Origin of the sequence: Vibrio navarrensis (genome assembly GCF_000764325.1) — a bacterium.
In the GTDB taxonomy this organism is placed as follows: Bacteria; Pseudomonadota; Gammaproteobacteria; order Enterobacterales; family Vibrionaceae; genus Vibrio; species Vibrio navarrensis.
The window spans coordinates 1,211,098-1,441,783 of record NZ_JMCG01000001.1 but is presented as its reverse complement, the minus strand read 5'-3'; the positions used below and the strand labels follow the sequence as shown (position 1 = coordinate 1,441,783).

Here is a 230,686-nt window from a genome sequence, read left to right as displayed (position 1 = left end):
ACTTACAAGACTGTGTTTTGGTGAATCGCATTTTTGCCCATACTCACTTGCTTGAGTTTGCCATCGAACGCTCCCGTCTTACTGGCGTAGAGCTGGATCGAGTCGGCGGCTCGGTGGCCGCCTTTACTAATTTGTATTTGCCACGATTGCATCGCGCTGGTTATGTTGCGCCGAATCTTCAACCAGAGAATTGGGTAGCCAGCCCTGGCGGGTATGTGATGGATTCACTTCCCGGATTGTATGATTCGGTGCTAGTGCTCGATTTTAAAAGCCTATACCCATCCATTATTCGCTCCTTCTTGATTGATCCTCTTGGCCTTATCGAAGGTTTACGACTTGAGATCGGTAAAGAGGCACATCAAGCCGTACCCGGTTTTCGCGGAGGGCAGTTTCATCGCAGCCAACATTTTCTGCCTGACATGATCGAACAACTTTGGGCCGCTCGCGATGTGGCGAAAAAGAACAATGAGAAGGCGTTCTCCCAAGCGATTAAAATCATCATGAACTCCTTTTATGGTGTGCTCGGCTCCTCGGGTTGCCGCTTCTTTGATACGCGGCTGGCATCTAGCATTACCATGCGCGGTCACGAGATCATGAAACAGACCAGCAAGTTGATTGAGGCAAAAGGTTATCAGGTGATTTACGGCGATACCGATTCTACTTTTGTTTCGCTCAATGGCGCTTATAGCCAACAAGAAGCGGATGCAATTGGCCAGTCACTGGTGCGCGACATCAATCAGTGGTGGAAACGACATCTGCAACAAGAATTCAACCTCACTTCGATTTTGGAGTTGGAATATGAAACCCATTATCGCAAGTTTCTCATGCCAACCATTCGCGGCGCGGAAACGGGCTCGAAAAAGCGCTACGCAGGGCTGATCGGTGAAGGAAAAAACGAACGCATTGTATTCAAAGGGCTAGAGAGTGCACGTACAGATTGGACGCCACTGGCACAAAAGTTCCAGCAGCAGCTCTACATGATGATATTTCATGGCGAAGACCCGACGGACTACGTTCGCCACACCGTGGAACAAACACAAAATGGCGATTTTGACCACGATTTGGTCTATCAAAAACGCTTAAGACGTAAATTACATGAATATCAGAAGAATGTGCCACCGCAAGTTCGGGCTGCACGTCTTGCCGATGAGATGAACGCCCGCCTTGGCCGCCCTTTGCAGTACCAGAACAAGGGGTTGATTGAGTATCTGATCACGGTCAACGGCCCAGAGCCAAGAGATTATCGCTCGAGTGCCATTGATTATCAGCACTATATCGACAAACAGTTGAAACCAGTGGCAAATGCGATTCTGCCGTTTATCGACATGGATTTCGACCAACTCGCCGCGCCGCAACTAGGGTTGTTCTAGTCAGAGAAGCCTACAGACTTTTGATATTATTTGCTTTTTTACAGTAGTGAATAAAGTCAGCGTACTGTAGAGAGCGGCTATAGTACCATCCTTGCACCGAAATATGATCGCGAATAGGAATGTGACTTAGCTGCTGTTTCGATTCAACCCCTTCCACCACGACTTTCAATTTGAGCTGCTCGGCAACAGACAATAAGCTCATAAACACTTTCTTCCCTTTGTCATTATCTAACGCCAAAACAAACGATCGGTCGATTTTGATAGCGTCAACGTCAAAGCGATTGAGATAAGAGAGGGATGAAAATCCGGTACCAAAGTCGTCTATCGATATCTCCACGCCTAACTGATGCAAACGGTTGAACGAGATCGCCAACATTTGCTCGTCAACCAACAATGTTTCTTCGGTGATCTCGATATGGACCTGCGACGCCACAGGCGCAATGATGTACTCCAACTTTTCCATATACTCTTGGTCAACCAAAAATTCGGGGGTGATATTAATACTCACTGGGATATAAATTTCATTGCGATTCCATTGCTGGATGTCAGAAACCACTTTTTTCAGCACCCATAGATCCACCTCTTTCATTAACCCCGCCACCTCGAGCCAAGGAAGAAAAGCGCCAGGATAAATCAATGTACCATCGGGCTCTGTTGCGCGAATTAAGGCTTCACAACCGACCACACGACCATTTTCCGCCGACACTTGCGGTTGGTACTCTACGCAAAATTCTTTACTGCCAATGTGTTCCAGTTTTTTCTCGATTTCTCGGGCACGACGCGCTCTGTCATTGGCGGTAGCAATCGGATCCTCTTTAAGCGTTTCCGCTTCTTCTTGGCGGCGTACATACACCGTATCGAGAAAATAAATTTTGATCGCCTGATTGCTATACAAGCGATTCAGGCTTCGCACCGCGGGGTAGTAAATCGCGACACCTATCAAAATATTCAGCAGTTGCAGTAAAATCCCATTGAAATCTCCCGATGTGGCTAACCACGCATTAACCAGAATAGGGGCATTGAAAGGGACACTAGCACTCGGCACGCCAATAAAACCGCTTTCCACCGCAAGCAGACTCACAACCACATTCACCACCGGCGTGACCAAAAAAGGCAGAAACAGTCTAGGGTTCAAGATAATTGGCAGACCAAAGAGCAAGATCTCATTGACATTAATCAGCCCTATCGGGATCGACGCCAAGGCGATCAATCGGTGGCTTTTTTGCTTCGAAAACAGCAATAGCGCCACCACCAGCGAGAGTGTCGCGCCACTGCCACCAATAAAAACGAACGTTCCCATCAGAGAGAGGTTCATCATGTACTGGCCTTCCCCACCAGCCACAAAAGTGGAATAGTTGAGTTGGCTGGCTTGCTGAAGCAGGTCCACCATCGGCAGCAAAGAGTAATAGCCATGGATACCAAAAAACCACAGCCCTGAGTTGAGCGCGCTGAACAACATACCAAATTGGTACGGTTCATTGGCGTAATCTAGGCCAATCTGCTGAAAAGTGACAGTCTGGCTCAGCAAGCTAAAGAGCAGGTAGTTGATTGTGAGCACAATTGCGGCCGTGAGTAAGGCTGGAAACACCAAATTCAATGACTCTTTGACCAACTTGCCGCCACTTTCAGACGATGTAATGCGCAACTGTGGCACATGTTGCAAACGGGCTAAGATCGGCACGGCATAAAGCGGCGTAATGATGGCGATGACGATATGAAACATCTGCATTGTGCGTTCTTCGGGCACAATCTGGCTAACAATCAGTAGAAAGAGCATAGAGAGCAGCGCCATCGGTGGGCGAGCAAGTTTCCACTGCATCGCCAACACGTAAGAAATCGTCGCCGCCATCAGATAGGGAAAGAAGGTTGCGATGGCATTATGAATGTCATAGAGCGCCGCTATCCACCAGCTTCTTCCACCACTCAAAAACTCGCCGACACTCGCAAAAAAGAGAGCAAAAGCTGAAAGCATCAAGCAGGGGATGAGCCAAATCATCCCTTCTCGGACCGCCAGTAAGGATAACGAGAGCGACTTAAACAGTTTTTTCAAACCAACTCCGAGCCAATACAATGGCACAGCCGCTTGCTTATGCATATGCTCACCTGAAAATTGCCTTTTACCATTTAAAGTTAGCACAAGCTGGATGAGTCGATGTCGCCTCTAGTGACAATGCGATCAATTAGCCGATTTTAAATTCGGTTTTCTGATATTGCTTCACAAGCCAGTCACCAAAACTGTCCAACAAACCGATCACCGAACGCTTTTCTATCAGTTTGCCAGACAGCAAAATCGTCAGTCGACGGATCTCAACCGATTTTTCCGGATGATATTTCACAAAATGTCTTCCACACTCGATAGGATCATCGAACCATTGTTGGTCTTTGTGCATGATCAGCGAATAGCTGGCTCGCAACAGCTTCTTAGCGATGATTTTCTGATTTGTCACCAACAATTCAGGCGTGCTAGCTCGAGCAATTTTATTGCGATAGACCGCCAGCCAATCTTCCACATCCATGTTCCAGTGCTTAGCAATTTCCCAACTCGGAACGTACTCGCCAAAACACTCCGCTAAATCATTGCCATAAATGCAGACACAGCAATGTTTAAGCATAAACCCCCAAGTGAACAGGCTATCAAGTGACGCGATCTCTTTCACCTCGGCAGTTTTTACCGCCACGCCGCTCACTTGAGGAAAGCCCTTTTGCACACGCCATTTCAAGGTATTGAGAACCGTTGCACGGTTTTCTGTAAATGGGCGGTGAGTCACTACCACCAGATCCAAGTTAGACAAACCTGCGATGGCCGTTTTGCGCGCTACACTACCGTAAACATAAACGCTGTGCAGATTTTGCCCGAGCCCACCTTTGAGACACATCAATACGTCATTGATAACTGGTTGAAATTCAGATTGAAAAGGTGTTTTGGGATCGATTACGGGTAAGGTCATAACCAGTTTAGATTCTTGATAATTATGATGTTTAGGCAATCTTCGCCCAGTTAGCCCACGGAATCAAGCGCAATACGACGTCGCCAAAGCCAAGCGCGATTAAGCGCAAAAACCGCGTGCAGAAGTAATTTTTCTTGGTACTCGCAAGTTAGCGGGAGTTGAGTATATAATTCAGCGATTTTGAGTAACTCTTAAAAAACGCAATAGGAACAGATATGCCAAAGGCAAGTGAAATTAAGAAAGGTTTTGCAATCGAATCTAACGGCAAGACTCTTCTAGTTAAAGATATTGAAGTGACAACCCCTGGTGGCCGTGGCGGTTCAAAAATCTATAAAATGCGTTGTACAGATCTAACGACTGGTGCTCGCGTAGAAGAGCGTTACAAGTCAGACGACGTGCTAGAAACCGTAGAAATGAACAAGCACGCAGTTTCTTTCTCTTACATCGATGGCGATGACTACATCTTCATGGACAACGTCGACTACTCTCAGTATGTGTTCAAACACGCTGACATTGAAGACGATCTGCTGTTCATCAACGAAGAAACTCAAGGCATCCACGTGATCCTCGTCAACGGCGACGCGGTAGGCCTAGAGCTGCCTTCTTCTGTTGAGTTGGTTATTGAAGAGACGGACCCATCGATCAAGGGCGCTTCTGCCTCTGCTCGTACCAAACCTGCTCGTCTTAGCACTGGCCTTGTGGTACAGGTGCCAGAGTACATTGCGACCGGTGATCGTGTGATCATCAACACCGCAGAACGCAAATACATGAGCCGAGCGTAAGCATGACGGATCTGATCTCTTACGACGATGCGATTGATGCCGCGTACGATATCTTTCTAGAGATGGCTCCAGATAACTTGGAGCCTGCTGACGTGATCCTGTTCACCGCACAGTTCGATGATCGTGGTGCGGCGGAGCTGGTTGATGTCGCGAGCGATTGGCCTTCCCACGTTGGCTTTGATGTCGATGACGAAGTCTACGCCGAAGTGCTGATCGGTTTAGTCAACGAAGAGAACGATGTCTTAGACGATGTGTTCGCCAGAATGCTGATTAGCCGAGATCCCGATCAGAAATTCTGCCACATTCTGTGGAAACGCGATTAACTGCGACAAAAAAGGCTTGCCACTGGCAAGCCTTTTTTACTGTTTCTTTTTGCGGTCGCTTTTAAGCACTTAGCGCTGAGTATTATTGCGAGATGGACGCGCGTTTGGCGTATTTGCACTACCCGCTTTGTTGGTCGCGGGTTTGCGACGTGACGGATTATTGCTGCGACCTTTTGGCGTACTCACTCGCTCTTCATGACGCTTCACCGCACGACGGATTTTTTGGCTGCGGGCACGGTCACGTTTACGCGATGAGCTGTTGAGTTCAATCATCGTCTCTTTTTCTGGGCGCAATTCAACCAGTTCGCGCAGGTAGTTAACGTCTTTCAGTTCCAGCTCCATCCAACCACCGCGAGGCAGTTTCTTATCCAGATAGATGTCACCGTAGCGCACACGTTTCAGACGACTTACCGTACAATCTTGTGATTCCCACAGACGACGAACTTCACGATTACGACCTTCGTTGATCACCACATAGAAGGTATGGTTCATCCCCTCACCGCCGGTGTAGACAACGTCTTCAAAGCGAGCGAGGCCATCTTCCAGTTGTACACCATTGACCAAGTTGCGAACTTTATGCTCGTTCACTTCACCAAACACTCGAACTAGGTATTCACGCTCAACTTGGCGGCTTGGGTGCATCAAACGATTGGCCAATTCACCGTCGGTCGTGAATAGCAGCAGACCAGATGTGTTCGCGTCCAATCGGCCGACAGAAATCCAACGCGAACCGCGGATCTTAGGTAGACGGTCAAATACAGTACGACGACCTTCTGGGTCATGGCGGGTACAGAGTTCTCCTTCCGGCTTGTAATACGCCAGCACTCGACAGATCACTTCCTCTTGTGCCTTAACTGACACAACGTGACCATCGATGCGCACCACCGCATTTTCGTCTTCCAGTCGCTCACCCAGTTTCGCCACTACACCGTTTACACTTACACGTCCTGATTTGATTAATGCTTCCAATTCGCGACGTGAACCGTGACCGGCTCGCGCTAAAACTTTCTGTAATTTTTCGTTCATTTATCTACCTATGTGTCGTCTTCTCAGACGTCGTAGTCTTACCAAGCATAGACCAGACTTAGTTATCTACCCGAAGCTCGGAATCGGGGGCGCAATTATACGGGAAATAAATCCGCAATGTAAGATCTCAGCACTTCGCCATTGGGCGAATCATGGAAAAATTCTCGCTGAAAATAATCCCGTCCCACCGCCGATGACGACACTTTTAATAACAAATTGATGAATTACTGATAAAACAAAGGAGCACTTGGCTCCTTTGATACATCAAGCATGTCTAACAGAAGGCTTATTGAAAGGGGGTTGGATCGCCCGCGCCAAGACGAGCAATAACCGCCTCACCTTCACTAAAATCAATCACCGTGGTTGGTTGCTCACCGAGATAACCGCCGTTGAGAATCACATCTACGGCATGCTCGAGTTTGTCACGGATCTCATCGGGGTCCGACTCGGTGTAATTGTTTCCCGGCAGAATCAGGGAAGTTGACATCAAAGGCTCCCCAAGCGCTTCTAGCAGATCGAGTGCAATACGGTTATCTGGCACACGAATACCAATCGTTTTGCGTTTGGCATTCATCAAGCGACGAGGCACTTCTTTTGTTCCTTTGAAGATAAAAGTGTACGCGCCCGGCGTGTTGTTCTTTAGCAAACGAAATGCGGTGTTGTCGACGCGTGCGTATAGCGACAACTCCGACAAATCGCGGCACAACAGGGTGAAATTATGTTTTTCATCCAGTCGGCGGATCTGACAAATTCGCTCCAGCGCTTGTTTGTTTTCCAACTGACAACCGAGTGCATAACCGGAATCGGTCGGATAAACCACCACACCGCCATTACGAATGATTGCTACGGCTTGATTGATCAAGCGAGCCTGGGGGTTTTCAGGATGAACGTAAAAAAACTGGCTCATTGTAATTCCTCATTATCGAGCCTCTCGGCTCTATAGGACTGGAGTGTGGATGCTTGTGCTAGCTCCAAAGGAGCGGACTCTAAACCCCAATCTTTCCAAACTGGTTCTACGCCGGAGGGCAACCAGAGGTTCCTTCCCAACTCCATCCACGGGGATGGATAGTGAAAATCGCTGCCTTGGGAAGCTAATAGTTTGTATTGTATAGCATAATCAGCCAACGTGCGTCTTTCTTGTTGCGATTGTTGTGGTTGGGCCACCTCCATAGCATCGCCACCCGCATCGACAAACGCTTGCAGCAACCGTTTTAGCCACTTGGCCGTGAGATCATAACGCCCCGGGTGAGCCAACACTGCCAGGCCCCCCGCAGCATGGATCGCGCCGATGGCATCAGCCATTGAACACCAATTCGGCGGCACGTAACCGGGATTGTTGCGCGTCAGGTATTTTTTAAATACCTGCTGCATATTCTTTGCAAAACCGTTATCCACCAGCCATTTGGCAAAATGGGCGCGAGTCACTGGCGCACCATCGGCAATGGCTCTGACCTCTTCAAGTACTCCTTCTCGCGTTGCTTTGCCAAGGCGCTGCGCGATCATTTCCGAGCGAGCGACTCGATGCGCCTGTTGCTGAGCGATGAGTTGGCTTAATTGAGCATTGTGTGGATCGATATTCAAACCAACAATATGGATATCTTTGTTTTGCCACACGGTCGAAATTTCAATGCCGTTAATGATAGTGAGCGGCAATTGATTCTGCGCTACATAACGGTGAATCTCCTCCAGCGCTTGCACAGTATCATGATCGGTGACCGCTAAAACATCCAGCTCAAAGCTGATTGCGCGGTCAACCAACTGCGCTGGCGTGAGCCGACCATCAGAGGCAGTGGTATGGCTGTGTAGATCTATTCTCATATATTTGCTTCTTGGGGGTTGACTTTTTACCCTTGCACTAGTTAACTAGTACACAAATACAAAGTACCTGACTGTAAGGCCGACTATGTTACAAGAACTTAACCAAAAGCAAAAAGCGAAACTTGCTCTGCATGACGAGAAATCGAATGCAGCGGAGTTGGCTTGGTGGCGCATCTGGACAAGTTCTTGGTGGGCAAACGTGTACTTTTAATTCAGGACACTCATGATACGAAGCCCGCCTAAACAGCGGGCTTTTTGTTTTGTTGTATAACTCACGTTCAACCGATTAAATATTCACCAGATTGACTAAATTGTACGTTGGGCGAACGTTTGCTTTGTGCGAGTATGTACAACAGGAAGCTAGAACAGATTTGAAATAATAAGGAGGTCTTGTGAACAAGGCCATTAAGATCAAAACCTTGGGCAAGTTAGATGTGATTACGGCATCGGTCCCATACACACAAGACCCGACTCGTCTGTTCCATACCTTATGCGAAAGCAAGACGGACAGCTTGTTGCTCGAATCTGCCGAGATTGATTCGAAGCAGGATCTCAAGAGTCTGCTAATTGTCGATTCCGCCGTGCGTATTGTCTGCTACGGGCAAACGGTAACCTGCAATGCCCTCACGGATAACGGTCGTCATCTGCTGGCGCATTTACTGGGGAATATTCAACCTGAGATTAAGCATCAGTTCGACGGACAAACACTGACGTTAACCTTCAGCGAATCCGACGGCACCTTAGACGAAGATTCGCGTCTGCGCGAAGCGTCTAGCTTTGATGCGCTACGTTTAATTCAGCACAGCTTTGATTTACGTGGTCATGACAAGCATGCGCTGTTTATGGGCGGTCTGTTTGCTTACGATCTGGTGGCTAACTTTGAACCTTTGGGCCCCGCCAGCGCCACGAACCGATGTCCAGACTACGTATTTTATGTCGCAGAGACACTGCTGGTGGTCGATCACCAAACGGAAAGTTGTCACCTGCAAGCAACGCTATTTGCCAACAGTGAGCAGAAATCCGTACTTGAGACACGCATTGAGCAAATCAGTACACTCTGCGCCGCACCAAAAACTCTGCCTCAAGCGGTGAAACTTGCGCAAGTTGACGCCACTCCGAGTGTCAGCGACGAGGCTTTTTGCCAAATCGTCCGCGATCTCAAACAGTACGTGGTCAAAGGGGACATCTTCCAAGTGGTGCCATCACGCCGCTTTACGCTCCCCTGCCCTTCGCCGCTGGCAGCGTATAAAGAGTTGAAGCTGAGTAACCCAAGCCCTTACATGTTCTACATGCAAGATGAGCTGTTTACCTTGTTTGGCGCGTCACCAGAAAGCGCGCTGAAATACGAAACCGACACCAACCAAGTGGAAATCTATCCGATTGCGGGGACCCGCCGTCGCGGCAAACGAGCTAATGGTGAGATTGATTTTGATCTCGACAGTCGTATCGAGCTGGAATTACGCTCCGATAAAAAAGAGAACGCTGAGCATATGATGCTGGTGGATCTTGCGCGCAACGACGTCGCACGAATCTCGCAAGCGGGCACTCGCCATGTTGCCGATTTGCTCAAAGTCGACCGCTACAGCCATGTGATGCATTTGGTCTCACGTGTGGTAGGACAACTTCGTGCTGATCTGGATGCGCTACACGCCTACCAAGCTTGCATGAACATGGGTACCCTGACTGGCGCGCCAAAAATCCGCGCAATGCAGCTTATCCGCGATGTTGAAGGCGCTCGTCGTGGCAGTTACGGCGGTGCGGTCGGTTATCTAACGGGTGAAGGCACCTTGGACACCTGCATCGTGATCCGCTCAGCTTACGTCGAAAACGGCATCGCTCAAGTGCAAGCGGGCGCGGGGGTGGTGTTTGACTCCGACCCACAAGCCGAAGCCGATGAGACGCGCGGCAAGGCGCAGGCCGTTATTTCTGCCATCCAGAAAGCACATAAGGAGTAACGGACATGGCTGACATCGTATTTATCGACAACTTCGATTCGTTCACCTACAACCTAGTGGATCAGTTCCGTTCACTTGGTCATAAGGTAACCATTTACCGTAACAACATTGCTGCGAAGGTGATTGAGCAAGCCATTGCCAAGCTCGAACAACCTGTGGTGCTTCTCTCACCGGGTCCGGGTGCTCCGTCAGAAGCGGGCTCGATGCCGGAGCTGATTCAACGCGTGAAAGGCAAAGTGCCAGTCATTGGCATCTGCCTTGGTCATCAGGCCATCGTCGAGGCGTATGGTGGTACCGTTGCTGGTGCGGGCGAGATCATTCACGGCAAAGTGTCGATGATGGCGCACCAAGGTCACGCGATTTATTCTACTTTGCCTTCGCCTCTCGCGATTGCTCGCTACCACTCTTTAGTCGCGACAAAAGTGCCCGAGAGCTTGACCGTCACCGCGGAAGTGGACGGCTTGGTCATGTCGGTAGTGAATGAGCAAGACAAGGTGTGCGGCTTTCAATTTCACCCAGAATCGATCATGACCACGTACGGCGCGACACTGCTCGCCAATGCTATTGACTGGGCGCTAGCGTAAGGACAGGGAGAGACCATTATGCAAACTATCATCAACAAACTTTATGAGCAGCAGTCGCTGAGTGAGCAAGAGAGCCAGCAGCTGTTTGACACTATTATTCGCGGTGAGTTGGACCCGATTTTGATGGCATCAGCGCTCACCGCATTGAAAATCAAAGGCGAAACGCCAGATGAGATCGCAGGTGCGGCCAAAGCCTTATTGGCCAACGCTAACCCTTTCCCTCGTCCAGATTACGACTTTGCTGATATCGTCGGCACTGGTGGCGATGGGCACAACACCATCAACATCTCCACCACAGCGGCGTTTGTCGCCGCGGCGTGCGGGCTGAAAATTGCCAAACACGGCAACCGCAGTGTGTCGAGCAAATCGGGATCTTCCGATCTGCTCGACTCGTTTGGCATCAATTTGGCGATGAGCGCCGAAGATACCCGCCGAGCGATGGATGAGATTGGCGTCGCCTTCTTGTTCGCGCCGCAGTATCACAGCGGTGTCCGCCATGCGATGCCTGTACGCCAAACCATGAAAACCCGGACGATTTTCAATATCCTCGGCCCACTGATTAATCCGGCGCGGCCCAATATCGAACTGATGGGCGTCTACAGCCAAGAACTGGTCAAGCCGATTGCACAAACCATGTTGAAAATGGGCATGAAGCGCGCGGCGGTGGTACATGGTAGCGGGTTAGATGAAGTGGCGATCCACGGCGAAACCACGGTTGCGGAAATCAAAGATGGCAAAATCCATGAATACACCCTCACGCCCGCCGATTTTGGCCTGCAAACGCACCCGCTTGAAGCGATTAAGGGCGGCGATCCGCAAGAAAACCGCGCCATCATCACGCACCTCTTGACAGGCAAAGGGAGCGAAGCGCAACTTGGTGCCGTAGCGGTTAACGTCGCACTGCTGATGCGCCTGTTTGGTCATGAAGATCTCAAAGCTAACACTCAGCAAGCGATTGAAGTGATGAACTCAGGTAAAGTCTACCAACTGGTTGAACAACTCGCGGCACACGCCTGAAAGGAAAAAGAGATGAGCGAAAAACTGTCCGAGCACGTATCGGTGCAAGAAGCGCAAATGGCCGAAGTGCTGGCAAAGATTGTACGCGATAAATATCAATGGGTTGCTTTACGTAAACAGCAGCAACCTTTAAATACCTTCGAAGCGGATCTCATTCCTTCCGATCGCAGCTTTTATCAAGCACTGTCCACCGGCAAAACGGTGTTCATCACTGAGTGTAAAAAAGCATCTCCATCGAAAGGGCTTATTCGTCAAGAGTTTGATTTAGATTACATCGCCTCGGTGTATAACCGACATGCAGACGCCATTTCCGTCCTGACCGATGAGAAATATTTCCAAGGGAGTTTTGACTTCCTGCCGCAAGTACGCAAGCAAGTGAAACAGCCCGTACTGTGTAAAGATTTTATGGTCGATCCGTATCAGGTCATGCTGGCACGACACTACCAAGCGGATGCCATTTTGCTGATGTTATCCGTTTTGGACGATGAGCAGTACCAAACGCTGGCAAACGTTGCCCACCAGCTCAATATGGGCGTGCTGACCGAAATCAGCAATGAGGAAGAGTTAGCCCGCGCGGTCAACTTAGGGGCAAGAGTCATTGGCATCAACAACCGTAACCTGCGTGATTTGACCACTGATCTGAATCGCACCAAATTACTCGCACCTACTCTGCGCAAACTGGCGCCCAATGCGGTTGTCATTTCTGAATCGGGGATCTACACCCACCAGCAAGTGCGTGACCTAGCTCAGTTTGCCGATGGTTTCTTAATTGGCAGTTCGCTAATGGCCGAGGAAAATCTTGAACTGGCGGTGCGCAAAGTAACGCTAGGTGAGAATAAAGTGTGTGGCCTGACTCAACCCGACGACGCAGCCAAAGCGTACCATGCGGGGGCCGTGTTTGGCGGGCTGATTTTCGCTGAGCAGTCAAAACGCGTGGTGGATACCGACAGCGCACGCTTGGTTATGAGTGGCGCACCACTGCGTTACGTCGGCGTTTTTCAAAATCAATCGCTTGAATTTGTGGCGCAAACCGCCAATTCACTCGGCCTTGCCGCAGTGCAGCTGCATGGCGAAGAAGATCAACACTATGTGACGCAGTTGCGTAGCCTACTCGCCGAGCATATCGCAATTTGGAAAGCCTACGGCGTGACCGATCACGCTCCGCAGCGCCTCACCCAACATGTCGACAGACATCTTCTCGATGCCCAAGTCGGCAACCAAAGCGGTGGCACAGGCAAAGCCTTCGACTGGAGCTTAATCGGCGACCCGAGCAAGGTGATGCTCGCGGGTGGCTTGAACGCAGATAATGCAAAGCAAGCGGCTTCACTCGGCTGTCTAGGATTGGATTTCAACTCCGGGGTCGAAAGCGCACCGGGTAAAAAAGATACACAGAAGTTGCAACAAGCGTTTGCTGCGATCCGCAACTACTAAAAATTGACGAGAAGGATGAACACCATGGCAAAACTGAATGCCTACTTTGGCGAATACGGCGGTCAGTACGTTCCGCAAATTCTGGTCCCAGCTTTGGAGCAGCTTGAACAGGCTTTCATTGATGCGCAAGAAGATGACGCGTTTCGCAGTGAATTTATGGGCTTGCTGCAAGAGTATGCGGGCCGCCCGACCGCGCTTACCTTAACGCGTAACCTTACCAAAGGCACCAAGACCAAACTCTATCTGAAACGCGAAGATCTGCTGCATGGCGGCGCGCACAAAACCAATCAAGTGCTCGGCCAAGCGCTGCTTGCCAAACGCATGGGCAAAAACGAAATCATCGCAGAAACTGGTGCAGGCCAACACGGTGTGGCAACGGCCTTAGCCTGCGCACTGCTCGGCCTAAAATGCCGCGTTTACATGGGTGCAAAAGATGTTGAGCGCCAAAGCCCGAACGTGTTTCGAATGAAATTGATGGGCGCCGAAGTGATTCCGGTGCACTCTGGCTCCGCCACGTTAAAAGACGCCTGCAACGAAGCGCTACGCGACTGGTCCGGCAGTTATGAAACCGCGCATTACCTTCTCGGCACAGCGGCGGGGCCCCATCCATTTCCAACCATAGTGCGTGAGTTTCAGCGTATGATTGGCGAAGAGACCAAAAACCAGATCCTCGCGCGCGAAGGTCGCCTGCCTGACGCGGTGATTGCCTGTGTGGGCGGCGGCTCCAACGCCATCGGTATGTTTGCTGATTTTATCGAAGAAGAGTCCGTTCGCTTGATTGGTGTTGAGCCGGCGGGCAAAGGCATCGATACCGACCAACACGGCGCGCCGCTTAAACACGGCAAAACCGGGATCTTCTTTGGCATGAAAGCACCACTCATGCAAGACGAAAACGGCCAAGTGGAGGAGTCTTACTCTGTTTCTGCTGGCCTCGATTTCCCGTCGGTTGGCCCTCAGCATGCGCATCTCAACGCCATTGGCCGCGCAGAGTACGACAGCATTACCGACGATGAAGCACTCGATGCGTTCCAAGAGCTGGCTCGCAGCGAAGGGATCATTCCCGCCCTTGAGTCTTCTCACGCACTCGCTCATGCCCTGAAAATGGCGCGCAACAATCCTGACAAAGAGCAACTACTGGTAGTGAACCTGTCGGGTCGCGGCGATAAAGACATCTTTACTGTACACGCAATTTTAGAAGAAAAAGGAGCGATCTGATGGACCGTTATCAAGCCATGTTCGAGCGTCTGGCAGAGAAACAACAAGGCGCATTTGTTCCGTTCGTAACGGTTTGCGATCCCAATCCTGAGCAGTCACTGCGCATCATGCAAACCTTAGTCGAAGCAGGCGCAGATGCTTTAGAGCTGGGCATTCCCTTCTCCGATCCATTGGCCGACGGCCCAACTATCCAAGGGGCGAATATCCGTGCATTGGACTCAGGCGCGACACCGGACATCTGCTTCGAACAGATTGCCCAAATCCGCGCCCAGTATCCACAGTTGCCGATTGGCCTGCTGATGTACGCCAATCTGGTGTACTCGCGAGGGATTGAAGATTTCTATCAACGCTGCGCTAAGGCAGGCATTGATTCTGTATTAATTGCCGATGTGCCCACCAACGAAAGCGCCGAGTTCGTTGCCGCTGCAAAAAAATTTGGCGTGCATCCGATTTTCATCGCACCGCCCACGGCCAGTGATGAAACGCTCCAAGAGGTGGCAAAATTGGGCGGCGGCTATACCTACTTGCTCTCACGTGCAGGTGTTACCGGGGCAGAAACTAAAGCAAATATGCCTGTCGGTGACATGCTGGCGAAACTGACCCAGTTCGACGCGCCGCCAGCCCTACTCGGATTCGGCATCTCTGAGCCCGCGCAAGTCAAACAAGCGATTGATGCTGGCGCCGCGGGGGCAATTTCCGGCTCTGCTGTGGTCAAAATCATTGAAGCTAACGTATCAACCCCCGACAAGATGTTAAATAAACTCAGCGATTTTGTTTCAACAATGAAATCTGCAACACAAAAGTGACGTGTCAGACACGTCAAGTTCTATGGGATCGATTTCTTATTTTCAGTAAGAAATCGATCTTTCTCTTAACATTTCCCACCGCCACTCCCACTCAGCAATAAATAGTAAATCCTCAATAAAAGCCCGCCATTTTATAGAAATGCTCAATAGCAAACGTTTGCTATTGGTCAAAAAGTTGTCACCAATCAATAAAGTTGTCGGTAAACGCAACATTTAAAAATGACTCATCTTGATAAATGTGAAATTAACGTGTAAAAAGCTTCTCGAAATATTTATCCAAAGAACACTTTTTGTTCAGAGGGTAACACTGGAATTTTAAATTTTATTAGCACAGAGGTTATGGAAGTGTTAAAAGAAAAGAGTTTGCTAAACAGCATTGGCGTACAAGTTGTCATCGCCATGATTGCAGGTACTGCCGTTGGTGCCTTCATGGGTGACAGCGCGTCAGCTTTTGCTCCATTGGGTGCTATTTTCATCAACTTGATCAAGATGCTGGTTATCCCTCTGGTGGCGGTTGCTCTGATTTCTGGCGCGGCTGGTCTTGGGAACAGCCAATCAGCAGGAAAAGTGGGCTTGGTGACCTTAAGCTACTTTGGTATCACCTCTGCACTTGCCGTTGCGCTGGCGTTAGTGATGGGCGAAGTTTTCCAACCGGGCACGGGTATCGACGTTTCAGGCATCGAGAGCATGTTCTCAGCCGAATACGCTTCTAAAGGTGAACTCCCTACTTTCTGGGCAACCGTTACTGGTATGATCCCAACCAACGTTTTCCAATCACTGAACGAAGCTAACATTCTACAGATCCTTGTCTTTTGCATGTTCTTTGGCATTGCAATCGCTAAGCAGCCTCAAGCAAAACGTGAGCCTATCATCAACGGCGTAAACTGCATCGTTGACGCTATGGTGTGGATGATCAACAAAGTGATGATCATTGCTCCTATCGGCGTGTTTGGCCTGATGGCCGAAGCGGTCGGCACATTCGGCTTTGGCGCACTTATGGTGGTGTTCAAACTGTTCGTGGTGTACGTTGCTGCTATCCTGATCTTCGGCTTCGTTGCTTACCCGTTGATGATCCAACTGTTTACTAAAACCTCGGCGAAGAAGTTCATTCTAGCGATGAAAAAGCCGCAAGCCGTGGCACTGTCTACCGCGTCCTCAATGGCAACACTGCCTGTCACCATGGACACAGTAGAAAAAGAACTTGGCGTGCGTAACTCAACCGCCTCATTTGTTTTGCCGCTGGGTGCAACCATCAACATGTCTGGTAATGCGATTTACTACGGTTTGGTCGCTATCTTCTTTGCACAGCTGTTTAACATCGACCTTGGCATGGGCGCCTACATTGCGATCATCATTACTGCAACACTAGGCGCAGTTGGTCAAGCGGGCGTACCTGGGCCATCTTTCCTTGTTGTGGCGGTTTTGCTGGCAGCTGGCATTCCAATCGAAGGCCTGCCACTTTTGTTCGCTCTCGACCGTATCTTCGATATGATCCGCACCGCACTGAACATCACTGGCGATGCCGCTTGTGCCGTTATCGTTGATGCGCTGATCGAAGAAGAAGCCAGCGAAGCGGAAATGCAGAAGCAAGAAGCGTAATTCGCGCACTGCAAAACGATCTCAAATTGCAAATATGCAGCGAAAAGGAGTGATATTTTTGTCACTCCTTTTTATTTTTCTCCTGCGTTACCTTATGGATCAGTGTGTTTCATTTATGGCACTGCTATTGCAAGAAATTTCTCACACAGAGAGGTGTCAATGGTTTTACACTTTGACCTCTTCAAGCGAACATGAGGGTTTTTGTCATGAGCTTACACAGACGCACTTACTACGGTTTGATTCATCATGGTTATAAAGCACTGCTTTTAGACCGCTTCGGCCACTTCAGCGAAGATGAATACCACCACTACCTCAACCTCACTACGGGCAAATCCACCTGTTTTGCCATGACGGATGAAGAGCTGCGCGACACCGTCGATAACTTGCGTAGTGAAGGCTATTTAGCCGATATGAAACAAGTCATCAGCGAATATCAATCGGGGGCTTACTACAACTAAGTAACCACGGCGCCTTCCCTTTCATACTCGCAAGCCGCCGATACGCGGTTTGCGTAACCAATTTTGTATCCATTTGTCTCGACCCCTTCACATTGGGTCAGTTTTAGATAGACTGTGGACAATTCAATAAATAGGAAATTCTTTGCCTCATGAAGCAACTTCTTGATTTTATTCCACTGATTATCTTTTTTGCCCTTTATAAGATGTACGACATCTATACCGCAACTGGTGCTCTGATTGCCGCAACCGCGGTGCAAGTGGTTGTTACTTACGTGCTATACAAGAAAGTCGAAAAGATGCAGTTGATCACTTTTCTTATGGTGGCCGTTTTTGGCGGCATGACCATCTTCTTGCACGACGACAACTTCATAAAATGGAAAGTGACGATTGTTTACGTTGTGTTTGCCATCGGCTTAGCGGTTAGCCACGCTATGGGTAAATCGGCGATTAAAGGCATGCTCGGCAAGGAACTCACGCTACCGGATCGTGTGTGGAGCAACATTAACTGGGCATGGGTTGCCTTCTTCTCCTTCTGTGCTGGCCTCAACGTTTACGTTGCTTACGAGCTACCACTGGATGTTTGGGTGAATTTTAAAGTGTTTGGTCTGCTGGCCGCCACACTGGGTTTCACGGTTCTAACTGGTGTTTACATCTACAAGCAGATGCCAAAAGAGGATAAAAGCCAGTCATCGGATGTCACAAGCGATGAATAATCCAGATTATTTGCTATAATCGCCACTTATTCTTACAGCGACCCATTTGGTCGCTGTTTTGTTTGTTGCGGATGTCAAAATGAGTCAGGAATACAACTCTCCAAAGGGTCAACTACTGCTAAGAACCCTTGCAATGCCAGCAGATACCAACGCCAACGGCGATATTTTCGGTGGCTGGATCATGTCACAGCTCGATCTTGCGGGCGGCATTCTCGCCAAAGAGATCTCTTCGGGGCGAATCGTTACTGTATCGGTCTCCGATATCATCTTCAAAAAGCCAGTCAAAGTAGGAGACGTGGTGTGCTGCTATGGCGAGTGCACCAAAATTGGTCGCACTTCAATGTCGATTAATCTCGAATTGTGGGTCAAACCAATCCGAGACCATGGCGTGGAAGAGCGTTTCATGGTGTGCAACGCCACCTTCAACTACGTAGCGATTGACAGCGAAGGCAAACCGCGCCCGGTGCGCGAATCATAAGAATTGTCGCATCGTTTCACAAAACGCCGAATTTCTTTGTCTGCAACGAGAAAACTGCGGTAGATTAAGCGCAAATTCACCTTGAAATACGGAAGGAATCAACCATGTGGTACGTTATTTTTTCTCAGGATGTCGAGAATTCATTGGAAAAGCGCTTGAGCGTTCGCCCGCAACATCTTGCTCGTTTACAACAGCTTCAAGATGAAGGACGCTTACTTACCGCAGGCCCAATGCCAGCCATTGACTCTGAGAATCCAGGTGAAGCAGGATTTACTGGCTCGACCGTCATCGCTGAGTTTGCTTCACTGCAAGAAGCACAATCTTGGGCCGATGCTGATCCGTACATCGAAGCTGGCGTTTATGCTCATGTGACTGTTAAACCATTCAAAAAAGTCTTCTAAATGTTTAAGAAAATTATCTGCGCTGCTCTCGTTTTCTCTGCGTTAGCAGGCTGCTCTTCAAATGATGACAGAGAGCGCCAATTGGAACTGATGGCTTCAAACCGTGCTGGTATGCTGTCGGCGGGTCTACCGCTCGAATACGGACCTTTGAAAGTGATGCGCATCTCCGCAAATAAAAGCGTGATTGAGATGATGATGATTTACAACAGCGATGCGCAAGGCGCCAAACCAACCGAGCAGGTACTGGCGAATAGCATCAATAGCTACTGTAGTAACGACGAAATTCGCAACCAACTGGACATGGGACTTTCGTATCGTATCAAGATCCGCAACTCTCGGGGTCAATTGGTTGCCGACCAGTTAGTCAATGCGCAAACCTGCGCGGCAAAATAAGCTTTACACCAACGGAAACGGACAGGGGTTGACTAAGTCAACCCCTGTTCTTTTTAGCTCTATACTTCTGTCAGCGACTTGCGCAATGTTTTTGCTGCCGCAACGAGGTTTGCTAGTGCCGCTTCGGTTTCAGGCCAGCTGCGCGTTTTCAAACCGCAATCTGGGTTCACCCACAAACGCTCGAGCGGAATTTTCTGCGCGGCTTTTTGGATTAAATCCACAATCCACTCCTCTGTCGGAATGTTCGGTGAGTGAATGTCATACACACCCGGACCAATTTCATTGGGATAGTTGAACTCTTCAAACGCTTTAAGCAGCTCCATATTTGAACGCGAGGTTTCAATGGTGATGACATCGGCATCCAGTGCTGCGACCGATTCAATGATTTCGTTGAACTCGCTGTAGCACATGTGGGTATGGATCTGCGTTTCTGGCTTGGCACTGCCCGCCGCAATGCGAAATGACTCGACTGCCCAATCTAGATAGGCTTGATGATCGCGCTTCTTCAATGGCAGTCCTTCGCGAATCGCTGGCTCATCAATCTGAATGATGTTGATCCCGGCTTGCTGCAGGTCTGTGACCTCGTCACGCAGTGCCAATGCGAGTTGTTGGGCGATCGCTTTACGTGAGATGTCCTCACGGGGGAAAGTCCAACACAAAATCGTCACCGGACCGGTGAGCATGCCTTTCATCTGTTTTGAAGTCAGCGATTGCGCGTACTTGGACCACTCAACCGTAATGGGTTGCTCACGCTCAATGTCCGCGACCACGATGGCCGGTTTCACGCAGCGCGAACCGTAGCTTTGTACCCAGCCAAACTGAGTGGTTTGAAAGCCTGCCAAGTTTTCAGCAAAGTATTCCACCATGTCGTTGCGTTCTGCTTCGCCATGCACCAACACGTCCAGATCCAACGCTTCCTGTCGTTTCACGGCGTCGGCAATGTGCTCTTTCAGCGCTTGGGTGTACTCGGCCTGCGACAATTGACCAGCTCGGTAGGCACTGCGCTGAACCCGGATCTCGGCCGTTTGCGGAAAAGATCCTATTGTGGTGGTTGGCAACAGCGGCAGTTTTAGTACTTCGGCCTGATGTGCGGCTCGCTGCGCATAAGGGGCACTGCGCTTGGCAAACGCGGGCGAAATCGCATTCACACGGGCTTGTACCTGCGGCTTATGAACATGACTCGCTGACTTTCGCGCTTGGATCGGCTGGCTATACACCGCACATTGCGCAATCGCGTCCTCGTTTCCATCTAAGGCGCGGCCAAGCAGTACCACTTCCGACACTTTCTGCTTGGCAAACGCCAACCAACTGCGTACTTCTTCATTTAGAGCTGGCTCAAGATCTAAATCCACCGGACTGTGCAGCAGTGAGCAGGAACTCGCGACCCACAAACGTTCACCAAGCTGCGCTTTCACAGGCAGCAAGCGTTGGTATTGCGCCGCGAGATCAGAGCGCCACACGTTGCGACCATTGACCACACCGACCGACAGCACCCAATGCGCTGGCAATAGCGCAAGCACCTCATCCAGTTGTTCAGGAGCTGCGGCAAGGTCGATATGTAAACCGTCCACGTCAAGTGCCACCACTCGCTCTAAACAATCGGTCACAGCATCGAAGTAGGTCGTCAGCAGCACTTTGACCTCGCTACGGATCACTTGATAGGCCAACTTGAATGCATCCAACCACGGCTTTTCCAGCTCAAGTGCCAGAATCGGCTCGTCAATTTGTACCCATGTTACTCCTTGTTTTGCCAGCTTGGCTAAAATCGCCTGATAAGCGCTAAGCAGACGGGGAAGCAGCGTCAGACGCTCAAAACCTTCTTCCACCTCTTTACCCAAATAGAGGTAGCTTAGCGGGCCAAGCAGCACAGGTTTAACGTTATGCCCGGCTTGAATCGCTTCATTGACCTCTTCAAACAGCTGTGGCCAGCTCACCTCAAAAGTATCATCGCGGCTAAATTCCGGAACGATATAGTGATAGTTAGTATTAAACCATTTGGTCATGTCCGATGCTGCTGCGCCATGACAGCCACAAGCGGACTGCGATTGACCGCGGCCAACACGAAACAAGGTATCGAGATCAGGAAAGCCATGACGATGACGTTTCGGCACATGACCAAGAAGCAGTGTTGTGGTCAGCACATGGTCATACCAAGCAAAATCACCAGCGGTGGCGTAGCTCAGCCCAGCCTCTTTTTGCACTTGCCAGTTCTGCTGACGCAAATGTGCGCCGACTTTCTTCAGCTCGGTTTGGTCAATCTCTCCGCGCCAGTACTTTTCTTGCGCAAACTTGAGTTCTCGTTTTTCACCAATACGCGGGTAGCCGAGGATGTGCGTTGTGGTCGTCATGGTCTTATTCCTTTTCTATGCTTGGTCTATTCGTTGTTCGATAATTTGCTTTGCATCCCATCAGGATGTCCAGATGGCTAAACTATCTCGCCAATCTCACCATGGAACAAGCGCCAAATATTCAACTTGTTTATTAAAAAAATTCATGATGCACTCAAACCTCAGCACAAAACAAATAGACGTCTAGATGTTTACAGCTCCCAAAAATCCAGGTAAGTTACAAAGACTCATGCACACAGCAAGGAAGATGAGAGGGATTCATGATCGAGTTGAAACACTTAAAAACCCTGACGTCACTGCGCGATACAGGTTCACTCACCGCAACGGCAACGGCGCTGCACCTCACTCAATCCGCCCTCTCCCATCAGATCAAAGATCTTGAGGCAAGGATCGGTGGACAGTTATTTTTGCGTAAAACACGTCCGGTGAAATTCACTTCCGAAGGGGAGATTTTGCTGCGCGTCGCCGATGAGGTTTTGCCCAAACTTGCCCGAGCGGAAAACGAGCTTGCCAGCTTAAAAGAGGATGTGAATGGCCGTTTACATATGGCGATCGAGTGCCACTCCTGTTTTCAATGGCTGATGCCCGCTCTGAAAGAGTATCAACTGACTTGGCCGAGCGTAACTCTCGATTTCTCATCGGGTTTTGGTTTTGAACCTTTACCTGCGCTGATGGCGGGCGAATTGGATTTGGTGATCACTTCAGATATTCAACCGCGCAGTGAAGTCCACTATGAGCCTCTGTTTGATTTTGAGATGCGACTTATCACCGCCACCAATCACCCATTGGCAAATAAAACACGCTTAGAACCAAGCGATCTGGCTGATCAAACCATGCTGACCTACCCAGTACAAAAGCAGCGCTTAGACGTGGTCAAACACTTTCTGGCTCCCGCAGGAGTAGAGCCGGCGAAATGGAAGCAAGCAGATAACACATTGATGTTGGTGCAGATGGTGTCGGCGGGTCTGGGCGTAGCTGCACTGCCAAACTGGGCGATTAGCGAATTTTCCCGACAAGGGCTCATTACCAGCATCCCGCTGGGCAAGGGTTTGTGGCGCCGCCTGTTTGCCGCAACGCGCAATAGCGACAAAGAGAAGCGCTATCTACAAGCTTTCTTTGCCACCGCACGCCAGCAATGCAAAAGCCACCTTGATGGTATCAAGATGGCTTAAAAAATCGCTCAGCGTGAGTATGATTTAAACTGATTGGTCAGTGGATCGTATTGATAACCAAGCATATCTAACTTGCCGATCACCTGTTCAACGTCCATTTCATACGTGCTCACCAGATCGTCAAAACTGTCACATTCTAGGCGCAACTTTTCATTGACGATCCCCAGCAGAATAATACTGTCTAAGCGCTCTACATTGCTCAGATCCATGGCGACGCTCCTTTTTGAGTACCTCAAGTAGTAAGCGTAGCCACAAATCCGTAGATAAAAAGTGAAGAAGATCTAAATGTTGTCGCGCTATCAGGCTGGGAGACTAAACAGCATGTGCATGGAACTTGCCGATGCCAACAGCATCAACCACGCAATGGCTAATTGAATCTTGTGCGCGGCTTTGCCAGAGAAAATATGCCAACACCACATGACCACCCCCACGATCATCAGTACGAGGCTGGCCAGCATTAATGGAGTGACTTGCTCCAGTTGCTCAGCACCAAACCCTGATGCCACGCCCAGCAGCGCCAGCGCCGTCAACATCGCCGCGATAATGCCACTAAAGGGCAAAATGCGATGAAAAGCCTGCAAACGTGAGCGAGCAATCACCAACAGCAGATGAGTAAAAATCGCGCCCAGTAACACCGTTAGCAAAACTGTGACTAACGCAGCACCCCAATGAGGCTGTTTTACCGCTTGCAAGGCAACAAAACAAAGGGCTAAACCGTCTGCCAGATACAGTACCCAAAGCGGCCCTTCTTGACGCGTTTTGCCTGTCTGCACTTTGGAATAAAAGTAGAAAATAGCAAATACCACTAAAAACGCCGCGATTTCCAGCGAGGAAACCGCCATCCACATCAGCCCCAGAGCGGGCAACACTTTGTGAATGCGACCACGCTGCCCCGGGCAAATGTCGCCTTTCACCAGCACGAGAGTGAGAACCAACTGTGCACCAAGCAACATGGGTGCAAATGAAGAGAGAAGAAACTGGACCATGAGCGTTAAACTTGACTGTAAACCGAGCCCGGATGATACCGAAAGCGCTGAATAACGGCAATCGATAGCTCAGACGCGATGAAACAAACTATTGATACACGTCTTGCTGGGTCAAATACTTGAGTATCGTATGCATTTCCACCAAGCCTTTGTAGTGTCCTTGGTCATCGACCAAAATCCAGGGAAACGCTTCAGTCTGGTTAATCACACTCGGTAAAGCGCTGAGCTGCGTTTGCCAATGCACCTCTTCAAACGCGGTTACCATCACTTGATTTACGCGTTTGTTCCACAACGAGGCCTCTTTCATGCTTTCGGTATCCGTTCCCATGTGTGGGGTTAGATGAAGGTTCATCGCTTCACGATCCACAAAACCAACGCACTCTTTCTCATCAACTACCGGCAAGATATTGAGCTCCTCCTTAGCAAGGTACTCATACGCCAAGGAAATAGGCTCTCCGGGATCAAGATGTGGTGTTGCCGGTGTGGCTAGTTCAGCAATCACCCCTTTCGCACCAAACTTATTGCGGTAGTGATGCAAAAGTTGTAGGTCGAACGCCCCATCTTGCAGGCTTTGTAACGAACAAGGTTTGGAAAACAAGAATCCCTGCACACTATCGACACCAATACTGCTGATAATTTCCAGTTCTTCTTCAGTTTCTACGCCTTCAGCAATCACCTTAAGGCCGAGCTGATGTGATAGCTCCGTCAATGAACGCACAATGCGGTATTGATTCGAGCAACACTTAATGTCGCTGACAAATATGCGGTCAATTTTCAAAATATCAAAATGGCACGCTTTGAGATAACTGAGCGAGGAGTAACCCGTACCAAAATCGTCAACGGCTAACGTCACTCCAGCATCACGCAATATGTTCAGCGCATGATGGTGACGCTCTTCACTTTCAAAATAGGCACTTTCAGTAATTTCTAACGTAACGCTATGCGGCGCAACGCCACTTTCATCAATCAGCAAAGCGCTTTGATCAAGAATGGCATCCACGCTCACTGAAGAGTGAACTGAACGATTGAACGAAATACCCACCTGTTCGCCAAACAGTGCTTGCAGTTTCGGTAGATCGTGCAACGCTTTTCTCGCCACTTGTTGGTCCAAGGTTTCAATCATTTCCAAATCTTCAGCAATAGTAATGAGTTCTTGCACCGACGCTTCTGCACTGAGTGATGGCGGAAAACGGCACAGCGCTTCGAACTTTTCGACTCGCCATTGGTGAATGTTGACAATCGGCTGGTAGTGTACTTCAAGCTTTCCGTTTTTTACGCAGCGAATCAGCAGTTCTTCCAGACGCTTTTTCTTATCGATCTGTACATGCATCTGATGGTTATAAAAGCTAATGTGATTCTGCTGCCCGGAATGCATTTCGAGTAGCGCTTGATTGGCATGCGAGAACAAGTTGCGCGAGGTTTTTGCGTCCAGCCCGAGCACGGAGACCCCTGTTCGTCCTGAAGTCAGCGCTTGTGCCAACGGTAAATCGGCCGCTTTGAACGCGTGGAAAAACAGTTTGATCGCCCGGCGGATAGCGCGGATCTTTTGCATCTGCTGCGAATGATGAAACTCAATGCACACAGCAAACTTATTGTGCCCAATGTAGCCACTTAGCACTGCGTTAGTATGTTGCTGTAAATAGTTGGCAAACGCTCTTTTGATATCTGGCAGATCTTGCTCGGCAAAATTGGGCTGAATGGCCAACAAAATACACTCTGTGTCTGGATCCTCACTACGCTTTCGACATAATCCATCCAATAAAGAGAGAAAACGATCTTTGGCTGGCAGTTGAGTGAGCAAATCCACCCCGCCATGCTCGTTATCATTGATGCGCTCGAAATGGGCCGACAGATCGGTGCTAAGGCCAAGATAGAATTTGCGTCCGTTACCGACGCTGACGCGCTGAATAGTTAACTCTTGCGGCAAGTTTTCACCAGAGGCGGTACGTGTCAGTATTGTTCCGGTCCAATAACCATGCTCTGCCAAATTTTGCCATAGCGCCTGATAGTAGCTGTCCGGATGCTTATCGGTGTTAAAAATGTTGGTTTTTAAGCCAGCAAGCTCACTGCGCAGATAACCCGTGACGCGCTCAAAATAGCGATTGCAGGCAATAATGCGCGTCTCTTCATCGGTCACCACAATGCCGTGATGTGCGTTTTCAAACACCGAGTAGAGCACCTGCGCCACCTCTTCCTGACTGGTGACGGTAAACAGCGGTGTCAGCGTGCCTTGCAGTTCATGGGCAGAGATTTTTTCCACAAACAGCTCAACCAAACTAAAAGCGTGATTGGGTAGCAAAATCGGGCAGCGTAAAAACAGTTCCTTGCCCGAGGTAAGGACTTGCTTGAAGGTCTCAATCACCTGCTTTTTCTGTTCTGCAGCAACAGACTGAATCAATCGGCTCAGAGGTACTGGGCTTGAGTCAAAGCCAAACCAAACACAACATTCGGCCTCACAATGAAAGGTTTGTTCTGAGGTGTCGATCCGCCAGTCAATGATGTGATTCCACGGCTTGAGCGGTTGGGACATCGGCGCAATTGCCGGTGATTTTTGCGTGCGGTCATCCATACAGCAAGTTTCATCCTCAATATAATTATTATTTCATAAGTATATTCTAACCACGCTGACACAACCTAGACTCGGCTTGCAAATTCTCGTCAGTGACGGTAAACACACGTGAAATCTGGGGTCATGTTGAGGTGGATACTGATCACACGAGCCGCTATAATTCGCGCTCGCGAAATCTGAGGTTATTTTATGTACAGCGATATCACACCAATTCATCAATATAAAAAATACTGGGCGGAGTGCTTCGGTACCGCTCCATTTTTACCCACCAGTAAAAAGGAGATGGACGCTCTGGGTTGGGATAGCTGTGACATCATCATCGTCACGGGTGATGCGTATGTCGACCATCCAAGCTTTGGCATGGCGATCATCGGCCGTTTGCTGGAAGCGCAAGGATTTCGCGTAGGCATCATTGCCCAGCCGCAATGGCAAGATAAAACCGACTTCATGGCGCTTGGTAAACCGAACCTGTTTTTTGGCGTGACCGCGGGCAACATGGATTCGATGATCAACCGCTACACCGCGGACAAAAAACTGCGCCACGATGATGCCTATACGCCAAACAACGAAGGCGGAAAGCGCCCAGATCGCGCGACCTTAGTTTACTCGCAGCGCTGTCGTGAAGCTTACAAAGATGTACCGATTGTACTCGGCGGGATTGAAGCCAGCCTGCGCCGCGTCGCACACTATGATTATTGGTCTGACAAAGTTCGCCGCTCAGTGCTGCTCGACGCCAAAGCCGATATTTTGCTATTTGGTAACGCCGAGCGAGCTCTGGTGGAAGTAGCACATCGTCTGGCAAACGGTGAATCCATTGCCCAGATGACCAACATTCGCGGCACCGCAGTCAACCTCGCTGCGGAGCCGGAAGGCTACACTATTATTGACTCTTCTCGAATTGAAAAACCGCGTAAGGAGGCGTTTATTCCGCCAAACCCTTACGAGGTCGAAACGCAGTGCGAAAGCAAAAAAGACGAAGAACCCAAAGCGCAGCCGATAACGATTCGTCCTTCGCGTCATGACGCCGCCACCACTGCGGTGCGTCTGCCTAACTACGAAAAACTGCAAAATGATCGCATCTTATACGCGCACGCTAGCCGTATTTTGCACTTAGAAACCAACCCTTATTCTGGCCGTGCGCTTATCCAGCGCCATGGCGATCGTGAGCTGTGGGTCAACCAAGCGCCGATCCCACTCTCAACCGAAGAGATGGACTACGTATTTGGTCTGTCGTATGCCCGTGTGCCGCATCCGAAATATGGCAACGCAAAAATCCCTGCGTATGACATGATCAAAACTTCAGTCAACATCATGCGCGGCTGTTTTGGCGGCTGTTCTTTCTGCTCAATCACCGAGCACGAAGGACGCATTATCCAAAACCGCTCGCAAGAGTCGATTTTGAACGAACTGGAAGAGATCCGTGATAAAGTTCCGGGCTTTACTGGCACGATTTCTGACCTTGGTGGCCCAACGGCTAACATGTACCGCTTGGGTTGTAGCGATCCGAAAGCGGAGATCAACTGTCGCCGTCCGTCGTGCGTCTTCCCGGGTATTTGTCACAAGCTCAATACCGATCACAAACACACCATCGATCTCTACCGCGCCGCTCGCCAAGTGGACGGGATCAAGAAGGTGATGATCGCCTCGGGTGTGCGTTACGATTTGGCGATTGAGTCGCCTGAGTACGTCAAAGAGCTAGTAACGCACCACGTCGGTGGCTACCTGAAGATTGCGCCTGAGCACACCGAAAAAGGCCCACTGAACCTGATGATGAAACCGGGAATGGGCACCTACGATCGCTTCAAAGAGATGTTTGAGAAGTACAGTAAAGAAGCTGGGAAAAAGCAGTATCTGATCCCGTACTTTATTTCCGCGCACCCCGGCACCACTGATGAAGACATGCTGAACTTGGCGCTGTGGCTGAAAAAGCACGACTACGAGTGTGACCAAGTGCAGAACTTCTACCCATCGCCGATGTGTAACGCCACGTCGATGTACTACTCCGAAACCAACCCGCTTAAGCGCGTTAAGTACAAACAGCGTGAAGAAGTGACTGTGGCAAAAGGGGAACGTCAGCGCCGCTTGCACAAAGCGCTGCTGCGCTATCATGATCCGGCGAACTGGCCAATGATCCGCGAAACCTTGATCAATATGGGTAAAAAATATTTGATTGGCGACAAGCCGGGATGCCTGGTACCAGCGGAAGATATGGATTCCAGAACGCCAGCGCAGCGCCGTAAGTCGGGCCGCCACGGTTCACACCGCTTTGCCACTAAGCACACTAGCACGCAACCGGGATTCCCGGGAGACAAAGCCGCGCGTGGCAACAAACCGCGCCCAGCGTCGAACACTACCAGTGGTAACGCGCGCAGCGAAGGTGGGCAGAAAAAGCATGGCGCTCAGAAACCCGCTGGCGGACAAAACCGAGGCCGCTCTGCTGGTAATGGGCCGAACAGACAGCGCGCAGCGCAGCGCTAATCGACCTACATGCTCAATCGCCATCCTACTCGGATGGCGATTTTGTTCCTCAAGCCAACAACTTAACCCTTGCTCACCGCTATGAAACTCAACAATAGCCCCATCACGCAACATCGCTTCGCAGATCGCACCTTTTTCCTTAAACGAGACGACCTGCTGCATTCTCACTTTTCCGGCAACAAAGCGCGCAAGTTCAGCGCCCTACTCACCCAAGAGCTGCCACAAGTGCGCACGCTAATTGGTTACGGATCCGCCCAAGCGAATTCACTCTACTCTTTGGCGGCGCTGGCACGCATCAAAGGTTGGCAACTGGAGTTTTATGTCGACCATCTGCCCAACTGGCTCAAACAGCGGCCGATGGGGAATTATCGCGGTGCGCTGGAGCTGGGCGCGGACATCATTGAAGTGGGCACACTCGCTGCGGGCATGCATCCGAGTGAGTACATAGAAAAAGTACGCCAGCCAAACGAAACGTGCTTTCTGGTCCCCGAAGGCGGGCGTTTTACCCTGGCCGAACAAGGCATTAAAGAGCTGGCCCGCGAAATCCTCGACTGGACACGTTTTGCCAGCCAGCAGTCGTTCGTCGTGGCACTTCCCTCTGGCACTGGCACCACCGCCCTCTATCTGCACAAACACCTCAAGCCACATGGCATCGAAGTGCTGACTTGTGCTTGCGTTGGCGGAGAGCGCTACCTGATTGAGCAGTTTGCTCAGCTTGGAGAGCAAGACTATCCGACCATTCTGACTGCGCCGCGTAAACACCACTTCGGCAAGCTGTATCATGAGGACTACCGAACTTGGCAAGCGCTTTTAGACGAAACCGACATCGAGTTCGATCTGCTTTACGATCCGCTCATGTGGCAATGTTTAAGCCCTTGGCTAGCCAATCATAGAGGCAAAACACTCATTTACCTGCATCAAGGCGGGTTACTTGGGAACGAAACTATGCTGCCCCGCTATCAACGCAAATGGGGCGATAAATAAATTTCACTGCGTTTGGAAAATGACACGAATGTTACAGTCAATTGATGTATGCTTTACAGTAACTTAACGATTGATTGGGAGGCAGCGTTCGTTGAAAGCGAGAATATTACAGCAGTGGTTCCCGGGGGTACTTCAGCTTAAACAGTATCAGCGCGATTGGTTCACCGCCGATCTGCGCGCGGCACTTTCTGTCGTCGCGGTCGCACTGCCAGTTGCCATCGCCTATGCGCAGTTGACTGGCGTCTCCGCCATTGTTGGCCTCTATTCATGCGTGTTACCCATGCTGGTTTATGCCTTGATGGGCACCTCGAGACAGTTGATTGTCGGCCCAGATGCCGCCACCTGCGCCGTGATTGCCGCGGTCGTCACCCCACTGGCCGCAGGCGATTCCACCAAACACTGGCAATTGGTAATGACCATGACCGCGATGACGGGCATCTGGTGCGTTTTGGCTAGCCGCCTTAAACTCGGCATTCTCGCGGATTTTCTCTCTCGGCCGATATTGCTTGGCCTGCTTAACGGTGTCGCGCTGACCATTATCGTTGGTCAATTTGCCAAAGTTCTCGGCCTCAAGTTTGAGCAGCGCTACCTTTTGGAACGGCTATGGGAAGCGCCACAATTGCTCACTGAGCTGCACTGGCCAACGCTGGCAATGAGTGCAACTACCCTCTTTTTGTACCTGCTGACCAAACGTTTTCGCCCGGGTTGGCCTGCGGCGATGTTGGCAATTGTCGTCACGACCGCAGCGGTGTGGTTTCTCCATCTGGAAAGCATGGGGGTGAGCGTGGTTGGCGTAACGCAAGGTGGTTTCCCTGATTTTCAAACTCCGCAATTTGATATTGGCGTGAGCCGCGAACTGGTGGTGCCAGCGCTGAACTTAGCCATGGTCAGCTTTGTCAGCATGATGCTCACCGCGCGCAGCTTTGCCGCCAAAAATGGCTACGACATTGATGCGGATAAAGAGTTTCGTGCCTTGGGTTTTGCCAATATTGCTTCGGCATTCTCACAAGGTTTTGCCATCAGCGGCGCGGACTCACGCACCGCCGTTAACGATGCCAACGGCGGCAAATCGCAACTGGTGTCGATCATCGCCGCCACCGTCATTGCCATCATCGCCGTGTTTGCCTACCAGCCACTGCAATATATTCCAATTGCTGCTTTAGGTGTCGTGTTAGTGATCGCTTCGCTGTCGCTGCTCGATCTCAAAGGTATTTGGACATTGAGAAAGCGTGACAAAGACGCGTTTTATCTCGCCAGCGTCACTTTTATTGCGGTGTTAATAGTCGGTGTGATCCCCGGTATCACCTTGGCGGTGTTACTCGGCTTATTCCAGTTTTTGCGCATTGTGATGCGCCCAAGCGACCAAGAACTCGGCCTAGACGAAGAAGGTACCATCCGCACCATCGACAGCACGGGCAAAGCCAACCCAATTCCCGGCATGGTGATCTACCGTTTCAACTCGCCACTGACCTACTTCAACGCACCCTACTTTAAACGTCGGCTGCTGGAGTGTACGGAGAAAAGCACTGGCGATGTGGGCTGTGTGGTGGTGGACGCCGTTTCCTGTTTTACCCACCTCGATTTGAGTGTGATGGCGATGCTCTCGGATGTGCATGCCATATTGAAGCAGCGAGGCATCCGTTTAGTGCTCGCCGGGCGCAAGCGCAGCATGCGCCACTGGTGTGAACTCACGGGCATCAGCACCAGTGAAGGCGGAATCCTGCTGCGTGCCGACCTCTATTTGGCGGTCAAACTGAGCGGCTGTTACCTCAGTGCAGTGGGCGATGGTCAAGTGCCTGCAATCCAAAAAGAACCCGACCCCGAAGCGCCCGCCAAGCCAATTCCCGAAGTGGCTTAAACGGCTACCACTAAGCAGTTTGCTGTTTTGACGGCCTGATGAGCGCAAAACAGCAAACTGGGACACTTATTCTTCACCCACTTCATCAATACTGATTCCACTTCAATTTGTGGGATCAACCATGTTATTTCGTTACCCCATCACACTGCGCTTGGTGATCAAACTCAGTCTCAAACGAGTGGCCCTAACTTGGCTCATCGTCTTGGCAGAGAATGTCTTGATGATGTTGCTGCCACTTTTTATCGGTTTTGCCATTGATGGTCTGCTTGAACAAAACTTGCGCCCGCTGCTGACTCTCGGATTTATCCTCTTTGCGCTGGTGGTGATCAGCGTGGCGCGGCGTGTCTACGACACCAGAGTATACGGAGCGATCAGAGTCAAATTGGCCACGTTGGTCGCGCGCAATTTGCGCGCCGTGCCCGTTTCCGTGAAAGATGCTCGCCTGACCATGTCTCGCGAACTGGTGGACTTTCTTGAGCAACATCTGCCCGCCGTTATTACCGCGCTGGTGCAGTTGCTCGCAACTTTAGTCATTCTCGCCAGCTTTCACTTCACTCTCGCCCTGTGCGTGCTGGCCGCGGGGCTAACCATGCTACTGCTTTATACTTTGTTTCATCGCACCTTTACTCATCTCAACGCCACACTCAATGATCAACTTGAGCAGCAAGTCGGCGTGCTGGGTGGCCGTTCGTTCGCCGCTATCCGAGCGCACTTTGAGCGACTAAAACAGTGCGAAATTAAACTCTCTGATACTGAAGCGCTGGTGTATGGGCTGATTTTTACCGCGCTCTTTAGCTCGGTGGTCACTAACTTGTGGCTGGTAAGTCACCTTCCCGCGCCCACCGCGGGCCAAGTATTTGCTGTCATCACCTACTCACTGGAATTTGTCGAAACCGCAGTCATGCTGCCAATCACGCTGCAAACCCTCTCGCGATTAGAAGAGATCAGTCAGCGGCTCAATCAACCAGCGAGCAACTTAGCCGCACCGGAGCATGCCAAATGAAAAAAGTTCTTGTTCTGCTGGCTGGTGCGAGCAGCATTATCGCTGCGCTGCTAGCGCTAGAGGCACTTGAGCCGCAACCTGTCGCATTTAAAGAAAAAGCGCAGCCGCTGCCAACCACCACAGTAATGGAAGTGGTACCAACTGATTACGCCCCTCGGCTTATATTGCTTGCCACCACCACGGCTCGCTGGCCAATTGAACTTAAAGCCACCAGCAGCGCGCAACTGACCTGGTTGCATCCAAAGGCAGAGCCCGGAATGCGGGTTGAAAAAGGCACAGAACTGGCAAAACTCGACACTCACGCGCTAGCCGCCGATTTAGCCGAGGCGAATAGCCAGTTCAAACAAGCGCAGCTCAACTTACAACAGGTTGAACACGAACAAACCGTGGCACTAAAAATGTTATCTGCCGCGCCAAGTTCCGCATTTGCCCGTCGCGAGCCTCAAGTCGCCGCGGCGAAAGCTTTGCTTGCTCAGACAAAACAAAGAGTGACCAGTGCAATGGAGCGACTGAGCCAAGCCAGCATGGTCGCCCCCTTTGACGCAGTGATCCTCAAGCGCTTTGTGAGCCCAAACCAGTGGCTGGATGTAGGCCAAACTGCGTTTACCTTAGCGGCCAGTGATTCGCTCGACGCCACCGCCCTAGTCTCTGAGCGTCATTGGCAGCAACTGCAAGCCGAATTATCCAGCGCCCACGTTAAGGTGCAAGATCGCGCCGGACAAACGTGGCCCGCTCATCTGCGTTATGTATTGCCAGAGGTTGATGCCCTCACTCGCCAAAGGCAAGTGGTGTTTGCTGTTGCTGAGCCTTATCAAAGTCGCTCGCTCTTACGCCCAAACCAGCAAGTCAATGTCATAGTCCAGCTCGATAAACAGGCCAATATTTCCGCTCTACCGCTTAGTTCCATCACTCGAGATGGTGATGTCTGGACGCTAGACGAGCAGCAGCGCTTACAAAAAGAGGCGGTCATTTTTATCGCTCAAACACCAGACCATGCGTATGTGCGCTTTGTTGAGGACAGTGACAAAACCCGCCGCGTCGTGCTTTATCCGCTGCTTACTATGCTCGAAGGCCAACAAGTTTCACCACAATCACGGACTGCCTTTGTCTTGCATGAGGAGGCTATGCGATGAACTGGCTAACAAAGTGGTTTATTCACCAACCGGTAGGGGCGAACTTGCTGATGTTCGCCATTCTAGTCAGTGGCTTGCTGGCTTATGGTCAGTTGCGTGTCGAGTCTTTCCCACAGATCGCGCCATCTTCAATCGCCATTTCGGTGAGCTACCCCGGCGGCAGTGCGCAGCAGATTGACGACAGTGTCACGCAGCGCTGTTTTTCCCGATATTCCTGGCCGATACATCACCGCCAAGGTGGTGTTGCAACAAGGCGCGCCCTTGCCACTTCAAAAGCAGGCGCTGATACAACTCGAACAAGCCATAACTCAGGTTGAAGAGCACCTGTTAGCAAAAGGAAGCTTAACCACGCGGCCAGTCGTCAATTTACTGGCTTGGTCGGACGGCCATGGCGAGATAGAAGTCACGGCGCAACTGAGCAGTGAGGCGCTTGGCACCTTACCCGCCTCATCGCTGACCGAGCTTTGGCGCCAAGCCACCGGCTCCATTGAAGGTGCTTATTCTCAGCAATTCAGCAGCGCAGAAACGCCCGCTGGGGAGATTTTTCTCTCCATCTCTGCCACTGAGCGAGAGCTCGCCAAGCAGGTCGCGCGCCAGTTGGCGCAAACGCTGCGAAGTTTACCCGGCGTCAATGACGTGTATGACGACGGACAAGACGGGCAACCGCAAGTGCGTTTGCTGCTTAACGCATATGGCCAACAGTTAGGTGTAACGCAGGAACAGCTGGCGCGCCTAGCGGGAGACGCGTTTGGCGAGCGAGAAATCCACCGTTTGCTGGAACAAGGCCAAGAAACGCAAGTGCTGCTGCGCTATCCATCCGACGAGCGCAAAACCATAGCGCAGCTTGAGCAAACTCGCTTGCCGCTCGCTCAAGGTCAAAGTGTTTTGCTCACTGATATTGCCGATTTTCATTACCAACAGCCGCCGCAAATCCTCTATCGACGCGATCGCGACCCTGTGGTCAATCTGTTTTGGCAGCAAAACCGAGCCATTCAAGCTCCCGAACAAACGCTGATGCAACTGCAAGATTCGATTGCTGCGCTCAATCAGCAGTATCCGCAAGTCACGATCCGCGCAGGCGGTGAGCTTGAAGAGATAGGCGAAGTTTCTGACGGATTCCGCTCGGCAATGCTGCTGACGTTACTGTTGATCTATGTTCTATTGGCGCTACCGCTGCAATCATACTGGCAACCGCTATTAATTATGGCGGTGATCCCATTTGGCTTTGCTGGTGCTATCTTTGGACATTATTTGCTGGACTTGCCAATCAGCCTGCTTTCTCTGTTCGGTATGATGGCAATGAGCGGCATTGTCATCAACGACTCGTTGGTTTTGATCACCTATTTCAACCGCGAGTATCGAGCGGGCGCCACGCTGACACAGGCGTTAATCAATGCAGGAGCTCATCGGTTTCGGGCGATTTTTCTCACCACCTTAACCACGGTATGCGGCTTATTGCCACTGTTAAGCGAAAGTGCCGAACAAGCGCAATATCTCAAACCTGCTGCCGTGTCGTTGGTCTTTGGTGAACTGTTTGCCACCGCAGTCACCCTATTGTTAGTCCCACTTTTACTCGCGTTAACTCACTCTAAGCCGAAAGAAACGACGCTTGAGACTACGCGTGTAGAATCAAACTTAAACTCAGGTGAAAGCGCAAACAATGACGCTATTTAAGTGATATGGAGAATTGACCATGAAAGTCCTGACCAAAATTCTGCTTAGTACCTTACTGCTCTGTTTGAGCGTGAGTTTTCCTTTACACGCCAAAGAGCAGAGAGTTCGCTTTCAAAGTGGCGGCAATATTCTCGCTGGCTACTATTTATCGACCGAAAAGACAACCGACAACAAAGGGGTGATTCTTTTTGTGCATGGTGACGGAGCACTCAGCTATGACGCCTACGGCTATTATGAGCCAATTTGGCAGCGGCTGATTGACAACGGCTATGCGGTTTTCAGCTGGGACAAACCGGGCGTCGGCGACTCGACGGGCAATTGGCTTAACCAATCCATGCAGGATCGCCAGCAAGAGGTTCACGACGCCATCGCGTTTGTCAAAAACCATTTCCGTCACCAAGCCAAAAGCGTTGGCTTAATGGGCTTTAGCCAAGCAGGATGGGTGGTACCGGCCGTCGCCAAAAACAATGATGAGGTAGATTTTTTCATCGGCGTCGGCTTTGCCATCAATTGGATGCAGCAAAGCTGGTACTTGACGAAAACACGCCTAGAAGCAAACGGGGCCAACGAAAACGACATCGCCAAGGCCTATCAGCACCATTTGCAAGAGATTGCTTTTTGGCAAGCCAATCCCACCTACGCCGATTACCAAACGCAGTACGCCAACCAGCCGGACTTGATGAGCGAAGAGTGCTTTCACTTTGCCAAACTGAACGCCTTTGCGGATGCGAGCCATGATTACCAAAACCTGACCAAACCCGGGCTCATCTTGCTGGGAGAGCAGGACCTCAACGTGGATATCAACCACACCCATCGGCGACTAAGCAAACTATTTGAAGGGAAAAACAGCCTGACCATCAAGCGAATTGCCAACGCCACACACAGTTTACTCAAGCATCCCACATTCAATACCCAAACGCCGGGGACTTGGTTTCTCATCAAACTCTATTGGTATGGCGACGACGCGTATGCCCGCGAGTTTTTCGACACGCTCGACACTTGGCTTAGCCAGGTTACTCAAGCTCAATAACCCAGACGCGTGAATAGCGAGCCGCAGCAAGGAGGCTACTTTTGTATTGTGTTGACCTTAGCCAGTTAACGGACGATAGTAAAACGGTTGCCAAATTGGAGCCCCTGTCGATGTCTGCATCACGCCAATCGCCGTTCAACCTTGTGCCAGAAATTGCCCTACTCCAGCCATTACCAGAACACTGGCAGAAACGCTTTGCCGATGCTCTAACGCTGATGCATCAGGATTGGCAGCAACCCCGCTCTTGGCAAGAAATAGCCAACGCCAGCGCGATTTCCCCGTCGCATTTTCATCGCCAATTTACCGAGCTTTTTCACGAGACTCCGGGCCAATATCTTGTGCGGCTGCGGCTGCAACATGCCGTGAACCTGCTGCTGAGCCAAGAGCAGCACAGTGTGACCGACGTCGCCCATGCGTGTGGTTTTTCCTCTTCGCAAGCGCTGGCCAAAGCCTTAAAAAGAGAGCTCGGCATCAGCGCCAAAACCATCCGCCAAATGGCAGAGCACGCCACTCCGCATGAGACAACAGAGCTCATCGCCAAACTCGCCCACCCTAGCCCGCAACATTCCCTCGAAACAGAGCTGGTACAAGCGATGCCAACCGAATTGGTCTGGTATCCTGCGCGCGGGATGAAAAAACTCACACTGGCTAACCCTGACTGGGATAACGTAATAGCTATCTACGGAGAGAAATCGCGACGCTTGCTCAGCGCGACACCCATCGCGCAGTTAGACAACCCTTGGCAGCAGATTGAAACCTTTATTGGCGATGGGCAAGCCCAGCAGAACCAGCACGACTTCACCTTGCCTGAAGGATACTACCTTTGCGCTGAGGTTTATCTTGCTTCTGATGTCGCCTATAGCGCTGCCCTGGATGCCCTTTTTGCGATCGCAGCGCGCAAACAGCTGGAGATCGATCAGAATGCGTTTTTACTGGAATTCGTACGCGATGTCGAACTGACACCCACGGGCGGTGCGACCTTCTCATTTCAGCTGCCAGTGTTACCGGAAACGCTCACTTAATCTAAAATGGAGAGCGGTGGTGCAAAGAGCTGATTATCAGCCTTCACTCGACTGGCGTCAGTCGCCTTTTAGAGACGGTTTTCCCACCTTCGCTTTCACGCGACAGACGATGAATTAACGCTTCGCGGCGCAGATCCAGAATTTCATCGATGAGTTTTTCCTTTGCATGGATGCCAAAATGCTCGGCATAATTCTTCACTTTCGTCACCTCTTCGGGATGCAAGCGATAGACATCCTGCTTGAGCCTTGCAACGGCTTCGCTTTTTATCAAACCTCGCTGTTGTAAGAGCTTGATAATGGTCGAATCGGAAGAATGAATTTTTTTACTCATAACAGATCACACTTACTCTTTTGCTGCAAAGCAGCCTGACTAAACTCGCCGCACAACTTAACGGCTTAATATGACAGTAGAATTTCACACCAAAAAGTAAGCACAACTCTCATTTTAAATAGCGCATCCCGCCAAAGCCCATGACATTCTGCTACATCTATTGCTCAGCCAAGCGCATACAACCTTATCGATTGGTGCTGGCGCGTCAAGCTGGGCAACTTTTGCAAAAACAACACAAAGGACATAACAACACTATGTGCACACGCATTCTCAACAATATGGATAACAAACAGGTCGCCGTTGCTCGCAACATGGATTGGGAGTTTCACCTTGATGCCACACTGCTTCTGACCCCAAGTGGCGGCAACGCAGTCGGCATGAGCAAGGCCGAACGCAAAAAAGAAGGGCTGATGAAAAAATGGCAGGCAAAATATGCGAGCATAGCCACCTTACTAGGCGATGACGAAGATGGCTTTGGATTTTGTGATGGTATGAATGAAAAAGGCTTTGTCGCCAACGTGTTATACGACACCAACTGCAGCTTTTATCAAGGACAGCTCAGTGATGAGCAAAAAGGGCTGAGCGTGCTACGCTGGGGGCAATTTATGCTCTATCGCTTCGCGACAGTGCGAGAGGCGGTGAGCTATTTCTCTTTCCCTGAACCGGGTATGGAGATCTGCTTTTTCGGCGGCAGCGTTCCCGGTGATCCCAACGCACCTGCGCAAGTTCATGCAGCAATTTCTGACCAACATGGGGATTCAGCCATTTTGGAAATTCATGACGGCAAACTGACCATTTATCACCACCGTGACTTTACCGTGATGACCAACGAGCCCGATTATCAGACCCAGCTCAACCTTGATACATATTGGCGCTATCAGTGGAACAAAACGGAGACCAACAACCCGACCCCTGTATTTACCGCGCCGGGTGGGCATACGTCAGTACAAAGATTTGAACGCGCTAGCTATTATCGGTTGCTGCAAAACCAAAGTTTGAGCCATGTTGATCGCGTGGCTCAGGTCGCGGCGATGATATCACCGTGTAAAATTCCACAAGGGTTTGAAGCACTGCATCCGAACAACCTTGAAGAGCAAATTGAGAAGAAGATAGGGGTAACCTTCAACTCATTCACTCTGTGGACCAACATCAGCGATTGCCGCAAGAAGCGCTACTACTTACAAAGCAACGACAATATTCAAACTGTCTGGGTTGAGTTTCCTAAATCGTTTGAACAAGCACAATCGCTCTGTTTGGACGCCGCCTTTAGAGCGGCACAAGTGATGGGTGATGTCACTAAGAAGATGACTCCTGTGGAGAACAATCCCCTTCATACCGCGTAGTCAAATTTCTCAGTCGCAAGGCAATACTGATTTTTGCCTGAGGCTTTGGCACGATAGAGCGCTTCATCGGCATGAAGCAGAGCACTACGATGGTACTCTGGCTGATGAAGTGCCAAACCGATACTGACCGTCACAGGTTGTCCAATCGCAAAATCATATTGGGCAATACTATCTAGCAATCTCTGCACCTTCTCTTTGGCAATTTGCTCATGGCCTGCATCGATGGACACCAGAAACTCCTCACCACCCCAACGGCCGACCGAATCGCCCGGCTCCACCACTTTTTCTAGGCAGCGAGCAAGATTGGACAACACCGAGTCTCCGACATCATGCCCCAATCGGTCATTAATCTTTTTAAAGTCATCCACATCAATCATCGCAATCCAACGAGTCTGCTGTACGTTGTGCAAAAAATCATCCAAGCATCGGCGGTTTGCCAGCCCAGTCAGAGGGTCTTTAGTGGCTAACTCGTGCAATTTTTGGTTTGATTTGCGCAAGGACTCCAATAACTGACGACGACTATGATCGTAAAAAAAGCCGACAAAAAACAAAAAGGCAAATACTGTAGTGAAATGAATAAAACTGATGGTGTCAAAATAGGCCGGCTGCCAAGAGTCCATCGTCGTTAATATATAGGATGCAGTGATAAGGTAAGTTATGCTGCTAAACCAAGCGCCCAACTTGTAGCCCAGAATCAGCATAGACACCATTGGGGTGATAAAAATGAATGCAAGTGAAAATTCGTGGTGCCCTACCTGAACAATGATAGACATGCTCGAAAGGGTCATGTTTAACTGCATGATAAACGCCGCAATTTTTGGCGCTCGACACTCTTTCATCAGCAGCAAACTGATCACACACGAGACCATACCAATCGCCAAGGTGTTACGCATTAGCGTGTCCGGAATAACAAAAATATTGTAGTAGAGAAAGAATAGATTGGTGAAACCAAGAATCATCAAGGCAATCACCAAAAAAGAGTAATCCTTGTAGCGCTCGTCATCGACACGCAGCTCTAACCATTTTGCGATCCACGCACTCAACATGTATCTTCCTTAATTTGAGCCAACTTAGAAAATTACCAGATACGTTAGCATTGTATATTGACAAACATAATAACGAATTATAGTGAATGATACCGAGTATGCAATTGGCATCGTTCAATGTGTTAAATACCGCTAATTTTCTAAATTATCATGGCAAATTGTCACTTTTTTAACTTTTCCGACATTTTCTAACAACGCAGCTTGTGATCGTCAATCCACTCGACGCGTATAACATCTCACCGACCAATGTATCTGCGATTGAGAGTGGAACGTGAGTAAAAAAATTGGCCTGTACTGGTTTACCAACGATTTACGAGTGAACGATAACCCGCTACTTGAGCAAGCCTCGCAGCAAGTGGATCGCTTGATCTGTTTGTACTGTTATCCCTCGATTACGCCGTTTTTGGCGCGCTACGCCCAGCAAACCCAATGGGGCGAAGCCAAAAAAAGGTTTCTCAAGCAAACCTTGGCTGACTTAGATCATTCGCTCAGTACGCTAGGCCAAAAGCTTTGGGTGACGCCACTTTTGCCCTATCAAGCGCTGCGCCATCTACTGACTCAAGTCGAGATTACGGATATTTATGTGGATGCCGTGGCGGGATCAGATGAGCGCCAAGCTATCGCGCGCATTCATCAGGACTTTTCTTCTGTGCACATCCATCAGCAAACTCTGCACAGCTTATTGAGTGAGCCGCAGTTGCCGTTTGCACTTGAGGCGCTACCGAGCACCTTTACCCAATTTCGTAAGCAAGTAGAAACGCTCTCCCTCTCTGCGCCGATGGGTTATCCGCGTGTTTTGCCACCCATTGAGCAAGGCTGGCAGTTGCCTTTGCTGGACACTGTTACCGAGCCGAATCACAGCGCCTTTGTCGGTGGTGAGCAAGCAGGGCTGACGCATTGCCAAAACTATTTCTCCTCCATGCTCCCCAGTCGCTATAAAGAGACGCGCAATGGGTTAGACGACATGGATTATTCCACTAAGTTTTCGCCTTGGCTCGCGCTCGGCGCGGTTTCGCCAAAAACCATTTATGCCATGTTGCAGCGTTATGAAGCTGTACATGGCGCGAACGATTCCACCTACTGGATTTTCTTTGAGTTACTGTGGCGTGAATATTTTTACTGGTACGCGCGGCGCTACGGCGCAAAACTGTTTCGCTTCTCTGGGATTGGCGAGAAAAAACCGCTCACCAGTTTCTATGCGCAGCGCTTTTTACAATGGAAACACGGAGAAACACCTTTCCCCATTGTCAATGCCTGTATGCGGCAACTGAATCAAACGGGTTACATGTCCAACCGTGGTCGACAGTTAGTCGCCAGCTGTCTAGTCCACGAACTAGGCTTAGATTGGCGCTATGGCGCCGCTTATTTTGAAACTCAGTTGATGGATTACGATGTCGGATCCAACTGGGGCAACTGGCAGTATTTGGCGGGAGTCGGAGCCGACCCACGCGGCTCGCGGCAATTCAACCTCGAAAAACAGGCGCACACTTACGATCCAAAGGGCGAGTTCGTTGCCAAATGGTGCGAAACGGCTTGTGACAAGCTAAATGCTCTCGAAAATTTGGCGATCGACAGTGTCGATATGGTTGACTGGCCAATCGCCGCCAGCGCGTCTCATCTTATCCATCATCCTCATAATAAGGAAAGCTCATCATGAATATCGTGATCATCGGTGGCAGCGGCGGTATTGGTTTGGCGATGGTGCAAGAAGCGCTGAACCGTTTTAGTGAGGCCAACGTGCATGCGACTTACCATAGTACTACGCCGACGTGGCAGCACCCGAGGCTGACTTGGCATGCACTCGATGCCACCCAAGAAGCGCAGGTACAAGCCCTGAGTGAGCAATTTAGCCGAGTCGATTGGCTTATCAACTGTGTCGGCGTGCTGCATACGGCAAGTAAAGGGCCAGAAAAGAACCTCAGTGCCTTAGATGCGGATTTTTTCCTCTACAACCTGACCCACAATGCCTTGCCTAGCCTACTGCTTGCCAAGCATTTCACTGCCAAACTGAAGCAGAGTGAGGCGGGCAAGTTTGCCACACTTTCCGCCAAGGTCGGCAGTATCAGTGATAACCGACTCGGCGGTTGGTACAGCTATCGCGCATCGAAAGCGGCGCTCAATATGCTGCTGAAAACGTTAGCGATTGAATGGCAACGCTCACTGAAAAAAGGCGTGGTGTTGGCACTGCATCCAGGCACGACCGACACCAAACTCTCTGCGCCGTTTCACAGCAATGTCGCCCCAGAGAAACTGTTCAGCCCCGCCCGTGTTGCGCACGATTTGATTGGTTTGATTGCAGCGGCAACGCCTGAACAAAGCGGCGGATTTTATGCCTACGATGGTCAGGCGCTGCCTTGGTAACTTGGTAGCAAGCGATACAAAAGAAATATAAATGATTAACAAGCCAATGGATTTCAAAGCCTGATGCTGGCTTTAAGCGGTATCGCGGTCGTGATCTCCGCAGTGGTGGCCTTTATGATCGAACGCAGTTTTCGTCTTTCCTTGGGCAGCGAACCGTATGTGGCGCAAAATGCGATTCAGTTAATGGCCAGCGGTGAACTCACTCAGCACTATGAACCCAGTGAACGCGGTAGCATTCTCCATTCTCTGTCACTGATGTCCGACAAACTGAGCTCGATTGTGCTCAATATCCGCCGCGCATCAGAGCAGTTGGCAACCCAAGTAGAAGCCGTTTCTAGCGGCTCTAGCTCGGTGTTTGATTCAGCGCAGCAGCAGGCTATTCTGACTCAGAATATGGCAACTCAGTTAGAAACCATGCACGCCAGTATTGATGACATCGCCAAAGCGGTCAGCCTTACAGAGCAAAACTCGGTCAACACATCGGACAATGCGCGCGATGGTCGCGTTCGCATAGCGGCGGTTGCAGAACAAATGCTCTCTGTCACCACAGCGGTCAATGACACCGTGGCTCAGGTCAAACAGCTTGAGGCAAAAACGCGCGATATCGGTGGAATCGTCAATATGATCAGCAGTATTTCAGAACAAACCAACTTGCTTGCGCTGAACGCGGCGATCGAAGCGGCACGTGCAGGCGAATCCGGACGAGGTTTTGCCGTGGTAGCCGATGAGGTGCGAAGCCTAGCCAAACGTACTGGCGAAGCGACGACACAAATTGAATCAATGCTCAAAGAAGTACAGGCGCAGACTGTAGCAAGCGTGACCGCCATGGAGAACACCCAGCCTAAAGTCGAGAGTTGCCAGAAAAATACCGCGGAAGCAAGCCAACTGCTGGTGAGCATTGAGCAGCAGTCTCAGGACTCACTCAATCGAGTGCGTGACGTTGTCATTGCCACCGATGAGCAAGTGGAAGTGGTTCGCGAGTTAGTCGTCGCCATGCAACAAATCTCCAGTATGTCGAACGAATCCATTCGCTTAATGGAGAACAACCAAGTCGCCAGCCAGAACTTGAATGCACTTTCCAACCATCTCAAACAGGAAGTGGCCTTCTTCAAAGTGTAACGAGAGCAGCTTGACCTATAAAAACCAGTATGTTGTCATGCTGAGCTTTTTTAAGCGCCTTACGCTGCCAGCATTTCCTCAAAACTGTCGATGCAAGCAAGCGCTCCGCTCAAATCATTTTTGCCGTTGAATGCATGCCTGACGGCGACCACATCACAACCACTCGCTTGGCCTGCCAAGACGCCGGCATTGGAATCTTCAAATATTAAAGCCTGCTCGGGTGTCACTCCCAGTTTTGATAAGGCTAAATGGAAGGCTTCTGGATCAGGCTTATGTTTCGTCACATGTTCTTGAGTAATCACAACCTGAAATGCATCCCTTAGTTCGAGGGCGCTTAAGATATTACGCCTTAGAGCTCCAACTAGACACAGGCTATTCTGGTACTATTTTTACCCATTGTGCCCGCCACTCTGGGGCTGGCATGGGCTCGGGCCAAAACTCTTTTTGTTTGCAGATGAGCCCATTTTCAACAATATGAAAAGTAATGGCGCGCGCCTTTTGTACGCCGTCGGTGATCGAGACGTCCGTAACCACCGTGGCACCGTTGCCAACCACAGAATGGATCTCGAACCGCCAGACGCCATTGGCAGGATAATAGGAATTGATGGCGGTAAAATTCTCTCTGCCAACAATCAGCTCACGCGACTGAGGCCAAAAGCCCTCAAAATCCACACTTAGCCATTCACTGGCTTTGGCAAAATCGTTACTTTTCATCGCTTGCCAGAAGGCTAAAACGACCTGTTTTGCTTCCATTACTCTCTCCCTGTCCATGATTCTGTGTTTAGAAACCAGTAATGCGTAGTCCGCCTTACACGGAGCGTACATCCGCTTTTGGTAGTACCAGCTTAAGCTTCAACATGCCAAGCGTTGCGATTCCGCCTTCACTGTTTGAAGGCTGGATGCTACCCCACTCACATGCCGGAGAGCAATAACCAATTCACTCTTATCCACTCCAAACATAAGAGACTGATTCAAATATAAAAACTTCGCAAGTGAACCGCTATCGTTCATTGTCATCATTTCCGCATACACAGGTTTACTCTAGTATTTGTTGTTAGCACGCTTGAGGTATAATCTTCACCACTTATGACAGCCCAAATGCTTGGGCATTCTTACCACGGAGGTTATTTTGTCCAAACCCACAGCGTTATGGCTAGGTCTTGTTACGTTACTTCATGCTTACCCTATTGCAGCGAGCGATGGGTCAACCATGACCAAGGAGCAACTCGGGCAGATGTTGTTTTTTGATGTCAATCTCTCGCAAAATCGAACGCAATCTTGCGCCACTTGCCACAATCCGAACCATGCTTTTATTGACAACAGAGAGTCAGAGCTGGAGGGAATGGTCTCAAAAGGTGACGATGGGGTGTCGTTTGGTGACCGCAATACACCAACTGCCTCTTACGCCAACAAAATCCCTCGCATAACCCGTAATGACGCGGGCGAATTTAAAGGCGGGCTCTTCCTTGATGGCAGAGAGCGCGATTTGGCTGGTCAAGCCGGTGGCCCTCCTTTAAATCCACTTGAAATGGGCATGCCCAACAAACAAGCCGTAGTCGATCGGTTAAAGGAAAACCGTGTCTACGTGCAAGGGTTCACTGCTTTATTTGGTGACGCGATATGGTCAGACACCGACGCCGCCTACCTTGCCATGACAGAAAGTATTGCCGCGTTTGAAAAAACGGACTTTTTTTCGCCCTTTGATTCCAAATACGACCGCTATCTGCGCAATGAAGTCGAACTGACTCAGCAAGAGTCGTTGGGTGAGGCGCTGTTCTTTTCTCAGCAGTTTACCAATTGCAACGCATGCCACCAGCTAAAAGCTTTTCCAAACAGCCAAGGGGAGACATTTAGCAACTATGAGTACCATAACTTAGGGGTTCCGGTGAATACGGTGGTGCGTAAGGTCAACGGCCTAGGCGCGGAGCACATTGACAAAGGGCTGCTTGAGCACCCGCGTATCGACGATGAAGCGCAAGCTGGTAAGTTTAAAGTGCCGACACTGCGCAACGTCGCCGTGACTGGCCCTTATATGCACAACGGCGTGTTTAAAGACTTGCGTACTGTGGTGCTGTTTTACGACAAATATAATAACTCAACCCGCACGATTAACCCGGAAACAGGCCAGCCTTGGCGAGCGCCTGAGGTTGATAAAAACTTAGCGCTGACCGAAGCAAAATTTCAATCGCGCGCTTTGACCGATAAGCAAGTAGACGCGTTAGTCGCCTTTATGAAGACACTCACCGACCAACGCTACGAACACCTGCTCGAAGAAAAATAAACAGCGGCTCACATCCATCAGGCGATGGATGTGAGCCTACGTTATATGCTTCACAAAGCGCGAGCGGTTGAAGCCTTACATTGTGCGTATTAACACTATGCCACACAGAATGTGATGATTTTCACGCTTTAGCGCTCACTCACTCTTTTCTAGGAATTTTTCTTAGCCGATCTAAGCCCTCCTCTCATGTGATTCAAAAGTGGACTCTCTACAATCGCCAGCAGTTAAAAGAAAGCGAGCACGCAAGTGCATCACCCTAATCCAAGAGAGTTCACGATGTTAAAATTCCTTGAACAAGTCCGGAAGCCTACCCTCGATCTTCCTGTCGAAGTACGTAGAAAAATGTGGTTCAAGCCATTTATCCAATCTTACCTAGTGGTATTTATTGGTTACTTGACCATGTACCTGATCCGTAAAAACTTCAACGTCGCGCAAAACGACATGATCTCCACTTACGGTTTAAGCATGACCGATCTCGGTTTAATTGGTCTGGGTTTTTCGATTACTTACGGCATCGGTAAAACCGTCGTCTCTTACTACGCTGATGGTAAGAACACCAAGCAGTTTCTCCCTTTCATGCTGCTCCTCTCTGGTCTTGCCATGCTTGGATTCAGCTTCAGTATGGGCGGCGGCAGCGCGAGCTTGTTCTTGATGGTGGCGTTTTACGCACTCAGTGGTTTCTTCCAAAGTACGGGGGGTCCTTCTAGTTACTCGACCATCACCAAGTGGACCCCACGTAACAAGCGTGGCTCTTACTTAGGCCTTTGGAACATGTCGCACAACGTGGGTGGCGCTGGTGCTGCGGGTGTCGCTCTGTTTGGTGCTAACTACCTCTTCGACGGTCACGTAATCGGTATGTTTGTCTTCCCTTCTGTCATTGCGATCATCGTTGGTTTCATCGGTATGCGCTTTGGTAGCGACTCTCCAGAAGCTTACGGTCTGGGTAAAGTAGAAGAACTTTTCGATGAAGCAGTGAGTGAAGAAGACACCGCCGCTGAAGAAAACCAGATGACCAAAAAAGAGATCTTTGTTGAATACGTTCTTAAAAACAAAGTGATCTGGCTACTTTGCTTTGCCAACATCTTCCTTTACATCGTGCGTATCGGTATCGACCAATGGTCAACGGTATACGCGTACCAAGAGCTTGGTCTATCAAAAGAAGCCGCAATCTCTGGTTTTACCCTATTCGAAGTGGGTGCGCTTGTGGGTACTTTGATGTGGGGTTACCTATCTGACCTTGCGAACGGTCGCCGTGCTTTAGTGGCTTGTGTCTCTCTTGCATTGATCATTGTATCCCTTGAGTTCTACCAACATGCAACCAGCGAGTTCATGTACCTAGCGTCGCTGTTTGTACTGGGTTTCCTCGTGTTTGGTCCTCAACTGCTTATCGGTGTTGCGGCAGTTGGCTTTGTTCCTAAGAAAGCAATCAGTGTGGCCGATGGCGTAAAAGGCACTTTCGCTTACCTAATTGGTGACAGCTTCGCGAAACTGGGGCTGGGTATGATTGCAGACGGTACGCCAATCTTTGGCCTAACCGGTTGGAAAGGCACCTTCGCAGCCCTAGATACCTCTGCAATGATTTGTATTGTTTTGCTTGCTTTCGTTGCTATCGCGGAAGAGAAAAAGATCCGACATAACAAGAAGAAGCTTGAACTCGCAGAAAACCAAGCTTAATCAACCAGTGCGCTTTGCCAGTCAAAGCGCACTAGATCATTAAATAAACTTGGTCAATTTAGTATCATCGTAGGATTTTATTGAGTTCTTTAAGAACTCATTTTCGTTTGTTTATTGCTGAAGTTTGGTATTTAAGATGATTAACGTAGCGCTTGTGGATGACCATGTCATTGTTCGTTCTGGATTTGCTCAGCTGTTGAGCCTAGAAGCAGACATGAATGTTGTCGGTGAATTTAGCTCGGTAGCCGAAGCCCGAGTGGGATTACCTGCATGCAAGCCAGATGTGGTTATCCTAGATATTTCGATGGCAGACGAAAGTGGGCTTACCCTACTCTCCGAAATCCCTTCTGGCATTGCGTGTGTCATGCTAAGTGTTCACGATTCTCCCGCGATGGTTGAGAAATCACTGAAACTGGGCGCGAAAGGCTACCTAAGTAAACGTTGTAGTCCTGATGAGTTAATCCAAGCCGTAAGAACCAGTGCTTCCGGCGGTTGTTACCTAACGCCCGATATTGCGTTAAAGCTGGCGACACCAAGTGACAAAACCGCGACGCAGACTCAACTGACTCGCCGTGAAAACGAAGTGTGCCAGTTACTGGCTCGCGGTTTAGATGTGAAGTCCATCGCCACTGAGCTTGGCTTAAGCCATAAGACGGTTCACGTTCACCGTGCAAACGCGATGGATAAGCTCGGCGTGAAGAACAACGTTGAACTCGCCAAACTGTTCTCGCAAGAGTCGTTTTAATGCGTAGCTACATCATCACCTCCATTTGTGGTTTATTCATGGCAGGATGTTCGTGGTTCTGTCTGTGGGTGATTGCGTATTACTTTGTCAACGATGCTGAGCTTGCGATCTTGCTGTTCCCCTTCGCGTTGCGTCTGGGCTTAACACTGCATACGCGTAAAAAATACTGGGCCACGATTTATCTTGCCGAATGGGGATTGACCGTCGCACTCGCTCTACTTCTTGAACAACCTCAATGGTTGATGGTGTTGGTTGCTAGCGTATTAAGTATTCCAGTGGTTTACCTTGCTAAGCGCTATTACAAAGGCGATCAGAATCAGCACTTAGCGGTTATGGCTGTCGTGTTGCTCGTAACGTCTTGCATTAATGTGCTCGCGGTTGGCTACCATGTTCAATCTGTCTATATGGCGTGGTTGGCAAGTATCGCCGGCGGTTTGTTGGTTCTGCCAATGTGTTACCTACTTTGGAACTATCTCTTCCAAAGCCCTTGGTCGCCATTGACCTCAAATTTGTTAGCTAACGACATTCAATTCAAAGTTCGTCATATCTTGCTTTATAGCGTGTTATTGATCGCCAGCATTTTGATTCAAACCAGCTTGCCGGATGAGCTAAAACGCTTCGCCCCTTTTTGTATGGCCATCCCAATCATTGTGCTTGCGCTGCGCTATGGCTGGCAGGGTGCGCTGCTTGCGACCATGTTAAACAGTATTGCCTTGATTGCTGCGCGAAGTGGGGTGTCGAACTTAGAAATCACTGACCTGCTGCTCTCTCTTTCTGCACAAACCTTAACCGGCATCATGCTCGGTTTAGCGGTGCAAAAACAGAAAGATCTTAATCAAAAGCTTCGGGGTGAATTGTCAAGAAACCAAACCTTGTCTCGCCAACTTATTCAAGCGGAAGAGTCGGTACGTCGCGACGTAGCAAGAGAGCTGCACGATGAGATTGGACAGAACATCACGGCAATTCGTACCCAAGCAAGCATCATTAAGCGAGTTGATAACGCAGAAATGAACACACGCTGTGCCGAGATGATCGAGAATTTGTCGCTCAATGTTTATGACACGACCAAGCACCTGCTGAGCAAATTGCGCCCGAAAATGCTCGACGATCTGGATTTGAAAGATTCCGTTTACCAGTTAACCCGTGAAATGGAGTTCGACAATCATGGCACACGCGTTGTGCTTGATTGGCAAGGCGACTACGAGTCTCTGGGCGACACATTAAAAGTCACCCTATTCCGTTTGTGCCAAGAAGCGTTAAACAACGCAGCGAAATACGCGAATGCGACGTCTATCGTTATCGAGCTCTCTATAGACGAGAACATTTCGTTGCATATCGCTGACAACGGCATTGGGTTTAAAACCGAAGAGTGCATGAAAGGGATGGGCGTTCGCGGCATGCAAGAACGCGTGCAAGCGCTTGGCGGGAAAATGTATATCTACTCTTTGAACGATCACGTAGATGGCACACAGATCGCCATCACATTACCTAAGGTGTAACGAGCATGTTTGGATTATTTCAGTCTCCGAGCTACAACCAAGCTCCCCTTAGCAAAGACCAAGTGGATGAACGCTACCGTTATTGGCGTCTGCATATCATGCTGGGGATGTATCTTGGTTACGCGGGCTTTTACTTCACGCGAAAAACGTTCAACTATGCCGCGCCCGCGATGATTGCTGATCTGGGGTTAGACAAGGCCGATATCGGTATGATTGGAACGCTTTTCTACATCACCTACGGTTTATCCAAGTTCATTTCCGGCACCATTTCTGACCGTTCTAACCCTCGCTTTTTCATGGGTGTCGGTTTGATCGCGACGGGCTTAATCAATATCGCGTTTGGCTTCTCCAGCTCTTTGGTTGCACTCGCTGTACTGTGGGTCATGAACGCTTGGTTCCAAGGTTGGGGCTGGCCTTCATGTTCTAAGCTACTTACCACTTGGTATTCGCGCTCAGAGCGTGGCTTCTTGTGGGCAATTTGGAACACAGCTCATAACGTAGGTGGCGCTTTGATTCCCGTACTCGTTGGATTTCTCACATTCCATTACAGCTGGCGGGAAGGCTTTATCGTACCGGGAGTCATTGGCGTCATTCTTGGTGTGATTGTGTGTTGGCGCTTGCGCGATAAACCGACGACTCAAGGTCTACCAACCGTTGGGCAGTGGCGCAATGATGCATTAGAACTTGCCCAAGAGAACCACGGACAAGGGCTGAGTTATAAAGAGATCCTCAGGCAATACGTGTTCAACAACAAGTACATTTGGTTGCTCGCATTTAGCTATGTTCTGGTTTACATCGTGCGTACCGCAATTAATGACTGGGGTAACGTCTACCTGACAGAACAACACCACTACAGCCTAATTAATGCCAACGCCGCAGTATCGATGTTTGAAATCGGTGGTTTTGTCGGTTCTCTGGTGGCGGGTTGGGGCTCGGATAAATTGTTCGGCGGTAACCGCGGTCCGATGAACCTGTTATTTGCCGCAGGTATTTTCCTCTCTGTCGCAGCGCTGTGGTTGATGCCGTTAACCAACTTTGCGTTCCAAGCGGCAGGGTTGTTCTCGATTGGCTTTTTCGTCTTTGGCCCACAATTGTTGATCGGTATGGCTGCAGCGGAATGCTCGCATAAAGATTCCGCTGGCGCTGCCACTGGCTTTGTCGGTTTGTTTGCTTACATGGGCGCTGCGCTTTCTGGCTACCCGCTCGCATTGATTCTTAAAGAGTACGGCTGGACTGGATTCTTCATCACCATCTCGGTATGCGCAGCCGTGATTGGCTTGCTGTTATTGCCGTTCTTGCAGGCTCAACCTTCGAGAAAGCCGTTCGCTCCCAAGCTTAGGTTGTAGGCATCTCATTGTAGAAGCGACTTCTACATCTCTTAGGGTGAGTTAACCGCTCACCCATCCAATCTCCACTATTTTTTGCTTCCGATTCAGTTCGGAGGGTTTTCTACGGGTAAAATTCATGAATTCGAATACTATTTCATCAAAATGCTTCTTCAAAATGGACAATAAGATCCAAAACTACGACTGGGGAAGCCGCACCGCTATCCACGATTTGTTTGACTTTGCCAACCAAGCGCAGCAACCTCAAGCCGAAGTGTGGATGGGCACGCATCCCAATGGTTGTTCTATGGTAAAGCAAGGAAGTACCCATGTTTCGCTGTCGGAACTGATCAAACAAGATCCGTCAGCGTTTTTATCGCAAAACACCGCAAAAGCTTTTGGTGACCTACCTTTCCTTTTCAAGATCCTTGCGGCGGATAAAGCCTTGTCTATCCAAGTGCACCCCAACAAACAAGATGCTGAGCTCGGTTACGCCAAAGAACAAGAGCTGGGTTTACCACTGAGTGCATTCAATCGTAATTACAAAGATGCCAACCACAAGCCTGAGCTGGTTTACGCACTAACGGAATACCAAGCAATGAACGGCTTTCGTCCGTTTGATGAGATCATCGCTGAGTTTCGCCTGTGTGACATTCCAGAGATCAACGGCTACCTAGAGCAATTTGAACGTAATCGTAACCAAGACGGCTTGTGCCACTTCTTCGTGGAGATTCTTTCTATGGAGGAAGCACGCAAGGTCAATGCAGTCGATCACTTATTGAGTTACGCCGCAATGAACCAAGCACGCCCAGTATACGCACTGATTTTAGACCTTGCTGAGCAGTACCCAAATGATGTGGGTTTGTTTGCCCCGTTATTGCTGAATGTTATTACGCTTAAACCGGGTGAAGCCATGTTCCTATGTGCAAGAACGCCTCACGCCTACATCAAAGGCACGGGGCTGGAAATTATGGCGAATTCAGATAACGTACTTCGCGCCGGTTTAACACCAAAACACATGGATGTGGAAGAACTGGTTAAGTGTACCGACTTCGTTCCAAAGCCAATCAACACCCTATTAACCCAAGCAGAAATCAACGGCTGTGAACATCACTTCCCTGTTCCTGTGCAAGATTTTCAGTTCTCCGTCTTCCAAGCGCCAAAAGAACAACGAGTCGAGATGAGCAGTGCGGAAATCTTAATGCCCATCGATGCGGACGTTGCACTTCTCGCACAAAGCGGTGAAACATTGGTGCTTGGTAAAGGGCAATCGGCTTTCATTCCTGCTTATGTAGGGAACTACACGATCAGTTGTAAAGGTCGTGTCGCTCGTACATTTAATGGCTAAGTCGATTTCCAATTAAAATAAACAGCGGCTGGCATTCATTGGGTGATGGATGCCAGCCTACTTTGCGCGTCATTCTCTTAAACAGAATCAATAGCTTAATCTCACGCAAACGGCAGTAGTACCTAGAAGAAGCCTAGCAGATAGTGCAAAATAGCCACTTTCATTGCGATGGCAGTCCGCTCATGTACGCAACGGACGTTTTTTACCGATATGGATGAAAACAAGCTACAAGCGGCACTGACTACATCAACTTTAATGATCAAGCAAATTTGGGTAACTTCAGACGTAAGACCGGGGCGAGAATCAGTATCTGCTGCGTGTCGTGCAGAAAGATGCACAAGGCCGCTACTGGCTAAAAGCCAATAACCCAGATTACGAGTTAATGCCCGCTAACGATTCGATGAAGACATTTGCGAGGCTGAAAAAGGTTATTACTGAGTAACCAAAGCGTGTTCCGTTGTTTATTATCATATGCATTGGAAAAACAGCTTTTGCATTAGTTGAAGCAACGGATTTGGTTGGATAAATTTGTTGTTACGACATCACCACTAATTTAGGCCAATTCGCCAACCATCCTTTTGAAGTGACGCGGTGTTCAAACGTTGCCAAACAACGCTTCGGATTGTGCGTGATATACCCACGAAATAGAGATTCAAGCCCAAAAGCCGAAACACATTCATAGTGATTAGGCGCCACTTGCCGAACGGCCACCGCCGTTTCTTTCTCTGGCCAATAACGCATGGCATCTATAGCGCTTTGATACGGCTCATCACCGTTACGAAGATGCATTTTTGCTTGATTGCGAACCTGCCAATTTAACTGCGGCATACGCGCCTTTAAATGCGCTTCATATTGCAGATAAGCATCGGGGTTTGACTCTGTGGGATCAAAGTAGATCACATCAACATCATTCAAGGGAGTGGCTAAACCGTGTAATGAATCCCACACCAAATTTCGCACAAAGCCTGCGGCAATATAGCACTGAGGCAATGACAACTCGGACACATGGCCTAACGCCTCTGTTCTCATTCGGTCTTCTTTGATGAGGGCGATGAGCTTATCCATCTTCTCCCAAAGGCATAACGCCATCCTAAAGACTAAGGTTGTTTAATATAAATTCCGCTCGCTCTCGAACGGAGACCATCGGCACTTCAAGCAAATCGTAACCAAACTGCGTGTAGGCACTCACCATCTCGCGATACGTAGCAACGGCTTCTTTAAAATCTTGCTTTCGCTCTCGATCATTTTTATAGATCAATTCCCACGGCGGGAAAATAAACACCTTACGGTCATAACTCAACTCACAACATTTCGTGGATAAAAGCGTCGAAATGGGTAAGTTTTCAAGCTTACTGTAGCCATAGCAGTCAATAATGCTTCTATCATAAAAAGTGGTTACCGCATGCCCAAAGTCGTCATAGTTTTTGATTTCTTCAGCCACCATTTGGTCGCGAAAGGCCAATTTGTCCAACCAAGGTAACGCGCTACCTTGAGCTTGCACTTGTGCTTGGATGACTTTTCGCCCCACTTCGGGGGCACTTGGGTAACCTAAGTTATTGAGATATTCGATAACGGAGGTTTTGCCCGCCCCCGGCCCACCGGTAAACACAACACGATGATTCAAATGAACCTCCTAGGTGGCCATCTCTTTGTTGGAATGCAAGTGCGCGATTTAAAGCCTTACATTATCAACAGGTTATAAATGGGAGGCGTAGTGTTGTTTTAACAACGTCAACATATTGCGCTTGCGTTTATAGCTTTGTGCCAATGAGGCTATTTCAACATAGAACTGCGCCAACTCCGTAGGGTGTGATTTAAGCAACCCTTCGATTTTTCGTAAAAGCGTTAACGCTGTGGCATAGGCTTCATTGCTCGTCTGCTCAATCTGCACCGTGACAACGCGAAGGTAGTAGCTGAGTGCATGGTTTGGCTTATCATCCACCACAAGATCAGCCAACGTTAGCAACGCATTGGTGGACACTCTATTGCTTGCCACCCATTCACACGCTTGGTCAAATTGCTGATTGTCGATATAAAAAAGCACCAAGGCATCGGTTTGTTCAGACACACGGTTAAATTGGTCTGGCAGCCGATAGGAATTCTTAAACAACTGCTCAACACGGGAAAGAAACTCAGCGTCATCCACTGAGTAATTCGCTTTAAATTGAACCATATCTTTATAGCGCTGAAAACTGGGTGATCGTTCTAACAGGCGATTGGCCAGCGACCAAGCGGATTTAATTTCACCAAGCTCAACATAAAGGCGGAACTGCGCCTGATCACACGCTTGCCGTTCATACTCGCTCGCAATTTTGCGCGCTTTCGCCAACCAAAACTCGGCTTCTAATGGCGCTTGGTTGTCGATATACATCTCAACAATTTCTAAGAAGTCTCGGCACGTTCGCGCTATTTTTTGCTTAATGGCCACCACATCACGCCAATTTGGGCTTTGTTTAATGAGTGGATTGGCCCATGATCTTAAATTCCAACCACGCTCGTCTGGTGAAGCTTGTTCAATCGCTTGTCGACATAAATCAAGGAAGGACGTGTTGTTTTGCCACACCACGGCAAAATCCTCTTCGATCGACGGGAACACATCGAACTCATGGTGGGTTAAACGCTCAAACATCCAATGCGCTTTTTCTTGTTCACTCCAATTAAGTTTTGCCAGTATGTTAGGCATATGCTCATTAATTAGGCTTTCAATGCCAAAACGAGCGCCACTTGAATCATCGATCTGTTCGAGTACCTTATTCAGCCTTTCCACAAGGTAGTTGATAAGCTTCCACTGCTGCTCTGTGTCAAGGCTTTGCATCGACTCAATGATCATGCTCAACTGGTTTTCTGCCGAATGAAAATAGGCATGGCTCTCTCGCCAATCCCACAGCTGTTCCCGTGGTAAGGCTTGGGTAACTAACTTTTTCAACTCGCCGTACACCGCTGGCTTTTCACGTATTTCGATTTTCGTGAGTAGCGCATTCCACGCGTATTCGTCTTCTTCCAGGTAATCAAGCAGCATCTCTAACCTAGCCTCTTCACCGAGGCTTTGCAGGTGTTTTTTGATTGTCTCGCGCTCACTCTCTTGATTGAGCTGTGGCTGTTCGATAAGAGACATCGCCACTGCCACACCGTGCTTGCACAAGCGTTGATATTGCGCAGCTGGGCACGTGCACTCAGCGACCAAATCACCCGTGAAATCGAGATTCACTTGATAGACGTTGCTGCCTTTCACCTGTGCGGTAGCGGTATTTCCCACCATGGTAAGTTTGCGCACCGCACCACTGCGCGAAAGCTGGATACCTTTTTGCAATGTACTGGTTTCGCACAGCGCCATCAGCTCAACAATATCGATGTCACGAGTTGTGTTAGCGTTCATTGTGTTTGCTCCATCCGTGCTTTGGTTTGTTCTAGTTCAGGTTAATTAAGACGTAGCTCGCGTGAGCGCAATGTTTCACACCAAGCTCTCAATTCTTCGCACCATCTGCTCTCGCTCATTTATCTAATGCGTTGACCGGAAAATCTGCTACTTTTATCCACTGAGTATATTTACGTTCTTTGTCATACCCTCTACCCAACGAGCTAGGTTTTGATTCTAACTCGGTAGAAAGACCCTAGCTCACGTCGATGATAAACCAAGTTCTCAGTACTTATAACCGCACGGATTAGAAAGCCAATGATGTGCTGGTGGAGCGGGCATATAGAAGAGGCCGCCAAAGGCTGCCTCTATGTGATTAGAGCTATGCTTAGCACCTGAAAGTAATATAAACCTATTACATATTACTTCGCCGCTCAAACACAGCGGCAATAACAGCTTCTGGAGCTTGCTTGCGAATGCAAGCTTCTGCAACTGAAGAAAACTCAGCATCGTACTTTATTCTCTCTTTCAAACGGGCAATTGCTGTTTCTTTCACAAGCCAAACTAGAGCGTGTGCACCATGTGCTCTTGCTCCTCGGTAGTCTTGTATGTCCTTTAAACAATCATCCCATTTTTTGCCGCGTTTTTGGTTTAAGCGGTCAATGCGGTTTAATCCCAAGATTTCAATAGTTTTCTCTGCTTTGAATTTCTCTAGGTCATCAATATCCCCAGCAAGTACGGCAATACAACCATCATCATCACGTTCGTAAGAAATCAAACGCGTCTGATCTGTCAACGGGTCGATCAACACTGCCCCTTCGAGTTTTAATTGAACTTCCGAGCTGTTGACTGCGGCACGGCGCTCTCCCTCCATTAAAGGGAAAAAGTCGCTCTTTTTCGTATTTATTAAGTGGCCAGCTATGACGTAGTTCTTCCAATTGAAAGTCAGCCACCAATAACCCTCTTCGTAGCTGCCATCAAGATTTTTTACCCGGCCTTTTGGACGAAAATGATCTACGTGAATCGGTGAGACAGATTCTTCCGCTTCTGTATACCAGCACTTATTGGCGAACTGACTCATTAGCCAACCGCGAATCCTTTGATCACGCCAGTGTTTTTCGTTCTCATCTACGATTGCTTGACGAGCGATATCATCCGCAGCGGCAAGCAGCTGCGCGGTAATGGCATCAGCCTCAGCAACCCAGTCCGCTGGTGGTGTGCCTGTAATGATGACTTTGCGCATGCTTACTCCTTTAACTTCTCGGCCAGCTCTTGCGCAAGCGATGACAAATCCTCTTTACGCTGCGCTTTTACCAATTGTTCCATTATTTTTTCAGCCAAGGCATTTTGCTCTTGGAGTTCTTGCTCGCTGAGTAATTCATCAAGCGGTTTGCTGCGCACTTTGTACATCTGTTCGATAAAGAGTTGATACATTGGGTCTCGGTACTCACGAGAAAAACCCAAGTCGTCGAGGCGAACCACCAAGCAATCCAATTCTTGCTGCTCATCGTGGCTTAACCCCTCATACTTGCGTTTGGCGAGCAAGTCATTGCGTCGTTGCAGTGTGTTTAAGGTGTGGCGGTCGAGCGTGGATGGTAATCCAAACATTTCACTTTTCAGCAAGCCAGATACACCCATGCCTTGCGGGTGCTCGTCTGGCTGTTCAACTAGAGTGTTACCTTCGCTTTTACGAATAATGTGGACTTGCTCTTTTCTGAGCGAGCCCACCATCATCGGGTCATGGGTGGTAATCAGAATTTGCGATTCGCCTTGTGCCAGTGAATCTTTTTCGGAACTCAACACGCCTTCAATATCGTCGAAATAGCGCAGTTTCCAGATGGGGTTTAAATGCGTATCGGGCTCATCTAACAAAAACAAACAATGATCTTCGCGGGTGATGCGCATTAAGCCCAATACAGTGAGCATTTGCAGCTCGCCTTCGGAAAGCTGGGTAAAACTCACTTTACCGCCATACTCATCGCGTTTTTTTACCCTGATGCGCACTTCGTCAATCAAATCACCAATGTAAGCACCTTCGGCATAGCGGAAGAAGCTGTCGGGGCCGCCGACCAGTTCGCCTAACTCTTTCAGCTTTTCTTTGTTGGGTACATACAAATACAGCTGCTTTTGTTTTTCTGTGCGGCCACGAAAGTCAATTTGCTTGCTGGCTTCCTGTTCGATAGGCGCCCAGGCGACTTGCCAGAGTTTGTCGAGAAACTCGCTCACTACGTTGCCACGTGCATACCAAAAGCGCGGGTCGCCTTCGTTGATTTCTATTTCATCGAACTTGCCGCCCCGGCGTTTTTCTCGCAGGCGATGAGGTTCTTTGAGCACAAATAGCGCTGATTCCAACGATTCGATATGAAGATTATTCAGTACCTTTTTGAACACAGGGTCATCAGACAATAAACAGGCGAGTAACACCAACTGGCTATGGCCGCCCCGGCAATAAAACAGGCGGCGCAGACGATCGTCGCCTGCTTGCTTTAATTTGGCCTCGCGGCGGCGTTTGGCCTCTTTTATCGCCCGAATATCAGCATCGGAGGCGGCGAAGTTTTCCAGCAGGTCTTCAGATAAAACTTCGTCGGTGGTGATTTCCTGACGTTTATTAAATCGGCGTTGGTGTTCCTGAAATAACTGTTCGATGCGCTCATTGCGGCCTGAGTAATAGGCAAATATGTGTGTTGGTAATAACCGTGGGCCGCGACGCTCATCTTGCGGGACTTTGTCCGCTGGGTCATTTTTAATCAGATACTCTTGACTTACACGGTCACCGTCTACCCAAACGTAAGGGCGTTTTTGTTTGGCAGTATCGGCCTGAATACGCACGATGTGGCCGCGAATTTCGTATTCCAATGTGTAGTCAAATGCCGCTTCGCGGTCGAGATCGACATCGCGAAATAGGGTAATCAGCGCTTCAATTAAATTGGATTTTCCGGTGCCATTCTGGCCAATCAGCGCATGGCTGCGAATCCGTTTTGCCGGCGTATTCCCTAGTGTGCCAGAAACGGGCTCAAGCTCGCTGGCAAAGCTCACTTCTAGATTGCGCAAGTTACGAAACTGCGGAATGGCTAAATATCGAAGTTGCATACAATTCCCATAAAATTAGAGTCCTTTTAATTCCTGTCTTTTTTAGCTCTCGGCCTTCTCTCGCATTTCCGCAGGCGCAGGTTCCAGCAGCCAACCATGAGCGACTTCGGCTTTTAACTGGGCATAAAAGGCATCGATTTCACCGCCGAAACGCTGCCATAAATCTTTGGCGCTCATCTCGCCGTTATGGCGGGCGAGAATGGTAGCTAGCGGGGCCTGGGCTTTTACATCAGGCGGTGTGCCTAAACGCACCGGTGCCACCAGTTCAGTTTGTGGGGCTTTCATAGGTTCCTCTTCTTGTTCGATGGCGATGCCGGTGAGAGCGGAGACGGATGCAGTTGCTAGTGCTGTTGCAATCTTGCCTGCACTGCGCAATGAACCTTCCAATTCATCACAAACACTCAACAACTGTTCAATGCGACTGACGATTCTTTGCTGCTCTTGAATCGGTGGAATTGGCAGCTCAAGCTGTTTTAGTTTTGCAGCTTTGATTCCTTTTGCGGTCATCCCCGTAGAATTTATATCAAGTAAGCTTTGATAAATTGGAGACATCATAAAGTACATCACGCATTTCGTATTTAAATTAGAAAATGGTTGAAAGTTGATCACGCGCTGAGCCAAAGCGAAGGTCGGTTCTTCTTCAATACGCGCTACATTCCCCAGTGGGGCTTCAGTAGTGAATAGTAAATCCCCAAGTTTTGGAAAGCCGCGAGTCATCCATTCTTGGTAGGATTTTTCGGATATATATTCGATCGGCTCTTTATTTAATCGCCTTGGTCGAACATTTTTGGCCGTAACTAGAACTACCCCGCTTTCTGTTTTAGGCGGTGTTTTTCCTCTGTAGTCGATGAATTGAAATAGATCTTCAAGCGCAGCCTTTGCCCAATGATCTGGCACCTCTAGTTCCAGTTGGTATACATCAGTGGCGGAAGCTTTTTTTCGCTTCATTTCACCTGAGTTCAGTCGAGCTTGCTTGCTGCTTTCATTGCGCTTTATAAAATCGACAACTTTTTCATCTTTTATTGACGCTTCGCTAAGGTAACCAGCGATGGCAAGGCCAAGGACCGCTTCTCTTAGAGCATCAACATCTTCTGGCAAGGAAAACAGTTGATCGAAGTTAGCTTGCAGACGTTGCTAGGTTTCTTGCAGTTCGTTAGGGCTTTGACTGGCGGCGACGGCTTGCAGTGTGGCTTGGCGCAGGTGGTTTTGCAGGGTGCGGCGTTTTTGTTGCTGCGTTTCCAACTGATCACATAAGGCCATCAGCTCATCGACTTTGGCGACAATACGGGATTGTTCTTCGGTTGGCGGCAATGGCATTGCACACAATGCGAAATAATCCGTCGGCAAACGTTTTTGCCCGGCGGTGCCGGTCATACTGGCTTCACCTTTTGCACGAAATAATGGCGAACGAACGAAAAGGTAAACGTAAGCTGGGTTAACGTCTTCGCTTATGGGGCGGAAAACATGAAATTCTGTCGAGCCTGAACCAATGTTGTATTCGAGCCCTTGGACTACTGCTGACTTTCCGTTTTCAAAACATGGGGTAATCTTAGCCAGTAGCACATCGCCATTTGCGAAATGTGTGTAACCTTTTTTGATTTCTGACCACGGCCTAACTTCACCAGTAATAGGGATTGAGTGCAATTCAGAAACGGCAGCCATAGGCAAAAAAGTAGCCATCACTACCGTTTCGGTACCTTCATCGACTTGGTTTCGCGGGTTTATTTCACCTAAATCCAATAAGCGGCTCCAGCGCCAGCTGGGTGGAATGCTGATCGCGGGCGGTGTTAATGGTGCTGACTCTAACTTTAGTGAGCGCTTAAACTTTTTCTCGTTTATCAAGTGCTGCCGAGTTCGAGCAACGTTGTTCAGAACAACATCCGCATTACCATCTTCATCTCGTTGCGCTGTTAGCCTACCGGTCACTGCGAACTGATAAACCAACTCCCGCAACCGAGCAATACCCCCGGGTGCATTGGTAATATGGCCAAACTCGGTCAAAAACTGTTGTGCGTCCATCAGGCTTCCTCGTCACTGAAGTGATGAGACAGCGCCGCGGCCAATTCGCTTTTTAGCTGATTTTCGGTTTCTTCAATTTCACCTAACAGCTTTTTGTATTTGATCAGCAGCTCGTCCGGGTCATGGCTTTCTTCTTGGGCTGCTCGGGGATTTTTTTCATCAAGATTGAATATAGGCCAATAGAGGCGATCACCAGCGGCTTGGGCATCGCGGGCTTTTAACTCTAGAGAATCAGCCTTATTTTTAAGGGTCTCGATAGCATTGTTTAGATTGGCAATAACCCCTTCAGGCGTCACTTCTTGGATAGCCGTTTGTAAAGCGCTGATGAGAGTTGCTGTGTAGACGCGCTGGCTATCACTTGCTCCGGTTAAATCTGCATGTAAATCAACCAACTGATCATGAAGCAAATCTGAAATGCCATTATCTTGTCTGCGACCAGTTAAGGAGTCACTAAGATACCTAGCTTGCCTGCGAGCATCTGATGCTTGACTACGTAAACTTTCGGCATTTTTCCAATGTGGCTGAGCAGCCGCTTCGGCCTGTTCGCGTTTAGCTTTGAAGTCTACCTTCCATGCGAATTCGTTTTCTTCGCGACTGGCAAAGTCGTCACTTTCATCGCCCCACCAATCTTGCTCTGGTTTGAATTCTTCCAGACGAATGGGTTTGGTTTTGCTGTAGCTTTTGTAACCCGCTGGGTAGGGGTGCTCGTAAAACCAAATAGTGTCGGTGTGAAAGTGTTCGCTGCCATCGTCTACCCGTGCGCCTTTGGTAAAAAACAGCAGGTTGGTTTTGATAGTGGTGTAAGGGGCAAATACACCTTTGGGCAGACGGATGATAGTGTGCAGTTTGCACTCTTGCAGCAGCAGTTTTTTAAGCGTGCCTTTTATACCATCGCCAAATAAAAAGCCATCGGGCAGTACTACAGCGGCACGGCCGTTTTCTTTTAACAGCTTTTTGATGATCAGCGCCATAAACATATCGGCGGTTTCGCGGGTTCTTAAGTCAGCTGGGTAGTCTCCACCCACCGTATTATCTTCGTAGCCACCAAATGGCGGATTGGTGATAATGCAGTCTACCTTGTCGTTATTACTCCACTCATTCCACCCCTTGCCTAAAGTGTTTTTATGTTCGATCTGGCTGGGTACATCAATACCGTGTAACAGCATGTTGGTGGTACACAACAAATGTGGTAACTGCTTTTTCTCAATACCAAGAATGAGATCTTCGATGGCGCGTTTATCTTCGGCACTGGATTTATCTGTGAGCTGGTTGCGTAAGTGATCAATGGCAGCGGTTAAGAAGCCACCAGTTCCGCAAGCTGGGTCCATAACGGTTTCGCGTTTGTCCAAACGTGGATTAACGCGATCAGCCATGAAGGCAGTGATAGCGCGCGGGGTATAAAACTCACCAGCGTTACCAGCACCACGTAGATCGTTCAGTAGTTGCTCGTACACATCGCCGATATTGGCGCGTGTTTTAAAGTCGTGAAAGTTAATCGCCTCCTCGAGCTTTTCGATCACAGCAAGGAACTGGGTGCCTGATTTCATGTAGTTGTTGGCGTCCTCGAAGACGCTGCGGATGACTTTATGGATCGGGCTAGCATTTGGATCTATCTGTTTTAGTTCCGGAAATAGCTCATTATTGACAAAACCGATAATTTCACTAGGTGCAATTTGCGGTGCTTTTCTGCCATCAGAATCAGAAATGTAAGCTGCCCAATCGCGCCAACGTAACCCTTTAGGTAAAGGCGATTCGTAGTTGCGGTTATCATCTTCCCATTCCTCTTCGCGCTGATCGAAGACTTTTAAAAATAGCATCCATGTTAGCTGCCCAAGCCGCTGGGCATCACCATCAACACCATCATCTTTACGCATGATGTCTTGTATGCTTTTGATTGTACTACTTAAATTCATTACTCATTTACTCATGCTGTTCGTGATAATTATGCAACTTCATCATCACGATAAAGCTCTATTTCTAGCTCTTTGAGCGCTTTCTGATATTGCTCCAAATCGCCAAAAATACCACGCCTTATTTGTGTTTTTGTACCAAACTTTGTAAACGGCGGCATCTCTAAAATGCTTGAATTTTCAATATCTTGAACACCATTCTCAGCAAACTTTTCCAGCAATGCTTCTAATACCGCTTTTGCTTGTTCACCATATTTACCGAACACATCTCGCTTTTTCACATTATTGGCACGTTCTTGCCGTGTTAATGGCTTCTGGTCAAAGACGAGATACGCAATCAAGTCAAAAGTATCTAGCTCTTCGCCATTCGGGATCGCCTGTTGCAAAACTTGATAAGACAGCCCCAGTTCGTTCATTTCGTCGATAATGGCTTGCTTACGGTCGCTCTCGTGCCAACGTTTCAAAAAGTCGCTGAGAGTAGCATATTTTTGTTTTACTGACTCTTCAATTTGCGCCTTGACCAAGACACGATAGTCCTCCGTTATCAATTTGCCGTCTTCACCAAGGTACTGCTCTCGTTGAGCAGCTAAATCAACGTCGACGTCATCAAGAACAATTTTCGATCTCTTCTGTTTAGGCTTGCTGGACTCATCCTCGTTATCCTCGTCTTCAGGCTCATTTGCTGGGGGCACGACCGAGTCACCTTCATCAGGCTCGTAAATTACAACAGGCTCACCATCAAACTCTGGGTCAGCAAATAGCCTCGTTGCTCCTTTAAAGTCCATGATCGTGAAAAACAACTTGTTGCAATCTTCACGAAGTCTTGAGCCTCTACCAATGATCTGTTTGAACTCTGTCATCGAGTTGATGTTTTGATCAAGGGCAATCAGCTTACATGTTTTAGCATCTACACCTGTCGTGAGCAGTTTAGATGTCGTCGCGATGACTGGATAAGGCTCATCATTATCGATGAAATAAGATAACTGCTTCTTTCCTTCTGTGTCATCACCAGTTATCCGCATGACATAACGTCGATTTGCTGCTGCGGTAGGAATCAGCTTAACCAGCTCTTGACGCATTCTCTCTGTGTGATCTTGGTCTTCACAGAACACAATAGTTTTTGACATAGGATCGGTTTTTTCTAGATACTCCCATATCTTGCGAGCCACAAACTGTGTCCGCTTTGTAAGTATCATACTTCTATCAAAATCCTTGGTATTGTAATGTCGCTGTTCAACTTTGAAGCCGTGCTTGTCGGTTTTCCCTTCTTCCGGTGTATAGCCTAGGGCATCAACATTTGACGCTATTCGGATCACTTTGTAGGGGGCAAGAAAACCATCTTCAATGCCTTGTTTTAAGGTATATGTATAGAGTGGCTCGCCGAAATACTTAAAGTTGTATTCAGGGTTAGTAATAACACCTTCGACAGGTTTTACTTCTTTAGGTGTTGCCGTTAGTCCGATGTGAGTTGCGCTCTCAAAATATTTCAACACTTCACGCCAAGCAGAGTCTTCCTTTGCACTTCCTCTATGGCATTCATCGACAACCACTAAATCGAAAAAATCTGATGGGAACTGTCGATATATCTGTTTCCATTCATCTTTTCCTGTGACTGCTTGATATAACGCGAGGTAAACCTCGTAGTTTTTATTCGCAGTACGATTGGTTACCTTGTGCATTACCTCACCAAAAGGAGCGAAATCCTGCTGCATAGTTTGATCGACGAGTATGTTGCGGTCAGCTAAAAAGAGGATTCTTTTTTTTGCTTTGGCTTGTCGTAGACGCCAAATTATCTGAAATGCGGTGTAGGTTTTTCCTGTCCCCGTAGCCATCACCAATAAAATTCGGTCTTGGCCTCTAGCAATCGCCTCCACCGTGCGGTTGATGGCAGTTCTTTGGTAGTAGCGGGGCTCTTTACCTGAGAGACCAACATGATAAGGCTGTTCAGCGATAGTACGAGTGATATCGTCATCAAGCCCTTTCCATTTAAGATAAATAGGCAGGAGCTCTTCTAACTTAGGAAACTCGGATAGTTCCAACTCCCTCTCTGTCGGAGAGGTTAGCCCAGTTCTATCATGCAATAAAAAACCATCTCCATTACTGGAAATAGCAAATGGCGCATCAAGCATCTCCGCATACGCTAGTGCTTGTTGCATACCATGCCCTATGGGATATTTGTTTTTTTTAGCTTCGACAACAACAATTGGCAGATTGGGTTTGGCGTACAAGACATAATCCGCAAACTTGGGGCCGCCTTTTTTATCGCGATCCGTAATGCGGTGAACCAAAGGGCCTCGAGCCTCAATTCGGCCATCTGTGAGTTTTACTTCCTCTCTAAATTGATGATGCTTCCAGCCTACACCTACAATTGCGGGAGTGATGAACTTCGTACATATATCTCTTTCGGAAAGTTCTTTTTTGTTTATTGTCATGGCTTGTTTCCTAAGATTTAAAGCTCAAAAAACTCTTCATCGATACGTTTGAGGTAAATCACCTGCTCATCACGGCTACCGATGTTGTAGCGGAGCATCAATTTGGCTAACTCTTTGCCATTAATCAGTACGATGCGCATGCCTAAATCTTTTGCGGTTTGAACAGAGGAAGGCGTGAAATCAGAGGTAGTGATAAAGATGCCTTTCTGCGCCTTCTTTAGGTTAAGCGCACCAAAGAAGTCTCGGATATCACTGGCGCTAATATTGTTGCCGTCCGCATAACGTTTGGCTTGAATGTATACCTGGTCGACACCCAATGGATCTTGATTTATAACGCCATCAACACCGTTGTCACCACTTTTACCCAAGGTGTGAGCCATACCCTCTCCACTGCCGCCATACCCCATGGCAAGAAGCAGATCTATCAGTAGCTGTTCGAAAAATGCAGGGCTGACTTTACGTGTACGGGCGAGAATTTCCGAGGCTAGCGCATCATTGATTTGTTTGTAAGCCGCGCGCAGAACTTCGTCTGGCGTTGTTTCTTCTGCAACACTTTGGCTAGACTCACCCACTTCAGGCTGCTCATTTTTTTGGTCTTTAAACGCGATAAACTCATCAAACTGTTTTAGGTATTGGTTATCTATCACTGTATTTGGATTACTAATCGCGTTTAGTCCACGTTCAGTGATGACGAAATGAGCACGACGTGTAACTTCAAGCATGCCAGCCTTGGTCAAATATGTCCTAGCCCAACCAATACGGTTATCCAAAACCGTTTGCTTTCCACTTGGCAAGCGCTCTTCACGCTCAGCTTCAGAAAGTTCAAACTTATCCGCTAACTGGTTGATAACGTCACGCAGCTTAACTTCCTCTCCACCAGCCGCGTTTACGACGTCCAAAAATGGACGCATAAACACTTGGTAATTCGGTATCATGCTTTCACCTTCTAGCCGTTTAATCCATAAATCAAAAGCATAACGCTTAAAGCCCCAAGAACCACCAACGTTAAAGCCAGGTAACTTGCCTTTCACTGGTAAACCGATAGGCCGTTTTTTCAGCCAGCATCCGATACGCAGCTAACGCTTTTCGATTAAAGTTTAGCCATTTATTTCAGCGTGTTAGCTCTAACCGATTACGTTGACAATTTTGATAGTGAGAGAATATGAAAAAACAGATCCGTGGGCAATGTTCTAGATAGAGTTATGAGATTATGCGCTTAATCTAAGGTCAAAAACGCTGAACTTGTCGGTATTATTCAGTTAAAGCGCACTATTTAGCCAAACCACTTCTTGTTCTAAGGCCAACCCCTGACTCTTCATTGCTTGTATAAGTGCTTTTAACTCATTTTCCTGTTCGAGCCATTGGCCAGCATTACGCTCAAAGGACTCAAACTCTCGTGCAGTGTCAATCCAGAGTTTATTTTGTCCGTAGCGAGTTAATAAGGTACGCCAATTCGGCATCAGCCAAAAAGTGGCTCTTTCTCCGAGCCGCTCTTTTAAGCGGCGGTAATTGTTCAGCCCCACTCCATCATAATCAGCAAATAAATAGATTAATGGCGACCGCTGCGGAGCTGCCAGCCAATCGATCAACTTATTATGCAGCTGGCCGCGATACCAAATCACGCTGGTGGGCTCCGAAGTGGGCAGCCAATCAAGCCTATCAAACAGCTCTTGGTTCTCCACGAGCCAGATAGGATGTTTGCTGTACAGTGTATGATTTTTATCGCCGCCGATTTCTAGCGCGGCAACGCCAAATTCTTCGCTCGCCCGTTGTAACTGTTCTGTTGGCCTATCTCTGTCATACCAATTCGGCTGAGCTTGGGTCTTAATAAATACATGAGTGGCATCGTGGGTGATTCTTCCCTGTTTACTACTTCGAGTGCTGGCGATATTCGCGGCTCTTGGCGGAATCGATAATGGTAAGTCTTGATTTGGTGACAATTGCTGTAGAGTCACGGTCACGACGGCTAAGTCTTCAATGCGGTAGGCAACGCCTCTGCCGCTAGGCGTCATTCGCACGCTGTGAGTCTTTCGGCAAAATTCGTCGAGTTGCCTTTTCTGCGCTGTCGTCATTGTGCTCGCTGCAATCGCCTCTGGATGTGCATTCATGAGCCGTTTTAAGGCGGCAATCAATGGCTGGCTCATTGTGATGTCTCCGCTATTGGCTGAGTCACAATACGACTTTCGATGGGCGACAATAACTGCCAGCTATGACGGCTTATGACGTTTTTACCATTCACTTGGTGAATTGGCACACAATACCGAGCGGTGGTTAACGGTGCTGGCGAGGCAAAAATTAACGCGAAGCCAAATTGCTCGGCTATCTCAATTAAGTTGGCTTGGTTCTTGGTATCCAATGCTAACGCCTCGTCCAAATAACAGACCGCTTTCATTTGGTGGCGTTTGTCTTGCATTAGGTGCAGCATGGCAAGGCCGGTGACTAATTTCGCCATCAATACCGTGCCGTTAGACGCTGCGCTATCAATATCTTCAAAAGACTCTTGCTGCTGCCCCTGCTTTGCCACGACAAACTCAAGCCTGAATAAGTCTGCGACTCTTAATCCTTGGCGAGCATTGCCCTCTTCAATTAACGTATTTTTCGCCCGATCTAGATCTGCATCATCCAAAATGCTCGCTTGATCGAACAAATCGAAACTTTGCCCCGAATCTGTCTGCTCTGCTTGCTGTATCAACACATTCATCGCATTCACAAGCAAGCTTTCCTCGACAGGTTCGATTTTGAAGGTTTTCAAATCAGAAAGCTGTCTGTGACTGATTAACCGATTGAACTCTTTCATTTTACTTTGCAAAGCAAGCAGACCACTGCGTAACTCCCTTAAGCTCGCTGTCACATTAACCACCGCAGAACGTGCTTTTCTCTCTAAGGCTTGCTTTTCGTCATCTAAACAATGGCTAAACTGAATGATGCTTTTTAGCTCATCGTCTTGAGTGGGTGCCATTTGAAACTTTGTGAGCCCTTTCTGAGCTAACTCATTTTTCATTTGGCGTAGCTCTTTAGAAAGGTTATCCAGTTCCCGGCAATCGTTGATGAATTGTTCAAGACGAATGGGGAGAAACTCCAAGCTCCACTCTTCGGTCGCTATCCATGGGGTATGAGGCTGTTCCGACAACGCCGTAAACAAGGATTGATCATCCAATCTTTGCTCTTTGAGCGCCTCAACACGGTTATTATCTGAAGTTAACTTACTGAGCTTTTCCGAAGTCTTGTTGATTTGTTCTGTCAGCGCTTGATAGCGTTCCTTAGCACTTGCTAAAGCATTATTAATCGCTGTGATCTCTTGCTCGATTTTGGCTTTTTCTTCTCTACGTTGAGACTGATTCGCGGTGAGTTGCTCAAGTTGCTGATAATCAATGAGCGCCTTTTCACACTCTTTCACAGCGCGGTGCAATTCGTTCTTTTTCTTTTCCGCCAAATCCCTTTGCTGACTGACCTCTAGCAGTTCTGTGAGGCTATTTATCTGCTGATTGACACTATCTAGCTCTTCCACCAGCTCTTGTTCGGTCTTTTGAACATGTTGAGGAATGAGCTCATCAAGGGATAAGGTTAAACCAGAAAGAGTGAGCGACGGCGCAGCTTCACCACTCAGCACGTCTCGAAGCTGATTGATATCGAGTGAATAGTGCGAGGGTGAACGCTGCATCACTTGCTGACTCAGTACTTTGTTCAGTTTTTCTAACTCATGCGCTTTGAGCAATTTGGAGAGATGAAGGTACAAATTATCGTCTAGGGTTTGCCGCTGCGTTTCCAACCTTTGGCGCTTTTCTGCCCGTTCTTTTAACTGTCTGGCTAAATCTGATGAAGAAGAGCGTTGCGATTGAACACATAGCGCGGCCTGTTCTTCATAACTTTGTTTTGCTAGTTCGAGCTGGCTCTCTAAATAGGCGTGATTCGGAATCAACGCAAAACGAGCTTGAAGCTCTTGGTGCTGCTCTTCGGTACGTTTTAGATCAATGAGCTTGTTGTTTAACCCACTGCGTGCTTCAACGCGAGCAATATCTTGGTGATGTAACTGATTTTGTTCTTCTTCAAGCTGATGCTTTTGTGCTGATAATTTTTCTCTCGTTGTTTGAACGTGCCCGTGCCAATCTTGCAATAATTGGTTCACTTTGGGTTGTGCCGCTGCAATTTTGCCTCTTAGGGACAATGTACGTTGAAACTTATGCTCCAGCTCTTTGATGGTCGCAAGATTATTCACAGCAGCTAGATACTGCTCCCGCTCTAAGTTGATATCTTGAAATGCCTTTTCCCATTCTTGCTTAAAGTCGATACTCGCATTGGGCAGCTCACGGCTAAATATCTTGAGCAAGTACTCTTTTACATCACTGGAATTGAGCTTATCCAATCTGAGCGTTTTTGTAAGCACTTGCTGGAAAGAACGTGCATCACTTACGTGTTCAAGTTTGAATACCGTAAAGTCGAGATCATTGGTCTTCTTACTCTTTGCACCACCGTAAATCAAATGACGAAAATCTCTTTCATTGTATTGATAGACCCTGTGCTGGTGGCTAGCTAGATGGTTAACCAGTTTGGGTTGGGTAACAATATGGCCATCCGCCAAACGGTAATCATCCAGGTTTAATTCGCCTTTGTAGGCAAAGTATTCATAATCGTGGCCTACGCCTTTACCAACGCAACCGAAAACAACCGTTCCGGTTTGAGGAAGTATGACTTCAAGCAGGATGTATGCACTGTTGTTTGGGAAATAGAAACGACGTGCTTTTTCGACGCTATGAGAGCCAAAGTCCATTCTTCTTTGGTCAATGATCAGTAGAAACTGGAGGGCGTTGATTAAACTGGTTTTACCGTGATTATTTGGTGCGATTAACGACACAGAATCATCCAGTGGCAGTTCTGCTCGCTGATATCCAGCACTGCCAATTAATGCGAGACGTTGAAAGCCGTAATTTAGCATGATTCACCCTCCTCATCAGTGATTACATCGCTGACAGAGGCTTGATCGGTAATCGCCTCAAAGTGGTCTAAGTAACGATATACCGAAGGCAATAAGCGCCAGTGGTTGTTTTCTTGAATCGCAAAGCCTTTTCGCACCGCATTTTCGAGGATTTTTACCAATGCACCTTGATCTAACTCTTCTGCATCCAACAATCCTTGATGCTTTTCATAGACCTCATTTAGCACTTTATTGTCAATGGTCCACTGATAAAACTGACTCAAAGAGCGACCATTGTCCGCTTGGTAGTCAAAAATCACCATCAGCAAAAGCGTCAACTGTCGCGATTGCTTGTTGATATTTTGATTCCCTTCATCGTCATGAAACCAAGCAAAACCACGGCCATCGATACGTAGCTCAAACCCTAGGTTAGAAAATAGATGTCGATACTGTTCCGATTGCTGTTCGAGCTCATACCAAAGGGCTGCATCTGTCGAACGGTTCAAGTGTCGACCTGAATTGAATAAGCCGAACAGTTCTGTGAGATGTGTCAGCACGGTTAAATCGAGTTTGCTATTTTGCATTATCCATATCCTTTGCACTTGTTGAGCGAGTCAAGGTCGTTAGTTGATGAGGATGATAAGTGACAGAGACGGTACTGAGCGTTGTGGTACAAGGATTTGTGCCCAACAGGCTTTGCCATTGTGGTTCTCGCACCAGTTCATGATAGAGACGGAGTAATTCCGTATCAGGTAAATAGCGACAGTGTGTCGTTAACCAAGTCATGAGATTCTCAACCGGCAATGCTGCTGCAAGTTGTTCACGCAATCGCTGTTCATCGATCCAATTCACTAAGAGGCTATCAGAGAGCGCTTCTTCATCCGGAAAAGGAATTGAATTAGGTTCAAAACTCAAAAATTCAGCCATCAGTTCACGCACTTCGTTCCCAATCTGAATTTTACTGGTACGACTGGTTTTCCATAATGGTAGGCCGACTGCATTTAACCCTCGAACTAGCCCCTTCTTACGAACTTGGCTTATTTGCTTGCTAATCACAGCAGAAAGCTGGTTATGTAGCCTCGCTTCCTCTCTCAGCGGTAACAAGGTATCTGCACATTGCTGAGCGATGACCCGCCCTTGGTATCGAAGATCTTTGACTTGATAGGCAATCTGACGCATTGCTAACCTTTGTTGATACAAAGAGCCGCGAATAGCCAGCGTATCAACGGCTTTGTCTAGTGCTTCTTCTGCTTTTTCCAACAATGGGTAGAAGCTTCCTCCAAGACCGCTATCCATCATTTCATTCATGGGTTCAACGTATTGGTCGTACACTTCTAGCACTTCACGATAGCGGCGTTCAATTGGCACACTGGTGTCTGCTGATTTAGCCGCTTCAGCAATGTCAAAAATGGCTTGCTTGTCTTGTGTTAATTGTTGGGCAATCTTTCTCGTCAGCTCTGACAATTGGTTAGCGCCTGCGCGCAGTAAATCATTGTCGGTGTCTTCAAGTCCCTTTAGTACTTGGCTGGTGGCGTTTTTGATGGCCTCAACGCGAGCTTTAAGTACCGCGGACAAACCAAGCTCATGCTCCTGAGTCAATCCACGTACAAAATCCACCACCAACGTGTTGATCTGATAATCACTACTTCGGCTAATAGGCTGCAAGATGTCCGCGTTGATAAGACTCGCTAGCACGCTGTTAGTATCCGCATCTTTGTTTTTGTACTGGTTTATCACTTGTTCGAGGATACGGAGCTCAAATGCAGGGAACTCTCGTGAAAGCCGGGTTAACTGCTCAACCACTTCCCAGTGACGGTGTAATTGAAAAACAAGACTTTTAGGGGCAACCATTTCACTACCTTACTCGCTGACGTATAGACTATTAATCAACCTAGCTCATGCACAAATTGAAACTAGGCGCATAGTGCCTCCTTAATGACGGTAGGTAAATACTGCGTATATAAACATGTAAAATAGCTTGACATCCGTCTTAGAATGACAGGATTGTCGGTACTGCTACTAAAACGAGGCTCCCATCACTCCCCCCTCTAGAAGGGATTTTCTACAAATTCCACAAAGTCCCAAAATGGTTACTTTAATCAACTTAAAACCACCTAATGTAACCAGAATGGCACACTAAAATCACCTCTTGACAAGGTCAACATAAAGTCCAAAATTAAGGACATTACACAAACCAAACACCAACAATGAAACCAAAATAGGACTTTAGAGTGAAACATGTAACAGCCGCAGCATTAGCAGAAGAAATCGGCGATAGGTTGAAGCAAGCTCGACTAAATCGAGACCTAACACAATCTGAAGTTGCAGAAATTGCTGGCATTGCCCGCAAAACGGTTTTGAATGCAGAAAAAGGAAAAGTGCAGCTCGATATCATGATTGCGATATTAATGGCATTAGACCTTACAGAACAAATTGATCTCTTTATCCCTAAACAAGAAATTTCTCCCTTACAGCTGGCCAAACTGCAAGGAAAGAAAAGGCAGAGGGCCTCTGGCCAGCGCAGTAATAAAGATGAGGAAACACCAGAATGGTAATGGAAGTCATTACAATAACTTACCAAGGCGATCTCGTTGGCGCAGTGAGTTTTGACACTGAAAAGGGACTTGGATCATTTGAATATGATCCCAGCTTTGTAAAAAAGGGAGTCGAGCTTTCCCCAATCAAAATGCCATTATCGAATCGTATCTATCGCTTTCCCGAACTGGATTTCAATACCTTTAAAGGCCTACCCGGTTTAATTGCGGACTCCTTACCTGATGATTTTGGTAACGCGGTTCTCAACGCATGGGTTGCAAGCCAGGGCCGTTCACCGAGTGACATTACACCACTGCAACGCCTCCAATATACGGGAAAGCGAGGCATGGGAGCTCTTGAGTATGCGCCAGCGACAAAGTTACAAAGTTTAAATGCTTCACAACAGGTAGAAATCCAATCGCTCGTTTCAATTGCACAAGAAATCTTAGATTCACGAGGTAATTTTGAAGTAGAGCTCAAACAAAATGGCCAAGACGATAGAGAAGCAATGATGTCTTTATTATCTGTTGGTATGAGTGCGGGAGGCGCAAGACCGAAAGCCGTATTAGCATTTAATGAAGATTTTACTCAAGTCCGCTCCGGCCAAACCAAAGTGCCAAGTGGGTTTACCCATTATTTGATGAAGTTTGATGGTGTGAGTGAGCATAACAAAAATCAAGAAACCTTCGGTGACCCATTAGGTTATGGAGCAATGGAGTTTGTTTATCATTTAATGGCTAACAAATGCGGTGTCGATATGATGCCATGCCGCTTACTCCATGAAGGCAATCGACGACACTTTATTACACAGCGGTTTGATCGAATTAAAAATAGCAAGGTACACGTACAAACGCTAAACGGTCTTGCCCACATTGATTATAAAAAGCCGGGGGCATTCTCTTACGCAGAGTTATTTGGCATTGCCAGACAGTTGAAGCTTTCCGCTGTTGAAGCTGAGCAGCTATTCAAGCGCATGACGTTCAATATCATTGCTCGAAATCATGACGACCACTCAAAGAACTTTGCCTTTATGTTGAAACAAGACAGGCTGAAAAAAGACAAATGGTCTCTCGCACCAGCTTATGATTTAGCCTATAGCTATAAACCAGGCAGTAAATGGGTGAACAGCCATTGGATGAGCTTGAATGGTAAAAGAGATAACTTTACACGAAGTGATTTCTATAGCTTAGAGAAACTAAGCCCTATTTTTAACAAGCGAAAAATCGACGATATTATCGATTCAACGCTTGAGCACGTATCAACTTGGCGTCAGCTTGCTGAGGAATGGGATGTACCAAAAACACTGATAGATGAAATACAAGAAAACTTGCGGCTCGATATTTAGTGAAGTGGCTGTATGCAAAAAGGATGGTCTCTTATTTAAGGCCATCCCGAACCAAATCCAGAAATGCATTGCTTTGGTACAGATATGAAAAAAGGCCTGACAAATCAGACCTTTAAGAATGTGGCGGTGAGTGAGAGATTCGAACTCTCGATACGTTGCCGTATACACACTTTCCAGGCGTGCTCCTTCAGCCACTCGGACAACTCACCGAATTGTTGTTGGGTTTCCCCTCTCAACGAGGCGCTAATTTAATGATTATCTTGGGATTGGTCAAGCCCAGTTTTTAAAAAAAGCGCCCCATGCGGTTCAGTTGGTCAGTTATTGACTAAATCGCGCACTCTACCAGCAACTAAGCTTGTTGATAGTACCCCGGAACCTTGAACCAGCGGCGACACATATCTAGGAAGTAGCCATACAGAACGCCCATACCGCAAGAGATAATCGCATTGCTGGTCACGGCTGTAATGATCTGCTCTGTTGATGCGCCCACGGCAAGCAGAATGCCTGCGTAAACTGGGGATTGGAACAGCACATACGCCACCAAATCGGAGACGTTTTTCATCAGTCCGCTGGTCGACACTTTCGCGCCTTGACGTAATACCCAATCACGAAACACACCGTAAGGCCAAGCAATGGCGATGTTGACTGGAATCGACAACGTTCGTGATGCCAATGATTGCTGGAAGGTCATTCCAGAAATCAGAATCTCGATAATCATCCCTGAGATAAAGCAAAAAACCACCATAGCAAAAGTATCTGCTGCTGCATGACGGATACAAAATGGCGCACGAGATTTCATTTACGTCCTCTAAAATATATAACTATAAAAATGGTAATTTAACGACATCATGAACTGGATATAAAAACTAGAGCAGTTCATGGCGCTATTAGAGCAAATAATTTGCAGTTTTAGATACCGTATTTGAAATTGAGTTGTAAATTTATGACCAAAAAACGCACCAAATGTAGATAAAGTCACCAAAAATGGATAAAACCTCATTTCAATGATCTATGAGATGTAACTTAACTACATATAATGTCTTTACAACGAGAAGAGAGAGGAGACCTTTTATGCCTCACGGCGGTATTGGTAGAGCAAGTCTGCGTACCGGAACAAGGCATCATCGAGCTCTTTCTCTACAACCGGTTTGGCGATGATGTGATTGGCACCGGCCTCGCACATGCAGGCACGTGTTTCTTTGAATACATCGGCCGTGCAACCGAAGATCAAGACTTGGTTAATCGTGTTTGGCATGGCACGAATGGCACGAATGGCTTCAATACCATCCAGTACGGGCATGTGATTGTCCATTAAGATCAAGTCGAATGATTGATGCGGTAAAAGATCCAGCGCTTCTTGGCCGTTTTCGACGCAAGTGGGAACAAAGCCTTTGTTGCGCATAAACGTTTCAAGAATGATGGCGTTGGTACGGTTGTCTTCAACAATCAGCACGGTCAACCCTTGATAGTCGAGATGATAATTTGGCTCTTGCTCCACACTCCCCGCTTCACACACTTGCAGTGGTAACTCGACGTTAAAGCAACTGCCAAGCCCTTCTTGACTGGAAACGCTAATTTTACCACCTAACTTTTCAACGATTTTTTTAACGATTGCCAGACCAAGGCCAGTACCGCCGTAGCGTCGGGTGGTCGAGGATTCTGCTTGTTCAAACGGGCGGAAAATACGTTTTTGTGCTGCAATAGGAATGCCGATTCCTGTGTCTTTAACTTTAATCACAAGGTAGTTCTGCCCTCCTTTGAACACTTCTTCCAAGTAGACTTCAACCACGCCATGGGACGTAAACTTCACCGCATTATTGAGTAAGTTGAATAGTATTTGCCGCAGGCGTGCACGGTCTGCATGGTACCAACGATCTCTGGCAACCTGTGAATAGACGCGAAATTGCAGTCCTTTTTCTGCACACAAGGTGTAGTAGATGCTGTTTACGCTGCCAATGATCGAGTCAAACGGGAATGGGGCGAGATCAAATTCCATGTGTCCTTGCTCGATTTTGGAGTAATCCAAGATCTCATTGAGCAAAGTCATCATATGATCACCGGAATCGTATAGCGTTTTTAGGTGCTTTTTCTGTTCGTCGGTTAATGGCGTTTTCAGCAACAACTGCGCCGTGCCCAATACACCATTCATGGGTGTACGAATTTCGTGCGACAAAGTGGCTAAAAAGGCAGTTTTGGCATTGGTTGACGCTTGTGCTTTAACTTTTTCTGCCTCTAGATAGACGGTTTTCTCGTTAAACGCATCAATCAGATGTTTGATCTCGTCATCGCTTTGATAATCGATATCAACGATCCCGCCGGTTTTTGAGTTGTCCACGCTTTGCGCAATCGTGATGATTGGTGCAATCAAATAGCGATTAAGTAAGTAGTACCCAGCTAAAACACAGATGAGTAAGAAAGGCAAAATGCCCCATTCCACCCGTAGCACTTTGTCGAAGACTTCGTCAGCGATCAATTGTCGCGCACTCACCACTTTCATATTCCAGTGAAAATCGCTGAGTTCAATCTGGCTAACGTAACGGCCTCGAACAAGACTATAGTTGTACTCGGTGATCAAACTGCCATTTAATGCGCTGATGGTGACCCCAAGTTGGTAAATCTCGGTATGTTTGCGGATAAAATCAAATAGCGCTTGCAAGGAGAGATCAACCGTTGCCACCCCGACAAACTGCCCGTTAATGTAATAGGGTTTGGATGCGGTGATCATCTGCACTTGTGTATAAGGGTCGATATACACCTGCGACCAACTTAACTGACCTGAAGGTTGATTTGCAACGGACTGATACCAAGGCTGAAGATGGTATCCATTGGATTCCGGGTTGTTATACAGATGCACCTGAGCGACACCACCTTGCTTGGTTTTATTAAAAAACAAGCTTCGATAGACAGGTTTCGCTTGGTTGAGTTCCGGCTCCGGCCAGAGCCCACCACTGGAGACAATATTGCCGCTGGCAGCGATGATATTGGCTATACCACGGGAAAGTTGCGATGGCGGTGGATTACCTTGAGCGAAACCAACGAGGCTGTCGAGCAGCCCGAGCGAGCTATTGAGCGGCCCTTCTATTTGCGCGGCAAGCAGATCGGTTCTTAAATCCAGATTCTGCTCGATTTTGCTGCGCACTAAAGGCTCAACCACAAAATAGGTGACGCTGCCGATGATGGCGAGGAAAAAACAGAGGTACAAACTCAAGGCGAGAATGCTTTTGTTGCGAAGTGATGAGCGAATTTCCATACGATGGCAGCGTTCCCTGTTAGCTCACTTTAGTGTATTACCATACCCAGTACCTCTCAAGGTACGAGGATCAATGACTTACTTTTCTTTCCTACGACGAAACTGCGGAAAAGACCGACAATCGCTGAAACTGGCGTTCTGCCCTTTTTAATGGCGGCCGAGATTGGTAAGATCCGCCCATTCACTCGCCCTTAACATCCAAGGTATTCTATTTTGACGTTATTTGACATTCTTTCCCTTGAGGAATTAGACGGTAAGCTGCTCAATCTTGCTAAAACGCAGGGCTTTGTCACTTCAATGGCGGCGGCGCCCAACATCCTCGACCCACATGAATGGCTGCCTTTCTTATGGGGAGGTGAAGAAACCGCACCTTTTTCTGACGGTGAACAACTTGAAGCATACATTGATGCGGTAGTGCAACTGTGGAATCAGGCTCGCCCAGCGCTGCTGGATGGCTCTTGGCAGTGGCCAGAAACCTGCAAGTTGGATGAAGCGGAAATCGTTAACCAAGCCACTCGCGACTTTTGTGAAGGTGTCCTGCAAGGGTGGCAACTGGCGCGCGATGATTGGGAAACCTTGATGCCAGAAGAGAGTGAGGAAAATGCCCTACTCGGCGGTGTGTTGCTCTCTTTAACGATGCTTTACGACCCAGAAACTACCATCGCGACATTGAGCGAACAGGGCTTTGAAGGGCTTGAGCAGTTTGCGGAGATCTTTAACGCCATGCCAGTGATGCTTTGCGGCCTAACTCAGCGTGGTGTGATGCTCGCTGAGCAGCAATAAATCCTCTTTCTCGCGGCGAGTGGCATATCACTCGCCGTGCATGCCTGTTTGTTTTACCCATTCTTGTTGATCGGCTTTAGCTAACACCTTACACATATCTAGCTCACCTTTCATAATCAAACGCAATAACAATCACATAAATTCTACCAACTGGTAAAAATAGCATTACATCTCTAACGGTTATTTGTTAGTATCCGCGCCAATTTCGGTTAACCCAATGTTGCAATGAACCTACGCATAAATCCGCAAACCAAACAAAAAGTAGTGGCGTTTTACGTCATTATTGCTTTGTTGTTTCAGATTTATCTGTTGGCGACCATGGCGCTCAACCCTTCCCAAGTTAATCAACAAAACTGGCTATCAGACAGCCAAGGCGGCAAAGTGCTGCTATGTACCGCACAAGGCTTTAAGTGGGTGGATATCAGTGAACTGATTGAAGCCAATAACCTTGAAAATTCGGATGCGGACAGCGGCCATGAGAATCTGAAGTTTCACTGCCCACTGCTCAAAGCATGCCAGTTTTCTTTAAGCCTGGCCGTTCTCTGCTTAGCCGTCATCTTGGCGTGGCTGTCTCGCCCCGCTCCAGCACGTATCTTCTATCAACACCTTCTTTGTTTACAAAAGGTGTATCTCTCCATCGCCCCGAAGCAATCTCCACCGCACTCTTTCTTCACCTGATCTCTGAGCCATCGGCTCAGCTGAGTCATTCACGCTCAACATTAAAAAAACGCCACCCTTAACGGGATGGTGCGCGCGTGCTGTTTACTATCCGTTAATGCTATCTGTGAAACGGCGCGCGCTGACTAAAATTCAGAAGGAAGAATCATGTTTAACCCATCATTCAGCGCTAAAACACTTGTCTCTATCACTCTTTGTAGCTTATTGGCCGCATGTGGCGGCAGTGACAACAGCAGTTCGGGGGCAAGTACCACCGATAGCAAAACCAGCCAAGAGGTAGCAATTCAGTTTGCGGCACGAGTCGGCAACGAAGAGATTCGCTGCGAAGCGATGAATAACAGCGTGGTAGGCACAGCCAACAGCCAACCCACTTTTAGCGATGTGCGTATGTATATCTCTGAAGTTGTGCTGATCAACGAACAAGGTGAAGCGGTATCCGTCGAACTTACCCAAGACGGCAAATGGCAGTATCAAAATGTCGCTCTGCTGGATTTTGAAACGGGCTCGGACAGCTGTGCTAACGGCAATCCAGACACCAACCACACGATTCGCGGCAAAGTTCCACAAGGCAAATACACAAGCCTTCGTTTTACCCTCGGCGTGCCAGCAGAGCTCAACCACTACGGCATTGACGGTGATGATGCTATCTCTCCTCTTGATGTCATGGGGATGAACTGGAGCTGGCAAAAAGGGCACAAACATTTACGCATGGATGTGGCGGGTTGGAACATCCACCTTGGCACCACAGGCTGTGAAGTGACCGATGCCAACGCAGAAGTCGTCGACTGCGCTGGCTCTCGCCCGAACCGCCCACAATATCAGTTGGATAACTTCAACCTAGCCACCAACAAGGTGGTGTTCGATTATCAAAAACTGGTCGCCAACAACGACATTTCTAAAAATACGGTCGCAACGCCATTGGGCTGTATGTCGGCGAGCAGCGACCCTGATTGCCAAGGCGTGTTTGATAACTTAGGGTTGGATCTCATCACAGGTCAGTGCATTGCAGGCAACTGCTCGACTTCACAATCTTGGGTGAGTGTGGAGTAATACCGATGTCAGCAAACCTCAAGAGTGGTTTGCTGACACTGCTCGTGCTGGCATCAGTAACGGGCTGTGACGGCGAATCAAGCTACGACGTCACTGCGGCGGGTTCAACCAACCTCAGTGGATTTGATTTTCAAACGGGCTCTCTTCCCATACCGAGAGAGCCAAACGATAACCCGGCCAGCGAAGAAAAATTCCAGTTGGGACGACACCTTTTCTACGACAAGCGTTTATCGGGCAATCAGACCTTTGCGTGTGAATCTTGTCATCAGCAGGCGCTCGCGTTTACCGATGGGCTGGCGGTTCCGACCGGTTCGACTGGCGAAGTGCTACACCGCAATTCGCAAACGCTAACCAATGTGGCTTACAACGCCTCCTACACTTGGGCCAATCCGGTGTTGCACACCATAGAGCAACAACTGGTGATCCCGCTGTTTGGCGAGTTTCCGGTTGAGATGGGGATTAACGATGCGAACCGTGACGAGATTTTGCAACGCTTTGAGCAAGATCCCCGATATCAGACGCTGTTTAACCAAGCGTTTCCGAACGAGCAGCAACCCGTGACTTTGCCCAACATCATCAAAGCGCTGGCGGTGTTCAACCGCGCCTTGATCTCTAAAGAGAGCGATTTTGATCAAGGGACGATGAGCAGTGCGGCGCTACGCGGTCAAGCACTGTTCAACAGCGAAAAGATGGAGTGCTTTCATTGTCACAGCGGCTTTAATTTCAGCGATTCGACCTTGCACGCCGATACGGTATTTGTCAGCCGTCCATTTTTTAACACTGGCCTGTACAACTTAGATGAGCAAGGCAGCTACCCAGCGCAAAACAATGGCTTGTATACGGTGACACAAAACGCGACGGACAAAGGCAAATTTCGCCCGCCCACGCTACGCAACCTTGCTTATACCGCGCCATACATGCACGACGGCAGCATCGCCACGCTCTCTGAAGTGCTGGATTTTTACGCCGCAGGCGGCCGTCATATCGAAAGCGGTTTCTACCAAGGTGATGGGCGACTTAACCCCAACAAAAGTGAGTTTGTCAACGGTTTTACTCTGAGCCCGCAAGAGAAGCAGGACGTACTGGCCTTTTTGGGGGCGCTCAACGATGAAGCCTTTGTTCGCAACCCGCGCTATGCCAACCCATTTTTGCCGGAGGATAACCAATGAAACACGCTTTCACACTCACGGCAGTTAGTTTGCTCTCTAGCCATATTGCCTATGCCAACCCGAGCCATGAGGCAAACATTGAAGTAAAAAGCAACTTATTCGCCCAACTCGGCTACTACCACCAAAGTCGCGATCAGCAATTTGCTATCCCGGGTATTTTGACCAGCGCAGATGCGGCGCACCAAGAGCAAGGCGTGCAGTTGATGCACGGTGAGCTAGGGCTACTAGCTATTTGGCCGCAAGTTTTAGCCGGGAAAATCATCCTCGGTAGCCACCACGGAGAGAATGTCGAAGTCGAAGAGCTCTGGCTGCAGCCCCACATCGGACAAAACTGGACCTTACGTTTAGGCCGTCAACTGTCGCCCATTGGTTTGTACAATGACGTGCATGAGCACGAGTGGCGATTTGTCGATGCATCGTTGTCACAGCAAGCATTTCTCGCCAACCAGTATCAAGACGACAGCATCAAGCTCACCTACGCCAATGGTATGCATGATCTTACCGCTTGGGTTGGGCGCGGCAATGGCTACCCCGCCCAAGCGGATACAAACAGCAGTACACCCGCCGCGCTTGGCTTGAGCTATCAGTGGCAAGGTTTTAAACAAGCGCATTCGTGGCGAGTTGTCGGCTCTCTGGCCCATTTCGATGCAACCCAACGTGGCGCACAAACCAACCAAGGTCATAACCATACCACCACGAGCAGCGCGATTGTCTTTGATGGCACCACCACCTTGGTTGCTCTCGGCGCTCAATGGCAGTGGCAACAATTTGGCATTGAAGCGCAATGGATGGGGCAACAAATCGATGCCCGTCTTAGCGACTCTCAGCAGATGCAAACCGACCTCGATGCCTTTCAGTATGGGGTGAGCTCGCAGATAGTTTGGCAAAGAGAGGCGCTTGAACTAGCGCTGCGTTACGACGCGCTCATCAGCGACAACCAAGTCAGCAGAGAGAGCAGTGAATTTAGTCAAGCGCTCAATGCCGAAGGTTTGCGTCCTCAACGCATTAGCGCGGTGCTCAACTGGCATTTCGCGCCAGCGCAAACGCTGCGCTTACAAGGTAATTACGAAGAAATCACTCACCTTAGCCAAAACGCATTTTGGCTGGTGTATCAGGGCAACCTGAACTGGTAAACCAAGAAAAACCACAAGGTAAATTAAAATGAAAAAAACCATCCACACATTGCTCATCACACTGCTGTCCTTTACCGCAGGCAGCGTTTTCGCCCATGACTACCATCAAGGCAGCATACAAATCGATCACCCTTGGAGCCGTGAAGCGCCACCGACGGCGACGGTGATTGCTGGCTTTTTCCAATTGAAGAACACCGCAAGCAGCGACGACTTTTTGCTCAGCGCATCAACTCCAATCGCTGAGCGAGTAGAAATTCATACTCATGAGATGGCTGACGGCATGATGCAGATGAAGAAAATTGACGCGGTTCGCGTCGGTAGCATGCAAAGCGTGATGTTCGAGCCCGGCAGCTATCACCTGATGATCTTCAACCCAAATAAGAGCTATAAGAAAGGCGAACGCTTCCCGATGACACTGACATTTGAAAAAGCGGGCAGTATCGAAGTCGAGATGGCGATTGAAGAAGCGGGCCATGTGCATACTCACACTCACTAATACCGCCTGCCATGATGCAGATGTAATAGCGAGATAACTCGCGAAAAGAAAAGGCACTGAGGAAAAACCCACAAGGGCGGCCTCAGTGCCTTTTGCTGATAGGACGTTACACGATCACGTGCGGCAGGTAGCGAGCCAAGTCTTGAGTGATCAAACTTGAATCTTCACGAATCGAAATACCCGCCGCTTTGTCGTTGACTAACAAGCACATCATCTTTGAAATAGGCCACAAAATGGAAACTCTTTTTGAAAAAGCGCAAGTGAATCAGGAGAAGCGAAGTCGTAGACATCAATAAGCCAGTAAGCAAACATAAAAAATACCCTCAAACGTAAGGGCTTGAGGGTATTTTTGACCAACCACAGGATCGTTTAACTGATCATTTGCTCAACTGATCGGAGTTAGCTGGTTAGGCTGGCTTCCATTTTGTGATCTTGTGCGCAGTATTAGGCGTTTCCTTTTACCTGCATGTTCAATCTTTCAGCAAAGTCCAACATACGGTTTAATGGAATCAAAGACTTAACACGCAATTCTTCATCTACAAAAATCTCATGTCGTTCGCCACCATCACGCAAAGCGGTCTCAATGGCTTGCAGGCCATTCATCGCCATCCAAGGGCAATGGGCACAACTGCGACATGTCGCGCCGGCACCGGCTGTCGGCGCTTCAATCAGTTCCTTCTCGGGCACGAGCTGTTGCATTTTAAAGAAAATGCCTTTGTCGGTCGCGACGATCATCTTCTGCTGAGGTAATGCTTTAGCCGCTTTGATCAGTTGGCTAGTTGAACCCACGGCATCGGCCAGTTCAACCACACTGGCTGGCGATTCTGGATGCACCAAAATGGCGGCATCGGGATAAACGGCTTTCATTTTGCGTAGCGCATCGGCAGAAAATTCATCATGCACGACACATTCGCCTTGCCAAAGTAGCATATCAGCACCGGTTTTCTTCGCGATGTAAGAGCCCAAGTGGCGATCTGGTCCCCAAATGATCGGCTTGTCTTCGGCGTCCAAATGCTCAACAATTTCAAGTGCAATACTGGAAGTTACCACCCAGTCAGCTCGTGCTTTCACCGCAGCAGACGTGTTGGCATACACCACCACTGTATGGTCTGGATGCGCGTCACAAAACTCCGTGAACTTGTCGGCAGGGCAGCCCAAATCCAAAGAGCATTCGGCTTCCAATGTCGGCATCAAAATGCGTTTCTCAGGGGTGAGGATTTTTGCCGATTCACCCATAAAGCGCACACCAGCAATAATCAAGGTGCTCGCAGGGTGGCGGTTACCAAACTTGGCCATCTCCAGAGAGTCACCGACAAAGCCACCCGTTTCTTCAGCGAGGGCTTGAATTTCAGGATCGGTGTAATAATGGGCAATCAGGACGGTATCTTTCTCTTTCAACAATGCCTTGATGTTGGAAAGATGTTGCTCTTTTTGTTCCTGCGTCAAAGGGATAGGCTTTGGAGGGAAAGGATAAACCGTGTCAATCTTGTCTAAAATGTGGCTCATTGCTCGTGCTCTACGCAACTTCCTATAGTTCGCGTATTGTAACCTCAAGCGAATAGAAGATGCAAAAGCCATAGCATGCAGAAAACTGGCAAAAAAATAAGGAGCCTGAGCTCCTTATTCTTGCAATTTTGATTTAGCGACCTTGGCCGAAGCACTGCCGGGGTGTTCGTCAATTGCCTGCTGATAAAACTTCTTCGCTTCCGCTTGATAGTTGTTGCGAGCCGCAATGTCACCCAGCTTGACCAAAGCGTCAGCACGCTTGTTGGAATCACGGTAGGTAACAACCGCAGCAAAACTCTTCGCTGCCTCTTTATCCTGCTTTTGCGCAAAATAAAGCTGACCTAGCCAATAGCTGGCATTCGCAGCATAACTCGAATCTGGGAAATCTTTTTGAAACTGAATAAACGCGGCAATCGCACCAGCGTAATCGCGCTTTTTCAAAATCATGTCGACTGCATTTTGATACGCGGTCTGTTCATCCACGTTGGTACTGTACACACCTTTATCTGCATCCGAATCCACATCGGCTGCTGGTGCACTCGTATTCCCAACAGACTTAATTTCGCCCCGCACGCGATCCAGCTCGATGAACAGTTCACGCTGTCTTTCCAGCATTTGCTGCATGTCGTAGCTATTGCGCTCAAGTTTGCCACGCAACTCCGCGATTTCTAACGACATTTGATCGATTTGTTGCTGCATCTGCAATTGAACTCGATTTCGATTTTGCAGAAGACGCTCGAGACGCTGAACATCTGTTTCAGGCGCAGCGTTAACGACAGATTGGCTAGCATTGACAACAGACGCTGTTACGGGCTCGCTATTGAGATCAGATACTGGGGCTGGTGCAGCGAATGCAATATTCGCTGCACTTGCCAGTAACGTAAGCGTAACCGCTCGCTTAGTGTTACTGAACATGAGGCATATCCTCAATTAGTAAACCAATACTGCGCGACGGTTTTTCGCGTAGATTTCTTCGGTTTGACCAAGAAGAAGAGGTTTCTCTTCACCGTAGCTCACGATAGAGATTTGATCCGCTTGAACGCCCATCGCTTGCAGATATTTCGCAACTGCTTGTGCACGACGCTCACCCAGCGCGATGTTGTACTCAGGTGTACCACGCTCGTCGGCATGACCTTCGATAGTCACTTTCAGAGACGGGTTTTTGCTTAGGTACGCTGCGTGCGCCGCTAGCATCTCTTCGTAGTCACTTGAGATAGTTGCGTTATCAAACGCGAAGTAAACGGTTTGAGTTTCACGCAGAGCTTGTTCTTTAAGCTCTTGCTCAGATAGCTGACCGTTTTGGTTGATCGGCGTGATCACTGTGGTATCAGTACCACCAGTCGTCGCTGAACCGCCCGATGTTGTTTGGTTAGTTTCAGTGCTGGTGCCAGCGTTAGACGCTGCGTCATCACTTGAGCTACACGCTGTAACAGCCATTACTGGGAGTGCGATTAGAAGCCCTTTAAGAACCTTGTTAAGTTGCATCTTATTTTCCTTTATTAATCAAACTTAGTTGCTACAAAAACGGAGACCATGCGGGAGCTCTGACACGCCCATTCGTTGCCGGTAATCTAGCTTTAAAGCGACCATCGATAGACACCATCGACAGTACATTTTTCTTATCGTAAATGGAGCTATAAATAACCATACCTCCATTTGGCGCAATACTTGGTGACTCGTCAAGTAAGGTTTTTGTCAATACTTGAACCGCACCCGTCTCCAAATCCTGTTTGGCCAGATTAAAGCCGGATTCACTACGATTAACCATGATCAGGAATCTTCCGTCCGGAGTAATCTGCCCACCCAAGTTCTGGCTACCTTGCCAAGTAAGACGGCTAGTCGACCCGTCGCTCAAATTTACTCTATATATCTGTGGTTTACCACCCAGATCGGAAGTAAAGATGAGCGATTTGCCATCAGGATGCCAGAATGGCTCCGTATTATTTGATCTATCCCGCGTTATTTGGGTTAACTGGCGAGTTTTTAAGTCCAGCGTATAGAGCTGTAAAGAGCCCGTTTTGGACAAAACAAGCGCCAATTGACTCCCATCTGGAGAGAAGCGTGGCGCACCATTATGACGTGGGTATGATGTTAGTTTCTCATGCTCACCAGTATAAATATTCAGTATGAAGATTTCCGCCTGACCATTTTGAAAACTTACATAAGCCAGTTGTCGACCATCAGGAGACCAAGCTGGTGACATCAGAGGTTGCTTTGAGCGCAATACTAAACGCTCATTAAAACCATCGTAATCTGAGATTCTCAGTTGATAGGGGAATTTGTCGTTATCGTTGACCACCACATACGCTATACGAGTCAAAAATGCACCGCGCTCTCCGGTTAAACGCTCATAGACTAGGTCGGAGATGCGATGGGCGTATTCGCGCAGACGCTCGCCTTCAACGGTTGCGACTTTGGTAAACAGCACATGGTCTTTTGATAGCACGAGTTGGCCGTCTTCCAATGCCCGGCTTTGGCCTTTGGTGAGCATACCACGCACGACATCGATCAATTGATAGCGGACGACATACTCACCTTTCTCATTTTGACTGATGCTGCCAGTTACTAGCGTATCAACGCCTAAAGCTGTCCACGCGTCAAAGTTAACCTCAGATTCGTTGTATGGAGTCTGGGGCATTTTATTGGTTGCGATTGGGCTAAACTTACCACTACGTTGCAGATCTGACGCAATCACCGCGGAGACATCGGCTGGAAGTGCTGCTTTTCCTTGCCATTTAAACGGAACAATAGCGATAGGTCTGGCCGAATCGATACCATCCGTAATGATCAGCTCCAAGGCTGCATGAGCTATATTTGTGGCACTACTGACCAGCAGTACTAAACCCAGTAAAAGGCGTTTCATCACATCTTAGTCCTTTTATTCGAAATCAACGGTTAAATTGATATTCTTAAGTTCTTGATTTACAGCATCATCTCGATGTTTAGGAAATTCACCGACTTGCGCGATAGCACTCTTAGCTGCATTACAAACCATTGCGTCACCAGAAATCACTGCGACATTGCTAACCAATAAGCCTGTGCTTGTCGGTATCAACCTGATATTGACTCGGCAAGACTTTCCCAACAAGTATCGATCCTTAAGCAATTTATTCTCAATAAGTTGCTTATAAATAGCACCTTGTGAGGCAATTTCATTACTCACATAACGAGAGCGCGCCTGTTGATTTTCCGCTGTTTCGTCTTGCAAACCAGAGAAAATATCATTGAGCGCTGCTTCTTTCTCTTTGCGTTCTTTTTCCAGTTGCTGCAAACGTGCTTTCTCTTTGCGCGCCTTTTCCGCAGCCTCGGCAGCGGCTTTCTGTTTAGCAATCCGCTCTTGCTCTGCTTTTTGTGCAGCTTCGCGCTCACGGCGAGCCTTTTCTTCGGCTTCTCTCGCCGCTTTTTCGTTTGCTAGACGCTCTTGTTCCGCTTTAGCGGCAGCCGCTTCTTTCGCAACGCGCTCTTGTTCGGCTTTTTTAATCGCTTCTTCTTTCACTTTCCGCTCAGCTTCTAGCTTAGCGGCACGATCTCTTTCCTGTCGCACCTTCTCTTCTGCGACTTTTTGCTCTTGCTCTCTCTTTTTACGCACCTCTTCAGCTTCACGTGCTGCTTTCGCATCACGAACTTGCTGCTCTTTTAACTTACGCAATTGCTCTTCTTCTGCTTTGCGGTTCTTTTCCAACTGTTCAGCTTCACGACGCAACTTGTCCAGCCGCTCCTGCTCTTTCTTCGCAGCTTTTTCTCTCTGCTGACGGATTTCATTCGCTTGCTGCTGTACCAACTTAGGGTCAATCACCACAGCCTGTACCATTTGCCCAGAAGCTTGCGGTTTAGGCATATTAAAATCGGTGCTCCAAAGCAAAGCGACGACTAAAACGACATGCAGGAGTAGTGAGACCACAATAGGGACTACGAAATCATTCTTTTTATTTTTCTTTTCTCTCATGATCGCGTCTGACTTATTCTATGTCGGTTAGCAGGCCAACTTTTGGGATGCCAGCTTTACTAAGTTCATCGAGCAATAACACAATTTCTGCGTACGGTGTTGCGGCATCACCACCAACAGCAACAGGCGAATTAGGTTTAAGAGAAAGCTCTGCTTTAACTCGCAAAATAACGTCGGCCAACGATAGACCACGTTGCACTTCTTCGTTATTAACGCTTAACCCGAGCTGCCCATTCTTATCGATTTCAATGACAATGTAAGAAAGGCTGTTCTCAGAAGCCTCACCAGTACTTGCCTTCGGTAGTTCCACATCCACCCCTTGAGTCACAAAAGGGGCTGTTGCCATAAAGATGATCAGCAAAACCAACATAACGTCGATATACGGCACCACGTTGATCTCCGCTGTCATCTTGCGCTTTTTCGGTTGATAACCCGCCATCAGTGGCTACCTGCCATGGCTTGACGGTGCAAAATACTGTGGAACTCTTCTGAGAAGGTGGCGTAGTTGTGTTCCAGCTTCGTCACTTTATTACTCAAACGGTTATAGGCCATAACAGCAGGGATAGCGGCAAACAAGCCCATAGCTGTGGCAATCAAAGCCTCGGCGATACCGGGGGCGACCATAGAAAGGGTGGCTTGTTTCACTTCACCTAAAGCAATAAAAGCGTGCATGATGCCCCAAACGGTACCAAATAGCCCAATATAAGGGCTGATTGAGCCAACCGTTGCCAAAAATGGCAGACTGTTTTCTAAATCATCCACTTCACGGGAAACGGCAACACGCATTGCTCTGCCCGTCCCTTCCATAACATAAGCCGGTGAGTTGGCATTGGTTTTACGTAATCGAGCAAACTCAGTAAAACCAGCATAAAAAATCTCTTCTGCGCCAGAGAGGTTCTCTTTTCTGGCCTTCACTTGCTGATATAGCTGAGAAAGGTCGATACCAGACCAAAATTTGTCTTCAAACTCTTCAGCGTCTTTGCTCGCCTTCGACAACACCTTGCTGCGCTTGATGATCATGGCCCAAGAGACGACTGACATACCAAGCAAAGTTAACATGACCAACTTAACCAACAGGCTCGCTTGTAGAAAAAGATCTAAGATAGAAATATCAGCAGTCACTATTTGTTAACTCCGAAATAATAGATGTGGGAATGGCAAAAGGTTTCATTTTCAAATTATCGATACATGCTACCTTAACTGTTGCTTTACACAACAACCGCCCTTCTTCATTGACCAACTCTTGACAAAAGGTCAGAGAAACGCGCTTAAATTCGCCAATTCTGCTTCGTACGGTCAACTTTTCATCGAGTCTTGCTGCATGTATAAAATCGATATCCATATGTCGGACCACAAAACCGATATTTTGTTTCAGTAGCGCATCTTGTGAAATCCCAGCCGAGCGCAGTAGCTCTGTTCGAGCACGTTCGAAAAACTTGAGGTAGTTGGCGTGATAAACCACCCCTCCGGCGTCCGTATCTTCATAATAAACCGTCACTGGCCAAGTAAAAGCTTGGTTATTGCTGTTCAATTTCGTACCGATTCAGTGCATGGATTAAAGCGATTACTATAACTTAAGTCACATAAATTGGTACCACACGCCTGCCTTTTTTTGAATTGTGTGGAGAAAATAAAAAGCCAGGCACTTGGCCTGGCTCAATTATTAACCATCTCGGTTACAAAATGTGTAAAGCGGTTAAAAACAGCAGAATTGGGATTGAAAAATAGGGGCTAAACAAGAGCTGCCAATACCAATTTTTCGGCGTAAACCCAACACCATACACCATGCTCGAACACACCGCCCAAATGAGCGCTGGGCCAATCAGCACATTAAAACCGCCGATTGCAGTTGCGTAGGCGTGAGGCTCCCACATCACTAAACCAACATGAACAAAACCAAGCACTAGCGTGAATGCTTTCAGCCACGTTCTGTCGAACGGTTCATGCAGTGTCGCGATCTGTTCTGCTAGTTTATTCACTGTCTTTGTCCATCATTTCTGAATGCTCTAGCCAAAGAGCGTTGATGATGCCAAATGCACAAGCAAGCAGTACACCGAGAATCCATGCGAAATACCACATAGTCTTTGCTCCTTAGTAAAGTGAGTTTTTGTTGTCTTCAATGAATTTGCTGTCTAAGCGGCCAAACATTTTGTAGTACGACCACGCAGTGTAGGCCAAAATGATCGGCACCATCACAAAGGCAACGCCCGTCATCAAATTCAGTGTCAACTCAGATGAAGTCGCATCCCACATCGTTAAGCTGTGACTTGGCATCAGATCCGATGGCATGATGAATGGGAACATGGCAAATCCAGCCGTAAAGATCACACCCGCATTCCCTAGGCTTGAAGCTAAGAACGCCAAGGCCCCTTTTTCAAGACGAGAAGCAACCACCGCCAGTAAAGGCATCAGTACACCCAGCGCTGGTGCAGCCCATAGCAGTGGATAAGCTTCAAAATTGTTCATCCAAGCACCCGCTTGACGAACCACTTCTTTATTCAGTGGGTTTGAAGCGGCCATGGTATCGATGCTGCCAACGATGACGTAACCGTCAATGCTCTGGATCCAAAAGCCTGCTGCCACGAAAGCAAGCGCTGTCAGCACACCAGTCAGTTGTGCAACATTGCGCGCACGAACGTGAACCGCATCTGTGGTTTTCATTTGCAGCCAAGTCGCACCTTGCATCAGGATCATAAACAAGCTCACCAAGCCACAAAGCAATGCAAACGGATTCAGCAGACCAAAGAATGAACCATGATAGGTTGGCATCAAGAATTCACTCAGTTGGAATGGTACGCCTTGCAGTAAGTTACCAAACGCAACACCAAAAATGACAGGCGGCACAAAACCACTGATCGAGATACAGATATCCCAAGTGTTGCGCCATTTGGCATCTTCAATTTTTGAGCGGTAATCCAGACCAATCGGACGAAGCCATAGCGCGGCCAACGTCACGATCATCGCTAAGTAGAAACCAGAGAACGAGGTCGCGTAAACCAGTGGCCAAGCGGCAAACAGGGCACCACCAGCGGTGATAAGCCAAACTTGGTTACCATCCCAGTGTGGCGCGATCGAGTTGATCATCACGCGGCGTTCATTGTCATTTTTGCCAATCACAGGGACGAGCGCACCCACCCCCATATCGAATCCATCGGTAATTGCGAAACCAACGAGTAGTACACCAATCAGTACCCACCAGATTAATCGCAAGATTTCGTAATCAAACATCTTGTATCTCCTTGACCTTACGCTTCGACCTGACGACTGACTTTGTCTACAACAGAGTCTGCATTTTGTTCGAAGTGATAACGACCTGTTTTCAGGCTGCTTGGGCCTTTACGGGCGAACTTCACCATGAGGTAAACTTCTGCGATTAAGAACACGGTATAGAGCGCCAAAATAGCGAACAACGATGTCCAGATTTCGCCAGCGCTCAGCGCAGAGGCCGCCACATTGACAGGTAAGATTTCGCCGACGGCCCAAGGCTGGCGACCAAATTCAGCCACGAACCAGCCCGCTTCGACTGCAATCCAAGGAAGCGGAATACTGAACAGCGCCGCTTTGAGTATCCATTTCTTCTGCTCGATCTTTTGACGACAGGTTTGTACAAACGCGGCACCAAACACGAACAACATAATGAAACCACAAGCAACCATGATGCGGAATGACCAGAACAGTGGCCAAACCGTTGGGATAGAATCATCTGCAGCCGCTTGGATCTGCTCTTCTGTCGCGTCGGTCACTTTGTCTGTGTAGCGTTTCAGCAACAAGCCATAGCCTAAGTCACCTTTGACCTCATCAAAAGCCGCCATATTGGCAGATGATTTATCGCCAGCGCGCAGTTTTTCCAACAATTCATAGGCGTACATGCCGTTACGAATACGGTCAACGTGCTGATCACGCAAGTCACGCAAGCCCGTCACTTGTTCATCAAATGAACGCGTGGCAATAATACCCATCACATAAGGGATCTTGATGGCGTAATCGGTATGCATCGCATCCTGATTCGGCAGACCAAACAGCGTGAAAGCGGCAGGCGCTGGCTCTGTGTGCCACTCTGCTTCAACAGCGGCTAGTTTCACTTTCTGCACTTCACCAAGCTCATAGCCTGATTCATCGCCAAGCACGATAACAGAGAGGATAGCGGCCATACCAAACGAAGCGGCAATAGCAAAAGAGCGGCGAGCAAAAGCGATATCTCGGCCCTTAAGCAAGTAGTAAGCACTGATGCCTAAGATGAACATTGCGCCAGTGGTGTAACCAGAAGCCACGGTATGGACGAATTTCACTTGAGCCACCGGGTTAAGCACTACTTCAGCAAAGCTCACCATCTCCATACGCATGGTTTCGAAGTTGAACTCTGCGCCCACTGGGTTTTGCATCCAACCATTCGCCACGAGAATCCACAATGCAGAGAAGTTAGAACCTAAGGCCACCAACCAGGTCACCGCTAGGTGTTGACGTTTAGATAGACGATCCCAACCGAAGAAGAAAAGACCAACAAAAGTGGATTCTAAGAAGAAGGCAATCAGGGCTTCTATCGCGAGAGGTGCACCAAAAATGTCACCTACGTAGTGCGAATAGTAAGACCAGTTGGTACCGAACTGGAACTCCATGGTTAGGCCAGTAGCCACACCTAGAGCAAAGTTAATCCCGAACAGCTTACCCCAGAACTTTGTCATGTCCTTATAGATCTGCTTATCGGTCATTACGTACAGTGATTCCATGATGGCTAACAGAAAAGCCATGCCCAGAGTCAGAGGTACGAACAGGAAGTGATACATCGCTGTCAGCGCAAACTGCAACCGCGATAGATCAACTACGTCAATCATAGTAACTCCTATGTGTCGGCTGAATGACACTCTCTACATTTTACAACTCACCAGTGTTGAGAAAGCTTCGTACTTGTTTAAATAAAACAAGTGTTTGTTGCAAAAATGTACCGTATTGGTTAGTTAATTGTTAAGCGTCAGCTAATATAGCTAGAGCTAATACTACTGCTAAACCTATCTTGTTTCAAAAAATTTATAGGGAGATTCTGCGTTGATCCAAATCAATATAATCTGTTCATTCCTGAACAAAAAAGCATCAAATTGATCTAAATCAACTCGCAGAGAGGGGAGTTGTTAAATGAAGGTAACCACAGAGAATCAAAGGGAAAATAAGTAACACCAAGGATTAACATTTGACCACTTTTTCTTACCTACAAAGGGGTAGTGAGATTTTAAATAACGTGAAACAAATCACATTAAGCACAGAGCCAGATCTGACGTTCTGGCTCTGCAAACTTATTTTTCTATTCCGAAATGGAGATAAGCCCTATCTGTTGCGATCCGGCCTCTGGGTGTTCTTTGTAAATAACCTTGTTGAATGAGATACGGCTCAAGTACATCTTCAATCGTATCCTTTTCTTCACCGATCGCAGCAGCCATGTTGTCTAACCCGACAGGGCCACCAGAGAATTTCTCCATGATAGCGAGCAGCAGCTTTCTATCCATATAGTCGAAGCCCTGCGAATCGACATCCAGCATATTCAACGCAAGATCCGCAACCTCAGCCGAAATGTGCCCATCACCTTTCACTTCGGCGTAATCTCGTACACGTCTTAACAAACGGTTGGCAATACGCGGAGTACCACGTGCGCGTCGCGCCACTTCCAGCGCACCTTCTGCATCCATTGAGAGATTCAAACAACTGGCACTGCGCTGCACGATATTTTGCAAGTCAGGAATTTTGTAGTACTCAAGGCGCTGAGTGATACCGAAGCGATCGCGTAGCGGTGAGGTAAGGGAGCCCGCTCGCGTGGTCGCGCCAATCAGAGTAAAAGGCGGCAAATCGATTTTGATCGAACGCGCCGCTGGGCCTTCACCAATCATGATGTCAAGTTGATAATCTTCCATCGCCGGGTAGAGTACCTCTTCAACCATTGGGCTAAGACGATGAATTTCATCAATAAATAGCACATCATTCTCTTCGAGATTGGTCAGCAGCGCGGCCAAGTCTCCCGCTTTTTCTAACACAGGCCCAGAAGTAGTACGAATATTCACGCCCATTTCGTTGGCGACGATGTTAGCCAGGGTGGTTTTCCCCAAGCCCGGAGGACCAAAAATCAACAAGTGATCCAACGCTTCACTGCGCAACTGGGCCGCTTTGATAAAGATTTCCATCTGGTCACGCACATGATCTTGGCCTTGGTAATCTGCCAGTTTCTTGGGACGAATGGCGCGATCAATCACATCTTCGTCACGAAATGTAGGGTTCTCCGGTGCAATTAAACGATCTGCTTCAATCATATCAATACCTTTATTGCACCCTTAGATCATGGATTTCAGCGCTTCGCGGATCACCTGCTCGCTGGTCATGTCCGGTTTAGCCACTTGTGCGACAACTTTCGACGCTTGAACAGGTTTGTAGCCCAGCGCTAACAACGCGCTTACCGCTTCGTCTTCAGCGTTACTGCTTGCTGCCGCGCCGATATCTGCTGGTGCGGCATCGGTGAATGGGGTAAAGAGATCGCCAGCACCCCACCCTTTGAGGCGATCTTTCATCTCAACCACCAACCGCTCTGCGGTTTTCTTGCCAACACCCGGCAGCTTCACAAGGGTCGAGATATCTTCGCGCTCAACCGACGCGACAAATTGGCTGGCCGTCATGCCGGACAAAATGGCCAGACCCAGTTTTGGCCCTACACCATTGGCTTTAATTACTTCACGGAACAAAGCACGCTCTTTGACCGTGTTAAAACCGTACAGCAGTTGCGCGTCTTCTCTCACCACAAAATGAGTATAAATCACGGCTTCTTCACCCACATGAGGCAACTCGTAGAAACAGCTCATCGGCATCTGCACTTCATAGCCGATACCGTTAACTTCTATCAAAACTTCAGGGGGTTGTTTTTCCAGCAAAATGCCGCGAAGACGTCCGATCACGTTAAATACTCTTTGGAAATGAATTTGCGACAGAATAATAAAGAACTGGATAGACATCCAGTTCTTTATTGGCGAGCGTTCAGATTTTTGAGACGACTTGTTCTAACTGGGACGTTAACTGACGAACCGTGTCAACTTGCTGCCTTAGTTGCGTGCCATTCGCCGCGACAATTTCAGAAATACTTTTCGTGTTCACTACGCCTGACGCTACTTCGCTACTGGCTTGATCCAACTCGTTAAGCGCCGTCATTTGCTGACTCATGATATCGGCCAAGCTGTTCACGTCAGAGGAAATCGTTGTCACTTGGTCGATGATCTCAGCCATTCGCTCGGCACTGGAGTGAATCACATGCTGGCCATGCTTCACTTCCTGCTCACTGCGATCAAGCAAATTTCGGATCTCAACAGCCGAGTGGCTGCTTTGCGAAGAGAGTTCACGTACCTGATCGGCAACCACAGCGAACCCGCGGCCTTGTTCACCCGCTCTCGCCGCCTCAATCGCCGCATTCAACGCCAATAGATTGGTTTGCTCCGCAACTGAGGTGATCAAATCCGCCACTTTCATGATCTGTTCGTGGCTTTCTAAGATCTGGCTAATGGCCTCTGTCGAGGCATTAAGCAGCTCTGAGCTTTTTTCAGCTTGATGATGTACCAGCTCACTCTTTTGCCGCAGCTCTTGCACAAAACGGCCCGATTCCTCAACCCCCTGCGCCATTTGGTGTACTTGCTGGCTCATTTGCTCTGCGGCACTGGCTTGCGACTCACAGTTGAGATTCAGTTGAGTGACTTGACTATCAAGCGTTGTCGATTGGCTTTCCAGCGCTTGAGAAACGATGTTCAACTGGTTGGTATTGGTAGTGGCATGCGCCAGCACAGTCGACAGGTTTTTCTCACCCTCCTTCGCTTGCAAAGCCACCGCTTCACTTTGCGCTTTCGCCCGTTCAGCCCCTTCAATCGCATTGTCACGCTGTCGGGCAGTAAACGCCTGAGCAATACAAATCACCACCAGCGGCAAAATGGTTCCCGACCAAATCTCTACACGTGTTTCTCCAGCGGATAAAGTTAAATGGGGAAAGGGAGTTCCTGCAATATGTTGATAAGTCATGATGGCGGAAATCGCGATGACAATGCCACTCCAAGTGAGCGCCATAGCGCGTGTCGCTGAGAGGAAAAAAGCCACCACCAACAGCGGGACCCAATAGGTCTGGGTCGAATCCACCACGCCACCACTTTGATAGATGATGTTGAGCGCATGCAGCGTCATACCGACAAATCCCAAGTTGAGGGCTAAGGTCGGATTTTTAAACCACTTGAGACAAAATGCAGCCAGCAACTCGAGTGCGATTAACGCGATTGACGTGATGACCAGGCTTTCGCTGCCGTGCTTACTCCACTTGATTAAACTGTAAACGCCAACGAGAAACGCGATGAACGTAAAGAGAGATAAGATGTCAGCTTGCCGCTGCTGAGCGCTTGTCCACTCGCTTTGCGAGGGAACAAAAAACTGACGCCATAAGGTGGCTGGATTCATGCTCAATCTTCCTGATCGAAACTGTTATGACCTCCGACCACTATATCTACGTAACATTTGGATAACAAATCTCATTTTTGATTCTGTTTCGGCTGTCTCATTTTTCTGCATCGCTTGGCTATCAGCGATAACGACCTTTTTTGGCACTGGTTGCTTGGCCTGCTAATGCAATCAATGTCTTATTAGTATTGGCGTGACAAATCGCCACCCCCAACGCATCTGCCGCATCCGCCTGCGGCTTAGCAGGTAACTTGAGCATATGCTGCACCATGTGCTGAACTTGCACCTTGTCTGCGCCACCATTGCCCACCACGGCCTGTTTAATTAGACGCGCCGCATACTCATACACTGGCAGCTCTGCATTCACCGCGGCCACGATCGCACTCCCCCGGGCTTGACCCAGTTTCAGCGCGGAGTCGGCGTTTTTTGCCATAAAGACTTGTTCAATGGCAAACGCATCCGGTTGGAACTGAGTGATGATTTCGCTTACCCCAGCGTAAATCTGTTTCAGCCGACCGGGCAGGTCTTTTTCCGAAGTGCGAATACAACCGCTGCCAAGGTAGTAAAGATGGCGGCCATTCTGACGAATCACACCGTATCCCGTGACACGCGAACCCGGATCAATCCCAAGAATAATAGACATGACTTTCCCACTTTATTTTTGTCATGTGGATAACTGGCTTCATCTTAGAAAAGATGACTCCTGTGTGAAAACAAAAACTCCCGCAAAGGCGGGAGTTTTTTCACAAACTTAACGCTTACTCAGCGCTTTTCTCTTTTGCTAGCGTGACCGAAATCGCCAGCTCTTCCAACGCCGCCGCATTAGCAAGACTTGGCGCATCGGTCATCAGACACGCTGCCGCAGTGGTTTTCGGGAAGGCAATCACGTCACGGATGTTTTCCGTACCACACAGCAACATCACCAGACGATCCAGACCAAACGCCAAACCTGCGTGAGGCGGTGTACCAAATTTCAACGCATCTAGAAGGAAGCCAAATTTGATTTTCTGCTCTTCGGCTTCAATGCCCAGTAGATCAAACACGGCAGCTTGCATTTTCGCGTCATGAATACGCACTGAACCGCCACCCACTTCGTAGCCGTTTAGAACCATGTCGTATGCGTTAGATAACGCACCTTCTGGGTTGGCTTTCAGCTCTTCTGGCGTCATGTTAAGCGGTGAGGTAAATGGGTGGTGCATTGCTGCAACATTGCCTTCACCATCACTCTCAAACATTGGGAAATCCACCACCCACAACGGCGCCCAAGCGGACTCGTTAGTGATAGCAAGATCTTTACCCACTTTCAGACGCAACGCGCCCATCGCTTCGGCAACCACGTTGGCTTTATCGGCGCCAAATAGGATGATATCGCCAGATTGCGCGCCCGAGCGCTCAATGATCTCAGCGACGATGTCATCAGAAAGGAATTTGGCCACTGGAGATTGAATACCTTCCATGCCAGCGGCAAGATCATTGACTTTCAGCCATGCCAAGCCTTTCGCACCGTAGATAGACACAAATGATGTGTATTCATCGATTTGTTTACGCGTCAAAGCCGCACCGCCAGGAACGCGCAGAACTGCAACACGACCTTTTTCATCGTTCGCCGGGCCAGAGAAGACTTTGAAATCTACTTCTTTGAGCAGATCAGCGACGTCAACCAATTCCATCGGGTTACGTAGGTCTGGCTTATCACTACCAAAACGGCGCATCGCTTCGCTGTAAGGCATCACTGGGAACTCGCCCAAATCAACGTTCAGCAACTCCAGCCACATTTCACGGATCATTTTCTCCGTCATGGCACGCACTTCATCTGACGTCATGAATGACGTTTCAATATCGATCTGAGTAAATTCAGGCTGGCGGTCTGCACGCAAATCTTCGTCACGGAAACATTTGACGATTTGGTAGTAGCGGTCAAACCCAGACATCATCAGCAGCTGTTTAAACAACTGTGGTGATTGAGGCAGCGCATAGAAGTTACCTTTGTGCACTCGGCTTGGCACCAAGTAGTCTCGCGCACCTTCCGGCGTCGCTTTGGTCAGCACTGGCGTTTCGATGTCAAGGAAACCATTGGTATCGAGGAAACGGCGAACAAAGCTCGACGCTTTGGCACGCAGTTTAATGCGATCACTCATTTCTGGACGACGCAGGTCCAAATAGCGATATTTCAGACGTTGCTCTTCTGAGTTTTTCTGGTTGAAGTCCAATGGCAGCACGTCAGAGCGGTTAATGATCTCAAGGCCTTTGGCCAAGATTTCCACTTCACCCGTTGCCATCTCCGCATTGATTTGGCTCTCTGGGCGCGCACGAACTTCACCCGTGAGTTTGATACAGAATTCATTACGCAGTTGGCTTGCGATCTCGTACGCGTCCGCCATATCCGGATCGACGACTACCTGAACGACACCTTCGCGATCTCGCATATCGATAAAAATCAGACCGCCTAAATCACGACGGCGGTTAACCCAGCCGCATAGCTCTACAGTTTGTCCTGCAAGGGACTTGTTCAGGTGACCACAGTAATGGGTACGCATAATGAAATTCCCAATCTCTCTTCAATTGATAACGACTCCGCCGGTGAATTTCTCCGCAGAGCAAAGGTCCATTTATACGCTGAAAGTCTAAGAAAATCGACTAGTCAGAATACAATTTATTGCGTTTTATCATGCATTGGTGCTTTTTAATACAACAACTGTTCAAAAGCACAGCAAAGCATAAAAATGGGTCGCGATTATAGCGTGAAAGTACCTATTGGGGCAAAACTGCCGTAAAGTAATCAGGTGGAATGAGAGCAAGGTAAATGATGAATAAACTCCCTATTCGACTCGGCTTAACGATGTGGTCGCACAACCAGTGGCAACAGAGCTTTTATGGATCCGGCACTAAGCCTGCGCAGCGATTGGAAAAGTATGCGCAAGTCTTTCACACCGTGGAGGGCAACACCACCTTTTATGCCACACCTAACGCATCTACAGTGAGCAATTGGTCTGCGGCCACACACGATGAGTTTCGCTTTACCTTCAAATTGCCCAAAGCAATTACCCATCAACAAATGCTGCAAGGCTGCCAAGCAATGCTGGCGGATTTTCTGCACATTATGGCCCCTTTGCATGCACGCATCGGCCAATGGACGATTCAATTGCCTGCCGCCTTTGCTCCCGAATATTTGCCAAGGCTACAACGCTTTTGTCAGCTTTTTCCGCGCGATTTTCCGCTTGGCGTGGAAGTTCGCCATCCGGCCTTTTTTGCCAAAGGCGACGATGAAAAACGCCTTAACCACTGGTTAATGGAGGCAGGTATAGATCGCATTATTATGGATAGCCGTCCGGTTTTTGCCGCTGCTCCCACCAGCGATGCCGTCATTGATGCCCAGCAGAAAAAACCGCGCGTGCCTGTGCACGCGATTGCTACCGCCCATCATCCGATGATCCGTTTCATTGGTCATCCGGATCTTGAGGCAAATCTGCCCTTTTTCCAGCCTTGGCTGACAAAGCTGCCACAGTGGATAAGTGAAGAAAAACAGCCCTATGTGATGATCCATACGCCCGATAACATCTTAGCGCCCGAACTCGCGCTCAAACTCTACCAACAGTTGCAGCAAATGGTGCAATTACCTGATTTGGCAAATTTTCCAGCAAACGACAACCAACCGCAAATATCGATGTTCTAAACAGAGCACGGCAAAACATGACACACGCGTCAATTTCCCCTAAAATACGCGCCTTTTTAGTGCCTGCGTCGTTGTAGGCCAGTTGCATGCAGAGAATGGTTATGAACCCCAAAAGCAATCCAGATACTATTTTTTCGGCTCCAATCGATAAAATTGGGGATTTCACCTTTGATGAGCGTGTTGCCGAAGTCTTTCCGGACATGATCCAGCGTTCGGTGCCGGGTTACAGCAACATCATCTCTGCCATCGGCATGCTGGCTGAGCGCTTCGTCAAACCGCACAGCAAGGTGTACGATCTGGGCTGCTCACTAGGGGCCGCGACCTTATCAATGCGCCGCCACATCAAACAAGAAGGGTGTCAAATCATCGCGGTCGATAACTCACCTGCGATGGTCGAGCGTTGCAAACTGCATATCAACGCTTATCGCAGTGATACGCCTGTTGAAGTCATTGAAGCGGACATTCGCGACATTGATATCGAAAACGCCTCTGTGGTGGTACTCAACTTCACTTTACAATTTTTAGTGCCCGCCGACAGAAGAGCGCTACTGGAAAAAATCTATCAGGGGCTACGCCCAGGCGGCATTTTGATCTTGTCGGAAAAATACGTGTTTGAAGACAAAGTCTCGAACGAACTGCTGATCGACTTACACCATGACTTCAAACGCGCCAACGGTTACAGCGAACTGGAAATCAGCCAAAAACGCAGTGCCATTGAAAACGTGATGCGCCCAGATTCTATCGCAGTGCACAAAGCACGTTTCGCTGAAATTGGCTTCTCCAGTTTCGAAGTGTGGTTTCAATGCTTTAACTTTGGCTCAATGTTTGCCATCAAATAGTCACCACGTGCTATACATAACGGCCGACTCTGCCGTGCAAACTAATACATAAAAAATGACTTAACCAACAGTGATCAACTAACCATGTTTAACTTTGCAAATTTTTATCAACTTATTGCTCAAGACACTCGTCTGCAACCTTGGCTCAATGTACTGCCACAGCAACTGACAGATTGGCAAAATGCGGAGCACGGTGATTTTGATCGCTGGTTACGTGCACTCAACAAAATCTCTGCCGATGCGCCAGACAACATCGAGCTCAAGCAGTCGGTGACCATTTCAAATCACCAACCTATGCCCATCGGTGAGCTGAAAAAACTCGAAAGCTTACTGCGCACTTTCCACCCTTGGCGCAAAGGGCCATACCATGTGCACGGCATTCATATTGATACCGAGTGGCGCAGTGATTGGAAATGGGATCGTGTTCTCCCGCATATTTCGCCACTGAAAAACCGCAGCGTGCTGGATGTCGGTTGCGGTAACGGTTATCACATGTGGCGCATGCTTGGTGAAGGGGCACGTCTGTGCGTGGGGATTGATCCTTCCCATCTGTTTTTGATTCAGTTTGAAGCGATTCGCAAGTTGATGGGGGGAGATCAACGCGCTCACCTTTTGCCTTTGGGTATCGAGCAACTGCCAAAGTTGCAAGCGTTTGATACCGTATTCAGTATGGGTGTACTCTACCATCGCCGTTCACCGCTCGATCATCTGATCCAACTGAAAGATCAGCTCGTTTCCGGTGGTGAGTTGATTTTGGAAACGCTGGTCATCGAGGGCGATGAAAACGCCGTCTTGGTACCGAAAGAGCGCTACGCGCAAATGCGCAATGTCTACTTTTTCCCTTCTGCGCGCGCATTGAAAGTATGGTTGGAATTGGTCGGCTTTGAACAAGTGCGCATTGTGGATGAAAATGTCACCTCGATTGGAGAGCAACGTAGCACCGATTGGATGACTCACAATTCACTGCCAGATTATCTTGATCCGAGCGATGCGAGCAAAACCGTTGAAGGCTATCCAGCGCCTCGCCGCGCCGTGTTAGTTGCGAAAAAACCATAATTGACACTCTCTTGACTCAGAAATTTGAGTATCACCATACCCTTACATGAGGATGCTTCACGCATCCTTTTTATTAAGCTAAACTCCCAAATACAAATACTTAATCCTCATAACCATAAGGCATTCAATGTTACTACGATTGACGCCAGCACTCGCTTTTGTTCTGTTATCTGGCTGCACATTAACCAACAGCGAGCAACATCAACAACAAATGCTCTCCGCCCTGCACGATTCTGAAGCGCGTATTACCAACAGAATCGAAAACCTGACTCTTCAATCCTCCAATCAGGTCGATTACATTGAAAGCTTAGAAAATCAGATCCTCGAACTACAAAAAAAAATCGCCGAGATGCCCCAACCTCAAGCTCCAGTAGCCGTTGCCGTTCCTAAGGCGGCCCAACCCGAAGTCGTCGCAGTCAAACATGCTCCAGCCAAAACAGACATTGTTCTCGGCGCTATTGAGAAAGTGACGATTGATTCGATTAAACAGTCTTTTGATGCGCGTGTTGATACAGGTGCGGCAACCTCTTCACTCAATGCGGTTGATATAGAAATCTTCGAGCGCAATAGCAAACAGTGGGTGCGTTTTCATCTCGCCGACAGCACCCAACCTGCAACCGAGGAAAATTGGATTGAAGCGCCGATTATTCGCTTCGTCAAAATCCGCCAGTCTACTAATGATGAAACCGAACGCCGCGCAGTCGTTGAGCTGTGGGTGAAGGTGGGGGCGATTCATGAAAAAGCACAATTTACATTGGCAGACCGCTCACAGATGAGCCATCCAGTTCTGCTTGGCCGCGAGTTTATTCGTGATATCGCTCTGGTGGACGTCAGTCGTACGTACATTCAGAGCGAAGCAAAGAAAAAATAAGGTAGATCATGACTTCCCGAATTCCTTTTTACCTATCCATCGTCTTGCTTATTGTCGCCGGGGTGACTTTAAGCGTTTTTAGACACCAGACTTATGGTGTTCCTTGGGCTCCTGGCGAAAGCCGACAAATTTGGGATATTGAGGCGCGAATTGAGTTTAACGCGCAAGGTCAGGAGGTAAAAGCCTCCCTTGCCGCCCCAAATACGCAAACCGGTTTTACCTTGATTAGTGAAACGGCCTCTTCGCCGGGTTACGGTGTTTCCTACGTCAATACGGATGCAGGCCGCCGCGCAGAGTGGTCGATTCGCAAAGCTTCTGGCGCACAGACAATTTATTACAAAACCCAGTTTTTGGTTGACCCGCACGCCAAAGCCACGCCTATTCCTCCGGCAGAGACCATCGAAAAACCGACCTTTACCGGCCCGGAGCAAACCGCGGCCGATGCATTGATCAATCAAGCAATGAGCCGTTCTTCAGACAACGTGACGTTTACACGTGAACTGATCAAAACGCTCAATGATCCCGATAGCCAAAGTGCGGCGCTGCTGCTCAACAACCAAGACAAAACCACGACGCTCTATAAGCTGCTTTCGAGTGCCGAAGTACAGAGCAAAATTGTCGGAGTCATCGAGCTCGAAGATGGACGTCGCCGCCAAACTATTCAACCTATGGTCCAGGTATGGAATGGTCAAGAGTGGCTGCTGTTTTCACCGAGCTCAGAGCAACACGCAACATCGGCCAACCTACTGGTATGGGATGAGTCCAACATCTCTTTGTTAGATTTGATGGGCGGTCAGAACAGCCAAGTGCACTTTTCGATGATTGCTCAGGACATCTCTCCGCAGCAAGCGACCAACAACAAGGTTGAAGCCGATGGGTTGCTAAACCTTTCCATTCACAGCTTGCCGCTGGAAGAACAAGCGATGTTTAAGACCATCATGTTGATCCCGATTGGCGCGCTGATTGTGGTTTTCCTCAGGGTGATCATCGGCCTGAAAACCTCAGGGACCTTTATGCCGGTACTGATCGCAGTGGCGTTCGTACAAACGCAGTTGGTCACCGGCATTGTCGGCTTTTTGCTGATTGTCGGCACCGGTTTAATCATCCGCAGCTATCTGTCTAAACTCAACCTGCTGTTGGTTGCACGAATATCGGCGGTGATCATTACGGTGATCTTAATCATCTCCATATTTACCGTGGTGGCGTTTAAGATCGGTTTGACCGAAGGGCTTTCAATCACCTTCTTCCCGATGATTATCTTGTCTTGGACCATCGAACGTATGTCCATTTTGTGGGAAGAGGAAGGCGCCAAAGAGGTTATCTTGCAAGGTGGTGGCTCGCTCTTTACCGCCGTGTTGGTCTACCTTGGTATGACCAACAGCTATGTGCAGCATCTGACCTTTAATTTTATCGGCCTGCAGTTGATCGTTCTTGCCGCTATTTTGCTGCTGGGTACTTACACAGGTTACCGTATCACCGAGTTGCGCCGCTTCAAGCCTCTGGTGGAGGACTAATTGATGCTATCGATTTTGCCTAACTACACCTCGCCGTTTAAGCTGCGCCGCAAAGGGATTATGGGCATGAACAAGCGCAACCATAGCTACATTGGGCGCTATAACGACCGCTCTAAATACCCTTTGGTGGATGACAAGCTGCAAACCAAAATCATCGCCCAGCGCGCTGGGTGTACGGTACCGCAATTGATTGGTGTGATCAGCAATCAGGTTGAAGTTAAAACCATTCATGAGATGGTCAAAAGCTGGCCCGGCTTTGTTATCAAACCGGCGCGTGGCAGCGGGGGTAAAGGCATTTTGGTGGTCACTTCACATAAAGATGGCGTCTATACCAAACCCTCTGGGGCGACCATCAATAAAGAGGAAGTCGAGCGCCATTTAAGCAATACACTGGCCGGACTCTTTTCTCTGGGCGGAAAAAACGACGTTGCGGTGGTGGAAAACCTTATCAAATTTGATGACTGTTTTGACGGTTTCAGTTTTGAAGGGGTACCGGATGTGCGCATTATTGTCTTCAAAGGCTATCCAATCATGGCGATGATGCGCTGCTCGACGGCCGCATCCGATGGCAAAGCCAACTTACACCAAGGCGCCGTCGGAGTGGGCATTGACATCGCGACAGGTAAAGCGGTGCGCGCGGTGCAATTTAACCAGCCAGTCACCCATCATCCAGATACCGGAAAAGAGCTGGCAACACTGCAGGTTCCCCATTGGGAGCGCTTACTTACATTGGCCGCCAGCGCATGGGAAATGACCGGGCTTGGCTATATTGGCACCGACATGGTGTTGGATAAAGAAGAAGGGCCAATGGTGCTTGAGCTCAACGCTCGCCCGGGTTTAGCGATTCAGATAGCCAATGGCTGTGGCTTGCTACCAAGGTTGCACCATATTGAAAATTTAGGTACTCAGCTCACGTATCCAACACCGGCAGAGCGCGTCGCATATTCAGCCAAACAATTTGGCGTGATTACATCACGCGATTAATCGCCACAACGGCCCACAACCAATGTGGGCCTTTTTCTGCCTAGCCCACTTGTTGTTTTCCACTGGCGGTTATCGACTGTCTTAGATGCAAACGGGCAAATCACATCAGCCGTCAGCCATCGGCTTTATAGATTTCTGTCGGCCTTGCCGACAAACAGCCGCAAAACCAGCTTTTGAATCAAACGGCCATAAGGCGGAGAAAACAGACTGATCGGGAACCAATCTCGCATCAGCAAAACGCTGCGCGCATGGCTTAGCTCACGAAACCCTTCTTCACCGTGATAGTTACCGATACCGGAATTGCCAATTCCGCCGAATGGCACCGAATGATTCATCACATGCCAGCCCCAATCGTTGATGGTGACGCCGCCGCTATGGGTCTGCGCTAGGATTTGCTCACGCTGAGCCTCATCGTGACTAAAGAGGTAACAAGCCAGCGGCCGTGGACGTTGATTGATGTAATCGACCACCTCTTGCACGTCTTGATAACCGTGCACGGGAAGCAGTGGGCCAAAAATCTCTTCCTGACAGATGCGCATCTGTGGCGTTAGTTGCGTCACTACATAAAGCGGCGTTTGTCTGCCATCGCCATACTCAAGACATTGTGTTATCTCTGCGCCTTTTTCGCGGGCATCCTCCAGAAGCTGATGAAAACGTTGATATTGCGCCTCATCCACCAGCGAGGTGTAATCCTGATTACCAGAAAGCTGGCGATACACTTTACTGTGCGCTTGTTTCATCGCCGCCACAAATTCGGCCATTTTCGCTTGCGGTACAAAGGCATAGTCAGGTGCGATGCAAATCTGCCCTGCATTAAACCCTTTACCATGGGCGATACGCTGCGCCGCCTGAGTGATATCAAAGTCATCCAGCACAATGGCTGGCGATTTACCACCGAGCTCCAAAGTCACTGGGGTGAGATTGGCAGCCGCATTCGCCATGATAACCCGTCCGCTGGCTGGCGATCCGGTAAACACCAAGTGGTTAAACGGCAAATGGGAGATCTGCATCGCTTGAGGGTGAGTGCCATCCACCACACAAACCAAGTCCTGCGGGAAAATCTCACTCAACATCTGCCTCAAGATTTGGCTGGTTTTCGGGCAGTTTGGCGGCATTTTTATCATGCAGCGATTGCCTGCCGCCAAGGCGGTGATAAGTGGCCCAACAGAAAGATAAATCGGAAAATTCCACGGACAAATGATCCCCACCACCCCTTTGGGCTGATAACGCAGCTCCAGTTTATTGCCCTTAAACATCAGCTCTGTGGCGCGGCGGCGCGGTTTCATCCAACCTTTTAAATGACGCACGACGTGGTTGATGTCTAAAATCGGCGCGAGTACGTCAGCCATTTTCGACTCAGTTACGCTGCGGCCAGAAAAATCGTCACTCATCGCCTGCGCAAGCACATCTTGATAGCGACTTAACTGTTTTTTCAGCGCCAGCAACCGCTGCTTCCTTTGGCTAAAACTTGGCATTGGATCTTGCTGATAAGCGCGCTTGAGCGCATCAAACCAAGACTCAAGCTCATTGGCTGCCTGAGCGGGTGTTGCTTCAAAATGGATATCCGTTTCGGGTTTCACCAGTGCATTCATTGCATCTTCCTCTGTCATCGCTGGCGTATATTAACATCCCGTTTACATAACAAACAGTTGCAATTGGCAGCGAACATGCAGTGATGATCGGCATTGTTTGCTTTTAGTTGCCGCCAAGATCAAAAACACCCGCCATATCGGGCGGGTGTTTAACTTACATTGCAAAGATTAGAAGGCTTCCAACAGCTCCTGAGCCTCGCTCTTTGGCTTTCTCTCTTGACCAAATCCGCGCAGCCCAACCACATGCACGTGTTCATGATCTTTAAACACTTTGCGCACCAGTTTATAGGTTGTGCCCTTCTCTGGGCTGATGTTCTCAGGCGCGGCGATCAAAAGTTGCATGTCGAGACGATCACACAGCTCGAACAGCGTCGAGATCGATTTCGCATCAAGACGCGCAGCTTCATCCAAGAACAGCAAGCGACAAGGGACAATATCTTTGCTGCGCAGACGACGCGACTCCTCTTCCCAGCTTTGCACCACCATCAGCAAAATCGACTGACCAGTACCGATCGCTTCACCGGTCGATAGCGCGCCCGATTCGGCTTGTAACCAACCGTCTGAACCACGGTTGACCTCAATGCTCAACTCAAGGTAATTGCGGTAATCAAGCAGCTCTTCACCAAGTACTTGTGGCGAACGTTGGCCCATATCAATGTGTGGATTGACGCGTTGGAACAGTTTCGCCATCGCTTCCGAGAAGGTATAACGCGGCGATTCAAACAGATCTTTGTGCTGTTCTTGCTGCGCTGCTAAACCGTTCAGCAACACTTCATGGCTTTCCCGCACTTTGACATTCAGTCGCACCCCTTTCACCTGACCAAAGGCGATGTTGGACAAGCCTTGGTTCAGCATGCGGATACGGTTTTGCTCACGTTGAATGGTTTTCTGGATAATACTCGCCACCGATTCAGAACTGATCGCTAGGCGGTTTTCACGCAGCGTCAATTCTTCAGTCAAACGAGCCAGTTCCACTTCCATCTCTTCAATCGCTTCTACCGGATCATCGGTACGAATGATGTCTTGGCGGATGCGCTCACGCAGATGCTGATAGACCGCAATGTAGAACAGGACTTTGCGCTCTGGCCGCGAGTTGTCTTCCGACAAGCGCAGCGCGTCACGCAGATCGTCGTTATTCGCCACCGCTAAACGCAATGCGCCAAGCGATTTATCCGACATTGAGCGCAGCTCATCGGCGGAAAGGTAAGCGAGCTCACGTTTGTGCAGGCGACGTTCAACGTCATTTTCACGAGCTAAACGCAATACCGAGCACCAACCTGCTTTGGCGGCCACAACAAAGGTACGCAGATCACTGTAATCTTTCTGCACTTTTTTCAGACGCTTGGCGAGGCCTTTCATTTCAAGCTCGGTCGAGGTGATGGTGCGCTCGTATTCACTCTTGCGACTGCGCGAAGTGTGTAGGCGCTCATGCAGTTCATCACGACGACGAATGGCTCGCTCTTGCGCGCCTTCATCAGCGTGCACACCAAACTCTGCCAACTCTTGCTTAAACTCTTGCACCGTTTCCAGTTTGGCTTGATACGAGCTCTTCAGTGAAGCAAGCACCTGATTGTACTGATTCATTTGCCCTTGGGCTTGTTTCAACTCTTCGCGATAACGTGTACGGCTGCGCTCCGCTGCCACCAATTTGCCGCGAAGCTGCTCACTGAGCTCGCTGCCTTGGTTAAGCAGATCAACCGAATCGGAATAAGCAAAGTAGTGGCGACGTTCCACCAGATCCGACAGCGCAAAAATCTGCTTTTTCAGTTCTTGCAGAGCGAGGTCGGCGCTTGCAAACTGGGCCTCAAGCGCGTCAAACTGCTCTGGGTCAGCCTCCAGCACCGAAGCCATTTTTTCCAGTTCCACGACCGCTTTTCCATGCTCGCTAATAAAGGCTTTCGCTTGAGTAAGTTGGCTGATTTGTGCTTCAACTTCGGCAAAACGCGCTTCGATCGTCTCGTCTTCAACCAATCGCATGTTCGGCGCAAGTTTATCTAGTAGCACCAAGGCTTGCTTACTGCTACTGATCTGCGTGCGGTATTGTTGCTCTTTGCCTTCCAGCTCACTCAAGGTGCGAGTCAACTGGTTGTACGTATCACGCGCTTTACTTAGCGCCAGCTCTGGGTCAGCAGCAAACGCCACTTGGATGTGTTCAGCAACAAACTGGTTGAAGGCTTGGAACAGACGCTGCATTTTCTGCGCATCAAACGCCGCTTTGGCATGCTGCTCAACCACCTCTTCACGCTCGCTTCGCAGCAATTCTAAACGCTGCTCACGCGCTGCGCGGCCAAAAAGAGGAATTTCCGGCAAGCGCGAGTAACGCATTTGACGCTCATTCAGGCGCACGCATACCGCACCATGCAGCTCTTCGGCGTTGAAGGAGCTGTCATCAAAGGCGTCGATATCCCCTTCGATGATGTAAAGGTCTTCGGGACAGTCGTCCAACTCAACCAATTTATCTTCGATGCCGGACAGATCAGAGACTACGATGGCGTGGCGCGCTGGGCCGTACATGGCACTAAAGTACGGCGCATCATCAATGGTGATGTCATCGTAAATCTCCGCTAGCAGCACACCACCGAGTGTATCCGCCAAACCTTTCAGGCGCGGATCGTTCGAGCCGCCTGGCGATGCCAAACGCTCAATCTCGCTTTCGAGCTTGGCGCGACGCTCTGCCAATTTGTCTTTGCTCAGCGACAGCGTTTTTTCGCGCTCGAGCACCATCTGCATCTGTGACATCACCGATTGGCTGTCGGCAAGCTCGGCACCACTTTGCTCTCGGAGTTTCTCCAGCGCATCATTGGCCGCAATCCAACTCGGCGCGAGCGCTTGCAAATGTGCGATCTCAGCGCGGGTGTCTTGTTCTAGACGGCGCTGCTCACTGCGCTGTTCACGAGCTTCTTCTAAGCTCATCTCCAGAGAATCAATCAGCTCGTGGTGACGCTCACGCTCTTGCTCGAACACCAGCTCATCGCTTAGCGAAACATTGTGTTGCTTGCGGTATTCATCCGCCATTTCTTGGGCTTGACGCTGTGCGTTCAGGCTACGTTCCAAATCACGATACTGTGCACGCCACTGAGATTCATTGCTCAGCAACTGCTGCGCCGCACGCGCTTGTTGCATGACGCTGCGAGCCTTCTCTGCCGCTGACGCACGCTCAACGGGACCAGTGATACTTTGTAACCACTTGAGCGCTGTTTCAAACTGCTGCGCAGCGGCCGAAGACATATCCAGCTTGTGTTTAAGTGCTAATAGGGCTTGGGTTTGTTGCGCTTCGCTCTCTTTGAGCTGAGCAACCATTGACTGCGCACTTTCCGCGCTCAGTTCATCGTTACCAAGCAGCAGTTTGGCTTTTTCCAGCGCTTGCACCGCTTGCTGATATTGAAGAGCACGCGTTTGTTGCACATCCAGCGCCTGCTGATAGTCAGCGAGCTGAGTCTTGAGGCTATCCACCTCTTCTTCGGCAACTGTTGCCTGCTCTTCGGCCATCAATACGCGCTCTTGCGCCTCCTCAACGACCATACTCTGCTCTTCGAGACGCTCGTTCAGTTCTTCAAGATCTTCTTGATAACGCTCGATCTTCTCTTGCTGACGCAAGGCGTTTTGCACCAACTGCAAGTGATCCGACGCCGCTTGATAATCTTGCTCTAATGCCGATTCCGACTCGATCAACAGCGCCAGCTCTTCCTGAACGCGAGTCAGTAAGCTATTTTGCTCAATCAGCATTTCGCGTGAGCCAAACAGCTCAGAGCGCAGAGAAAGGGTTTGTTCTAACTTGTTGCGGCGATCGTTGGCGTGGCGCATGTAGTCGGCGGCCACGTAGTTGGTTGATTCGGTGATCAGGTGTTTGAACAGATCACGATCCGCCTGCGTGGTTTTGATCGCTTCCAGCGTCATGCGGTTTTCGCGCAGAGCCGATTCCATGTCTTGGAAGGCTTTTTTCACCCCACCGTTTTGCGGTAAGAGATAATCGCGCAAAGAGCGGGTGATTGCGCTTGAGATACCCCCATAAAGCGAGGCTTCAATCAGGCGGTAGAACTTAGAGCGGTCACTTGAGTTACGCAGCTTTTTCGGGATCACGCCAAACTCAAACATTTGCGAGTGGTAATCGACAATCGATGGGAACGATTTAAAATGCGCGCCTTCAAACTGGCCAACACACTCTTTCACATCATTCAATTGGCGCACGCGAGCCTGAGTTGACGAAACGGTTTCAATCAGCACATCGGTCGGCTTCACATGGCTCGGCAAGCCTTGAATCACAAACGGTTTGATGTCGACTTTTTTATCGCGCCCTGCCACTTGCTGCAGTTTCACTGCAAACAGCAAACGTTGGTTGCGCGAGTTCACCACATCCAGCGCCGCATAGCACGCACCTGGCTGCAATTTACCGTAGAGGCCTTTATCGCGTGAGGCTTGGCTACTCCCCGCCTCAGTGGTATTGCGAAAATGCAGCAAGCTTTGATCAGGGATCAAAGCGGTGATAAATGCCGCCATGGTGGTCGATTTACCCGCGCCGTTGCCGCCCGAGAGAGTCGTCACCAGACCATCGATATCAAAAGTACGAGCAAAGAAGCCGTTCCAGTTGACCATGGTCAGCGATTGATACTTACCTCTTTCAATCATGCTTCACCCTCTAATTCTGCTTGCTCGTTAAATTCACTATCGTCTTCATCACCCAATAGGCTGCCTTGTGTTGGCTCTTTGGTATGCACCACCGCTTCACCGTCGCGGATGAGGCGAAGCTGCGCTTCACGCATGTCATCGCCAACGCGAACGTCAGCGCCAAAGCGGAATACCGCTTCACTGATGCTGAACTTACCGGTATCGCCGATATGGATGATCATGCCAAGACGGCGCAGACGACGAAGAGAGGTGCGCACTTTCTCAAACAGCTTTTCGCGGTCAAGATCCGAGCCAGAAGCGCGATTAGTGACCAGCTTCATCAGCTTCTTCTCATCCGCCAGCGCCAGCAACTCTTCGTACAGTTCTTGATTGGTGAAGATGCCTTCGTGCGCCAAACGTTCTGGGCTGAGATAAAGAAAACAGAGCACTTTACCCACCAGCATGTCCAGTTCAGACAAAACGCTGCGGCCAATCAGCGAGGTTGAACGCGGGCGCAGATAGAAAAAGCCTTCGGGCGCTTTCACCAGCTCGGTGTTGTAGCGCTGATAAAAAGACGATAGCTCGACTTCAAAGTCGCAAAGTAGCGCGTGGTTATCCAGATCTTCGCTGGAGATGTGACGGCCTGCACGCAGCATGCTATCTAAAGCGGGAAAAAGCGGGTTACAAATCGCTTTGGCCAGATTCTCTGGCATGTATTCATTAATATCGGTCGATGACATTTGCTTGTACCTTTGCACCAAAATCGTTGATCGCCTGCCAATCGGGCTGAATCGCCTGATAATCCGACTCGGAATAGCCAAGACGGACCGCTTGGTCGATAACCATTCGTGCTAAATCAAAATGATGAGTCTGAGGGTGTTGCGCGAGGTAATCGCGCAGTACTGTGCCGAGATCAATCGGTCTGCCCTGCTCTTTATGCGCTTTAAGCATGCCGCCAATGCGCTCAGCAAGCTCATCATTGACTTGTTGAAACTCTTCATATTCCACTTCTGCGGGGACTTGTCCGGTGACTTCTTCATCACGCAGCATCAGCGCTTCGTCGCGAAGATCGCTCAGGCGCTCTGCATCGGCATAGGTGAGATACCAAGGCAGATCAAAGTAGTCCTTCACCGATTGGCGTAGGCGCGAGCTAAAGGCGCGGTTCTTATCCATATCGATGGCCGTACGGATGAACTTGTGCACGTGGCGGTCATAACCGATCCACAAATCAATCGCCTGCTGTCCCCAACTGACGATGCGATCAAGTTTCATCTGCAAACCAAACAGCGTCTCCTCGATAAACTCCAGTTCAGGATCGCCATAAACCAGCTCTTGGATATCCAAAATCTGCGTTTGTAGCTCGTCGCCTGCCGCTTGTAGCGTATCTTGTAACTCTTTGAGTGTATTGGAGGTTTCAGAAAGCAGAGACTCACAGTTGTTGATAGCATCACGCCAGTCTTTGTTGAGCAAATCAGCAATCTGCTGTTTAACCGATTGCTGCTGTTCATCCATCACACGCTGGTTGAGATCGATCTGATCAAAAATCTCACCGACCGAGTACTTGAGCACCCCGTAGACATTTTTCTTCCAATGCTCTGCGGTTCCCCCTTTTTGAGCGGCATCAATGGCTCTGGCCATTTCACCAGCCACCATAGAGAGCTGAATCGAGAGGCGGAGTTTGGAAAATTCTCGGTGACGGACGTAATAGTCGGTGATACCAATCGCCAGTGGTGACAAACGATAGATACTGGCTCCATCGGTCACTTCACTGGTAAAACGGCTGATAAGGCGCTGTTTAACCAGTTCGTTAATTGCATTGTTGGCTCGAAACGCCGACGCCTCGCCTGTTTCTTCAAATAATCGAGTGACGATAGTAAATGCATCATGCAATTCACCTTCACCCAACTCTTCATCGAACCTTTCGTTACTTAACACCGCGATGGCTATCAAAAATGCCAGACGTTCTGTGGTCAGGTTCAATGAGAAATCGTGCTGCTTAACCCAGCTAACCAATTCATCGATTGGTTGCTCTGCAGCATTGAGAGTTGTCTCACTCATTGTTATTCCTGCTTTTCTTTCTTTTTCGCCCATACATGGATGTATCGGCCTAGCGAGAGGTATGGTTCTTGTCGGCACAATTGCCTTTCCAGTGCCAACACGTCTTCATACTGGTAGTCACCCATATTCTGCCGGTTACCTATGTAGTCGCTAAAACAGCGAATACCGGATTTTCCACCAATCTCAAATCCTGCGTCTTCAATCCACTGATAAACCTGTTGTGGATCCAGACCTTGCTGCGGTTGCAGTTTAAAGCGTTTTCGATGTGGCATGCCTTGTAAAACATGCGGAATATTGCCGCACACCACATTTTTATAAACCAAGCCATGATGGTTATAGAACATGATGGATGCCGCCCCGCCCGGTTTCACTTGCGCAAGCAGTGTCTCTAACGCGCTTTTCGGATCGGCCAACCACTCCATCACCGCGTGAAACAGCAATAAATCCACTGGTTGATCCAGATGTTCAGCAATGGACTGCACCGGAGCATGGATCAGCCGATACTGCGCAAGCAAACCGTTTTTTGCAATATCCTGTTCAGCCAATTGCAGCATTTCAGAAGATAGATCACATAACGCGACCTGATGTCCGAGCCTAGCAAGCTTTTGCGACATTTGCGCTAAGCCACCACCCGCATCAAGAATAGTCAGCGCCTTTTTATCACCATCAATTGCGGTTAAAACCTGTTCAAGGTCTTCCCAAACAATCACTTGGCGGATCTCTCCTTTATCTGATCCGTAAATATTTTTTGCAAATTTGTGGGCAATATCGTCGAAATTACGGTCTTGGTTCACTGTGGCTTGGGTTATCATATCGAATCGTGCTGCTATTCTGTCATAAGGAAAGCAGGAATAAAGAGGGATTCTCTCTTTTTTACTGTCAAGTGATGTTTTTTCGGACTATTTCTGTATGTTTGAGCTGAAAAAAGCGGTATCGGCGCTTCTCATGCCTTTGCCTGCGCTACTCATCATCGGCCTGCTCGGCCTGATGTTGATTATGTTTACCACCAGGCAAAAAACAGGTTGTTTTGTCATTTTGTTCTCTTTTATCGGTATTTTTCTGGTTTCATTCCAACCCGTTGCCAGCAAACTTTTAATGCCTCTAGAGCGCCAGTACTCGGTCTTTTTACCTGAAGTGCAAAGTGTCGATTACGTGATGGTATTGGGTAATGGCCATGTAGTGGACGACCAAATTCCCCCGACCTCTGAACTCAGTCGCACCGCCTTGATGCGCCTTGCTGAAGGGATTCGCATTTTGCGTATGTACCCGGGAGCAAAAATGATTTTATCTGGTTACGCTGGCGGCTCTGAAATCAGTCATGCGCGGATGATGGCAAATGTGGCTTTAGCGCTTGGGGTAGCGAAATCCGACATTATCTTGTTGGAAGATGCCAAAGATACTTGGGAAGAAGCACGACAGGCCGCCGCTTTTGTTCGGCAGAAGCAGTTGGTGCTGGTTACCTCGGCCAGTCACATGACCCGAGCTTTGAAAGAGTTTAACGATGCAGGCTTAACCCCTTTGCCAGCACCTACCAACTATTTGGCGCAAAAAGAGATCACCCAAGCTTGGGACAAATACGCGCCGAAAGCGCTCTATTTAGAGCAGACCGAACGTTATTGGTATGAAACCTTGGGTCTCATTTGGCAATCTTTGCGCGATTTACTGACCACCGCGCCTAACAACGAAAAAGTCGCCGCGAAAAATCCTGCTTAAAAAAAGAAGCCATCCATTAAAAAACGAGCTGACTATGTAGCTCGTTTTTTATTGTTCGGCATTGAGATCAAGCGGCCTGCTTTAGCCCATTTCTGGCTTTTAATCCCCCGCGAACATATAGCCTTCGCCGTGAACCGTGACAAAAATTTGCGGATTCTTGGGGTCAAACTCCATCTTGGCACGCATGCGGCGAATCAGCACGTCGATGGTGCGATCGTTCGGCGCATCAACACGATGGCTAATCATGTTTAAAATGCGCTCACGGCTCAACACCTGGTTGGGATATGACGAAAGTGCCACCAGCAACTCATATTCCGCCTTGGTTAATTTTACCGGTTCACCATTGCGGCTCAATGCCCGGCGATGAATGTCAAACGTCCAATCAGCAAAGCGCACAATGTGCTGCTGCTGATCGTCAGTACGCCCTTTTTGCTTCGCCGTATCGGTTAACGACATCCGCCACAAGAGGTTCTTCACCCGAACTAACAGCTCTCTTAACTCAAACGGTTTGGTCACGTAATCATCCGCCCCCATCTCCAAACCGACAATTTTGTCTATGCTATCCGTGCGACCTGTCACTAATATGATGCCGATATCCGATTGGCCACGCAGTTCCCGCGTCAAAAGCAAGCCATCCTCTCCAGTGAGATTAATGTCCAGCATCACCAAATCGATGGCTTGGCTGTTCAACACCTCACGCATTTCTGTGCCGCTTTCTGCTTCACTGACGGTATATCCTTCATTTTGGAAGTAACCCACCAATTTAGCGCGTGTCACTGCATCATCTTCTACGACTAATACGTGATAGCTCATTTACACCACTTTCTGTCATTATTCTCTACGCCGATTCATTCTATTCATAAATAGTCACATTTCTAGCGTCAGAGCAAAGTTAGCACAATAATCTCGGCTTTTATTGATTCAAGACAAGCTTATTTTTCGCCCATTTACAAGGTGACATATAATTAAATAGCCCATTAATAATTAGGCCGACCGCTGTTCATTTTTATTGGTTAGACTAATCAGAGAAACCTTGAGGAGCATAAAGAAAATGCAAGAGATCAAAGCCTTCAACGAAAAGCGCGCCGAAATTTACTGGTGGTTTTCAAGCCTTTTTGCCAGAGAGTTGAGCCAAGTGGAACTGGACAAATATCACAGCGCAGAGATTCGTTCATTTCTTTCTGGTTTAGCAGAGAATGACCGTTTGCGTGTCGAAGTGCAGCAACTGGTGCAAACGCTGAACAAACTGCTCGACCGTCAAGATGCTCAGCTTGAACTGGCCGCAGACTTTTGCGACCTGTTTCTGAAAAGCGCAAAACATGGCGCTTTGCCTTACGCTTCTATCTATCTCGACCAATCTGGGTTACTCAACGCCGAACCAGCCAGAATGATGGAAAAGCTGATGACAGAGCACGGCGTGAGAGTGAGCGACACTCTCAATGAACCTGCGGATCATCTCGCTATTCAACTGGATTTTTTAGGCCATCTGATTATTCGTTCGAATGAGCTGGAGCAAGAACGTCATATGGAAAGCGCCTTTGCCGAGCAACAGCAATTTATTGAAAGCATGCTACTTTCTTGGCTGCCGCGATTTCACCAGCAGTGCCTTCAACATGACCAATTTGGCTTCTACGCCAGCGTTGCAAAACTATTAATTGCATTTTGTAAACTGGACAGTGACTATTTACTTGGATAATAATTACAGGCTTATCAATAGAGCAATCACTCGACTGAAGATTAACCAATAAAGTGTGAACACGGATACAATATTCGCGTGCTGAGCTGGTTGCCTGCTGACGTATCTCGATATAAAATTGAGACCGCAAACGATAAAATATGAATTTAATGCAAACCGCTGAAAAACAGCGGTTTTTGTGTTTTTTTAGCTAAGCTGCTGCTTTTCTAGGGTCTCTCCATGTTCAAGACCGATTCGAAGAAAGGTAGCAAGAGCGTTACCCGGCTCAATGTTCTCCGCGGTAACCTTGGACAGGACAAAATTATGGCCACAATTAAAGATGTCGCACGTTTAGCCGGCGTATCAACCACGACAGTTTCACACGTGATCAATAAAACCCGCTTTGTTGCAGAAGCAACGCAAGAAAAAGTGATGAAAGCGGTGGATGAACTCAATTACGCGCCTAGCGCCGTCGCACGTAGCTTGAAATGCAATACGACTCGTACCATCGGCATGCTGGTTACTCAGTCAACCAATCTCTTTTTCTCTGAAGTGATTGATGGTGTAGAAAGCTACTGCTACCGCCAAGGTTATACCTTGATTCTATGTAACACTGGTGGCATCTATGAAAAGCAGCGCGATTATATCCGCATGCTGGCTGAAAAACGCGTCGACGGTATCTTGGTGATGTGTTCAGATCTGACTGAAGAACTGCGTGAAATGCTCGATAGACACGCAGACATTCCAAAAGTAATCATGGACTGGGGCCCAATTAGCTCACAAGCGGACAAGATCATCGATAACTCGGAAGAAGGCGGTTATCTCGCAACCAAGTACCTGATTGATAACGGTCACAGCAAAATTGCCTGCCTGAGTGGTCATTTCGAAAAAGCCGCCTGTCAGGAGCGTATTCTTGGTTTTAAACGCGCGATGGCGGAAGCAAACCTAGCGGTCAACGAAGATTGGATCTTAGAAGGTAATTTTGAATGTGACACAGCGGTACTGGCTGCCGATAAAATTGCCTCTTGGGACGATCGTCCAACCGCGATTTTCTGCTTTAACGACACCATGGCACTTGGCCTAATGAGCCGTTTACAACAACTCGGCATTCGTATTCCTGAAGACATGTCGGTGATCGGTTACGACAACATTGAACTGGCCGAGTACTTCTCTCCGCCGCTGACCACTATTCACCAACCAAAACGTCGTGTGGGTAAAAATGCATTTGAAATTCTACTAGAACGCATTAAGGACAAAGAGCACGAAAAACGCATTTTTGAGATGCATCCTGAAATCGTTATCCGTGATACGGTTAAGAAATTGAACTGATAATGTTAAAAAATAGACGCTATTTAGGCGTCTATTTTTTTGTGTCAAAACAAAATCATTATTGTGACAAATAACCAAATATTCTCGTGTACGAGTTTTGGCTCATTTTCCGCAAACTATTACCTGAACCAAGATCACACTTTTAATTCTAAAATGTGATGTTAGTCCAATAGAAATCGTATCCTTTAGCTGTCACGCACAGGGCAAACCATCTGAAAGGGTGGGACGCAAAGCCTCCGGCCTAAACCAAATGTTGTTTTGGTAGGTAGCGGGGTTCCCGATGGCAAAAATGCATTACATTGAGTTGACTCTCTAATGACATCTTGTATGCATTGGTTTGCTAGTCTCTCGGACCTGATTTATGGGTGGCGTAATTGTAATTACACCGAGATAACACATCATGGATAAACCGATACTCAAAGATTCGATGAAGCTTTTTGAGCAACTTGGTGCGATAAAATCTCGCTCTATGTTTGGCGGATTCGGCCTTTTTGCAGATGAGACCATGTTTGCATTGGTCGTCAAAGATCAGCTTCATATTCGCGCGGATCAAAACACAACCTCATTGTTCGAAAAACAGGGCCTTAAGCCTTATGTTTACAAAAAACGTGGCTTCCCTGTTGTTACCAAATACTACGCGGTAACCGATTCCCTTTGGGATAACAAGACTGCACTGATGAGCGTCGCAAGACAAGCTTTGGACAGCGCCCGAAAAGAGAAAGAGCTTCAAGCCGTTGCCAAACCCGATCGTCTGAAAGATTTGCCAAATCTAAGGCTGGCGACTGAGCGTATGCTGAAAAAAGCAGGTATTGAAACGGTTGAGCAGTTGGAAATGCACGGCTCTGTTGGGGCTTATGAAGCGATAAAAAACACGCACAGTGGAAGTGTTAGCCTTGAACTGTTGTGGGCGTTAGAAGGCGCTATCAATGGAACTCACTGGAGCGTCATTCCTCAAAAACGCCGAGATGAGTTAGTCAATAAGCTTTCCTCTTAAGCTTGAGTAAGTTTCTGAAAGCCACATCCGCAACGAAGTGGCTTTTTCTTTGCTCCGCTTTTTCTTTACTCTGCTTATTCTTTACTCTGCTTAGTTTTTTTCGCCTTGCCCGAAATTTTTTTGTGTTTTTCCCTGTCTTAGATTAGAGAATTAAACTTGGAAAAACGCGATGAATAGAAAAATGCTTTTTGGCCTTATTTTAATCAGTGTGATGGCTATTTTGGTCTATCATTTTGCTCCCTACCTCACTTTAGAAAATGCCAAAGCTCAACAGCAACTCCTTAGCGACTATATCAGCCAACACTGGCTAACGGCCGCAATCAGTTACTTTGTCCTATACGTCGCTCTGACTGCTTTCTCCATCCCCGGCGCCACTGTCGTTACCTTACTCGGTGCTGCCTTGTTCGGGTTTTGGTTTAGTTTACTGCTCGTCTCTTTCGCGAGCACGGTAGGCGCTACATTAGCTTTTTTAAGCAGTCGATATTTGCTCAGAGAGTGGGTGCAAAAGAAATTTGCTGACAAGTTACAAGCCATTAATCAAGGTGTTGAGCGAGATGGATCTTTCTATCTTCTATCACTTCGACTTATCCCAGTGTTTCCTTTTTTTCTGATTAACCTTCTGATGGGGTTAAGTAAAATGACAGCCAGTCGCTTTTACTTAACCAGTCAAGTTGGCATGCTACCCGGCACCGTTGTCTATCTAAACGCGGGAACACAAATCGCCGAGATCGATTCACTCTCTGGGATTGTTTCGCCCGCCGTTTTGCTGTCGTTTCTATTACTCGGGCTTTTTCCTATCGTGGTGAAATGGTTGATGAACAAATATCGCCCTCAGTCTGCTGTACAGCGTGAACGGTAAGTCATGCGTGTGTTTACTGCTAATTCCCCTGTCGAGGCGCATATCGTCTGTCAACTGTTGCGAAATGAGAATATCAGGTGTGATGTACACGGAGAGGGGCTGTTTGGCTTGAAAGGCGAACTACCCGCGACCAGTGAAAGTGACCCCTATATTTGGCTACATGAGCCTCAGCAATACCAGGCAGCACTGAAAATCGTTAGTGAGTACTTGCAAAAGCCCTGCGTTGCTACTCATTGGTACTGTTCAAACTGCGGTGAGGAAAATGAGGGCCAATTCGCTCTCTGTTGGTGTTGTGGCGAACCTGACAGTACCCGTTAACCACACATCAGATCTTAATTTGTCTGCGAATAAAATTGATTGAATAGCGATTAAACTCTTCAGGGCGTTCGACGTTGCAAACATGCCCACAATCGCGGATCTCCAACAGTTCGCTCTGTTTATGAACTGCAACCATCTCTTTTACTGGTTTGATAAACATGTAATCTTTATCACCCATCAAATAGAGCGTTGGAATTGGCAACTCTCTTTCTTTGAAGTAGCGCATCAGAGGGTTAACTTCCGCCGCCAGAATAAACCAACGCTTGAACTCCTTTTGACACAATTTCTTTGCTTCACGGATAAACAGGTGTCGGGATTCTTGCTGGTTCTTTTGCGGCATGACGATATAGGCGAACAGTTTATATAGCCACATGTAAGGGAGAATGTGCTTACCCACATTGCCAAGAGACACCAAAAACTGCGAGCGGGCATCTAAGCGAGTAATAGCGCCACCAAGTACCATCGACTTCACGCGTTCACTTGCCATCTCCGCAAGATTTCTAACAATAATGGTGCCAAGAGACATACCGACAAAATGGGCTGAGTGGATTTTAAGATGATCAAGCACCTGAAGAATATCGTGCGTCACCGCTTTAAACGTGTAGCGGCTACTCATCAGATCTTTAAACAACTGATTCGATTTTCCGTGTCCTCTTAAATCCACCAATAGCAGATTGAAGTGTTGCTTATATGCTTTGATCTGTTTAAACCATATTGAGGAGCTGCCTCCAGCACCATGGACAAAAACCACCCACTCCTGACTGGTTGGATGTAAATAGGTTTTATGAAACAGTAACGTTTGAGGCATGGATTATACCGCTCATTCACTCTTAGCTAAATATAGGGCGGAAATCCTACCATAGAAAGACTCAATAGCGATTTGCGTTGGAATAAAAAAAGCAAAAAGGCACGTAAAAGCGTGCCTTTGACTCAATTTTTTGCTTCGTTAACCAATCCTGAGCGCCGCTTTGTACAGATTTAAATATTGCTGAGCGGCTTTGCTCCAGCAAAAGTCTTGCTGCATCGCTTGCAGTTGTACTCGGCGGACTTCCGCTAGATTTTGCGCATAGAGAAGCAACGCGCGCTGCATACTGATCAACAGAGCTTGAGGGGTTGGATCTTGGAAAACAATTCCGGTTGCATCAGCAGGATTTGCGTCGTAATCATTCACACTGTCTTTCAAACCACCCACACCACGAACGATTGGCAAGGTGCCATACGCCATGCTGTAGATCTGATTCAAACCACATGGTTCAAACTCAGAAGGCATCAGAAAGAAATCCGCAGCCGCTTCGACTAAGTGCGCAAGTTGATTATCGTATGCTTCGACAAAGACAAGCTTATCAGCAAAACGCGCGGCAATATCTCTGAGTTCCATCGCGAGGAGCGGATCTCCTGTCCCAACAATCACTAATTGAGCTTCATGCTTTAAAAACTCGCTCAGGATCGGCAGCAGATAGTGTACCCCTTTTTGATGGGTCAGCCGGCACACCATACCAAACATCGCCACGTCTTTGACGGGAAGCCCAACTTGTTGTTGCAGTGCCGCTTTACAGTCGCGTTTGCCTTGTTCCATGCTGTGCAAGGTCGCTTCATAGCGCGTCGGCAGAAAGGCATCTGTCTGAGGATTCCAAGCCGAATAGTCACAGCCATTGAGGATACCCACCAAATCTGCTGCGCGATATTGAAACTCCCAAGCCATGCCATGGCTACCCAGTTCGGTTTTAAGCTCTTCTGCATAGGTAGGGCTGACCGCGTTGATCTTATCTGCGGTCATCACTCCCGCTTTGAGCATAGTGATGTGAGTTGCACTCACCGCCACTTCAGGGACATATCGGCTATGGAACTCAGGTAGGCATTGAAGTTCTTGGTAACTGAAAACACCTTTGAACACGGCATTATGGATAGACAGGACGCTGCGTGTTTCGGCAAAAAACTCGTTGTTGGCGTAACGATATTTGAGCAGAAACGGGACTAAGCCAGTATGCCAGTCATTGGCATGCACTATGTGTGGACGAAAACCGATCTTAGGCAACATATCCAAACAAGCTGCACTGAAAAAGGCAAAACGCTCGCCATTATCGGCATAAGATTGATTGTTTTCCGCATACATGGCTGGTCGATCAAAATAGGCAGCACACGCAATCAGATAGACGGGGAGATCACCTAACATCCGCTTCTTAACTTGATAAGAGGTATGCGGCCAGAAATCCAACTGACTCTCCAACACGACTTCATCGTCAGAAAGACCATCTATCGCTGAATAGGCCGGAATAACCAGCCTCGCGTCTTGCTCAAGTTCAACCAAGGTTTCTGGCAGTGCCTTGGCGACATCCGCCAAGCCACCGCTCTTGATCAACCCTTCGGCCTCGGAAGCAACAAACAAAACAGACAAGTTGCTAGTAGCCAACACGAGCTCCTTTTGGAATCACCACAATACCCTCTTCCGATACGTGGAAGTGTTTCTTATCTTCTTGCAAGTTCACCCCAATCTGCGTGCCAGGTGCCACGTCAACCTCTTTATCCATGATAACGCGGCGCAGTACGCAACCTTCGCCGATTTTCACATCACCTAACAGGATGCATTCACTGATGTCACAAGCTGAAGCGATGTTGCTGCGAAAACCTAAGACAGATTTTTCAATTCTTGAACCGCGCACATAGCTACCATTGCTGACTAGGCTATCAATGATCTGAACACGGCCATTAGCAGAGTCGGTAAACGTCGCTGGTGGTAGTGGTGGATGATAGGTATGCAATGGCCACTTACGGTTGTATAACGAGAACGGCGCATCGTGTTTCAACAGGTCCATATGCGCTTGCCAGTAAGAGTCAATCGTGCCTACATCACGCCAGTACACTTGTTCTTTCTCACCAGGAATACGGTTTAAGCTAAAGTCATAGACGAATACATCACCACGTGGGAACATTTTCGGAATAATGTCTTTACCAAAATCGTGCGATGACTCTTCATCATCGGCATCTTCAATCAGTTCAGAGAACAGTACTTTTGCTTCAAACACATAGTTCCCCATTGAAACCAATGCATGCTCAGGATCACCAGGGATAGACTTCGGATTCTGTGGCTTTTCTTGAAAGCCAACCATGCGACCATCAGCATCCACTTCGATGACACCGAACTGTGACGCTTCAGAAAGAGGCATGCGCAATGCCGAAACCGTTAACGAGGCTTTTTTCTCTTTGTGGTAATCAAGCATCTGCTTGATATCCATTTTGTAGATGTGGTCTGAACCAAAGATACACACTTGATCAGGCTCAGAAAGCTCCATGAAACGCAAGTTTTGGTAAATCGCGTCTGCAGTTCCTTCGTACCAACGCTTCCCTGTTCGCATTTGTGCTGGGATCGGGTCGATAAAACGGTCAGTAATACCGTTGATGTTCCACCCTTTCTTCAAATGGTGGAACAGAGATTGTGATTTAAATTGAGTCAGTACGTAGATACGCATCAGATCGGCGTTAACAAAATTGTTTAACGCAAAATCGATAAGACGATAGCTACCGCCAAAAGGGACGGAAGGCTTACTTCTCGATTCCGTCAACGGACGTAATCTTGAGCCTTCACCGCCAGCAAGAATCATTCCCAAAACACCAGCCATTCGTTGTTCTCCATTTCGTTATAGTCTGGAAAGATTGCCCAGTTACTTAAATAGCCTATGGGGGGGAGTAACTGAGCGTAATTATTTGTTTTAAATTTATTTTTCCTGAGCTTTATCAGTCATTTTTATCAATAAGCTCAAGGGTTACATGCCAATTTCATGCTTTTGTATAAGGTATCTCATTGCCAATAAAATACAATTTCAAAAGCGGCATTGTGTGTACAGTACAACCGTTTCGTTGGGAAGACGTTAGCCAAGTCACACTCAAACGAGTGTTTAGTTACACAAATGGAACAATTGACTTACAGATTGCCGACACCCATCTGTTTACTCGATGATGAACAAGATAAGAAATCGGTATTAAAAAGAAATGACAGCGAGCAAGCAGAGAATGGCTAGCACAACAAGACACAGATGTTGTGCACGTTGTGAGCAGGAAACAGAGTTGAAACGAAAAAGAGCAGCGATGCTGCTCTTTGATTTTCTCATTACAATTAAACCGACGGTCGGCTTATTTAGTTTTCTTACGCTTATCGGAAACAACCCATTTCCCGTTTTCGTAGAGCGCAGTCCATCCTGTCGGTTTACCGTCTACTTCCGTTCGAACGTAGTTTTCCTTGCTCTTACGGCTAAAACGTACTACCGCTTCTAAACCATCGGGGTCGTGCGTCGGTGCCGTAGCCAAGTATTGATATTTCTCAGGTAAGCGCTCAACAAAACGCGCTAACTCAGAAACCAATGGAGCTCTCGTCTCTCGAGATTTAGGGAAATTGCTCGCCGCCATAAACAGACCCGACGCACCATCACGTAGCACAAAGTAAGCATCTGAAGTACTACAAGGTAACTCAGGGAAATGTACTGGCTCTTCTTTCGGTGGCGCGACTTCACCATTTTTCAAGATCTTACGCGTATTTTTGCAACTTTCACTGGTGCAATCCATGTATTTCCCGAAACGGCCATTTTTCAGCACCATATCAGACCCACATTTATCGCACTCAACCACTGGGCCATCATACCCTTTCACTTTGAACTCACCGTATTCAACAAGGTAGCCTTCGCAGTTAGGGTTGTTACCACATACGTGCATTTTACGCTTATCATCAATTAGGTAGGCGTCCATTGCCGTCTCACAGATCGGGCAACGTTTCTTCGCGCGCAGGGCAGCAGTTTCCACATCCTCTTCAAGAACGTTGATAATGCCGTCTTCATCACCAAGGTTAATCGTCGTTTTACAACGCTCTTTTGGCGGAAGTGCATAGCCTGAGCAGCCTAAAAAGACACCAGTTGAAGCGGTACGTATCCCCATGGGGCGCGAACAAGTCGGGCACTGAATATCGGTCATGACGATATGGTTCAGCTTCATCCCACCTTCATCTTCTTCTTGCTCTGCTTTCTCAAGATCTTGAGTAAAATCAGAGAAGAAGTGATCGAGTACCGCCTTCCACTGCACATCACCTTCGGCAATTTGGTCAAGCTTTTCTTCCATCCGAGCGGTGAAATCATAGTTCATCAAATCATTGAAACTTTCATCCAAGCGATCAGTGACAATTTCACCCATTTTCTCTGCATAGAAACGACGTTGATCCACTTTGACATAGCCGCGATCTTGAATCGTTGAAATGATCGATGCATACGTTGATGGACGACCAATGCCTCTCTTCTCAAGTTCCTTCACTAGCGCCGCTTCGGTAAATCGCGCTGGTGGCTTAGTGAAGTGCTGTTCCGGCTCAAGTGATTCGAGTGTCAGTTTTTCACCTACTTGAACAGCAGGTAAAATCGTGTCTTCATTCTTACCCAACGGTCTTTGTACGCGTGTCCAACCATCAAACTTTAGAATGCGCCCTTTGGCTTTCAACGTGTATTCAGCCGCTTTGACACTCACGGTCGTCGAATCGTACTCCGCTTCTGTCATTTGGCAGGCGACAAATTGGTTCCAGATCAACGAATAGAGTTTATGAGCGTCGTTATCAACCCCTTCTAAATCATCAGATTTAATTTGGACATCGGATGGACGTATCGCTTCGTGCGCCTCTTGAGCCCCTTGCTTGCTACCGTAAACCAGCGGATTGGCTGGTAAATAACGCTCACCAAACTGAGAAGAGATATAACCGCGTACAGCCTCTACAGCTTCACTACTTAGGTTGGTCGAGTCGGTACGCATGTAAGTAATATAGCCTGCTTCGTACAAACGCTGCGCGAGCATCATGGTTTTCTTCACCCCGTAACCTAAGCGTGTGCTCGCGGCTTGCTGCAAGGTGGAGGTGATGAAAGGTGCTGATGGCTTGCTCTTCGTTGGACGATCTTCTCGTTTGCAAACTTCAAATTGAGCTTTTTGCAAAACGGCCATCGCCGCTTGTGTTTCCGCTTCGTTCACAGGACGGAAAGTATCGCCAGATTTTTGCGCCACCAACAGTTTGAACGCGGTCGAATCTGCGGTCATGGTATTCGCGTGCAGATCCCAGAACTCTTCGGGGACGAACGCTTTGATTTCGCGTTCACGCTCCACCAGCAACTTCACCGCAACCGATTGAACTCGCCCGGCAGATAAGCCTCGAGCGACTTTTTTCCACAGTAATGGCGAAACCATAAAGCCCACCACTCGGTCCATAAAACGTCGAGCTTGCTGGGCATTTACACCATCCATGTTCAACTCACCAGGGCGCTGAAACGCCTGCTGAATCGCATTCTTAGTAATCTCGTTAAACACCACTCGTTTATAACGCGCTTCATCACCACCGATGATCTCACGAAGATGCCACGCAATAGCTTCCCCTTCGCGGTCCAAATCGGTTGCGAGATAGACAAAGTCAGCGTCTTTCGCGAGCTTTTGGAGCTCACTCACCACTTTTTCTTTGCCCGGAAGGATCTGATAGTTCGCTTCCCAACCGTGATATGGGTCTATCCCCATCTTTTTGATCAACGATTTACGATCTTTCTCTTGCTTAATACGAGCTTTCTCTTCTGCGCTCATGCCTTTAGTTGAAATGGCAGCCGCTTTCTCACCCGTACTTTGCCCAGCCGTTGGTAGATCACGCACGTGACCGACACTGGACTTCACGACAAAGTCTTTCCCAAGATACTTATTGATCGTTTTAGCCTTGGCTGGCGACTCCACTATAACGAGAGATTTACCCATATTGACTCTAACGCCCTTAAAATGATGTCATTATTGTCAGCGATAGCTAACAATAATCGGTACGCTGTACCATTATGAAACTTCTTTTTTTACTATTGTGCGATATCAAAAGAAGATCAACTGCTTTTTTACATTTCAGATCCGATTGGTCGACAATTGGTCGCCATCGCTCTGGGCACGACAGAATCGACAAGTGCCTAAATTTAGGTCGGTATACTAAGCAGTTGATAAATAGCTATGCGAATATAAAAGTGATTTTTATGTTGCACATCACAAAACCTTGCTTGTAAGAGCCATGTTCTTTACCACTATTGCCCATCTTCGTTCGGAATAAACGTTGAAATCGTTTCAGCACACTCTAGACTATTCACATTGCTGTTTCCCCAAGAGATAAAACTAAATGACCGAGAAGAAACCCATTTCAGAATTCGAGCTGCTACTCATCGCCAATCACTTAATTCAGGAACATGAAGACTATTTTGCAGGCATGCGCGCAACAAGTGTGGAAGAAAAAGAAGAAGTTTTGATCTTCAAAGGAGAGTATTTTTTAGACTCAGATGGTCTACCAACACCACAAACGACTGCTGTATTTAATATGTTCAAATACCTAGCGCACGAGTTGTCAAAAAAATTCACCCTCAAATAAATAACAATGAGCCTTGGCGTTTAAACCAAGGCTCTGTTTTAGAAATGGCAAAACCTCTTCCCGACGGCTTTATGCCAATTCGCTTAATTGCGCCAACTTATCGAAGTAATCTGGGAACGTTTTCGAGGTACATTTAGGATCATTGATCGTCACAGGCGTGTCGCTGAGAGCCACAAGAGAAAAACACATCGCCATTCGATGGTCATCATAAGTATCAATCGCCGCATGCTTGAGTTGCTTGGTTGGTTTAACGATCAGGTAGTCTTCGCCCTCTTCGACTTCCGCCCCCACTTTACGCAGTTCTGTTGCCATGGCGGCAAGACGATCCGTTTCCTTTACTCGCCAATTGTAAACGTTACGAATCGCCGTCGTCCCTTGAGCAAACAGCGCAGTGGTGGCGATGGTCATGGCTGCATCGGGGATATGGTTGTAATCCATATCAATGCCTTTCAATTGACCCACGCGTGAAATCACATAGTCGTCGCCCCACTCAATTTCCGCGCCCATTTTTTCCAATGCGTGCGCAAACTGAATGTCACCTTGAATACTATTCTTACCGATCCCGGTGACTTTAATCTCTCCACCTTTTATCGCGGCGGCGGCCAAAAAGTACGAAGCAGAAGAAGCATCACCCTCCACCAAGAAATCCCCCGGCGCAAGGTATTGTTGCCCTGCTAGAATAACAAACTCTTGGTACTCCTTGTTGATCACCTGCACACCAAATTGTTGCATGATGTGCAAAGTGATGTCGATGTACGGCTTCGAAACCAGCTCACCTACAATCTTGATGGTCACTTCACCGTCAGCTAACGGCGCTGACATTAAAAAAGCCGTCAAAAACTGGCTGGAAATAGAGCCATCAATGCTGACCATCCCTGCTTTCAATCCAGTCGCCTTAATTTTAAGCGGTGGAAAGTGTTCATTCTCCAGATACTGAATATCTGCTCCCGCCGCTCGAAGCGCGTCCACTAGATGACCAATGGGACGCTCTTTCATACGGGGTTCACCAGTAAGTACATACTCACCTTGACCTAGACACAAAGCGGCGGCAAGTGGACGCATCGCCGTGCCAGCATTACCCAAAAACAACTCTGTTGCCTCTGTCACCGTAAATGGGCGCCCCAATCCATTCACAGTACAAACGGTTTTGTCGTCGGAGAGTTGGTAATCGACGCCAAGCTTGCTCAACGCATTGAGCATATGACGAATATCATCACTATCAAGCAGGTTGGTTAGTCTTGTTGTCCCCTGCGCGAGTGCGGCGAGCAGGAGCGCGCGGTTTGAAACACTTTTAGAACCCGGCAGGTTCACTTCACCATTAACTTTCTTAATTGGTTGTAACGTAAGGCTTTCCATTAATTGAGACGATCCTTGAGCTTCAGTTGCCTTCAACTGAGAGCATCACTTTATTCTTCGTGGATTCAGACTAACCAAAAAGCCCGCATAAAACCAGTGCTAAGCCGTGAATAAATACTCATTCTTACATCGCCAGATCTACCCGCACACCTTGGTCAAAATAGAGAATTCTCACCTTCGCTCCCGGATTGAAAAGCATGTTTTTATCAACATCCTGAATAACATTGATCAAAACACCTTGCTCACTTTGAATCAGCAGTTCAACCAACTGGTAGTCCACTTGGTATTCACTACGACTCTGATTATGTGCAATTGCCGCGCCCGCCAGCGCTCCAACCGCAGTCGCCACCTCCTTGCCACTGCCGCCGCCAAACTGATTGCCCACTAACCCGCCGATGGTTGCTCCTAGCAGCGTCTTCCAGCCATTGCCTTGTGAACGTTGTACCTCCTGATGCGTGATGTAGCGAACGGATTGCACCTCGCCATATATGACTTTGTTCACGGGCTTTGCTACATTCCTCTCATAGGACGCATAAACCAAAAAAGAAAGAAGAATAGACACCATAACCATTTTTTCATAACTTACCCCCAACTCCTGATGACACACCGTTTATGGCTATTTATCTGACCGAACTCGATAGAAAAAGTTTAGACTTTCCACCAGCACAAAGTGCACTTGCTGACCCAAATGGGTTGTTGGCATTTGGTGGCGACCTACAACCACAACGACTCCTTAATGCGTATCAGCAAGGTATTTTTCCTTGGTATGGGCCAGGTGAACCTATTCTGTGGTGGAGTCCTTCACCGCGGGCAGTGTTTGACCCTAATACCTTTTCTCCAGCCAAAAGCCTGAGAAAATTCCAAAGGAAAGCGGCTTACCAAGTCAGTATTAATCAGGCGACAGAGCAAGTTATCTACATGTGCGGCACCACTCGCGCTGCTGATGAAACTTGGCTTAATGAAGAGATGCGCGAGGCCTATACGCTACTTAGTCGACAAGGTGCTTGTCACTCGGTAGAAGTTTGGGCAGATGGCCAGTTGATCGGTGGTTTTTATGGTATTTCAGTTGGACAGCTTTTTTGTGGTGAATCCATGTTTAGCACTCGCAGCAACGCCTCCAAAATTGCCCTGTGGTATTTTTGTCACCATTTCGCCCGTCATCACGGCAAGTTGATTGACTGCCAGGTAATGAATCCTCACCTTCGCTCACTCGGCGCTTTTACTATTCCGCGCGAGGAATTTCTAAAACGCCTGCTATGCTTAAAGAAACAGTCGCTTGCAGCGAATTGTTTTTTGCCACAATGGTTGGAGGAACCCGATAAATGAGTTCAGATATTCACCAGATAAAAATAGGGCTCACAGACAACCATCCCTGCAGTTATCTGCCAGAGCGTCAAGAACGTGTCGCTGTCGCCTTAGAGCCAGAAATGCACTCCGCAGAAAGCTATGAAGTGTTGCTCGCAAACGGATTTCGCCGCAGTGGTGACACGATTTACAAGCCACACTGCGATCTTTGCCAAGCGTGCAAACCTATCCGTGTTGCCGTCCCCGATTTCGTGCTGTCGAAAAGCCAGAAGCGCTTGAGAAAAAAGTCCAGAAAGCTGAGCTGGTGCCTCAAAAAATCCATGGATAGCAACTGGTTTAGTTTGTACAGTCGTTATATTACCGCTCGTCACAAACACGGCACTATGTATCCACCACAGAAAAAGGATTTCGCCCACTTCTCGCGCAGTCAATGGGTAACTACCCAGTATCTTCATATCTATGAAGGAGAGCGGCTTTTAGCCATTGCAGTGACTGACATCATGGAGCAGTGCGCGAGTGCCTTTTACACCTTCTTTGATCCCGATTATCCGCTTTCTCTTGGCACCCTTGCGGTCTTGTTCCAACTTGAGCACTGTCAGCAAGAACATAAGCAGTGGCTCTACCTTGGTTATCAGATTGATGAATGTGAAGCGATGAACTATAAAGTTCGTTTTGAGCGTCACCAAAAACTAGTAAATCAGCGTTGGCAAGGGTAGAATACGCCCCAACTTTACATATTTGCTTTTTGACGGCAGAATTAGCCCGTTAAAAAATCGCCAAGTTTCTAAGAGGATTAAATGGCTAAAGAAGACGTAATTGAGATGCAGGGTACCGTCCTTGATACTCTACCTAACACTATGTTTCGTGTTGAGCTAGAAAACGGCCACGTTGTTACTGCGCACATTTCCGGCAAGATGCGTAAGAACTACATCCGTATCCTTACGGGTGACAAAGTAACTGTAGAGATGACTCCATACGACCTATCCAAAGGCCGCATCGTCTTCCGTGCCCGTTAATCACGATTATCGGATGCAAACAAAAAGCGGAGCTTCTGGCTCCGCTTTTTGTTTGTCTAAGGTACAATAGGGAACGCTTCTTCGACGTTCAATAACAAAGAAAAAGCAGGCCGGAGCCTGCTTCGTTACCTTACTCTTTCGCTTAATGAACCGCTTCTTCTCGTGTGGTTAAGTACTCGAATTGAAGTTCATCTGACTCAAGCGTCACTTTCACTGTACCGCCATCGATCAGCGAGCCAAACAGCAGCTCGTTTGCCAGCGGCTTTTTCAGCTTGTCTTGAATCACGCGGCCCATCGGGCGAGCCCCCATCGCTTTGTCATAGCCTTTTTTGGCCAACCAGTGACGAGCATCCTCAGAGACTTCCAAAGAGACACCGCGTGCATCAAGTTGTACCTGCAGCTCAACGATGAACTTGTCGACCACCTGATGAATAATCGCTTCATCCAAGCTATTGAACCAGATGATATTATCGAGACGGTTACGAAACTCTGGTGTAAAGACTTTCTTGATCTCCGACATCGCATCTGGGCTGTGATCCTGTTGAATAAGACCAATGGATTTCTTCTCTGTCTCAGCCACACCTGCGTTGGTTGTCATAACCAAGATGACATTACGAAAATCGGCTTTACGGCCATTGTTGTCCGTCAGCGTGCCGTTATCCATCACTTGCAGCAGCAAGTTAAAGATATCTGGATGCGCTTTTTCAATTTCATCCAACAATACCACTGAGTGAGGGTGTTTCAATACCGCATCGGTTAACAAACCGCCCTGATCGTAGCCTACATAACCCGGAGGCGCGCCGATTAGGCGACTGACTGAGTGGCGTTCACCATACTCCGACATATCAAAGCGCAGCAGCTCGATCCCTAACAGTTTCGACAGCTGTACGGTCACTTCGGTTTTACCGACACCAGTGGGGCCAGCAAACAAGAAAGAACCGACGGGTTTGTGATCGGCACCGAGACCGGCACGACTCAGTTTGATCGCTTCACACAGCACGTCAATGGCAGCATCTTGACCAAACACCAGCATCTTCATCTTATCATCCAGATTTTTCAGGATGTCTTTATCCGATGAGGAGACCGACTTCTCAGGGATGCGAGCCATTTTTGCCACCATAGCTTCGATGTCTGCCACACCAACTGTCTTTCTACGGCGACTGGCTGGTGTTAAACGACTTCTCGCGCCAGCTTCGTCAATAACGTCAATTGCTTTATCTGGCAAATGGCGTTCGTTGATATATTTGGCAGACAACTCTACCGCAGCTCGTAGTGCTTTGTTGGTATAACGAACGTCGTGATGCGCTTCGTATTTCGCTTTCAAGCCCATCAAAATCTTCGTCGTGTCATCCAGCGATGGCTCAACAATATCAATCTTCTGAAAACGACGCGAAAGCGCTCGCTCTTTCTCAAAAATATTGTTGTATTCTTGGTAAGTCGTCGAACCGATACAACGTAGTTTTCCACTACTTAGCAAAGGCTTAATCAAGTTTGCCGCATCGACTTGACCACCAGAAGCGGCACCCGCACCAATAATAGTATGTATTTCATCAATAAACAGAATCGCGTCTTTCTCACGCTCAAGCTGTTTTAAAATAGTTTTAAAGCGTTTTTCAAAATCACCACGATATTTGGTACCCGCTAGCAAGGAGCCGATATCCAACGAATAGATCACACTGTTTTGAATCACTTCTGGCACCGTGCCTTCAACAATTCGCCAAGCTAACCCTTCCGCAATGGCCGTTTTACCAACCCCGGCTTCACCAACCAACAAAGGATTATTCTTACGACGGCGGCACAACACCTGGATTGTCCGCTCCAACTCTTTGTCTCGGCCAATCAGTGGATCAATATTCCCTTCTTTCGCCACTTGATTCAGATTGGTCGCAAAACTTTCCAGACGTTCATCAGAACCAGTTTCTTCTGTGCTATCTGAGTGAAAGGAATCCGAAGATGAATCATCACTGGCCCCAGTCGCTTTCGTAATGCCGTGGGATATAAAGTTAACAATATCCAGACGAGAAATGTCATTTTTCTTCAGCAAGTAAGCGGCATGAGACTCCTGCTCACTAAAAATGGCGACAAGCACATTCGCACCAGTGACTTCGCTTTTTCCTGATGATTGCACATGGAAGACAGCACGTTGCAAAACCCGTTGAAAACTGAGAGTAGGTTGAGTTTCGCGGGTTTCATCACTCTCTGGGATAAGGGGCGTAGTTTGGTCGATAAATATATCGAGTTCGTGGCGTAAAGCGTCTAGATCCGCTTTACAAGCAATAAGGGCTTCCTTAGCAGCATCGTTCTCTAGCAATGCCAGCAGGAGGTGTTCAACAGTCATGAACTCATGTCGTTTGTTACGAGCACGAGCAAAAGCGCCATTTAGGCTCGACTCCAGTTCTTTATTCAGCATAAGTACCTCCCGTAAGAACAACTTGGTTGCTCGAGCAAGTCTTATTGTTATGCTTGCTCCATGGTGCACAGAAGCGGATGCTCATTTTCCCTTGAGTACATCGTAACCTGCGCGACTTTCGTCTCAGCAATCTCTGCACTATACGTGCCACAAATTGCTTTTCCCTCATAATGGACCTTGAGCATGATTTGCGTCGCTTTATCCAGATCATGCGAAAAGAATCGCTCAAGTACCTCAATAACAAAATCCATCGGCGTGTAATCATCGTTATTTAACACCACGTTATACATTTTTGGTGGTTGGATTTTGGTTTTTTCTAGCTCCAGAAGATCTGAGTCTGGAGTTACCCATTCAAAATTTTTACTCATGGCCTAAACACAACGTTGGGAACTTTTATAAGAAATCAGACACCTGAAACACTTTATCATAAGCTGCCAGTAGGTTGTAGCAAGTCAGGATGTGCGAATTCGTATTCCTTATTTAGAGACTAATGCACCTCTGGAACCGCTGCAAATAAAAAGAAGAAGAGAGGCATGATAGCTCAAGCCGTTTGATGATAAAAAAGCAACCGTCAACACAAAATACGGTTTTTGCTCAGTTTTTGAACGCGAGACATTTGCAAAAATGTTAACCATAAAGGTGACCTGTTTGCAATTCTGTTGTTATTTATACGTTTTTACTATTGACTAGAGCCAATCATTGACTACATTGTCGAGTGGTGGTGATTTTTTCTTCACTTTGTGTTTGGTTTCGCAAAACGCAAATCCTGCAACATCAGTTTGAAAAAATTCACCATTATTTTTTACATTTAGCGTGAACGCTAAATAAGCCATCTGTCTTTAGTGGGCTTAGATTGGTTTAACAACATCAGTTACAAAAATGCATGAGGGATGTATAGCATGGCTACAGGTACAGTAAAGTGGTTCAATAACGCCAAAGGATTTGGGTTTATTTGTTCAGATGAAGAGGATGGTGATATTTTTGCCCATTACTCCACTATTCAGATGGACGGTTATCGTACTCTGAAAGCAGGCCAACAAGTCGCATATGAGGTAGAAAAAGGCCCTAAAGGATGCCACGCAAGCAGCGTCGTACCTTTGGAGGCACAAGCTAGCAAGTAATCACTTGCTCTGTCAGCATCATTTATTGTCCGTGCTGAACCGAGATTAAAAAAACCCGCTCATGCATTTGAGCGGGTTTTTAGTTTATTGATTACAGGTTATGTTTCAACGGCCAATCACGCTATTGAACGTTTGGCTAGGACGCATTAAAGCAGACGTTTTACTATCATCAAACAGATAGTAGCCACCTAAATCCCCCGGAACACCTTGAGCGCCGTTTAGCTCAGAAACGATGAGCTCTTCTTTCTCAGCTAACTCCTTGGCAATAGGAGCAAACTCAGCCGCTAATTCGGCATCTGCAGTTTGCTGAGCAAGTGCTTTCGCCCAATAAGCGGCAAGATAATAGTGACTACCACGGTTATCGAGTTCACCCACTTTGCGTGATGGTGACTTGTTGGTATCAAGAAACTCTCCCGTCGCTTTGTCCAACGCATCGGCGAGAACTTGTGCTTTTTTGTTGCCAGTGACCACACTCAAATGCTCAAGCGAAGCTGCCAGCGCTAGAAACTCACCCAAGGAATCCCAGCGTAAGTGGTTCTCTTTTTGCACTTGCTGTACGTGTTTTGGTGCAGAGCCGCCAGCGCCCGTCTCAAACAAACCACCGCCGTTCATCAACGGGACGATTGAGAGCATTTTCGCCGACGTACCGAGTTCTAGAATTGGGAACAAGTCCGTTAGATAGTCACGTAGCACATTCCCCGTGACTGAAATAGTATCTTGACCCGCTTTCATTCTTTGTAACGAATACTGACAAGCTTCTACTGGCGACAAGATCTTAATTTCCAAACCTTGAGTATCATGATTTGCCAAGTAAGTAGTGACTTTCTTAATAAGTTCTGCATCGTGAGCACGCTCTTGATCAAGCCAAAATACCGCTGGAACGCCTGTCGCGCGAGCACGTGTCACAGCCAACTTCACCCAATCTTGGATAGGTGCGTCTTTAACTTGGCACATACGGTAGATATCGCCTTCCTCAACCACTTGTTCAAGAAGCACAACACCTTGTTCGTTAACAACACGTACTACGCCTGCTGCATCGAGAATGAAGGTCTTGTCGTGAGAGCCGTATTCTTCCGCTTTCTGCGCCATCAATCCGACGTTAGGTACACTGCCCATTGTCGTAGGATCAAACGCGCCATTCTGCTTACAGAAATCAATGACTGCTTGGTATACGCCAGCGTAACAACGATCTGGGATCATCGCCTTGGTATCTTTTTGTTTGCCGTCAGGTCCCCACATTTGCCCCGAAGCACGCAACATCGCTGGCATTGAAGCGTCGACAATAACGTCGCTTGGTACATGGAGGTTGGTAATACCACGATCTGAATCAACCATAGCCAGTGCAGGTTGTTTCTCGTAAACGGCCGCGATAGTAGCTTCAATCTCTTCTTTCTGCGCATTCGGTAAAGAGGCAATCTTAGCGTAAACATCGCCTAAACCGTTATTCACATCCACACCGAGCTTAGCAAACAGTTCTCCGTACTTATCAAACACCTCTTTGTAGTACACCTTCACTGCATGGCCAAAAATAACCGGGTCGGAGACCTTCATCATGGTGGCTTTCATGTGCAGAGACAGGAGCACATCTTGAGCTTTTGCATCAGCGATCTCTTTCTCAAAAAAAGTCACTAGCGCATTTTTACTCAGCACCGCACTATCGATGATCTCTTGATCTTGCAGTGCGAACTCTTTTTTCAACACTTTGCTGCTGCCATCTTGGCCAACAAACTCAATCTTTACTTTAGTTGCACCATTCACCGTGACCGACTTTTCAGTACCGAAGAAATCTTTCTCGTCCATGCTGGAAACGTGCGACTTTGAGTCAGATGACCATGCGCCCATTGAATGGGGATTCTTCTTCGCGTAGTTCTTCACCGAAAGTGGTGCACGGCGATCGGAGTTCCCTTCACGAAGCACTGGGTTTACAGCACTCCCTTTGATTTTATCGTAGGTTGCTTTAATCGCTTCTTCTTCGTAGGTGCTTGGCTCTTCAGGGTAATTCGGCAGATCATACCCCTTATCCTGCAACTCTTTAATCGCGGCTTTCAGTTGAGGAATTGAGGCAGAAATATTGGGCAGCTTAATGATGTTAGCTTCTGGTGTTTGTGCCAGTTCGCCCAGCTCTGTCAGTGCATCGCCGATTTGCTGATCAGCTTTTAAATGCTCAGGGAAGTTTGCAATAATGCGTCCAGCCAAAGAGATGTCGCGGGTTTCAACATTAATACCCGACGATGCGGTAAACGACTGGATGATAGGCAACAGAGAATAGGTCGCTAGTGCTGGTGCTTCATCGGTGATGGTATAGACGATTGTAGGTTTTTCTGTAGGCATGAAATTTCCCTATATTTCGGTACGCCACAGTGACCCATGGCGTGTGGAATTGACGCGCTTTGCACTAAACTGAGTATCAGTATCTCCCCAAGTACAAATCGCCGTTTGGCACTCTATTGTTCTTTTCGAAAATGCGCATTTGAGTTTGTCGCTCTAAATCCATGAGTGCACGTTTATAATTAAACAAATCGCGCGAATTAGTCTATCATTCTGACGCTTTTGCTAGTCTAAGGCGCGCAAATCATAGCTGATTTCAGGATAAGTTGGAACTTATACACACAGTTCATTTACATTTTTGCAAGGTGGTTAACATGTCATTCCGTTCAAGTCGTCATTCATCTCGCTCTAAGAGCGAACAGGCAGAATCGCGATTTAAACACTCCAAGAAAGGAATGGCAGTTGATTCATTGAAACAGCGTCGGGCGAATAAAAAACCCAAAGCCGCACTAAAAACGGCCGAACGCAAAGTGATTTTGTTTAACAAGCCTTTTGACACTCTGAGTCAATTTACCGACGGAGACGGAAGAAAAACGCTCGCTGACTACATCCCGATTAAAGAGGTGTACGCCTCGGGTCGACTTGACAGGGACAGTGAAGGGCTGATGGTTCTCACTAACGACGGGATCTTACAAGCCAAGTTAACTCAACCGCAATCGAAATCACCGAAAACCTATTGGGTTCAAGTGGAAGGCGCTCCGACAGAGGAACAACTCGAACCTCTTCGCCAAGGCGTTGAACTTAAAGATGGGATGACCTTACCAGCCAAAGTAGAGATTATTGCCCCCCCAGTGCTTTGGGAAAGAAATCCCCCTGTGCGCTTTCGAGCCTCGATTCCTACCACTTGGCTGGCGATTACCATCATCGAAGGACGCAACCGACAAGTCAGACGCATGACGGCCCATATTGGCTTTCCGACACTGCGTCTAATTCGTTACTCAATCGGTGAAATGACACTGGGTGAATTACAGCCTGGAGAGTGGAAGGAAGTAGCTTCAAAAGGCTAAGTGCATTGCAACAACTACCAAAGAGGCGTTCTAGGTATTTCCTATCAGTAGTTATAACAGAATCACTACTGATCGTTTAACCAAGCTTTAAAACTTTGACGCTCGGATTCTGAGAGGTATAAATATGCTTCCTGCGCTCTTAGAAGCTTTGGCTGTAAGGAAACATCCTCTTCAGAGCTTGAAACCATTGGGTAATCCTCATCTTTCATTGTAATTCTTTGACCGTCAACGAATCTTATACCCTGTGTAGCATTATACTTTTCAACCTGTTGTAGTAAATTTGAATAAGGAAACATCCCCTTCTTACCTGGCAACTTGTATTGATTATATTTAATGCGTTCACCATTGAAAGTGACTATCCAATCAATCGACGCTTGAGAGAACAGTTGCTCTGCAACATCCAATGTATCAGCTCTGGGAATATCGACTACCAACTCCCCTGTGCCATCTATTTCAAAGTCGATTATATAAGGTGCAGAAGTGAAATGACTTCTGTTGTCCCCTCGACCAACAGTCTGATCAACTCTGACCACTAATTGGTTGATCTCATTAAAAAGTATCAAAGGCTGATTCAGTTCGTCACTGTTTCTGCCATTGAGCACCTGTAAATCAACGCCCTGCCTAGTGACAACTTCGACAAAAGTACTATTCATTTTAGTGTCTTTTGCAAGAGCGATGTTGCTTGTCATCACAGCAAAAACAGTCAAAAACAAGGGAGTTTTCGTCATACAATCCTCCTCAGAGATTGAAATCGACCCATTTCACCAGCGTATCCTGAAATCATGAAAAAGTTCTCTCGTAATACAAGGTATCTAAGATTTATGTGATAAAAAAGGCCGCTCAATGCGGCCTTTTCTAAACTAATCAAAGCAACTATTAGAATGTGAAATAAACACCAGCTACAACTAGAGTATCTTCAATTTGTGTGCCTTTAGTAGTTTCATCATCATTAAATGAGTACTCTACGAATGTAAGCAGGTTGCTGCTTAGCTTGTAATCAGCACCAAGCGTGTAGAACGAATGCTCTGCATCTCCATCTCCATCGCCAAAACCGAATGAAGTGTATAGGCGAGCACTGTCAATCTGATAAGAGAGAGCAGCAGAAACTGCATCAAAGTCTGCTTTATTCTTCTCTTCAGCTACATAGTTAGCAGCAACGGCGAAGTCACCTAGCGTTAGGTAAGCAGCTACACCCATTACATTGTATTCTGTACCATTACGCTTACCTTGGTCTTGGTAAGATGCACCTAGGGTCAGCATATCGTTTACAGTGTACTTAGCCGATAAACCGTAAGCTACGTCATTGCTTTCTTTCTGATCTAGGTACGCATCTGCGATAACAGTTAGAGCATCAAACTTACCTTTCACAGATACTGCATGTCCAGCGCTCTCGACAGAGTTAACAAAATCGTCGACATAGCCGTAACCTTCATTGGTATTATCAATAGTGATTGCATCTAGAGAATCGCCAAAGTCACCAACTTCACCTACAGCAACACCCCAGTTTTTGCCTAAGTAAGCACCAACGTACAGGTCGTCAGTTTTCACTCCATTGCTATCTGCGCCGTAACCAAAACCGTTACCATTTTCCAGTTCGAAAGAGCCGAATACAGTTACGTCGTCGTTTAGTTTGTGTTTCGCATCAAACTGAACTTTAGCCCAAAGATCGATGTCTGCTTCGGCTTTTTGGGATTTAACGTCGTTAGTTTTTTCGTTTCTAGTGCTTAGATAAGTGTCGATTTCACCCTTAACATTTAGCGAAGTTTGATCGTTCTCGTAAATGTTACCTGCCGCTAGAGCAGAAGTAGAGATAGAAGCTACTACTAGAGCTAATAGAGTCTTTTTCATAATTAATCCACTGCCTTTTCTTAGTTTGGGATATCCTTGCCCGATTCCCTTTTGTAATTGATGCCGACCTAAGCAAGCCCGTGGTCGGCATCTGTAAATTTCATAAGCTAGATTGCAAAAGATTATTCTGCCTGTCAAATCCACTACCAAAAATCATAAACAAAAATAAATAACAATAAAAATCAATGTTTTACATATTTTTGTAATTGTTTTTCGAGGCAGTTCCAAGCCTTGAGCCCATATCATCAACATTTAAAATGCCCCACCAAATCAGAATAAAACACCAAATTTTAACAAATTATAACACAACTTTAGATTTTCATTCGACATACACACCAAGCATGGAGATTTATATTTTTTGTTAGACAAATTAATTATAAGTTTATGAAGGTTCAGTTTTTTTTGTGAAGAAGATCGACATTTTCTCCAAAAGCAGCGAATTTCGTGAAGTACGACTCTGTTAGCGATGTGTGCTACTATCCGTTGGTCTGAACACAGGTCACAGTATGCTAACCAGTAAAATCCAACAATCCATACGCGCTAGTTATCAAAACCTGCAATTTCAACTGGAAAACTTCATCCCTCGACGAGCACAAAACTATCTCGTTGCAGAAATTGCAAAAACACTTTGTGGAAACTATCACAAGTCTAATCGTATCATCGTGGCGGAAGCCGGAACGGGAATTGGTAAATCATTATCGTATTTAATGGCCACGATTCCTGTTGCGGTATTGAATAACCGTAAAGTGGTTATTTCGACCGCCACCGTTGCTTTGCAAGAGCAACTGATCAATAAAGACCTACCACTTTTTAGGCGGATTTCGGACCAGAATTTTTCCTTCATATTAGCGAAGGGCCGCCAACGCTACTGCTGCGCAGAGAAACTTGCAGCAGCCAGTGGAGCGGACGGAAGCCAGTTGGCGATGTTTGAAAGTAAGCCAAAGAAAAAGGACATTGAACTTCTTGAGACCATGTTCCGCTGCTTGGCTGAGGGGAAATGGGACGGCGACAGAGACAGTTGGCCCAAACCAATAGACGATTCGCTCTGGCAAAGTATCGTTAGCGATAAGCACAGCTGTAACAACAGTTTATCAGCCCATCGCCAATGCCCGTTTCAAAAAGCCCGTTCTGAGCTGGATAAAAACGACGTCATTATTGCTAACCATAGCCTTGTGATGGCCGATGCCGATCTCGGTGGCGGTGTGATTTTACCTGAACCAGAAAACACCATTTATGTGTTCGACGAAGCCCACCATTTACCCCATGTTGCGCGAGACCATGCCTCTGCCGCCGCAAGCCTAAAAGGTGCTGCAACATGGTTAGAGCGCATTAACCAGTCGGTGACAAAACTGACCTCTTTGGCGGATGAAAAGAGAGTCGGTCGATTTCATAATGAGCTTCAGCAAGCGATACAGATCCTGATTCCGTGTTTAAGCCAACTGGTCAAACAGTTTGATGCGAGCCATTTTATTGATGGCATTTATCGTTTTGAACACGGCATCTTACCCACTTGGTTGGAAGAGCAGTCGAAAGAACTCAAAACCTTTAGTCACAAAGCCAATCAATCGCTTGCCAAAATCGCCGATCTTATCGCGGAACGAGTTAAAGATGGCGAACTTTCAGCCAAACTGGCCGAACCTGCCTTGGCAGAACTCGGCTTTTATATTCAACGGGCAGAGAATCTCGCCCAAGTTTGGAAACTCATGGCCGAGCCAACACGTGAGAAAGGCGCACCTTTGGCACGATGGCTGGAAGTTCATCCTGATCGTGAAGGGGATTTCATTGTCAGTGTTTCCCCATTGGAAGTGGGCTGGCAGCTTGATAAGCAGCTTTGGAGTCGCTGCGTCGGTGCGGTGTTGGTTTCTGCTACTATGCGAGCGTTGAATTCATTCCAATACTTCTGTTTTCAAGCAGGTATCGATCAAAGCCCAGACTCTGGCACCCAATTTCTGGCGCTGGCTTCTCCATTTGATTACCAAAACCAAGCTGAACTGATTGTTCCCGCGACTCGCTATGAACCACAAGCTCCGCAGTTTACGGAATATCTTAGCGAAATTTTGCCTAAGTATTTAAAAGACAAACAGGCGAATCTGGTTTTATTCTCTTCTTATAAGCAGATGAATCAAGTGGCTGAAAATCTTGAATCTTTATTTGTAAAACAGGGTTGGGCATTACAAGTGCAAGGTTCAAGCTCGCGCAGCGAGATTCTAAAAAAACATAAAAAGCTGGTTGAGTCAGGTAAAACCAGCATCCTTTTTGGTACGGGCAGCTTCTCGGAAGGGCTTGATCTGCCGGGAGAGCTGCTCTCGAATCTAATCATTACCAAGATACCGTTTGCTGTGCCGACTTCACCCGTTGAACAAGCACACTCAGAGTACATAGAATCTCGTGGCGGCAACCCATTTATGCAGATTACGGTTCCAGAGGCGAGTAAGAAGTTGATTCAATCGGTTGGCCGATTGCTGCGCAAAGAGCGCGATTCTGGTACAGTCACCATCCTTGATAGACGGATCGTCTCTAAGCGTTATGGCAAAGCGTTGCTTGATTCTCTACCACCTTTTAAACGCGTTATTGAATAAAGATCAGTAACCACACTTGCTGCATGACAAACAAAATAAGAAAGATGAGTAAAAGACCCTATGGAATTTTTGGATCCCACCGTGCTTGCGGTGCTGGCCTTAGTGGCCTTTGTCGCAGGATTTATTGACGCGGTGGCTGGCGGGGGCGGCATGCTTACTGTCCCTGCGCTGCTTTCTCTTGGACTCCCGCCGCACATAGCGCTGGGCACCAATAAGCTGGCGGCGACATTCGCCTCTTCAACGGCCGCTTTTACTTATTATCGAAAACGTCTCTTTAAGCCACAATGTTGGCTAAGAGCATTTATCGCCACATTGGTGGGCGCCACTGTCGGCACCATAGCGGTCGATGCTGTCAGCACGGATTGGCTGGAAAAAATTCTACCGCTGATCATTCTTGCTGCCGCCTTGTATACTATTTGGCATAAAACGCCCGATGCCAACCGCAACAGCGCAACCCCCGCCCCCTGCCCTATGCTCAATAAAAAGCAATATGGGCAAGGGTTCGTGCTTGGCTTTTATGATGGCGTGGCAGGCCCGGGAACAGGCGCGTTTTGGACAGTCAGCTCCATGGCGCTTTACAGGCTCAATATTCTGTTGGCCTCTGGGCTTGCCAAAGCAATGAACTTCACCAGCAATTTGACCTCTTTGGTGACTTTCGCCATGCTGGGTCATATTAATTGGGGGTTGGGCCTGATTATGGGCGTTTGTCTCATGGCTGGAGCATTTGTTGGTGCTCACTCTGCTATTCACTTTGGCGCAAAATTTATTCGCCCGGTTTTTGTCACTGTGGTCAGTATTTTGGCAATTAAACTCGCCTATAACGCGTGGTTTGTTAGCTTATGAAGTTAAAGGAAGTGGCAGAAAAACTTGAACAGATGGCCGTGCAGGCCACCCAGATGGATAGTCTGCGTGGTGAACATCACGCCCCACTGTTTGATGAACGACTGTTTAGCTGCCGTGCACACTTGCTCACACCTTGTGTCGAAGAAGCCAAAGCGACGCTAGAGACCCTAACCCGCGAGCAAAGTGAACAGATACTAACCTCCCAGCGGGCACAGTTTCTCTCAGAACGACTACTGACCCAACTTGCCGCGATATCACGTGAGCTTCTTGCTGATAGTGTGACTCGCAAAGATGAAATGGTAGCGATGAGCTATTCTCGCAAGCCCATCAACCTCCTTTATCAAGAGTTAGCTCAGCATCAAGAATGGAGACGGAGATTGAGAGAGTTAGTATCGGAAAAGCAGCGCGCGCTGGCTATGGCATCAGCTCCAGACAGAGCACAAGCGCAGCAAGCGTTATTGGTGGCGGAGCAGCGTTTATCACGCTGCCAAGCCGCAATATTGAAGATTGAAAACCAGATAACTGACCAAGAGAAAGACAACCAATGAGCAATACTCATCCTCCCCTTGAACAGGCTCCTGAAGAGATCAAACTGGCGGTTGACCTGATCTACCTATTAGAAAGTAACGATATTGCCCCAGAAATCGCCCTAGCGGCACTGAAAATCGTTCAACAAGATATCGAGCATAGGCTGCAAACCCAGAAAGCTTAACAGCGATAAACGCGAGGAAGGGCAAGCACTTCCTCGCTTGATTGTTAAACTTTAAACTGCGACATCAATTTTTGCTGCTGATGGGAAAGATCTTCCATTCGTGCCCCAGCGGCCTCAGATTCCCCCGCCTGAGATAAGATCTGTCCGCTGAGATCGCGGATATTGGCCACGTTTTGATTCACTTCTGCCGAGACTTGTTGCTGCTCTTCAGCCGCTTTAACGATTTGGCTATTCATATCGTTGATAGCGGCAATCGACTCAAACACGCTTTGCAGCTCAACCACGGCATTTTTCACCTGCACTGAGGTTTCACGCGCTAGCTCGTTCGCTTGGGTAATGGTCGTAACAACTGCCGTCGTGCCCGTTTGTACTTGCTCAATCACTTGGCGGATCTCGCCCACCGAGTCGTGAGTTCGGCTGGCTAAATTGCGCACCTCATCGGCAACAACCGCAAAACCACGACCTTGGTCTCCGGCTCTTGCCGCTTCAATCGCCGCATTCAAAGCCAGTAAGTTTGTTTGCTCTGAAATACCCTCAATCACGGTCAAAATTTCGGTGATATTGCCATTGTTGCGAGCCAGTTCCTCAACAACCGGTACAGCCTGCATCATCCGCTCTACCAGTTTACCCATCTCCTGCTCCGAGCGTTCGATCACCTGCTGACCATTACTGGTTGATTCACTGGCCCGATTGGCCGCGTCCACGGCAATTTCGGCATTGTGTACCACCAAGCCTGCGGTTTGCGTCATTTGCTCTGCGGCTGTCGCCACTAAATCGACTTCGCGAAATTGCGACTCGCTGCTTGAACGAGTTTCAACCGCCGCCCGTTTTGCCCCCTGCGTCTGCTCTGCAAGTTGCTCAGAGGTTTGCACTACATGACGAATCGTCCGCTGTAGCTTTTCTAAAAAGGCATTAAAACTGCCGGCCAGTTGGCCTATCTCATCGCCGCTTTTCACTTCGAGACGCTGAGTTAGATCCCCCTCGCCCAAGGCGATATCTTGCAATCTCATCGCCACTGATCTTATCGGTTGCACGAGACGTGAAGCGGCAAACGCAACCGTCAATAAACCTAAGATGACCAGCGATAAACCCATCAGCAGTTCAAACTTGATGCCTTCGAACACTTTCTGGCTGATCATCTCATCCAAGGTTACGGCATCTGCCAATACCGCCGCTCGTGGCATCTCGAAAATCACGCCCCACGTTTGGTTTGCAATCGTCAGCGGCGCAAACACAATCAGCCACTGGCCGTCTTCGCTCCAGTTTGCCTGTGCCTCGCCGCCATAAAGCAGATCGGTCAGCAAATTGGCTGAAACGTATTGACTGGAAAATGGCTGTCCGACTGGCTTGTCGGCATCATCACTGGCGAGCAACGTGCCATCCAAGCTCACCATGCTCACGCGCCCTGCCCCACCAAATAGGCTGGCGTCAGAGTCATTGGCGATTTGTTGCAGAGGATCTAAACGAACATCAATGCCCATAAAACCAATCGATGTTCCGTCCAGAAGAATCGGCACCGAAATGGAAGTGGTAAGGAAATTCCCCTCTTGTGAACTTTCCATTCTTGGTGAGGTAATGCATGGGGCATCAGAATTGAGTGGACACAAAAAGCGCTCAATATTTTCATCGGCGCTGAGCACCTTCTCTGACAGAACATTGGCCAACACATTCTCACCATTCGCGGCAAGCTTCCAATAAGGAGCAAACTGCCCTTTTTCATTGGAACCAACGTACTCAGCATTAACGTAGTTCGCATCTTCACCATCGAGCATGTTGGGTTTGAAAACCAAATAGGCGCCTTGCATGGTTTTAAAATTGATGACCGACTTACGCACCATTTCATCTAACGCAGTACGCAGCGCTTCACTTTCTCCAAAGTTCTCTTCGGTGTTGGTCTTATAAAAGAGGGCGTTCGCCGCCAGCATCTCAGCGCGGTATAAAGATTCCGTAAGATATTCCGACACCTCGGTGGCATTAAGCAGTGCACGGGTCTGAACCAATTGCTCCGACTTTTCACTCACCGATAAGCTGCTTTGCTCTTTAAGCACTTGTTGGTTGGCAATCGCGTTGTAGACCGAAAAACCGATCAAAGAGAGGGAGGTCAGCAACAAGCAGACACCGGACAGCAGGGTAATTTTCCACTGCACAGAAAGAGTTCGCATACTACATCCTTATTCGCAAACAATGGAGGGAAGGAAATGGTTTATTTCGATTTCATTAAAGCATAACCGACCTCAATATCAATTACATTTGTTACACAGTTGTGTCCCGTAAAAGAACGGCAGAGAAAAATGGCGCTCAAACCGACACATGACTTGATGTCGAAAGTATCAGTGGTAACATCAGATAAAACAAGCGAATTAGGAACAACAATGAAAGTAGTCAGCTTTAATATCAATGGCTTGCGTGCCCGTCTCCATCAACTGCAAGCCCTAATCGATAAACACCAGCCCGATGTCATTGGTCTGCAAGAGATTAAGGTACACGATGAAGCCTTTCCGGTCGCTGATATTGAGGCCATGGGATACAAAGTCTATTTTCATGGACAGAAAGCGCACTACGGTGTCGCTCTGCTGTGTAAACAAGAACCGCTGTCGCTGCAGAAAGGCTTTCCAACGGACAACGATGATCACCAAAAGCGTATGATTATCGGCACTTTTTTGCATGAAAATGGCGAAAAAGTGACGATTTTAAACGGTTACTTTCCGCAAGGGGACAACGTTGAACATGAGACTAAATTTCCTTACAAACGCCAGTTTTATCAAGACCTAATGGGCTACTTAAATACCCACCACAGTAGCGACGAAAAATTGATCGTTATGGGGGATATCAATATCAGCCCAATTGACGCTGACATCGGCATCGGTGAAGTCAACCGCAAACGCTGGCTCAAAACAGGCAAGTGCTCTTTCCAACCGGAAGAACGTCAATGGCTAAAAACATTGCTCGATTGGGGGTTGGAAGACACGTTCCGTCGACTTCATCCGACGGTCGACGACAAGTTCTCTTGGTTCGACTATCGCTCACGTGGATTTGATGATAATCGTGGTCTGCGTATCGACGTGATCTTAGCAACCCCGTCTCTCGCCAGCAGTTGTGTGGAGTCGGATGTCGACTATGAACTGCGCGGCATCGACAAGCCCTCAGATCATGCGCCAATTTGGGCGGTTTTTAATTAGTCCCAATTGATGAGTATACAAAGAGGGAGCCCAACGGCGCCCTCTTGCTTTCCTCTCTATTAAGCACTAGCGTGGCCAAGCTGTCGTGCCATCAACGTTGAGTATCGGTTGGTAAACTCGTTGCTGCCATATGCCATACTTGAGATAACAAAATAGTCTCTGACCGAAGCCCGATATTTAGGGCAGTGTCACCAGAATAAAAAATGATATTCACAAGTGCCGTTTTCAAACTATCAACTATCAACTCAATGGCCGTAAATAGGCCAAAAAACGTTTTTCGGCATTTTTAAAACACCACAAAATACAAAACGTCAGCATCATGTAGAAAAAGCCTGCGGTCAAAAACGACTCAAACGGTGCGTAATAGCGGGAGTTGACCAGACGCGCTGCGCCTGTCAAATCCATGATGGTGACAATCCCCGCCACGGCACTGCCATGCAGCATGAAAATCACTTCGTTGCTGTAAGCTGGAAGTGCTCGGCGCAAAGCACTTGGCAAAATCACTCGACGATAGGTTTTCCATGTGCTCATGCCATAGGCTTTCGCCGCTTCGACTTCACCTTTCGGCAAACCGTTGATCGCACCGCGAATGATCTCGGCGGTATAAGCTGATGTGTTGAGCACAAAGGCGACCAGCGCACAGAACCAAGCGTGCTCCCACAACGTCCCTTTGACTGGGAAAAACTGATCCATGCCGTAGTAGATCAAGTAAAGCTGCACCAACAGCGGCGTACCGCGGAAAAAGTAGATATAGCCCCAAGTTGGCAAGCGCCACAACGGGTTATGGCTGTTTCTCGCCACCGCGAGCGGGATCGCTAAGCTCAAGCCAATCACCAGAGAGAGAGAAACCAGCCACACTGTGGTCCATAGCCCCTCAAGATAAACGGGAAAACTGTCTACGATTAAAGAGAAATCCATATTCTACCTCGCATAAATGCTGAATTTACGTTCGACAATTTTCAACAACCCGGTTGAAACACTGGTAAAGAACAAGAAAATAATCGCAACCGCCATGTAAAAAGTGAACGGCATCTTTGTTGATCCCGCGGCGAGAGAGCTCATGCGCACCATGTCTTCCAAACCGATAATCGACACCAGAGCGGTGGTTTTTAGCAGCACCAGCCAGTTATTGCCAAAACCGGGCAGTGCGTGACGGATCATTTGTGGCAACAGGATACGACGAAACGCCAAGGTTGCACTCATGCCGTAGGCTTTGGCGGCTTCGAGCTCACCTTTATCCACCGCCATGATGGCACCGCGAAATGTCTCTGCCATGTAAGCGCCAAAAATAAATCCAATGGTTAGAACACCCGCAATAAACGGGCTGACATCTAAGTAATCTGGGACGTAGGAGACCCATTCGTGATTCGGATCGCTGGATGCAAACCAGCCATTGAGCCATTCGTTGATGGCGTAAAGGGAATTATTGAGAAAGATCTGTCCGCCGAAGAAGATCAACATCATCAGAACCAGATCAGGAATACCGCGAATGATGGTGGTGTAGAGTGTCGCGATTGCTCTTGCCCAGCGATACGGGGCCATTTTCGCCAAGGCACCTAGCATGCCAAGCAGCATCGCTAAGAGCACGGAGAGTAGTGCTACTTCAATAGTGAGCAGCGCCCCTTTTAGAATTGAGGCTTCATATCCTTGTAAATCCAGCATAGGTGAGTTCCTAATCCCTAGAATCCAGAGTCCTGATTGCCGGGTACATCCAGGAACGAACCGGCAATCAGGGAGCAGTGTTATCGGCTGGTATTAGTTACCATAAACATCGTACTTAAAGTACTTCGCTTCGATTTGCTGATAAACACCTTTCTCACGCAGAGAGATGATAGCGGCGTCTAGTTTCTTAGTGAGATCTTTGTCTTGCTTACGTACTGCGATACCGAAACCTTCACCGAACCACTTCTCATCAGTCAGTGATGGGCCAACAAATTCGTATGCGTCACCGCCCGCTTTGTTGAGCACACCTTCTTCGAGTGCCGACGCATCCCCGAGTACCGCCGCTACACGGCCATTGGCAAGGTCTAAGTACGCTTCGTCAAAAGACCCATAACGTACAATTTCAACTTTGCCACCATAGTTATCAGTTAGGTATTTGTCGTGAGTGGTCGCACGTTGAACTGCGATTTTTTGACCATCTAGATTAGCAAAGTCTAGGTTTGCACCTTTTTTAGCAATAAACTTATTTGGTATTAGTGCATATTTTCCAGTGAAATCGACTTTCTTTTTGCGCTCTTCGGTAATCGACATCGCAGCGATAATCGCGTCATATTTACGAGCAAGCAGAGAAGGAATAATTCCATCCCAATCTTGAGGTACTATCTTGCACTCCACCTGCATCTCTTTACACAGCGCATTTGCCATATCTACGTCAAAACCCTTCAGAGAGCCATCGGCTTCTGTCCAGCTAAACGGAGGATAAGCCCCTTCAATACCGAAACGCACGGTTTTCCAATCCTTCGCTTGTGCGATACCCGATACCGCTGTGGCGGCCAAAGTTGCTGCGAGTAACCACTTCTTCATATCCATACTCCTGTGATTGTTTTCTTTATATTGCGATGTTGTGTCTAGGTTCTAGGTTCTAGGTTCTAGGTTCTAGGTTCTAGGTTCTAGGTTCTAGCAATTACTATCTTTCTTGCTTCAGTCAGCAAGCAAAACCTTAATAAATAGACGAGATAAACTGTTTTAACCGTTCTGAATCTGGCTTTGTAAACAGTTTAGCTGGGTTCCCCTGTTCTTCCACCAGCCCTTGATGAAGGAACATCACGTGGTTTGACACATCACGAGCAAACGCCATCTCGTGCGTCACGACGAGCATGGTTCGCCCTTCCGCGGCCAAATCTCGCATTACCCCTAATACTTCACCGACCAATTCTGGGTCGAGCGCGGAAGTCGGTTCGTCAAACAGCATCACTTCCGGTTCCACTGCTAGAGCGCGAGCAATCGCGGCACGCTGCTGTTGACCGCCAGACAAATGCCCTGGGTAGTAATCTTTGCGTTCATACAGACCGACTTTCTTCAGCAGTATCTCTGCATTTTCTATCGCCTGCGCTTTGGGCACCCCAAGCACATGCACAGGCGCTTCAATCACATTTTCCAGCACTGTCATGTGTGACCATAAATTGAACCCTTGAAAAACCATGGCTAAACGTGAACGGATACGTTGCACTTGTTTCTCATTGGCTGGGACAGATTCGCCTGCACGGTTGTTTTTCATCTGGATCAATTCGCCGTTAACCCAAATTTCCCCTGCGGTTGGCGTTTCAAGTAAATTAATGCATCTTAGAAAGGTACTCTTACCGGAACCGGAAGAGCCGATGATAGAAATGACATCCCCTTTATGCGCAGAAAGTGAAATACCCTTAAGCACTTCGTTCTGACCAAAAGTTTTGTGCAGTTGTTTAATGTCCAGCGCTGGTACATCTTGCATGCGCTTCTACTCCCTGTATTTTTTGTCACTGCCGGGGCACTCCGCCCTCTTATTGGGTTACAAGCTAGCATTCTATCAATTTGCCTGCAACAATTTATTAACCTGAAAAAATCGAATAACTAGAAATGAATAATGTATTTTTATTCACCATTTAGCAAATTATTCTTTTTAACCTGCATAGAGAGTAAAAAAAGCCTCCGAGATGGAGGCTTTACGTAAATCACAATTTAACAAAATAAAAATACTACTGATTGCGCTGCAATGTAATGTAATTAACTGTTTTGCTCTGAGCCTGTAGCCTAGTACGCTCAGCCTCATCAATCATCAGTCCATGTGAATCAATTGATTCGCTAGTGGCAGTTGTATCCTTAAACTGATCCATAACGTATCTAGCACTTAGATCGCTTTTCTCTGTGCTAAACCAATAATTTTGTTGTAAAGAGAATGAATTAAGATCACTAGCATTCATCTTTGAGATATTCGGAAGAATTACAGTGTCGTTAACAAACGAGTAAAGCACATGCAGCTTAATGGCCGTCTGATCCGAGTTTGGTCTAATGCTAATACGCTGTACGCCATTTTCACTTTCTTGAATAGCAATATTATCGGCTAAGTCAACTTGTAGTGCACCGCTAGTATTGTTTGACAGTGTAACAGGATTTGAAGATAACGAAGCTGTGTTAAATAACGTTGATTCATCAAGTGACAACGCCCAAGTATCATCAATTGGCAAATTTAATGTTGCCGTCCAGTTAGTTTGGGGAACCACAGAGCTCTGAGCAAACCACTGCTCTCCAACACGCAAAGTCGAAGGGTGAAAATACTTCGACTCTGTTTTGGGTATTGAGGAAAGCATTTTACTGGTGTTTTTGTACACAATACCTATGTCGGTGTCTCCATAATCGACACTAGAGGGGCGGGAGATAGGTTGTTCCTCGCCCGTATAACTCATTTCAATCTTCCCATTACTAGTACTCCAATCGTCAAAGCCATATTGGAACAAAGATGAAGTGCTATTTGCTTGACGATATTGAGTAACCAAAGTTATGTCGTTAGACAAAGCTTGAAATCCAGTATCAGCCGTAATCTCAGAATTAGAGGACGCTACCTGCTCTAGCTCCGATTTAAAATGGAACATAAGCACTGCGGAATCTCCCTGGGTATCACCATTTTTATAACTGATCCCTGTTTTCGTTACTTGAGTTAAGTTTGCCGAACTAATGCAACTTGAAACTGAGGATGGAATCGCTGTGACAGCTGTTAAGGTCAGGTTATTTAATTCATTTTTATAGCTTTCAAGAAATTCTTTGGTAAAGGATGTTACGTAAATACCCCCCAGAGCAAAGCTTTCTTTGATACTAACAAAACCCCCAGCAGGAATATTTTCCAAAACAATCTTAGCCTTCCCACTATCTACAAAAACTTCTTCTCCCTGAGCCACACCATTATTGTCTGAATAGACAACTGAGAGAGAATCGTCAATAGCGTCAGTCACTGGTCTAGCAATCAAAATTTTGGTGTTAGGCGTATTTGCAACTTCGGTACGCTCTCTTTGATAAATTTTGCAAGAGCTATTTGTTGCTGTACCTATGTCTTGCCACTCAGCCTTCACAAAGCTCACATTAAGAACTGTTTGAACTGGGCCACCGCCACCACCGCCACCGCCACCGCCTCCACCGCCGCAGCCAACCAATACGCCAGAAATCATCGCTACAAGCGGCAATAGTTTTAAATTCTTCATATTCTCTTCCTGATACGGCAAAGTTTCGCCAATTAAACGTCACTCAACGGACAATAGCAAAATTAGCGCCAACTTCTTGCACTTCAATGTCCAATTTGTGAACAAACAAGCTCATCTTGATGCATAACTGTTTCAAATTTTCTAAAAAAAGTTACTTATGAAAGCGAATTACATATAAAAAGCATGGTTTTTTCGCAACTGAGATACTTTCCGTAGTTTTCTTTCACATCAATTCTTTCAGTGATCTAAATCAATCATCCTAAAGGGTTAACTTGTTAGACTCGCGGCAAAGATGAGGCTGCTTTCAAGCCATCATTAATTAAAAAACTTAGCTATGCTTAGGCACGTCGTACTCGTGCAACAATTAAGTGAATAATAGCGAGCATAAACGGCCTGTAAAAAGCCGGCGTGTGGAATTGAGAAAGAATTACTAACTTTTTAAATATATGAGGAATCTATGTCAGACGCAGTGAATAAAGTGCACTCTGATTCAGATATCGAGACAAAGAGCTATCAAGAGCTTCATCGTCCCGCTTCTGAATTTGCCAGCCGCTCAGACTACTTAGACCACGAACTGCAGATCATGAAGCCACGTCGCTTCGGTCTTAACCTTCCTGGCCGTGACTTCCGTTTTGAACTTGAAGACCTTGTTCCAGCACTCGCAGGCACTATCGGCATCATCGCGATGTACTCAGCAGTGATGATGTCTTGGGCTGATGGCCTCACTCAAGCTTGGGATCACGTCAACTTAGGTAAAGAATTCGCTATCGAAGTTGCTCGTGTGGAAATGTTGTTCCCAGCTCTGTTCTTCTGTGTTATCGCTTCTGGCTTTGTCAATCCACGAGCCAACCTAGCGGGTAACCACGGCCCAATGATCCCTCTTATCGGCGCGATCGCTCTTGCCGGTGCACACCCTCTTGCATTGGCACTGTTACTCGGCGTTTTTGGTCTGCTTCTGAGCTACTTCAAAGGCGGTTCTAAGCTGGTGAACCTCACCTCCGAAGGTACCGCAGGCGGCTTGTTGATTTTCCTCGGTTTTACAGGGACGATGAGCCAAATCACGTCAATCCAAGAATGGGCCGTCGGTTTACAATCTGCAGACATTGCTGCGGGTAGCCTAGGTTACATTGGCTTGGTGGTACTTGGCATTAACATCGTTATTTATGCGCTTCTTGCCAAGATCAACCTACGCTGGTTGGCCATTCCTGTCTGTGCGTTTACGGGTTTGGTCATCGCCCTACTGCTTGGCGCGGGCTTCGACTTAAAATTCGAAACTCAAACTGGTCTGCCAAATCTAAACCCTGTTTACTGGTGGGGCAGCACTGAGACCGGCTGGCAACTCGGCTTGCCAAATCTGCAGCACTTTATTGCTTCTCTGCCATTTGCGATTCTAGCGGTAGCGATGTGGTCTCCAGATTTCCTTGGCCACCGTATTTTCCAAGAATTGAACTATCCTAAGAAGACAGAAAAAGTACTGATGGATGTGGACGACACCATGACCATGTGTTCTATCCGCCAGATGGTTGGTACCGCACTGGGCGGCGGCAACATCACTTCGTCTTGGGGGACGTACATGATTCCAGCAGCGATTGCAAAACGTCCAATCCCTGCAGGCGCGATCATTCTAGGTACTCTGGTTATGACCATCGCCGTTCTTGGTTTCCCAATGGACGTTGCGGTATGGCCACCCGTAATGCGCTGTGCGCTTCTCGTTGGTGTGTTCCTGCCGCTGCTTGAAGCAGGTATGCAGATGGTGAAAGACACCAAAGATTCACAAGCTGCGGGCATCTGTATCTTTGGTTCTGCGGTGGTTAACCCTGTGCTGGCTTGGGCATTGACCATGCTTCTGGACAACAATGGCCTGATTGGTGACAAAGAGCGTGCATCTAAACTCTCTTTTGTTGACAAAGTCGTTATCCCTGGCGGCGTGCTGATTATCTGTCTGGTTGCTATGCTCGCAGTGGGTATGCTAGAAAGCCAATATGGCATTAAAGCCTGGCTGTAAGATTAAAAAAAAGTGTGGGTGGTGCTGGTCACCACCCAAATTTTATTGAGTTTTTTGAGGATTTATTGATTTAGTTTAAGGTTTGCAAATTTTTTTTAGCTTAACCTAACGTCAAGTCATCAAGATACCCAACAAAAACAGTGACAATATCTATCGCTTTCTGGCGAGCTCAAAAACCGATAGATATTGTTATTCATAAGAGTGTACTGGGCCTCTTCTATAAGAGGATGGCTGGCTCAACAGTCACAGCAGTACGTGTTTTTTCTACTAAAAAGGTAGGTATGTCATGGCAGAGCAATTTGCTAAAGCTTGGGAAGGTTTTGCGGCAGGTGAGTGGCAAAACGAAGTAAACGTTCGTGATTTCATTCAGAAGAACTACACTCCGTACGAAGGCGACGAATCTTTCCTAGTTTCTGAAGGTACTGAAGCAACCAACAAGCTTTGGGCTAAAGTAATGGAAGGTATCAAAATCGAGAACTCGACTCACGCTCCAGTTGATTTCGATACTGACCTGATCTCTACCATCACTGCTCACGATGCAGGCTATATCAACAAAGATCTTGAAAAGATCGTTGGTCTACAAACTGACGCCCCTCTTAAGCGCGCTATCATCCCTAACGGTGGTATCCGCATGGTAGAAGGTTCTTGTAAAGTTTACGGCCGTGAACTCGATCCTCAAATTTCTAAAATCTACACAGAATACCGCAAAACGCACAACGCTGGCGTATTCGATATCTACACTCCAGATATCCTAGCTTGTCGTAAGTCTGGTGTTCTGACTGGTCTTCCAGATGCTTACGGCCGTGGTCGTATCATCGGTGACTACCGTCGTGTTGCGCTATACGGTATCGACTTCCTAATGAAGGACAAACTGGCTCAGTTCAAGTCTCTACAGGAAAAATTTGAAAACGGCGAAGATCTGCAAATGACCATGCAACTTCGTGAGGAGATTGCAGAGCAACACCGTGCATTAGGCCAGATGAAAGAAATGGCTGCGAAATACGGTTACGATATTTCTCGTCCTGCTGAAACTGCACAAGAAGCTATCCAGTGGACTTACTTCGGCTACCTAGCGGCTGTTAAGTCTCAAAACGGCGCGGCTATGTCTCTAGGTCGTACTTCTACCTTCCTAGACGTGTACATCGAGCGTGATATCGCTGCTGGTAAGATCACTGAAGTTGAAGCACAGGAAATGATCGACCACTTCGTAATGAAGCTACGTATGGTTCGTTTCCTACGTACTCCTGAGTACGATGATCTATTCTCTGGTGACCCAATTTGGGCAACAGAATCTATGGGTGGTATGGGTCTTGACGGTCGTACGCTAGTAACGCGTTCAAACTTCCGTTTCCTAAACTCTCTATACACTATGGGCCCTTCTCCAGAGCCAAACATCACGGTTCTTTGGTCTGAACAGCTACCTGAAGGCTTCAAGAAGTTCTGTGCGAAGGTATCTATCGATACGTCTTCTATCCAGTACGAAAACGACGACCTAATGCGTCCAGACATGAACTCTGACGACTACGCAATCGCATGTTGTGTATCTCCAATGGTTGTTGGTAAACAAATGCAGTTCTTTGGTGCTCGTGCAAACCTTGCAAAAACTATGCTTTACGCAATCAACGGCGGTGTTGATGAGAAGCTGAAAATGCAAGTTGGCCCAGTAATGCCTAAGATCACTTCAGAAGTACTAGACTTCAACGAAGTGTGGAGCAACCTAGACCACTTCATGGATTGGCTAGCTAAGCAGTACGTTGCTGCACTAAACGCCATCCACTTCATGCACGACAAGTACAGCTACGAAGCGGCTCTAATGGCACTACACGACCGTGACGTATACCGTACAATGGCATGTGGTATCGCAGGTCTCTCTATCGCAGCTGACTCACTTTCTGCAATCAAGTACGCGAAAGTGAAACCAATCCGTGACGAAGATGGCGTAGCAATCGACTTCGAAATCGAAGGCGACTACCCTAAATTCGGTAACAACGATGCTCGCGTTGATGATATCGCTTGTGAACTTGTTGAAGTGTTCATGAACAAGATCCGTAAGCTTAAGACTTACCGTAATGCTGTTCCTACTCAGTCTATCCTTACTATCACATCTAACGTGGTATACGGTAAGAAGACAGGTAACACGCCAGACGGTCGTCGCGCAGGTGCGCCATTTGCGCCAGGTGCTAACCCAATGCACGGTCGTGATGAGAAAGGTGCAGTAGCGTCTCTGACTTCAGTAGGTAAACTGCCATTTGCTCACGCGAAAGACGGTATCTCTTATACCTTCTCTATCGTGCCAAATGCACTGGGTAAAGATGAGAACGCTCAACGAGCTAACCTTGCTGGCCTAATGGATGGTTACTTCCACCACGAAGCAGGCATCGAGGGTGGTCAACACCTGAACGTTAACGTTCTAAACCGTGACACTCTGCTTGATGCAGTTAAGCACCCTGAGAAATACCCTCAGCTAACAATCCGCGTTTCTGGTTACGCTGTACGCTTCAACTCGCTAACTGCAGAGCAGCAAGCTGACGTAATCGCACGTACGTTTACTGAATCTCTATAAGATTTCAATGTGATATCCAAGCCGGCGCTCTATGCGCCGGCTTTTTGTTTTTTGGTTACTAATTCTATCAACAAGCCAAGCTAACTCTGGGAGATAGCAGGATATTGCAGTATGATGAGGCGAAAAACTGTTGTGACATTATGAGATTACTTACTTACCTTGCGCTTGGACTGCTCTCCCCAACGACTCTCGCTTCCGAGGGCGCCACTTTCACGTTTAGTCTCGACAACGACGGCATTTTTGGCGTCGATCAGGACTATACCAATGGCATCTTTCTCTCCTATACCACACCAGCGTTAAGCCGCGAGGGTCAGTATGCTTGGATGAGTCTATCGGAGAAGTATGCTAGCTCAATTGATAAATTCGAATGGTTAATCGGCCACAAAATGTGGACGCCATCAGACATTGGTGCCACAGAGCCGATCGCCAATGATCGCCCGTACGCTGGTTTTTTTCATACCGAAATCAATTACCTCAGCCTGAATCCGCAGCAATCTGTGCGCTATAACCTAACACTTGGGACTACAGGCGAGCACGCTTTATCGGAAAAGGCGCAGCGCTTAGTGCATAGCATTACCGGCTCGACTGAACCCAAAGGGTGGGAGTATCAAGTCGATAATCAGTTTACTGTCGGGGTTGGTTACAAGCGTTTCGATAACTTGCACCGTGAAGTACATCGAGACAGCAAAGAGTGGGAAATCTCTAACCTAGTCGAGGTGAACGCCAGCACTTTTCGCAGTGATGTCTCTGCGGGGATAATGTTCCGTTATGGCTCGGAGCTCAGCCAGTCGATGGGAGCAGCCGACATCAGCGTGGAGCGGCCGTTTAACGCCAGCATGATGGGCAACACTTCGTCCGGCTGGTTTCTCTTCTCTGGTATTACTGGTCGATACCGTTTCAATGATCTGAGTATTGAAGGTGAGCGCTCAGGCATTCCGGAGCCAAGTGAAGCGTACGATGTCACTCTACAACACTGGCAAAGCACTGCGGTTGCGGGGATCGCCATGTACAATAGCACTTTGGGTTTTAGCTTCACATTGGCAGTGAAAACACCAGACTACATTGAGTCGCCTCACACCATCTATGGAAATGGCGCACTTTCTATGTACGCCTTTTTCTAAGCTCAAATTTTAAAATTCTGGCATTCGTTACTGAGAGTGCGGGAATGGCTGTCAACCAGTTTACTCACTTCCCGCAACTCTTGGTTATTGGTCTCCAGCTCTCGCATCGCATGGGAAATTTGGGTCATGCTATCGGCCATGGATTGACTGGTCGTCGCCAGCTCTTTCATCGAACTAAAGATCACTTCGGTTTGCTGGCTGGCCTCATCGGCTTTGTCGGTGATGTGTTTGAGCGCATTGATCGCTTCGTGTCCTTTCTGCTGCCCTTTCTCGATGGTTTTGCCTGAGTTGCTGATGTACTGAATAACCTCGGCACTTTCGTTTTTCATCGTCTCAATCGTGCCCGAAATTTCACTGACGGCATCTACGGTCCTTACCGCAAGGCTTCGTACTTCATCAGCCACCACCGCAAAACCTCTCCCTTGCTCACCAGCGCGAGCGGCTTCAATCGCAGCATTGAGCGCCAACAGATTCGTCTGTTCTGCAATGCCATTGATGATATCCATCACCGAATCTATTTTCGCTGAAGCTTCTTCAAGCTGGCTAATGTGTCCAGAGGCAGAATGCAAAATGTCTGCTACCTGTTCAAGAGAACCGATCGCTTCTGCAATCACTTTTCCGCCTTCTTCCGCCGCTTGGTTTGAAGCTTTACTGATCTCAGAAACAAATTCGAGCGAGCTGGAAACCTCACTGGTCGTAACGCTAACCTCTTCGGTAGCAGAGGCGATCAACTGCGTTTGTCCCATGATGTCCGCTTGATGACGGGCGAGATTGTCTAGCCCCGTTCTCAGTTCGCCCGCATAATTGGCAAGAGATAGACTGCTCTGCTGTACGCCAGAAACCAGTTCACCTAAGTTTTCACAACTTTTATTTACTGCCTGAGACAAGAGGTTAAATTCATCTTGGCTGTTTTGGTTAGTTTCAAGACGTCGAGACAAATCCCCCTGCGCAATGGCTTGGATCATCTGACTAATTCTATCGAGTGCTTTTGTCAAAGATGCACTTAAGTTAACAAAAATAAGGATGGTCAACAGAGCCAATGCGCCAGAAGCAATCAACACCGACCATTTGGTGCTGTCGGAATAATTAGCGGCTCTCTTTTGGTAATCGGAAGCCATGCCACTTAACATTTCAGACGCTTGTTGGATCTGCTGTAAAGAAGCCTGCTGAGTGGAGGCGAGTTGCTGTTCAATTGAGCTCAGTTGCTGTAACAGTTCACTGACTCTTGTAAAAGTGGTTTTGAACTCGTTTATCTCTTGCTCGTACAAGTCCAGCATGCCGTAGCTATTAGACACATTGACAAACATAGCCATTGAGCGGTTAAACAGCTTTAAGTTTTGCTCGTTGGCTTGCAACAAATAATTTTGCTGAGTCTTAATCATCTCTTGGAAATCCGAGTTGATGGTCACCATCCCCGTTTCCGCGATTTTTGCTTCAATGATTTTGGCTAACTCTTTCATTCGTCCAAGTTTACCTTCATCGACGGAAAAGCCGACTTCAGAGCGCAGCTCCAACCAAGGGACAAGCGATTGATCAAACTCTTGAATCGCCTTTTTCATCGAACTGGCTTGCGAATTTAAGGCAAATTGGCTCAGCGTATCGCTCGCATCTTGAACATTGTTATTCAGCGCCTGTACATCCCCCCGGATTTCAGCCACCTGGCTTAAGCTCATTTGACGCAGTTTCCCCGACAATAAAAGCAGTTCAACCTGAGTTTTCGCGATTTGTCTGGCCCCCTCTGAAACTAGACTGCTCTTCACATACTGTTCCGTCATCGAGCCAAGTTGTTTGGACGTGTAAAAAGCAAGAGCAACAAATCCCAAAACAAGTACACTCAAAAACAACAAGATCTTGTGTTTTTGAGAAAGCGCAAGCGTATTCATGGTTTACATCCCTACAACATAGTTATTTATTTTTACACCCAAAAGTGGTTACTTTTATAACATAATAACAATTCTGCAAACTGTCATCTTCATGACGCAAATTTGCTGCCATGCGCACCTACCAGACTAAGACTGTTTTAACCCTAGTTTTTGTAATAAAATGACAATCAAAATTTGGTAAGAATTGAGAGCAACTCATGTCAACAACTGGTCGTATTCACTCCTTTGAATCCTGCGGTACCGTCGATGGCCCTGGTATTCGCTTTATTGTCTTTATGCAAGGTTGTTTAATGCGCTGTAAGTATTGCCACAACCGAGATACATGGGACACTCACATTGGTAAAGAAGTCTCTGTGGAAGAGATCATCCGCGAGGCAAAATCCTACCGACATTTTATGAACGCCTCTGGCGGTGGCATAACTTGTTCAGGTGGCGAAGCCATGTTACAACCTGAATTTGTGCGCGACTTTTTCCGAGCGGCTAAAGCGGAAGGTATTCACACTTGCTTAGATACCAACGGTTATGTGCGCAAACATACGGAAGTTATTGATGAGGTGCTGGATGCCACCGATTTGGTGATGCTCGACATTAAACACATGAAAGATGAAATCCACCACGATTTCATCGGTGTATCAAACAAACGTACGCTGGATTTCGCCCGTTACCTGCACAAAATCGGCCAAAAGACTTGGATCCGTTACGTTATCGTACCCGGTTATACCGATGATCCTGAGGCGGCGCACATGCTTGGGGACTTTATCAAAGACATGGACAATATTGAGAAAGTAGAGCTACTGCCCTACCACAAACTCGGCGCGCACAAATGGGAAGCGATGGGACAAGATTATCCTCTGGAGGGAGTCAACCCACCGCCGAAAGAGACGATGGATGCGATGGTGGCCATTTTGTCCCAATACCACAGCAACGTTAAATACTAACGCCGCACAGACATTCCTCTCTCACGGATTTTAGTACATGGATGTATTTACTCTTTTCTGCTCAGGCCTAACGATTTTGATTGGCTGGCGTTTCTGCTGGGCAGATTTCAAGCGCGTTGTTTTGCCTAAGCTGCTCAATGAAAAGAGTTTTCAACATCTCACTTTTGCCGTTATTTTTATCCTGTTTTTGCTCTGGCGCACACAAGCTGGGATCAAAGATGGGCTGCAGGTTCATTTTCTTGCTCTCACCACTCTGACCATGATGTTTGGTTGGCGAATGGCTTTTCTGATTTGTCTACCTGTCACCTTCGGGCTAGCCTTAACCAGTGACATGCCTATCTCAGCCATTCCAGAGTACCTAACGCTGTCGGTGCTGTTCCCCATCGCCATTTCTTATCTGATTTTTTGCCTAAGTTACCACTACCTGCCACGTAATATCTTTGTCTTTATTTTTATCGCCGGTTTTCTCAATGCGGCTATCACTGGCAGCTTGCATTTGATGGTTAACGCGCTCTATCACCTTTGGTCTGGTCATTATGATTGGCAAACCATTTGGGACAATTATTTCATTTTGGTCCCTCTGCTCGCCTTTCCAGAAGCCTTGCTAAATGGCATGTCACTTGCCGTGCTTTGCGTGTTCAAACCTGAGTGGTTAAGGGTCTTCTCCGACCATGATTACATTTTCAACCATTACCACAAACACTGAACAAATCGACAAACATAATTTGTACTTTTCGAATTAAATCTGTGTTGAGATCATGTTTCATCGTGTGATGTTCCGCTAACCTAACTTCAACAACACAATAAAATTATCTTCAGTGAGGTCACCATGGAAATGTCAAACACACAGCGTTTGATCCTATCAAATCAGTACAAACTCATGTCACAGCTCGACCCAAGCAATGCGGCCAAATACCAACGTTTAAAAACCATTATTGAGCGCGGTTATGAGCTACAGATGCGTGAGTTAAACAAAGATTTTGGCTGTATTTCGGAAGCACACTGCAAAGAAGTGATCGACATTATGGAGATGTATCACGCTATGCAGGAATCAAACAAAATGCTCTCTGATAGCGAGCGGTCAGAGGTGGATCAGCGTCGGCTACAGTTCCTAGGTTTCGACATCGCATCAGAAGCTCAATTGGTCCACTACGTGCGTTTCTTAGTCGACTCCGAAGGCTTGTATCCTCAATTTGATAAAGCAGACCACCATTTCAACAGTCAAATGCCGATGTTAGAAAAATACCGCCGCATGCTGGCGAGCTGGAAAAAGTGTCCTCGCCAGTACCATCTGTCTGCCACGGAGTTGCGCCAAATCTTCAGTGCATAAGCGAACTCAAACCGTTTTCTCCAAGGCTGGCAAATGGGCCAGCCTTGTTTTTTTAGCCATTGTTCTTTTGCCACATCAAACCACATCTTTTTGCGCCCTTAAACGTCACTCTTCGCTCCTTGCATCAGGCAAATTGACACCAAAAATATCGCCATAAGAACCCATATTCTTCCTGAATTCAATCTGTTTGAGCACCATGGAAAGAGGCGATCGACACCACATCTCAACAAGTATTTTTTTAAATAAACACATAATTGTTAAGCAAAATTGCAAATCGCGGTCTAGGCTTATCCTTGAGAAGGGACGATATTTGCCAACGTTCGTCAGCAGACTGAATAAGAAGGGGAATGTGACATGAGTATTTTTGACCACTATCAAGCTCGCTATGAAGCAGCAAAAGACGAAGAGATGTCGATACAAGACTTCCTTGCGCTGTGCAAAGATGACAAAAGTGCCTATGCAAATGCAGCAGAACGACTTCTTATGGCGATTGGAGAGCCAGAGCTGATCGACACCTCGCATCATCCTCGCCTCAGCAGACTATTTTCTAACCGTGTCATCTCACGCTACAAAACGTTTAAAGATTTTTATGGCATGGAAGATGCGATCGAGCAGATCGTTTCTTACCTAAAACACGCCGCGCAAGGGTTAGAAGAACGCAAACAGATCCTCTATTTGCTCGGTCCGGTTGGCGGTGGTAAATCCTCACTGGCGGAAAAACTCAAAGCCTTAATGCAGCAAATGCCCATTTATGTCTTGAGCGCAAACGGGCAGCGTAGCCCGGTCAACGACCACCCTTTCTGCCTGTTTGATGTCAATGAAGACGGCGATATCCTACAGCAGGAGTATGGCATTGAAAAACGCTACTTACGCTCCATCATGTCGCCTTGGGCGGCAAAACGTTTGCACGAATTCGGGGGGGATATCAGCAAATTTAAAGTGCTGAAAGTGCGTCCTTCCATTCTCGACCAAATTGGCATCGCCAAAACCGAACCGGGCGATGAGAACAACCAAGACATTTCCTCCTTGGTTGGTAAAGTCGACATTCGTCGTCTTGAACATTATTCGCAAGACGATCCGGATGCTTACAGCTACTCAGGTGCGTTGTGTAAAGCGAACCAAGGTTTAATGGAATTCGTCGAGATGTTTAAAGCCCCGATCAAGGTGTTGCATCCACTTTTGACCGCAACTCAAGAAGGGAACTTTAACGGCACTGAAGGGCTGTCAGCCATTCCATTTGATGGCATGATTCTCGCGCACTCGAACGAGTCAGAATGGCAAACTTTTAGAAACAACAAGAACAACGAAGCGTTCCTTGATCGGGTTTATATCGTCAAAGTCCCTTACTGTTTGCGTGTTTCAGAAGAGGTTAAAATCTACCAGAAACTCCTTGAGCACTCCGAGCTGTCCAAAGCACCTTGTTCACCGAGCACGCTCGAACTACTGGCTCAGTTCAGTATTCTGTCTCGTTTGAAAGAGCCAGAAAACTCGTCGATTTACTCAAAAATGCGCGTCTATGACGGTGAAACCTTAAAAGATACCGATCCAAAAGCGAAGAGTTATCAAGAGTACCGCGACTACGCGGGTGTCGATGAAGGGATGAAAGGTCTTTCTACCCGTTTCGCCTTTAAGATCCTCTCGCGTGTGTTTAACTTTGACCATACTGAAGTGGCGGCAAACCCGGTTCATCTCTTCTATGTGATTGAGCAGCAAGTCGAACGGGAGCAGTTCCCACAAGATACGGCAGATCGTTACCTAGAGTTTCTCAAAGGCTACCTCGTCCCGCGCTACGTGGAGTTTATTGGCAAAGAAATTCAAACTGCCTACCTCGAGTCTTACTCTGAATATGGCCAGAATATCTTTGACAGATACGTCACCTACGCCGATTTCTGGATTCAAGATCAAGAGTACCGTGATCCGGAAACTGGCCAGTTATTCGACCGTTCTGCCCTAAATGGCGAGTTGGAAAAAATCGAGAAAACCGCGGGTATTTCTAATCCGAAAGATTTCCGCAATGAGATTGTCAATTTTGTTCTGCGTGCTCGAGCCAATAACAATGGACAAAATCCGGTTTGGACCAGCTACGAAAAACTGCGCACCGTCATCGAGAAGAAAATGTTCTCCAACACAGAAGATCTGCTTCCGGTTATCTCTTTCAACGCGAAAACCTCTTCTGACGATCAGAAGAAACATGACGACTTCGTTGCTCGTATGATGGAAAAAGGCTACACCGAGAAACAAGTACGCCTACTTTCCGAGTGGTACCTGCGTGTACGTAAATCGTCCTAACCCAGAGCAATGAGTTAGGTCTTGTGGAACATGGAGAGGGGAATTTCATGGCGCAATTTATCGACCGGAGGCTCAATGGCAAGAATAAGAGCGCTGTCAACAGACAGCGCTTCTTGAGACGCTACAAAGAGCAAATCAAAGAGTCTGTTGCGGATGCAGTAAATCGCCGCTCGATCACCAATACCGAGACCGGTGAAGATGTTGCCATTCCGCACAAAGATATCAAGGAACCTATTTTCCATCAGGGGAAAGGCGGACTACGCGAGCGTGTACACCCGGGAAACGACCAATTTATCACTGGTGATAAGATCGAACGGCCAAAAGGAGGACAAGGCGGTGGCGGTTCCGGTGAAGGCGACGCAAGCGCCGACGGTGAGGGACAAGATGATTTCGTCTTTCAGATTTCAAAAGACGAGTATCTCGACATCCTGTTTGAAGATCTGGCGCTGCCCAATCTGAAGAAAAACCAAGTCAATAAAATTACCGAGTGGAAAAAACACCGAGCAGGTTTCCAAACTGCCGGTATTCCATCCAACATCTCTGTTGTTCGTTCTCTGCAACAGTCTTTGGCTCGTCGCACCGCGATGACCGCTGGCAAAAAGCACCTGATGCAAGAATTGGAAGAGGAATTAGAACGCATCCAGAATAGGGAGCCAGCGCAAAAGCTGGAAGAGATGCGCATCAAACAAGAGATTGAAGAGTTGCGAAAGCGCATTGAAACAGTCCCTTTCATTGACACCTTTGATCTGCGTTTTAAAAATTATGAGAAAAAGCCCGTGCCATCGAGCCAGGCCGTCATGTTCTGTTTGATGGACGTTTCAGGCTCAATGGATCAAGCGACTAAGGACATAGCAAAACGCTTTTATGTGCTGCTTTATCTGTTCTTAACTCGTACCTATGAGAATGTTGAAGTGGTCTTTATTCGTCACCACACACAGGCCAAAGAGGTGGATGAGCATGAATTTTTCTACTCTCAAGAAACTGGGGGAACCATTGTGTCCAGCGCTCTCAAGTTGATGGATGACATTGTCAAGCAGTGCTATCCCGTTGGAGAATGGAACGTTTACGCTGCACAAGCTTCCGACGGCGATAACTGGGCAGATGACTCTCCACGCTGTCGTGAACTGTTAACCAATAAGTTACTGCCTAACTGCCAGTACTACGCTTACATTGAGATTACACGTCGTTCTCACCAAACTCTTTGGCACGAATATGAAAAATTAGGAGAAAGCTTCGACAACTTTGCGATGAAGAATATCCGCTCAGTAGAGGATATCTTCCCGGTATTTAGAGAGCTGTTCCAGAAAGAGACGGCATAGGAGGACTGCGCATGACAACCAAAACTAAGCAAAAGCGTAAAACCTTACCAGATGGACCTGACTGGACTTTCGAACTGCTGGATAAATACCATCAAGAGATAAAGCGGGTGGCAGAGCACTATCGTCTGGACACTTACCCTAATCAGATCGAAGTGATCACCTCAGAGCAGATGATGGATGCCTATTCAAGCATCGGTATGCCAATCAACTACAACCACTGGTCGTTCGGCAAAAAATTTATTCAAACTGAGCAAAATTACAAACACGGACAAATGGGCTTAGCCTATGAGATTGTGATCAACTCCAACCCTTGCATCGCCTACTTGATGGAAGAGAACACCGTCACCATGCAAGCTTTGGTCATGGCACACGCTTGTTATGGACATAACTCCTTCTTCAAAGGCAATTATCTATTTCAAACCTGGACCGACGCCAGTTCTATCATTGACTACTTACTTTTTGCCAAAAATTACATTGCTGAGTGCGAAATCAAGTATGGTGAAACCGAAGTGGAAAAACTGCTCGATTCCTGTCATGCACTGATGAATTTTGGCGTTGATCGTTACAAACGGCCAGAGAAGATTTCAATCAACGAAGAGAAAGCCCGCCAAGAGGAGCGCGAAGCGTACTTGCAATCACAGGTCAATGAGCTGTGGCGAACTGTGCCGAAAGCCAAAGCCAAAGAAGAGCGCAATCAGATTCGATTCCCCAGTGAGCCGCAGGAAAACATCCTCTACTTTATTGAAAAGCATGCGCCATTGCTTGAGCCGTGGCAGCGTGAAATTGTGCGTATCGTGAGAAAAATCAGCCAATACTTTTATCCGCAAAAACAGACTCAAGTGATGAACGAAGGCTGGGCAACTTTCTGGCATTACACGATTTTGAATCATCTTTACGACGAGGGATTAGTGTCCGATAAGTTCATTCTGGAATTTTTGCACAGTCATACCAGTGTGGTCGCTCAGCCCCCCTATAACAGCCCCTATTTCAGTGGTATCAATCCGTATGCACTCGGGTTTGCCATGTTCAGAGACATCAAACGTATCTGTGAAGAACCCACCGATGAAGACCGTGAATGGTTCCCGGAACTCGCTGGCAGCAACTGGCTAGACGCCGTTCATTTCGCTATGCATAACTTTAAAGACGAGAGTTTTATCAGCCAGTACTTGTCACCTAAAATCATCCGCGATTTTAAACTGTTTGCTATTCAAGATGACGACCGTAAAAACTTTATTGAAGTGAATGCGATTCATGACGATAGCGGATATCGAAAAATCAGAGAAGCATTGGCCGCACAGTATAATTTGTCGAACCTAGAGCCAAATATTCAGGTCTTCAATGTCGATGTGCGTGGTGACCGTTCGCTGACACTGCAATATGTGCCGCACAATCGGATCCCGCTGGATAAAAGCTATGAAGAAGTGCTAAAACACTTGTATCGTATTTGGGGCTTTGAAGTGATCTTGGAAGAAGTGAAGGAATCCGGGCATCGCGAAGTTCTGGCCACGTGTCCCGCCAAGGAGTAGAGACACACAATTCTGTTTTATGCACGATTGAGTAAACAAAAGCCTAACGTACTACACATTAGGCTTTTTTGATTTTACTTGTTTGCTTGGCTAACAATGTGCCTTACAAGCTCAAGATCCGCGGGGGTATCCACGCCCGCCGGTGGCGCTTCTTTTGCCAGTGCAACATGAATTTTCTCACCGTACCAGAGCACACGTAGTTGCTCAAGGCACTCGATCTTTTCCAATGAGCTTGGTTGCCAGTTAACGTACGTATTGATAAAACCTGCGCGGTAAGCGTAGATACCAATGTGACGCATCAATGCCTGAGGCGGCAGTTTTTCACCGCGCGCATACGCATCGCGATCCCAGGGAATGGTTGCGCGGCTAAAATAAAGTGCATAGCCTTCTTTGTCTGTTACAACCTTCACCGCATTGGGATTGAACACTTCCTCTTCGTTGGTTATCGCAACGCCAAGAGTCGCCATAGGCGCAGTGCTCGCGGCTAAATTATCCGCCACTTGACGAATGATCGCTGGTGGAATCAGCGGCTCATCACCCTGCACATTCACAATAATGTGATCGTCGGCAATGCCCATGCTTTTCACCACTTCCGCAAGGCGCTCGGTACCCGATTCATGATTCGGTGACGTCATACAGACTTTGCCACCAAAAGCAACAACAGCATCAGCAACACGCTCATCATCGGTCGCAATAATCACATCTTGCGCACCTGCTTGGATCGCTTGTTCGTAAACCCACTGAATCATTGGTTTACCCGCAATATCCGCCAGTGGCTTGCCCGGCAGACGGCTAGACTGGTAACGAGCAGGAATAACAACCGTGAATGACATTAGCGCCCCTCGTCCATGGCCATACTGCGAGCCTCTGGCTCAAGTAATACAGGAATACCCTCTTTAATTGGGTAGGCGAGACGATCGAGCTTACAGATCAACTCCTGATTATCTTTATCGAATGTTAATTTTCCTTTGCATACTGGGCACGCAACAATCTCAAGCAGACGGTGATCCATACTTTCTTATAACCTCTGTTATTCTTTGTAAAATCTGTTGTTCTTTGTGCAAATCAAACTGCGCCGATACCGGTAAATACCACCAGTTCTTCAGGGCAAATTGGCGGCACTTGACCGCATCTTTTTCTGTCATTATGACGTTTTCACCCTGAATAACCAATTTCTCCAACGCTTTCTGCTCAAAATCTTGGTGATCAGCAAACTCTTGGGTAGCCACTAATTTAGCGCCTAACTGCTCTAACGTGGCAAAAAAACGCGGCGGATGGCCAATGCCAGCAAAAGCGACCAGAGCGGCGAGCGATTGCACTTCTACCTGCTCTCCTGTAAGCAAGTTAATGGCTTTTCCCGGCGCTAGTGTCATACCAATTTCATCCGGCTTAGCCTTACCACCGTTGGTGATGACAAAATCGACACTAAGTAAGCGTGAAACGGGTTCACGCAGTGGGCCAAGTGGAATCAACTGCTCTGAGCCAAAGCGTCGCTGCCCATCAACCACGACGATTTCAACGTCACGCTGTAAGGCATAATGTTGCAAGCCATCATCGCTGATAATGACATCCACCCCTTGGCTTAGAAGCGCTTTTACCGCTTGAGGGCGATTGGGATCAACCGCCACAAGGGCGCCAGTACGTTGAAAAATCAGCTTGGGTTCGTCACCACAATGTGCGGTTAAAGTCGTTTCATCAACGAGCAAGGGATAACTTGACGCTTTCGCACCATAGCCGCGTGAAACAACGCCGGGTTTGAAACCCTGTTGTTGCAACGCTTCCACCAGCCAAACCACAACTGGGGTCTTACCATTGCCGCCAGCCGTAATATTACCCACGACGACCACTGGCACAGGTGCTCTATAGGCAGTTTTTTTGCCGAGCAGATAGGCCTGTTTCTTACGACGGCTGATAACACCAAACAGCAAAGAGAGTGGCCACAGCAGCGGCCACAATAGATACTTGATCGGGTGGTTCTCAAACCAAATTTTTTCGACCACTAGGAGTCACCAAACTGAATCTTATGCAGCTGGGCATAAGCGCCATCTTTGGCGATCAGCTCAGCGTGCGAGCCTCGTTCGATAATGGTTCCGTCATCGACCACTAAGATCTGGTCTGCTTGTTCAATGGTTGACAAGCGGTGCGCAATGACCAAGACGGTTTTGTCTTTTTGCAACTCATCTAATGCAGATTGAATTGCCCTTTCTGATTCAGTATCCAAAGCAGAAGTTGCTTCATCGAGGATCAGTACTGGCGCATCACGCAGCAATGCCCGAGCGATAGCAATCCGTTGACGCTGGCCCCCAGACAAACTGGCACCATTTTCACCGATAACCGTATCGAGACCATGTTCCATTTTGGAGATAAACTCCATCGCATGAGCCAGTTCAGCGGCACGTTCAATATCGGCACGGCTATACTTGTCTTCCGCAGCATAAGCAATATTGTTCGCCAAGGTATCGTTAAACAGGTGGACATTTTGTGATACTAAAGCAAAGTGAGTGCGTAAATTTTTCAGTTCATAGTCACGAATATCAACGCCATCTAGCTCAATTGAGCCTTCATCGACATCGTAAAAACGGGTGAACAGATTCGCTATGGTACTTTTGCCTGAACCAGAACGGCCAACCAACGCTACCGTTTTGCCTTTCGGTATATCAAAAGAGACATGCTGCAGCGCCGGCTTTTCCGTGCCTTGATAAGTAAACGAGATATCTTTTACCGCAACAAACCCTTCTGCGCGCTCTACTGTATGAGTTCCGTGGTTTTTCTCCGGTTCAATATCCACCAGCGCAAACAGCGTCTGCGCCGCGGCCATACCACGTTGGAACTGCGAAGTGACACTTGTCAGCGCTTTTAACGGGCGCATGAGCCCAAACATCGCAGAGAAAACTACAGTGAAAGTCCCGGGGGTCAGTTGCTCTTTTATTGAGTCAACGCTCGCCAAATAAAGCACCACAACAATGGCAACCGATGCAATCATCTGAATGATCGGGTTAGCGGCCGCTTGTGCCGTGACAAGCTTCATGCTCTGCTGACGCATTTGGTTGCTGACTTTATCAAAGCGCTGCTTTTCAACGTCCTGACCACCATAACTCAGCACCACTTTATGCCCTTTGAGCATCTGTTCCGCTGAACTGGTAACAACACCCATAATGGTTTGCATATTTTTGGAGATTTTACGAAAGCGCTTAGACACCACGCCGATCCCCCATGCCACAACAGGGGCAACCAAAATCAACACCAGAGAAAGCTGCCAGCTGTTGTAGAACATCAGTACTAACAAGCCAATAATACTTGCGCCTTCACGCACTATGCTTACCAATGCCTGACTGGTTGCAGCTGAGACCTGTTCTGAATCGTAGGTTATCCGTGACAGCAAACTACCCGATTTTTCACGATCAAAAAACGAGACTGGCATTTGCATATAGTGGTTAAACACCATACGACGGATTTGCATCACCACGTTCCCAGAGACCCAACTCAAGCAATACGCAGAGATAAAACTGCTGACACCACGAATGAACATCATGGCGAAAATAATCAATGGCAAGGTACGAAGGAAGTCTGATTCGGCACTGCCAAACCCTTCATCAAGAAGCGGTTTGAGCAACGAAACCATGTAGGTATCAGAAACGGCGTTAATCACCAATGCAACAACGGCAACGGCTAATCCAGATTTGTAAAGACGGATAAAAGTCCACAGACGCTTAAAAGTGCGCCAAGTTGATTCATCTGCTGTAATCGACATAGATAAGAGATTCTTTTCTTTAATCAAGCGGTCATTCTACTTGGTTCCGCAGCATCTGCCTATACCAAGGCTGCAAACTATTGCTGCGCAGCGTTTTTACTGACCAACGACCTTGGTGAACCCAAACCGTAATCTGCCCTTCTTCTCCACTATCTAGCCAGCGCACCGCCTGCTGCTGATAAGTGCGTAGCACCTCTTTTCTCGGCATGCCCCACTGGTTACCTTTGGCGAGAGAGGCCAACGCCAACTGCGGCGCGACTGCGGCGACAAAATCGGGTGAGGACGAGGTTAAACTACCATGATGCGGGACCAGCATAATATCGCTTCGCACCGCTTCAGGCTCTCGAGCCAAGATCCACTCGGCGACGGCATCAATGTCTCCCGTGAGTAAGATTGAAAACTGATTTTCCCTATCGCTGAGCCGAATCACGCACGAGTGAGGGTTATAGGCGCGCTTAACCAGTTTCGGGGGCCACAGTACTTCAAGCAGCATCCCTTGCCATTCATGCTGCTCACCACGAAGACAGGGTAAATAGTGCTCTTGCTGCGAACTGCTCATGCGCCATTTCGGAGACAGCATCGCCTCTACATACGCTTTTCCTCCAGCATGGTCGTTGTCTAGGTGACTAAGAATCAGACCATCCAGTTCCCGATGTCCCCTTTTAAGCATCACAGGCTCAATGATCTGTTGGGCAATACTGCCGTCCAACCACCCTTTGCCTGTGTCATAAAGCAGCAGGTGTTTATTTTTCTCAATCAATACCGCCAGCCCATGGCCGACATCCAATAGATCAATACGGATATCACTCTGCTGACGATGACCTATGCTCATCGCCATGCTTATCCCAAAGGCAGTCAACGCAAAACTGGGGGTAAACAGGCGTCGAAGCAGGATCAGCAGAGCCAAAAGGGTGATAATGGCTATCTGCCCGTCGGTGAGTGGCCACCATCCGTGGCGTGCGTAAGGCAACAGCAGGCTTAGCGGTTGTAAAGACCAATCTGCCAGTTGCCAAATGAGCGCGGCGACGCTTGACAAAGCTAAGGCCGAAAACAACAAACCAGCCAGCACCAAAGGAACCACCGCCAGCGTAAACCAGGGGATAAACACTAAGTTGTATGCCAGAGCGGCAACACTAAAACCTGAAAAGAAGTGTCCAGTCACTGGCGCGAGAAACAGCAGTAACAATGCTTGTGTGAGTAGCAGGTTTGTTGCTCTCTTTCGCCATGAGGCATGAAAATGACCTTGGTTGATGGTGAGAAAAACCGCGCCGACGGCGAGAAAAGATAACCAGAAGCTAGAAGAAAGCGGGGAAAAAGGTGATAACACTAAACAGCATGCCAGCACCAAAAGTAAGGTACTCCAACGACTTATCTGCCCGTTCATCAAGGAGAACGATGCCATCAAGAGACAAAAGATGAGTGCTCGCTGAGTCGGTAGGGTAAAGCCGGCCAACCAGGCATAAGCCCAAGCAAACACCAAACCGAGCATAGTCGGCACAAAAAGAAGGGGCCTTTGCCCTACCCGCATCCAATGGCCGAGCCAATAGCCACAACCAAACGCCATACCTATATGCAGGCCAGAGATCGAAAGAAGATGAATCAATCCACTCTGTTTGAGCTGCTGCCACTGTTGCGTCTCGATCTGGTCACGCACGCCAAAACTGAGTGCCATTAGCAAAGCTGAGTGCGATGCCTCCGCCAATTGCAGGGAGACTTTTTCAATCAGCGCCGATCTAACCGAGTACCTCGACGTAACCCGCCACGAATGCCGTAGATCAAGTGTTGCTCTGGCTAAGACTTGTTGGCTGAGAGCGAACGTTTCACTGTCAAATCCAGCTTGATTCAGCAGTCCATAAATGGGTTTGATGTTTACTCGGCCAGCAAGGAGATCACCCTGAGTGAGCAAAATTGGCGCAATTAGGCGAACTTTTGCTCGTTCAAAAAACGTCAGTGGCTGGCCATTAATGTGCGTAATATAAATAATACCTTCATAGCCGTGACTTATTTGCTTAAAGGGGCTGTCAACTTGCCCGTTTATGGTAATATTCACCCCTGCCTGAAACAGGGTGTCCGCTTTCCGCTGGATTAGATTTCCCGAACAAATCGCAACCACAAGCGCCAAGCCAATACCGAGTGAGCTCCGCCACCTTTTCAGTCTCATAATTAATAAGATGGCAATCACTATTAGCAATAACCATCGCCAGGAAGGCATGATCGGCCAATAATTCGCCGAGATAAGGGTCGCTGAGAACGAAGCCAAGAACCAATTGTTACCTAAGAGAGTCATGTTGTCCTATGCCAAGAAAGCTGATCAAACGCTTCATGCCAGACCATGAGCTGATAAAACGTCAAAAAGCATTGAAAGTGTTTGGTAACGTTTTATACAACCCCAATTTGTGGTGCCTAAATCGCCGTTCTGCGGCAGGTGCTTTTGCTGTTGGCCTGTTTATGGCTTTTGTTCCTCTACCGAGTCAGATGATCATGTCAGCGGGTTTAGCGGTTTTGCTTGGTGTCAATTTGCCGCTTTCAGTGGCACTGGTTTGGGTAAGTAATCCAATCACCATGCCCGTGCTGTTTTACTTCGCCTACAAACTCGGCGCTTTCGTGATGAATGTTCCGCCACAACCTTTTCATTTCGAGCTTTCTTGGGACTTCATCATTGAACAAATGAGCACCATTGGCCCTCCGTTTTTACTCGGCTGCACCATCTGCGGCGTGGTTTCGTCGATTGTCGGCTACTTTGGTATTCGCGGTTTGTGGCGTTACTCTGTCGTGAGAAGTTGGCAGAAGCGTCAAGCAAGATAACGTAAGATGCTTAAGTGTTGGCAAGCAGTGGCATAAGTTTCGATTTATCGCACTGAGTGAATGAAAACGGCTGCAATGAAAGCAGTAAAAACAAAAGGACCAAACGGTCCTTTTGTCGTTTTAGCGTCTCTGCAAAGGATTACTTACTACTCAACACCGCAGCAGGTTGGAGTTTGGCGGCTCTGAGTGCGGGATACCAAGTGGCAAGAATACTCAATATGATCGCGGTGCCTGACACAATCAGCACATCTTCATAGCGCAGTTGTGTGGGTAGAAAATCAACAAAATAGATATCACCCGATAGGAATTGATGACCGAGCAAACCTTCTAGCCCTTTGATTAAGGTAGTGAGGTTTAATGCCACCAACACGCCAATGACACTGCCGAGCACACTACCAAGCACACCGGAGAAAACACCTTGCCAAACAAAGATGCGCCGCACTAGGCGATCCGAGGCGCCCATAGTGCGCAAAATGGCAATTTCTCCAGCGCGGTCTTTGACCGACATCATTAAGGTGGAGACGATATTAAAACAGGCGACGCCAATCACCAGTACCATCACTAGATACATAATGGTGCGCACCAGTTGGATATCGCGGTATAGAAAGCCAAATTTCTGCTTCCAACTGCGTAAATAGACATAAATGTCGATCTTCTGCCCGACATCACGCACGATACTTTGCGCATTCAGCACATCGTTAGTACGCAGTGCGATGCCCGTCACTCCATCACCTAACGCCGTGTATTGCTGTCCGTCGGCTAGGGGTACTAAGGCAACATTGTGATCGATTTGTCCGTTGAGCGTAAGAAAGCCAACCACCTGTACGCGAACCCGCTTAGGTGCCTGTACTTTGCTGGTATTACCCACTTGCGGAATTAAGAGAGTGACATAGTCACCGGCCTTAGCGTCGATTTCGCTCGCGACGCCACGCCCCAAAATCACTTGATTTTTACCCGGTGTGAATGCCTGCCACGCGGTGGCATCGATAAACTGCGCCATGCTGGACACTGCTTGTTCATAGTCTGGCTCTACTGCACGCACTTCGATCGCTTTGAGCTGATCGCCGCGCTCGACCAAACCCGTGAATTTTACATACGGCGCGGCGGCCACCACGTTGGGGTGCGCTGTAACCTGTGAGATCACTTTGCGCCAGTCGGCAACCGGACCACGCACGCCCTCGAGTTCTGCGTGAGGAATAACTGACAACACGCGTGACTGCAATTCCCGCTCAAAACCATTCATTGCCGATAGACCGATAATGATCACCGCTACACCAACGGCAATACCAATTGTGGATGAGAGAGAGATGAACGACACCATTTTATTGCGCTGCTTGGCTTTACTAAAACGGCGGCCGATCATCAGTGCCAAAGAAGAAAACATCACTTCATCTCACTTTCGGTTGGGTGAGTCAGCAGGCCATCTTGCATCGTCATTTGTCGATCCATCTTCGCCGCCAACTCATTGTCGTGCGTCACCACCAAAAACGCGGTGCCCGACTCACGATTTAACTCACGCATCAGATCGTAAATTTGCACTGCCGTCTTGTGGTCAAGGTTGCCTGTCGGTTCATCAGCCAACACCAGTTCCGGTTTATTGACTAAAGCGCGCGCAATCGCTACACGTTGGCGCTCACCGCCAGACAGTTCTGATGGGCGGTGTAAAACGCGATGTTTCAGGCCGACTTTTTCCAAGAGTTGCTGCGCTTCTTGCTTAGCTTGAGCCAATGGCACGCCGGCAATTAACAAAGGCATCGCCACATTTTCCAGCGCCGAGAAATCTGCCAACAGATGATGAAACTGATAGATAAAACCGAGATGCTGGTTACGCAGCTTCGCTTGCTTATTACTGCTGAGGGTACACAAGCGGTAATTAAGAAACTCTACCTCGCCCTCAGTGGCATCATCCAAGGCGCCGAGAATGTGCAGCAAGGTACTTTTGCCTGAGCCAGAGGTACCAACAATCGCCACTAACTCACTTTTATCCATCTCAAAGCTCACGCCTTTGAGTACTTCGGTAGTGAGTTCACCTTCCTGATAGGTTTTGCTCACGTGATGACACTTTAACAACTTATTCATAGCGAAGAGCCTCAGCAGGTTTAACAGACGATGCGCGGTAGGAAGGATAGAGCGTAGCCACAAGGCTAAGTAGAACCGCCAATAAAATCACCCAGAAGATTTGCCATGGCTGGATCACCACAGGCAGGCTGCCACCGAAGGTGAACAGCGCCACTCCAGCGGCGTTGAGCAAGCTGTTGAGATTAAGCGACAGTAAGACACCGGCGCCACCGCCCACCAGCGCGCCAATCACGCCACTGCTCGCCCCCTGCACCATGAAAATCGTCATGATGTGGCGCTGGCTCATGCCTTGAGTCTTCAAAATCGCCACTTCAGCTTGCTTTTCCATCACCACCATAACCAGCGCCGAAATAATATTAAACGCCGCGACACCAACAATCAGCCCAAGCATCAGGCCCATCATGTTCTTTTCCATTTTCACCGCTTGAAACAGCTCACCGCGCTGCTCACGCCAGTCACTCCACTGCCAACCCTCAGGCAGGTTTTGCTTAGCCACTTGCGTCACTTCAAACGGATCGTCAAAAAACAGCCGCCATCCAGAGATGGTTTGCTTGCTCAATCGAAGCAGTCTGGCCGCATCGTTGATGTGCGTCACCATCAACTGGCCATCAATATCTGAACCTGTGTTAAACATGCCTGCAACGGTAAAATTGCGCTGGCTTGGAATGCGCCCCAATGGGGTGAACTGGCTGGCGCTGGTCACCATAAGACGCACTTTATCGCCTATGGATACATTGAGATTTCTTGCGAGCGTATGACCAAGGAACACTTGATATTCACCAGCATGAAGGTCAGCGACAGAACCTGCGATTAAATGTTCGGCGATAGGATCGTCAAAGCTTGAATCAATGCCAATCAAATAGCCCACCGAAAGCTCTGCTGCGCTTTGAATCACCGCTTCGCCGCGCACAATCGGTACTGGGGTGCGCGAGGGTGAAAGCTCTCGAACAAATTCGGGCGCACTGGCTTGCCAAGGTGTTTCGTCTTGATAGGAGACAACCGCTTGCGGCAACACGCCCAAAATACGTTCTTTAAGCTGCGCTTCAAAACCGTTCATCACCGAGAGCACCGTGACCAGCGCCATCACGCCGATGGTGATGCCCGCAGTGGACATATAAGAGACGAAGCGACTGAATCTGTCACCGGAACGCCCGCGCAGATACCTCAGCCCAACAAATAGCGATACTGGATAAAACATTGTAAAAACCGATAATCAATCCAACTGGTTACTCTAACCAGAAAGATGGCACGAATATAGCTAAAATTGAGTAAGCCACGAAGAATTCACCGCAATTTTGCCAATTTAGTGATGAGTGAGGCTGGGATGTAGGCCAATTGACTAGAACAGAGCTTGATAACTAAGCGAAGTTAGCGATAATCAATCACTTGAAGATTCATCTTGCCAATTCAAGATGACGAATAAGGAACAACAGCATGACAGATCAAGAGTTTTTTACCGTCCATTCAACCTTAACGGTTAACGTCGAGCTGTTGCCCACGTCATCAACTCTGCCTTCGGAAGAAGCATTTTTGGCAGAAATCCCGACCCCGTTTATCGTCGCCAGCGAATTTAGCCAACTCGATCAAATGGCGGATCATGCCCGTCATGAGCTGAAAAATAGCGATTTCAAAAGCGTGATCAGTTTGCTCGATGCACAAAATTCCAAACTCAATTTGCTTCTCAGTTTCATGCTCTCCCAGCAAGATGACCCTAAACTGCGCTTTAAAACTACTCGCTTTGGCGCTAGCCAAGTGAGTTACCTCTGCGCACAAACAGTACCGGTCGGGCAACTCGCGCGGGTAAAACTGTTTCTCGAGAGCCCGGCGGCGGCGATTTATTGTTACGCGCAAGTAACAACCTGTGAGGCGCACGAACAGCAGTTCGAAATCACCATGAAGTACCAGTTGCTGCGTGATTCTGATCAAGACCTTTTGATCAAAGCGGCACTCCATCAGCAGCAAAAAATACTTCGTCAGCGAACCCTGGAAAGAGATTCAAAATAACCCACAATGAAAACTGTTCAACCTATCTTATCGGTCTGCGGCGCAAACGGTGCAGGCGACAAAAAACATATTGGCTGCTTACCGGGCGCATCGCTCGCACTCTCCATCGCTGAACTGGCAAAAGCAGCCTCCAGCCACACAGTTTTAGTGGTACCCGACCCACAAAGCGCGTTGAAACTGCAAGCAGAAGTCGAACAGTTTTACCGTGAGCCGGTGACAGTGTTCCCCGATTGGGAGACGCTGCCGTACGACAATTTCTCGCCACACCAAGATATTATTTCTGAACGCATCGCGACCTTGTTCCAACTGCCGGGGCAAACCAACGGCATCACCATTGTTCCAGTCAGCACCTTACTTCAGCGTCAATCACCGCGCGACTTCCTGCTGCAACATACCTTGATGGTCAAAGTGGGCGATCGCTATTCACTGGAAAAACTTCGCCTGCAATTAGACAACTCCGGTTATCGCCACGTCGATCAAGTATTTGGCCCGGGAGAGTACGCTAGCCGAGGTTCCATTTTGGACCTCTATCCAATGGGCAGTCATGATCCTTATCGGATAGATTTCTTTGATGACGAAATCGACACCATTCGCACCTTCGATCCAGAGAATCAGCGCTCTACCGACGCCGTACAGGAAATTCGCCTGTTGCCCGCTCACGAGTTCCCCACCACTGAAGCGGCGATTGAAGATTTCCGTATTCGCTGGCGTAGCCAGTTTGATGCGCGCCGAGAACCAGAATCGGTTTACATGCAAGTGAGCAAGGGGACTTGGCCGGCGGGCATAGAATATTGGCAACCGCTGTTTTTTGAACAAACCGAAACCTTGTTTGACTACGTCGCTAGTGATTCACACTTCATCACGGTCGGCGACATCGATCTGGCGATGGATCAGTTTCTCAGTGATGTCGATTACCGCTACGAGCAGAAAAAAGTCGATCCGCTGCGCCCCCTCTTACCACCAGCGCAACTGTGGCTAAAGAAGGATGAGCTTTACGCTCGCATCAAGCCATTCGCTCAAACGTGCCTCTCTGTCGCAGCCATTGAAGAAAAAGCAGGCCGCAGCAATTTGCCTCTGCAAGCACTACCTGAACTGGCCGTGCAACAAAACAGCAAAGAGCCGCTGGCACAACTGCGCAAATTTAGCGAAAGCTTTAACGGAAAAATTGTCTTCTCCGTCGAATCCGAAGGACGACGCGAAGCCTTAACCGAGCTGTTGCAAGGGATCAAGCTTCGTCCGACGATATCGGCTAGCTTGGATGAAGCGTTGCAACAGGAAAACCGCTTTACTTTGGTGATCGGCGCCACTGAACGCGGCTTTATTCACCCCGAGCGCGGCTTTGCTTTTGTCTGCGAGAGCGATCTGCTTGGCGATCGCGTTATCCAACGGCGTAAAAAAGATAAGCGTAACGTCAACAGCGATACCGTTATCCGTCATCTTGCCGAGCTCAAACCGGGCCAACCTGTAGTACACATTGATCACGGTATCGGCCGCTATATCGGTTTAGAGACGCTCGAAGCGGGCGGTATCAAAGCCGAATACATGATGTTGGAGTATCAAAACGAGGCGAAATTGTACGTTCCCGTGGCGTCGCTAAACCTCATCAGCCGTTACTCTGGCGGCGCGGAAGAGAGCGCTCCGCTGCACAAACTTGGCGGCGAAGCTTGGGCCAAAGCGCGGCGCAAAGCGGCGGAAAAAGTGCGCGATGTCGCGGCAGAGCTGCTGGACGTTTATGCCAAGCGCGAGCTCAAGCCGGGCTACAAATTTGCGTTGGATCGTGGCCAGTACGCCAGCTTTAAATCCGGTTTTCCTTTTGAGGAAACGGACGATCAAGCGATGGCAATCAACGCGGTGTTATCAGACATGTGCCAAGCCAAAGCGATGGACCGCCTAGTGTGTGGTGACGTTGGCTTTGGCAAAACCGAAGTGGCCATGCGCGCCGCGTTTGTTGCCACCGACAACAGCAAACAGGTCGCGGTACTCGTCCCAACGACCTTGCTTGCCCAGCAGCATTTTGAGAACTTTCGCGATCGCTTTGCCAATCTTCCGATCCGAGTTGAAGTGCTGTCGCGCTTTAAATCCGCGAAAGAGCAGAAACAGATCCTTGAGGATGTCGCGAGTGGCAAGGTCGACATTCTGGTCGGCACGCACAAGCTGCTCTCGTCTGAACTCAAGTTTAACGATCTTGGCCTACTGATTGTCGATGAAGAGCACCGTTTCGGCGTGCGGCAAAAGGAGAAAGTCAAAGCGATGCGTGCCGATGTCGACATTCTCACTCTGACTGCAACCCCTATCCCGCGCACACTCAATATGGCAATGAGCGGCATGCGCGATTTGTCCATCATCGCCACTCCACCAGCGCGTCGCCTGTCGATCAAAACCTTTGTGCGCGAGCGGGATGATGCGGTGGTACGCGAAGCGATCTTGCGCGAAATCATGCGCGGTGGTCAGGTTTACTTCCTGCACAATCAAGTGGAAACCATCGAGAAAGTCGCAGCGGATTTGACCAAACTAGTACCTGAGGCGCGAATTACTGTCGCCCACGGCCAGATGCGTGAGCGTGAGCTCGAACGCGTGATGAACGATTTCTACCATCAGCGTTTTAATTTGCTGGTGTGTACCACCATCATCGAAACGGGTATCGACGTCCCAACCGCCAACACCATTATCATGGATCGCGCTGACAATCTTGGCCTCGCCCAACTGCATCAGCTACGTGGCCGTGTGGGGCGCTCGCACCACCAAGCTTACGCTTACTTGCTGACGCCGTATCCCAAATCCATGACCAAAGATGCGATCAAACGTCTTGATGCGATTGCCTCTCTGGAAGATTTAGGGGCGGGTTTTACGTTGGCTACCCACGATCTTGAGATCCGCGGCGCAGGTGAGCTTCTCGGCGAAGAGCAGAGCGGTCAGATCCAATCGGTCGGTTTCTCACTTTACATGGAGATGCTTGAGCAAGCGGTTCAAGCCTTGAAAGAAGGCAAGGAACCGTCACTGGATGAGCTTTTACGTGAACAAACTGAAGTCGAGATCCGCATACCCGCCCTACTCCCGGATGATTACATCCCCGACGTCAACAGTCGTTTGTCGATGTATAAACGCATTGCCAGCGTGGAGGGTGAAGAGGAACTCAACGAGCTCAAAGTGGAATTGATCGACCGCTTTGGTTTATTACCCGACGCAGCGAAAAATCTCTTGGCAATCTCAGAGTTAAAGATTCTTGCTGCCAACATCAAAGTGAAAAAAATCGAAGCGCATGATAAAGGCGGGTTTATCGAATTTTATCCCAACGCTGACATAAACCCCGCGTATTTGGTCAGACTATTGCAGTCGCAGCCGAAAAAATTTGCAATGGAAGGTCCAACTAAGTTCAAGTTTAGCGTACCATTGACCGACCGCCGCCAACGTGTTCAGTTTATTCGTGATTTACTGAACGAGTTTAATCAGAATTTATTACCAGTGAGCTAGTTATCCGATGAGATTCTTGATCCCTCTGCTCCTTCTTTGTGTGTCACTCCCTTCGTGGGCGCAGAGACAATTTGATATCGAGGTTATCATTTTTAAACGTAACCTAGATGCCCAGCAGACTAATGAATCCTGGCCAAACCAACTGCCGGAGATCAATAAAGCGCAAGCACATGAGTTTCAGGACGCCGCTTATCGTGAAGCTAAGGGCGTACAGATGTTGCCTTATGAGCAGTACCAATTGCGATCGCAAAAAGAGACGCTCGACAGACATGCAGGATTCACAGTATTGCTGCACACGGCTTGGCGACAAGATGACAAAGGCAAAAGTTCTGCGCCCATTTTCCGTATTTTAGGTGGTAAGGATTATTCTGCGCAGTTTAATCCTGACGGCAGTGAAAAGCAGGCCGAGCCAGAGCAGGTCGTTGCCGATGGCATTAGCGAAGTGCGTATCGATAATCCGCTGTACGAACTCGACGGCACTTTGCAAGTCTATGTGCAGCACTATCTGTTCGTCGAAAGCACCTTAGATCTCAAAGCGCCTAGCGTGCGTGAAGTGAAACTAGAATCCAGCCCACTGGATGAAAACACCGAACAGCTTGGGCAAGTGGATGGCAATGTACAACTGGGGAACTTGGCGCAAGTGTCTCCAACGGTACAAGTGGAACAGTTCCTCAAAAGCTACCGCATGGATCAAAAACGCCGTATGCGCAGTGGTGAAACCCACTACCTCGACCACCCGTTACTGGGCATCGTGATTCAAGTTCGCCGCGTGGAATAAAATCGATTTATGTCTATTCAAAGCCCTCAAACGAGGGCTTTTGTTTATTTCCCTCAAACGCAATCAAAACACTTTGTCGGTTCAGGGAAGCGAAATAAACAAACGCTGAAAGAGAGCAAAATGAGCCCAGATTTTCAAATCATTACGTCACGTCTTTGCCTGCGTCTCATCAACGCCAATGAAGCCGAACCTTTGGCAAAGCTGATTCGCACTTCGCCATCGCTACATCAATGGGTCGATTGGTGCCATGCCGATTTTACTCTCAAAGAGGCGCAGCAGTTCTTGCTGACCACCCGCCTAAACTGGGTAAAAGCCGATGGATACGGCTTTGGTATTTTCCATCGCGAGAATGGGCAACTACTCGGAATGGTGGCGATTAATGAGCTCTATCACACCTACAATATGGTCAGTATTGGTTATTGGATTGCCGATAAGTATCAGCGTCAGGGAAACGCGAGAGAGGCCATCACCGCTTTAGTCGAGTTTTGCTTTGCCAAGTTGCAGGTGAGCCGTATTGAAATTGTCTGCGATCCTGAAAACCTCGCCAGTCAAAAACTGATTGAACGCTGTCATGCCAAACGAGAATCGACCGCTCGCCATCGTTTTCTTTTTCACGGCGAGCCAAGAGACGGTGTGGTCTATTCGTTGATTCCCAGTGATCTGTTCTAGTCGTTTATCGCCGTCATTTAATGTGAAATAACACAAAGGAGCACCATAGCGCTCCTTTGTGTTGGTTAGCGTTTATTGGCTAAATCAGCCTCTTTTGTCGCCCACTGGGTTAGCCTTTCTGGTTACGCTGCGCCGCTTTGCGCGCCAGTTTTTCCGCTCGACGAGCTTCGATCACCTGTGCACTATCTTCTCCGATGTGGTTTTCACCGCGCAGCTTCGCCAATTGAACTTGCTTCTCACGCTCACGAAAACGGGCCAATTGTTCGTCGGTGTGCGTCCCAAAACAGCGCGGACAACTGACGCCTTGCTCATACTGCTCGCTCTGTTTGTCGTCCTCAGTAATCGGTAGACGACAAGCATTACAGACTTGATAGTCACTCTCAGATAAGCCATGTCCGACCGCTACTCGTCCGTCAAACACATAGCAATCGCCTTGCCACAGGCTTTGCTCTTGCGGCACTTCTTCAAGGTATTTCAAAATACCGCCTTCAAGGTGATACACCTCGTCAAAGCCTTGTTCTTTCAAATAGGCGGTGGATTTTTCGCAGCGAATGCCGCCAGTACAGAACATGGCGACTTTCTTATGCTTTTGCGGGTCAAGATTTTCCTGCACATAGTGTGGAAACTCGCGGAACGTCTCGGTTTTCGGGTTGAGCGCGTTTTTAAACGTACCTAACTGCACTTCGTAGTCATTACGCGTATCGACCACCAATACCTCCGGGTCGGAGATGAGCTGGTTCCAATCTTGCGGTTTGACGTAAGTACCCACCACATGACGCGGGTCGATGCCTTCAACGCCCATGGTCACAATCTCTTTCTTGAGTTTGACCTTAGTGCGGTTAAACGGCGGCTCACTCGCCAAAGACTCTTTATACACAGTGCCTTTTAAACTTGGCTCGCGGTCTAGCCACGCCAACAGCGCATCAATCCCTTGGCGCGAAGAAGCGACTGTGCCGTTAATGCCTTCTTGCGCCAGCAGTAATGTACCGCGAATGTGGTTCTCTTCCATCAGTGCCAACAGCGGCGCTCTTAGCTCTTGGTAATGGTTGAGCTCAACAAACTTGTAGAGCGCACAGACAACATATTGACTCATGGTATGACCTTTTAATAACGACACAGGGAAATTGGGCACGCATTATAACCAAGCAAGCGGCTGACAAATACGGAGCGTTTTTGGGGATATACCTTCTACTGGACGAAAACCTGACAGAAGATCTCTAGACGAGCAATATGTCTCAGTTGAATAAGTGCACCAGAGAGCTTTGCTGAACCTTAGTATACTGCCGAAAAAAAACCGGAGCGAAAATGCTCCGGCTCTACTTTCATCTGATGGATTATTTCATGCGATGAATTAGTGCAGCTTGAGGTTTGGACGAAGCACTCGGTTGATCCGCCCTACTAGCATCATCAGACCGGTTTTGAACACACCATGCAGCGCCATTTGGTGCATGCGGTAAAGCGAAATATACACCACGCGCGCAATGCGCCCTTCCACCATCATTGAGCCTTTGGTGAGGTTGCCCATCAGGCTGCCTACCGTCGAGAAACGGCTCAATGAAACCAGCGAACCATGATCTTTGTACACATAGTCCTTCAACTCACGGCCGTTGAGCTTGGCAATGATGTTGCTAAACGCATGACTCGCCATTTGGTGCGCGGCCTGAGCACGAGGCGGTACAAATTTGCCATCATGTTGCGTGCATTGCGCCAAATCACCGATAACAAAAATGTCGTCATCGCGCGTGGTTTGTAATGTGTTCTTCACCACCAGTTGATTGATACGGTTAGTTTCCAAACCAGCAATCTCTTTCATGAAATCAGGGGCTTTAATGCCAGCCGCCCAAACCATGATTTGCGCTGAGATCTTCTCGCCATCTTTGGTGGTTAAGCCATCGGCTTCAGCTTTGGTCACCATAGTCGCAGTGCGAACATTCACGCCAAGCTTCACCAATTCATGATGCGCAGCCGAAGAGATGCGTGGTGGCAACGCAGGCAAAATGCGCTCACCCGCTTCCACTAAGTTGACGTTGAGCTTACTCGAATCTAGGTCACCAAATCCGTAAGTGCGCAGCTCTTTAATCGCATTGTGCAGCTCTGCGGAGAGTTCAACACCGGTCGCGCCCGCTCCTACAATCGCAATATCAACGCTTCCCTGACCATTTTTCGCGTGCAGTTTGAGGAACTGGTTATTCATTTCTGTGCGAAAACGGTGTGCCTGCTCCGGGCTGTCGAGGAAAATACAGTGCTCTTTTACCCCGGGAGTATTGAAATCGTTAGACGTTGAACCGATCGCCAGCACAAGAATGTCGTACTCCAGTTCGCGACCTGGCAGCAGCAACTCACCATGTTCATCGGTCAGCTCACTCAGTGTAATCACTTTGCGTTGACGATCGATGCCACATAGGCTGCCTAGCTGAAAATCGAAGCTGTGGTTTTTCGCGTGCGCACGGTAACTGAGCGCATCCACGCCTTCATCCAGCGATCCCGTTGCCACTTCGTGCAACAAGGGTTTCCATAAATGGCTTGATTTGCGATCGACTAGGGTAATTTGGGCGCGTTTTTTACGACCCAATGTGCGGCCCAGTTTAGTGGCCAATTCAAGGCCGCCAGCACCGCCGCCAACAACGATAATTCGTGTCACAGTGATAATCCTCTACAAAATAAAAATGGGGTCCGCCCGATCGCGTTCAGTTGATTGATGATTTCAGCGACGCGCATCCAACGGATAAATCTTGTTATGTGTGACACTTGGTCACGGGTTATCAAAGGGCGTTCTGTTACGTTAAGAATCAAAGTGCAGCACAATGTTTGAAACAGCACACATATCGGGCAAGTTAAACTCTCGCTCTCAATTTTTTTTGATATTTATCAAATTATTTTATAGCGTGACATTATATAGCGCTAGCCCCTTACCGCAACAAAAATCCATTGTTGTGAGCGCTAACACCAGAATAATCATTCGGCGTGTAACGCTAAAAAAGGAGCAGAGACAATAGAATAGGATGAGACCGCTTAGTGGTCGATTATCTTTCAACAATTATCAAATGAGTTGCACTTATAAAAGCTCAGCCCCAAAAGGGGCTGATGGTGTTTGATATTCTCTTGCAAGAATATCGATTGTGAAGCACTTGAGGTCGCTATAGCGCTTCTTTAAACGCTTTCATCGCTTGCAGGTGCTGAGAAATCTTTTTGAATTTGTGGCTCTCTTTTTCGTCCCAGATGATGGAGTAGTAGTCTTGCAACTCTTCTGCCGTTAGATTGTTGTCATGCACTTCGTCGTTGCGCGACAGGATCACTAAACAACGACCTTGATTTTTCATGCGGAACTTTTCGACACATTTTGTTGCAATATCTTCGTACTCTTCAGGGCGATCAATACGCCCTTGCATGTTGTTCTCCGGGTGAAGATTAGGATTGAAAATCACCTGTTTGATGCCACACAAAAAGCCAATGCGTTCGGACCAGTAGCCACCCAGACCGACACCACAAATAATCGGCTCGGGATCCTCCGATTGTTCAATGGCTTTGTGCACTTCTTTTAATAAATGCTGCATATCATGCTTCGGATGTAAGGTACTGTAGTTTACAAAACGTACATCGGGGTCAATAAACTGCAATTGCAACACTTTTTCGTGGTTTCCAGGGCTGGTTGAATCATAGCCATGAAGATAGATAATCATACTTCCCTCTCACTTTAAGCTTGGGTATAGCCATAAATCTACCACGATTAGCAGGGGTTTAAAGTGGTAAACCGGGTTGAGGCTGTAAACAGTGATCCTCGTGACATAATGTATGCAGCATTTGCTTGGCACTGAGCAAATATTCTTCACCCCCCCAAAGCTTGTCGGCAAGTAGGTACCACAGCATCGCCATCATGGTTAAACGCGGCTGCCACGCTTTCACACCATCAAGCCACAAATCGATGTCGTCTATTTCTCTCAACTGGCAGTAACGACATACCGACTCAAACACGTTTTCCCCGGCAACTTGAATCACCAACGCCAATTCCAAGCGAGGATCAGCTAAAGCGGCATATTCCCAGTCAATCGCTTTCACCCCATCCGGACCTTTGACTAAGTTATAATCCCCTAAGTCAAAATGACAAAGGGCGACGGGCAAAGGCTCAATGGAAGGAGCCATACGCCACTGTTGATACAAATTCTCAAATTCACTCCCCAAATAGTGACTGTCAAGCTGCATCCAGTAGTGATCCACCCTTGCAGTGTAACTGAACGGCGCAAGCGGCAAACCGTGTGTATCAAATTCGTGAATCTTAATGCAGGTTTTCAGCAAGGTATCGATAGAGGCCGCGCCACGCATGGTCACGCCTTCCAGCCATTCGACCAACAAGCCCTGCTCGTTGACCAAAATCGGCTTGGGTCCGATTTTTAATGGTGCTATTGCCGCCAGAATCTGATATTCGCTGTAACGAGAAATAGAAAAAGCCTGACAGACTTTGCTGGCAGGCCTCCAAACGTACGCTTTTCCATTGGCATCAAGGATTTTCCAACAACGATTGGTTAACCCTCCCGTCACCGTTTGAACTTGTGCGGGAGCAGGTACAAAAAACTCCGCTACCGCATTCAAACTGGGATCAAGTTGTTTGGCTTGCTGCCAAGAAAACCACGCCATATTTCGCCTCACATGCGCTTACAGTCCAAGTAAACGTTTAGACTGCTGTTTGCGGATTTCAGTTTCATCCGCCCATTCGATCAGGCCCGTTTCCAGATCCATCAAGCGCATGGTCATTTTGTAGTAGACATCTTTGTCGCTGCCGTCATTTTTGACGATGCTCGACAAATTGCCATACAGCATGTATTGCGCACCCACCATCTTACCGAACTGAATCGCGGTTGATTGGTTCACTAAGTCATCATTGTTCTGGAAGTTCAACTGCTCACGCACCGCTTCTACGCGATCCATATCCACAAAACGGAATTTGCCAGAGTTCAACATCTTGGTCGAAATCGTGTCGGTGATGGATTCCGTATCAATATGTTCGCTGGTTTTGTTTTTGATTCGTTCAACAAAGACAATCGGGCGCTTGTCACGAGTGATCGCGGCCACTGAGCCTGACATCATCATGCTATCGATCATTTGCCCAGCAATGGTTTGCAGATCGGTCGAGCCGAAATCAATCGTTGTCGTTTCAGTCGCCTGTGCGTCTCCATAAGAGACCTTGTTAGAACAACCACCCAAAACTACTGCCAGCCCCAACAGGGCAACCACACCTTTGTTCATTTTTAGTCCTCACACTTTTGAGTTTTAATCATTGTTTGCACGAATCTGCACTCGGTATTGAGTACCATTCGGATTAACAGTCACTTCCGACAGGGTAATCGACTCAAAGCCCCTGACGATCGCTTGACGCCAAGGTCCGGGTTTGCTGTTCACTTCCAAACCATTCGCGTCATACCAAGAAAAACGGTACAAGATCGACTGGTCACCTTTGTAATTACTGGTCAAACGCACCACACCACGAACTCGATCGTCAGCGGGTACCGTCGAGATATCGTCGATCAACAGACGATTACCCAATACGTTGTCATGAAAGAACACATGCTGTGTTTCCCCATCAACACGCATGCCTGCGGTATTTTCTGCGCAGCCAGTCAAAGCCAATAATACCAGTGCTGGAATGAGCCAAACTTTCATTACAATCTCCCTAATTGTTTGTGCCAGATCGTCTGGTTATCCCCTTGACGGGAGATCCAGAACAAAGTGGTTTGCCCTGCTGGCACGTTAAACACATAATCTTGATTGGTAGACGTCATCACCTGTTCTCCAGCCTTGACCACCGCACTAGCCGTGTTGATTGTCGCAGGCAGTGTCTGCCAACTACGAGTATCAGGCTGCTCGGTTAACGCATTCCAGACATTGAAGAGCAGATTGCCCACATCGTCTCCTTTGGCCGCTTCTTTGCGCAGTTGATCTTTGGCAACCACACGCAACGCCTGACGAATCACCATCGACGGTAAACGCTCACCGAGATCGTATCTCGCCATTTGGTTCACATCCGCCAAGGAGTGCGTCGTCAACGCCTGCTGATTTAATCTCAGCGGTGAGAATGACGCACGACTTTGTTTGGCATAGTAAGGCAGCGCCAATGAGTACAGCGCACCAACGCCACGAGAATCGTAAACGGGCAGATCAATGCGCCATCCTTGCAGCGCTTCAACCACGCCTTGTTCCTCGATGACAATAATACGCCCTTCTTCGCTACCTAGTGTTAAATCGCGTTCACCGTAGCGCTTCTCCAGTTGGCGAAGATCTTCGCGCATTGCCAACTTTTTGGCGACGGCTATGGTTCGCTCAATCACTTCGCGATTGTCTGGCATCACCGCCAATGCGCGGCGATAGTCAACATACGCCCCATTGAGATCGCGTGACGCTTCATAAAGCAGCCCTGAGAGGAAAAACAGATAGCCATTTTGCACCGCCTGCAACGTTTGTCCCGCGTCGGGATAGTTTGCCAATACGCTGCCTACATTGGTGGCCATGCCGTTTTTCTGCATGTCTCGCTGCGCTGCATTAAGCTCTTCTTCACGGGCTTTTCGCGCCGCTTCTTGCACTTGGTTGGCTCTGCGCATTTCGACCAAGGCCCCTTCTAAGCTACTTTGCTGTAGATAGTTCAAGCCAAGATAAAGATGCAAAAAACCCAGTTCATAATCTGCTGGGGTGTAATTATTCAGATTGTCATTCACGGCCAATGAGCCTACGCTGGTGGCGGTTTGTGACAGAGAAACTTTCGCCTGATCCTGCCATTGTCGCACTGCCACATCACTTCTTTCAAAGGCGCTTTTGCTTGCCGAATAATCACTGGCTAAAAATGCCAAGCGGCCACGCTCCATGTTGTCGAGCATCTCTCCGGCCACCACTTCTGATCGCATCTGCTGCGCTTGTGAGTAGTGACCGCTTTGCACCGCCTGATAGACGGACTTATTCTGCTCACTGTAATGACTAAATAGATTGCCGGCAGACATATTGGCGCACCCTGCTAAAGCGAATACACCACTGAGCAATGCGGCAAACTTTATCTTTCGCGTCAAAACTCGGCTCCAATAGATATAACAGACGTCTGGCCAGCGAGCTCTTCGCTGGCCCCTTAACCTATCCGAGTCACCATTTATCCGAGCAACAATGGACCAAGTGGACGTCCGCCCACCAAATGCATATGAATATGATAGACTTCTTGGCCGCCATGCGCATTGCAGTTGACAATTAGGCGATAGCCATCTTCGGCAATGCCCTCTTCTTTGGCGAGCTTTCTGGCAACAGTGAACATACGTCCCATCATGGCTTCGTCATCAGCTTCAACATCATTCACAGTTGGAATGAGTTTGTTCGGAATGATCAAAATGTGGCTTGGCGCACGAGGGTTGATATCGCGAAACGCGGTGACGAGATCATCCTGATAAAGCACATCAGCGGGAATTTCCTTACGAATAATTTTGCTAAAGATGGTTTCTTCGGCCATAGGTACTCCATTAAGTGGTGTGTAACCCAGTTAGTATGCGTCAAGGCATGCGCCATCACAATAAAAAACAGTGTTCACTTAACATTATCAACAGTACGTCAATCTATAAAGCTTTATTTTGTCGCCCTCGTCATAAAATGCTCAAATCAAACTGCCTACAATGATGATAATTTTGTTAATTTTTTGAGACGTTTTGCGTCTTTTTGCACTTTTTATTTCTATCTGGGAGAGGGCTTCACTTATGCAAGGTTCAGTCATTAAAAGGATGTATGCTGGTTTCGCGTTGATCATAGTGCTGTTTGTAGTCACGGTGACCATCATGACCAACGGCATGAATCAAATTCATTCTAACTTTGAGACGGTATCAAGCACCTCTCTACCTCTGGTTTCACTGTCTAACCAAACCAGCGTCCAACTTCTGTCAGCAGATAAATCCTTCAAAGATTTTCTGACCACACAAGATCAAGATCGGATGGCTCAGATGCGCCAAGAGTTCGGCCAATCACAACAAGAGTTTGGCAAAACTTTGTCCGAGCTTGAACAAGCAAGTCGTATTTATCCTGCGCTTGCCGAGCCACTGGCTCAGCTTCGTGAAACGGAACAGAGCTATTTTGCCGAAGCGAATGAAGCAATGAACAACTACGAAGCGATGTTCACTGCCCAAGCTGAAGTGCAAAAATCTTCTCGTCGTTTCCAAAAACTGCATACCGAGTTGACCGTTGGCATGAAAGAGTATGTTGATGATCAAACCAGTATTTCCGTCAAAGTGATGGCTAAGAGCTATTTCATCAAGTTGAAAGATGCTGAAGTAATTACCTCGGATGCGTTGGCGAGCTTAGACCTCGAGTTTGTGGAAAAAGCGGTCACCAAGAACAAAAAAGCGGTCACCCACTTAAACTACGCATATCGCGGTTTGGTGACCCAGTTACCTTCTCTGAAAGAGGTGTTCAACCAATCGGTAGAACAGTTTACCCAAGACGTCGGGCAAAAAGGCGGGGTGCTTGACCAACATGCCAGTTACCTGCGCGCAAGAACGGCGTTGTACAACAACATCGCCAACCTAGCGGTCAAAGTTGATAATGCCATGACCACGCTAGAAACCTTTACCACCACCGCCACCGACAATTTGAATCAATCTCTAGTAGAAGCGGGGGAAGTTTACGACCAAGGCTTGCTCAAGGCGATCGTCATCGGTATTGCGGTAACCATTTTCGCCGCTGCGGTGGGTTATCATATCGCGCACAGTGTCCGCGAACCGCTCACACGCATTCTGGCAACACTGGAAGGGCTGGCGAATGGTGACATGACACAGCGTATCGAGATCCGCTACAACAACGAATTTAGCCGTGTGAGTGGCCATATCAATACCCTCGCTGATAGCTTGCATAACATCCTAGTCAAGCTTAATGATGCGGCAGAAAATCTTACTAACACCGCGGCCAACAATGAGAAGACCTCTTCTGAAGCGCAAACACAGCTTAATGCGCAACGTGGTCAAACCGCCAGTGTGGCCACGGCAATGACCGAAATGTCCCATTCAGTCCAAGAAGTAGCACAAAATGCGCAAAGCTCTTTGGAGATGGTACAAAAAGTCGAAGCCGCGTCAGATTCTGGCCGCAGCATCATGAGTAGCAATATCTCAACCATCAACCAGCTTGAAATGCGCCTCAATGAGTCGGTCAGTGCCGTCTCTGAGCTACAGCGCATGAGCGGTCAAATCGGCTCGATTTTGGATGTAATCCGCAACATTGCAGAGCAAACTAACCTGCTGGCACTTAACGCCGCCATCGAAGCTGCGCGCGCGGGCGAGCAAGGACGAGGCTTTGCCGTAGTTGCCGATGAAGTACGCGTACTGGCTTCCAAGACCACTCAGTCCACCACTGAGATTGAAGCGATGATCAGTAACTTACAATCCAGCTCGCAATCGGCCAGTCAAGTGATTCAAAGCTGTATGAACGATATGGAAATGTCGGTTGAACAAGCCTCCAAAGCCAATAGTTCAATGGAAGAGATCCAAGCGCTGATCATCGAAATCAGCCAGATGAGCACGCATATTTCCCACGCAGCCGCCGAGCAGAGCGAAACCTCTGCAGACATCGCACGTAGCCTTGAGGACATCAACAGCATCGCGGATCGCAGCTACCATGCGATGGCTACCATTGCGCAAACCAGCGAAAGCTTGTCGAATCTCGCTCACCAACAAACTGAACTGGTACATCGCTTCAAGCTATAAGGCGTTTTAGCTAAACGCATCGTACCAAGTCCGTCTCCAATCCGATAAGGGCAACTTTTCACAGCGTTGCCCTTGTTTTTTATAAGCCTTGTCTACATATGGAGATCAAGGGCTTGCCAATTTCTTTTCTCTTTCATTCTGTGCAGCCCATATAAAAAGGAAACTCTATGGCTGTTCACGTCGGTATTATCGACCAAGATCCGGTACGCTTGGTCACCCCCCTACTCGATCATCGCACCGTCAGTACGCACATCATTTTCATCGGTGACGAATCACAGCACGACATGTACCAAAGGCTTCATTCCGTCCTCGCCCAACGCAGCATCACGACCGAGTTTTTTGAAATTCCCTCAGTGGTCGATACATCTCTCATCAAGCAATCTATCCAATCGCTGGCAGAGGATCTTAAACGCCGTGGTGAAGATGTGAAACTGAACGCCAGTTGTGGCCTGCGACATCGTCTGCTTTCGGTGTATGAAGTGTTTCGCACCTATCATTGGCCGATTTTTGTCGTGGAGCCTAATAGCGACAAACTTTGCTGGCTCTACCCTGACGGACGAGAAGAAACCCAAGTTCAAGACCGTATCACTATTTCAGATTACCTCACCATTTTTGGCGCACGCGGTGAGTTTAACGAGGTGGCGCTGCCCCCCCAACTGGATCAACAGCTCTACCAGCTTGGTGAACGCTGGGCGAGCAATGCTCTGGAGCTTGGCCCCGGGCTGGCAACGCTCAACTATTTAGCCACCACTTGCCGCAAAGAACAGCGGCTCGACGTCGAGCTTTCCGACAAGCAGCAAGGCTACCGTGAACTGAATATGCTGCTGGCAGATTTGGTTGATGCCAATATCGCCACCTACGAAAACGGGGTACTCACCTTTGCCAATGAGGACGCGCGCCGCTTTTCCAACGGCGAATGGCTGGAAACCTTAGTGCACAGCACAGTCAAACAAATTCAAGATGACATGCCGACCATTCAGGACCATTCGTTGAACGTACAGGTTTACCGTCAGCTTGGGGAGCGTGAAGTACGCAATGAGCTAGATGTGGCCTCGGTCGTGAACAACAAATTGCACATCATTGAGTGCAAAACCAAAGGCATGCGTGATGATGGCGACGATACGCTCTACAAATTAGAATCGTTGCGCGATCTGCTGGGCGGGTTGCAAGCACGTGCGATGTTAGTGAGTTTCCGCCCACTGCGCCACAACGACATCACTCGAGCGGAAGATCTTGGCCTAGCTCTGATTGGGCCAGATGAACTGCGCGACCTGAAACTGCACCTCACTAACTGGTTTGCCCAAGCCGGGGGCAGCGACGATATTTAATATTTGTGTGGAAAAAGAAACCCGGAGCCAAAACTCCGGGTTTTACAATTCTGCTTCGAATAAAAAGCGTGATTACAGCATCTTACGCGCCGATTCCACAACCACTTTGATTGAACGCGCTTCGGTTTCTTTCAGCGTTGCGTGATCTGGGATCTCTTTCTGAGTACGGTTGATAATCACGCCCGCAACACAACCCGCGCGTAGACCAGAACTCGCACACATAGTCAATAGCGTCGCTGATTCCATTTCAAAGTTCAGCACGCCCATATCTTGCCACTCTTTCATCGAGCCTTGGAAACGGCGTACTACGCGTCCGGTGAAAGTGTCGTAACGCTCTTGACCTGGGTAGAAAGTATCACTTGATGCGGTAACACCTGTGTGTACCGTTGCACCACTCTCTTCGGCGGCCGCTTTCATTGCTGTTGCTACTTCAAAATCGGCAACGGCTGGAAACTCCATTGGCGCAAAGTGCAAGCTGGCACCATCAAGACGCACAGAGCCTGTGGTGACAATCATGTCACCAACATTCACATGTGGCTGAATAGCACCAGTCGTACCAACGCGTAGGAAAGTACGTACGCCAAGTTGCGCTAACTCTTCAACCGCAATAGAAGTTGACGGACCACCGATACCGGTAGAGCACACAACCACAGGTTTTCCGTCTAGCTCCGCTCGGTACAGGGTGTACTCACGATGGCTGGCTAGAAATACTGGATTTTCCATCTCTTCGGCGATTTTTTGTACGCGCGCTGGGTCACCAGGAATAATAGCTAGCGTTGCACCATTAAGATCAGCTTCAGTTACACCTAAGTGGAAAACAGCTTGAGACATAAGTCACTCCTTATTGCGGCTTACTCTGCGAGGTAAGCTCAAATGAAATTGTGGGGTACAGAGTGCACTTTACTTAACCGAACCGAAATATGGAGTGATCAAACTCACAACTGACTAATGTAACAATTATGTATTTTCAGGAAAAACCGTTTGGCATCACAAAATAACAACAAATCAATCATTCATTTGCATAAATCTGAGACAAAGATACCTGCCGCGTATCGGCAGGCATCTTTGTCTATCGTGCGCTAACCACTACTCTTCTTGCGCTTGAAAACGCAGCAGCCTCAACGCATTAAGTGTCACTAAGGCGGTCGCACCACTGTCTGCCAATACCGCCACCCAGAGGCCAGTGATGCCGAGCAGACTCGTTACCAGAAATACCGCTTTCAACCCCAGAGCCAAGGTAACATTTTGTCGAATGTTGCTTAGCGTTGCACGCGATAGCTCGATCATCGCTGGCAGTTCGACCAAGCGATTGTGCGTGAGCGCGGCATCGGCAGTTTCTAACGCCACATCGGTTCCGCCGCCCATCGCAATGCCAATACTCGCCGCCTTCATCGCAGGTGCGTCGTTGATGCCGTCTCCGACCATCGCCACCGTCTGCATTGTCGCCACTTTTTCAACGTGATGAACTTTGTCGGCAGGAAGCAAGTTAGCCTGAAAATCGATACCGATATGCGCAGCGATCGCTTCTGCACTACGTGGATTGTCTCCGGTGAGCATCAGCGAGGAAATACCCAGGCGCTTCAACGCACGGATCGCTTGGTTCGCGTCGTCACGTAAGGTATCTTGCCATGCAATCAGCCCCATGACTTTTTGATCACAACGGACCAAAGCCACGGTTTTTCCCTCAGCTTCTAGCGCCTGCATCGCTTTTGCGAGCGCGTCCGTAAGCGGAAAATTGGCTTTCGCTGAGGCAATCACTTCCACTAACTGCCCGTCAACCCATCCAGAAACACCAACACCAATCTGCGCGGTTTTGTCTTGGGCGTGAGGAATCGTCACTCCAGCGTCCTTGGCTTTGGCAACTAAGGCCGTTGCCAACGGGTGATTGGAGCCGACCTCTATCGCACTGGTCATGGTAAGGAGTTTCTCTTCACTGATATCAACAGCAATAATATCGGTCACTTGCGGCTTGCCACGAGTTAAGGTGCCGGTTTTATCAAAGGCGATCGTCTCCACTTTGCCAAGTAACTCCAGCGCAGCACCCCCTTTGATCAGCGCACCTCGTTTAGCGGCGGCAGCTAACCCGGATGTAATTGCCGCTGGCGTCGAGATCACCAATGCACAGGGGCAAGCGATCAGCAGCAAGGCTAAACCGCGATAAACCCACGTTTCCCATGGCTGGGCAAACAGCAATGGCGGCGTGACGATAACAACCAGCGAGACCAGCATCATCAGTGGTGTGTACCAGCGGCTAAATCTATCGAGGAAACGCTCCAGCGGTGCTTTACGCGATTCGGCTTGTTCGATCAGGTGCAAAATACGATCAATCGCATTCTCACCTTGCTTAGACGTCACTTCGACTCGAACGACTTTATCTAGCGAAACAACGCCTGCCATCAACTTAGCACCAACCTGATGTTCGACAGGAAGGGATTCGCCAGTCAACGCGCTTTCATCAAAACTGGCGAGCGCGCTCATCAATTTACCATCGGCTGGCAAGCGATCGCCCGGAGCAATTTCCACCACATCCCCCGGAAGCAACTCACTAGCAGCTACCGCAACCCGTTCACCATCGACGATTTTTATGCTGTTTTCTGGCACGAGCGCCATCAAAGCTTGCACGCCACTGCGAGCCCGGGACGAGGCATAAGCTTCCAGCTTTTCACCAATCAAAAACAGCAGCAGTACCATTGCCGCTTCAACGCTTTCACCCAAATAAAGTGCACCTAGAGCGGCCACGCTCATCAAGGTTTCAATCGCAAATGGGGTACCCGATAAGGCCAAGCGCCACGCTTTGCTCGCAACAGGATAAAGCCCGGCTAAACAGGTGAGTACAAATATCCAACGGCTGATATCGCTATCAATGGTTGAAAACAGGGCGCCTATCGCCATGGCAAGGGAAATGGTCAAGATATGCGCGTTACTTTTCAATGTTGCGCGCCAGCCAGATGCCGACTCGTTGAGGGGATTGCGCGCTTTTGTTGCGCTGAGCAGGCTAAGAGGAAAGCCGGTTTTTTGCGCTAGGTGCTCAATATCGCTGGCCGCGACGCGCGTATCAAAATCGACCACCAGTTTTTCCGTGGCAAACAGCACTTTTGCCTCGATAACTCCGTCCAGTGAACGCAGTGCTTTCTCGAGTTTTTGCGCACAGGAAGGGCAATCCATTCCTGAGATGAGCCATTGCTGGCGCGCTGTGTTCAGGCTTGAGGTTTGAGGCCTTTGCCGCTCGCTTTCCTCACCTGGGTCGCTGGTTGAGCATACATCAGAGGAGCAGCAATCTGCCGTCGCTGAGTTGATTGGGCTGATCTTTGCAGCCGCGAGGTTAGCACTCTGGCAACAAGTCGAAGCTGGACGGATAGCCGCCATTTTTTGTGACTGACAAGCAGTATGTTTTGCGCACATAGTCGATTCCTTTTTTAAGATGACAACCTAAGCATAAACCTTGGAGTGCACTCTAAGGTCAAGCCCCTTTTTTGCCGACTTTTCGCTGCTCGCAATAAAATGGCCTCGCTAATCCGAGGCCACACCATCTGCTCGCATCTTGTCTGTATACCTAGACGGGATGCTTGAAACAATCAGTCAGACTGTTTCCTATCGCTTTCAGCACATCGCGACGAGTGATCACACCCACTAGTCTGTTTTTGTCTACCACCGGGTACATTTTCGGTTTGCCTACCTTCATCATCTCCGCCAGCTCAATAATCGACATTTCAGGCGACACCGACAACACATCGACATGCATACATTCACCGACCGTATGCGCGTCTTGGCAGTAGTAGCTGGCTTTGACTAACTTATCGAGTAAGTCTTGTTCGGATAAAAAGCCGATGACTTCTTCTTTTTCATTGATCACGGGGCCGCCCATCACAAGGCTTTTCATCACTTTATTCAGCGCAGCGCTCAATGACATATCGACCGTAAAGGTCACCGCTTGTAAGGTCATATAGTCTTTAACTTTTAGTGACTTCATCGCCATCTCCTTTGCAGCGTTTTTTGGCACTTAAGTTAAGTGTCGTCCAATTTCCTCAATTTACTAAATCGAATGTGACGATTTTATCAATTGATGAAATCCCTCTTCTTAGCCTTGAGACAATTGGCAAAGTTGATAAAACCTGCGTCACCATTAACCCTACAATCTGTTATTGAGCTATATCTTAATAGTTGTATTTAAATCATAAAGTGAAGTAAGGGCACAGTATGGTAGATGAATCCATCTTATCGCGCGTTATTGTGAATAACCCAAAAGTGATCCATCACTTTTTTGAATCACTACCGGAGCCCACCTTCCTTATTAGTGAAGCCGGATATTACATTGAAGCTTGGGGGGGTACAGATACCAAACGACACCATGATCCAGCTCATGTGATTGGTTTAAGCCAGTTTGAAGTTCTACCCGACGACAAAGCAAGATGGTTTCTGGATGTGATAAAACAGGTGATTGCGACGCAAAAGCCCCAAGAGCTTGAGTATGAGTTACAACCTCATGACATGCCTTGTTCTAAAGGGGTCGCCGGCCCGACTGAGCTGCAATATTTCAGCGCGTTTGTGATCCCAGTAATTGGAGAAGATAAGGTACTTTGGTCGGTGCGAAACATTACCGAATACAAAACCGCACTTAAGGAACTTAAACGGCAAAGAGCGTCACTGGAAACGCTCTCTTGTTTAGACCATTTAACTCAATTAAACAATCGCTACGCACTGGAGATCTACCTTCCATCGCTATTGGCACAAGCGATTGACAACAGACAAAGTGCTGCCTTGTTTATGGTCGATATCGACTGTTTCAAAGATCTTAATGACACCTTTGGCCACCTCAACGGCGATAAAGCGTTAAGAATGGTGAGCCACACATTAAAGAGATGGAGCCATGAGAGCGGTAGCTGTTTTCGTTATGGCGGCGATGAGTTTCTCGTTTTTATCCCTGCCATTTCTCAGCAAGAATGTGTGGAAAAAGCGCAAGCGTTATTGGCATCAGTGAAAAAACTGGCCATTCCCAATCCAAGCTCAAGCGTTGCCAATATTTTGACCGTCACCATCGGCATTCAGTTTTACAACCAGTTAACTGCGAAGCATCATGATTTAGAGCGTTTTATCTCCAAAGCCGACAAAGCTTTATTTAACGCCAAAGCAACAAAAAGAGGAACTTTCCAGTTCCTCCCCTAATCGATATGTTTTCCTTCTAGAGACCATGCCATTTGGGTGGCATAGTCTCCGATGTGTAGAATTTTGCTCTAAACCTTGCTACTGAGCCCAGCGGTAAGTGAGTTGTATCGCGATGGTATCGACATCGTTTTCTCGCAGAAAATAGCGTGAAGCCTGCAAGCCAAGGCCCCATTTCTCCGAAAGCGCGTACCCCACTTCAGCCCCTACATAACCATTAAAGCCGTCAATGTCCGTCTTAATGGTGCTACCTTGATAGGTACTTTCAATATCCGCATTCCAAAATAGGCCACCAAGATGGGCTTTAGCATGCCAAGCGTCACTTTGCCAAAATTGATAGCCCACCTCTAAGCCGACACCGCTGGCCAAAATGGGCGAGACACTCGCCACACTTTGATGGTACTCCTGTGGCGAAGTGGTCGCGCCACGTAGCGCCGCGCTCCCCTCTCCCATATCCACATAGCGCAGCATCGCTGACCAATTTTCATCTAACTGGTACCCCAAGCCAATCGAACGGTAGAAGCCGTTATCATCGGTTGAGACCACATCCGCCGTGCTAACAGCGCTGCGCTCATCAGCATGGCTGACGCCCATCTGCGCATCGAGATACCAGGCTGCTTGAGAGTTAAAACTCAGCGCAGCCAGCAGCGCCAACCAGCCTTTTTTACCAACTCGGCGCAACGCGCCAGCGAGAGTAAGTAACATTAATGCCATACCGCCTAACGGGCCTCCTGAACTGTTTGATACATCGACATCTTTCACTAGTTTCACCGTCACTGTGACCTGGCCAGTGTCTGGCAGACCTTGGCTGTCTTGAATGACATAGGTGATAACATCCGTACCTTCAAAGCCCAAGGTCGGCGTGTAGGTCACCGTTTGATCGGCGTTCAACACGGCCTGTCCATGCTCGGGTTTATTAACTGACACTAAAGTCAACGCGTCATTATCAACATCACTGTCATTGGACAGGACATTAATCGTGACTGGCGTACGGTCGTTGGTTTCAACCACATCATCCTCTGCACGCGGATTTTGATTGTTGAGTACGTTGACGGTGACTTTCGCAGTCCCCGTGCCGCCATTACCGTCTGTCACGCTATAGGTAATGGTCGCCACACCGAAAAACTGTGACTGAGTGGTGTAACTCAACTGATTGTTCACCACGCTGACACTGCCGATATCCACCGAAGCGCTGCTTAAGGTTAAGCTGTCACCATCAGCGTCCGTATCGTTACTCAGCACATCAATGACCACGCTGCCATTGCGCGTAACTACAGCAGTATCGTCGCTTGCTTGTGGCAGCGCATTGCTGCTGGCGCGAGCGGCAACACCACCTGGGTCAACCACGCTGCCGTTTGCCATGCCGTCATCATCGTTCGGTCCACCGTCTTGGACGGTAAGTTGCACACACCAATGGCCTTCAGTTAAGCCCGGTGTCCATACACTGTCTCCCGGAGGCGGACAGTAGCCCGCTTCACCCGACGTAGACGCAATCGAGTTGTCAGCATCTTCAACAAAATCGACCCAACCCACATCGGCTCGGAACTTACGATAAACGGCATTCGCCGGAACAGGCAAACGCTGCGGCATAACCAGTTGATAGCTCTGACCGGGTTGTGGCAAGTTGGTCGCCACAAAGTCAAAAATACCACCAATGTTGTCCGCCTCGTTGTCGACCGTCAGCTCATTATCCAGCAAGCGCGCTCCACCTGTCTGGTTTTCCACTATGGTGACACCTTTACGTAAACAAACGCCAGGTTGACCTTCAATGAGGAAGCTGTCGTTCTCTGCTACCGTTTGCTGAATCACGTTGCAGTCAGAGATGGCATCCAGATAATCAGGAATGCCGTCACCGTCGCTGTCGCTGTGGCCTTCTTGGTCGTCCGGAATCAAGCGGGAGGCGCGACGTACGTAAAGAGAGTTAACTAATGGAACTAAAAGTTTCAATCCACGCGCCTGCGGGAGGCGCGACTCGATGTAGGTGAGGTTATGAGCTCGAATTACAGAGTTTCAATCCACGCGCCTGCGGGAGGCGCGACTACCGTAGCAACGCATCTTCTGGCGTGTTGAATGGTTTCAATCCACGCGCCTGCGGGAGGCGCGACCTTTATCTTGGGGTGTTTTTAAGCATTTACCTCGTTTCAATCCACGCGCCTGCGGGAGGCGCGACTTTGGCCTTCTTCGCCGACGGGATGATCAGTATCGTTTCAATCCACGCGCCTGCGGGAGGCGCGACCTTCCTTTCTGGTTGGCATATCCCACATGTCGAGTTTCAATCCACGCGCCTGCGGGAGGCGCGACATAACCAAAAAGGCGGCTCTATCGAGCCATCGAGTTTCAATCCACGCGCCTGCGGGAGGCGCGACGTCAGTGAGCATGGCTTATTCGTCTCCGTCCGTTGTTTCAATCCACGCGCCTGCGGGAGGCGCGACTTTATGAGGCTTAACAAACCGCTTAAGGCGGACTAGTTTCAATCCACGCGCCTGCGGGAGGCGCGACTAAGAACAACATCGCGGGACCGTATCAGGATGTGTTTCAATCCACGCGCCTGCGGGAGGCGCGACCAAAGTATCAACCGGAAATTGAAGTGCTCAGTAGGTTTCAATCCACGCGCCTGCGGGAGGCGCGACGGACGCAAAGTAGCGGACAGTTCGGTGGTGTGAAGTTTCAATCCACGCGCCTGCGGGAGGCGCGACATGAAGCGACGCTGCCTGAAAACATCGAGCGCAGTTTCAATCCACGCGCCTGCGGGAGGCGCGACATGGCGGGACAAGGGCAAGTGATGCTCGATCTAATGTTTCAATCCACGCGCCTGCGGGAGGCGCGACCCAGCGGCCATGACATCCTTTCTTTCTGCACTGGTTTCAATCCACGCGCCTGCGGGAGGCGCGACGAGACTCTTGAGATTGAGAATCACGGCTTCGAGAGTTTCAATCCACGCGCCTGCGGGAGGCGCGACAAGGCGAATAAGGCTCTTGAGCGTAAGGTGCTTAGTTTCAATCCACGCGCCTGCGGGAGGCGCGACGAGACTCTTGAGATTGAGAATCACGGCTTCGAGAGTTTCAATCCACGCGCCTGCGGGAGGCGCGACGTCCACATCGGCCAATGTCGCTTCATGCGCAAAGGTTTCAATCCACGCGCCTGCGGGAGGCGCGACGTCGCCGTGGCCAACACGAAAACCATTGGGTAAGTTTCAATCCACGCGCCTGCGGGAGGCGCGACAAAATTTGTAATCAGCCTTCTTATTGGTTCCGGGTTTCAATCCACGCGCCTGCGGGAGGCGCGACGAGGGGCAACAAACTGCTTTGCTCTGTCTAGGCAGTTTCAATCCACGCGCCTGCGGGAGGCGCGACGTTAGCAAAGCGCTCAAAACCACCGATGACCTTGTTTCAATCCACGCGCCTGCGGGAGGCGCGACAGTCACAAATCAGAAAGGACTAAGCGATGAAGAGTTTCAATCCACGCGCCTGCGGGAGGCGCGACCTCTCAGCTTTACTACGTTAAGCGGACAATAAAGTTTCAATCCACGCGCCTGCGGGAGGCGCGACGGTTATCGAGCCCATTTGCCTGACTTTTTCCCAGTTTCAATCCACGCGCCTGCGGGAGGCGCGACCAACACGGTACCACCATCAGCGGTGGCGCTGGTGTTTCAATCCACGCGCCTGCGGGAGGCGCGACGTCGCGCAACATGGACAAGCTCAGCGGAGACGTGTTTCAATCCACGCGCCTGCGGGAGGCGCGACTGATTCGCTGAATTAGCCTCGCAGTATGAGCTTGGTTTCAATCCACGCGCCTGCGGGAGGCGCGACCGCCTATTGTGAAAGGCACGTATAAACTAGCATATATTATGGTTTGCCGCTAACTTTACGCGGTAGAAGAAAACTATTTGGTGTAAAGCTATAAAAATAAATATTTGCTCTATTTTTAAAGAACTTATGCAATCGCTAGCTCCCCGGTGTTTTACTGAGAACTCAAACCTAGCGATTATAAAATTAGGGTATCTCTGAATATATCTATCGCTTCTTTCGCGCCGTGGTGCTCCACTTTGTTTTGCCAGTTTTTGCCGAGCTTATAAAAACGCAAACTGTCGACTTCAGGGTCGTAAATTGACAACATCTTATTTTTAAAGCGCAGCCATTGCGCCGCATCTATCTCGCATTCAAATACAGAATATTGCACCCTTACACCATAATTTAAACACACCTTTGCTAATTGCCTGAGACGTTTTTGTCCATCTTCACTAGCAAAAGATACATCGTAGGTGACCAATACCATCATGGCGCACTCTCCTTATTTTTTGATCACAAATGGCGGATAATGGGCTAAATCACCACGTAAATGCCGGGCTAGTAACATGGCTTGGACATGCGGTAATAAACCAATTTGCACCTTTTCTTGCCAAAAAGGGTGTATGACTTCTTCTTGTTTTTTCGCTTGGTAAGCCTGAAAAACCAGCTTACGCGCGTCGTCTTTTATGCTGACTCCACCAAGACAATCTGTCTCAAAGTCTTTCGTGGTCAGGCTTTTATTATTAAAGAGTTTTAAGGCAATACTATCGACAATGTAAGCTCTAAACTCTTCTAAAAGATCGAGGGCGAGGCTATTTCTGCCGGGCCGTTCTTTGTGTAAAAAACCGACCTGAGGATCTAAGCCAACTCCTTGTAATGCGCCACTTATCTCTTGTCCTAACACAGAGTAAAGCAGTGAAATAACCGCGTTAACTGGGTCTTTAGGCGGCCTTCGAGTCCGCCTATCAAACAGCCGTCTACTTTCATTGCCTTTAAACATGTCAGCAAACGCGGAAAAGTAATGCGATGCGGCCTCCCCCTCTAGTCCTAAAATGGTGTCGTAGGCAATCACGCCTTTGAGTTGATCAATAATTTGTTTTAAACGCTCAATGGCTTTTTCTAACTGTGGCGTACTGTTGTGATTGCGCCTAAAGCGTAAAAGCAACATACGAGATGAACGTATTTTTGCAGCGACAATATGCTTGGCAAGCTCATTTGCAGCTTGCTCCTGAACATTAAACTGCTGCCTACGCAGCAATACATTGCCCGTTTGTTTCCCAACCACATTGGCGAGAAAACGGCCATGCATATCAAAAAAAGCGAGATGCGTACCATTTTCACCACAAAAGCCAAGTAACTGCGGCGAAACCATAATGTTGCCAAAACAAAAGATGCTACCAATCGAATGAATAGGAAGCTGCATCAGTTTTTGCTTTTCTCCCTCCACTTTCTGCTCAATGAGTAAGGTTTCGCGCTGCTTATGCAAATAGACGCCATCTTTGGTGATATAAAGTGAGTTTTGCAGTTTTTTCATTCCGCCTCCGTGTTAAACAATCCGGCTACGTAACCGCTTGAACCATCTTTATGGGTTAAATCTGGCTGACAGATCTCAATTAAAGAACATGCCTTACAGTGTTTACCTTTGGTTGGCGGAGGTGTTTTCCCGTTTGCAAACAACTGTTGTACTTGGGTAATCAAGGCGTTAGTTTGCGTTCGCAGTGAGTTATCGAACTCAACTTCAATGCGTTTGCGTGTTTGCCAATACCAAAGTGCACCATTTGTGACTTCAACGGATAACATTTCTTCGATACATAAGGCTTGCGCGCACAGCTGTACTTTGTCGATATCGCTGGCTTTTGGCTTCCCTCGTTTATATTCAACGGGAACAAATTGGTTGCTGAGTTTATGGTGCTCTAATAAGTCTAATTTGCCTGTTACGCCTATTTGTGGCGCAGTCACCACTACGCCACGTTCAAAACGCACCCCTTTACGAGTTTCTGGCTCGCCGTTATCAACGCGCTCATGTAACTGCCGCCCGTGTGCCGTTAGGTAGTTTTCTTGCCACACTTGCTCTAAGTGGATCAGCGCGCATTGGCGCTGACAAAAAGCAAAGTGCTGTAGAGCGGAGATGTTGATTAGCTGCTGCTCTTCCATGAAATGAACACTCCAGATAAGAGTAAAATCCATGATTCATAGACCTTACTCTCTGATTAACCAACTAGAAATATTGTTTGGCTTCAACGCCCAAAGCATCTAATCCCTCTGCATTAAAATTGATTTTGTAATCAGAAAATGCAGCGGCAGGCGTGCCTTCTTCGCCATTGATTCTTTCAACTGTAACGCGTTCAAACAATTTATGTGCAGGGGCATTACCTAAAGCGTTTTCATGCTTAAACACAATTAAACTACGTCCGACCATTTCTCCTCTGGCTGCGGAGTGATCATGCTCAAACATCATTTCCAAAGCTTTCCAAACTTTCTCTAAATCTCCTTCAGAGAAGCCTGTTTTCTCAGCCAATTTAGCGGAAACAAAGCCATGTACACGATAAAGTCCATATGGAACGATGTGCTTTCGGCCCATAGTGCGTTCTTTTTCCAAATCCTTTTCGTTGGTGACAGCCATACGTGTAATTGAGATTTCCAGTGGAATAATCGGATCGATGGACTTCGCAAATGCCAACTGTAATGGCCCGCGAACTTGACCAGAGTTCACTTCCGTGGTCATTACCGCGCCAAAGGCACGGACATCAAAGAAGTTAGCACACATCCAAGCCGTTAGTTCTTTTGCCTTAGCTTGATCTTTGGGCAATTTTTTGGACTCAGGTTTAATTTCCAGCGCATCATACGCTTTTTGATTTTGTTGATTTAAAACACTCTTCTCCTGCACGTAAATATCATAACCTGGTGAGTTTTCTTCAGTGAGCTGAATATAGTTTCTTATCTTGCGTTTAAGGCTTACATCGGTCACTAAACCTTTACTCGATTCAGGATCAAGACGCGGCATATTCCCCGCATCAGGATCTCCATTCGGGTTACCATTTGTTACATCAAAAAAGTAAACAAATTCACAGCGGTTTTGGATGGTCATTAGTCATTCCCTTCTGTCATTGATTCATCGATTTTTATTTGTTCGGATTGAGAAAAGCGTGCATTTTTTTGATGGTAATAGCCAATCGAAAAGCGGCCTTGGTGCTCAATTGAAAAATGCCGTGGAAATTCTGTTGGTAGCATCCCCATAATGTTGCCAAGTTCTTTTTCTAACGTAACGGCTAGACCAGGTTTTTCCTTGCGTAATTTCGACAGGTGGTGTTTGCTACCGGATAGTAGCCTTGGGTAAATTGAGTAAGGCACAGTCGATGCTGAGGCATAATACTTGTCTGTAATTGTCGCATTGACTTTATCACCCAACGCATTTCGTTGAATGTTTTCCAACACTGCAAATAGCCTCCCCAACAAATACGCTGGGTTGGTATTTAACTCATCTAAGCTCATAGAAATCTCCTCTTTTCCAAGTAATCTGAGTTCTCTTTGCAATACCGCTTTCACCATCACAACCCGTAACCCACTAATATCTCCGTCAGACCTGAATCGTGCTAGCAATTGAGCTAATATCGCTCTTGGGTAACGTTGCCCGGTTAAAATAGCGCGCATCAATTCACCAGCCAAATGGGCTGGAGCATCATCAATCTTTGGCTTTTGCCCCTCTCGATGAGGTGCCAATTGCAGCAATAAACGCCACACTGACGGCGCAGTTTTCCAAGGCAATGGATTTAACGCCAAATCTTGAAAATGTTCCGCAAATCTCTGCTGAATATGCCCAAGGTCGGTTTGTAGCCAAAAGCGGATAGAAAGACGGGCAGCATTAGGTGCCAAACCTAAGATGAAGAATTGCGTATTGGGATCTAGATCCGGTGATATTTCTGGCAATGGTCGCCCTTTTACCAGCTTTTCTAATTCAGCTCCAAGCGCCGCCACTTCGCTGTCATCGCTTGGCATTGGTGGGTTAAAGCCCCTTAAAAAAAATGCTTCAGCACTCTTGGCCTTGTGCTCACTCTCTGCCAATGCCCAAAACACCACAATGGTGTCGCCTAAATTGACGACCTGATCATTCTCTCGACGTAGCAAGTAATTTAATGCCGTTGTGTAAGCAAAGGCTGCTTGTTCAGATACAGGAGCATTGTCCCCTTGCCCTTTACCAAAAGATTCAAACGATTCTTTATTAAAAGAGACAATGGAAACACCAGAGCTTTGCCCACCTGCAACACCTTTAATAGCAGGGTGTAATCTGGAGATAGGCGCTTTTTTACCTGTAATTAAGCATGTGGCTTGCTTGACATCATCCGATTGCAGCAAACTACCCCAAATAGTTTTTGCTTCATCTGATTCGTGGATGTATTGACGCATTCCATCCAATTGGAAAACGATATTAGCGTCCAAAACATCTTGAGTAAGAATAGAGTTTCCAAAGTTCTCCGGCTGCCAATTTTGTAAGAATATCGCTAATGCTTTTAATCCTTTATCTTCAGAGTGCTCCAGCAGAGATAAATGCCATTCTCGAAAGGCTTCGAATGTGGGTACACATAAATCAAATACCGTATTACTGTCTTTATTTTTTGATGATGAAACGCCAAGAGAATAGGCTGTTTTATCCCACAAAAAGAAAGGCTTGGTAACTTTTCCGGGTCTTTTAAAGGATTGAGGAACCTGCATTAACTTAGGCTTTGGTTTTTTTTCATCCGTTAAGTTTGGAACTATATCGACCAACTCCCCTTGTTCTGAAAGTACGAGAACATAGCTTATTTTTTCTTCGCTAAAGCCAAATGTAGGAACCTTGCTTTGGTTACCGCTATTAAGGCGATCGTAGTATTGGTTTAAGGCTGATAAAATCATTGCACCACCTTCGAAGATCGAAAAGGAGGCACATCGATCATCCCATCCTTTAATTCTGCTCGAAAAAATCTAGGCTCAGCGCCGTTCGCAAAATCAATATCATGCAGCATCCAGCCGAGATCTTTACTGGCGGTTGTCAATTCTGATTTAGGAAAATCCCCTTCATGCTCAATTAGAGAAAAATACGCAGGGAATTCACGGTTTCCTAAACAAGGCTGATGAAAATACTGTCCCCTGCGAGCACGACGGTTAAAAATGTCGAGATGCTTTCCGATGGAATCCTCTGTGCCTGCTTTGTCACTCAACTCAAAATGCGCTTCAATCACGTAACTCACATCACGAAGCAAGGTTGTTGCCCTCTGTTGACGATTATCACCATCATCAATCAGGAAACTTAAATCTTGGGTACTTTTGCGCTTCATTGCGCCACTGACTTTGGCACTGGACACTTTGCAATTACCTAATTCATTGCGCCGAATAGACTCAAAACGCACGGGTTTTAATACATGAATACGGTCAATTACCCAAATAATGGCCGGTTTCCAGTGAATAGCTTCCAAAATCCCCCTTGCAGCCGATGGGGTAATAACATCGTAAGAAACACGTTCCACCTTCATTTCCGGTCGGGTAAAGCACGCATATTCACCCCAAACATGCAGCTTGATGCCGTAAGCCATAATGCTCTCCTTTTGGCTTCTCTTAATTCATAAATTAATCCACGCCCCTGCGGGAGAGGCGACATCTCCAATACAAAACAGACAAAGTTTCAATCCACGCACCAACAACAGGCGCGACACCAGCCTTTAGAAGAGAAAATGACCAGTCAAGGCCATCAATACGATGCTTAGGCTCCAGACAATGACTTTGGCCGAAAAAGAAAACTGTCCACCAAACCTGAAAACCAGTTTGTTGCTTTCATCTTTCTTAACATAGAACGACCATCGACTATTCACTTTAACTCTCCTCAACGTACCTTAAAGAAAATAGTACGCAGACAAGCACCTGTCAAAAAATGACTTCTTTGTATATTTAGTATTAACAAAAAACTAAGTTTTCAGCCTTAATAAAATTAGGATCAGACCAACTGAGTCCAGATTCTGGATCATATATGTCCATGTTCACTAACTCCCAAAACTGTTCTTCAAACCGATACGGTGCAACTGTTTGAACCACTTTTGCCAATCGCAAACTGTCAAAACCATTTTGTGGGATTTGTACTATGTAAGGCTGTAGCTTTCTTAAAACACAACTCACATCATCCGTGCTTTCAAGTTCGTTCAATAGCTTGCGTGCTTCATCGTTATAAGGGATTAAAACCGGGCACATAAAGCTGTCAATCATTCTGAAATCACTGGCAATACTCTGAAATGGGAAATCTAACTTCGAAGCACCAATTCGACAGGCTTTTAAAAGCTGTTTCTGATCGAGTTCTTCTCCTTTGCGCCAATAAACATTCGAGAAATACTCTTTGATAGCCAGTTGGTCTAATAAATTGTCATGGCCTTTTCGCAGCACCGCTCGCATATCTGCCGAGAGCCCTTTTAATTCAGGTGGGATGGGCCAATCCGGAGATCGAAAAATCCAAACGTGGCTATCTTCTTTTTTCCACAATCGTTCACGATTACAGCGCCCTGCTGCTTGCGCAATAGAATCTAAGCCAGCTTCGGCACGCATCACACAGGGAAAGCTAACATCAACCCCAGCTTCTATCAGTGATGTCGAGATGACTCGGCATGGCTGAGGTTTTTTGGGGTCTAACCGCTTACGAATCTCATCCAAAGTTGCTGTTCGGTGCGCTGGACACATCAAGGTTGTTAAATGAAACACCCCTTCTGTTTGCTGCGCATTTAGTGTTCGGAACAGCGATTGGGCATGGCGGCGATTATTAACTATCGTAAGAATGTGATTATTCGCTTGAATACGCGAGACTAACTCATCATCACTAACCTCGCCCACATGAGAGACATTGACCAAACTGAGTTCGTCAAAAAGTCTCTTAGGATTAGGGGCAATCTCACGCACATTTTTGAATCCATTAGTAAAATCAGGTTCACACAATGCTGGTTGAGTCGCGGTGCAGAGCACGATAGAACAGCCATAGTTACGCGCCAACTCATCGATGACCGCCATCACAGGGCGGAGAAATTTAAGCGGCAGAGTTTGTGCTTCGTCCAGAATAATCACACTGCCAGAAATATTATGCAGTTTGCGGCAACGGGAGGGTCGGTCAGCAAACAAAGACTCAAAAAACTGTACTGCCGTCGTGACAACCACAGGCATATCCCAGTTTTCCATTGCTAGTTTTAATTTGTCACGAGTTTCTTCAGCACCTTCTTTATCTTTTATTTTGCGATCATCAAAATTACTGTGATGCTCTAAAACAGAGGCCTCCCCCAGCTCGCCAAATGCGTCACGAAATACTTGAGCATTCTGCTCAATAATACTGGTAAACGGAATGACATAAATTACTCTACGCATGTTATGCGCCAGAGCGTGCTCTAATGCAAAAGCCATAGAGCTAAGAGTTTTTCCTCCTCCGGTCGGCACAGTTAAAGTGAATAATCCTGGAGTAAGTTTTGCTTTGAGACGGGCTGTATCAAGAATCTCTTTACGAAGTTGATTAACGGTTTTCGTTTGGTCAGTACTTTTGATCTTGTCAGCTAATTTTTGGTCAAACTGTATTTTTAACTCTGATAATTGAGGATAATCTCCACGCAATAAGGGCTTACCTTCAAGCCGTTTATAGAACTCATCAGTATCAATAAAATCCGCATCAACCAAACACGAAAATATCATCCGAATTAAAAACGCGTATTGGAAACCTTGCAAATCGGCGTCAGGGTTTGGTGATATCTCTGGTATAAGAGATTCGATTGATGGCAAGACAAGCTCTGACTGCCAAGCTTCACTATCCAGCACAGGTAAGTCTTTGCCAAATTGTAGCTCCAGTCTGTCTTTAAGCGCTCGACGTCCATCTCCTTCACCAATCCCATTAGATAATCCTGCATGGTGACCCGCTATGGCATAAGCAACAAATTTATAAAATGGAAATTTGTTAAATTTTTCGTCTGGCAAAATTTCAGCCGCGATTTTAGCGCCTGCTGTCGCGTGATCTACCTTGCTTGAGGCACCTTCAAGCCTTGCTTGAAATTCTGGAGTATATTTTCCTAGATCATGTAAAAGACCTGCAAGATAAGATAGTTTAGCTGCTTTAAAATATTTTGAGTTTAGTTCTGCGCACAAAGCCACTCGACACAGGTGATCTTGTAATGGCTGCCAGTCAGACTTATCTTCTTTATTACCTGAATGTCCAAAGTAGTTATTCATTAACATATCCTTTGCGCTAAAGTTAATTCATTTATCACTATCGGGATGGGCAATATAAAATTCACTCGGGTTTAATTCATTCATCAGCATCGCTCCCACGGTGTCATATTTTCGATAAAACGATGGCAAGTTAGCCGTTCAAACTTATATCGGTCGTAACTTCTCTCTTTCATAAAGCTCCAAAGGGGAAAGGAGCGATCGTGATTTTTAGTGGATGGGAAGAAATGCAGTCCAATCAGTTGATTTATCTCACCAGTTCAAAAGATAAGGAGCGCACTGCATAGATAAGCATAATAGCGCGACAGAGCAGCACAAACCAAAGTCCTCGTTAAATGAACGTTTAAAAATGAGAGCTAAGCCGTTGTTGACTCAAGCAACGGTGAGGCTGAAAGCCAGTAAAGCAAAATTGAGGAAAATAAGCAGCAAGTTGCGCAGTAATCCGCACAGAAGATGGCATTATTTTTCAAAGGAAAAAGTGGGAGCACTCTTATCTTTCGTTTTGAAGTGGCGATATAACTGGTTTCGCCAAGGTAGTCTGTAAGAATTTGCCTCACTTGAACTTACCGATGTTGTCTACGTGAGATGATTTGTTCGTTTGGTGAAACATAGCCAAGTTACTTTTGTTGTCAACCTACAACAAAAAAACAGACTATGAACACTTATGGTGCAAATATGAAGAAAGCCTGCAATTTATGCGAACATATATTGCAGGCTTCAAATTGTGATGCTTGCAGCGTAAGTCTTCATAGACAGAAATAGCTTTCAAATAGTTACGAAGACATTTGCAGAATAAGTTCGCATAAAATTGCATCAAAAATCTGCATATTTGAGTAGGTATCTAAATCCTACGTTGTAAAGTTACTACATCATAACCAATGCCCGTAGATAATAATGTCCAGAGCATACGTTTAACAAAGTTTTGGACAAAAATTAGTCAGTTATATTACTAAATTAGGATGCAACGGATTAGTTCACGTATGGAAAAGTAAGGGCGCGAACGTACTTTGTTAAGCTGATGTAAAGAGAACTTTTGCTCTATAATCTTTGTCCCACGTAGCCTTATTCATCTTCCTTGGTACAGACACGCTCCCTTCTGACTTCCTGAAGAGGTTCTGCACAAATCGGCGACAACAAGCCATATTCAATGCCGAGTCCCCAGCGTAAATTCGCTGCTCGTCTTCTTTGAAAATAACGTCCAAAGCCCAGTGCTGCTGGTTCTCGATGTGCCAGTGTTTCCTTGTTGCGTTTGAGGCTAACTCTAAAGACAAATGGTCTGTGCAAATGTAGTACGATGTTTCATAGCTTCCTTTCCCTTTGACGCTTCTATCTCTCACCACCGCAACAATGCTTTTTACAACACTCCACTTATCTTTGAGTTCTTCGCTGAAGGAGGCAGGAAGCACGTAAACCTCTCGAATCTCTTCTCTTCCATGCCCTTTATCTTCAGTGATATACGATTCCTGTTGTTCTTCTGGCAAAGCCCAATAGTCTTGGAACTGCGCATCAATCTCTGCTAACAAACTTGGCTGATTCAGTTTGACTTGCACTAAGAAATCACCACCTTTATCAACCACTTTATTCAGTGTTTCAACCTGACAATGAAGCGCATCAGCAGTTAATAAGCACCCTCTGACATCCAAAGCGTCGAGCATGTTTTTTATCGCTATTAGCTCCATACCTTTACCGTCACAAGGTTGATGTGTGAGAGTCAAACCTTCATCTACGTCAAATGCCGAAACCATATAGAGAGGGTGTTCTTGTTTGCTTGCTTTCGCTCCTTTTAGAACCTTCCCATCAACGCTGATTATGGGCTGAGCATGCTTTTCTCTGTGCAAATTGACCCAGCCTACCATCGCTTCCAAGAGCGTCTCTGGTACAACAGTTCTCATTATCGCGGCAATATTATGCCGAGTGGGGAGACCATTGTCGTAGGGGAGATACTCACGCAACCACTCGATATTTCCTTCGCCGAAATCCTTAATATCAGTCCACTTATTTTGACCACAAATCATGGCGGTTATGACCAAGAAAGCCACTTCCATAACAGGGTACACTTGGTTGATATGCGAACGGGTATCTTTCACTTTTTTTAGCTGCTCAATGATAATCATGTACGAGTTTCTCATATTTTTAACTTCATGATCAGATCGTGATTACCTTGAAAAGTTCCCAATAACATAAAGTCTTTTATTTTCAGTGGTTAAAGTTCGATCCCGCCCTTTGGAAAAGTAACGCTGCGCTCTGCGGCAAGTTTGGAGCGCAGCGTAAAATTTGTCCGACAGAAGCGCATTGTTGTGCGCTATTGAGAAAAATCCAATTTAGTTATTTTTCCTAATTTCTATTGCCTCTTCTACAGCATTAGCCAAGTGTTTGCTGATCCAATCATATTTCTCTTGGCTGGTTGTCCCTGTAGGGTTGTAGCACTTCACTATTGATGATAGTTTTTTCCCTGTGTTGCCATAACCAATATAATCAAACGGGTTGCTACCTTTTGATGAGGTGTTACCACCACTATCTTTAAGTCCATGGACATATATTCCTACGACTCCTTTGCCATCGTCCCAGCCCTTAACTATTTCATGATTAATCCACTTCCTATCTGCGGTATTGCTGCCGACAAGAACTACAACGCATGACTTTCCAGACATTTCATTTGCAATCCATTTTTTTATCGCCGCATCCCCTCCTTTTTTAACTGTTTCCCAATTGTTATCTGATGTAGGCTTATTTCCATCGATTGCTCCAATATTTCGTACTGTTCCCGCACGCCAGTTATCAGGCAAATAGTGAAAGCTGTAAAAACAGTTACGTTTAGGCATGTTAAGCGTCCTTATTTTAATGATTTTAGTAAGTCAATTATTTCACTCTGAATCGTGGTCAACTCAGATTCCTTGTCGCAAATTTTGTCTATAAATTTTCTTGCACTTTCAGGGAAAGCATCACTGTCAAAATACCCCTCTTTCAGAAGCTCGCAATAAATTTCTCTACTTGCATATTCAGTTGCTCCTACAGGGATTAATAGCAAACCATTTGACTTTGCTATTTTAAATTCCTTGATCAATCCATCTGCAACTACCACCTCTCCATCTTTCAATTTATTCCCAAATAGAAAAATGGCTATACCAGAAAATGAAATCATGTCTGTTCGGTAGTCGTGCCAAACTTGCGCGATTGGTCGAGTACCAACTTCAGTCTGAGGTGCATATTTCGGAGCATTCCGATCAGTCATTTCGGGATTATCCGATCACCCATTTCGGTTTAAACCGATCACTGATTCCGCGATTATCCGATCACTTTTAGCCTAACTCCGAAATCGGTGATCGGAATAGCGAAAACCGCGATCGGAATGCCCGAAATCCTTCCTTTTTCTCTTTTAAATCAATCACTCGCTATTCTTTACTTCTTAAACAAGAACGTAAGGAAGCGACCATGGCTAAAAAGAGAACTCCAATGAACAAAATTAAAGAGGTATTACGCCTGAAGTACGACTGCGGTCTCTCAAATCGCAGCATCGCTTCTTGCCTTAAACTCGGGCCGTCCACCATCTCGGAACTCCTCACTCGCTTTAAACAAAGCCAACTTGGCTGGCCTCTACCCGAAGGTTGCAGTGACACAGAACTCACTCAGGTGTTGTATCACGGCAAGAAAGCCTGTCGCGATAAGGTGATGCCAGACTTTACGCAATACGCTGTCGAACTCAGACGCAAAGGCATGACGAAGATGCTGCTCTGGCAGGAATATCATGAGCAATATCAAGAGCAGGCCTACGCTTACACTCAGTTCTGTGAACACTTCACTCGTTGGTTCAAAACCCAAAAGCGCAGTATGCGTCAGCTCCATGTGGCAGGTGATAAGCTGTTTATCGATTACTGTGGGCCTCGGCTTCAGGTAGTCAATCCTGACACAGGCGAAGTGCGCGAAGCAGAAGTGTTCGTAGCAAGCTTAGGCGCGTCCAACTACACCTATGTGGAAGCCTTCCCCAGCCAAGGGAAGTCTTACTGGTTAGAGGCGCATGCCAATGCCTTCGAGCACTTCGGTGGCGTCCCCCATCTCTTGGTCCCCGATAATCTACGCAGCGCGGTCACCAAAGCGAATCGTTATGAGCCGAGACTGAACGACAGCTATCAGAAACTGGCGAATCACTATCAAACCGCCGTAATGCCAGCTCGCCCCTACAAACCGAAAGACAAAGCCAAGGCAGAGAATGCCGTCCTCCTAGTGGAACGTTGGATCATGATGCGACTTCGCCATCAAACCTTCCATACCTTCAAAGAGCTGAACCTCGCCATCCGTGAGCTTATGAATGACTTAAACGAACGTGAGATGAAGCAGTATGGTGCGAGCCGCAAAGCACTGTTCGACAAACTCGATAAACCCGCGTTAAAGCCCCTTCCTAAACAGCGATATCTCTATACCGAAACCAAGCGAGCCAAAGTTGGGCCTGATTATCACATCGAATATCGCCGTCACTACTACTCGGTTCCCCATCAACTGGTTGGCCACCATGTCGAGCTGGAAGCCTCCAACCGTCTGGTGCAGATCTACCACCAAGGTAACTTGATCGCTCAACATCCACGCAGCCAAAGGGAACGTGGAAACAGCACTCAACCAGAGCACATGCCGAGTAACCATCAACATCAAAAGTGGTCGCCTGGACGCTTGCTCAACTGGGGAGCCAATATCGGCCCAGCCACACGAGAGGTCGTCAATAAGATGCTGAACGCCAAACCTCATCCAGAGCAGGCCTATCGTTCCTGTCTTGGGCTGCTCAATCTGAGTAAAACCTATGGCGAGTCGCGCCTAGAACAAGCCTGTAAAGATGCATTGATGCTGACAAAACCCAATTACACCTTCGTCAACAATCTACTCAAGAACAATCGTGAAGGACAACTGAGTAAAGATAAAGCGAATACGCCGAACCTTGTTCACAGCAATGTTCGTGGCCCGAACTGTTATCACTAGGAGAAAGGATATGAACGCACTGAATGACCAACTCAAAACCCTGCGCTTAAGTCATGCGGCGAAAGCGTTAGAGCAGCAACAAGAGCAACTGACCACCTACGCAGAGCTGGACTTCGAGGAGAGGTTAAGCCTACTTCTGGAAAGTGAAATCTTGAATCGCAATCAAACCAAAATCCAACGCCTGAAACGACAAGCCAAGCTGAGAGTGGATGCTCAGCCGAGCCAACTTATTTACAAGGAGGGACGAAACCTCAACCGCAAGCAGATGAGCGAACTGCTAACGGGTGGCTATCTGCACAAGCACCAGAACATCTTGATCACAGGCCCAACAGGCGCAGGTAAAACGTATCTTGGTTGCGCACTGGCAACCAGCGCCTGCGACCAACAGCAAACGGTCAGATACTACCGATTAACTCGCTTGCTCGATGACCTGACCGCAGGTCGTCTAGATGGTAGTTATCAAAAGCAACTTCAATCGTTGGCTAAGAAAGCTCTACTGATCCTCGACGACTGGGGGATGGAGAAACTGACTCAAGAACATGCAGGTCACTTGTTAGAAGTGCTTGAAGACCGCTACCAAAACAGCAGCACAATCGTCATCAGTCAACTACCCGTAAAGGAGTGGTACAACATGATCGGCAACGCCACCGTCGCTGACGCTCTCATGGATCGTCTCGTTCACAATAGTCATCGAATAGAACTGGGAGGCGAGTCAATGAGAAAACTGGCGCAATCCGATCACTTAGAGTAAAAATAGGAAGAGAGAAAAACGGCAGGATCAGGTGATCGGAATAAACCGAAACGAGCGATCGCAATCACCGAAATACGCACTGAGGGAATGGCCTAAGTATTAATTGGTCAGAATCCAAGCGCCTCCCGTTCATATAAACATGTTCTAGGGCCCCAGTAATTACAGAGCTACCAACACCTAAACCGAAACCAGATACAATTCTAAATCCTAAGCTTGATATTTCTTTTGCTAGAGAGTAAATGAAGTTTTCCGCAACTGAGGGCTCCCACCTGCCATACTCATGCGCTGAACCAGAAATGAAAATTGTATTTCTTCTAAAAGCCCACTCTAATTGCCTGAGAATATCCGTTATTTCTGCATAGCTAGATACCAATATTGTTTTTATGCCGAATCTAAGTAAGTCCTGAATAAATAGCTCTTGCTTTCGTGCTCGGTATTCCGTGTCAGCTTCTGGTTCACCATCCTCTGGCTCAACAAGTTTTTGAATGCAATAGTGCTGCCGCTGATCCGTAGAGTAAGCAACGCGTACACGACTTAAGATGTAATCTAAGTTTGGATCAGTAAAGCTAAAACCCAGGAACAAAAATGTTTTTGCTACGAGGTCACCACTAAGTGCATTTATGAATGGCTGCATTTTGACGTGGTATGCCTCGTAATCATCCTTTGTAAGTACAGCCTCATCAGGATGCTCAATGTCTCCATGCATTTTATAAACAACGGCATCTCGCCCTCGTTTAGTAAAGCTCAACTGCTTAATTCTATATTTTGTATCAGGAATTTTTCCTGTTTCTGTTAAAGCATTTTCAATGAGCTTATCGTAATTCGTTGTCCAATATGTTGATATTGGAAGCCTTGCAAGTATTTGATGATTCTCGGTAATTGTTGCATTGTCAGATAGCTCATTAATGAGTAACTGATTTAGTTTTCCACGATTAGCCAGGTTTGAATTACAGTGGTACTGGGCCAAAGCGACTAAATCAGTTTCTTTTTCAATTTCAAGTTCGAGCTCTTCTGCTACTGGCCGAAGCAATTCTGACCAACTAACAAACCCTGCTGGAGCCGATAGCCCTGCACCAGCAAAAATAGCTAAATTCTCTTCGCTGAGATCCTTAAGTAGCTCTTTCACAAATCGTTGACGTTGTTGTTCAGTGCTAGGTTTCAATAGATAACTCCATTGTTAATAATTGCGCATAACGCTTTATAGACGGATTTTTTCCGTTTTTGTATTCAGTCTATGTTGCTGCCGTTTACTATGAAACTCAACTGGTATCAACCTGTTATGTGAATCGGCATATAGTTGTGGGGTCGAATTACGGAAAAATTCCGTATAAGAGATCAAAGTACGGATTAGATTAACTTGGTCTATTGTTGTACTGGCTAGGTCATCCTCTCACTGGTTCTGAGAAGATTTGGTCGAGTAGACGACACTTGTTACCAAGTGCCGCCCCTCTAAGAACCGTACGTGCAACTTTCACTGCATACGGCTCAAGCCTCCGCTAAGGCGTATTACGTTACCCAGCAGCCTAGATAGCAGTTAAAGCAGGATCAAACCATGAGTGACGACTTTCCTTTTTCGGTTTCCTCATTGCCAAGTAATCTTGGTATTGAGGATCGAACGGTGTCGCAGCACTTCGGATCTTCACATGCCTTTTGATAGGCGTTTTGGCTATTTGAATAAGGTTGTAGTGACAGTCCATATTGGCGATTTTCTGCCAACCATGAAATTGCCAACCACCACTTCTATTCATGTAGTATTTGCGCCTCACCCAGTCTTTTGGTTTGGTGGGATGCCGTCTAACCGCCCATCGCCACAATAACCAGAAGATTTGATGACCGAGGTAACCGAAAGTACGTTTTGCAACGCAGTGACGATAATAATTCGCCCAACCTTTCAGTTTGGGATTCAATAATCTGATGAGATCATTGACTGGCATTGTTGCGTGCTTCTTGATGAGTTCACGCAAGTTTCTCAGGAAAGAGAGAACGTTAGTTTTACTCGGTTTGATGAGTAGTTTGCCCTTGTACTTCCTAAGGTTAAAACCCAGAAAGTCAAAGCCGTCATCTATATGAGTAAGGTGCGTTTTCTCTTCAGATAGAGCCAACCCTCTCTCTTTTAGAAAATCAATCAGTCGAGGTTTAACTTCGTTAACAAGAACATCTTTTGATGAACCCGTTATCACAAAATCATCCGCATAACCTATAAAGTGAACTCGTTCCCCCGATTTCTTAGCCACTTCTTTTACGAGCTTTTCTAAGCCCGCAAGTGTTAGTAACATAAGCGTTGGAGAGATAATTCCACCTTGCGGAGTTCCTTCCGACGTTCGGTAGAATAAACCCTTATCGATATAGCCAGAGTCTAGCCACTGCTTCAGCATCTTTTTGTCTATTTGAACATTATCAAGTAGCCATTCATGCCCAATCTTGTCAAAGCAAGCTTTAATGTCACCCTCTAGAACCCAACGACCTGAACGCTTAAGGCACAAGCATTTGAAGCATTGTTTAATTGCATCTGCCGTGCTGCGATTAGGTCGAAAACCATAGCTATTTAGATCTGCTACCGTTTCCGATATCGGTTCCAGCGCAAGTAAGTACAACGCCTGTTGCGCTCTATCTATCATGCATGGAATGCCTAGAGGTCTGAGTTTGCCATTCTTTTTCGGGATGTAGATACGTCTGAGGGGTTTGGCTCGATAACCTTTACGATTCAATTGATCTACTGCGGTCATTCGACGAGCATCTGTATTCCAGATGACACCATCGATTCCGGGAGTGTTACTGCCTTTGTTTTGGGACACTCGCTTCACAGCCAGTAATTTAGCTGATCTCGAGTGCGTTAAAATCCACTGCAAAGCTCTCACTTTACTGTGTTTTCCCTCTCGGGTTGCTTTTGCAATGCGCATTTGAAGCTTTAAAACGTGCGACTCGACGGCTTTCCAATCGACGGATTGCCACTGAGTGCCATTAGGAGAGGCACTAACTTCTGATGAAGCCATCATTTGCGTTTCTCCTTAAATAAAGTTCTTCAAATCATCTTGCAACGGGAGACCAGTTAGAAGTCAGCTCGCTTTCGCGCCAGATATCAATCTGTATCCGCATCATTACAACACGGCATTTGCTTTCTCTAACCTCCTTTACCTGCATACCTATCGGCTATCTTCACAGACGGCTTTCCCCTAAGGGAGATATACAGGCTTACCCTGTTCCGTATGTTGCGTAAAACATCAGGTTAGATGCCCACTCTAGTGCGGAGAGTTCAACGATCACGAAAGGGCACTGCCCAACTCCTTTCCGACTCTCATTGCCATTTTGGCCACAGCGTATAAACCACTTCCGCTGCTCAATCATATAACGCACCTTACGTGGATTCACTTACGTTCATCATACTGACACCCTAGCACTTACCCAATTTGTGGTTATCAGGAAGAACCTCCTCTCACGATTCAGTTCCCACTCGGTCTAACAACCGAGTTTCGTTACATTGTCGGATTCGCTGCTTTATTCAGAATCCTAGGGTCATCTGGTGATACAGATGGTTCACTCTTATCGTGGTGAACAACGCTTCATACGACTTCAGGTCGCACGGGCAAAAATGCGTCGCAGTTATTAAATAGGGAAGTGTTTTTCCTCATATTCTTCAACCAATGCAGCTAGCCTTTCAAGTTCGTCACCTTCGGGAGTGCCTGGTTCAGCTGCATTAAATAGAGATTCAATTCGCTTCAATGCGGCATTGTAATCACTTTCAGAAAGTTCAAGACCCAATTCATCCAATGCCACCGAAGCCAGTTCATCAACATGTGCAGTATAGGGTGTCATCCCCTCGACCAGTTCATTTTCTGACAATCGCTTTTTACTCTTAGCTCGCTTTTTCATTCAAAATGACTTTAGATAATTTATAGCATAATGAGTTACTAGCTGTATCGTAAGATCTGTCCTGGAACACGCAATGGGGTACTTCTGAGTTACGACGTGCCAACTGTTAAGGTTCTGCACAAAAGCGTTTTACGAACTTCGGGCGACATCTACCTTTCTTACTTCCAGATCGCAAAACGACATATCATGAAGCGGTGCCAATAGTGGCTGAAATTTGGGGAAATCACTCACCTCCACTGTGAAGTGTTGGATTCATTTTATACAAAATTTTTTCTGAAATGCGTACATGTGCATACGGATAGTAGTTTACCCACGAGCCCTGAGCTGTGCATCAGGATTTTTCTAATCCAAACGACCTGAATCACCAACAACCTTAATTGAAGTCGTCAATATCCGTTTGTAGTAATGTTGTAGATTGATAGAAAGGTACCCTGTAATCGCAAAAAACATCTCGATAATCGTCACTAGACTCAACAACAAAGATAACTCGTAAGTTCTCTGTTGATCGAACTGTTAGCCGACTACGTAACCAACCTGCAAAGTTCGTGTCCTTTAACGCTTCAACACCGTAAAACCAAATCCAACGAGGATATTCATTTTCTTTAATAGACTTGTTCAGCTTTTTTGACGACCTAAAATTGTCTCTATACTCTTTCAAATCAATGGATTCTACCGCAATACCCATAGATTCATTGATTCGGTTGATCTCCAACACAAATGTGTCTGGCAGGTTTGCACGAAACACATGATGCCTATACATGTTCAGGCCCCAAGTACACCTAACATATCGTTCAAGTCCTACGGTCGCGGTAGGAATAGCGGTCACCCGCTACCCCCCGCACAGATCCGTACGTGCGCTACTAACGCATACGGCTCCTACCTTGGGTCTAACGTCAAATCGCTGCTCAGGATAAGGGTGGACAATTCTTGCTTTGGGGATCCAGTAATCAACTAATTTCCTAAAACGTGACCATGTCATTTTATGACGCTGGCTACGCCTTCGCAGTTGCTTTAGCCATGCATTAGTGATCTCTGTAATAAACAGATTTAGGGAGCTACCATTCATTGGGACACCATAATAGTTGATGTGCCCTCGAATAATCTGATTCAGCCACTTTCCAACCTTCCACGGCGGTAAGTGAAGCCTTTTCTTTAGCTCCTGTCTGACCCATTTTATCTTACTGATAAGTCGCTTTTTGATTGTCTTCCGCTTGATCATTATGGCCTTTCGGCTCTTAGTCAGGTCACAGTAATGTGTGAATCCAAGGAAATCAAAGGTTCCTGGTCTTTGAACTTTCCCTCTTTTAAAGTCTTCAAAAGCGAATCGTCCAAAATGTATCAACTTGGTTTTGTCCGGATGAACGGATAAGCCAAATTGAGAGAGGCGTCTTTTCAACCCCTCTAAACACGCATTTGCATCATTTTTATGCTGAAAACCGATAACAGCATCGTCAGCGTACCTAACCATGATGACATCGCCAGTTGCACTTCGATGCCGTTCTCGGTTCAGCCAAAGATCAAAAGTATAATGAAGATAAACATTTGCCAACAATGGTGAGATCACCGATCCTTGAGGAGTCCCGAGGAGCGATTTAACTCGCTGGTTATGTTCATCAACGTACCCTACTTTTAACCATTTGGTAATAATTTTGAGCAATGGTTTATCTGCGACTCTGTGCTCTAAGAACTGGATCAACCAATCATGTTCTACAGTATCAAAGAACTTGGTTATATCTAAATCAAGCACCCAGTTTATCTTTCTCCGGTTGAGAGCAACATACAGTGCATCAAGAGCTTGATGCTGATTCCGCTCTGGTCGAAAACCATATGAAAAGCCCATAAAGTCGCTCTCATAGATCGATTCTAGAACTTTACTGACTGCTTGTTGAACAATTTTGTCCCTAATGCATAGGATATTCAGCGGTCGCTGACTACCGTCTTGTTTAGGGATATAAATTCTTCTGGCAGGTTTTGGCTTATATCGTCCTGATTGAATATCTTCACATAGCTGCTTGATGAGCTGTTTTGAGAATAATTGATATTTATCCCATGTTACCCCATCGATCCCTGCGGCAGAATCACGCTTGAGAGTGTAAAAGCACTCCATGAGCAATTCTTCCGTTATAAGATGAAGAAGGTTGTTAAACTTCAGTGTCTTATTTTGAGCTGCGAGTTTGCGTATGGCCACCAACTTTGACATCACGGGGATCCAGCTCTGTGTCTGGCCGTGGTTAGACTGTTGACCATTCCCCTTGGTCAGGATACTTCCCTCCGCAGACTCCGCGTCTGTTTTACGAGTTTTGTTCGTCTGTTTCATCAGTACTATTATCCTGTCCGACTTCCTATACCATATTTATCTTGCCTGAGAGGGTTCAATAATTATGCCCGGTTGATACTTACCGGGACTGTATAGGATCTCCTAGGTTCCGGCGTATAAATTTCTCTGTATGCATAAGGTCTCCGACCCCGGGAAGTGTGCCCAAGAACTCACCAAATTACGCTCTTGTCACTATTGGATTCTGCTTCGCTTAACAACATCTCCACTTCCAAACTGAATTTCGTGGCTCAATACTTAGCCTACAGATGCCTCTACTAACACTTCACTAATGCAGTTACCCACACTCAGCGCATAGCTCGAGGACCCAGCGGATGGTTAGTCCTTACTGAGATGGGACTTCCACCCATTATTTATTCGCCAGCTTTGCCTAGCGTTCTAAGCGCATCATAAACCCCGCATTCTAATCGTCTAGCCCGAATAATAAGATCAAACCTCCAACCCAAAGGAGATTTGAAATGGCCAAACGACGCACTAACCAAGAATGGCGAACCCTGTTCGAACACTATGAATCCAGCCAGTTATCACAACGATTATTCTGTGAACGTAACGGACTGAGCCTCTCCACTTTTTACGCTAAGCGCCAACAGTTAAAGCACATCGAAAAACCGAACACGGTTGGCTTTGTTAAAGCAGAAGTCGTTGAAAAGGCGACAAAGTATCAAACCACTCACGTTGTCGTTGCCAACATGACACTACTTGTAAACAGTGTTGAACTGAGCATTCCGCAAGGCACGCCAGCGGCCTATCTCGCAGAGCTTATCGGTGCGCTGTCATGAAACGCATGCTCAGTGCTCCCGAAATCTATCTCTATCGTGAAAGCGTCGATTTTAGAAAGTCCATCAACGGCCTCGCGGCGATTATCGAAAGTGACACCGACTTACCCTTGGGCAGTGGTGCGCTGTTCCTATTCACCAACAAACAGCGCGATAAAGTCAAAGTGTTGTACTGGGATAAAACAGGCTTCGCTCTTTGGTACAAACGTCTTGAAAAAGCGAAGTACAAGTGGCCATCAAAAGAGAAAAACGAGGTATTTACCCTAACTCAATTCGAGCTTGATAGACTGCTTTCTGGCTTCACGATTATCGGCCATAAACCCATTGAAATAAACGATTTTACAATGACTTAAGCGATAATAAAGTCTTATCCACCAAGCATTAGCGGCATGATTTTAGTATCATCAATGCCATGAAAAAGACGCCAAATATCAACCCAGAAAGCCAAGATGTTGCCGAGCTACAAGCGATGGTGAAAGCGCTGTTGGCGTCAGAAACCCAATTGAAACAAGAGCGTCAATCGCTGCTTGAACAGCTTAAACTTGCCTTCGACCGCCAGTTCGCTAAACGCTCGGAGGCATTAAGGCCTTACGATGAATCCCAAGGTGACCTCTTCAACGAAGCGGAATGTGAAGCCGCTAAGGAAGAAGAGGTTGACGTTGTCACAACGACCACCACAAAGAAGAAACGCGGTAAACGTCAGCCACTGCCAAAGAGCTTGCCTCGTGAGGTTATCGAACTCGATTTAGACGACAATGAAAAGCAGTGCGCTTGCTGCCAACATAACCTGCATAAAATCGGTGAAGACCGCAGTGAGAAACTGGAGTTTACACCTGCGGTACTTAAAGTGTTGGAATATGTTCGTCCTAAATATGCTTGCCGCCAATGCGAGCAAACTCAGGACAAAAACCACGTCGTTCAAAAGCCAGCGCCGCAAAGCATTATCCCTAAGAGCTTCGCCACAGAAAGCTTGTTGGCCAATATCATCCTCGGCAAATACCAATACGCGATGCCACTTTACCGCCAAGAATCGTTGTTTACTCAGTCGGGTATCGAACTCTCACGAACCACTATGGCAAGGTGGGTTATCCAAGTCAGTGAGAAGTTCGCTCCACTCTATGTCGCCCTAAAAGAGCACTTACTTCAACAAGTGGTAGTTCAGGCGGATGAAACACCGCTCAATGTCCTCAAGGAAGACAAGCAATGCTACATGTGGCTCTACTGCTCAGGTGCAGACTCGCCAGATGCCGCACTGCCCAATGTAAAAAATATCGTCTTGTATGACTATCAAAACAGTCGCGCGAGGTCGTGCCCTGTTGCCTTCTTGGGCGACTATGATGGGTATCTGCAAACCGATGGCTATGGTGTTTATGATGGGCTTTATCGAGTCACCAATGTCGGTTGCTTTGCGCATGCTCGGCGCAAGTTCATGGAGGCGAAAAAGCTTCAAGGCAAAGGTAAGTCAGGCAAAGCGGATAAAGCGCTGGCCAAAATCCAGAAACTCTATGGGATAGAATCCCGCTTAAAAGGTGCCAGTGCCGAAAAACGGAAAGCAGAGCGCCAAGAGCATGCTAAGCCGATACTGGATGAGCTTTATGAATGGATGACAACTCAGAAAGTGCTTGAGTCTAGCCCGCTGGGTAAAGCGATAAAATACACGCTCGGTCAGTGGCCGAAGCTCATTCGCTATATCGATGACGGTCACTTATCGATAGACAATAACCGTGCTGAACGCGCCATTAAGTCGCTGGTGATTGGGAGAAAGAACTGGCTCTTCTCGACCAATCCCAATGGAGCGGAAGCGAGCGCGATGCTTTACAGTATCGTCGAGACAGCGAAAGCCAACGGCCTTATCCTTTACGACTACATAGTCAAGTGCATGCAGGAGTTAGCGAAAGCAGAACCAGATATCGATGCACTCCTGCCTTGGAACTTCAAACACTAACAATATCGCCCCGTGGGTTCATGGGGCGGATACAGTCCTACCTCATAGTGATTGAAATTAACATCAATAGATTCAAGTCTTTTTAAATACATGGGAAGCCTTTTAAACAAAAAACCACCAAGAGAAAACTTGATGGTTTTGATTATTAACTGCTTGTTCAGCAGGTAGGTTGCTTTCTTCCTGACCTATTCTTGGCTGCCTATGCGGCAGGTCACATCTGTTTTGATCACAACCTCCGTCGGCTGTAATTATTGGCTGCCTATGCGGCAGGACACGACACAGTTAGTATGCTAGCTATTGCTGATATTTTCTTAGCTGCCTACACGGCAGGACACTGTAGAATATAGCTTCTAACCTTCTGATTTTGAGTGCTTAAAATCACAATCCACCAAAATATTCTTTTTCTTCTTACTTCTGTAAGTCCCTGTTTTTGCTTCTCTAAAAAAGAGCTTTAGCAAAAGGGTTAAAAGCGTAACTCAGGCACCGTTCCTCTTCTTTCTTGATTGGTGGCTAAACCATAGCTATTGAAGTTTGCTCCACCACGCTCACCGACAAACTCCTTTTGTACAAACAACATATAATCTTCCCCAGATGAACCGCTGGAGATTGGTATTCGATGAAAACTATCGATGACACGGTCTTCGTTCGTTACTGGTAATCGTTGTTCAGCCCCAGAAAGCTCGGCTCTCACCATGCTACGTTTAATTCGCCGTTTCTTCGAGCCTAAAAAGCTCTTGTTAATCGTTTGGTTGCGAACAAACCTTACTTCCCCCAAGTTCTCCGGTACCTCACAGATACTCGATAGTTCGAATAAACCTTCTTTCACCATCAAAGAGAAATAGGGCTGAAAAGAGAGTCCAATCATCATCTCTTTATCTTCAGCAACAAAGGCTATAGTTTGGCCAACCGTAACATCACTCCAGTCGGGAAAAATCACGCCTATTTTATTGATGGTTTGTCGGTTATTGACCATAAACAAGTGCATTTGAGAGATACAACGCCCTGCTAACAGCTCATAGTCGGCTTGAACAGGGGTATAACGTATACAGAAGTAGTAACGCTTCGTCATAGACATCCTTACTTCGCTTTAGAACAATTGAAGAGACCACCCTTGATAAAGACCGACATAATAAAGTGCACGTCATTTGGGATGGTCTGAGAAACTGTCATTATCTCAATCCAATTTTCTGTATTTCTGACTAATTGGTAAAAGTCATTTCCATGGGACACATGTCGCCTTGCTATAACGTACTCTCGGTCAGCGCCATATTCGTTCACTCTTAATGGCTTATCAGCCTCTTCATGCCACCAATCGTCAATCGATTGTAACGCCGCACCAACTTTTTGTCCGTGAAACGCAACGGTTTCTTTTCCGCTCAAAAGCTCTACTGTGGCTAGCTGCTTAGTAGGGATTCCATCTTCTCGACTATCCAAAAACTCTTGGCTTGGGTAAACCTCATCTCCCCAGCCAACCTGCATTTTCGCTTTGATGTCCATGTAGAAGTATTCGGTTGGGTCAGACAATGCTCGCTCCAGATAGGCTGTAAGCCTTTCTAAGCATTCTGTTGAATCACCATCCCAATGACCATACCAAGAGAGTTTTTGAGCATGTTCGACAACGAAGGTATCCAATTCACTGGTCGTCACTTCAATAGTGATATTTCTGCACTCACGATTTCGCCATAACCAAGTACCAAGCAAGATGTTCTTCGCATAACGATTAGCTAACTCTTTGTATCCGTTGAGCTCTTTATAAATCTTAGCAAACATAGACAGTTTACTGCGCACTTCATCATCACTACAGATATTCGGTGTTAACGAATTGGCTCGAATTCGAAGTGAAAATGCGCAATAGATTTCATCAACGCCGGGCTTTACATAGCACTCTTCGATGAACTGAGGGTTCGAATAGGCCAAGTCTTGGGGGGCAACATTCTTGTCTACGAACTTGTTCCCCTTGTATGCTTCTGAATAACTCCCTTTTGGTGCGCGCAATCGGGTTTTATCTACATTAAGGGGACACATCTCACCACTTTCGGATAGATAGTAGAAATAAGCTTTGCCAGCAGATAGTGATCGGACATAGTTCAACTGAGTGCAAAGTTCCATAAGCGATTAATCCCTATAGTTTTTTATAAGAATAGTTTCGCTACTGCATTCTATCGACCAAAAGGCGTGGTTTAAAAAGTGATCCCGTCCACTAAAACGGACCTCTATCGGGTTTATTCGCTTAGCTAGCCCTATCGCATTCTCAGCATAAGCATGACAACCTGTGATTGCGTTATCCCGCTTAGTTGGATGCTCTAATAAATGGTAACCAAGAGAAACGGGCAAGTTATCATCGTCTTGAGTGAGCAACCGCTCTAACTCATCAAAATTAGTAGGCTGCTTTTCACTTGGGTATAACCATCGCCCGTATGCAGGTAATCCTTTTAAAACATGGAAAAGTTCACTCATGCCTGTAAATGTTCTAAGCCACTCAATCTTCGTCGATAGCTGTGGTTGGTATAATGCCCCTCCGGCGAAAGCAACGGGAAGGGCCGTTTTAAGCGCTGATCTAAAATCTGAAATTCGGCTTTCACTATGAACTCTGATAACTAAGTCTATTTCTAGGTCCGCCAATCGTTCACTACGAATGGTCGGTCGTTTCGCATTAGAGACCGTTCGCGCTTTGGCCACTGAATTAGGTTCTGTCAACTTGGCTGTTGATTGAATATTCTCGTTTCGAACATAAAAAGCGAAACTCGAAAACTCAACTGGGGAGCCATTGTTAACTAATTGATTAAATTGCCTTTGATAATCGTGCATGAACCCCCAAATGGCCGCCAAAGACGGCACACCACACAAACAAGGGTTACTCATCGCTGCCGCATCTTGCACTCTCATTGACGACAGGTAGATATATTGCTCCCCCGTCACTGTATCTTGATTGTTAATTGGCTTACTAAGTTGCTCAAGCACCCATGTCACTTGTGCTTTAGCTACCTGCATCAGTTTGGGATGATAAGCAAACTTGGCTGAATACATATTATTTTGAAACGTGAGATGTAAGCGTCGGTTAAACTCACTAGCCAAAGAGCCAAGCTCCCATTCTGGTAACGACAAAAAGGCTTGAGCTAAGGTGTCGTCATGCTCTAGTTGTTGCTGATTGGGTTCAGATTCGGCGATATCTCTTAACTCAATGAGTGGCAGCATCCATAAGGCTATTTGCTTTCGTAAAATCTTACTTCTAACCTTACGAGCTCTTTCTCTTTGCCGCTGTGTTTTGGCTGGCTCAGACCCAATTAGGCGATTTAGCACCTGACAAATTTTGGCGTTAGTTACCTGATAGTCATCAAAGTAATGACCACTCTTTTGACGGTTTCCCGTTAACGTCCCACCCTTGGCCTGCTTAACACCTAGCGGGTAATTTAGGACTCTCATATACCCACCCAAACTGCCACACAGGTTCCCAATACTGGCAGAATTAGGTAGTGACGAAGAGACAAAACTGAACTTGTTTTCTGGACTTCGCGCTCTTATTTCTAGTTCGCACTGAAGAGCATGACTCACAACGGGGGTGATCGAAACATAATCATCACCCCATGGAAACCGTAATTGCTTACTGTAAGTACTAACACTGTCGGGAAAACTATTCTCAGGAAGCTGTTCTTCAATTGCACGTTGTAAGCGAGCAAGTGACTTCACATCCAAGCCAAATTCTGTAAGCAGATCAAGCCAAACTGGATTTTTCTGCTGAATAAGCGAAAGAATACACACTGGCTGTGATTGCCATTTAAAAGGATTCAGTAACCATAACGTGTGACGATAGACAGCAGAGTTATGAGCCCAGCCCAATCGCTGATCCAATACTGCACTTGAAATAAACTCCTCTGCTGTAGAAAGAGGTCGCGCAATTATCCGTTGGTCCTTAACACGACAGTCTGGAAACTTTAGGTTATGTGTGTGGAACCACTGGATTTCAGCAAGAGAGGCATCTAAGTTTTCGCGGTCTTTAAAATACCTTTGAGCCCGAGCTACATCCAACCAATCCGAGCACCTATCAGCTTGATGACTAGAACTGAGATTGAGCAAAATCGTCAACGTTTCTTGTTCATACCCATCAACACAAACGTCTTCTGTATAGGGCATAAACATCTTTTTTAGAGCAGCTTGTTTTATTGCTTCGTCTTCAATTGCTAGTAGATCACTTAATTTCGTCATAATTACCACTCAGGTAGATACACGCTTAAACCGTCATT

Annotated in this window: 193 protein-coding genes, 1 tRNA gene, 8 pseudogenes, 1 CRISPR repeat array, 1 riboswitch and 1 other annotated feature (2 of these 205 running past the window's edge); of the genes and pseudogenes, 91 read left to right on the top strand and 111 right to left on the bottom strand. The window is 47.7% G+C overall.

Annotated features, from left to right (window positions below; translation table 11 throughout):
- Positions 1-1,370, top strand: partial view of a DNA polymerase II gene (locus EA26_RS06500; RefSeq protein ID WP_039425811.1) — the 3' portion only. Its footprint begins 994 nt before the window's first position; 1,370 of the gene's 2,364 nt are visible here — the last part of the coding sequence; its start codon lies off the left edge, out of view; the stop codon is at positions 1,368-1,370.
- Positions 1,371-1,380: 10 nt separating this feature from the next.
- On the opposite strand, the gene EA26_RS06495 is transcribed toward EA26_RS06500, so the two are convergent.
- Both EA26_RS06495 and EA26_RS06490 read right to left on the bottom strand, forming a co-directional pair.
- Positions 1,381-3,465, bottom strand: coding sequence for an EAL domain-containing protein (locus tag EA26_RS06495; RefSeq protein WP_039425808.1), 2,085 nt, complete (start codon positions 3,463-3,465; stop codon positions 1,381-1,383).
- A gap of 85 nt (positions 3,466-3,550) precedes the next feature.
- Complete coding sequence (locus EA26_RS06490; protein ID WP_039425805.1) at positions 3,551-4,318, bottom strand: nucleotidyltransferase family protein; 768 nt, start codon at positions 4,316-4,318, stop codon at positions 3,551-3,553.
- Positions 4,319-4,533: 215 nt separating this feature from the next.
- On the opposite strand from EA26_RS06490, the gene efpL reads away from it, so the two are divergent.
- Both efpL and EA26_RS06480 read left to right on the top strand, forming a co-directional pair.
- The gene (gene efpL / locus EA26_RS06485) at positions 4,534-5,100 is read left to right on the top strand and encodes an elongation factor P-like protein EfpL (RefSeq protein ID WP_039425803.1); all 567 of its coding nucleotides are present in this window, start codon (positions 4,534-4,536) and stop codon (positions 5,098-5,100) included.
- Between the two features lie 2 nt (positions 5,101-5,102).
- A complete protein-coding gene (locus EA26_RS06480; protein WP_039425801.1) occupies positions 5,103-5,423 on the top strand; it encodes an HI1450 family dsDNA-mimic protein in 321 nt (106 codons plus the stop codon).
- Positions 5,424-5,492: 69 nt separating this feature from the next.
- On the opposite strand, the gene rluB is transcribed toward EA26_RS06480, so the two are convergent.
- The 3 genes from rluB to rnm form a co-directional block, all read right to left on the bottom strand.
- Positions 5,493-6,449: a 23S rRNA pseudouridine(2605) synthase RluB gene (gene rluB / locus EA26_RS06475; RefSeq protein ID WP_039425799.1), complete on the bottom strand. Its 957-nt coding sequence runs from the start codon at positions 6,447-6,449 to the stop codon at positions 5,493-5,495.
- A gap of 286 nt (positions 6,450-6,735) precedes the next feature.
- On the bottom strand, positions 6,736-7,356 hold the full coding sequence (locus tag EA26_RS06470) for an L-threonylcarbamoyladenylate synthase (RefSeq protein ID WP_039425798.1): 621 nt from the start codon (positions 7,354-7,356) through the stop codon (positions 6,736-6,738).
- Positions 7,353-8,267: an RNase RNM gene (rnm, locus tag EA26_RS06465; protein WP_052079643.1), complete on the bottom strand. Its 915-nt coding sequence runs from the start codon at positions 8,265-8,267 to the stop codon at positions 7,353-7,355. The genes EA26_RS06470 and rnm overlap by 4 nt, the downstream gene beginning before the upstream one ends.
- A gap of 85 nt (positions 8,268-8,352) precedes the next feature.
- Here rnm and trpL2 point away from each other — a divergent pair, with 85 nt between their 5' ends.
- The 13 genes from trpL2 (at position 8,353) to EA26_RS06400 (ending at position 19,317) form a co-directional block, all read left to right on the top strand.
- The gene (gene trpL2 / locus EA26_RS06460; RefSeq protein ID WP_039425796.1) at positions 8,353-8,478 is read left to right on the top strand and encodes a tryptophan operon leader peptide; all 126 of its coding nucleotides are present in this window, start codon (positions 8,353-8,355) and stop codon (positions 8,476-8,478) included.
- Positions 8,425-8,527 (top strand) — a sequence feature (Trp leader region). Its footprint overlaps the gene before it by 54 nt.
- A 132-nt stretch (positions 8,528-8,659) precedes the next feature.
- The gene (locus EA26_RS06455) at positions 8,660-10,222 is read left to right on the top strand and encodes an anthranilate synthase component 1 (RefSeq protein WP_039425794.1); all 1,563 of its coding nucleotides are present in this window, start codon (positions 8,660-8,662) and stop codon (positions 10,220-10,222) included.
- A 5-nt stretch (positions 10,223-10,227) separates the two neighbouring features.
- A complete protein-coding gene (locus tag EA26_RS06450) occupies positions 10,228-10,806 on the top strand; it encodes an aminodeoxychorismate/anthranilate synthase component II (protein WP_039425791.1) in 579 nt (192 codons plus the stop codon).
- 18 nt (positions 10,807-10,824) lie between these two features.
- A complete protein-coding gene (gene trpD, locus EA26_RS06445; protein ID WP_039425787.1) occupies positions 10,825-11,823 on the top strand; it encodes an anthranilate phosphoribosyltransferase in 999 nt (332 codons plus the stop codon).
- A 12-nt stretch (positions 11,824-11,835) separates the two neighbouring features.
- The gene (gene trpCF / locus EA26_RS06440) at positions 11,836-13,254 is read left to right on the top strand and encodes a bifunctional indole-3-glycerol-phosphate synthase TrpC/phosphoribosylanthranilate isomerase TrpF (protein WP_039425784.1); all 1,419 of its coding nucleotides are present in this window, start codon (positions 11,836-11,838) and stop codon (positions 13,252-13,254) included.
- A gap of 24 nt (positions 13,255-13,278) precedes the next feature.
- Entirely contained in the window at positions 13,279-14,469 is a 1,191-nt protein-coding gene (gene trpB, locus EA26_RS06435) for a tryptophan synthase subunit beta (protein WP_039425780.1), read from the top strand.
- Positions 14,469-15,275, top strand: coding sequence for a tryptophan synthase subunit alpha (gene trpA / locus EA26_RS06430; RefSeq protein ID WP_039425777.1), 807 nt, complete (start codon positions 14,469-14,471; stop codon positions 15,273-15,275). Before trpB ends, trpA begins: the two co-directional genes overlap by 1 nt.
- 339 nt (positions 15,276-15,614) lie before the next feature.
- The gene (locus tag EA26_RS06425) at positions 15,615-16,874 is read left to right on the top strand and encodes a dicarboxylate/amino acid:cation symporter (RefSeq protein WP_039425774.1); all 1,260 of its coding nucleotides are present in this window, start codon (positions 15,615-15,617) and stop codon (positions 16,872-16,874) included.
- A gap of 206 nt (positions 16,875-17,080) precedes the next feature.
- Positions 17,081-17,332, top strand: a complete 252-nt coding sequence (locus EA26_RS06420) for a hypothetical protein (RefSeq protein WP_039425771.1) — start codon at positions 17,081-17,083, stop codon at positions 17,330-17,332.
- A 149-nt stretch (positions 17,333-17,481) separates the two neighbouring features.
- Complete coding sequence (locus tag EA26_RS06415; protein ID WP_039425767.1) at positions 17,482-18,045, top strand: septation protein A; 564 nt, start codon at positions 17,482-17,484, stop codon at positions 18,043-18,045.
- Between the two features lie 79 nt (positions 18,046-18,124).
- Positions 18,125-18,523, top strand: a complete 399-nt coding sequence (gene yciA / locus EA26_RS06410) for an acyl-CoA thioester hydrolase YciA (protein ID WP_039425766.1) — start codon at positions 18,125-18,127, stop codon at positions 18,521-18,523.
- A gap of 104 nt (positions 18,524-18,627) precedes the next feature.
- A complete protein-coding gene (locus EA26_RS06405; RefSeq protein ID WP_039425764.1) occupies positions 18,628-18,924 on the top strand; it encodes a YciI family protein in 297 nt (98 codons plus the stop codon).
- The gene (locus EA26_RS06400) at positions 18,925-19,317 is read left to right on the top strand and encodes a GspS/AspS pilotin family protein (RefSeq protein ID WP_039425761.1); all 393 of its coding nucleotides are present in this window, start codon (positions 18,925-18,927) and stop codon (positions 19,315-19,317) included. It begins immediately after the preceding gene.
- Between the two features lie 59 nt (positions 19,318-19,376).
- Here EA26_RS06400 and metE read toward each other — a convergent pair whose 3' ends face one another.
- A complete protein-coding gene (metE, locus tag EA26_RS06395) occupies positions 19,377-21,665 on the bottom strand; it encodes a 5-methyltetrahydropteroyltriglutamate--homocysteine S-methyltransferase (protein ID WP_039425758.1) in 2,289 nt (762 codons plus the stop codon).
- A 260-nt stretch (positions 21,666-21,925) separates the two neighbouring features.
- Here metE and metR point away from each other — a divergent pair, with 260 nt between their 5' ends.
- Entirely contained in the window at positions 21,926-22,837 is a 912-nt protein-coding gene (gene metR / locus EA26_RS06390; RefSeq protein ID WP_039428831.1) for an HTH-type transcriptional regulator MetR, read from the top strand.
- Positions 22,838-22,845: 8 nt separating this feature from the next.
- Here metR and EA26_RS06385 read toward each other — a convergent pair whose 3' ends face one another.
- The 3 genes from EA26_RS06385 to EA26_RS06375 form a co-directional block, all read right to left on the bottom strand.
- Entirely contained in the window at positions 22,846-23,046 is a 201-nt protein-coding gene (locus EA26_RS06385; protein ID WP_039425755.1) for a DUF4250 domain-containing protein, read from the bottom strand.
- 90 nt (positions 23,047-23,136) lie between these two features.
- Positions 23,137-23,823, bottom strand: coding sequence for an HI_1241 family integral membrane domain (locus tag EA26_RS06380; RefSeq protein WP_039425739.1), 687 nt, complete (start codon positions 23,821-23,823; stop codon positions 23,137-23,139).
- A gap of 88 nt (positions 23,824-23,911) precedes the next feature.
- The gene (locus EA26_RS06375) at positions 23,912-26,392 is read right to left on the bottom strand and encodes an EAL domain-containing protein (RefSeq protein WP_039425725.1); all 2,481 of its coding nucleotides are present in this window, start codon (positions 26,390-26,392) and stop codon (positions 23,912-23,914) included.
- Positions 26,393-26,581: 189 nt separating this feature from the next.
- Here EA26_RS06375 and EA26_RS06370 point away from each other — a divergent pair, with 189 nt between their 5' ends.
- The 9 genes and pseudogenes from EA26_RS06370 (at position 26,582) to EA26_RS06335 (ending at position 37,574) form a co-directional block, all read left to right on the top strand.
- Positions 26,582-28,870 (top strand): YgiQ family radical SAM protein, encoded by a 2,289-nt coding sequence (locus EA26_RS06370; protein WP_039425707.1) that lies wholly within the window; start codon positions 26,582-26,584, stop codon positions 28,868-28,870.
- An 81-nt stretch (positions 28,871-28,951) separates the two neighbouring features.
- Entirely contained in the window at positions 28,952-29,854 is a 903-nt protein-coding gene (locus EA26_RS06365; protein WP_039425693.1) for a 1-aminocyclopropane-1-carboxylate deaminase/D-cysteine desulfhydrase, read from the top strand.
- Positions 29,855-29,945: 91 nt separating this feature from the next.
- Positions 29,946-31,712 carry a SulP family inorganic anion transporter gene (locus EA26_RS06360; RefSeq protein WP_039425677.1) on the top strand — a complete coding sequence of 589 codons (1,767 nt, stop codon included), beginning with the start codon at positions 29,946-29,948 and terminating at the stop codon, positions 31,710-31,712.
- Between the two features lie 121 nt (positions 31,713-31,833).
- Positions 31,834-32,715, top strand: coding sequence for an ABC transporter six-transmembrane domain-containing protein (locus EA26_RS06355; protein WP_039425663.1), 882 nt, complete (start codon positions 31,834-31,836; stop codon positions 32,713-32,715).
- Positions 32,712-33,848: an efflux RND transporter periplasmic adaptor subunit gene (locus EA26_RS06350; protein ID WP_039425661.1), complete on the top strand. Its 1,137-nt coding sequence runs from the start codon at positions 32,712-32,714 to the stop codon at positions 33,846-33,848. The genes EA26_RS06355 and EA26_RS06350 overlap by 4 nt, the downstream gene beginning before the upstream one ends.
- Positions 33,845-33,982: pseudogene (locus EA26_RS22490) on the top strand (hypothetical protein); the annotation flags it as partial. The gene EA26_RS06350 and the pseudogene EA26_RS22490, both read left to right, overlap by 4 nt.
- Before the next feature lie 55 nt (positions 33,983-34,037).
- A pseudogene (locus tag EA26_RS06345) lies at positions 34,038-35,522 on the top strand (efflux RND transporter permease subunit); the annotation flags it as partial.
- A gap of 19 nt (positions 35,523-35,541) precedes the next feature.
- Positions 35,542-36,552 carry an alpha/beta hydrolase family protein gene (locus tag EA26_RS06340; RefSeq protein WP_052079641.1) on the top strand — a complete coding sequence of 337 codons (1,011 nt, stop codon included), beginning with the start codon at positions 35,542-35,544 and terminating at the stop codon, positions 36,550-36,552.
- A 41-nt stretch (positions 36,553-36,593) separates the two neighbouring features.
- Positions 36,594-37,574: a helix-turn-helix domain-containing protein gene (locus EA26_RS06335; protein WP_226970065.1), complete on the top strand. Its 981-nt coding sequence runs from the start codon at positions 36,594-36,596 to the stop codon at positions 37,572-37,574.
- Positions 37,575-37,617: 43 nt separating this feature from the next.
- On the opposite strand, the gene EA26_RS06330 is transcribed toward EA26_RS06335, so the two are convergent.
- On the bottom strand, positions 37,618-37,905 hold the full coding sequence (locus tag EA26_RS06330; protein ID WP_052079168.1) for a hypothetical protein: 288 nt from the start codon (positions 37,903-37,905) through the stop codon (positions 37,618-37,620).
- A 254-nt stretch (positions 37,906-38,159) separates the two neighbouring features.
- Here EA26_RS06330 and EA26_RS06325 point away from each other — a divergent pair, with 254 nt between their 5' ends.
- Complete coding sequence (locus EA26_RS06325; RefSeq protein ID WP_160173453.1) at positions 38,160-39,248, top strand: linear amide C-N hydrolase; 1,089 nt, start codon at positions 38,160-38,162, stop codon at positions 39,246-39,248.
- On the opposite strand, the gene EA26_RS06320 is transcribed toward EA26_RS06325, so the two are convergent.
- The gene (locus tag EA26_RS06320) at positions 39,236-40,294 is read right to left on the bottom strand and encodes a GGDEF domain-containing protein (protein WP_039425656.1); all 1,059 of its coding nucleotides are present in this window, start codon (positions 40,292-40,294) and stop codon (positions 39,236-39,238) included. The genes EA26_RS06325 and EA26_RS06320 overlap by 13 nt on opposite strands.
- 271 nt (positions 40,295-40,565) lie before the next feature.
- Between EA26_RS06320 and EA26_RS06315 the strand changes: the two genes are divergently transcribed.
- From EA26_RS06315 to EA26_RS06305, 3 genes and pseudogenes are all read left to right on the top strand, one after another.
- Entirely contained in the window at positions 40,566-41,951 is a 1,386-nt protein-coding gene (locus EA26_RS06315) for a DASH family cryptochrome (protein ID WP_039425653.1), read from the top strand.
- The gene (locus EA26_RS06310) at positions 41,948-42,655 is read left to right on the top strand and encodes an SDR family oxidoreductase (RefSeq protein ID WP_039425650.1); all 708 of its coding nucleotides are present in this window, start codon (positions 41,948-41,950) and stop codon (positions 42,653-42,655) included. The genes EA26_RS06315 and EA26_RS06310 overlap by 4 nt, the downstream gene beginning before the upstream one ends.
- A gap of 39 nt (positions 42,656-42,694) precedes the next feature.
- Positions 42,695-43,774, top strand: a pseudogene (locus EA26_RS06305) (methyl-accepting chemotaxis protein); the annotation flags it as partial.
- Between the two features lie 59 nt (positions 43,775-43,833).
- Here EA26_RS06305 and EA26_RS06300 read toward each other — a convergent pair.
- Positions 43,834-44,118, bottom strand: a pseudogene (locus EA26_RS06300) (HAD family hydrolase); the annotation flags it as partial.
- Positions 44,119-44,146: 28 nt separating this feature from the next.
- Positions 44,147-44,527 (bottom strand): nuclear transport factor 2 family protein, encoded by a 381-nt coding sequence (locus EA26_RS06295; RefSeq protein WP_039425647.1) that lies wholly within the window; start codon positions 44,525-44,527, stop codon positions 44,147-44,149.
- A 41-nt stretch (positions 44,528-44,568) separates the two neighbouring features.
- Here EA26_RS06295 and EA26_RS21865 point away from each other — a divergent pair, with 41 nt between their 5' ends.
- The 7 genes from EA26_RS21865 (at position 44,569) to manA (ending at position 52,646) form a co-directional block, all read left to right on the top strand.
- Positions 44,569-44,706, top strand: a complete 138-nt coding sequence (locus tag EA26_RS21865) for a hypothetical protein (RefSeq protein ID WP_160173452.1) — start codon at positions 44,569-44,571, stop codon at positions 44,704-44,706.
- Positions 44,707-44,903: 197 nt separating this feature from the next.
- A complete protein-coding gene (locus EA26_RS06290; protein ID WP_039425644.1) occupies positions 44,904-46,055 on the top strand; it encodes a cytochrome-c peroxidase in 1,152 nt (383 codons plus the stop codon).
- A 276-nt stretch (positions 46,056-46,331) separates the two neighbouring features.
- Positions 46,332-47,729, top strand: a complete 1,398-nt coding sequence (gene uhpT / locus EA26_RS06285) for a hexose-6-phosphate:phosphate antiporter UhpT (protein ID WP_039425641.1) — start codon at positions 46,332-46,334, stop codon at positions 47,727-47,729.
- A 136-nt stretch (positions 47,730-47,865) separates the two neighbouring features.
- Positions 47,866-48,474, top strand: a complete 609-nt coding sequence (gene uhpA, locus EA26_RS06280) for a response regulator transcription factor UhpA (protein ID WP_039425639.1) — start codon at positions 47,866-47,868, stop codon at positions 48,472-48,474.
- Entirely contained in the window at positions 48,474-49,973 is a 1,500-nt protein-coding gene (gene uhpB, locus EA26_RS06275) for a signal transduction histidine-protein kinase/phosphatase UhpB (protein WP_039425637.1), read from the top strand. The genes uhpA and uhpB overlap by 1 nt, the downstream gene beginning before the upstream one ends.
- A 5-nt stretch (positions 49,974-49,978) precedes the next feature.
- Positions 49,979-51,319 (top strand): MFS transporter, encoded by a 1,341-nt coding sequence (locus EA26_RS06270; RefSeq protein WP_039425634.1) that lies wholly within the window; start codon positions 49,979-49,981, stop codon positions 51,317-51,319.
- 118 nt (positions 51,320-51,437) lie between these two features.
- Positions 51,438-52,646, top strand: a complete 1,209-nt coding sequence (manA, locus tag EA26_RS06265; protein ID WP_039425631.1) for a mannose-6-phosphate isomerase, class I — start codon at positions 51,438-51,440, stop codon at positions 52,644-52,646.
- Positions 52,647-53,180: 534 nt separating this feature from the next.
- On the opposite strand, the gene EA26_RS06260 is transcribed toward manA, so the two are convergent.
- From EA26_RS06260 to EA26_RS06250, 3 genes are all read right to left on the bottom strand, one after another.
- Entirely contained in the window at positions 53,181-53,711 is a 531-nt protein-coding gene (locus EA26_RS06260) for a nucleotidyltransferase family protein (RefSeq protein WP_039425628.1), read from the bottom strand.
- A gap of 25 nt (positions 53,712-53,736) precedes the next feature.
- On the bottom strand, positions 53,737-54,270 hold the full coding sequence (locus EA26_RS06255) for an AAA family ATPase (RefSeq protein WP_039425625.1): 534 nt from the start codon (positions 54,268-54,270) through the stop codon (positions 53,737-53,739).
- Between the two features lie 72 nt (positions 54,271-54,342).
- On the bottom strand, positions 54,343-56,022 hold the full coding sequence (locus EA26_RS06250) for an SWIM zinc finger family protein (RefSeq protein WP_039425622.1): 1,680 nt from the start codon (positions 56,020-56,022) through the stop codon (positions 54,343-54,345).
- 170 nt (positions 56,023-56,192) lie between these two features.
- Here EA26_RS06250 and EA26_RS22155 point away from each other — a divergent pair.
- Positions 56,193-56,400, top strand: a pseudogene (locus tag EA26_RS22155) (integrase); the annotation flags it as partial.
- Between the two features lie 16 nt (positions 56,401-56,416).
- Here the strand turns inward: EA26_RS22155 and EA26_RS06245 are convergent.
- From EA26_RS06245 to EA26_RS06200, 12 genes and pseudogenes are all read right to left on the bottom strand, one after another.
- Complete coding sequence (locus EA26_RS06245; protein WP_039425620.1) at positions 56,417-57,244, bottom strand: hypothetical protein; 828 nt, start codon at positions 57,242-57,244, stop codon at positions 56,417-56,419.
- 2 nt (positions 57,245-57,246) lie between these two features.
- Positions 57,247-59,091: an AAA family ATPase gene (locus tag EA26_RS06240; protein WP_052079639.1), complete on the bottom strand. Its 1,845-nt coding sequence runs from the start codon at positions 59,089-59,091 to the stop codon at positions 57,247-57,249.
- A gap of 42 nt (positions 59,092-59,133) precedes the next feature.
- Positions 59,134-60,189 carry a restriction endonuclease subunit S gene (locus EA26_RS20055; protein ID WP_052079636.1) on the bottom strand — a complete coding sequence of 352 codons (1,056 nt, stop codon included), beginning with the start codon at positions 60,187-60,189 and terminating at the stop codon, positions 59,134-59,136.
- 36 nt (positions 60,190-60,225) lie between these two features.
- Positions 60,226-61,110, bottom strand: coding sequence for a restriction endonuclease subunit S (locus tag EA26_RS20050; RefSeq protein WP_052079635.1), 885 nt, complete (start codon positions 61,108-61,110; stop codon positions 60,226-60,228).
- Complete coding sequence (locus tag EA26_RS06230) at positions 61,110-63,023, bottom strand: N-6 DNA methylase (RefSeq protein WP_039425617.1); 1,914 nt, start codon at positions 63,021-63,023, stop codon at positions 61,110-61,112. Before EA26_RS06230 ends, EA26_RS20050 begins: the two co-directional genes overlap by 1 nt.
- Positions 63,024-63,052: 29 nt before the next feature.
- The gene (gene hsdR, locus EA26_RS06225) at positions 63,053-65,452 is read right to left on the bottom strand and encodes an EcoAI/FtnUII family type I restriction enzme subunit R (protein ID WP_081947035.1); all 2,400 of its coding nucleotides are present in this window, start codon (positions 65,450-65,452) and stop codon (positions 63,053-63,055) included.
- A gap of 17 nt (positions 65,453-65,469) precedes the next feature.
- Complete coding sequence (locus EA26_RS06220; RefSeq protein ID WP_039428813.1) at positions 65,470-66,387, bottom strand: restriction endonuclease; 918 nt, start codon at positions 66,385-66,387, stop codon at positions 65,470-65,472.
- A gap of 18 nt (positions 66,388-66,405) precedes the next feature.
- A pseudogene (locus EA26_RS21965) lies at positions 66,406-66,517 on the bottom strand (helix-turn-helix domain-containing protein); the annotation flags it as partial.
- A gap of 194 nt (positions 66,518-66,711) precedes the next feature.
- Positions 66,712-67,596 (bottom strand): DUF7281 domain-containing protein, encoded by an 885-nt coding sequence (locus tag EA26_RS06215; RefSeq protein ID WP_039425613.1) that lies wholly within the window; start codon positions 67,594-67,596, stop codon positions 66,712-66,714.
- Positions 67,593-70,385 carry an Mks condensin complex protein MksF gene (locus EA26_RS06210; protein WP_039425610.1) on the bottom strand — a complete coding sequence of 931 codons (2,793 nt, stop codon included), beginning with the start codon at positions 70,383-70,385 and terminating at the stop codon, positions 67,593-67,595. The genes EA26_RS06215 and EA26_RS06210 overlap by 4 nt, the downstream gene beginning before the upstream one ends.
- Positions 70,379-70,948, bottom strand: a complete 570-nt coding sequence (locus tag EA26_RS06205) for a condensin complex protein MksE (protein ID WP_039425607.1) — start codon at positions 70,946-70,948, stop codon at positions 70,379-70,381. The genes EA26_RS06210 and EA26_RS06205 overlap by 7 nt, the downstream gene beginning before the upstream one ends.
- Complete coding sequence (locus EA26_RS06200) at positions 70,938-72,215, bottom strand: MksB family condensin complex protein (protein WP_039425604.1); 1,278 nt, start codon at positions 72,213-72,215, stop codon at positions 70,938-70,940. The genes EA26_RS06205 and EA26_RS06200 overlap by 11 nt, the downstream gene beginning before the upstream one ends.
- 380 nt (positions 72,216-72,595) lie before the next feature.
- Here EA26_RS06200 and EA26_RS06195 point away from each other — a divergent pair, with 380 nt between their 5' ends.
- Both EA26_RS06195 and EA26_RS06190 read left to right on the top strand, forming a co-directional pair.
- Complete coding sequence (locus tag EA26_RS06195; protein ID WP_011080067.1) at positions 72,596-72,919, top strand: helix-turn-helix transcriptional regulator; 324 nt, start codon at positions 72,596-72,598, stop codon at positions 72,917-72,919.
- Positions 72,919-74,244 (top strand): type II toxin-antitoxin system HipA family toxin, encoded by a 1,326-nt coding sequence (locus EA26_RS06190; protein ID WP_235425317.1) that lies wholly within the window; start codon positions 72,919-72,921, stop codon positions 74,242-74,244. The genes EA26_RS06195 and EA26_RS06190 overlap by 1 nt, the downstream gene beginning before the upstream one ends.
- A 121-nt stretch (positions 74,245-74,365) precedes the next feature.
- Here EA26_RS06190 and EA26_RS06185 read toward each other — a convergent pair.
- The 3 genes from EA26_RS06185 to EA26_RS06175 form a co-directional block, all read right to left on the bottom strand.
- A tRNA-Ser gene (locus EA26_RS06185) sits at positions 74,366-74,453 on the bottom strand.
- A 140-nt stretch (positions 74,454-74,593) separates the two neighbouring features.
- The gene (locus EA26_RS06180; protein WP_039425595.1) at positions 74,594-75,043 is read right to left on the bottom strand and encodes an L-alanine exporter AlaE; all 450 of its coding nucleotides are present in this window, start codon (positions 75,041-75,043) and stop codon (positions 74,594-74,596) included.
- A gap of 270 nt (positions 75,044-75,313) precedes the next feature.
- Complete coding sequence (locus EA26_RS06175; protein ID WP_052079633.1) at positions 75,314-77,494, bottom strand: hybrid sensor histidine kinase/response regulator; 2,181 nt, start codon at positions 77,492-77,494, stop codon at positions 75,314-75,316.
- Between the two features lie 213 nt (positions 77,495-77,707).
- Here EA26_RS06175 and EA26_RS06170 point away from each other — a divergent pair, with 213 nt between their 5' ends.
- The 6 genes from EA26_RS06170 to EA26_RS06145 all read left to right on the top strand — a co-directional run bounded on the left by EA26_RS06170 (position 77,708) and on the right by EA26_RS06145 (position 82,803).
- On the top strand, positions 77,708-78,277 hold the full coding sequence (locus tag EA26_RS06170) for a YecA/YgfB family protein (protein ID WP_039425593.1): 570 nt from the start codon (positions 77,708-77,710) through the stop codon (positions 78,275-78,277).
- Positions 78,278-78,502: 225 nt separating this feature from the next.
- Positions 78,503-78,955 carry a hypothetical protein gene (locus tag EA26_RS06165; protein ID WP_039425591.1) on the top strand — a complete coding sequence of 151 codons (453 nt, stop codon included), beginning with the start codon at positions 78,503-78,505 and terminating at the stop codon, positions 78,953-78,955.
- 147 nt (positions 78,956-79,102) lie between these two features.
- Positions 79,103-80,005 carry an MbnP family copper-binding protein gene (locus tag EA26_RS06160; protein WP_039425589.1) on the top strand — a complete coding sequence of 301 codons (903 nt, stop codon included), beginning with the start codon at positions 79,103-79,105 and terminating at the stop codon, positions 80,003-80,005.
- A 5-nt stretch (positions 80,006-80,010) separates the two neighbouring features.
- A complete protein-coding gene (locus EA26_RS06155; RefSeq protein WP_039425586.1) occupies positions 80,011-81,174 on the top strand; it encodes a methanobactin export MATE transporter MbnM in 1,164 nt (387 codons plus the stop codon).
- Positions 81,171-82,307 carry a porin gene (locus EA26_RS06150; protein ID WP_039425583.1) on the top strand — a complete coding sequence of 379 codons (1,137 nt, stop codon included), beginning with the start codon at positions 81,171-81,173 and terminating at the stop codon, positions 82,305-82,307. The genes EA26_RS06155 and EA26_RS06150 overlap by 4 nt, the downstream gene beginning before the upstream one ends.
- 28 nt (positions 82,308-82,335) lie before the next feature.
- Positions 82,336-82,803: a copper chaperone PCu(A)C gene (locus tag EA26_RS06145; protein WP_039425580.1), complete on the top strand. Its 468-nt coding sequence runs from the start codon at positions 82,336-82,338 to the stop codon at positions 82,801-82,803.
- 106 nt (positions 82,804-82,909) lie between these two features.
- On the opposite strand, the pseudogene EA26_RS21320 reads toward EA26_RS06145, so the two are convergent.
- The 18 genes and pseudogenes from EA26_RS21320 to aspS form a co-directional block, all read right to left on the bottom strand.
- Positions 82,910-83,005 (bottom strand): annotated as a pseudogene (locus EA26_RS21320) (glutathionylspermidine synthase family protein); the annotation flags it as partial.
- 242 nt (positions 83,006-83,247) lie between these two features.
- Positions 83,248-84,309: a quinolinate synthase NadA gene (gene nadA / locus EA26_RS06140; protein ID WP_039425578.1), complete on the bottom strand. Its 1,062-nt coding sequence runs from the start codon at positions 84,307-84,309 to the stop codon at positions 83,248-83,250.
- A 114-nt stretch (positions 84,310-84,423) separates the two neighbouring features.
- A complete protein-coding gene (gene ybgF, locus EA26_RS06135) occupies positions 84,424-85,224 on the bottom strand; it encodes a tol-pal system protein YbgF (protein ID WP_039425576.1) in 801 nt (266 codons plus the stop codon).
- 15 nt (positions 85,225-85,239) lie between these two features.
- The gene (gene pal / locus EA26_RS06130; protein WP_039425574.1) at positions 85,240-85,794 is read right to left on the bottom strand and encodes a peptidoglycan-associated lipoprotein Pal; all 555 of its coding nucleotides are present in this window, start codon (positions 85,792-85,794) and stop codon (positions 85,240-85,242) included.
- 31 nt (positions 85,795-85,825) lie between these two features.
- A complete protein-coding gene (gene tolB, locus EA26_RS06125) occupies positions 85,826-87,175 on the bottom strand; it encodes a Tol-Pal system beta propeller repeat protein TolB (RefSeq protein ID WP_039425571.1) in 1,350 nt (449 codons plus the stop codon).
- A gap of 12 nt (positions 87,176-87,187) precedes the next feature.
- A complete protein-coding gene (tolA, locus tag EA26_RS06120) occupies positions 87,188-88,255 on the bottom strand; it encodes a cell envelope integrity protein TolA (protein ID WP_039425568.1) in 1,068 nt (355 codons plus the stop codon).
- 13 nt (positions 88,256-88,268) lie between these two features.
- Positions 88,269-88,694 carry a protein TolR gene (tolR, locus tag EA26_RS06115; protein ID WP_039425566.1) on the bottom strand — a complete coding sequence of 142 codons (426 nt, stop codon included), beginning with the start codon at positions 88,692-88,694 and terminating at the stop codon, positions 88,269-88,271.
- Positions 88,694-89,377 carry a protein TolQ gene (gene tolQ, locus EA26_RS06110; protein WP_039425563.1) on the bottom strand — a complete coding sequence of 228 codons (684 nt, stop codon included), beginning with the start codon at positions 89,375-89,377 and terminating at the stop codon, positions 88,694-88,696. Before tolQ ends, tolR begins: the two co-directional genes overlap by 1 nt.
- A complete protein-coding gene (gene ybgC / locus EA26_RS06105; protein WP_404975773.1) occupies positions 89,367-89,798 on the bottom strand; it encodes a tol-pal system-associated acyl-CoA thioesterase in 432 nt (143 codons plus the stop codon). Before ybgC ends, tolQ begins: the two co-directional genes overlap by 11 nt.
- Positions 89,799-89,931: 133 nt before the next feature.
- A complete protein-coding gene (gene ybgE, locus EA26_RS06100) occupies positions 89,932-90,234 on the bottom strand; it encodes a cyd operon protein YbgE (RefSeq protein WP_039425557.1) in 303 nt (100 codons plus the stop codon).
- A complete protein-coding gene (gene cydX, locus EA26_RS20265; RefSeq protein ID WP_000270284.1) occupies positions 90,227-90,334 on the bottom strand; it encodes a cytochrome bd-I oxidase subunit CydX in 108 nt (35 codons plus the stop codon). Before cydX ends, ybgE begins: the two co-directional genes overlap by 8 nt.
- Positions 90,335-90,346: 12 nt before the next feature.
- Positions 90,347-91,483, bottom strand: coding sequence for a cytochrome d ubiquinol oxidase subunit II (gene cydB / locus EA26_RS06090; RefSeq protein ID WP_039425511.1), 1,137 nt, complete (start codon positions 91,481-91,483; stop codon positions 90,347-90,349).
- 17 nt (positions 91,484-91,500) lie between these two features.
- Positions 91,501-93,087, bottom strand: coding sequence for a cytochrome ubiquinol oxidase subunit I (cydA, locus tag EA26_RS06085; RefSeq protein ID WP_039425508.1), 1,587 nt, complete (start codon positions 93,085-93,087; stop codon positions 91,501-91,503).
- A gap of 456 nt (positions 93,088-93,543) precedes the next feature.
- The gene (gene ruvB, locus EA26_RS06080; protein WP_039425507.1) at positions 93,544-94,548 is read right to left on the bottom strand and encodes a Holliday junction branch migration DNA helicase RuvB; all 1,005 of its coding nucleotides are present in this window, start codon (positions 94,546-94,548) and stop codon (positions 93,544-93,546) included.
- A gap of 21 nt (positions 94,549-94,569) precedes the next feature.
- Positions 94,570-95,184 (bottom strand): Holliday junction branch migration protein RuvA, encoded by a 615-nt coding sequence (gene ruvA / locus EA26_RS06075; RefSeq protein WP_039428809.1) that lies wholly within the window; start codon positions 95,182-95,184, stop codon positions 94,570-94,572.
- A 79-nt stretch (positions 95,185-95,263) separates the two neighbouring features.
- Positions 95,264-96,715, bottom strand: a complete 1,452-nt coding sequence (locus tag EA26_RS06070) for a methyl-accepting chemotaxis protein (RefSeq protein ID WP_039425505.1) — start codon at positions 96,713-96,715, stop codon at positions 95,264-95,266.
- Positions 96,716-96,836: 121 nt separating this feature from the next.
- Positions 96,837-97,358: a crossover junction endodeoxyribonuclease RuvC gene (gene ruvC / locus EA26_RS06065; protein WP_039425503.1), complete on the bottom strand. Its 522-nt coding sequence runs from the start codon at positions 97,356-97,358 to the stop codon at positions 96,837-96,839.
- 115 nt (positions 97,359-97,473) lie between these two features.
- Positions 97,474-99,252: an aspartate--tRNA ligase gene (gene aspS / locus EA26_RS06060; protein WP_039425500.1), complete on the bottom strand. Its 1,779-nt coding sequence runs from the start codon at positions 99,250-99,252 to the stop codon at positions 97,474-97,476.
- A 269-nt stretch (positions 99,253-99,521) separates the two neighbouring features.
- Between aspS and EA26_RS06055 the strand changes: the two genes are divergently transcribed.
- The 6 genes from EA26_RS06055 to EA26_RS06030 all read left to right on the top strand — a co-directional run bounded on the left by EA26_RS06055 (position 99,522) and on the right by EA26_RS06030 (position 105,652).
- Entirely contained in the window at positions 99,522-100,388 is an 867-nt protein-coding gene (locus EA26_RS06055; RefSeq protein WP_039428807.1) for a DUF72 domain-containing protein, read from the top strand.
- Between the two features lie 101 nt (positions 100,389-100,489).
- Entirely contained in the window at positions 100,490-101,227 is a 738-nt protein-coding gene (gene cmoA / locus EA26_RS06050; protein ID WP_039425497.1) for a carboxy-S-adenosyl-L-methionine synthase CmoA, read from the top strand.
- Positions 101,228-101,311: 84 nt separating this feature from the next.
- Complete coding sequence (gene cmoB / locus EA26_RS06045; RefSeq protein ID WP_039425494.1) at positions 101,312-102,283, top strand: tRNA 5-methoxyuridine(34)/uridine 5-oxyacetic acid(34) synthase CmoB; 972 nt, start codon at positions 101,312-101,314, stop codon at positions 102,281-102,283.
- A gap of 127 nt (positions 102,284-102,410) precedes the next feature.
- Positions 102,411-103,154, top strand: a complete 744-nt coding sequence (locus tag EA26_RS06040; protein ID WP_039425492.1) for an ATP-dependent zinc protease family protein — start codon at positions 102,411-102,413, stop codon at positions 103,152-103,154.
- Between the two features lie 8 nt (positions 103,155-103,162).
- The gene (locus tag EA26_RS06035) at positions 103,163-104,668 is read left to right on the top strand and encodes an inactive transglutaminase family protein (RefSeq protein ID WP_039425489.1); all 1,506 of its coding nucleotides are present in this window, start codon (positions 103,163-103,165) and stop codon (positions 104,666-104,668) included.
- 3 nt (positions 104,669-104,671) lie between these two features.
- Entirely contained in the window at positions 104,672-105,652 is a 981-nt protein-coding gene (locus EA26_RS06030; RefSeq protein ID WP_039425487.1) for an alpha-L-glutamate ligase-like protein, read from the top strand.
- Between the two features lie 125 nt (positions 105,653-105,777).
- On the opposite strand, the gene EA26_RS06025 is transcribed toward EA26_RS06030, so the two are convergent.
- The 5 genes from EA26_RS06025 to cmoM all read right to left on the bottom strand — a co-directional run bounded on the left by EA26_RS06025 (position 105,778) and on the right by cmoM (position 114,719).
- Positions 105,778-107,244 (bottom strand): coniferyl aldehyde dehydrogenase, encoded by a 1,467-nt coding sequence (locus EA26_RS06025; RefSeq protein ID WP_039425485.1) that lies wholly within the window; start codon positions 107,242-107,244, stop codon positions 105,778-105,780.
- Between the two features lie 168 nt (positions 107,245-107,412).
- Positions 107,413-111,870: a chromosome partition protein MukB gene (gene mukB / locus EA26_RS06020; protein WP_039425483.1), complete on the bottom strand. Its 4,458-nt coding sequence runs from the start codon at positions 111,868-111,870 to the stop codon at positions 107,413-107,415.
- The gene (gene mukE, locus EA26_RS06015) at positions 111,867-112,589 is read right to left on the bottom strand and encodes a chromosome partition protein MukE (protein ID WP_039425480.1); all 723 of its coding nucleotides are present in this window, start codon (positions 112,587-112,589) and stop codon (positions 111,867-111,869) included. Before mukE ends, mukB begins: the two co-directional genes overlap by 4 nt.
- Positions 112,570-113,907: a chromosome partition protein MukF gene (gene mukF / locus EA26_RS06010; protein ID WP_039425479.1), complete on the bottom strand. Its 1,338-nt coding sequence runs from the start codon at positions 113,905-113,907 to the stop codon at positions 112,570-112,572. The genes mukE and mukF overlap by 20 nt, the downstream gene beginning before the upstream one ends.
- Before the next feature lie 2 nt (positions 113,908-113,909).
- Complete coding sequence (gene cmoM, locus EA26_RS06005) at positions 113,910-114,719, bottom strand: tRNA uridine 5-oxyacetic acid(34) methyltransferase CmoM (protein WP_039425476.1); 810 nt, start codon at positions 114,717-114,719, stop codon at positions 113,910-113,912.
- A 97-nt stretch (positions 114,720-114,816) separates the two neighbouring features.
- On the opposite strand from cmoM, the gene elyC reads away from it, so the two are divergent.
- The gene (gene elyC, locus EA26_RS06000) at positions 114,817-115,620 is read left to right on the top strand and encodes an envelope biogenesis factor ElyC (RefSeq protein ID WP_039425473.1); all 804 of its coding nucleotides are present in this window, start codon (positions 114,817-114,819) and stop codon (positions 115,618-115,620) included.
- Positions 115,621-115,719: 99 nt separating this feature from the next.
- Here elyC and torR read toward each other — a convergent pair whose 3' ends face one another.
- Positions 115,720-116,433 (bottom strand): two-component system response regulator TorR, encoded by a 714-nt coding sequence (gene torR / locus EA26_RS05995; protein ID WP_039425470.1) that lies wholly within the window; start codon positions 116,431-116,433, stop codon positions 115,720-115,722.
- Between the two features lie 238 nt (positions 116,434-116,671).
- On the opposite strand from torR, the gene torD reads away from it, so the two are divergent.
- From torD to EA26_RS20260, 5 genes are all read left to right on the top strand, one after another.
- The gene (gene torD / locus EA26_RS05990; RefSeq protein ID WP_039425468.1) at positions 116,672-117,316 is read left to right on the top strand and encodes a molecular chaperone TorD; all 645 of its coding nucleotides are present in this window, start codon (positions 116,672-116,674) and stop codon (positions 117,314-117,316) included.
- Positions 117,317-117,619: 303 nt separating this feature from the next.
- Positions 117,620-118,624 carry an HTH-type transcriptional repressor PurR gene (purR, locus tag EA26_RS05985; protein ID WP_039425465.1) on the top strand — a complete coding sequence of 335 codons (1,005 nt, stop codon included), beginning with the start codon at positions 117,620-117,622 and terminating at the stop codon, positions 118,622-118,624.
- A gap of 192 nt (positions 118,625-118,816) precedes the next feature.
- Positions 118,817-118,906, top strand: a riboswitch (cyclic di-GMP riboswitch).
- Positions 118,907-119,024: 118 nt separating this feature from the next.
- Positions 119,025-119,618 carry a TfoX/Sxy family DNA transformation protein gene (locus tag EA26_RS05980; RefSeq protein ID WP_039425463.1) on the top strand — a complete coding sequence of 198 codons (594 nt, stop codon included), beginning with the start codon at positions 119,025-119,027 and terminating at the stop codon, positions 119,616-119,618.
- 169 nt (positions 119,619-119,787) lie between these two features.
- The gene (locus tag EA26_RS05975) at positions 119,788-120,477 is read left to right on the top strand and encodes a TVP38/TMEM64 family protein (RefSeq protein WP_039425458.1); all 690 of its coding nucleotides are present in this window, start codon (positions 119,788-119,790) and stop codon (positions 120,475-120,477) included.
- A gap of 3 nt (positions 120,478-120,480) precedes the next feature.
- A complete protein-coding gene (locus EA26_RS20260) occupies positions 120,481-120,795 on the top strand; it encodes a putative signal transducing protein (RefSeq protein ID WP_081947034.1) in 315 nt (104 codons plus the stop codon).
- Between the two features lie 7 nt (positions 120,796-120,802).
- On the opposite strand, the gene EA26_RS05970 is transcribed toward EA26_RS20260, so the two are convergent.
- From EA26_RS05970 to topA, 4 genes are all read right to left on the bottom strand, one after another.
- A complete protein-coding gene (locus tag EA26_RS05970; protein WP_039425457.1) occupies positions 120,803-121,603 on the bottom strand; it encodes an alpha/beta fold hydrolase in 801 nt (266 codons plus the stop codon).
- Between the two features lie 138 nt (positions 121,604-121,741).
- Entirely contained in the window at positions 121,742-123,205 is a 1,464-nt protein-coding gene (glgA, locus tag EA26_RS05965; RefSeq protein ID WP_039425455.1) for a glycogen synthase GlgA, read from the bottom strand.
- The gene (glgC, locus tag EA26_RS05960; RefSeq protein WP_039425453.1) at positions 123,195-124,412 is read right to left on the bottom strand and encodes a glucose-1-phosphate adenylyltransferase; all 1,218 of its coding nucleotides are present in this window, start codon (positions 124,410-124,412) and stop codon (positions 123,195-123,197) included. The genes glgA and glgC overlap by 11 nt, the downstream gene beginning before the upstream one ends.
- A 511-nt stretch (positions 124,413-124,923) precedes the next feature.
- A complete protein-coding gene (gene topA / locus EA26_RS05955; RefSeq protein WP_039425451.1) occupies positions 124,924-127,548 on the bottom strand; it encodes a type I DNA topoisomerase in 2,625 nt (874 codons plus the stop codon).
- A gap of 400 nt (positions 127,549-127,948) precedes the next feature.
- On the opposite strand from topA, the gene EA26_RS05950 reads away from it, so the two are divergent.
- Positions 127,949-128,194, top strand: a complete 246-nt coding sequence (locus EA26_RS05950; protein WP_039425450.1) for a YciN family protein — start codon at positions 127,949-127,951, stop codon at positions 128,192-128,194.
- 69 nt (positions 128,195-128,263) lie between these two features.
- Here EA26_RS05950 and aroA read toward each other — a convergent pair whose 3' ends face one another.
- Both aroA and EA26_RS05940 read right to left on the bottom strand, forming a co-directional pair.
- Positions 128,264-129,550: a 3-phosphoshikimate 1-carboxyvinyltransferase gene (aroA, locus tag EA26_RS05945; protein WP_039425442.1), complete on the bottom strand. Its 1,287-nt coding sequence runs from the start codon at positions 129,548-129,550 to the stop codon at positions 128,264-128,266.
- A gap of 124 nt (positions 129,551-129,674) precedes the next feature.
- Positions 129,675-130,121 carry an outer membrane lipoprotein gene (locus tag EA26_RS05940; RefSeq protein WP_039425440.1) on the bottom strand — a complete coding sequence of 149 codons (447 nt, stop codon included), beginning with the start codon at positions 130,119-130,121 and terminating at the stop codon, positions 129,675-129,677.
- 41 nt (positions 130,122-130,162) lie between these two features.
- Here EA26_RS05940 and aat point away from each other — a divergent pair, with 41 nt between their 5' ends.
- From aat to infA, 3 genes are all read left to right on the top strand, one after another.
- Positions 130,163-130,876 (top strand): leucyl/phenylalanyl-tRNA--protein transferase, encoded by a 714-nt coding sequence (gene aat / locus EA26_RS05935; RefSeq protein WP_039425437.1) that lies wholly within the window; start codon positions 130,163-130,165, stop codon positions 130,874-130,876.
- The gene (locus tag EA26_RS05930) at positions 130,873-131,571 is read left to right on the top strand and encodes an arginyltransferase (RefSeq protein ID WP_039425434.1); all 699 of its coding nucleotides are present in this window, start codon (positions 130,873-130,875) and stop codon (positions 131,569-131,571) included. The genes aat and EA26_RS05930 overlap by 4 nt, the downstream gene beginning before the upstream one ends.
- 81 nt (positions 131,572-131,652) lie before the next feature.
- A complete protein-coding gene (gene infA / locus EA26_RS05925; RefSeq protein WP_001040192.1) occupies positions 131,653-131,871 on the top strand; it encodes a translation initiation factor IF-1 in 219 nt (72 codons plus the stop codon).
- 142 nt (positions 131,872-132,013) lie between these two features.
- Here infA and clpA read toward each other — a convergent pair whose 3' ends face one another.
- Both clpA and clpS read right to left on the bottom strand, forming a co-directional pair.
- Positions 132,014-134,281 (bottom strand): ATP-dependent Clp protease ATP-binding subunit ClpA, encoded by a 2,268-nt coding sequence (clpA, locus tag EA26_RS05920; protein ID WP_039425281.1) that lies wholly within the window; start codon positions 134,279-134,281, stop codon positions 132,014-132,016.
- Positions 134,282-134,328: 47 nt separating this feature from the next.
- On the bottom strand, positions 134,329-134,649 hold the full coding sequence (gene clpS / locus EA26_RS05915) for an ATP-dependent Clp protease adapter ClpS (protein ID WP_039425278.1): 321 nt from the start codon (positions 134,647-134,649) through the stop codon (positions 134,329-134,331).
- Positions 134,650-135,180: 531 nt separating this feature from the next.
- Between clpS and cspD the strand changes: the two genes are divergently transcribed.
- The gene (cspD, locus tag EA26_RS05910; protein WP_039425275.1) at positions 135,181-135,402 is read left to right on the top strand and encodes a cold shock domain-containing protein CspD; all 222 of its coding nucleotides are present in this window, start codon (positions 135,181-135,183) and stop codon (positions 135,400-135,402) included.
- Between the two features lie 105 nt (positions 135,403-135,507).
- Here cspD and EA26_RS05905 read toward each other — a convergent pair whose 3' ends face one another.
- Positions 135,508-137,733, bottom strand: coding sequence for an NADP-dependent isocitrate dehydrogenase (locus EA26_RS05905; RefSeq protein ID WP_039425272.1), 2,226 nt, complete (start codon positions 137,731-137,733; stop codon positions 135,508-135,510).
- Positions 137,734-138,044: 311 nt separating this feature from the next.
- On the opposite strand from EA26_RS05905, the gene EA26_RS05900 reads away from it, so the two are divergent.
- A complete protein-coding gene (locus EA26_RS05900; protein WP_039425269.1) occupies positions 138,045-138,737 on the top strand; it encodes a pseudouridine synthase in 693 nt (230 codons plus the stop codon).
- Positions 138,738-138,802: 65 nt separating this feature from the next.
- On the opposite strand, the gene EA26_RS05895 is transcribed toward EA26_RS05900, so the two are convergent.
- Together EA26_RS05895 and EA26_RS05890 are read right to left on the bottom strand one after the other, a co-directional pair.
- Positions 138,803-139,465: a DUF2057 family protein gene (locus EA26_RS05895; RefSeq protein ID WP_052079163.1), complete on the bottom strand. Its 663-nt coding sequence runs from the start codon at positions 139,463-139,465 to the stop codon at positions 138,803-138,805.
- Between the two features lie 148 nt (positions 139,466-139,613).
- On the bottom strand, positions 139,614-140,585 hold the full coding sequence (locus EA26_RS05890; RefSeq protein WP_039425266.1) for a porin: 972 nt from the start codon (positions 140,583-140,585) through the stop codon (positions 139,614-139,616).
- 506 nt (positions 140,586-141,091) lie between these two features.
- Here EA26_RS05890 and dinG point away from each other — a divergent pair.
- Genes dinG through rsmS form a run of 4 tightly spaced genes read left to right on the top strand, consistent with a single transcriptional unit; the run spans position 141,092 to position 144,719 of the window.
- Positions 141,092-143,164, top strand: a complete 2,073-nt coding sequence (dinG, locus tag EA26_RS05885; protein ID WP_039425264.1) for an ATP-dependent DNA helicase DinG — start codon at positions 141,092-141,094, stop codon at positions 143,162-143,164.
- A 60-nt stretch (positions 143,165-143,224) separates the two neighbouring features.
- The gene (locus EA26_RS05880; protein ID WP_039425260.1) at positions 143,225-144,007 is read left to right on the top strand and encodes a sulfite exporter TauE/SafE family protein; all 783 of its coding nucleotides are present in this window, start codon (positions 143,225-143,227) and stop codon (positions 144,005-144,007) included.
- Positions 144,004-144,555, top strand: coding sequence for a primosomal replication protein (locus EA26_RS05875; protein WP_039425258.1), 552 nt, complete (start codon positions 144,004-144,006; stop codon positions 144,553-144,555). Before EA26_RS05880 ends, EA26_RS05875 begins: the two co-directional genes overlap by 4 nt.
- Complete coding sequence (rsmS, locus tag EA26_RS05870; RefSeq protein WP_039425256.1) at positions 144,552-144,719, top strand: pleiotropic regulatory protein RsmS; 168 nt, start codon at positions 144,552-144,554, stop codon at positions 144,717-144,719. Before EA26_RS05875 ends, rsmS begins: the two co-directional genes overlap by 4 nt.
- A gap of 44 nt (positions 144,720-144,763) precedes the next feature.
- Here the strand turns inward: rsmS and EA26_RS05865 are convergent, their stop codons facing one another.
- Positions 144,764-146,881 (bottom strand): methyl-accepting chemotaxis protein, encoded by a 2,118-nt coding sequence (locus tag EA26_RS05865; RefSeq protein WP_039425253.1) that lies wholly within the window; start codon positions 146,879-146,881, stop codon positions 144,764-144,766.
- Between the two features lie 210 nt (positions 146,882-147,091).
- On the opposite strand from EA26_RS05865, the gene xthA reads away from it, so the two are divergent.
- Positions 147,092-147,898, top strand: a complete 807-nt coding sequence (xthA, locus tag EA26_RS05860; protein ID WP_039425250.1) for an exodeoxyribonuclease III — start codon at positions 147,092-147,094, stop codon at positions 147,896-147,898.
- A gap of 240 nt (positions 147,899-148,138) precedes the next feature.
- Here the strand turns inward: xthA and EA26_RS05855 are convergent, their stop codons facing one another.
- The 5 genes from EA26_RS05855 to EA26_RS05835 form a co-directional block, all read right to left on the bottom strand.
- Complete coding sequence (locus tag EA26_RS05855; RefSeq protein ID WP_039425247.1) at positions 148,139-148,816, bottom strand: ABC transporter permease; 678 nt, start codon at positions 148,814-148,816, stop codon at positions 148,139-148,141.
- A 3-nt stretch (positions 148,817-148,819) separates the two neighbouring features.
- Complete coding sequence (locus EA26_RS05850) at positions 148,820-149,560, bottom strand: ABC transporter permease (protein ID WP_039425244.1); 741 nt, start codon at positions 149,558-149,560, stop codon at positions 148,820-148,822.
- Positions 149,561-149,653: 93 nt separating this feature from the next.
- Positions 149,654-150,424, bottom strand: a complete 771-nt coding sequence (aotJ, locus tag EA26_RS05845; protein ID WP_039425241.1) for an L-arginine-binding protein AotJ — start codon at positions 150,422-150,424, stop codon at positions 149,654-149,656.
- Between the two features lie 136 nt (positions 150,425-150,560).
- The gene (locus tag EA26_RS05840; RefSeq protein WP_039425238.1) at positions 150,561-151,331 is read right to left on the bottom strand and encodes an ABC transporter ATP-binding protein; all 771 of its coding nucleotides are present in this window, start codon (positions 151,329-151,331) and stop codon (positions 150,561-150,563) included.
- Positions 151,332-151,575: 244 nt separating this feature from the next.
- On the bottom strand, positions 151,576-153,072 hold the full coding sequence (locus EA26_RS05835) for a hypothetical protein (protein ID WP_039425234.1): 1,497 nt from the start codon (positions 153,070-153,072) through the stop codon (positions 151,576-151,578).
- A 457-nt stretch (positions 153,073-153,529) separates the two neighbouring features.
- Here EA26_RS05835 and EA26_RS05830 point away from each other — a divergent pair, with 457 nt between their 5' ends.
- The 3 genes from EA26_RS05830 (at position 153,530) to EA26_RS05820 (ending at position 158,761) form a co-directional block, all read left to right on the top strand.
- Positions 153,530-155,077, top strand: coding sequence for a DUF3360 family protein (locus EA26_RS05830; protein WP_039425231.1), 1,548 nt, complete (start codon positions 153,530-153,532; stop codon positions 155,075-155,077).
- A gap of 286 nt (positions 155,078-155,363) precedes the next feature.
- Positions 155,364-157,640, top strand: coding sequence for a formate C-acetyltransferase (pflB, locus tag EA26_RS05825; protein ID WP_039425229.1), 2,277 nt, complete (start codon positions 155,364-155,366; stop codon positions 157,638-157,640).
- A gap of 140 nt (positions 157,641-157,780) precedes the next feature.
- Positions 157,781-158,761 carry a lipid A deacylase LpxR family protein gene (locus tag EA26_RS05820; protein WP_039428803.1) on the top strand — a complete coding sequence of 327 codons (981 nt, stop codon included), beginning with the start codon at positions 157,781-157,783 and terminating at the stop codon, positions 158,759-158,761.
- Positions 158,762-158,763: 2 nt separating this feature from the next.
- Here EA26_RS05820 and EA26_RS05815 read toward each other — a convergent pair whose 3' ends face one another.
- On the bottom strand, positions 158,764-160,644 hold the full coding sequence (locus tag EA26_RS05815) for a methyl-accepting chemotaxis protein (protein ID WP_039425226.1): 1,881 nt from the start codon (positions 160,642-160,644) through the stop codon (positions 158,764-158,766).
- Between the two features lie 197 nt (positions 160,645-160,841).
- Here EA26_RS05815 and pflA point away from each other — a divergent pair, with 197 nt between their 5' ends.
- The 6 genes from pflA (at position 160,842) to EA26_RS05785 (ending at position 168,046) form a co-directional block, all read left to right on the top strand.
- Positions 160,842-161,582 (top strand): pyruvate formate lyase 1-activating protein, encoded by a 741-nt coding sequence (pflA, locus tag EA26_RS05810; protein ID WP_039425223.1) that lies wholly within the window; start codon positions 160,842-160,844, stop codon positions 161,580-161,582.
- Positions 161,583-161,619: 37 nt separating this feature from the next.
- Entirely contained in the window at positions 161,620-162,288 is a 669-nt protein-coding gene (locus EA26_RS05805) for an energy-coupling factor ABC transporter permease (protein WP_039425220.1), read from the top strand.
- A gap of 123 nt (positions 162,289-162,411) precedes the next feature.
- On the top strand, positions 162,412-162,912 hold the full coding sequence (locus tag EA26_RS05800) for a YfbU family protein (protein ID WP_039425217.1): 501 nt from the start codon (positions 162,412-162,414) through the stop codon (positions 162,910-162,912).
- 354 nt (positions 162,913-163,266) lie between these two features.
- The gene (locus EA26_RS05795; protein WP_039425215.1) at positions 163,267-165,201 is read left to right on the top strand and encodes a PrkA family serine protein kinase; all 1,935 of its coding nucleotides are present in this window, start codon (positions 163,267-163,269) and stop codon (positions 165,199-165,201) included.
- A 47-nt stretch (positions 165,202-165,248) separates the two neighbouring features.
- Positions 165,249-166,520: a YeaH/YhbH family protein gene (locus EA26_RS05790; RefSeq protein ID WP_039425213.1), complete on the top strand. Its 1,272-nt coding sequence runs from the start codon at positions 165,249-165,251 to the stop codon at positions 166,518-166,520.
- Positions 166,521-166,531: 11 nt separating this feature from the next.
- Positions 166,532-168,046, top strand: coding sequence for a SpoVR family protein (locus EA26_RS05785; RefSeq protein ID WP_039425211.1), 1,515 nt, complete (start codon positions 166,532-166,534; stop codon positions 168,044-168,046).
- A gap of 74 nt (positions 168,047-168,120) precedes the next feature.
- Here the strand turns inward: EA26_RS05785 and kdsB are convergent, their stop codons facing one another.
- The 5 genes from kdsB to EA26_RS05760 are packed head-to-tail and all read right to left on the bottom strand — an operon-like array spanning position 168,121 to position 173,847.
- A complete protein-coding gene (gene kdsB, locus EA26_RS05780) occupies positions 168,121-168,879 on the bottom strand; it encodes a 3-deoxy-manno-octulosonate cytidylyltransferase (protein ID WP_039425208.1) in 759 nt (252 codons plus the stop codon).
- Entirely contained in the window at positions 168,879-169,058 is a 180-nt protein-coding gene (locus tag EA26_RS05775; protein ID WP_039425205.1) for a Trm112 family protein, read from the bottom strand. Before EA26_RS05775 ends, kdsB begins: the two co-directional genes overlap by 1 nt.
- Positions 169,039-170,046 (bottom strand): tetraacyldisaccharide 4'-kinase, encoded by a 1,008-nt coding sequence (gene lpxK, locus EA26_RS05770; RefSeq protein ID WP_039425201.1) that lies wholly within the window; start codon positions 170,044-170,046, stop codon positions 169,039-169,041. Before lpxK ends, EA26_RS05775 begins: the two co-directional genes overlap by 20 nt.
- The gene (gene msbA / locus EA26_RS05765) at positions 170,046-171,797 is read right to left on the bottom strand and encodes a lipid A ABC transporter ATP-binding protein/permease MsbA (protein WP_039425198.1); all 1,752 of its coding nucleotides are present in this window, start codon (positions 171,795-171,797) and stop codon (positions 170,046-170,048) included. Before msbA ends, lpxK begins: the two co-directional genes overlap by 1 nt.
- Before the next feature lie 31 nt (positions 171,798-171,828).
- A complete protein-coding gene (locus EA26_RS05760; protein ID WP_235425316.1) occupies positions 171,829-173,847 on the bottom strand; it encodes a DNA internalization-related competence protein ComEC/Rec2 in 2,019 nt (672 codons plus the stop codon).
- A gap of 245 nt (positions 173,848-174,092) precedes the next feature.
- On the opposite strand from EA26_RS05760, the gene EA26_RS05755 reads away from it, so the two are divergent.
- Complete coding sequence (locus EA26_RS05755) at positions 174,093-174,602, top strand: DUF2062 domain-containing protein (RefSeq protein WP_039425193.1); 510 nt, start codon at positions 174,093-174,095, stop codon at positions 174,600-174,602.
- Positions 174,603-174,741: 139 nt separating this feature from the next.
- Here the strand turns inward: EA26_RS05755 and lolE are convergent, their stop codons facing one another.
- From lolE to lolC, 3 genes are read right to left on the bottom strand one after another with little or no spacing between them, the layout of a single operon-like run.
- The gene (gene lolE, locus EA26_RS05750; protein ID WP_039425192.1) at positions 174,742-175,986 is read right to left on the bottom strand and encodes a lipoprotein-releasing ABC transporter permease subunit LolE; all 1,245 of its coding nucleotides are present in this window, start codon (positions 175,984-175,986) and stop codon (positions 174,742-174,744) included.
- Positions 175,986-176,681, bottom strand: a complete 696-nt coding sequence (gene lolD / locus EA26_RS05745) for a lipoprotein-releasing ABC transporter ATP-binding protein LolD (RefSeq protein ID WP_039425190.1) — start codon at positions 176,679-176,681, stop codon at positions 175,986-175,988. The genes lolE and lolD overlap by 1 nt, the downstream gene beginning before the upstream one ends.
- Complete coding sequence (lolC, locus tag EA26_RS05740; protein WP_039425187.1) at positions 176,674-177,879, bottom strand: lipoprotein-releasing ABC transporter permease subunit LolC; 1,206 nt, start codon at positions 177,877-177,879, stop codon at positions 176,674-176,676. The genes lolD and lolC overlap by 8 nt, the downstream gene beginning before the upstream one ends.
- A 236-nt stretch (positions 177,880-178,115) precedes the next feature.
- Here lolC and EA26_RS05735 point away from each other — a divergent pair, with 236 nt between their 5' ends.
- From EA26_RS05735 to EA26_RS05720, 4 genes are all read left to right on the top strand, one after another.
- The gene (locus tag EA26_RS05735) at positions 178,116-178,685 is read left to right on the top strand and encodes a hypothetical protein (RefSeq protein ID WP_039425185.1); all 570 of its coding nucleotides are present in this window, start codon (positions 178,116-178,118) and stop codon (positions 178,683-178,685) included.
- Between the two features lie 6 nt (positions 178,686-178,691).
- On the top strand, positions 178,692-182,156 hold the full coding sequence (mfd, locus tag EA26_RS05730) for a transcription-repair coupling factor (protein WP_039425182.1): 3,465 nt from the start codon (positions 178,692-178,694) through the stop codon (positions 182,154-182,156).
- Positions 182,157-182,163: 7 nt separating this feature from the next.
- Positions 182,164-182,934 (top strand): peptidoglycan binding protein CsiV, encoded by a 771-nt coding sequence (locus tag EA26_RS05725; protein ID WP_039425180.1) that lies wholly within the window; start codon positions 182,164-182,166, stop codon positions 182,932-182,934.
- 120 nt (positions 182,935-183,054) lie between these two features.
- Complete coding sequence (locus tag EA26_RS05720) at positions 183,055-183,603, top strand: GNAT family N-acetyltransferase (RefSeq protein WP_039425177.1); 549 nt, start codon at positions 183,055-183,057, stop codon at positions 183,601-183,603.
- A gap of 109 nt (positions 183,604-183,712) precedes the next feature.
- Here EA26_RS05720 and trhO read toward each other — a convergent pair whose 3' ends face one another.
- The 8 genes from trhO to hinT all read right to left on the bottom strand — a co-directional run bounded on the left by trhO (position 183,713) and on the right by hinT (position 191,080).
- A complete protein-coding gene (gene trhO, locus EA26_RS05715) occupies positions 183,713-184,696 on the bottom strand; it encodes an oxygen-dependent tRNA uridine(34) hydroxylase TrhO (protein ID WP_039425174.1) in 984 nt (327 codons plus the stop codon).
- 258 nt (positions 184,697-184,954) lie between these two features.
- Positions 184,955-186,244, bottom strand: coding sequence for an NAD(P)/FAD-dependent oxidoreductase (locus tag EA26_RS05710; protein ID WP_039425171.1), 1,290 nt, complete (start codon positions 186,242-186,244; stop codon positions 184,955-184,957).
- A gap of 496 nt (positions 186,245-186,740) precedes the next feature.
- On the bottom strand, positions 186,741-187,283 hold the full coding sequence (gene ycfP, locus EA26_RS05705; RefSeq protein ID WP_039425168.1) for an alpha/beta hydrolase YcfP: 543 nt from the start codon (positions 187,281-187,283) through the stop codon (positions 186,741-186,743).
- 58 nt (positions 187,284-187,341) lie between these two features.
- Positions 187,342-188,235: a thiamine kinase gene (thiK, locus tag EA26_RS05700; protein WP_039425165.1), complete on the bottom strand. Its 894-nt coding sequence runs from the start codon at positions 188,233-188,235 to the stop codon at positions 187,342-187,344.
- 18 nt (positions 188,236-188,253) lie between these two features.
- A complete protein-coding gene (gene lpoB, locus EA26_RS05695; RefSeq protein WP_039425161.1) occupies positions 188,254-188,844 on the bottom strand; it encodes a penicillin-binding protein activator LpoB in 591 nt (196 codons plus the stop codon).
- Between the two features lie 24 nt (positions 188,845-188,868).
- Positions 188,869-189,258, bottom strand: coding sequence for a YcfL family putative periplasmic lipoprotein (locus tag EA26_RS05690; RefSeq protein ID WP_039425158.1), 390 nt, complete (start codon positions 189,256-189,258; stop codon positions 188,869-188,871).
- Positions 189,258-190,652, bottom strand: a complete 1,395-nt coding sequence (locus EA26_RS05685; protein WP_167772724.1) for a COG3014 family protein — start codon at positions 190,650-190,652, stop codon at positions 189,258-189,260. The genes EA26_RS05690 and EA26_RS05685 overlap by 1 nt, the downstream gene beginning before the upstream one ends.
- 77 nt (positions 190,653-190,729) lie before the next feature.
- The gene (hinT, locus tag EA26_RS05680; protein ID WP_039425153.1) at positions 190,730-191,080 is read right to left on the bottom strand and encodes a purine nucleoside phosphoramidase; all 351 of its coding nucleotides are present in this window, start codon (positions 191,078-191,080) and stop codon (positions 190,730-190,732) included.
- Positions 191,081-191,321: 241 nt separating this feature from the next.
- Here hinT and EA26_RS05675 point away from each other — a divergent pair, with 241 nt between their 5' ends.
- Positions 191,322-193,313, top strand: a complete 1,992-nt coding sequence (locus EA26_RS05675) for a methyl-accepting chemotaxis protein (RefSeq protein ID WP_152593661.1) — start codon at positions 191,322-191,324, stop codon at positions 193,311-193,313.
- 167 nt (positions 193,314-193,480) lie between these two features.
- Positions 193,481-194,641, top strand: coding sequence for a DUF1887 family protein (locus tag EA26_RS05670; RefSeq protein WP_039425151.1), 1,161 nt, complete (start codon positions 193,481-193,483; stop codon positions 194,639-194,641).
- Positions 194,642-194,713: 72 nt separating this feature from the next.
- Here the strand turns inward: EA26_RS05670 and udp are convergent, their stop codons facing one another.
- The 3 genes from udp to EA26_RS05655 all read right to left on the bottom strand — a co-directional run bounded on the left by udp (position 194,714) and on the right by EA26_RS05655 (position 198,611).
- Positions 194,714-195,472: a uridine phosphorylase gene (gene udp, locus EA26_RS05665; protein WP_039425147.1), complete on the bottom strand. Its 759-nt coding sequence runs from the start codon at positions 195,470-195,472 to the stop codon at positions 194,714-194,716.
- Positions 195,473-195,727: 255 nt separating this feature from the next.
- Positions 195,728-198,043 carry a zinc/cadmium/mercury/lead-transporting ATPase gene (locus EA26_RS05660; protein WP_039425143.1) on the bottom strand — a complete coding sequence of 772 codons (2,316 nt, stop codon included), beginning with the start codon at positions 198,041-198,043 and terminating at the stop codon, positions 195,728-195,730.
- A gap of 151 nt (positions 198,044-198,194) precedes the next feature.
- Positions 198,195-198,611, bottom strand: coding sequence for a CBS domain-containing protein (locus tag EA26_RS05655; RefSeq protein WP_039425140.1), 417 nt, complete (start codon positions 198,609-198,611; stop codon positions 198,195-198,197).
- 227 nt (positions 198,612-198,838) lie between these two features.
- On the opposite strand from EA26_RS05655, the gene EA26_RS05650 reads away from it, so the two are divergent.
- On the top strand, positions 198,839-199,804 hold the full coding sequence (locus tag EA26_RS05650) for a sensor domain-containing diguanylate cyclase (RefSeq protein WP_039425137.1): 966 nt from the start codon (positions 198,839-198,841) through the stop codon (positions 199,802-199,804).
- Positions 199,805-199,882: 78 nt separating this feature from the next.
- Here EA26_RS05650 and EA26_RS20255 read toward each other — a convergent pair whose 3' ends face one another.
- The 11 genes from EA26_RS20255 to EA26_RS05595 form a co-directional block, all read right to left on the bottom strand.
- The gene (locus EA26_RS20255; protein WP_404976602.1) at positions 199,883-201,694 is read right to left on the bottom strand and encodes an Ig-like domain-containing protein; all 1,812 of its coding nucleotides are present in this window, start codon (positions 201,692-201,694) and stop codon (positions 199,883-199,885) included.
- 47 nt (positions 201,695-201,741) lie between these two features.
- Positions 201,742-203,610: direct repeats of the CRISPR family, unit length 32 nt; unit sequence GTTTCAATCCACGCGCCTGCGGGAGGCGCGAC.
- A 175-nt stretch (positions 203,611-203,785) separates the two neighbouring features.
- Complete coding sequence (cas2, locus tag EA26_RS05640) at positions 203,786-204,079, bottom strand: CRISPR-associated endonuclease Cas2 (protein WP_039425131.1); 294 nt, start codon at positions 204,077-204,079, stop codon at positions 203,786-203,788.
- 12 nt (positions 204,080-204,091) lie between these two features.
- Positions 204,092-205,123, bottom strand: a complete 1,032-nt coding sequence (gene cas1c / locus EA26_RS05635; RefSeq protein WP_039425128.1) for a type I-C CRISPR-associated endonuclease Cas1c — start codon at positions 205,121-205,123, stop codon at positions 204,092-204,094.
- Positions 205,120-205,776, bottom strand: a complete 657-nt coding sequence (gene cas4, locus EA26_RS05630) for a CRISPR-associated protein Cas4 (RefSeq protein ID WP_052079631.1) — start codon at positions 205,774-205,776, stop codon at positions 205,120-205,122. Before cas4 ends, cas1c begins: the two co-directional genes overlap by 4 nt.
- A gap of 31 nt (positions 205,777-205,807) precedes the next feature.
- Complete coding sequence (cas7c, locus tag EA26_RS05625) at positions 205,808-206,677, bottom strand: type I-C CRISPR-associated protein Cas7/Csd2 (protein WP_039425123.1); 870 nt, start codon at positions 206,675-206,677, stop codon at positions 205,808-205,810.
- Positions 206,677-208,479: a type I-C CRISPR-associated protein Cas8c/Csd1 gene (cas8c, locus tag EA26_RS05620; RefSeq protein ID WP_039425122.1), complete on the bottom strand. Its 1,803-nt coding sequence runs from the start codon at positions 208,477-208,479 to the stop codon at positions 206,677-206,679. The genes cas7c and cas8c overlap by 1 nt, the downstream gene beginning before the upstream one ends.
- The gene (gene cas5c / locus EA26_RS05615; protein WP_039425119.1) at positions 208,476-209,156 is read right to left on the bottom strand and encodes a type I-C CRISPR-associated protein Cas5c; all 681 of its coding nucleotides are present in this window, start codon (positions 209,154-209,156) and stop codon (positions 208,476-208,478) included. Before cas5c ends, cas8c begins: the two co-directional genes overlap by 4 nt.
- Before the next feature lie 358 nt (positions 209,157-209,514).
- Positions 209,515-211,806 carry a CRISPR-associated helicase/endonuclease Cas3 gene (locus EA26_RS05610; RefSeq protein ID WP_081947033.1) on the bottom strand — a complete coding sequence of 764 codons (2,292 nt, stop codon included), beginning with the start codon at positions 211,804-211,806 and terminating at the stop codon, positions 209,515-209,517.
- 1,007 nt (positions 211,807-212,813) lie between these two features.
- On the bottom strand, positions 212,814-213,917 hold the full coding sequence (locus tag EA26_RS05605; protein WP_000583762.1) for an ISAs1 family transposase: 1,104 nt from the start codon (positions 213,915-213,917) through the stop codon (positions 212,814-212,816).
- Positions 213,918-214,124: 207 nt separating this feature from the next.
- Positions 214,125-214,625, bottom strand: a complete 501-nt coding sequence (locus EA26_RS05600; RefSeq protein ID WP_017050425.1) for a TIR domain-containing protein — start codon at positions 214,623-214,625, stop codon at positions 214,125-214,127.
- A gap of 11 nt (positions 214,626-214,636) precedes the next feature.
- Positions 214,637-215,035, bottom strand: coding sequence for a hypothetical protein (locus EA26_RS05595; RefSeq protein ID WP_039425106.1), 399 nt, complete (start codon positions 215,033-215,035; stop codon positions 214,637-214,639).
- 200 nt (positions 215,036-215,235) lie between these two features.
- On the opposite strand from EA26_RS05595, the gene istA reads away from it, so the two are divergent.
- Positions 215,236-216,768, top strand: a complete 1,533-nt coding sequence (gene istA, locus EA26_RS05590) for an IS21-like element ISVch3 family transposase (protein ID WP_039425104.1) — start codon at positions 215,236-215,238, stop codon at positions 216,766-216,768.
- A 10-nt stretch (positions 216,769-216,778) separates the two neighbouring features.
- Positions 216,779-217,519 (top strand): IS21-like element ISVch3 family helper ATPase IstB, encoded by a 741-nt coding sequence (gene istB / locus EA26_RS05585; RefSeq protein ID WP_000993000.1) that lies wholly within the window; start codon positions 216,779-216,781, stop codon positions 217,517-217,519.
- Positions 217,520-217,583: 64 nt separating this feature from the next.
- Here istB and EA26_RS05580 read toward each other — a convergent pair whose 3' ends face one another.
- The 4 genes from EA26_RS05580 to ltrA (EA26_RS05560) form a co-directional block, all read right to left on the bottom strand.
- Complete coding sequence (locus EA26_RS05580) at positions 217,584-218,681, bottom strand: SIR2 family protein (RefSeq protein WP_226978382.1); 1,098 nt, start codon at positions 218,679-218,681, stop codon at positions 217,584-217,586.
- A 361-nt stretch (positions 218,682-219,042) separates the two neighbouring features.
- Complete coding sequence (ltrA, locus tag EA26_RS05575; RefSeq protein WP_039425099.1) at positions 219,043-220,515, bottom strand: group II intron reverse transcriptase/maturase; 1,473 nt, start codon at positions 220,513-220,515, stop codon at positions 219,043-219,045.
- A 607-nt stretch (positions 220,516-221,122) separates the two neighbouring features.
- Positions 221,123-221,389: a hypothetical protein gene (locus EA26_RS05570; RefSeq protein ID WP_039425097.1), complete on the bottom strand. Its 267-nt coding sequence runs from the start codon at positions 221,387-221,389 to the stop codon at positions 221,123-221,125.
- Between the two features lie 829 nt (positions 221,390-222,218).
- Entirely contained in the window at positions 222,219-223,589 is a 1,371-nt protein-coding gene (gene ltrA, locus EA26_RS05560) for a group II intron reverse transcriptase/maturase (protein WP_235425315.1), read from the bottom strand.
- Positions 223,590-224,182: 593 nt separating this feature from the next.
- Here ltrA (EA26_RS05560) and tnpA point away from each other — a divergent pair.
- The 3 genes from tnpA to tnpC are packed head-to-tail and all read left to right on the top strand — an operon-like array spanning position 224,183 to position 226,445.
- Complete coding sequence (tnpA, locus tag EA26_RS05555) at positions 224,183-224,503, top strand: IS66 family insertion sequence element accessory protein TnpA (RefSeq protein ID WP_039425094.1); 321 nt, start codon at positions 224,183-224,185, stop codon at positions 224,501-224,503.
- Entirely contained in the window at positions 224,500-224,853 is a 354-nt protein-coding gene (gene tnpB, locus EA26_RS05550; RefSeq protein WP_039425091.1) for an IS66 family insertion sequence element accessory protein TnpB, read from the top strand. The genes tnpA and tnpB overlap by 4 nt, the downstream gene beginning before the upstream one ends.
- Before the next feature lie 59 nt (positions 224,854-224,912).
- Positions 224,913-226,445 (top strand): IS66 family transposase, encoded by a 1,533-nt coding sequence (gene tnpC, locus EA26_RS05545; RefSeq protein ID WP_039425088.1) that lies wholly within the window; start codon positions 224,913-224,915, stop codon positions 226,443-226,445.
- 463 nt (positions 226,446-226,908) lie between these two features.
- Here the strand turns inward: tnpC and cas6f are convergent, their stop codons facing one another.
- From cas6f to EA26_RS05525, 4 genes and pseudogenes are all read right to left on the bottom strand, one after another.
- Complete coding sequence (gene cas6f, locus EA26_RS05540; protein ID WP_021449560.1) at positions 226,909-227,514, bottom strand: type I-F CRISPR-associated endoribonuclease Cas6/Csy4; 606 nt, start codon at positions 227,512-227,514, stop codon at positions 226,909-226,911.
- Positions 227,515-227,522: 8 nt separating this feature from the next.
- Positions 227,523-228,554, bottom strand: a complete 1,032-nt coding sequence (csy3, locus tag EA26_RS05535; RefSeq protein WP_021449561.1) for a type I-F CRISPR-associated protein Csy3 — start codon at positions 228,552-228,554, stop codon at positions 227,523-227,525.
- Positions 228,555-228,560: 6 nt separating this feature from the next.
- The gene (locus EA26_RS05530) at positions 228,561-230,648 is read right to left on the bottom strand and encodes a type I-F CRISPR-associated protein Csy2 (RefSeq protein ID WP_039425081.1); all 2,088 of its coding nucleotides are present in this window, start codon (positions 230,646-230,648) and stop codon (positions 228,561-228,563) included.
- Between the two features lie 2 nt (positions 230,649-230,650).
- Positions 230,651-230,686 (bottom strand): annotated as a pseudogene (locus EA26_RS05525) (TniQ family protein); its annotated part runs 852 nt beyond the window's last position; the annotation flags it as partial.

Coding starts and splice junctions, on each gene's coding strand:
- ycfP (WP_039425168.1), bottom strand. CDS start 187,283: ATGATTATCTATCTTCATGGCTATGATTCAACCAGCCCTGGAAACCAC.
- EA26_RS05795 (WP_039425215.1), top strand. CDS start 163,267: ATGAGTATTTTTGACCACTATCAAGCTCGCTATGAAGCAGCAAAAGAC.
- uhpA (WP_039425639.1), top strand. CDS start 47,866: ATGATTAACGTAGCGCTTGTGGATGACCATGTCATTGTTCGTTCTGGA.
- EA26_RS06490 (WP_039425805.1), bottom strand. CDS start 4,318: ATGACCTTACCCGTAATCGATCCCAAAACACCTTTTCAATCTGAATTT.
- EA26_RS05840 (WP_039425238.1), bottom strand. CDS start 151,331: ATGCAAGATGTACCAGCGCTGGACATTAAACAACTGCACAAAACTTTT.
- lpoB (WP_039425161.1), bottom strand. CDS start 188,844: ATGAACAAAGGTGTGGTTGCCCTGTTGGGGCTGGCAGTAGTTTTGGGT.
- cmoA (WP_039425497.1), top strand. CDS start 100,490: ATGAACCCCAAAAGCAATCCAGATACTATTTTTTCGGCTCCAATCGAT.
- EA26_RS05865 (WP_039425253.1), bottom strand. CDS start 146,881: ATGCGAACTCTTTCTGTGCAGTGGAAAATTACCCTGCTGTCCGGTGTC.
- EA26_RS05785 (WP_039425211.1), top strand. CDS start 166,532: ATGACAACCAAAACTAAGCAAAAGCGTAAAACCTTACCAGATGGACCT.
- EA26_RS05800 (WP_039425217.1), top strand. CDS start 162,412: ATGGAAATGTCAAACACACAGCGTTTGATCCTATCAAATCAGTACAAA.
- EA26_RS05855 (WP_039425247.1), bottom strand. CDS start 148,816: ATGGATTTCTCTTTAATCGTAGACAGTTTTCCCGTTTATCTTGAGGGG.
- EA26_RS05610 (WP_081947033.1), bottom strand. CDS start 211,806: ATGAATAACTACTTTGGACATTCAGGTAATAAAGAAGATAAGTCTGAC.
- EA26_RS06180 (WP_039425595.1), bottom strand. CDS start 75,043: ATGAAATCTCGTGCGCCATTTTGTATCCGTCATGCAGCAGCAGATACT.
- rnm (WP_052079643.1), bottom strand. CDS start 8,267: ATGAGAATAGATCTACACAGCCATACCACTGCCTCTGATGGTCGGCTC.
- EA26_RS06450 (WP_039425791.1), top strand. CDS start 10,228: ATGGCTGACATCGTATTTATCGACAACTTCGATTCGTTCACCTACAAC.
- tolR (WP_039425566.1), bottom strand. CDS start 88,694: ATGGCGGGTTATCAACCGAAAAAGCGCAAGATGACAGCGGAGATCAAC.
- EA26_RS05850 (WP_039425244.1), bottom strand. CDS start 149,560: ATGCTGGATTTACAAGGATATGAAGCCTCAATTCTAAAAGGGGCGCTG.
- EA26_RS05790 (WP_039425213.1), top strand. CDS start 165,249: ATGGCGCAATTTATCGACCGGAGGCTCAATGGCAAGAATAAGAGCGCT.
- lolD (WP_039425190.1), bottom strand. CDS start 176,681: ATGAATAAGTTGTTAAAGTGTCATCACGTGAGCAAAACCTATCAGGAA.
- EA26_RS05675 (WP_152593661.1), top strand. CDS start 191,322: ATGCAAGGTTCAGTCATTAAAAGGATGTATGCTGGTTTCGCGTTGATC.
- cas5c (WP_039425119.1), bottom strand. CDS start 209,156: ATGGCTTACGGCATCAAGCTGCATGTTTGGGGTGAATATGCGTGCTTT.
- EA26_RS06230 (WP_039425617.1), bottom strand. CDS start 63,023: ATGAATTTAAGTAGTACAATCAAAAGCATACAAGACATCATGCGTAAA.
- efpL (WP_039425803.1), top strand. CDS start 4,534: ATGCCAAAGGCAAGTGAAATTAAGAAAGGTTTTGCAATCGAATCTAAC.
- xthA (WP_039425250.1), top strand. CDS start 147,092: ATGAAAGTAGTCAGCTTTAATATCAATGGCTTGCGTGCCCGTCTCCAT.
- trpA (WP_039425777.1), top strand. CDS start 14,469: ATGGACCGTTATCAAGCCATGTTCGAGCGTCTGGCAGAGAAACAACAA.
- EA26_RS05720 (WP_039425177.1), top strand. CDS start 183,055: ATGAGCCCAGATTTTCAAATCATTACGTCACGTCTTTGCCTGCGTCTC.
- EA26_RS05605 (WP_000583762.1), bottom strand. CDS start 213,917: ATGATTATCATTGAGCAGCTAAAAAAAGTGAAAGATACCCGTTCGCAT.
- EA26_RS06215 (WP_039425613.1), bottom strand. CDS start 67,596: ATGAGCCAGCCATTGATTGCCGCCTTAAAACGGCTCATGAATGCACAT.
- aspS (WP_039425500.1), bottom strand. CDS start 99,252: ATGCGTACCCATTACTGTGGTCACCTGAACAAGTCCCTTGCAGGACAA.
- EA26_RS06350 (WP_039425661.1), top strand. CDS start 32,712: ATGAAAAAAGTTCTTGTTCTGCTGGCTGGTGCGAGCAGCATTATCGCT.
- EA26_RS05950 (WP_039425450.1), top strand. CDS start 127,949: ATGACCGAGAAGAAACCCATTTCAGAATTCGAGCTGCTACTCATCGCC.
- EA26_RS05930 (WP_039425434.1), top strand. CDS start 130,873: ATGAGTTCAGATATTCACCAGATAAAAATAGGGCTCACAGACAACCAT.
- EA26_RS05805 (WP_039425220.1), top strand. CDS start 161,620: ATGGATGTATTTACTCTTTTCTGCTCAGGCCTAACGATTTTGATTGGC.
- EA26_RS06175 (WP_052079633.1), bottom strand. CDS start 77,494: ATGGAAATTCGCTCATCACTTCGCAACAAAAGCATTCTCGCCTTGAGT.
- cas1c (WP_039425128.1), bottom strand. CDS start 205,123: ATGAAAAAACTGCAAAACTCACTTTATATCACCAAAGATGGCGTCTAT.
- EA26_RS06295 (WP_039425647.1), bottom strand. CDS start 44,527: ATGGAAGCAAAACAGGTCGTTTTAGCCTTCTGGCAAGCGATGAAAAGT.
- cmoB (WP_039425494.1), top strand. CDS start 101,312: ATGTTTAACTTTGCAAATTTTTATCAACTTATTGCTCAAGACACTCGT.
- EA26_RS06205 (WP_039425607.1), bottom strand. CDS start 70,948: ATGCAAAATAGCAAACTCGATTTAACCGTGCTGACACATCTCACAGAA.
- EA26_RS05725 (WP_039425180.1), top strand. CDS start 182,164: ATGAGATTCTTGATCCCTCTGCTCCTTCTTTGTGTGTCACTCCCTTCG.
- csy3 (WP_021449561.1), bottom strand. CDS start 228,554: ATGGAACTTTGCACTCAGTTGAACTATGTCCGATCACTATCTGCTGGC.
- EA26_RS06380 (WP_039425739.1), bottom strand. CDS start 23,823: ATGGTCCAGTTTCTTCTCTCTTCATTTGCACCCATGTTGCTTGGTGCA.
- EA26_RS05600 (WP_017050425.1), bottom strand. CDS start 214,625: ATGCCTAAACGTAACTGTTTTTACAGCTTTCACTATTTGCCTGATAAC.
- EA26_RS06375 (WP_039425725.1), bottom strand. CDS start 26,392: ATGGATGACCGCACGCAAAAATCACCGGCAATTGCGCCGATGTCCCAA.
- ruvC (WP_039425503.1), bottom strand. CDS start 97,358: ATGTCTATTATTCTTGGGATTGATCCGGGTTCGCGTGTCACGGGATAC.
- EA26_RS05595 (WP_039425106.1), bottom strand. CDS start 215,035: ATGACTGATCGGAATGCTCCGAAATATGCACCTCAGACTGAAGTTGGT.
- EA26_RS05975 (WP_039425458.1), top strand. CDS start 119,788: ATGAATAGAAAAATGCTTTTTGGCCTTATTTTAATCAGTGTGATGGCT.
- EA26_RS06070 (WP_039425505.1), bottom strand. CDS start 96,715: ATGAATCCAGCCACCTTATGGCGTCAGTTTTTTGTTCCCTCGCAAAGC.
- EA26_RS06320 (WP_039425656.1), bottom strand. CDS start 40,294: ATGTTGAGTGCGTGGATCGCAAAATGGTTAGAGCTGCGTGTCGATGAC.
- EA26_RS06270 (WP_039425634.1), top strand. CDS start 49,979: ATGTTTGGATTATTTCAGTCTCCGAGCTACAACCAAGCTCCCCTTAGC.
- manA (WP_039425631.1), top strand. CDS start 51,438: ATGAATTCGAATACTATTTCATCAAAATGCTTCTTCAAAATGGACAAT.
- EA26_RS06325 (WP_160173453.1), top strand. CDS start 38,160: ATGTGCACACGCATTCTCAACAATATGGATAACAAACAGGTCGCCGTT.
- metE (WP_039425758.1), bottom strand. CDS start 21,665: ATGACGACCACAACGCACATCCTCGGCTACCCGCGTATTGGTGAAAAA.
- topA (WP_039425451.1), bottom strand. CDS start 127,548: ATGGGTAAATCTCTCGTTATAGTGGAGTCGCCAGCCAAGGCTAAAACG.
- clpS (WP_039425278.1), bottom strand. CDS start 134,649: ATGAGTAAAAATTTTGAATGGGTAACTCCAGACTCAGATCTTCTGGAG.
- uhpT (WP_039425641.1), top strand. CDS start 46,332: ATGTTAAAATTCCTTGAACAAGTCCGGAAGCCTACCCTCGATCTTCCT.
- cmoM (WP_039425476.1), bottom strand. CDS start 114,719: ATGATAACCCAAGCCACAGTGAACCAAGACCGTAATTTCGACGATATT.
- EA26_RS06025 (WP_039425485.1), bottom strand. CDS start 107,244: ATGAATGCACTGGTGAAACCCGAAACGGATATCCATTTTGAAGCAACA.
- nadA (WP_039425578.1), bottom strand. CDS start 84,309: ATGAGCCACATTTTAGACAAGATTGACACGGTTTATCCTTTCCCTCCA.
- aat (WP_039425437.1), top strand. CDS start 130,163: ATGGCTATTTATCTGACCGAACTCGATAGAAAAAGTTTAGACTTTCCA.
- kdsB (WP_039425208.1), bottom strand. CDS start 168,879: ATGTCATTCACGGTTGTTATTCCTGCTCGTTACCAGTCTAGCCGTCTG.
- EA26_RS05905 (WP_039425272.1), bottom strand. CDS start 137,733: ATGCCTACAGAAAAACCTACAATCGTCTATACCATCACCGATGAAGCA.
- EA26_RS05670 (WP_039425151.1), top strand. CDS start 193,481: ATGGCTGTTCACGTCGGTATTATCGACCAAGATCCGGTACGCTTGGTC.
- tnpC (WP_039425088.1), top strand. CDS start 224,913: ATGAAAAAGACGCCAAATATCAACCCAGAAAGCCAAGATGTTGCCGAG.
- infA (WP_001040192.1), top strand. CDS start 131,653: ATGGCTAAAGAAGACGTAATTGAGATGCAGGGTACCGTCCTTGATACT.
- EA26_RS06155 (WP_039425586.1), top strand. CDS start 80,011: ATGTCAGCAAACCTCAAGAGTGGTTTGCTGACACTGCTCGTGCTGGCA.
- cas7c (WP_039425123.1), bottom strand. CDS start 206,677: ATGACCATCCAAAACCGCTGTGAATTTGTTTACTTTTTTGATGTAACA.
- EA26_RS05835 (WP_039425234.1), bottom strand. CDS start 153,072: ATGAAGAATTTAAAACTATTGCCGCTTGTAGCGATGATTTCTGGCGTA.
- EA26_RS06245 (WP_039425620.1), bottom strand. CDS start 57,244: ATGCGCAAAGTCATCATTACAGGCACACCACCAGCGGACTGGGTTGCT.
- EA26_RS06420 (WP_039425771.1), top strand. CDS start 17,081: ATGAGCTTACACAGACGCACTTACTACGGTTTGATTCATCATGGTTAT.
- EA26_RS05895 (WP_052079163.1), bottom strand. CDS start 139,465: ATGACGAAAACTCCCTTGTTTTTGACTGTTTTTGCTGTGATGACAAGC.
- EA26_RS05815 (WP_039425226.1), bottom strand. CDS start 160,644: ATGAATACGCTTGCGCTTTCTCAAAAACACAAGATCTTGTTGTTTTTG.
- EA26_RS06400 (WP_039425761.1), top strand. CDS start 18,925: ATGTTTAAGAAAATTATCTGCGCTGCTCTCGTTTTCTCTGCGTTAGCA.
- EA26_RS05900 (WP_039425269.1), top strand. CDS start 138,045: ATGTCATTCCGTTCAAGTCGTCATTCATCTCGCTCTAAGAGCGAACAG.
- thiK (WP_039425165.1), bottom strand. CDS start 188,235: ATGGCGTGGTTTTCTTGGCAGCAAGCCAAACAACTTGATCCCAGTTTG.
- istB (WP_000993000.1), top strand. CDS start 216,779: ATGAACGCACTGAATGACCAACTCAAAACCCTGCGCTTAAGTCATGCG.
- EA26_RS06240 (WP_052079639.1), bottom strand. CDS start 59,091: ATGCAACTTCGATATTTAGCCATTCCGCAGTTTCGTAACTTGCGCAAT.
- EA26_RS06055 (WP_039428807.1), top strand. CDS start 99,522: ATGAATAAACTCCCTATTCGACTCGGCTTAACGATGTGGTCGCACAAC.
- EA26_RS05875 (WP_039425258.1), top strand. CDS start 144,004: ATGAAGTTAAAGGAAGTGGCAGAAAAACTTGAACAGATGGCCGTGCAG.
- ybgF (WP_039425576.1), bottom strand. CDS start 85,224: ATGTTCAGTAACACTAAGCGAGCGGTTACGCTTACGTTACTGGCAAGT.
- aroA (WP_039425442.1), bottom strand. CDS start 129,550: ATGGAAAGCCTTACGTTACAACCAATTAAGAAAGTTAATGGTGAAGTG.
- EA26_RS20050 (WP_052079635.1), bottom strand. CDS start 61,110: ATGGACGCACAACAGTTTTTGACCGAGTTTGGCCATATTACCAATGCA.
- EA26_RS05820 (WP_039428803.1), top strand. CDS start 157,781: ATGAGATTACTTACTTACCTTGCGCTTGGACTGCTCTCCCCAACGACT.
- ltrA (WP_235425315.1), bottom strand. CDS start 223,589: ATGTCAAAGTTGGTGGCCATACGCAAACTCGCAGCTCAAAATAAGACA.
- trpB (WP_039425780.1), top strand. CDS start 13,279: ATGGCAAAACTGAATGCCTACTTTGGCGAATACGGCGGTCAGTACGTT.
- lolE (WP_039425192.1), bottom strand. CDS start 175,986: ATGTTTTCTTCTTTGGCACTGATGATCGGCCGCCGTTTTAGTAAAGCC.
- EA26_RS06385 (WP_039425755.1), bottom strand. CDS start 23,046: ATGGATCTGAGCAATGTAGAGCGCTTAGACAGTATTATTCTGCTGGGG.
- cydA (WP_039425508.1), bottom strand. CDS start 93,087: ATGATTGACGTAGTTGATCTATCGCGGTTGCAGTTTGCGCTGACAGCG.
- pal (WP_039425574.1), bottom strand. CDS start 85,794: ATGCAACTTAACAAGGTTCTTAAAGGGCTTCTAATCGCACTCCCAGTA.
- EA26_RS06415 (WP_039425767.1), top strand. CDS start 17,482: ATGAAGCAACTTCTTGATTTTATTCCACTGATTATCTTTTTTGCCCTT.
- dinG (WP_039425264.1), top strand. CDS start 141,092: ATGCTAACCAGTAAAATCCAACAATCCATACGCGCTAGTTATCAAAAC.
- tnpB (WP_039425091.1), top strand. CDS start 224,500: ATGAAACGCATGCTCAGTGCTCCCGAAATCTATCTCTATCGTGAAAGC.
- ruvB (WP_039425507.1), bottom strand. CDS start 94,548: ATGATTGAAGCAGATCGTTTAATTGCACCGGAGAACCCTACATTTCGT.
- cas6f (WP_021449560.1), bottom strand. CDS start 227,514: ATGACGAAGCGTTACTACTTCTGTATACGTTATACCCCTGTTCAAGCC.
- rsmS (WP_039425256.1), top strand. CDS start 144,552: ATGAGCAATACTCATCCTCCCCTTGAACAGGCTCCTGAAGAGATCAAA.
- cas4 (WP_052079631.1), bottom strand. CDS start 205,776: ATGGATTTTACTCTTATCTGGAGTGTTCATTTCATGGAAGAGCAGCAG.
- EA26_RS05980 (WP_039425463.1), top strand. CDS start 119,025: ATGGATAAACCGATACTCAAAGATTCGATGAAGCTTTTTGAGCAACTT.
- EA26_RS05690 (WP_039425158.1), bottom strand. CDS start 189,258: ATGAAAGTTTGGCTCATTCCAGCACTGGTATTATTGGCTTTGACTGGC.
- EA26_RS06210 (WP_039425610.1), bottom strand. CDS start 70,385: ATGCTAAATTACGGCTTTCAACGTCTCGCATTAATTGGCAGTGCTGGA.
- mukF (WP_039425479.1), bottom strand. CDS start 113,907: ATGAGTGAGACAACTCTCAATGCTGCAGAGCAACCAATCGATGAATTG.
- istA (WP_039425104.1), top strand. CDS start 215,236: ATGGCTAAAAAGAGAACTCCAATGAACAAAATTAAAGAGGTATTACGC.
- mfd (WP_039425182.1), top strand. CDS start 178,692: ATGAAAACTGTTCAACCTATCTTATCGGTCTGCGGCGCAAACGGTGCA.
- EA26_RS05660 (WP_039425143.1), bottom strand. CDS start 198,043: ATGTGCGCAAAACATACTGCTTGTCAGTCACAAAAAATGGCGGCTATC.
- torR (WP_039425470.1), bottom strand. CDS start 116,433: ATGAGCTATCACGTATTAGTCGTAGAAGATGATGCAGTGACACGCGCT.
- EA26_RS20260 (WP_081947034.1), top strand. CDS start 120,481: ATGCGTGTGTTTACTGCTAATTCCCCTGTCGAGGCGCATATCGTCTGT.
- EA26_RS06425 (WP_039425774.1), top strand. CDS start 15,615: ATGGAAGTGTTAAAAGAAAAGAGTTTGCTAAACAGCATTGGCGTACAA.
- cas2 (WP_039425131.1), bottom strand. CDS start 204,079: ATGATGGTATTGGTCACCTACGATGTATCTTTTGCTAGTGAAGATGGA.
- pflB (WP_039425229.1), top strand. CDS start 155,364: ATGGCAGAGCAATTTGCTAAAGCTTGGGAAGGTTTTGCGGCAGGTGAG.
- EA26_RS06250 (WP_039425622.1), bottom strand. CDS start 56,022: ATGAACGCTAACACAACTCGTGACATCGATATTGTTGAGCTGATGGCG.
- aotJ (WP_039425241.1), bottom strand. CDS start 150,424: ATGAAGAAGTGGTTACTCGCAGCAACTTTGGCCGCCACAGCGGTATCG.
- EA26_RS06340 (WP_052079641.1), top strand. CDS start 35,542: ATGAAAGTCCTGACCAAAATTCTGCTTAGTACCTTACTGCTCTGTTTG.
- pflA (WP_039425223.1), top strand. CDS start 160,842: ATGTCAACAACTGGTCGTATTCACTCCTTTGAATCCTGCGGTACCGTC.
- EA26_RS05650 (WP_039425137.1), top strand. CDS start 198,839: ATGGTAGATGAATCCATCTTATCGCGCGTTATTGTGAATAACCCAAAA.
- metR (WP_039428831.1), top strand. CDS start 21,926: ATGATCGAGTTGAAACACTTAAAAACCCTGACGTCACTGCGCGATACA.
- purR (WP_039425465.1), top strand. CDS start 117,620: ATGGCCACAATTAAAGATGTCGCACGTTTAGCCGGCGTATCAACCACG.
- udp (WP_039425147.1), bottom strand. CDS start 195,472: ATGTCTCAAGCTGTTTTCCACTTAGGTGTAACTGAAGCTGATCTTAAT.
- EA26_RS05775 (WP_039425205.1), bottom strand. CDS start 169,058: ATGGATCACCGTCTGCTTGAGATTGTTGCGTGCCCAGTATGCAAAGGA.
- hsdR (WP_081947035.1), bottom strand. CDS start 65,452: ATGACAATAAACAAAAAAGAACTTTCCGAAAGAGATATATGTACGAAG.
- EA26_RS05755 (WP_039425193.1), top strand. CDS start 174,093: ATGCCAAGAAAGCTGATCAAACGCTTCATGCCAGACCATGAGCTGATA.
- msbA (WP_039425198.1), bottom strand. CDS start 171,797: ATGTCGATTACAGCAGATGAATCAACTTGGCGCACTTTTAAGCGTCTG.
- EA26_RS06035 (WP_039425489.1), top strand. CDS start 103,163: ATGACTTCCCGAATTCCTTTTTACCTATCCATCGTCTTGCTTATTGTC.
- EA26_RS06160 (WP_039425589.1), top strand. CDS start 79,103: ATGTTTAACCCATCATTCAGCGCTAAAACACTTGTCTCTATCACTCTT.
- trhO (WP_039425174.1), bottom strand. CDS start 184,696: ATGAGTCAATATGTTGTCTGTGCGCTCTACAAGTTTGTTGAGCTCAAC.
- EA26_RS05830 (WP_039425231.1), top strand. CDS start 153,530: ATGTCAGACGCAGTGAATAAAGTGCACTCTGATTCAGATATCGAGACA.
- uhpB (WP_039425637.1), top strand. CDS start 48,474: ATGCGTAGCTACATCATCACCTCCATTTGTGGTTTATTCATGGCAGGA.
- EA26_RS05735 (WP_039425185.1), top strand. CDS start 178,116: ATGACAGATCAAGAGTTTTTTACCGTCCATTCAACCTTAACGGTTAAC.
- EA26_RS05970 (WP_039425457.1), bottom strand. CDS start 121,603: ATGCCTCAAACGTTACTGTTTCATAAAACCTATTTACATCCAACCAGT.
- cspD (WP_039425275.1), top strand. CDS start 135,181: ATGGCTACAGGTACAGTAAAGTGGTTCAATAACGCCAAAGGATTTGGG.
- EA26_RS06220 (WP_039428813.1), bottom strand. CDS start 66,387: ATGATACCGAATTACCAAGTGTTTATGCGTCCATTTTTGGACGTCGTA.
- mukE (WP_039425480.1), bottom strand. CDS start 112,589: ATGTCATCGACCGATATTAATGAATACATGCCAGAGAATCTGGCCAAA.
- cas8c (WP_039425122.1), bottom strand. CDS start 208,479: ATGATTTTATCAGCCTTAAACCAATACTACGATCGCCTTAATAGCGGT.
- EA26_RS06260 (WP_039425628.1), bottom strand. CDS start 53,711: ATGGATAAGCTCATCGCCCTCATCAAAGAAGACCGAATGAGAACAGAG.
- EA26_RS06190 (WP_235425317.1), top strand. CDS start 72,919: ATGGAAGTCATTACAATAACTTACCAAGGCGATCTCGTTGGCGCAGTG.
- ltrA (WP_039425099.1), bottom strand. CDS start 220,515: ATGATGGCTTCATCAGAAGTTAGTGCCTCTCCTAATGGCACTCAGTGG.
- cydX (WP_000270284.1), bottom strand. CDS start 90,334: ATGTGGTATTTCGCATGGATTCTCGGTGTACTGCTTGCTTGTGCATTT.
- rluB (WP_039425799.1), bottom strand. CDS start 6,449: ATGAACGAAAAATTACAGAAAGTTTTAGCGCGAGCCGGTCACGGTTCA.
- EA26_RS06165 (WP_039425591.1), top strand. CDS start 78,503: ATGAACCTACGCATAAATCCGCAAACCAAACAAAAAGTAGTGGCGTTT.
- EA26_RS05940 (WP_039425440.1), bottom strand. CDS start 130,121: ATGGTTATGGTGTCTATTCTTCTTTCTTTTTTGGTTTATGCGTCCTAT.
- lolC (WP_039425187.1), bottom strand. CDS start 177,879: ATGTTTTATCCAGTATCGCTATTTGTTGGGCTGAGGTATCTGCGCGGG.
- hinT (WP_039425153.1), bottom strand. CDS start 191,080: ATGGCCGAAGAAACCATCTTTAGCAAAATTATTCGTAAGGAAATTCCC.
- EA26_RS06365 (WP_039425693.1), top strand. CDS start 28,952: ATGAAACTCAACAATAGCCCCATCACGCAACATCGCTTCGCAGATCGC.
- EA26_RS05570 (WP_039425097.1), bottom strand. CDS start 221,389: ATGAAAAAGCGAGCTAAGAGTAAAAAGCGATTGTCAGAAAATGAACTG.
- EA26_RS05890 (WP_039425266.1), bottom strand. CDS start 140,585: ATGAAAAAGACTCTATTAGCTCTAGTAGTAGCTTCTATCTCTACTTCT.
- EA26_RS06200 (WP_039425604.1), bottom strand. CDS start 72,215: ATGGTTGCCCCTAAAAGTCTTGTTTTTCAATTACACCGTCACTGGGAA.
- EA26_RS06355 (WP_039425663.1), top strand. CDS start 31,834: ATGTTATTTCGTTACCCCATCACACTGCGCTTGGTGATCAAACTCAGT.
- EA26_RS06030 (WP_039425487.1), top strand. CDS start 104,672: ATGCTATCGATTTTGCCTAACTACACCTCGCCGTTTAAGCTGCGCCGC.
- EA26_RS06470 (WP_039425798.1), bottom strand. CDS start 7,356: ATGAGCCAGTTTTTTTACGTTCATCCTGAAAACCCCCAGGCTCGCTTG.
- trpD (WP_039425787.1), top strand. CDS start 10,825: ATGCAAACTATCATCAACAAACTTTATGAGCAGCAGTCGCTGAGTGAG.
- EA26_RS06150 (WP_039425583.1), top strand. CDS start 81,171: ATGAAACACGCTTTCACACTCACGGCAGTTAGTTTGCTCTCTAGCCAT.
- EA26_RS06310 (WP_039425650.1), top strand. CDS start 41,948: ATGAATATCGTGATCATCGGTGGCAGCGGCGGTATTGGTTTGGCGATG.
- trpL2 (WP_039425796.1), top strand. CDS start 8,353: ATGTTACAAGAACTTAACCAAAAGCAAAAAGCGAAACTTGCTCTGCAT.
- EA26_RS06405 (WP_039425764.1), top strand. CDS start 18,628: ATGTGGTACGTTATTTTTTCTCAGGATGTCGAGAATTCATTGGAAAAG.
- EA26_RS05530 (WP_039425081.1), bottom strand. CDS start 230,648: ATGACGAAATTAAGTGATCTACTAGCAATTGAAGACGAAGCAATAAAA.
- EA26_RS21865 (WP_160173452.1), top strand. CDS start 44,569: ATGCGTAGTCCGCCTTACACGGAGCGTACATCCGCTTTTGGTAGTACC.
- EA26_RS06330 (WP_052079168.1), bottom strand. CDS start 37,905: ATGAGTAAAAAAATTCATTCTTCCGATTCGACCATTATCAAGCTCTTA.
- cydB (WP_039425511.1), bottom strand. CDS start 91,483: ATGTTTGATTACGAAATCTTGCGATTAATCTGGTGGGTACTGATTGGT.
- EA26_RS05655 (WP_039425140.1), bottom strand. CDS start 198,611: ATGAAGTCACTAAAAGTTAAAGACTATATGACCTTACAAGCGGTGACC.
- EA26_RS05880 (WP_039425260.1), top strand. CDS start 143,225: ATGGAATTTTTGGATCCCACCGTGCTTGCGGTGCTGGCCTTAGTGGCC.
- trpCF (WP_039425784.1), top strand. CDS start 11,836: ATGAGCGAAAAACTGTCCGAGCACGTATCGGTGCAAGAAGCGCAAATG.
- tnpA (WP_039425094.1), top strand. CDS start 224,183: ATGGCCAAACGACGCACTAACCAAGAATGGCGAACCCTGTTCGAACAC.
- mukB (WP_039425483.1), bottom strand. CDS start 111,870: ATGATTGAAAGAGGTAAGTATCAATCGCTGACCATGGTCAACTGGAAC.
- glgC (WP_039425453.1), bottom strand. CDS start 124,412: ATGGCTGGTGTTTTGGGAATGATTCTTGCTGGCGGTGAAGGCTCAAGA.
- clpA (WP_039425281.1), bottom strand. CDS start 134,281: ATGCTGAATAAAGAACTGGAGTCGAGCCTAAATGGCGCTTTTGCTCGT.
- EA26_RS06495 (WP_039425808.1), bottom strand. CDS start 3,465: ATGCATAAGCAAGCGGCTGTGCCATTGTATTGGCTCGGAGTTGGTTTG.
- yciA (WP_039425766.1), top strand. CDS start 18,125: ATGAGTCAGGAATACAACTCTCCAAAGGGTCAACTACTGCTAAGAACC.
- tolA (WP_039425568.1), bottom strand. CDS start 88,255: ATGAGAGAAAAGAAAAATAAAAAGAATGATTTCGTAGTCCCTATTGTG.
- EA26_RS06480 (WP_039425801.1), top strand. CDS start 5,103: ATGACGGATCTGATCTCTTACGACGATGCGATTGATGCCGCGTACGAT.
- EA26_RS06145 (WP_039425580.1), top strand. CDS start 82,336: ATGAAAAAAACCATCCACACATTGCTCATCACACTGCTGTCCTTTACC.
- elyC (WP_039425473.1), top strand. CDS start 114,817: ATGTTTGAGCTGAAAAAAGCGGTATCGGCGCTTCTCATGCCTTTGCCT.
- EA26_RS06370 (WP_039425707.1), top strand. CDS start 26,582: ATGTACAGCGATATCACACCAATTCATCAATATAAAAAATACTGGGCG.
- torD (WP_039425468.1), top strand. CDS start 116,672: ATGCAAGAGATCAAAGCCTTCAACGAAAAGCGCGCCGAAATTTACTGG.
- EA26_RS06040 (WP_039425492.1), top strand. CDS start 102,411: ATGTTACTACGATTGACGCCAGCACTCGCTTTTGTTCTGTTATCTGGC.